This window comes from Marinobacter nauticus (assembly GCF_003634635.1).
Classification (GTDB): domain Bacteria; phylum Pseudomonadota; class Gammaproteobacteria; order Pseudomonadales; family Oleiphilaceae; genus Marinobacter; species Marinobacter nauticus.
The window spans coordinates 455,020-685,705 of the sequence record NZ_RBJB01000003.1; the positions used below are offsets into that span (position 1 = coordinate 455,020).

The 230,686-nt window shown below is 58.1% G+C and carries 215 protein-coding genes, 1 tRNA gene, 2 pseudogenes and 1 riboswitch (2 of these 219 running past the window's edge); of the genes and pseudogenes, 107 read left to right on the plus strand and 111 right to left on the minus strand.

Going from position 1 to position 230,686, the window contains the following annotated elements; genetic code table 11:
* Positions 1–1,227 carry the 5' portion of a methyl-accepting chemotaxis protein gene (locus tag C7436_RS08065; protein WP_121207384.1) on the minus strand. It extends 714 nt beyond the left edge of the window, so only the first 1,227 of its 1,941 coding nucleotides appear in the window; the start codon lies at positions 1,225–1,227; its stop codon lies off the left edge, out of view.
* Positions 1,228–1,410: 183 nt separating this feature from the next.
* Here C7436_RS08065 and C7436_RS08070 point away from each other — a divergent pair, with 183 nt between their 5' ends.
* Entirely contained in the window at positions 1,411–1,587 is a 177-nt protein-coding gene (locus C7436_RS08070; protein WP_011786463.1) for a DUF6435 family protein, read from the plus strand.
* Between the two features lie 33 nt (positions 1,588–1,620).
* On the opposite strand, the gene C7436_RS08075 is transcribed toward C7436_RS08070, so the two are convergent.
* Both C7436_RS08075 and C7436_RS08080 read right to left on the minus strand, forming a co-directional pair.
* Positions 1,621–1,965: a chaperone modulator CbpM gene (locus tag C7436_RS08075; protein WP_121207385.1), complete on the minus strand. Its 345-nt coding sequence runs from the start codon at positions 1,963–1,965 to the stop codon at positions 1,621–1,623.
* An 11-nt stretch (positions 1,966–1,976) separates the two neighbouring features.
* Entirely contained in the window at positions 1,977–2,936 is a 960-nt protein-coding gene (locus C7436_RS08080; RefSeq protein ID WP_121207387.1) for a DnaJ C-terminal domain-containing protein, read from the minus strand.
* A 255-nt stretch (positions 2,937–3,191) separates the two neighbouring features.
* On the opposite strand from C7436_RS08080, the gene C7436_RS08085 reads away from it, so the two are divergent.
* The 8 genes from C7436_RS08085 to C7436_RS08120 all read left to right on the plus strand — a co-directional run bounded on the left by C7436_RS08085 (position 3,192) and on the right by C7436_RS08120 (position 10,984).
* Positions 3,192–3,965, plus strand: a complete 774-nt coding sequence (locus C7436_RS08085) for an SGNH/GDSL hydrolase family protein (RefSeq protein WP_011786466.1) — start codon at positions 3,192–3,194, stop codon at positions 3,963–3,965.
* Between the two features lie 67 nt (positions 3,966–4,032).
* Positions 4,033–5,055, plus strand: coding sequence for a hypothetical protein (locus C7436_RS08090; protein WP_121207389.1), 1,023 nt, complete (start codon positions 4,033–4,035; stop codon positions 5,053–5,055).
* Between the two features lie 165 nt (positions 5,056–5,220).
* Entirely contained in the window at positions 5,221–6,348 is a 1,128-nt protein-coding gene (locus tag C7436_RS08095) for an MFS transporter (protein WP_228198110.1), read from the plus strand.
* 105 nt (positions 6,349–6,453) lie between these two features.
* The gene (locus tag C7436_RS08100) at positions 6,454–7,140 is read left to right on the plus strand and encodes a DUF3348 family protein (RefSeq protein WP_031210000.1); all 687 of its coding nucleotides are present in this window, start codon (positions 6,454–6,456) and stop codon (positions 7,138–7,140) included.
* Complete coding sequence (locus C7436_RS08105; protein ID WP_121207392.1) at positions 7,137–9,209, plus strand: DUF802 domain-containing protein; 2,073 nt, start codon at positions 7,137–7,139, stop codon at positions 9,207–9,209. The genes C7436_RS08100 and C7436_RS08105 overlap by 4 nt, the downstream gene beginning before the upstream one ends.
* The gene (locus C7436_RS08110; RefSeq protein ID WP_121207394.1) at positions 9,209–9,865 is read left to right on the plus strand and encodes an OmpA family protein; all 657 of its coding nucleotides are present in this window, start codon (positions 9,209–9,211) and stop codon (positions 9,863–9,865) included. The genes C7436_RS08105 and C7436_RS08110 overlap by 1 nt, the downstream gene beginning before the upstream one ends.
* Entirely contained in the window at positions 9,865–10,491 is a 627-nt protein-coding gene (locus C7436_RS08115; protein ID WP_121207395.1) for a DUF2894 domain-containing protein, read from the plus strand. The genes C7436_RS08110 and C7436_RS08115 overlap by 1 nt, the downstream gene beginning before the upstream one ends.
* 58 nt (positions 10,492–10,549) lie before the next feature.
* Complete coding sequence (locus C7436_RS08120; RefSeq protein ID WP_121207397.1) at positions 10,550–10,984, plus strand: hemerythrin domain-containing protein; 435 nt, start codon at positions 10,550–10,552, stop codon at positions 10,982–10,984.
* Positions 10,985–11,045: 61 nt separating this feature from the next.
* Here C7436_RS08120 and fba read toward each other — a convergent pair whose 3' ends face one another.
* The 4 genes from fba to tkt form a co-directional block, all read right to left on the minus strand.
* Entirely contained in the window at positions 11,046–12,110 is a 1,065-nt protein-coding gene (gene fba, locus C7436_RS08125) for a class II fructose-bisphosphate aldolase (protein ID WP_011786479.1), read from the minus strand.
* Between the two features lie 205 nt (positions 12,111–12,315).
* Complete coding sequence (locus tag C7436_RS08130) at positions 12,316–13,476, minus strand: phosphoglycerate kinase (protein ID WP_121207399.1); 1,161 nt, start codon at positions 13,474–13,476, stop codon at positions 12,316–12,318.
* Positions 13,477–13,568: 92 nt separating this feature from the next.
* Complete coding sequence (locus C7436_RS08135; protein ID WP_121207400.1) at positions 13,569–14,597, minus strand: type I glyceraldehyde-3-phosphate dehydrogenase; 1,029 nt, start codon at positions 14,595–14,597, stop codon at positions 13,569–13,571.
* Positions 14,597–16,597 carry a transketolase gene (tkt, locus tag C7436_RS08140; RefSeq protein WP_121207402.1) on the minus strand — a complete coding sequence of 667 codons (2,001 nt, stop codon included), beginning with the start codon at positions 16,595–16,597 and terminating at the stop codon, positions 14,597–14,599. Before tkt ends, C7436_RS08135 begins: the two co-directional genes overlap by 1 nt.
* Positions 16,598–16,833: 236 nt before the next feature.
* Here tkt and C7436_RS08145 point away from each other — a divergent pair, with 236 nt between their 5' ends.
* The 7 genes from C7436_RS08145 (at position 16,834) to C7436_RS08175 (ending at position 23,985) form a co-directional block, all read left to right on the plus strand.
* Entirely contained in the window at positions 16,834–17,835 is a 1,002-nt protein-coding gene (locus tag C7436_RS08145) for a metalloregulator ArsR/SmtB family transcription factor (protein WP_022992441.1), read from the plus strand.
* Positions 17,836–17,978: 143 nt separating this feature from the next.
* Entirely contained in the window at positions 17,979–19,169 is a 1,191-nt protein-coding gene (gene metK, locus C7436_RS08150) for a methionine adenosyltransferase (RefSeq protein WP_023008553.1), read from the plus strand.
* A gap of 73 nt (positions 19,170–19,242) precedes the next feature.
* Positions 19,243–20,637, plus strand: coding sequence for an adenosylhomocysteinase (gene ahcY, locus C7436_RS08155; RefSeq protein ID WP_121207403.1), 1,395 nt, complete (start codon positions 19,243–19,245; stop codon positions 20,635–20,637).
* Between the two features lie 12 nt (positions 20,638–20,649).
* Positions 20,650–21,519, plus strand: coding sequence for a methylenetetrahydrofolate reductase [NAD(P)H] (gene metF, locus C7436_RS08160; protein ID WP_011786486.1), 870 nt, complete (start codon positions 20,650–20,652; stop codon positions 21,517–21,519).
* Between the two features lie 204 nt (positions 21,520–21,723).
* Entirely contained in the window at positions 21,724–22,482 is a 759-nt protein-coding gene (locus tag C7436_RS08165) for a transporter substrate-binding domain-containing protein (RefSeq protein WP_023008554.1), read from the plus strand.
* Positions 22,483–22,553: 71 nt separating this feature from the next.
* Positions 22,554–23,225 carry an amino acid ABC transporter permease gene (locus tag C7436_RS08170; protein WP_031210002.1) on the plus strand — a complete coding sequence of 224 codons (672 nt, stop codon included), beginning with the start codon at positions 22,554–22,556 and terminating at the stop codon, positions 23,223–23,225.
* 13 nt (positions 23,226–23,238) lie between these two features.
* Complete coding sequence (locus C7436_RS08175) at positions 23,239–23,985, plus strand: amino acid ABC transporter ATP-binding protein (protein ID WP_011786489.1); 747 nt, start codon at positions 23,239–23,241, stop codon at positions 23,983–23,985.
* A gap of 9 nt (positions 23,986–23,994) precedes the next feature.
* On the opposite strand, the gene C7436_RS08180 is transcribed toward C7436_RS08175, so the two are convergent.
* A complete protein-coding gene (locus tag C7436_RS08180; protein WP_011786490.1) occupies positions 23,995–24,483 on the minus strand; it encodes a DUF2505 domain-containing protein in 489 nt (162 codons plus the stop codon).
* A gap of 199 nt (positions 24,484–24,682) precedes the next feature.
* On the opposite strand from C7436_RS08180, the gene C7436_RS08185 reads away from it, so the two are divergent.
* The 4 genes from C7436_RS08185 to C7436_RS08200 all read left to right on the plus strand — a co-directional run bounded on the left by C7436_RS08185 (position 24,683) and on the right by C7436_RS08200 (position 29,300).
* Positions 24,683–26,032 (plus strand): adenosylmethionine--8-amino-7-oxononanoate transaminase, encoded by a 1,350-nt coding sequence (locus tag C7436_RS08185; protein ID WP_121207406.1) that lies wholly within the window; start codon positions 24,683–24,685, stop codon positions 26,030–26,032.
* 11 nt (positions 26,033–26,043) lie between these two features.
* Positions 26,044–26,778, plus strand: a complete 735-nt coding sequence (locus tag C7436_RS08190) for a 16S rRNA (uracil(1498)-N(3))-methyltransferase (protein ID WP_121207408.1) — start codon at positions 26,044–26,046, stop codon at positions 26,776–26,778.
* 152 nt (positions 26,779–26,930) lie between these two features.
* Positions 26,931–28,160 carry a DUF445 domain-containing protein gene (locus tag C7436_RS08195; RefSeq protein ID WP_023008557.1) on the plus strand — a complete coding sequence of 410 codons (1,230 nt, stop codon included), beginning with the start codon at positions 26,931–26,933 and terminating at the stop codon, positions 28,158–28,160.
* A gap of 90 nt (positions 28,161–28,250) precedes the next feature.
* Entirely contained in the window at positions 28,251–29,300 is a 1,050-nt protein-coding gene (locus C7436_RS08200; protein WP_121207410.1) for an HDOD domain-containing protein, read from the plus strand.
* Here C7436_RS08200 and C7436_RS08205 read toward each other — a convergent pair.
* Both C7436_RS08205 and C7436_RS08210 read right to left on the minus strand, forming a co-directional pair.
* Positions 29,283–30,638: a YihY/virulence factor BrkB family protein gene (locus tag C7436_RS08205; RefSeq protein WP_014422423.1), complete on the minus strand. Its 1,356-nt coding sequence runs from the start codon at positions 30,636–30,638 to the stop codon at positions 29,283–29,285. The genes C7436_RS08200 and C7436_RS08205 overlap by 18 nt on opposite strands.
* A 125-nt stretch (positions 30,639–30,763) precedes the next feature.
* Positions 30,764–31,699, minus strand: a complete 936-nt coding sequence (locus tag C7436_RS08210) for a D-2-hydroxyacid dehydrogenase (RefSeq protein ID WP_121207411.1) — start codon at positions 31,697–31,699, stop codon at positions 30,764–30,766.
* Between the two features lie 74 nt (positions 31,700–31,773).
* Between C7436_RS08210 and tmpT the strand changes: the two genes are divergently transcribed.
* The 4 genes from tmpT to C7436_RS08230 all read left to right on the plus strand — a co-directional run bounded on the left by tmpT (position 31,774) and on the right by C7436_RS08230 (position 37,498).
* Positions 31,774–32,433, plus strand: a complete 660-nt coding sequence (gene tmpT, locus C7436_RS08215) for a thiopurine S-methyltransferase (protein ID WP_011786497.1) — start codon at positions 31,774–31,776, stop codon at positions 32,431–32,433.
* A gap of 270 nt (positions 32,434–32,703) precedes the next feature.
* On the plus strand, positions 32,704–34,626 hold the full coding sequence (locus C7436_RS08220; RefSeq protein ID WP_011786498.1) for a PrkA family serine protein kinase: 1,923 nt from the start codon (positions 32,704–32,706) through the stop codon (positions 34,624–34,626).
* 20 nt (positions 34,627–34,646) lie between these two features.
* Positions 34,647–35,942 carry a YeaH/YhbH family protein gene (locus tag C7436_RS08225; protein ID WP_023008560.1) on the plus strand — a complete coding sequence of 432 codons (1,296 nt, stop codon included), beginning with the start codon at positions 34,647–34,649 and terminating at the stop codon, positions 35,940–35,942.
* Positions 35,939–37,498: a SpoVR family protein gene (locus C7436_RS08230; RefSeq protein ID WP_011786500.1), complete on the plus strand. Its 1,560-nt coding sequence runs from the start codon at positions 35,939–35,941 to the stop codon at positions 37,496–37,498. The genes C7436_RS08225 and C7436_RS08230 overlap by 4 nt, the downstream gene beginning before the upstream one ends.
* Here the strand turns inward: C7436_RS08230 and C7436_RS08235 are convergent.
* From C7436_RS08235 to C7436_RS08245, 3 genes are read right to left on the minus strand one after another with little or no spacing between them, the layout of a single operon-like run.
* Entirely contained in the window at positions 37,465–38,826 is a 1,362-nt protein-coding gene (locus C7436_RS08235; RefSeq protein WP_121207413.1) for a sensor histidine kinase, read from the minus strand. The genes C7436_RS08230 and C7436_RS08235 overlap by 34 nt on opposite strands.
* Complete coding sequence (locus C7436_RS08240; protein WP_023008562.1) at positions 38,826–39,497, minus strand: winged helix-turn-helix domain-containing protein; 672 nt, start codon at positions 39,495–39,497, stop codon at positions 38,826–38,828. Before C7436_RS08240 ends, C7436_RS08235 begins: the two co-directional genes overlap by 1 nt.
* Positions 39,497–39,883, minus strand: coding sequence for a PepSY domain-containing protein (locus tag C7436_RS08245; protein WP_036148083.1), 387 nt, complete (start codon positions 39,881–39,883; stop codon positions 39,497–39,499). Before C7436_RS08245 ends, C7436_RS08240 begins: the two co-directional genes overlap by 1 nt.
* Before the next feature lie 149 nt (positions 39,884–40,032).
* Here C7436_RS08245 and C7436_RS08250 point away from each other — a divergent pair, with 149 nt between their 5' ends.
* Complete coding sequence (locus tag C7436_RS08250) at positions 40,033–40,497, plus strand: hypothetical protein (RefSeq protein ID WP_121207415.1); 465 nt, start codon at positions 40,033–40,035, stop codon at positions 40,495–40,497.
* A gap of 52 nt (positions 40,498–40,549) precedes the next feature.
* Here the strand turns inward: C7436_RS08250 and C7436_RS08255 are convergent, their stop codons facing one another.
* From C7436_RS08255 to C7436_RS08270, 4 genes are all read right to left on the minus strand, one after another.
* Positions 40,550–41,908, minus strand: coding sequence for a TrpB-like pyridoxal phosphate-dependent enzyme (locus C7436_RS08255; protein ID WP_031210004.1), 1,359 nt, complete (start codon positions 41,906–41,908; stop codon positions 40,550–40,552).
* Positions 41,909–42,009: 101 nt separating this feature from the next.
* Positions 42,010–42,747 carry an LrgB family protein gene (locus C7436_RS08260; protein ID WP_022990872.1) on the minus strand — a complete coding sequence of 246 codons (738 nt, stop codon included), beginning with the start codon at positions 42,745–42,747 and terminating at the stop codon, positions 42,010–42,012.
* The gene (locus tag C7436_RS08265) at positions 42,740–43,120 is read right to left on the minus strand and encodes a CidA/LrgA family protein (RefSeq protein WP_011786507.1); all 381 of its coding nucleotides are present in this window, start codon (positions 43,118–43,120) and stop codon (positions 42,740–42,742) included. Before C7436_RS08265 ends, C7436_RS08260 begins: the two co-directional genes overlap by 8 nt.
* Positions 43,121–43,123: 3 nt before the next feature.
* Positions 43,124–44,017, minus strand: a complete 894-nt coding sequence (locus C7436_RS08270; RefSeq protein ID WP_113880307.1) for a bile acid:sodium symporter family protein — start codon at positions 44,015–44,017, stop codon at positions 43,124–43,126.
* Between the two features lie 215 nt (positions 44,018–44,232).
* Here C7436_RS08270 and C7436_RS08275 point away from each other — a divergent pair, with 215 nt between their 5' ends.
* The gene (locus tag C7436_RS08275) at positions 44,233–45,657 is read left to right on the plus strand and encodes a WS/DGAT/MGAT family O-acyltransferase (protein ID WP_114434538.1); all 1,425 of its coding nucleotides are present in this window, start codon (positions 44,233–44,235) and stop codon (positions 45,655–45,657) included.
* Between the two features lie 12 nt (positions 45,658–45,669).
* Here C7436_RS08275 and C7436_RS08280 read toward each other — a convergent pair whose 3' ends face one another.
* Positions 45,670–46,293 (minus strand): TetR family transcriptional regulator, encoded by a 624-nt coding sequence (locus C7436_RS08280; protein WP_014422436.1) that lies wholly within the window; start codon positions 46,291–46,293, stop codon positions 45,670–45,672.
* Between the two features lie 195 nt (positions 46,294–46,488).
* Here C7436_RS08280 and C7436_RS08285 point away from each other — a divergent pair, with 195 nt between their 5' ends.
* A complete protein-coding gene (locus tag C7436_RS08285; RefSeq protein WP_121207417.1) occupies positions 46,489–47,595 on the plus strand; it encodes a ferredoxin reductase in 1,107 nt (368 codons plus the stop codon).
* A gap of 45 nt (positions 47,596–47,640) precedes the next feature.
* Positions 47,641–48,714 carry a fatty acid desaturase family protein gene (locus tag C7436_RS08290; RefSeq protein ID WP_121207418.1) on the plus strand — a complete coding sequence of 358 codons (1,074 nt, stop codon included), beginning with the start codon at positions 47,641–47,643 and terminating at the stop codon, positions 48,712–48,714.
* Here C7436_RS08290 and C7436_RS08295 read toward each other — a convergent pair.
* The 4 genes from C7436_RS08295 to C7436_RS08310 form a co-directional block, all read right to left on the minus strand.
* Positions 48,669–50,534, minus strand: a complete 1,866-nt coding sequence (locus C7436_RS08295) for a sensor domain-containing diguanylate cyclase (protein ID WP_121207420.1) — start codon at positions 50,532–50,534, stop codon at positions 48,669–48,671. The two genes, C7436_RS08290 and C7436_RS08295, sit on opposite strands and share 46 nt — an antisense overlap.
* Positions 50,535–50,645: 111 nt before the next feature.
* Positions 50,646–51,083 carry an RrF2 family transcriptional regulator gene (locus C7436_RS08300; protein ID WP_121207422.1) on the minus strand — a complete coding sequence of 146 codons (438 nt, stop codon included), beginning with the start codon at positions 51,081–51,083 and terminating at the stop codon, positions 50,646–50,648.
* 26 nt (positions 51,084–51,109) lie between these two features.
* A complete protein-coding gene (locus C7436_RS08305; RefSeq protein ID WP_224849464.1) occupies positions 51,110–51,502 on the minus strand; it encodes a YbaN family protein in 393 nt (130 codons plus the stop codon).
* A 23-nt stretch (positions 51,503–51,525) separates the two neighbouring features.
* Positions 51,526–51,750: a hypothetical protein gene (locus tag C7436_RS08310; RefSeq protein WP_121207423.1), complete on the minus strand. Its 225-nt coding sequence runs from the start codon at positions 51,748–51,750 to the stop codon at positions 51,526–51,528.
* A 217-nt stretch (positions 51,751–51,967) separates the two neighbouring features.
* On the opposite strand from C7436_RS08310, the gene ytfE reads away from it, so the two are divergent.
* The 3 genes from ytfE (at position 51,968) to moaA (ending at position 56,073) form a co-directional block, all read left to right on the plus strand.
* Positions 51,968–52,651 carry an iron-sulfur cluster repair protein YtfE gene (ytfE, locus tag C7436_RS08315; RefSeq protein ID WP_121207425.1) on the plus strand — a complete coding sequence of 228 codons (684 nt, stop codon included), beginning with the start codon at positions 51,968–51,970 and terminating at the stop codon, positions 52,649–52,651.
* Entirely contained in the window at positions 52,644–54,929 is a 2,286-nt protein-coding gene (locus C7436_RS08320) for a nitric-oxide reductase large subunit (protein ID WP_121207427.1), read from the plus strand. Before ytfE ends, C7436_RS08320 begins: the two co-directional genes overlap by 8 nt.
* A 151-nt stretch (positions 54,930–55,080) precedes the next feature.
* Positions 55,081–56,073: a GTP 3',8-cyclase MoaA gene (moaA, locus tag C7436_RS08325; protein WP_121207428.1), complete on the plus strand. Its 993-nt coding sequence runs from the start codon at positions 55,081–55,083 to the stop codon at positions 56,071–56,073.
* Positions 56,074–56,292: 219 nt separating this feature from the next.
* On the opposite strand, the gene C7436_RS08330 is transcribed toward moaA, so the two are convergent.
* The 14 genes from C7436_RS08330 to C7436_RS08395 all read right to left on the minus strand — a co-directional run bounded on the left by C7436_RS08330 (position 56,293) and on the right by C7436_RS08395 (position 74,636).
* Positions 56,293–56,898 (minus strand): nitrous oxide reductase accessory protein NosL, encoded by a 606-nt coding sequence (locus C7436_RS08330; RefSeq protein WP_121207430.1) that lies wholly within the window; start codon positions 56,896–56,898, stop codon positions 56,293–56,295.
* A gap of 22 nt (positions 56,899–56,920) precedes the next feature.
* Complete coding sequence (locus C7436_RS08335) at positions 56,921–57,751, minus strand: ABC transporter permease (RefSeq protein ID WP_022990862.1); 831 nt, start codon at positions 57,749–57,751, stop codon at positions 56,921–56,923.
* Positions 57,748–58,680 carry an ABC transporter ATP-binding protein gene (locus C7436_RS08340; RefSeq protein ID WP_121207431.1) on the minus strand — a complete coding sequence of 311 codons (933 nt, stop codon included), beginning with the start codon at positions 58,678–58,680 and terminating at the stop codon, positions 57,748–57,750. The genes C7436_RS08335 and C7436_RS08340 overlap by 4 nt, the downstream gene beginning before the upstream one ends.
* The gene (locus tag C7436_RS08345; protein WP_121207433.1) at positions 58,677–59,945 is read right to left on the minus strand and encodes a nitrous oxide reductase family maturation protein NosD; all 1,269 of its coding nucleotides are present in this window, start codon (positions 59,943–59,945) and stop codon (positions 58,677–58,679) included. Before C7436_RS08345 ends, C7436_RS08340 begins: the two co-directional genes overlap by 4 nt.
* A 71-nt stretch (positions 59,946–60,016) precedes the next feature.
* A complete protein-coding gene (gene nosZ, locus C7436_RS08350) occupies positions 60,017–61,912 on the minus strand; it encodes a TAT-dependent nitrous-oxide reductase (protein ID WP_121207435.1) in 1,896 nt (631 codons plus the stop codon).
* 82 nt (positions 61,913–61,994) lie between these two features.
* Complete coding sequence (nosR, locus tag C7436_RS08355) at positions 61,995–64,103, minus strand: transcriptional regulator NosR (RefSeq protein WP_121207436.1); 2,109 nt, start codon at positions 64,101–64,103, stop codon at positions 61,995–61,997.
* Positions 64,104–64,244: 141 nt separating this feature from the next.
* Entirely contained in the window at positions 64,245–64,646 is a 402-nt protein-coding gene (locus tag C7436_RS08360) for a hypothetical protein (RefSeq protein ID WP_011786522.1), read from the minus strand.
* Between the two features lie 57 nt (positions 64,647–64,703).
* A complete protein-coding gene (locus tag C7436_RS08365; RefSeq protein ID WP_121207438.1) occupies positions 64,704–65,453 on the minus strand; it encodes a Crp/Fnr family transcriptional regulator in 750 nt (249 codons plus the stop codon).
* Positions 65,454–65,605: 152 nt separating this feature from the next.
* Positions 65,606–66,412 carry a peptidylprolyl isomerase gene (locus C7436_RS08370; protein WP_121207440.1) on the minus strand — a complete coding sequence of 269 codons (807 nt, stop codon included), beginning with the start codon at positions 66,410–66,412 and terminating at the stop codon, positions 65,606–65,608.
* A 65-nt stretch (positions 66,413–66,477) separates the two neighbouring features.
* Complete coding sequence (gene narI / locus C7436_RS08375; protein ID WP_014422452.1) at positions 66,478–67,158, minus strand: respiratory nitrate reductase subunit gamma; 681 nt, start codon at positions 67,156–67,158, stop codon at positions 66,478–66,480.
* A 19-nt stretch (positions 67,159–67,177) separates the two neighbouring features.
* Complete coding sequence (gene narJ / locus C7436_RS08380; RefSeq protein ID WP_023008578.1) at positions 67,178–67,918, minus strand: nitrate reductase molybdenum cofactor assembly chaperone; 741 nt, start codon at positions 67,916–67,918, stop codon at positions 67,178–67,180.
* Between the two features lie 10 nt (positions 67,919–67,928).
* Positions 67,929–69,506, minus strand: coding sequence for a nitrate reductase subunit beta (gene narH, locus C7436_RS08385; RefSeq protein WP_121207441.1), 1,578 nt, complete (start codon positions 69,504–69,506; stop codon positions 67,929–67,931).
* Positions 69,503–73,246, minus strand: a complete 3,744-nt coding sequence (locus C7436_RS08390) for a nitrate reductase subunit alpha (RefSeq protein ID WP_121207903.1) — start codon at positions 73,244–73,246, stop codon at positions 69,503–69,505. The genes narH and C7436_RS08390 overlap by 4 nt, the downstream gene beginning before the upstream one ends.
* Before the next feature lie 130 nt (positions 73,247–73,376).
* A complete protein-coding gene (locus tag C7436_RS08395) occupies positions 73,377–74,636 on the minus strand; it encodes an MFS transporter (protein ID WP_121207442.1) in 1,260 nt (419 codons plus the stop codon).
* Positions 74,637–74,818: 182 nt separating this feature from the next.
* Here C7436_RS08395 and C7436_RS08400 point away from each other — a divergent pair, with 182 nt between their 5' ends.
* The 3 genes from C7436_RS08400 to ubiT all read left to right on the plus strand — a co-directional run bounded on the left by C7436_RS08400 (position 74,819) and on the right by ubiT (position 77,999).
* Positions 74,819–76,675 (plus strand): histidine kinase, encoded by a 1,857-nt coding sequence (locus C7436_RS08400; RefSeq protein ID WP_121207443.1) that lies wholly within the window; start codon positions 74,819–74,821, stop codon positions 76,673–76,675.
* Between the two features lie 28 nt (positions 76,676–76,703).
* Positions 76,704–77,363: a two-component system response regulator NarL gene (narL, locus tag C7436_RS08405; protein ID WP_121207445.1), complete on the plus strand. Its 660-nt coding sequence runs from the start codon at positions 76,704–76,706 to the stop codon at positions 77,361–77,363.
* A gap of 90 nt (positions 77,364–77,453) precedes the next feature.
* Positions 77,454–77,999, plus strand: coding sequence for a ubiquinone anaerobic biosynthesis accessory factor UbiT (gene ubiT, locus C7436_RS08410; RefSeq protein WP_170155422.1), 546 nt, complete (start codon positions 77,454–77,456; stop codon positions 77,997–77,999).
* On the opposite strand, the gene C7436_RS08415 is transcribed toward ubiT, so the two are convergent.
* The 5 genes from C7436_RS08415 to C7436_RS08435 all read right to left on the minus strand — a co-directional run bounded on the left by C7436_RS08415 (position 77,974) and on the right by C7436_RS08435 (position 83,758).
* On the minus strand, positions 77,974–79,962 hold the full coding sequence (locus C7436_RS08415) for a putative bifunctional diguanylate cyclase/phosphodiesterase (RefSeq protein ID WP_121207447.1): 1,989 nt from the start codon (positions 79,960–79,962) through the stop codon (positions 77,974–77,976). The genes ubiT and C7436_RS08415 overlap by 26 nt on opposite strands.
* Positions 79,963–80,058: 96 nt before the next feature.
* Entirely contained in the window at positions 80,059–81,246 is a 1,188-nt protein-coding gene (locus tag C7436_RS08420) for an NnrS family protein (RefSeq protein WP_158595261.1), read from the minus strand.
* A complete protein-coding gene (locus C7436_RS08425; RefSeq protein ID WP_121207450.1) occupies positions 81,239–82,225 on the minus strand; it encodes an ABC transporter substrate-binding protein in 987 nt (328 codons plus the stop codon). Before C7436_RS08425 ends, C7436_RS08420 begins: the two co-directional genes overlap by 8 nt.
* Complete coding sequence (locus tag C7436_RS08430) at positions 82,222–82,962, minus strand: ABC transporter ATP-binding protein (protein WP_121207451.1); 741 nt, start codon at positions 82,960–82,962, stop codon at positions 82,222–82,224. Before C7436_RS08430 ends, C7436_RS08425 begins: the two co-directional genes overlap by 4 nt.
* Positions 82,963–82,972: 10 nt before the next feature.
* Positions 82,973–83,758, minus strand: a complete 786-nt coding sequence (locus C7436_RS08435) for an ABC transporter permease (protein ID WP_121207453.1) — start codon at positions 83,756–83,758, stop codon at positions 82,973–82,975.
* A gap of 139 nt (positions 83,759–83,897) precedes the next feature.
* Between C7436_RS08435 and C7436_RS08440 the strand changes: the two genes are divergently transcribed.
* Positions 83,898–85,967, plus strand: coding sequence for a TonB-dependent receptor plug domain-containing protein (locus C7436_RS08440; protein ID WP_121207454.1), 2,070 nt, complete (start codon positions 83,898–83,900; stop codon positions 85,965–85,967).
* 87 nt (positions 85,968–86,054) lie between these two features.
* Here C7436_RS08440 and C7436_RS08445 read toward each other — a convergent pair whose 3' ends face one another.
* Positions 86,055–86,363 carry a hexameric tyrosine-coordinated heme protein gene (locus tag C7436_RS08445; protein WP_211329862.1) on the minus strand — a complete coding sequence of 103 codons (309 nt, stop codon included), beginning with the start codon at positions 86,361–86,363 and terminating at the stop codon, positions 86,055–86,057.
* A 367-nt stretch (positions 86,364–86,730) separates the two neighbouring features.
* Here C7436_RS08445 and C7436_RS08450 point away from each other — a divergent pair, with 367 nt between their 5' ends.
* Positions 86,731–87,177: a hypothetical protein gene (locus tag C7436_RS08450; RefSeq protein ID WP_114434521.1), complete on the plus strand. Its 447-nt coding sequence runs from the start codon at positions 86,731–86,733 to the stop codon at positions 87,175–87,177.
* A 16-nt stretch (positions 87,178–87,193) separates the two neighbouring features.
* Here C7436_RS08450 and C7436_RS08455 read toward each other — a convergent pair whose 3' ends face one another.
* The 8 genes and pseudogenes from C7436_RS08455 to ubiU all read right to left on the minus strand — a co-directional run bounded on the left by C7436_RS08455 (position 87,194) and on the right by ubiU (position 95,098).
* Positions 87,194–88,441, minus strand: a complete 1,248-nt coding sequence (locus C7436_RS08455) for a TsoY family (seleno)protein (protein WP_147423440.1) — start codon at positions 88,439–88,441, stop codon at positions 87,194–87,196.
* Positions 88,442–88,598: 157 nt separating this feature from the next.
* A complete protein-coding gene (locus C7436_RS08460; RefSeq protein WP_114434519.1) occupies positions 88,599–88,961 on the minus strand; it encodes a DUF488 domain-containing protein in 363 nt (120 codons plus the stop codon).
* Positions 88,962–88,997: 36 nt separating this feature from the next.
* Positions 88,998–89,702, minus strand: coding sequence for an anaerobic ribonucleoside-triphosphate reductase activating protein (locus C7436_RS08465; RefSeq protein WP_114434518.1), 705 nt, complete (start codon positions 89,700–89,702; stop codon positions 88,998–89,000).
* Between the two features lies 1 nt (position 89,703).
* Positions 89,704–89,850 carry an anaerobic ribonucleoside-triphosphate reductase gene (gene nrdD, locus C7436_RS08470; protein WP_106762396.1) on the minus strand — a complete coding sequence of 49 codons (147 nt, stop codon included), beginning with the start codon at positions 89,848–89,850 and terminating at the stop codon, positions 89,704–89,706.
* A 97-nt stretch (positions 89,851–89,947) separates the two neighbouring features.
* Positions 89,948–91,657: pseudogene (locus C7436_RS08475) on the minus strand (ribonucleoside triphosphate reductase); the annotation flags it as partial.
* Positions 91,658–91,802: 145 nt separating this feature from the next.
* Positions 91,803–92,006, minus strand: a riboswitch (cobalamin riboswitch).
* A gap of 67 nt (positions 92,007–92,073) precedes the next feature.
* The gene (locus tag C7436_RS08480; RefSeq protein WP_121207459.1) at positions 92,074–93,075 is read right to left on the minus strand and encodes a YeiH family protein; all 1,002 of its coding nucleotides are present in this window, start codon (positions 93,073–93,075) and stop codon (positions 92,074–92,076) included.
* Positions 93,076–93,192: 117 nt separating this feature from the next.
* On the minus strand, positions 93,193–94,089 hold the full coding sequence (locus tag C7436_RS08485; RefSeq protein ID WP_121207461.1) for a U32 family peptidase: 897 nt from the start codon (positions 94,087–94,089) through the stop codon (positions 93,193–93,195).
* A gap of 13 nt (positions 94,090–94,102) precedes the next feature.
* Positions 94,103–95,098 (minus strand): ubiquinone anaerobic biosynthesis protein UbiU, encoded by a 996-nt coding sequence (gene ubiU, locus C7436_RS08490; protein ID WP_121207462.1) that lies wholly within the window; start codon positions 95,096–95,098, stop codon positions 94,103–94,105.
* Between the two features lie 283 nt (positions 95,099–95,381).
* Here ubiU and C7436_RS08495 point away from each other — a divergent pair, with 283 nt between their 5' ends.
* Positions 95,382–97,400, plus strand: a complete 2,019-nt coding sequence (locus C7436_RS08495; protein WP_121207464.1) for a methyl-accepting chemotaxis protein — start codon at positions 95,382–95,384, stop codon at positions 97,398–97,400.
* Between the two features lie 77 nt (positions 97,401–97,477).
* Here the strand turns inward: C7436_RS08495 and hemN are convergent, their stop codons facing one another.
* Positions 97,478–98,887: an oxygen-independent coproporphyrinogen III oxidase gene (hemN, locus tag C7436_RS08500; protein WP_121207466.1), complete on the minus strand. Its 1,410-nt coding sequence runs from the start codon at positions 98,885–98,887 to the stop codon at positions 97,478–97,480.
* A 177-nt stretch (positions 98,888–99,064) separates the two neighbouring features.
* Between hemN and C7436_RS08505 the strand changes: the two genes are divergently transcribed.
* Both C7436_RS08505 and C7436_RS08510 read left to right on the plus strand, forming a co-directional pair.
* Positions 99,065–100,597, plus strand: coding sequence for a cryptochrome/photolyase family protein (locus C7436_RS08505; RefSeq protein WP_121207468.1), 1,533 nt, complete (start codon positions 99,065–99,067; stop codon positions 100,595–100,597).
* An 89-nt stretch (positions 100,598–100,686) separates the two neighbouring features.
* Positions 100,687–101,943, plus strand: coding sequence for a type 2 periplasmic-binding domain-containing protein (locus C7436_RS08510; protein WP_121207469.1), 1,257 nt, complete (start codon positions 100,687–100,689; stop codon positions 101,941–101,943).
* 16 nt (positions 101,944–101,959) lie between these two features.
* Here C7436_RS08510 and C7436_RS08515 read toward each other — a convergent pair whose 3' ends face one another.
* Positions 101,960–103,648 (minus strand): HAD family hydrolase, encoded by a 1,689-nt coding sequence (locus C7436_RS08515; protein ID WP_121207471.1) that lies wholly within the window; start codon positions 103,646–103,648, stop codon positions 101,960–101,962.
* Positions 103,649–103,716: 68 nt separating this feature from the next.
* On the opposite strand from C7436_RS08515, the gene C7436_RS08520 reads away from it, so the two are divergent.
* Together C7436_RS08520 and C7436_RS08525 are read left to right on the plus strand one after the other, a co-directional pair.
* Positions 103,717–103,857 carry a DUF2256 domain-containing protein gene (locus C7436_RS08520; RefSeq protein WP_113880295.1) on the plus strand — a complete coding sequence of 47 codons (141 nt, stop codon included), beginning with the start codon at positions 103,717–103,719 and terminating at the stop codon, positions 103,855–103,857.
* Positions 103,857–105,374: an FAD-binding domain-containing protein gene (locus tag C7436_RS08525; protein ID WP_121207473.1), complete on the plus strand. Its 1,518-nt coding sequence runs from the start codon at positions 103,857–103,859 to the stop codon at positions 105,372–105,374. Before C7436_RS08520 ends, C7436_RS08525 begins: the two co-directional genes overlap by 1 nt.
* 18 nt (positions 105,375–105,392) lie before the next feature.
* On the opposite strand, the gene C7436_RS08530 is transcribed toward C7436_RS08525, so the two are convergent.
* Both C7436_RS08530 and C7436_RS08535 read right to left on the minus strand, forming a co-directional pair.
* Positions 105,393–105,854, minus strand: a complete 462-nt coding sequence (locus tag C7436_RS08530) for a universal stress protein (RefSeq protein ID WP_023008590.1) — start codon at positions 105,852–105,854, stop codon at positions 105,393–105,395.
* On the minus strand, positions 105,826–107,445 hold the full coding sequence (locus tag C7436_RS08535) for a BCCT family transporter (RefSeq protein WP_121207474.1): 1,620 nt from the start codon (positions 107,443–107,445) through the stop codon (positions 105,826–105,828). The genes C7436_RS08530 and C7436_RS08535 overlap by 29 nt, the downstream gene beginning before the upstream one ends.
* 104 nt (positions 107,446–107,549) lie before the next feature.
* On the opposite strand from C7436_RS08535, the gene cadR reads away from it, so the two are divergent.
* Both cadR and C7436_RS08545 read left to right on the plus strand, forming a co-directional pair.
* Positions 107,550–108,014: a Cd(II)/Pb(II)-responsive transcriptional regulator gene (gene cadR, locus C7436_RS08540; protein WP_121207476.1), complete on the plus strand. Its 465-nt coding sequence runs from the start codon at positions 107,550–107,552 to the stop codon at positions 108,012–108,014.
* Between the two features lie 64 nt (positions 108,015–108,078).
* Positions 108,079–108,720: a cation diffusion facilitator family transporter gene (locus C7436_RS08545; protein ID WP_041655027.1), complete on the plus strand. Its 642-nt coding sequence runs from the start codon at positions 108,079–108,081 to the stop codon at positions 108,718–108,720.
* 5 nt (positions 108,721–108,725) lie between these two features.
* Here the strand turns inward: C7436_RS08545 and C7436_RS08550 are convergent, their stop codons facing one another.
* The gene (locus C7436_RS08550) at positions 108,726–109,184 is read right to left on the minus strand and encodes a DUF6174 domain-containing protein (protein WP_121207905.1); all 459 of its coding nucleotides are present in this window, start codon (positions 109,182–109,184) and stop codon (positions 108,726–108,728) included.
* Entirely contained in the window at positions 109,169–111,316 is a 2,148-nt protein-coding gene (locus C7436_RS08555; RefSeq protein ID WP_121207478.1) for a M12 family metallo-peptidase, read from the minus strand. Before C7436_RS08555 ends, C7436_RS08550 begins: the two co-directional genes overlap by 16 nt.
* Before the next feature lie 154 nt (positions 111,317–111,470).
* Here C7436_RS08555 and rrtA point away from each other — a divergent pair, with 154 nt between their 5' ends.
* Positions 111,471–112,010 carry a rhombosortase gene (gene rrtA, locus C7436_RS08560; RefSeq protein ID WP_211329863.1) on the plus strand — a complete coding sequence of 180 codons (540 nt, stop codon included), beginning with the start codon at positions 111,471–111,473 and terminating at the stop codon, positions 112,008–112,010.
* Here rrtA and C7436_RS08565 read toward each other — a convergent pair.
* Positions 111,970–112,896: an AEC family transporter gene (locus C7436_RS08565; protein WP_011786555.1), complete on the minus strand. Its 927-nt coding sequence runs from the start codon at positions 112,894–112,896 to the stop codon at positions 111,970–111,972. The two genes, rrtA and C7436_RS08565, sit on opposite strands and share 41 nt — an antisense overlap.
* A 190-nt stretch (positions 112,897–113,086) precedes the next feature.
* Between C7436_RS08565 and C7436_RS08570 the strand changes: the two genes are divergently transcribed.
* The 6 genes from C7436_RS08570 to C7436_RS08595 all read left to right on the plus strand — a co-directional run bounded on the left by C7436_RS08570 (position 113,087) and on the right by C7436_RS08595 (position 118,651).
* Positions 113,087–113,536, plus strand: coding sequence for a c-type cytochrome (locus C7436_RS08570; protein ID WP_022990832.1), 450 nt, complete (start codon positions 113,087–113,089; stop codon positions 113,534–113,536).
* Positions 113,537–113,546: 10 nt separating this feature from the next.
* Positions 113,547–114,962: a cbb3-type cytochrome c oxidase subunit I gene (locus tag C7436_RS08575; protein WP_121207481.1), complete on the plus strand. Its 1,416-nt coding sequence runs from the start codon at positions 113,547–113,549 to the stop codon at positions 114,960–114,962.
* A 61-nt stretch (positions 114,963–115,023) separates the two neighbouring features.
* On the plus strand, positions 115,024–115,974 hold the full coding sequence (locus C7436_RS08580; protein ID WP_121207483.1) for a 4Fe-4S binding protein: 951 nt from the start codon (positions 115,024–115,026) through the stop codon (positions 115,972–115,974).
* Between the two features lie 16 nt (positions 115,975–115,990).
* Positions 115,991–117,814, plus strand: coding sequence for a nitric oxide reductase activation protein NorD (locus C7436_RS08585; RefSeq protein WP_121207484.1), 1,824 nt, complete (start codon positions 115,991–115,993; stop codon positions 117,812–117,814).
* Positions 117,815–117,825: 11 nt separating this feature from the next.
* Positions 117,826–118,401, plus strand: a complete 576-nt coding sequence (locus tag C7436_RS08590; RefSeq protein ID WP_121207486.1) for a cytochrome c oxidase subunit 3 — start codon at positions 117,826–117,828, stop codon at positions 118,399–118,401.
* Positions 118,402–118,411: 10 nt separating this feature from the next.
* The gene (locus C7436_RS08595) at positions 118,412–118,651 is read left to right on the plus strand and encodes a cytochrome C oxidase subunit IV family protein (protein ID WP_022990828.1); all 240 of its coding nucleotides are present in this window, start codon (positions 118,412–118,414) and stop codon (positions 118,649–118,651) included.
* A 174-nt stretch (positions 118,652–118,825) separates the two neighbouring features.
* On the opposite strand, the gene C7436_RS08600 is transcribed toward C7436_RS08595, so the two are convergent.
* The 5 genes from C7436_RS08600 to C7436_RS08620 are packed head-to-tail and all read right to left on the minus strand — an operon-like array spanning position 118,826 to position 122,283.
* The gene (locus C7436_RS08600) at positions 118,826–119,200 is read right to left on the minus strand and encodes a hypothetical protein (protein WP_121207488.1); all 375 of its coding nucleotides are present in this window, start codon (positions 119,198–119,200) and stop codon (positions 118,826–118,828) included.
* The gene (locus C7436_RS08605) at positions 119,172–119,954 is read right to left on the minus strand and encodes a CbbQ/NirQ/NorQ/GpvN family protein (protein ID WP_121207490.1); all 783 of its coding nucleotides are present in this window, start codon (positions 119,952–119,954) and stop codon (positions 119,172–119,174) included. Before C7436_RS08605 ends, C7436_RS08600 begins: the two co-directional genes overlap by 29 nt.
* Positions 119,955–119,967: 13 nt before the next feature.
* Positions 119,968–120,699: a substrate-binding domain-containing protein gene (locus C7436_RS08610; RefSeq protein WP_121207492.1), complete on the minus strand. Its 732-nt coding sequence runs from the start codon at positions 120,697–120,699 to the stop codon at positions 119,968–119,970.
* A gap of 1 nt (position 120,700) precedes the next feature.
* Positions 120,701–121,903, minus strand: coding sequence for a cytochrome D1 domain-containing protein (locus C7436_RS08615; protein ID WP_022990824.1), 1,203 nt, complete (start codon positions 121,901–121,903; stop codon positions 120,701–120,703).
* Between the two features lie 14 nt (positions 121,904–121,917).
* A complete protein-coding gene (locus tag C7436_RS08620; protein ID WP_022990823.1) occupies positions 121,918–122,283 on the minus strand; it encodes a c-type cytochrome in 366 nt (121 codons plus the stop codon).
* Between the two features lie 223 nt (positions 122,284–122,506).
* Here C7436_RS08620 and C7436_RS08625 point away from each other — a divergent pair, with 223 nt between their 5' ends.
* The 9 genes from C7436_RS08625 to C7436_RS08665 all read left to right on the plus strand — a co-directional run bounded on the left by C7436_RS08625 (position 122,507) and on the right by C7436_RS08665 (position 130,816).
* Entirely contained in the window at positions 122,507–124,231 is a 1,725-nt protein-coding gene (locus C7436_RS08625) for a nitrite reductase (protein WP_121207493.1), read from the plus strand.
* 23 nt (positions 124,232–124,254) lie between these two features.
* On the plus strand, positions 124,255–124,719 hold the full coding sequence (locus tag C7436_RS08630; RefSeq protein WP_014422488.1) for an AsnC family transcriptional regulator: 465 nt from the start codon (positions 124,255–124,257) through the stop codon (positions 124,717–124,719).
* The gene (gene ahbB / locus C7436_RS08635; RefSeq protein ID WP_121207495.1) at positions 124,716–125,252 is read left to right on the plus strand and encodes a siroheme decarboxylase subunit beta; all 537 of its coding nucleotides are present in this window, start codon (positions 124,716–124,718) and stop codon (positions 125,250–125,252) included. The genes C7436_RS08630 and ahbB (C7436_RS08635) overlap by 4 nt, the downstream gene beginning before the upstream one ends.
* Before the next feature lie 22 nt (positions 125,253–125,274).
* A complete protein-coding gene (locus tag C7436_RS08640; protein ID WP_036148106.1) occupies positions 125,275–125,736 on the plus strand; it encodes an Lrp/AsnC family transcriptional regulator in 462 nt (153 codons plus the stop codon).
* Positions 125,711–126,232, plus strand: a complete 522-nt coding sequence (gene ahbB / locus C7436_RS08645; protein ID WP_023008605.1) for a siroheme decarboxylase subunit beta — start codon at positions 125,711–125,713, stop codon at positions 126,230–126,232. The genes C7436_RS08640 and ahbB (C7436_RS08645) overlap by 26 nt, the downstream gene beginning before the upstream one ends.
* 133 nt (positions 126,233–126,365) lie before the next feature.
* A complete protein-coding gene (gene nirJ / locus C7436_RS08650; protein ID WP_121207497.1) occupies positions 126,366–127,565 on the plus strand; it encodes a heme d1 biosynthesis radical SAM protein NirJ in 1,200 nt (399 codons plus the stop codon).
* A gap of 10 nt (positions 127,566–127,575) precedes the next feature.
* Positions 127,576–128,436, plus strand: a complete 861-nt coding sequence (cobA, locus tag C7436_RS08655; protein WP_121207498.1) for a uroporphyrinogen-III C-methyltransferase — start codon at positions 127,576–127,578, stop codon at positions 128,434–128,436.
* 38 nt (positions 128,437–128,474) lie between these two features.
* Positions 128,475–129,989, plus strand: coding sequence for a cytochrome D1 domain-containing protein (locus C7436_RS08660; RefSeq protein ID WP_121207500.1), 1,515 nt, complete (start codon positions 128,475–128,477; stop codon positions 129,987–129,989).
* Positions 129,990–130,102: 113 nt separating this feature from the next.
* Complete coding sequence (locus C7436_RS08665) at positions 130,103–130,816, plus strand: Crp/Fnr family transcriptional regulator (RefSeq protein WP_121207502.1); 714 nt, start codon at positions 130,103–130,105, stop codon at positions 130,814–130,816.
* A 54-nt stretch (positions 130,817–130,870) separates the two neighbouring features.
* Here the strand turns inward: C7436_RS08665 and wrbA are convergent, their stop codons facing one another.
* Positions 130,871–131,470 carry an NAD(P)H:quinone oxidoreductase gene (gene wrbA / locus C7436_RS08670; protein ID WP_121207504.1) on the minus strand — a complete coding sequence of 200 codons (600 nt, stop codon included), beginning with the start codon at positions 131,468–131,470 and terminating at the stop codon, positions 130,871–130,873.
* Positions 131,471–131,678: 208 nt separating this feature from the next.
* On the opposite strand from wrbA, the gene trhA reads away from it, so the two are divergent.
* Positions 131,679–132,338, plus strand: coding sequence for a PAQR family membrane homeostasis protein TrhA (gene trhA / locus C7436_RS08675; protein ID WP_023008609.1), 660 nt, complete (start codon positions 131,679–131,681; stop codon positions 132,336–132,338).
* Here trhA and C7436_RS08680 read toward each other — a convergent pair.
* Positions 132,335–132,898 carry a YIP1 family protein gene (locus C7436_RS08680; RefSeq protein WP_121207906.1) on the minus strand — a complete coding sequence of 188 codons (564 nt, stop codon included), beginning with the start codon at positions 132,896–132,898 and terminating at the stop codon, positions 132,335–132,337. The genes trhA and C7436_RS08680 overlap by 4 nt on opposite strands.
* A gap of 114 nt (positions 132,899–133,012) precedes the next feature.
* Here C7436_RS08680 and C7436_RS08685 point away from each other — a divergent pair, with 114 nt between their 5' ends.
* Both C7436_RS08685 and C7436_RS08690 read left to right on the plus strand, forming a co-directional pair.
* The gene (locus C7436_RS08685) at positions 133,013–134,164 is read left to right on the plus strand and encodes an NnrS family protein (protein ID WP_121207506.1); all 1,152 of its coding nucleotides are present in this window, start codon (positions 133,013–133,015) and stop codon (positions 134,162–134,164) included.
* Positions 134,165–134,420: 256 nt separating this feature from the next.
* On the plus strand, positions 134,421–136,013 hold the full coding sequence (locus C7436_RS08690; protein WP_121207507.1) for an MFS transporter: 1,593 nt from the start codon (positions 134,421–134,423) through the stop codon (positions 136,011–136,013).
* Positions 136,014–136,095: 82 nt separating this feature from the next.
* On the opposite strand, the gene C7436_RS08695 is transcribed toward C7436_RS08690, so the two are convergent.
* The 3 genes from C7436_RS08695 to C7436_RS08705 all read right to left on the minus strand — a co-directional run bounded on the left by C7436_RS08695 (position 136,096) and on the right by C7436_RS08705 (position 138,838).
* On the minus strand, positions 136,096–136,722 hold the full coding sequence (locus tag C7436_RS08695; protein WP_121207509.1) for an ankyrin repeat domain-containing protein: 627 nt from the start codon (positions 136,720–136,722) through the stop codon (positions 136,096–136,098).
* A gap of 102 nt (positions 136,723–136,824) precedes the next feature.
* Positions 136,825–138,330 carry an MFS transporter gene (locus C7436_RS08700; protein WP_121207510.1) on the minus strand — a complete coding sequence of 502 codons (1,506 nt, stop codon included), beginning with the start codon at positions 138,328–138,330 and terminating at the stop codon, positions 136,825–136,827.
* Positions 138,331–138,376: 46 nt separating this feature from the next.
* Complete coding sequence (locus tag C7436_RS08705) at positions 138,377–138,838, minus strand: universal stress protein (RefSeq protein WP_121207512.1); 462 nt, start codon at positions 138,836–138,838, stop codon at positions 138,377–138,379.
* Between the two features lie 272 nt (positions 138,839–139,110).
* On the opposite strand from C7436_RS08705, the gene C7436_RS08710 reads away from it, so the two are divergent.
* The 3 genes from C7436_RS08710 to C7436_RS08720 all read left to right on the plus strand — a co-directional run bounded on the left by C7436_RS08710 (position 139,111) and on the right by C7436_RS08720 (position 141,915).
* Positions 139,111–140,469, plus strand: a complete 1,359-nt coding sequence (locus C7436_RS08710) for an MFS transporter (RefSeq protein ID WP_121207513.1) — start codon at positions 139,111–139,113, stop codon at positions 140,467–140,469.
* A gap of 88 nt (positions 140,470–140,557) precedes the next feature.
* Positions 140,558–141,016: an EVE domain-containing protein gene (locus C7436_RS08715; protein ID WP_121207515.1), complete on the plus strand. Its 459-nt coding sequence runs from the start codon at positions 140,558–140,560 to the stop codon at positions 141,014–141,016.
* Positions 141,017–141,093: 77 nt separating this feature from the next.
* The gene (locus C7436_RS08720; protein WP_121207517.1) at positions 141,094–141,915 is read left to right on the plus strand and encodes an ion transporter; all 822 of its coding nucleotides are present in this window, start codon (positions 141,094–141,096) and stop codon (positions 141,913–141,915) included.
* Position 141,916: 1 nt separating this feature from the next.
* Here the strand turns inward: C7436_RS08720 and C7436_RS08725 are convergent, their stop codons facing one another.
* Complete coding sequence (locus C7436_RS08725) at positions 141,917–142,288, minus strand: SirB2 family protein (protein WP_014422505.1); 372 nt, start codon at positions 142,286–142,288, stop codon at positions 141,917–141,919.
* A gap of 123 nt (positions 142,289–142,411) precedes the next feature.
* On the opposite strand from C7436_RS08725, the gene C7436_RS08730 reads away from it, so the two are divergent.
* Complete coding sequence (locus C7436_RS08730) at positions 142,412–143,596, plus strand: NnrS family protein (RefSeq protein WP_014422506.1); 1,185 nt, start codon at positions 142,412–142,414, stop codon at positions 143,594–143,596.
* 71 nt (positions 143,597–143,667) lie between these two features.
* On the opposite strand, the gene C7436_RS08735 is transcribed toward C7436_RS08730, so the two are convergent.
* Complete coding sequence (locus C7436_RS08735) at positions 143,668–144,183, minus strand: SRPBCC family protein (protein WP_121207518.1); 516 nt, start codon at positions 144,181–144,183, stop codon at positions 143,668–143,670.
* 201 nt (positions 144,184–144,384) lie between these two features.
* Between C7436_RS08735 and fabA the strand changes: the two genes are divergently transcribed.
* Together fabA and fabB are read left to right on the plus strand one after the other, a co-directional pair.
* Complete coding sequence (fabA, locus tag C7436_RS08740; protein ID WP_011786589.1) at positions 144,385–144,894, plus strand: bifunctional 3-hydroxydecanoyl-ACP dehydratase/trans-2-decenoyl-ACP isomerase; 510 nt, start codon at positions 144,385–144,387, stop codon at positions 144,892–144,894.
* Positions 144,895–144,905: 11 nt separating this feature from the next.
* On the plus strand, positions 144,906–146,117 hold the full coding sequence (gene fabB, locus C7436_RS08745) for a beta-ketoacyl-ACP synthase I (RefSeq protein WP_014422508.1): 1,212 nt from the start codon (positions 144,906–144,908) through the stop codon (positions 146,115–146,117).
* On the opposite strand, the gene C7436_RS08750 is transcribed toward fabB, so the two are convergent.
* Positions 146,118–146,474 carry a helix-turn-helix transcriptional regulator gene (locus C7436_RS08750; protein ID WP_121207520.1) on the minus strand — a complete coding sequence of 119 codons (357 nt, stop codon included), beginning with the start codon at positions 146,472–146,474 and terminating at the stop codon, positions 146,118–146,120. It abuts the gene before it with no gap.
* A 188-nt stretch (positions 146,475–146,662) separates the two neighbouring features.
* Between C7436_RS08750 and trhP the strand changes: the two genes are divergently transcribed.
* The 8 genes from trhP to C7436_RS08790 all read left to right on the plus strand — a co-directional run bounded on the left by trhP (position 146,663) and on the right by C7436_RS08790 (position 154,663).
* The gene (gene trhP, locus C7436_RS08755; protein WP_121207522.1) at positions 146,663–147,985 is read left to right on the plus strand and encodes a prephenate-dependent tRNA uridine(34) hydroxylase TrhP; all 1,323 of its coding nucleotides are present in this window, start codon (positions 146,663–146,665) and stop codon (positions 147,983–147,985) included.
* A gap of 300 nt (positions 147,986–148,285) precedes the next feature.
* On the plus strand, positions 148,286–149,734 hold the full coding sequence (sufB, locus tag C7436_RS08760; protein WP_014422511.1) for a Fe-S cluster assembly protein SufB: 1,449 nt from the start codon (positions 148,286–148,288) through the stop codon (positions 149,732–149,734).
* A 214-nt stretch (positions 149,735–149,948) separates the two neighbouring features.
* Entirely contained in the window at positions 149,949–150,710 is a 762-nt protein-coding gene (gene sufC / locus C7436_RS08765; RefSeq protein ID WP_011786594.1) for a Fe-S cluster assembly ATPase SufC, read from the plus strand.
* A gap of 15 nt (positions 150,711–150,725) precedes the next feature.
* Positions 150,726–152,012 (plus strand): Fe-S cluster assembly protein SufD, encoded by a 1,287-nt coding sequence (sufD, locus tag C7436_RS08770; protein WP_121207523.1) that lies wholly within the window; start codon positions 150,726–150,728, stop codon positions 152,010–152,012.
* Positions 152,013–152,017: 5 nt separating this feature from the next.
* On the plus strand, positions 152,018–153,271 hold the full coding sequence (locus C7436_RS08775; protein ID WP_121207525.1) for an aminotransferase class V-fold PLP-dependent enzyme: 1,254 nt from the start codon (positions 152,018–152,020) through the stop codon (positions 153,269–153,271).
* 12 nt (positions 153,272–153,283) lie between these two features.
* Positions 153,284–153,640, plus strand: coding sequence for a HesB/IscA family protein (locus C7436_RS08780; protein WP_011786597.1), 357 nt, complete (start codon positions 153,284–153,286; stop codon positions 153,638–153,640).
* 25 nt (positions 153,641–153,665) lie between these two features.
* Complete coding sequence (sufT, locus tag C7436_RS08785; protein WP_022990808.1) at positions 153,666–154,208, plus strand: putative Fe-S cluster assembly protein SufT; 543 nt, start codon at positions 153,666–153,668, stop codon at positions 154,206–154,208.
* Positions 154,205–154,663, plus strand: a complete 459-nt coding sequence (locus tag C7436_RS08790) for a SufE family protein (protein ID WP_121207527.1) — start codon at positions 154,205–154,207, stop codon at positions 154,661–154,663. Before sufT ends, C7436_RS08790 begins: the two co-directional genes overlap by 4 nt.
* A gap of 3 nt (positions 154,664–154,666) precedes the next feature.
* Here the strand turns inward: C7436_RS08790 and C7436_RS08795 are convergent, their stop codons facing one another.
* Positions 154,667–155,878, minus strand: a complete 1,212-nt coding sequence (locus tag C7436_RS08795) for a flagellar assembly protein T N-terminal domain-containing protein (RefSeq protein WP_121207529.1) — start codon at positions 155,876–155,878, stop codon at positions 154,667–154,669.
* A gap of 55 nt (positions 155,879–155,933) precedes the next feature.
* Complete coding sequence (locus C7436_RS08800; RefSeq protein ID WP_031210035.1) at positions 155,934–156,470, minus strand: LPP20 family lipoprotein; 537 nt, start codon at positions 156,468–156,470, stop codon at positions 155,934–155,936.
* Positions 156,471–156,721: 251 nt separating this feature from the next.
* Here C7436_RS08800 and traF point away from each other — a divergent pair, with 251 nt between their 5' ends.
* The 5 genes from traF to trmL all read left to right on the plus strand — a co-directional run bounded on the left by traF (position 156,722) and on the right by trmL (position 161,760).
* Positions 156,722–157,975: a conjugal transfer protein TraF gene (traF, locus tag C7436_RS08805; protein WP_228198084.1), complete on the plus strand. Its 1,254-nt coding sequence runs from the start codon at positions 156,722–156,724 to the stop codon at positions 157,973–157,975.
* Positions 157,976–158,116: 141 nt separating this feature from the next.
* Positions 158,117–159,238, plus strand: coding sequence for a multifunctional CCA tRNA nucleotidyl transferase/2'3'-cyclic phosphodiesterase/2'nucleotidase/phosphatase (locus tag C7436_RS08810; protein WP_121207532.1), 1,122 nt, complete (start codon positions 158,117–158,119; stop codon positions 159,236–159,238).
* A gap of 13 nt (positions 159,239–159,251) precedes the next feature.
* Positions 159,252–159,992, plus strand: a complete 741-nt coding sequence (locus C7436_RS08815) for a pteridine reductase (protein WP_121207534.1) — start codon at positions 159,252–159,254, stop codon at positions 159,990–159,992.
* A gap of 125 nt (positions 159,993–160,117) precedes the next feature.
* On the plus strand, positions 160,118–161,296 hold the full coding sequence (locus tag C7436_RS08820; protein WP_014422522.1) for an acetyl-CoA C-acetyltransferase: 1,179 nt from the start codon (positions 160,118–160,120) through the stop codon (positions 161,294–161,296).
* Positions 161,296–161,760: a tRNA (uridine(34)/cytosine(34)/5-carboxymethylaminomethyluridine(34)-2'-O)-methyltransferase TrmL gene (gene trmL / locus C7436_RS08825; protein WP_022990802.1), complete on the plus strand. Its 465-nt coding sequence runs from the start codon at positions 161,296–161,298 to the stop codon at positions 161,758–161,760. The genes C7436_RS08820 and trmL overlap by 1 nt, the downstream gene beginning before the upstream one ends.
* A 65-nt stretch (positions 161,761–161,825) precedes the next feature.
* On the opposite strand, the gene secB is transcribed toward trmL, so the two are convergent.
* Together secB and C7436_RS08835 are read right to left on the minus strand one after the other, a co-directional pair.
* Positions 161,826–162,323 carry a protein-export chaperone SecB gene (gene secB / locus C7436_RS08830; protein WP_014422523.1) on the minus strand — a complete coding sequence of 166 codons (498 nt, stop codon included), beginning with the start codon at positions 162,321–162,323 and terminating at the stop codon, positions 161,826–161,828.
* Between the two features lie 132 nt (positions 162,324–162,455).
* Entirely contained in the window at positions 162,456–162,872 is a 417-nt protein-coding gene (locus tag C7436_RS08835) for a rhodanese-like domain-containing protein (protein WP_014422524.1), read from the minus strand.
* 200 nt (positions 162,873–163,072) lie between these two features.
* On the opposite strand from C7436_RS08835, the gene gpmM reads away from it, so the two are divergent.
* The 4 genes from gpmM (at position 163,073) to C7436_RS08855 (ending at position 168,083) form a co-directional block, all read left to right on the plus strand.
* Positions 163,073–164,620 carry a 2,3-bisphosphoglycerate-independent phosphoglycerate mutase gene (gene gpmM / locus C7436_RS08840; protein ID WP_121207536.1) on the plus strand — a complete coding sequence of 516 codons (1,548 nt, stop codon included), beginning with the start codon at positions 163,073–163,075 and terminating at the stop codon, positions 164,618–164,620.
* A 56-nt stretch (positions 164,621–164,676) separates the two neighbouring features.
* The gene (locus C7436_RS08845) at positions 164,677–165,777 is read left to right on the plus strand and encodes a murein hydrolase activator EnvC family protein (protein WP_121207907.1); all 1,101 of its coding nucleotides are present in this window, start codon (positions 164,677–164,679) and stop codon (positions 165,775–165,777) included.
* 84 nt (positions 165,778–165,861) lie between these two features.
* On the plus strand, positions 165,862–167,268 hold the full coding sequence (locus tag C7436_RS08850) for a S41 family peptidase (protein WP_014422527.1): 1,407 nt from the start codon (positions 165,862–165,864) through the stop codon (positions 167,266–167,268).
* Positions 167,265–168,083 carry a divergent polysaccharide deacetylase family protein gene (locus C7436_RS08855; RefSeq protein ID WP_014422528.1) on the plus strand — a complete coding sequence of 273 codons (819 nt, stop codon included), beginning with the start codon at positions 167,265–167,267 and terminating at the stop codon, positions 168,081–168,083. The genes C7436_RS08850 and C7436_RS08855 overlap by 4 nt, the downstream gene beginning before the upstream one ends.
* Here C7436_RS08855 and hisF read toward each other — a convergent pair.
* The 5 genes from hisF to C7436_RS08880 all read right to left on the minus strand — a co-directional run bounded on the left by hisF (position 168,080) and on the right by C7436_RS08880 (position 171,420).
* Positions 168,080–168,853: an imidazole glycerol phosphate synthase subunit HisF gene (hisF, locus tag C7436_RS08860; RefSeq protein WP_011786612.1), complete on the minus strand. Its 774-nt coding sequence runs from the start codon at positions 168,851–168,853 to the stop codon at positions 168,080–168,082. The two genes, C7436_RS08855 and hisF, sit on opposite strands and share 4 nt — an antisense overlap.
* A gap of 9 nt (positions 168,854–168,862) precedes the next feature.
* Positions 168,863–169,600 (minus strand): 1-(5-phosphoribosyl)-5-[(5-phosphoribosylamino)methylideneamino]imidazole-4-carboxamide isomerase, encoded by a 738-nt coding sequence (gene hisA / locus C7436_RS08865; RefSeq protein WP_011786613.1) that lies wholly within the window; start codon positions 169,598–169,600, stop codon positions 168,863–168,865.
* Positions 169,594–170,235 carry an imidazole glycerol phosphate synthase subunit HisH gene (gene hisH, locus C7436_RS08870; protein WP_121207538.1) on the minus strand — a complete coding sequence of 214 codons (642 nt, stop codon included), beginning with the start codon at positions 170,233–170,235 and terminating at the stop codon, positions 169,594–169,596. The genes hisA and hisH overlap by 7 nt, the downstream gene beginning before the upstream one ends.
* A 27-nt stretch (positions 170,236–170,262) precedes the next feature.
* Positions 170,263–170,856, minus strand: a complete 594-nt coding sequence (gene hisB, locus C7436_RS08875; RefSeq protein WP_011786615.1) for an imidazoleglycerol-phosphate dehydratase HisB — start codon at positions 170,854–170,856, stop codon at positions 170,263–170,265.
* Between the two features lie 102 nt (positions 170,857–170,958).
* Entirely contained in the window at positions 170,959–171,420 is a 462-nt protein-coding gene (locus C7436_RS08880; protein WP_121207540.1) for an SRPBCC family protein, read from the minus strand.
* 196 nt (positions 171,421–171,616) lie between these two features.
* Between C7436_RS08880 and C7436_RS08885 the strand changes: the two genes are divergently transcribed.
* From C7436_RS08885 to C7436_RS08905, 5 genes are all read left to right on the plus strand, one after another.
* Positions 171,617–173,842: an AsmA family protein gene (locus C7436_RS08885; protein ID WP_121207541.1), complete on the plus strand. Its 2,226-nt coding sequence runs from the start codon at positions 171,617–171,619 to the stop codon at positions 173,840–173,842.
* Entirely contained in the window at positions 173,842–174,906 is a 1,065-nt protein-coding gene (gene mutY / locus C7436_RS08890; RefSeq protein ID WP_121207543.1) for an A/G-specific adenine glycosylase, read from the plus strand. Before C7436_RS08885 ends, mutY begins: the two co-directional genes overlap by 1 nt.
* Positions 174,907–174,970: 64 nt before the next feature.
* Positions 174,971–175,243: an oxidative damage protection protein gene (locus tag C7436_RS08895; RefSeq protein ID WP_014422534.1), complete on the plus strand. Its 273-nt coding sequence runs from the start codon at positions 174,971–174,973 to the stop codon at positions 175,241–175,243.
* Between the two features lie 119 nt (positions 175,244–175,362).
* A tRNA-Phe gene (locus tag C7436_RS08900) sits at positions 175,363–175,438 on the plus strand.
* Between the two features lie 170 nt (positions 175,439–175,608).
* Positions 175,609–176,214, plus strand: coding sequence for a hypothetical protein (locus C7436_RS08905; RefSeq protein WP_121207545.1), 606 nt, complete (start codon positions 175,609–175,611; stop codon positions 176,212–176,214).
* A gap of 60 nt (positions 176,215–176,274) precedes the next feature.
* On the opposite strand, the pseudogene C7436_RS08910 reads toward C7436_RS08905, so the two are convergent.
* Positions 176,275–176,616 (minus strand): annotated as a pseudogene (locus tag C7436_RS08910) (6-aminohexanoate hydrolase); the annotation flags it as partial.
* Positions 176,617–176,693: 77 nt separating this feature from the next.
* The gene (locus C7436_RS08915) at positions 176,694–178,211 is read right to left on the minus strand and encodes a phospholipase D family protein (protein ID WP_121207908.1); all 1,518 of its coding nucleotides are present in this window, start codon (positions 178,209–178,211) and stop codon (positions 176,694–176,696) included.
* A gap of 358 nt (positions 178,212–178,569) precedes the next feature.
* On the opposite strand from C7436_RS08915, the gene C7436_RS08920 reads away from it, so the two are divergent.
* On the plus strand, positions 178,570–180,138 hold the full coding sequence (locus C7436_RS08920; RefSeq protein WP_121207547.1) for a methyl-accepting chemotaxis protein: 1,569 nt from the start codon (positions 178,570–178,572) through the stop codon (positions 180,136–180,138).
* A 95-nt stretch (positions 180,139–180,233) separates the two neighbouring features.
* On the opposite strand, the gene C7436_RS18745 is transcribed toward C7436_RS08920, so the two are convergent.
* From C7436_RS18745 to C7436_RS08930, 3 genes are all read right to left on the minus strand, one after another.
* On the minus strand, positions 180,234–180,410 hold the full coding sequence (locus tag C7436_RS18745; RefSeq protein WP_153740605.1) for a hypothetical protein: 177 nt from the start codon (positions 180,408–180,410) through the stop codon (positions 180,234–180,236).
* A gap of 120 nt (positions 180,411–180,530) precedes the next feature.
* The gene (locus tag C7436_RS08925; RefSeq protein ID WP_121207549.1) at positions 180,531–181,094 is read right to left on the minus strand and encodes an NADPH-dependent FMN reductase; all 564 of its coding nucleotides are present in this window, start codon (positions 181,092–181,094) and stop codon (positions 180,531–180,533) included.
* 142 nt (positions 181,095–181,236) lie between these two features.
* On the minus strand, positions 181,237–181,485 hold the full coding sequence (locus C7436_RS08930; RefSeq protein WP_121207551.1) for a hypothetical protein: 249 nt from the start codon (positions 181,483–181,485) through the stop codon (positions 181,237–181,239).
* A 197-nt stretch (positions 181,486–181,682) separates the two neighbouring features.
* Here C7436_RS08930 and C7436_RS08935 point away from each other — a divergent pair, with 197 nt between their 5' ends.
* Positions 181,683–182,327 (plus strand): hypothetical protein, encoded by a 645-nt coding sequence (locus C7436_RS08935; protein WP_121207553.1) that lies wholly within the window; start codon positions 181,683–181,685, stop codon positions 182,325–182,327.
* Positions 182,328–182,354: 27 nt separating this feature from the next.
* On the opposite strand, the gene C7436_RS08940 is transcribed toward C7436_RS08935, so the two are convergent.
* The 3 genes from C7436_RS08940 to C7436_RS18825 all read right to left on the minus strand — a co-directional run bounded on the left by C7436_RS08940 (position 182,355) and on the right by C7436_RS18825 (position 184,133).
* Entirely contained in the window at positions 182,355–183,023 is a 669-nt protein-coding gene (locus C7436_RS08940) for an alpha/beta hydrolase (RefSeq protein ID WP_121207555.1), read from the minus strand.
* Between the two features lie 50 nt (positions 183,024–183,073).
* Complete coding sequence (locus C7436_RS08945; RefSeq protein WP_023008655.1) at positions 183,074–183,823, minus strand: ParA family protein; 750 nt, start codon at positions 183,821–183,823, stop codon at positions 183,074–183,076.
* Between the two features lie 154 nt (positions 183,824–183,977).
* Positions 183,978–184,133 carry a hypothetical protein gene (locus tag C7436_RS18825; protein WP_022990772.1) on the minus strand — a complete coding sequence of 52 codons (156 nt, stop codon included), beginning with the start codon at positions 184,131–184,133 and terminating at the stop codon, positions 183,978–183,980.
* A 75-nt stretch (positions 184,134–184,208) separates the two neighbouring features.
* On the opposite strand from C7436_RS18825, the gene rhtB reads away from it, so the two are divergent.
* Positions 184,209–184,829 (plus strand): homoserine/homoserine lactone efflux protein, encoded by a 621-nt coding sequence (rhtB, locus tag C7436_RS08950; RefSeq protein WP_121207557.1) that lies wholly within the window; start codon positions 184,209–184,211, stop codon positions 184,827–184,829.
* A 90-nt stretch (positions 184,830–184,919) separates the two neighbouring features.
* Positions 184,920–185,885, plus strand: a complete 966-nt coding sequence (locus C7436_RS08955; protein WP_121207558.1) for a calcium/sodium antiporter — start codon at positions 184,920–184,922, stop codon at positions 185,883–185,885.
* Here C7436_RS08955 and C7436_RS08960 read toward each other — a convergent pair.
* The 4 genes from C7436_RS08960 to C7436_RS08975 form a co-directional block, all read right to left on the minus strand.
* A complete protein-coding gene (locus C7436_RS08960; protein WP_121207560.1) occupies positions 185,882–186,736 on the minus strand; it encodes an Nmad3 family putative nucleotide modification protein in 855 nt (284 codons plus the stop codon). The two genes, C7436_RS08955 and C7436_RS08960, sit on opposite strands and share 4 nt — an antisense overlap.
* A gap of 86 nt (positions 186,737–186,822) precedes the next feature.
* On the minus strand, positions 186,823–187,689 hold the full coding sequence (locus C7436_RS08965) for a substrate-binding domain-containing protein (protein ID WP_121207562.1): 867 nt from the start codon (positions 187,687–187,689) through the stop codon (positions 186,823–186,825).
* 11 nt (positions 187,690–187,700) lie between these two features.
* A complete protein-coding gene (locus C7436_RS08970; protein WP_121207563.1) occupies positions 187,701–189,731 on the minus strand; it encodes a TonB-dependent receptor domain-containing protein in 2,031 nt (676 codons plus the stop codon).
* A 95-nt stretch (positions 189,732–189,826) separates the two neighbouring features.
* The gene (locus C7436_RS08975; RefSeq protein WP_011786707.1) at positions 189,827–190,780 is read right to left on the minus strand and encodes a LysR family transcriptional regulator; all 954 of its coding nucleotides are present in this window, start codon (positions 190,778–190,780) and stop codon (positions 189,827–189,829) included.
* 129 nt (positions 190,781–190,909) lie between these two features.
* Here C7436_RS08975 and C7436_RS08980 point away from each other — a divergent pair, with 129 nt between their 5' ends.
* The 4 genes from C7436_RS08980 to C7436_RS08995 are packed head-to-tail and all read left to right on the plus strand — an operon-like array spanning position 190,910 to position 194,701.
* Positions 190,910–191,869 carry an ABC transporter substrate-binding protein gene (locus tag C7436_RS08980; protein ID WP_228198085.1) on the plus strand — a complete coding sequence of 320 codons (960 nt, stop codon included), beginning with the start codon at positions 190,910–190,912 and terminating at the stop codon, positions 191,867–191,869.
* Positions 191,870–191,877: 8 nt separating this feature from the next.
* Positions 191,878–192,903: a FecCD family ABC transporter permease gene (locus tag C7436_RS08985; RefSeq protein ID WP_121207567.1), complete on the plus strand. Its 1,026-nt coding sequence runs from the start codon at positions 191,878–191,880 to the stop codon at positions 192,901–192,903.
* A gap of 14 nt (positions 192,904–192,917) precedes the next feature.
* On the plus strand, positions 192,918–193,907 hold the full coding sequence (locus C7436_RS08990) for a FecCD family ABC transporter permease (RefSeq protein WP_121207909.1): 990 nt from the start codon (positions 192,918–192,920) through the stop codon (positions 193,905–193,907).
* Positions 193,904–194,701 (plus strand): ABC transporter ATP-binding protein, encoded by a 798-nt coding sequence (locus C7436_RS08995; RefSeq protein WP_121207568.1) that lies wholly within the window; start codon positions 193,904–193,906, stop codon positions 194,699–194,701. Before C7436_RS08990 ends, C7436_RS08995 begins: the two co-directional genes overlap by 4 nt.
* Before the next feature lie 6 nt (positions 194,702–194,707).
* On the opposite strand, the gene C7436_RS09000 is transcribed toward C7436_RS08995, so the two are convergent.
* The 9 genes from C7436_RS09000 to dctP all read right to left on the minus strand — a co-directional run bounded on the left by C7436_RS09000 (position 194,708) and on the right by dctP (position 204,154).
* Positions 194,708–195,910 (minus strand): multidrug effflux MFS transporter, encoded by a 1,203-nt coding sequence (locus C7436_RS09000; protein ID WP_121207570.1) that lies wholly within the window; start codon positions 195,908–195,910, stop codon positions 194,708–194,710.
* Between the two features lie 97 nt (positions 195,911–196,007).
* A complete protein-coding gene (locus C7436_RS09005) occupies positions 196,008–196,439 on the minus strand; it encodes a DUF4124 domain-containing protein (RefSeq protein WP_121207572.1) in 432 nt (143 codons plus the stop codon).
* 107 nt (positions 196,440–196,546) lie between these two features.
* Positions 196,547–197,755 (minus strand): glycolate oxidase subunit GlcF, encoded by a 1,209-nt coding sequence (gene glcF / locus C7436_RS09010; protein ID WP_121207573.1) that lies wholly within the window; start codon positions 197,753–197,755, stop codon positions 196,547–196,549.
* A 2-nt stretch (positions 197,756–197,757) separates the two neighbouring features.
* Positions 197,758–198,825, minus strand: coding sequence for a glycolate oxidase subunit GlcE (gene glcE / locus C7436_RS09015; protein WP_121207575.1), 1,068 nt, complete (start codon positions 198,823–198,825; stop codon positions 197,758–197,760).
* Positions 198,818–200,290, minus strand: coding sequence for an FAD-linked oxidase C-terminal domain-containing protein (locus C7436_RS09020; RefSeq protein ID WP_121207576.1), 1,473 nt, complete (start codon positions 200,288–200,290; stop codon positions 198,818–198,820). Before C7436_RS09020 ends, glcE begins: the two co-directional genes overlap by 8 nt.
* 12 nt (positions 200,291–200,302) lie before the next feature.
* Complete coding sequence (locus C7436_RS09025; protein WP_014422553.1) at positions 200,303–200,728, minus strand: GlcG/HbpS family heme-binding protein; 426 nt, start codon at positions 200,726–200,728, stop codon at positions 200,303–200,305.
* Positions 200,729–200,747: 19 nt separating this feature from the next.
* Positions 200,748–202,286 carry a TRAP transporter large permease gene (locus C7436_RS09030; RefSeq protein ID WP_014422554.1) on the minus strand — a complete coding sequence of 513 codons (1,539 nt, stop codon included), beginning with the start codon at positions 202,284–202,286 and terminating at the stop codon, positions 200,748–200,750.
* Entirely contained in the window at positions 202,283–202,993 is a 711-nt protein-coding gene (locus C7436_RS09035; protein ID WP_014422555.1) for a TRAP transporter small permease subunit, read from the minus strand. The genes C7436_RS09030 and C7436_RS09035 overlap by 4 nt, the downstream gene beginning before the upstream one ends.
* Positions 202,994–203,095: 102 nt before the next feature.
* Positions 203,096–204,154, minus strand: coding sequence for a TRAP transporter substrate-binding protein DctP (gene dctP / locus C7436_RS09040; RefSeq protein ID WP_200861779.1), 1,059 nt, complete (start codon positions 204,152–204,154; stop codon positions 203,096–203,098).
* Between the two features lie 338 nt (positions 204,155–204,492).
* Here dctP and C7436_RS09045 point away from each other — a divergent pair, with 338 nt between their 5' ends.
* The 6 genes from C7436_RS09045 to C7436_RS09070 all read left to right on the plus strand — a co-directional run bounded on the left by C7436_RS09045 (position 204,493) and on the right by C7436_RS09070 (position 209,648).
* A complete protein-coding gene (locus C7436_RS09045) occupies positions 204,493–205,251 on the plus strand; it encodes an FCD domain-containing protein (RefSeq protein ID WP_014422557.1) in 759 nt (252 codons plus the stop codon).
* A 59-nt stretch (positions 205,252–205,310) separates the two neighbouring features.
* On the plus strand, positions 205,311–206,081 hold the full coding sequence (locus C7436_RS09050) for an ABC transporter ATP-binding protein (protein WP_022990754.1): 771 nt from the start codon (positions 205,311–205,313) through the stop codon (positions 206,079–206,081).
* A gap of 106 nt (positions 206,082–206,187) precedes the next feature.
* A complete protein-coding gene (locus C7436_RS09055; protein WP_014422559.1) occupies positions 206,188–206,940 on the plus strand; it encodes a transporter substrate-binding domain-containing protein in 753 nt (250 codons plus the stop codon).
* 47 nt (positions 206,941–206,987) lie between these two features.
* Positions 206,988–207,692 carry an ABC transporter permease gene (locus C7436_RS09060; protein WP_014422560.1) on the plus strand — a complete coding sequence of 235 codons (705 nt, stop codon included), beginning with the start codon at positions 206,988–206,990 and terminating at the stop codon, positions 207,690–207,692.
* Positions 207,693–207,695: 3 nt separating this feature from the next.
* Complete coding sequence (locus C7436_RS09065) at positions 207,696–208,418, plus strand: ABC transporter permease (RefSeq protein ID WP_014422561.1); 723 nt, start codon at positions 207,696–207,698, stop codon at positions 208,416–208,418.
* 171 nt (positions 208,419–208,589) lie between these two features.
* Complete coding sequence (locus C7436_RS09070) at positions 208,590–209,648, plus strand: succinylglutamate desuccinylase (protein WP_121207578.1); 1,059 nt, start codon at positions 208,590–208,592, stop codon at positions 209,646–209,648.
* A 24-nt stretch (positions 209,649–209,672) separates the two neighbouring features.
* On the opposite strand, the gene C7436_RS09075 is transcribed toward C7436_RS09070, so the two are convergent.
* Together C7436_RS09075 and C7436_RS09080 are read right to left on the minus strand one after the other, a co-directional pair.
* Entirely contained in the window at positions 209,673–212,699 is a 3,027-nt protein-coding gene (locus C7436_RS09075) for an efflux RND transporter permease subunit (RefSeq protein ID WP_121207581.1), read from the minus strand.
* Complete coding sequence (locus C7436_RS09080) at positions 212,699–213,790, minus strand: efflux RND transporter periplasmic adaptor subunit (protein WP_121207583.1); 1,092 nt, start codon at positions 213,788–213,790, stop codon at positions 212,699–212,701. Before C7436_RS09080 ends, C7436_RS09075 begins: the two co-directional genes overlap by 1 nt.
* 163 nt (positions 213,791–213,953) lie before the next feature.
* Here C7436_RS09080 and C7436_RS09085 point away from each other — a divergent pair, with 163 nt between their 5' ends.
* On the plus strand, positions 213,954–214,598 hold the full coding sequence (locus C7436_RS09085; RefSeq protein ID WP_014422565.1) for a TetR/AcrR family transcriptional regulator: 645 nt from the start codon (positions 213,954–213,956) through the stop codon (positions 214,596–214,598).
* Positions 214,599–214,609: 11 nt separating this feature from the next.
* On the opposite strand, the gene astB is transcribed toward C7436_RS09085, so the two are convergent.
* The 6 genes from astB to C7436_RS09115 form a co-directional block, all read right to left on the minus strand.
* Positions 214,610–215,950, minus strand: coding sequence for an N-succinylarginine dihydrolase (astB, locus tag C7436_RS09090; protein ID WP_121207585.1), 1,341 nt, complete (start codon positions 215,948–215,950; stop codon positions 214,610–214,612).
* A gap of 14 nt (positions 215,951–215,964) precedes the next feature.
* Positions 215,965–217,440 (minus strand): succinylglutamate-semialdehyde dehydrogenase, encoded by a 1,476-nt coding sequence (astD, locus tag C7436_RS09095; RefSeq protein ID WP_121207586.1) that lies wholly within the window; start codon positions 217,438–217,440, stop codon positions 215,965–215,967.
* Entirely contained in the window at positions 217,428–218,525 is a 1,098-nt protein-coding gene (gene astA / locus C7436_RS09100) for an arginine N-succinyltransferase (protein ID WP_014422568.1), read from the minus strand. Before astA ends, astD begins: the two co-directional genes overlap by 13 nt.
* Positions 218,526–218,552: 27 nt before the next feature.
* Positions 218,553–219,569: an arginine N-succinyltransferase gene (locus C7436_RS09105; RefSeq protein WP_121207588.1), complete on the minus strand. Its 1,017-nt coding sequence runs from the start codon at positions 219,567–219,569 to the stop codon at positions 218,553–218,555.
* Between the two features lie 168 nt (positions 219,570–219,737).
* The gene (locus tag C7436_RS09110; protein WP_014422570.1) at positions 219,738–220,955 is read right to left on the minus strand and encodes an aspartate aminotransferase family protein; all 1,218 of its coding nucleotides are present in this window, start codon (positions 220,953–220,955) and stop codon (positions 219,738–219,740) included.
* Between the two features lie 44 nt (positions 220,956–220,999).
* Positions 221,000–222,463, minus strand: coding sequence for an exonuclease domain-containing protein (locus C7436_RS09115; protein ID WP_121207910.1), 1,464 nt, complete (start codon positions 222,461–222,463; stop codon positions 221,000–221,002).
* 162 nt (positions 222,464–222,625) lie between these two features.
* On the opposite strand from C7436_RS09115, the gene C7436_RS09120 reads away from it, so the two are divergent.
* A complete protein-coding gene (locus C7436_RS09120; protein ID WP_041655074.1) occupies positions 222,626–223,747 on the plus strand; it encodes a DcaP family trimeric outer membrane transporter in 1,122 nt (373 codons plus the stop codon).
* Between the two features lie 399 nt (positions 223,748–224,146).
* Here the strand turns inward: C7436_RS09120 and C7436_RS09125 are convergent, their stop codons facing one another.
* The 3 genes from C7436_RS09125 to aceE all read right to left on the minus strand — a co-directional run bounded on the left by C7436_RS09125 (position 224,147) and on the right by aceE (position 229,876).
* Entirely contained in the window at positions 224,147–225,400 is a 1,254-nt protein-coding gene (locus tag C7436_RS09125; RefSeq protein WP_121207589.1) for an NADH:flavin oxidoreductase/NADH oxidase family protein, read from the minus strand.
* Between the two features lie 143 nt (positions 225,401–225,543).
* Positions 225,544–227,202: a dihydrolipoyllysine-residue acetyltransferase gene (aceF, locus tag C7436_RS09130; protein ID WP_121207590.1), complete on the minus strand. Its 1,659-nt coding sequence runs from the start codon at positions 227,200–227,202 to the stop codon at positions 225,544–225,546.
* 10 nt (positions 227,203–227,212) lie between these two features.
* A complete protein-coding gene (gene aceE / locus C7436_RS09135) occupies positions 227,213–229,876 on the minus strand; it encodes a pyruvate dehydrogenase (acetyl-transferring), homodimeric type (protein ID WP_011786740.1) in 2,664 nt (887 codons plus the stop codon).
* A gap of 664 nt (positions 229,877–230,540) precedes the next feature.
* Here aceE and C7436_RS09140 point away from each other — a divergent pair.
* Positions 230,541–230,686 carry the beginning of a KamA family radical SAM protein gene (locus tag C7436_RS09140; RefSeq protein WP_011786741.1) on the plus strand. Its footprint extends 1,219 nt past the window's final position, so only the first 146 of its 1,365 coding nucleotides appear in the window; it begins with the start codon at positions 230,541–230,543; its stop codon lies off the right edge, out of view.

Sequence of the window (230,686 nt, forward strand, 5' to 3'; positions counted from 1 at the left end):
GGTGCCGGAAACCTGTGCGACACCCTGCTCCTGACGATTCACCGCGGCCACGGCGCAGCGACTGATATCCCGCTGGGCCTGCGCCTGGCCGGCGGCGGACTCTGCCGACGCCTTGACGTCTGAGACCAGTTCCTGGATCCGAGCAATAAACCGGTTTACTCCGTGCCCCATTTCGGTCAGTTCGTCATTGCCTTTAAGGGAGACTCTCCGGGTGAGATCGGCTTCGCCATCGGCAATCCCCCAGATCGCCTGGCTAAGGCGGTAAACCCTGGGCAGCACGCCGCCGCCCAGCACCAGAGCCACAAGCACAATCAGGGTTACGACCGACACCACCGCCAGAAGCGACAGCTTGGTGGACAGGCTCTCGGCTTCGTCATTCAATGCCTGCACGGTGTTATTCATGCTCGTGCGGGTTTCTGTGTCCATGGCTGCGAGCTGCTGTTGTAACCGCTGGTTCACCTGCTCCGTTTCGGTGCCAAGTGTCTCCCTGAGTGCATCAATACTGCCCGCAATGGTTGCTCCGAATTCCGCCTCTAGCTGAGTCAGGTCACGATTGATGCCCTCAAGCGACAACCCAAGTTTCAGCTCTCCAATGGCCGAACCCTGTGGCGCAATATCCGCGCTGATGATCACCACATCGGGATCCCGGCTGGCAGCATCCAGGACCCGATTTGCAGCACCACGACCTTCCCCCTGCTCCATAAGAGTGCGAACACGATCGTCCGTGCGATCCACATAGCGGGTCAGACGTTCACCGTATTGATCGTAGTAAATCGCAAACAGAACAGACTCTCTGGCATCAGCCAGTTCCACCAGATCGGTCAGGCGGGGGATGTCACGATCCCAGATCAGAGGGGCAGCGACGGCAGCCAGCACCTCAGCGAGCCCCTGGGCTTCCGCCATAACGGCTGTACGAACATTACCGGCCACACGCTCCTGCTGCTCGGTCTGCTGGCGAGTGAGTTCCGCGGAGAGTTCGTCGGTGGTTTTCTGGCGCATGCGCTCAAGCCGGCCCCGGACATCTTCCCGGGTTTCACCAAACGAGGCGCTGACATTATTGCTGCTGGCCTCCAGCGCTGTGCCTGCGGTTTCGACCAGCCGCTCAACCTGGTTCGATATCAACCATTGGCTGACGACGACCTGAATCAGGCCAGCGACCAGAAGCACAATGAACACCGGCCGCAACAGACGACTGGTCACGAGGTGTTTGAAAAAGCGTATGGACATAGGGACTCCGCTAGTGTTCGCGCGCAAAGCATCCTGCACACCGACAGCCGGCTCCCTGCCGAGTTTCTGTCTTTATGTATAGCAAAAGGCGGGCCTATGTGGGCAGCAATCCAGGCTCTGGAGTGAACTTCGCCGACCCGACAGCGTATATGCTGGAACACTGAACAAGAGGAGAAGCCAGCCATGCTGGGATTTCTGAAGGGCGACCCGAAGAAAAAACTGCAGAAAGCCTATGAGGAAAAGCTCGCCAAGGCGCTGCATGCACAGCGCAATGGCGATTTGCGTAGTCACGGCACGCTGATGGAGGAGGCGGAGAAAATCTACGCCGAAATACAGGCACTGGAAAAGTCCGGGCGCTGATACAGGCGTTCAGCCCCCGGGACAGTAATACGGCTACTCGCCCATCAGTTGACGAATGCGCTGGTTCAGACGGTCCACCTCCCGCCGCATGTCCTGGACTTCGTCCAGCAGCTCCAGCGACATCGCCAGCCCGGGCAGGTTCAGTTTGAGATCCCGCTGCAGGCGCAGCGCTTTCTGCAGGCGACTCAGCGCGGCCACGTCGAATTGCCACTGGCGCATTTCCGGCACCTCGTCCAGTGGCGCGATGACTCCATAATCCACCAGTTTGATCACAAACTCTGCATGGCAGTTCCCGCGTTCGCAGATTTCCCGAAGCGAGAAGGTGCTGCCATCGGTGTCGGTGACTTCCACCGTCAGAATCCGGTCTTTGCTCGTCATGTTCGCCTCCCTCACACGTGCAGCTTGCTGCGCGGATTAAAGCCTTTCTCCAGCTCAGCCAGCTTCTCGTAGAGTGCTTCAGCTTCCGCCGTGTGCTGTTCCGGCATGGCCACTTGTAGTACCACAATCTGGTCGCCCGGATGTTTACCCGGGAAGCCTTTGCCCTTGAGCCGGAGTTTGCGCCCGCTGGTGGCCCCTTTCGGTACCTTCACATTCACCTTTCCGCTCACCGTTGGCACTGTGACCGTTGCCCCCAAGGCGGCTTCCCACGGCGAAATGGGCACGGTAACCAGCACATCCCGGCCCTCAATACTGAAGTGCGGGTGGGGCGCCAGTTCCACTTCGATAAACAGATCGCCAGGCTCACCTCCACCAATTCCGGGTGCGCCCTGGCCCTTCAGCCGGATATGCTGCCCTTCCCGCATGCCCGCAGGGATTTTTACTTTCAGGGTTTTCTGACGTGGTATCAGGCGGCCCTGGTCATCAGGTTCATGAACCGTAAACGACACCTGTTTCTCGCAACCGTTAAAGGCCTCTTCAAGAAACAGGGCCAGCCGGGCATGCACATCCTCACCCCGCATTCTCATGCTCTGGCGAAAACCGCCACCACCGAAGCCCCCACGCCGGCCGCCGCCGAAGATTTCCTCAAAAAAATCACTGAACTGACGAGCGTCGGCCTCTGTGTATCCTCCGCCGCCAAAGCCGGAGGCACTCTGCCAGCCCGGTGGCGGCTGGAATGAACCATCGTCTCGGGTACCGTACTTGCGCAACTGGTCGTACTCGGCCCGTTTCTCGGGGTCCTTCAGTACTTCATACGCTTCGCCCACATCTTTAAAACGGTCGCTCGCATCGGCCTCTTTGCTGACATCCGGGTGGTACTTCCGCGCCAGCTTACGGTAGGCCTTCTTGATTTCCTCGGGCGTGGCAGACTCACTCACACCGAGGACGGCGTAATAGTCTTTGAAATCCATGGCGCTCCTCGCATCTGAGCAAATAGGTTTCTCTGACTACCTATATTTGACGCTGATGGAAAAAATACAAGCCAGTGCTCACCGCCACTTGAGACAGGTCAAGCACTGAGAGGCGGTTCACAATGACCGACTGATGGCCGGATCTGACAACTGCGGAGCCTCTTCTCCCATTCTGCAAACCGGCGCCTATGGACGATATTGAAAGGGCAGTACCCATAGACGGACCGTCTATCCCTTACACAAGGAGTTCAAACAATGACAATTAATGAACACCGTTCGTTCCTGCCCGATCTCCTGGGCAAAACCCTCAAACCAGCCATGGCACTTGGCGCGGCACTGCTGTTTACCGGCTGCAGTGAACTCGGCTATCTGCTCAGTAACGACAAGGTGACCGACGCCGATAACGACCAGGTCGTTTTCGTTGGCGATTCCATCTTTGCCCTCTCCGGTGAAATCCAGAATCAGCTGGAAGCCAAAGCCGGCGAGACTTTCCGGCGCTACACGGTCTCCGGTGCAGAGCTGTCCGGTGAGCTGATTGCCCCGTCTATTCCCAATCAGTTCCGGGAAGCCGTCACCGACAACCCGGATATCAAAACCATTGTCGGTGATGCCGGCGGGAACGACATTCTGATTCCTGCAATTGCCTTCAACTCCAACAACTGCAAGACACCCTGGTGGCGCTTCGGGCGCCTTAGCCAGCAATGCCGGGATTTCATCGATGATATCTATGTGGAAGGCGTGGATTTCCTGAACGAGATGGCGGAGGCCGGCGTTCAGAAGGGCATTCTTACCGGCTACTACTACACCAAGAACGGCCTGTTCCGGCTGGACGACATGAAAGAGGCGGTGGACTACGGTAATGCCACACTGGCCAAGGCCTGCGAGAACTCGGTACTGGACTGCACATTTGTGGATCCGCGCTGGGTAATCAACGACCGCGACATCATTTTTGATGGTATCCACCCGGCGGATAGCGGTTCGAAAAAGATCGCTGATCTGATCTGGCCGAAACTGCAACCGCTCCTCTGAGCCCAGGTGTCCCGGCCGAACGGCGGCCGGGACCGCATTCGGCAAAATCAATAGCAGGGCCGCAGCAATGAAACCACTCAATTCCGTATTGGCGCTCGGTGCCCTGGCCTTAGTGATTGCGGGCGGTTTTCATTACTGGCCCGAGTCATCAGAGCCGGCGGCTATGCAAGCACCCAATAGTTCCACCCCCTCGCGTGCAGCAGCGACGCCCACCACCGAGCCAACCCAAAGCGGCGACCAACGCGTTGTTGAACTGGCCGTTAAGTACCTGGAACTGTACGGCGACACCATCACCGAGCCGGCCACCCAGGCACGTCTGTATAACGAACGCCGAAACCTGTTGGCGCGTTATCCGGATTCCGGTGACGAGCTTTTCCAGTCTGCCATCACCACGGCCTTTCCAGAACTGGCCGACAGCATTTTCGCGTTATTGGCCAAGCTGGACCTGTACAACCGATGGCTCGACAATCACGAGCTTCGTTTACAGGGGTTGCCGGACATGGAACGCTACGCCGAGCTCTGGCAGCAACGCGAAGCGATTTTCGGCCCCCTGGCAAGCCAGATCTGGGCCGAGGAGCAGAACCCGGTGGAAGCCAAATCGGACCAGTTCCAGCAGACTCTGGCGCGGCTGGACCAGGCCAACCAGATGCCACTGACCGAACTGGCTCACCAGCTACAGACCACCGCAGACGAACTCTATGGTGCCGATCTGGCCCGGCAACTGGCGGGTTCCGGTGCGACCGGCCACGCCCTGTTCTCCATGGACAGCGTTCAACAGCAACTCGCCAGCCTGCCTGCAGACAAACGCCAGCAAGCCATCAACGCTCTGCGCCGCCAGATAGGCTACTCCGAAGAGGCCGTTCGCCAGTTGGCCGAGGAAGACCAGCGCCGGGAGGAAAAATGGCAGAAAGGCAAAGCTTATATGGCCGAAAGACGCGCCCTGGAGAACCGCCTGAACGGCGATCAACTGGAGGCCGCGTTAACGGATCTTCGCCAGGAGCATTTCGGGTTTTCTGCCCCGACCATCGAGCGGGAGGAAGAAGAGGGATTTTTCCGGTTTGAACGTGAACGTCGCTACGGCTTGAATTAGCAAGCTAATATCCATCCTCATAATCGCTTATAGCCGTTAGAGCACCCAACCCTGACAATGGCGGGCTTTCTCTTCCCTGATTGGATCAAGGAGATCAGATTGAGCGCCGCCAACCACAATTCCGAGTCCGGCCTTCCGACCTGGCTGATCGTCTTTGCGCTGGCGATGGGCGGCTTTGGTATTGGCACCGGTGAATTCGCCATTATGGGATTGATGCCCAATGTTGCTCAGGATCTCGGCGTTTCTGAACCACAGGTAGGTCATCTTATCTCCACCTATGCGCTGGGCGTGGTGGTCGGTGCACCCATTCTGGCCATTCTCGGTGCGCGACTTTTCCGGCGGCAGTTGCTCATACTACTGATGTCCTTCTACGCGCTGGGCAACCTGGCCAGTGCCCTGGCCAGCAATTACGAATCCCTGCTGGTTTTCCGGTTTATCGCCGGACTGCCCCATGGCGCCTACTTCGGTGTTGCGGCCCTCGTGGCAGCCTCACTGGTGCCGGTACACAAGCGGGCCAAGGCGGTGAGCCAGATCATGATGGGGCTGACTCTTGCACTGCTGATCGGCAATCCCCTGGCCACGGTGATGGGGCAATCCATGGACTGGCGCTATGCCTTTGGTTTTGTTGGCCTGGTGTCTTTACTCACCGCGGTGCTGGTAACCCTGTTCCTGCCCAAAAATCATCAGGAACAAAGGCACAGCCCGTTAAGCGAAATCCGCGCCTTTAACAAACCACAAATCTGGTTTGCACTGGCCATTGGCGCTATCGGTTTCGCAGGCATGTTCGCTGTGTTCAGTTACCTTGCCCCGACACTGCTGGAAGTCACTCGAGTGGATGCTGCCTGGATTCCCGTGGCCCTGGTGGTATTCGGGTTGGGCGGTTTTGTGGGCAACCTGCTTGGTGGCTGGTTGTTTGACCGGCTGCAATTCCGGGCCGTTGGCGTGATCCTGGTATTCAGCGCCATGATTCTGAGCGTCTTTCCTTCTGCCACAGGCTCATTGCCCGTCTTGCTCGTGGTCTGTTTCCTGACCGCTTTAATGGTGGCCCTGGGCCCGGCGCTGCAAACCCACCTGATGGATGTGGCAACCGGCGCCCAGACTCTGGCGGCTGCCTCCCATCACGCCGCATTCAATCTTGCCAATGCCCTGGGCCCATGGCTGGGCGGGCTGGCCATTACCGCTGGTTTCGGCTGGCAGTCCACTGGCTACGTAGGAGCTGCAACCGCCGTAGCCGGGCTGATGATTTTCCTGATTGCCTGGCGCCGGCCTGAGCCTGTGCCAGAGGCCAGCTAGGCGCTCATTTCTCACGCTACAGTCATTATCATTCACTCCGCTAAGCCAGTAGAATAGCGTGCTTTGAACGCTACCTGTGCGGAAACCGGAGTGAAACCCCAGCCAATGCCCTCGCAACCTCTCGCAAATACTGGTCCCAGAGCCAGGCTATTGCGCCAACTGGATGATTCAGCGACAACGCTGGATGGCAGCCAGTTGCCCTGCTTTGCAGAGCGACTGAGCCGGCTGTTCGGCCTGGGCGACACCATGACCCTGGATGCGGCCATTGGTTATCGGGCGAAACAGCCAGGCACGCCTCAGGGCGCCGTGGTAGACCGGTTAACCGAGGAGCTGGCGACGATACGCAGGGCACTGGTTCAGCGTATTCGCGGGTTTGGCTCAGATCTGGAGTTTGATGGTGAACCCGAGCTTGAAGCCGCTCTCAATGCCTGGCTCGCACTCCAACGCAAAGTGGCGGCCAACAGCCGTCAGTTGCGGGACAAGGTTCGAAAATCGATGAAAGATCAGGGCCCGAAGCTGGCCCACCTGGCCGAATTGGACGCCGTGTTTGATCAAACGATGGCCGGGTATACCGCACAGTGTTTTTCCCATATTCCCAAGGTACTTGAACAACGATTCGAGCACCGATCGACCACCCCGGAGCAAAGCCCCACCCCGGCCACAACGGCCGACTGGTTCCACCGTTACTGCGAGGAAGCGCAGTCTTTGTTACTCGCTGAACTGGATGTTCGGCTTGAACCGGTTCTGGGTTTGCTGGAGGCTTGCCACAAAGAGGTTAACAACACCCCATGAGTAAACTGTTCTTTACCCTGGCGTTTGCCATCGGCCTGGCCGTGGTAGCCTGGATTGGTGCCGGATTTGTCGGTTCCGACCTGCTGGCGCTGGCGTTTACTGGCCTGATTGGCGCCGTCTACTGCCTCGGCTTTGGCGAACTGGTGAATTTCCGCCGACAAACCCGCGAACTGAACGCGCAAGTTCATCAGATACCTGAAAGCCAGGAGCAGGTTAACCACTGGCTTGGCACACTGCCCGCCCCGATGCAGTTCCCGGTGCAACGGCGAATCGAGGGCCATGCCGCCGCATTACCCGGCCCGCAACTGACACCCTACCTGACCGGCCTGCTGGTGATGCTGGGCCTGCTGGGCACCTTTGCGGGCATGATTGTGACCCTTGGCGGCGCCGCCTCGGCCCTGGATAACAGCACCGAACTGAGCGCTATTCGCAGCGCACTGGCCGCTCCGATTGCCGGTTTGAGTCTCGCCTTCGGCACCTCCATTGCCGGCGTGGCCGCCTCCGCCATGCTGGGGCTGGCCTCCACCCTGAGCCGCCGGGACCGGTTGCAGGCGTCCCGCGCCCTGGATAGTGCGCTGCGAGACAAGCTGCATCATCTATCTACAGATCATCAACGCCACCAGGCGTTTCAGGCACTGGAAAGCCAGGCCAAAGCCCTGCCCGAAATGGCCTCGGCCATGGAACGCATGACGGCGCGCATGGAGCAACTTGGCCAGCAACTGGAACAGTCCCTGACTCACAACCAGCAGGAATTCCACAGCACGGTCGGCCGCCACTATCAGACCCTGGCCGACTCCGTAGCCAACTCCCTGACAACGGCATTGGACAACACTGCAAAGCAGGCGTCAGAGCGGATTGAGCCCATAGTTGTCCAGGCCCTGGAGCAACTTCAGAAGGATGCTCACGGCCTGCAACAAAGCTGGGCAGATAATGCACGTGAACAACTCACGGAATTGATCTCCGGGTTTCAGGCAGTTACCACGGAGGCGGGCGAACGCTGGCAGCAGAATCTGATTGCACAACAGGCCCAGAACCAGGAGACGGTGGCGACCCTCTCAGAGCAGAACGAACAAAGTCAAAGCCAGTTGCAGGAACAACTCCACACCTGGCTTGGCGCCATCAACGACCAGCACCAAACCTGGCTCAAGGAACAACAGCAACAACTGGTACAGAGCTGTGAACGCCTGAACAATGCCGGAGCTGAGGTGTCGCAACACTGGCAGGCCGGTCTGGCCCGACAGCAGGCTCAAAGTGACGACATGCTGGCAGCATTCAATGAGGTGCTGACTCAATACCAAAGCCATTTCCAGACCAGCAGCACCGGGTTGATTGAGCAGCAACAGGCCGGGCTGGCGGAACTGATCAGCACCGTTGGTGCTCAGCTCGATCAACTCCGGGAACAGGAAAGCGAACGAGCCCGGACTGCAAACGAGCGAATGGAACAACTGGAAGCCACAGCAGCACGCCACCTGAGTGAGCTGGGCACTGCACTGGAAGCACCCATGGCCCGCCTGATTGAGACGGCCTCGGAAACACCGAAGGCCGCCGCCGAGGTGATCCGAAAGCTGCAGTCGGAAATCGCCCGCAACAGCGAGCGGGAAAACGAGCTGCTGGAGGAACGCCAGCGACTGGTCCAGGAACTGGACACTCTGCTGGAGAACCAGCGCAGCACCGCTGACAGTCAGCGGGAGGCGGTGGATACCCTGATCCGCGGCGCCGGCGAAACCCTGACCGGCATCAGCGAGCGCTTCAACACCCTGATCCAGGAACAGACCCAGCAACTGGGCAAACTGGGCGACGACATTACCGGCAGCAGTCAGGAAGTGGGCGCCCTGAGCGATGCCTTCGCGCAGGCCATTGAGCTGTTCAGCCAGTCCAACCAGCAGGTCATCGGCAGCCTGGCGGATATCCAGAAAGCGCTGGATAAGGCCGGCAATCGGCACGATGAGCAACTGGCCTACTACGTCGCCCAGGCCCGCGAGGTGATTGATCTCAGCGTCAGTGCCCAGAAAGATGTGATTGATGCCGCTGCGGCGCTTCTCCGGGCAGAATCCAGCGAGGCCGGGTGATGGAACAGCTGGAAGGCGGCGAACAGCAATCGGCACCGGTCTGGGCCATATTCTCGGACCTGATGGCGGCGCTGGTGGGTATTCTGGCGCTGATTCTTGTGTGGGTGATCGGCATTCAGCTGGAGCTCAGCCAGTCCCTGGCCGAGGAGATCGAGAAGCGGGAAGCCGAAGAGCAGCGCCGGATGGCTCTGGAGCAAGCTCTCGAAGATCCGCTCACCAAAGGTCTGGTGACGTTCCGCGATGGCCGTATCGGCATCAGCGGTAACGTATTGTTCGAGCTGAATTCAGACCAATTGCAGGCCGAAGGTGAAGAAGTACTGGAATCACTGATTCGCCCGTTACAGGCCTACCTGGAACAGCACGATGAACTGCTGATGGTGAGCGGATTTACCGACGACTTGCCGATGCATCCGGGCAACCGTTATCAGGATAACTGGGGCCTGTCGGCCCAGCGGGCCCTGACGGTTACCCGAACCCTCACAGAGCTGGGCTTGCCCAATGACCGGGTATTCGCTGCCGCCTTTGGTCCTCACCACCCGACCGTACCCAATGTCGATGCCGAATCCCGGGCCCAGAACCGGCGGGTGGAAATCAGTACCGTGCCACGGGCGCCGAGCGCCACCTCTGCAGACACTCAACCGGAAACCGACAGCTGATGACTGATCTGGCTGACACCTCTTTACTGGCTGCGCTGCAGGCGGCCGACGCTGACCAAGTGGACCCCGTGCGCCTCCACTATCTGGCGTCACTGGAAAGACGCCTGCGCTCAAAAGGCCTTCAGGGCTCAGCCCATTGGCACAAACTGAAGCAGGCCGTCGCCGGGTTACAGGCCATAGACCGTGAAAACGCCGAGCAACATGCGGCGGCCGAGCCCGGTCGTCGTTCTCCCCTGCTCGAGTTGGTCGACACACTCAATCAAGCTCCGGACAGCGTTCCGGTACAAGCGCCCCGCTCCCCGATCGAGCAACTGATTTTCGGGGCAACGGAAGAGGAAGAGCTTGAGCGCTCACAAGCCACTTCAAACGGCCCCCAACCGTTGAAAGCCATGGCGCGCGCAACGGCTGACCACGGTTTTCAAGCGCTTCAAAACCGCATTCAAGACGCCATTGAAAACATCCCCGAAGATGCTGGCCCGATGAATGCCCATCGGCTGGTTAGCCGGGCCATTGCCGAAATGCAACGCCTGTCACCGGCGTATCTCAACCGCATGGTTAATTATACCGACACCCTGATGGCGCTCGAAAAGCTGGGACGGAAAATCGAGATTACCAAGCCGAAATAAACCCCGTTCAAATGTGTTCTAGACTATCCCGGTGTACAAGCCGATAAGGAGAGCTATAGTGAACGTGTTCGAAGCCTTGAGACAGGATCACGACGTACAACGGGAACTGCTGGAGCAACTGGCCGATACCTCTGGCGATGAGCAAGTTCGCCGACAGGCATTTTCGCAGCTGAAAAACGAATTGACCGAACACGCCGCAGCGGAAGAAAAGCATTTCTACGCCCATCTGATGCAACACGAGCAAACCCAGGATAAAGCCCGCCATAGCGTTGCTGAACATCACGACATTGATGAGTGCATTGAGCAAATTGAACAGACCGATTACTCCAGCCCCCAATGGTTGCAGTTGTTCAAGGAGCTACAACACCTCGTGAACCATCATCTGGAAGAAGAAGAGCAGGAAGTGTTCCAGATGGGAGGCAAAGTACTGACCGATCGGCAGAAAGAGGAACTGGGCAGCCAGTATCGCAACCAGATGGAGAAGAACCGGTAAGTCTCTGATTAATCGGAATTGAGTGCCCCGGGTGGTTCCGGGGCACTTTTCTATTTCAGGCTTACTTTACTTTCGGGTCCAGCTCGCCAGCCGCGTAACGTTCGAACATCTGCTCGAGGTTCAGCGGCTTGATCTTGCTGGCCTGGCCGGCGCAGCCGAACGCTTCGTAGCGCGCTACGCAGATATCGGTCATGGCAACCATGGTGGCCTTGAGGAATTTGCGCGGGTCAAATTCGGCCGGGTTCTGGGCCATGAAGCGACGAACGGCGCCGGTAGAGGCCAGACGCAGGTCGGTGTCGATGTTGACCTTGCGCACGCCGTGTTTGATGCCTTCGACGATTTCTTCCACCGGTACACCGTAGGTTTCCGGGATCTCGCCACCGAATTCGTTGATCACTTTCAGCCACTCCTGAGGTACGGAGCTGGAGCCGTGCATGACCAGGTGGGTGTCCGGGATGCGGGCGTGGATGGCTTTGATCTGGTCGATGGCCAGGATGTCACCTGTAGGCGGACGGGTGAACTTGTAGGCGCCGTGGCTGGTGCCGATGGCGATAGCCAGAGCGTCGACTTGGGTTTTCTGCACGAAGTCAGCGGCTTCTTCCGGATCGGTCAGCATCTGGCTGTGGTCCAGGGTGCCTTCGGCGCCAATGCCGTCTTCTTCACCGGCCTGGCCGGTTTCGAGGGAGCCCAGGCAGCCCAGCTCACCTTCTACGGAGACACCACAGGCGTGGGCCATTTCAACGGTACGACGGGTCACGTCGACGTTGTATTCGTAGCTGGTCGGCGTTTTGCCGTCTTCACCCAGGGAGCCGTCCATCATCACAGAGCTGAAGCCAAGCTGGATGGAGCGCTGGCATACGGCCGGGCTGGTGCCGTGGTCCTGGTGCATAACCACGGGGATGTGCGGCCATTCTTCGATGGCGGCCAGGATCAGGTGGCGCAGGAAAGGCGCACCGGCGTATTTGCGGGCACCGGCGGAGGCCTGGACAATGACCGGGGAGTCGGTTTTGTCGGCCGCTTCCATGATGGCGCGCATTTGTTCGAGGTTGTTTACGTTAAAGGCTGGCACACCGTAACCATGCTCGGCGGCGTGGTCCAGAAGTTGCCGCAGCGAAATCAGGGCCATGGGTTGTCTCCTTCGTTGACTTTTTAATGGTTAAATTCTGTTTTGCTTCAGACTTGGGAGTCTGCTTCGGCTGGCGGAGGGGTTGGCCTCCCGAGACACGCCGTGAATACATCCCTGTAGGCTTGAGCGCAGCATCCATGCTGCGCACAGTCTCGGGAGGCCAACCCCGCCACCAGCCTTGCGAATCTAGCTCTTGCGTGAGCCCTTAAGCGCCACGCTCTTCCAAAACCGCTACTGCCGGCAGGGTTTTGCCTTCCACGAATTCGAGGAACGCGCCACCGCCGGTGGAGATGTAGGAGATCTTGTCAGCTACGCCGTATTTGTCAACGGCTGCGACGGTGTCGCCGCCGCCGGCCAGGGAGAAGGCGTCGCTTTCGGCGATGGCCTGGGCGAGTGCTTTGGTGCCGTTGCCGAACTGGTCGAATTCGAATACGCCAACCGGGCCGTTCCACAGGATGGTTTTGGCGTTTTTCAGCAGTTCAGCGAACTGGCCGGCGGTTTCCGGGCCTACGTCGAGGATCATGTCTTCGTCGCTGACGTCGGAGATGTTTTTGGTCGTCGCCGTGGCGGTTTCAGCGAATTCGCTGGCGACCACCACGTCAACCGGCAGCGGGATTTCCACGCGGCTGGCGATGTCTTTGGCAGTGTCGATCAGGTCGTGTTCGCACAGGGACTTGCCTACCGGGTGGCCGGCTGCGGCCAGGAAGGTGTTGGCGATGCCGCCACCAACGATGATCTGGTCACACACTTTTTCCAGAGCGTTGAGCACGTCCAGCTTGGTGGAGACTTTCGAGCCACCAACGATGGCAACGACCGGCTTGGCCGGGTTATCCAGGGCTTTGCCGAGTGCTTCCAGCTCCGCTGCCAGCAACGGGCCGGCGCAGGCTTCAGGGGCAAATCGGGCCACACCGTGGGTGGAGGCCTGGGCGCGGTGAGCGGTGCCGAAGGCGTCCATCACATAGATGTCGCACAGGGCGGCGTATTGCTTGGCCAGGTCCTCGTTGTCTTTCTTTTCGCCTTTGTTGAAGCGAACGTTTTCGAACAGCACTACTTCGCCGTCGGCCACTTCAACGCCGTCCAGATAATCCTTGATCAGGCGGACTTCCTGGCCCAGCAGGGTGCCCAGGTGTTCGGCAACCGGTTTCATGGAGGAGGCTTCGTCGTACACGCCTTCTTCCGGGCGGCCCAGGTGGGACATCAGCATGACTTTGGCACCGGCGTCTTTGGCGGCCTTGATGGTGGGCAGCGAGGCGCGGATGCGGGCGTCACTGGATACTTTGCCGTCTTTGACCGGGACGTTCAGGTCTTCACGAATCAGAACCCGCTTGCCGGCGAGGTTCAGGTCAGTCATTTTCTTGATGGCCATAATCAGGTTCCGTAGTTATGGGTTCAAAGGTGCAAATTCTAAGCCTAAGGCTGGAGCCTGACTCCCTTCGGGATCAGCCCCCACAATATTCTTCAGGTTTTGCTCAACCAGGTTCTGCTGACATCCAGCATGCGATTGGCAAAGCCCCACTCGTTGTCAAACCAGCACAACACTTTCACCATGGTGCCGCCGATGACTCGGGTCTGCCCGCCATCGACCACGCCGGAATGGGAATCATGGTTGAAGTCAGAACTGGCCAGCAGTTCATCGGTATAGCCGAGGATACCCTTCAATGAGCCAGCGGATGCACCGCACAGCAGCTGATTCACTGCGGCTATGTCGGTCGGCTCACGCACGTTAACCACCATGTCTATAGCAGAGACATTCAGCGTTGGCACGCGCATGGCAACCGAGCTGAAACGGCCTTCCATATGAGGCAACAAGCGCTCGATACCGCGGGCCAAGCCAGTGTCCACGGGCACAATATTGTGCAGGGCACTTCGGGTACGGCGCAGGTCCTGATGGTGGTAGGCATCGATGACCGGCTGGTCGTTCATGGCGGCGTGAATCGTGGTGGTACTGCCCTGCTCTACGCCAAAGGCATCGTCCAGGACCTTGATGACCGGTACCAGGCAGTTGGTGGTGCAGGAGCCGGCAGCTACGATCACGTCCTGACCGTTCAGGTCCCCGTCGTTAATGCCGAAGACCACCGTGCGGTCGACATCCGGATCGCCCGGCTGGGAAAACAGCAGGCGCTGGGCACCGGCTTCAATATGCTTTTCCGCCGTGGCCCGGTCAGAATAGGCGCCGGAGCATTCCAGCACCAGATCCACACCCAGCAGTCGCCAGGGCAGTTCCTCGGGTTCAGGGTGACGCAATACGCGGATGCGGTCGCCGTTCACAACCAGGTTATCGCCATCCACGGCCACCTCACCGTGAAACCGCCCGTGGGTGGAGTCGTATTTGGTGAGGTGGGCAATGGTGTCGATATCCGACAACTCGTTGATCGCGACCACCTGCAGATGGTCGCGATAGCCGTTTTCATAAAGGGCCCGCAACACGCACTGGCCGATGCGGCCGTACCCGTTGATGGCAATGCGAAACGGCGTTGCGTTGGTCATCAGGCGTCCAGCAGTTCGTCAGCCACTTCCAGGATATTGTCGACAGTAAAGCCGAACTCCTTGAACAGCTCGCCGGCCGGCGCAGATTCACCAAAGGTGGTCATGCCAACGATGCGACCGTCCAGGCCCACGTACTTGTACCAGTAGTCCGCAATGCTCGCTTCAATGGCAATACGGTTGGTCACTTCCAGCGGCAACACCTGCTGTTTGTACTCGGCACTCTGGGCATCGAATACGTCAGTGGACGGCATGGATACAACACGCACCGCTTTGCCCTGCTCACGCAGCTTGGCTGCAGCGTCCTGGGCCAGCCCCACTTCGCCGCCGGTGGCGATGAGAATCAGCTCCGGCGTGCCTTCGCTGTCCGACAGGACATAACCACCCTTGGCCACGTTCGCCAGCTGTTCGGCATCACGCTGCTGGTGCGGCAAGCCCTGACGGGAGAAGACCATGGCGGTCGGGCCATCCTTGCGCTCCAGGGCCGCTTTCCAGGCCACCGCAGACTCCACGGTGTCGGCCGGGCGCCAGGTGCTCATGTTCGGGGTGGTGCGCAGGCTGGCCAGCTGTTCGATAGGCTGGTGGGTCGGGCCATCTTCACCCAGACCGATGGAATCGTGGGTAAAGACAAAGATCGAGCGCTGCTTCATCAGTGCGGCCATGCGCACGGCATTACGGCAGTATTCCATGAAGATCAGGAAGGTAGCGCCGTAGGGCACGAAGCCACCGTGCAGAGCGATACCGTTCATAATGGCCGCCATGCCGAATTCGCGCACACCGTAATAGATGTAGTTACCGGAGGCGTCTTCCTTGGTCACGCCTTTACAGCCCGACCAGATAGTCAGGTTGGAACCGGCCAGGTCGGCAGAGCCACCCATCAGTTCCGGCAGCAGCGGACCGTAGGCGTTCAGGGAATTCTGGGACGCCTTACGGGAGGCAACGGTCTCGCCCTTGTCCTGGCATTCCTGGATATAGGCCTGGGCTTTTTCGGCGAAGTCTGCCGGCAGATCACCCGCCATGCGCCGTTTGAACTCGGCGGCCAGTTCCGGCTCGGCCTTCTCATAGGCCGCAAATTTCTCTTCCCAGACACTCTGTGCAGCCTGGCCTTTTTCTTTGGCATCCCACGCGGCGTAGATCTCGGACGGCACCTCGAACGGGCCGTGCTGCCAGCCCAGGGCTTCGCGGGTCAGAGCGATTTCATCGTCGCCCAGCGGGGCGCCGTGACACTCTTCCTTGCCCTGCTTGTTGGGGGAACCGAAGCCGATAATGGTCTTGCAGCAAATAATGGTGGGCTGCGCGGTGTTAGCACGGGCAGCTTCAATGGCCGCACGGATGGCATCGGAATCGTGACCATCAACATTGGGGATCACCTGCCAGCCGTAGGACTCGAAACGCTTGGGCGTATCGTCGGTGAACCAGCCTTCTACTTCACCATCAATGGAGATGCCGTTGTCGTCATAGAAGAACACCAGCTTACCCAGGCCCAGGGTGCCGGCCAGAGAGGCAACCTCATGGGAAATACCTTCCATTAGGCAGCCGTCGCCCAGGAACGCATAGGTGTAGTGGTCAACAATGTCGTGGCCCGGACGGTTGAACTGAGCAGCCAGTGCCTTCTCTGCGAGCGCGAAGCCAACAGCATTGGCGATGCCCTGCCCCAGCGGGCCGGTGGTGGTCTCGATGCCCGGGGTATAACCGTATTCCGGATGGCCCGGTGTTTTGGAGTGCAGCTGACGGAAGTTCTTCAGGTCATCAATGCTGACGTCGTACCCGCTCAGGTGCAGCAGGGAATACTGCAGCATGGAGCCATGGCCGTTAGACAGCACGAAGCGGTCGCGGTTGGCCCAGTGCGGGTTGGCCGGGTTGTGGCTAAGGTAATCGTTCCAAAGCACCTCGGCGATATCCGCCATACCCATGGGCGCACCCGGGTGGCCGGATTTGGCTTTCTGAACCGCATCCATGCTCAGCGCGCGAATGGCGTTGGCGAGATCTTTACGGGACGGCATTGACAATTCTCCAGTGTTTTTCAGGAAAAGACTTCAAGCTGCAAATACTGCTCAAAAAGAAGGCGCGTATTTTCGCCGATTAGGGTATGCCGGGGCAAATCCATATGTAGTGGTTTTCCGATGAAGCCGGCACAAAATCACCAAACCGACTGATTTCACAGAACTCATAAATCTATATCAAAAAATTTTGATATGGCTATTGATCGACCAACCGAACGCCCCTACACTTGCCAACCATGACCTCACTCAATGCACATGCGAACGAATTGTCCTCTGTGGACGTACTGGCCCCGATCTTCAAGGCGAGCGGCGACCCCCTGCGCCTGGAAATCCTGCGGGTGCTGCGGCGGGACACCTTCGGTGTGCTGGAGCTGAGCCAGATGTTCGACATGCGCCAGTCCGGCATGAGCCATCACCTGAAAGTGATGCACAAGGCCGGCTTGCTGGAGCCCCAGCGGGAAGGCAATGCCATTTTCTATCGTCGCCCGCTGAATCTGGACAGTGACAAACTGGCCGACCAGGCGATCCGCCAGATTTTCGAAACCGTCGACAGGGTTGCCCTGCCCCGGCACCTGAATGAAAAGATTGAAGCCATACGAGAGCAGCGGGCGGGACAGTCCCAGGCCTTTTTCTCCCGACACTCCGAACAATTCCGGGAACAGCAGGAACTGATTGCAGCCTTTGACCTGTACGCCGAGCCTACCGCGGAACTGATTCGCAAGCGTGCGGCGAGGCAGTCATGGCAGAGCGTTCTGGAAATCGGACCGGGTGAAGGCGGGTTCCTGCCGGTACTGTCGGAGCTGTTCCAGCATGTGGTTGGCCTGGACAACAGCAAAGACATGCTGGCCAAGGCGACGCGCACCTGCATAGAGGAACACCTGAACAACGTCGACCTGATCGAAGGCGTGACCGACACCCTGCTGGCGCGGGGCGACGCCTTTGACCTGATTGTAGCCAACATGGTGCTGCACCATGTGCCCAGCCCCGCGGACATTTTTCTGGACGCCGCAGCCCTGATGAACAGTGGCGGTTGTCTGGTCGTCAGTGATCTGTGCAGTCACGACCAGGACTGGGCCAAGGAAAACTGCGGCGACCTGTGGCTGGGCTTCGAGCCGGAAGAACTGACTTCCTGGGCGGCCGACGCCGGGCTGACCGCCGGCGAACAGCTGTTTATAGGCCTGCGCAACGGGTTCCAGGTACAGGTAAGAGAATTCTGGAAGAGTACGGAAGCGGCGTAACCAGTCGCCGTCACAGGAATATCAAAAACTTTTGATATGGGTGTAGGTAGTTTTACGTATGCCCTGACAACAACCAAGGCAGCCGGTAGGTCGAACAGGACGGAGCCGGTACGAATTTGCAATCGCTCAAGAGGAGCACACCTATGTCTGACTACAACATCTTCACCTCCGAATCGGTCTCCGAAGGCCATCCGGACAAACTGGCCGACCAGATTTCCGATGCGGTACTGGACGCCATCCTGACCGACGATCCGCACGCGCGCGTGGCCTGCGAAACCATGGTCAAGACCGGCGTGGCCATCGTCGGCGGTGAAATCACCACCAGCGCCTGGGTCGATCTGGAAGACCTTGTACGCGGTGTGATCAAAGACATCGGCTACACCTCCTCTGAAGTAGGCTACGACGGCGACACCTGTGGTGTGATCAACATCATCGGCAAACAGTCCGTCGACATCGCCCAGGGCGTTGACCGCCAGAAGCCGGAAGACCAGGGCGCAGGCGACCAGGGCCTGATGTTCGGCTACGCCAGCAACGAAACCGACGTGCTGATGCCGGCGCCGATCACCTTCTCCCACCGCCTGGTTCAGCGCCAGGCCGAAGCCCGCAAGAGCGGCCTGCTGCCGTGGCTGCGTCCGGACGCCAAGAGCCAGGTCACCTGCCGCTACGAGAACGGCAAGGTTGTGGGTATCGATGCTGTGGTTCTGTCTACCCAGCACGACCCCGACGTCACCCAGGCCGACCTGAAAGAAGCGGTGATGGAACTGATCGTCAAGCACACCCTGCCGGCTGAACTGCTGCACAAAGACACCCAGTTCCACATCAACCCGACCGGCAAGTTCGTTATCGGTGGCCCGGTGGGCGACTGTGGCCTGACTGGCCGCAAAATCATCGTAGACACCTACGGCGGCATGGCCCGTCACGGTGGTGGCGCCTTCTCCGGCAAAGACCCTTCGAAGGTTGACCGTTCTGCTGCCTACGCCGGCCGTTACGTCGCCAAGAACATCGTCGCCGCCGGCCTGGCCGAGAAGTGCGAGATTCAGGTGTCCTATGCCATCGGTGTAGCCCAGCCGACTTCCATTTCTTTGAACACCTTTGGCACCGGCAAGATCAGCGACGACAAGATCATCGATCTGGTACGTGCACACTTCGACCTGCGTCCGTACGCGATCACCAACATGCTCGACCTGCTGCACCCGATGTACCGGGCCACCGCAGCTTACGGCCACTTCGGCCGTGATCCGTACGAGATGACCGTCGGTGGCAAGACCTTCACCGCGTTCCCGTGGGAGAAAACTGACCGTGCGGCAGCCCTGAAAGACGCTGCGGGTATTTGAACAGACCATTCCGGATAACTGGGCGTATTCCATTTCACCGAATACGCCCAAACCAAACTGACAGGAGAACACCATGAGCACTCCGGCCGAAAAACTGAATGACTTCCAGGACTACAAAGTCCGCGACATCACCCTCGCCGACTGGGGCCGCAAGGAAATCAAGATCGCCGAAGGCGAAATGCCCGCCCTGATGAAACTGCGCGAGAAGTACAAAGCGGAGCAGCCGCTGAAAGGCGCCAACATCATGGGCTGCATCCACATGACCATCCAGACCGCCGTGCTGATCGAAACCCTGGTCGAACTGGGCGCCAACGTACGCTGGTCCTCGTGCAACATCTTCTCCACTCAGGATCAGGCCGCAGCCGCCATCGCTGCGCAAGGGATCCCCGTGTTTGCCTGGAAAGGCGAGACCGACGAGGAATACGAGTGGTGCCTGCACAAGACCGTCGGTGCGGACGTAGACGGCTGGGAGCCGAACATGATCCTGGACGACGGCGGCGACCTGACCGAGCTGCTGCACAAGGAATACCCGCAGGTGATCGCCAACTGCCACGGCGTAACCGAGGAAACCACTACCGGCGTGCACCGCCTGCAGGAAATGCTGCGTGACGGCACCCTCAAGATCCCGGCGATTAACGTCAACGACTCGGTGACCAAATCCAAGAACGACAACAAGTACGGTTGTCGTCACAGCCTGAATGATGCGATCAAGCGCGCCACCGACCATCTGCTGTCTGGCAAAAAGGCCCTGGTCATCGGCTACGGCGACGTAGGCAAGGGTTCCGCCCTGTCCCTGCGTCAGGAAGGCATGATCGTCAAAGTCACCGAAGCAGATCCGATCTGCGCCATGCAGGCCTGCATGGACGGTTTTGAAGTTGTGTCCCCATACATTGACGGCGTAAACACCGGTACCGAGCAGGGCATCAACAAGGATCTGTTGGCCAACACCGACCTGTTGGTAACCACCACCGGTAACGTCAACGTGTGCGATGCCAACATGCTGAAAGCGCTGAAGAGCGGCGCCGTGGTATGCAACATCGGGCACTTCGATAACGAAATCGATACCGCCTACATGCGCAAGAACTGGGAGTGGGACGAGGTCAAGCCACAGGTGCACGTGATCTACCGCGACAAGGCCAGCAACGACCACCTGATCCTGCTGTCGGAAGGCCGCCTGGTAAACCTGGGCAACGCCACCGGTCACCCGTCCCGTATCATGGACGGCTCCTTTGCCAACCAGGTGCTGGCGCAGATGTATCTGTTCGAGCGCAAGTTTGCCGATCTGCCGGAAGATTCCAAGGCCAAGGGCGTTTACGTTCAGGTTCTGCCCAAGCAGCTGGACGAGGAAGTGGCCCGCGCCATGGTGGAAGGCTTTGGTGGCGTGATCACCAAGATGACTCCGGACCAGGCGAAATACATCGGTGTACCGGTCGAAGGCCCGTACAAGCCGGAAAGCTACAGGTACTAATCGGACACAAACATGGAATCCCAGAAGCAATTCAAACGCCGCTTCAGTTTCGAGTTTTTCCCGCCCAAGACCGATCAGGGCAAGGAGAAGCTGCAGGCGGTGCGTAACCAGCTGGCCGAGGTGAACCCGGATTTCTTCTCGGTCACCTTCGGGGCGGGCGGTTCCACCCGGGACCGCACCATCGAGACTGTGCTGAACCTGCACCAGCAGGGCATCTCCACGGCACCGCACCTCTCGTGCGTGGGGGGTACCCGGGAAGAAATCGGCGAGCTGCTGGATGTGTATAAAGAGAACGGCATCAACCGGATCGTTGCCCTGCGCGGCGATATGCCATCGGGTATGGGCGCTTCCGGTGAACTGCGTTACGCCAACGAACTGGTGGAATTTATCCGGCAGCACAGCGGCGATCACTTCAATCTGGAAGTGGCCGCTTACCCGGAGTTTCACCCTCAGGCCCGCAACGCCGAAGAAGACCTGAAGAACTTCGCACGGAAAGTACAGGCCGGTGCCAACAGCGCCATCACCCAGTACTTCTTTAATGCCGACAGCTACTTCTACTTCATCGACCGTCTGGAGCAGATGGGCGTCACCATTCCGGTGGTACCGGGCATCATGCCCATCGTCAACTTCTCCAGCCTGGTGCGGTTCTCGGACATGTGCGGCGCGGAGATCCCGCGCTGGATCCGCAAGCAGCTGGAAGCCTACGGTGACGACACGGACAGCATCCGCAAGTTCGGTGAGGAAGTGGTCACTGAAATGTGCCAAAAACTGCTCAAGGCCGGGGCTCCAGGGTTGCACTTCTATACTCTGAACCAGGCTGAACCCAGCCTTTCCATCTGGAAGAATCTGGGCATCAGCGACCGGGAGAAAATCGCGTTCTGACACGCCTTCCCGGCCGCTGCAGAGAGGGGCTCCGGCCCCTCTTTCCTTTCATAACCGCCTGATTTCCTGCAAATCCTGTCTCCATAGTCTAAACTGTATCTGATGCATCCCCATCAACGCTCCCTGTGATGCACGGCCACAAAGAGTGCTTTCACAGACTGCCTTACCGGGCAGACGGGGCATAAAAAACAGAAAGGAGAAAGCATGAGCACGAAATGGCTGAAAACACTGGGTGCTGGTCTGGCACTATCTGTAGCCGCAACCTCAGTCAGCGCAGAGACCCTGCGCGTGGTCACCGACCCAAGCTTCGTCCCGTTTGAAATGATGGACCAGGAAACCGGAGAAATGATCGGTTTCGATATGGAGATCATTGCCGAAGTCGCCGAACGTGCAGGCTTTGATTACGACCTCAACACCATGGACTTCAACGGCATTATCCCGGCCCTGCAAACCGGCAACGTGGATATTGCCATCGCCGGCATCACCATTACCGATGAACGCGAGGAAATCGTCGATTTCTCCGATCCTTACTACGATTCCGGTCTGCGTATCCTGGTGAGCCAGAACAACGGCGATGTTGATGAAATGTCGGACCTGGAAGGCATGAAAGTCGGCACCAAGATTGGCAGCACCAGCTATGACTTCCTGATGAAAAGCCTGGACGACAACGACGGTGTAACGCCGTACCCCGGCAGCTCGGACATGTACATGGCGCTGATGTCCGGTGCCGTTGATGCGGTTTTCTACGATGCCCCAAACGTTGGCTACTTCGCCAGCACCCGTGGCAAAGGCAAGGTCAAGACCGTCGGCCCCCTGTATGAAGGCCAGCAGTACGGTATTGCCCTGAAAAACGGCAGTAAATGGGTCGGCCCGGTTAACGAAGCCCTGGCAGAAATCAAGGAAGACGGCACCTACAAGACCATTTATGAAAAATGGTTCGGCCCCATGCCTGAAGACAAATAACCCGCCACTCGAACCGGCCGGGGCACACAATGCCCTGGCCGATTCCTCCCAACCCAACGGAGAAACACACTGTGGAATTCCAGTTTCAGTTTGACTGGCAGGCGGCCATCAATTCCATTCCCTACCTGGCCAAGGGTATTCCCTACACCCTGATGATTTCCTTCGGTGGCCTGGCCATCGGTTTTGTTCTGGGCATCGTGTTCGGCCTGCTCAGCATCAACAAGAATTGGTTCTTGCGCTGGCCCGCCACTGCCTACATCGAGATTTTCCGCGGCACCCCCATCCTGGTACAGGTGCTGTTTATCTTCTACGGCCTGCCCGACCTGGTTGGCGGCCCGATCGACCCGCTGACAGCCGGTATTGCCGCGATCGCCCTTAACTCCGGTGCCTATATCTCCGAAGTCGTCCGTGGTGGCGTGCAGTCCATTGACAAAGGCCAGACCGAAGCCGGTCTGTCTCTGGGCCTGTCACGCTCCCAGACTTTCTGGAACATTGTCTGGCCCCAGGCCTTCCGGCGCATGATTCCGCCTTTGGGCAACCAGGCCATCGTCAGCATCAAGGACACCTCACTGTTCTCGGTCATCGGCGTGGGCGAACTGGTACGCCAGGGCCAGGTGTACATTGCCAATACCTTCACCGCGTTCGAGGTGTATTTTGTGGTGGCCATCATGTACCTGGCCATTACGCTGTCCCTGTCACTGATCCTGCGGCTGCTTGAGCGCCGTGGTGTAGCGTCTGCCTGAAGGAGCCCGAGCAATGACACAGATTGTAAAAATGAAGGGCATGAACAAATACTTCGGCAAACTGCATGTCCTCAAGGATATCGACCTGACCGTGGAACAGGGCGAAGTGGTGGTGATCATCGGCGCCAGTGGCTCCGGCAAATCCACCCTGATTCGCTGCGTGAATGGCCTGGAAGAATACGAATCCGGGTCGCTTGAGGTGGATAACCACCCTCTGGCCCCGAAAGGCGGAAATCAGAACAGCCTGGCGGAAATCCGCAAGGAAGTGGGCATGGTGTTCCAGCAGTTCAACCTGTTCCCGCATCTGACGGTGAAAAAGAACATCATGCTGGCGCCCATGAAGGTGAAAAGAACGGCCGAAGTGGTTGCCAACGCCACCGCCGAACGCCTGCTGGAGCGTGTAGGCATCGGCAACCAGGCCGACAAATACCCCAGCCAGCTATCCGGCGGCCAGCAACAGCGGGTGGCCATCGCCCGGGCTCTGGCCATGGAACCCAGGCTGATGCTGTTCGACGAACCCACGTCAGCGCTGGACCCGGAAATGATCGGGGAAGTGCTGGATGTCATGCGGGAGCTGGCCAGAGAAGGTATGACCATGATGGTCGTCACCCATGAAATGGGCTTTGCCCGCGAGGTGGCCGACCGGGTGATCTACATTCACGAAGGCCAGATTGTCGAGGAAGGCAAACCCGACGAGGTGTTCGATAACCCTCAGAATGAGCGCACCCAGGCATTCCTGTCCCGGGTACTGGCTCACTGACCCTCGCGTTTAAAGCAACTGGCGGATGACGTCATACTCACGTTCAATCTTGGCGTGGGAGTCATCCGCCAGAAACTTCGCAATCTTCCGGCCCAGAAACGGCACCTCGCACAGCACCGACAGGCTCACGTAGTTGATACAACGGTCGCCGTTGCCCAACAGCCGCATCGCGCCCTTGATCTTCGCCGGCACGCCGTCAATACGCACCCGAAACTCGCAGTGCCACTCGTCATCGTCTTTGCGGAACCAGTGCTCTTCCTGCCGCACCCGGTTCCATTCCCGGTGGAAACCGGAAAGCACACCCGGCACCGGTGCCGAGGCGGTCATTTCCCGCTCGATCACCAGTTTGGCCGACATTTCGTCCTTTTTCAGCTCGGTCACCCTGAGATTGCGGGCGCCCAACTGCTCGTTTTTGTTGCGAATATGCGCCTCATCGAAGAAACGCTCGATCACCTGATCAAGCCCCCGCTCGTAGGGGTGCTCCAGATTGAGTTCCATGATTACCTCCGAACCTGTCTTACCCCTATTGTTGCGGCCGCCCAGCGTGGCAACATTGGCCGGGCGGGCAAGCAAACCGGGCAAGCAAGCCAGACCGATTGGTTCACATTCTGGCGCTGTTAAGCGATGGCCCGGGCAAGTATCATGTGAGGATTTTAACAAACCGAACAAACGGCCCGGGAGCTGACAGGAGACTACAATGCGCAATGCCGATCTGGTCGCACGGGATCTCAAATCCGTGTGGCACCCGTGCACCCAGATGAAAGACCACGAAACCCTGCCCCTGATCCCCATCAAACGGGGCGAAGGTGTCTGGCTGGAGGACTTTGAGGGCAACCGCTACATCGACGCCGTCAGCTCCTGGTGGGTTAACCTGTTCGGCCACGCCAATCCGCGCATCAACTCCGCCATTCAGGAACAGATCGGCCAGCTCGAACATGTGATTCTGGCCGGTTTCAGCCATGAGCCAGTGGTTAATCTGTCAGAGCGGCTGATCGAGGTAACACCGGAAGGCCTGAACAAGTGTTTCTATGCCGACAATGGTTCCTCGGCCATCGAAGCCGCTCTGAAGATGAGTTACCACTACTGGAAAAACCACGGCAAACCGGGCAAGAAGAACTTCGTAAACCTCAGCAACAGCTACCATGGCGAAACTCTGGGCGCGTTGGCCCTGGGCGACGTGGCCCTTTACAAGGACACCTACCAGCCGCTGCTGATGGAAGTGCTGACCGCCCCCTCACCGGACGCCTACAACAAAGAGCCCGGCGAAACCGATGAAGAGTACGCCCTGCGCCAGTTCGAGGCCATGGACAAACTGCTGGCCGAGAAACACGACGAAATCTGCGCTGTGGTGGTGGAGCCGTTGATCCAGTGCGCTGGTGGCATGCGCATGCACCACCCGGTTTACCACACCAAACTGCGGGAAGCCTGCGACCGTTACGGGGTGCACCTGATCGCGGATGAAATTGCCGTCGGCTTTGGCCGTACCGGTACCCTGTTCGCCTGTGAACAATCCGGCATCACCCCCGATTTCATGTGCCTGTCCAAAGGACTGACCGCCGGCTATCTGCCGCTGTCCGTGGTGCTCACCACCGACAACGTCTACAACGCCTTCTACGACGACTACGAAACCATGCGCGCCTTTCTGCACAGCCACAGCTACACCGGCAACCCCATTGGCTGCGCCGTCGCCCTCGCCACGCTCGACATCTTCCGGGATGAGAACGTCATCGAAAACAACCGCCAGCTGGCCCGCTGTATGGCCGAGTCCGTTGCCCATCTGGCCGACCACCCGAACGTGGGCGACATCCGCCAGCACGGCATGACCATGGCCATTGAAATGGTCAAAGACAAAGCCAGCAAAACCCCGTTCCCCTGGCAGGAACGCCGCGGCATCAGAGTGTATAAGCATTCACTCACCCGCCAGGCTTTGCTGCGCCCCCTGGGTAACGTGCTGTACTTCATGCCGCCCTACGTGATCACCGAAGAACAGATTCGCCATCTGGCTCAGGTGGCCACCGAAGGCATCGAAATCGCGGTCAAGGACTGAGAACCGCCGCCATGAGAATCCCGCGCATCTTCACCGACAGTCCCCTGGCTGTCGGCAGCCAGTGCCAGCTGGACGACAACGCCGCCAACCATGTAGGCCGGGTCCTGCGCATGCAGGCAGGCCAGGCACTTCTGCTCTTCAACGGTGACGGTCAGGACTATCACTCCACCATTACCGAAGCCGGAAAGAAACACGTGCAGGTGGCAGTCACGGAAGCCGCTGAAAACGAAACAGAATCGCCCCTCAGAGTAGTACTGGCACAGACCCTGTCCAAGGGCGACCGCATGGACTACGCCGTACAAAAAGCGGTGGAAATGGGCGTGAGCGAAATCGTGCCACTGACCACCGAACGCTGTGACGTCAAACTCAAAGGCGACCGGGAAGACAAGCGTCTTCGTCACTGGCAACAGGTTGCCATCAGCGCCGCCGAACAGTGCGGCCGTGCCCGGGTTCCCGACATACAGCCGGTTATGACCGTGCAACAGTGGCTGGAACACGCGCGTGCCTGCGACTTGCGCCTGGTGCTACACCATCGCACCGAACGGTCCCTGAACACCCTCGAAAAGCCCTCCAGCATCGCCCTGATGATCGGCCCCGAGGGCGGCCTGACCGCCGAAGAAATCGCCCTGGCCGAAAGTCACGGCTTTCTGCCTGTTGCCCTGGGCCCCCGGGTACTGCGCACCGAAACCGCACCGGTTGCCGCCATCGCCCTGTGCCAGTGGCTCTGGGGGGATATCGGCTCCTGAGACAGGCGGGTGACTATTCATGGCGTCACGTCCTGGCACCCCAGTCATTGACAGAGCTGTCGGTGCACAACATTATCTTGTCTGACAAAAAGTGGGCGGGAATGCCACCTTGTATGGGCGCCTGCACCCAAGAAAACAATTAAGAGCCCAGGATGATAAACCTACTTACCAATCCGGAATTTTGGCAATACCTCAGCATCCCCGTGATCGCCGCCCTCATCGGCTGGAGCACCAACTGGCTCGCCATCAAAATGACCTTCTATCCACTGGAGTTCATCGGCAAGCCGCCGCTTCTGGGCTGGCAGGGCATCATCCCCTCCAAAGCCCGCAAAATGGCCGCCAAAAGCGTGGATGCCACCATTGCCAAAATCGGTACCGTTCAGGAAATCTTCGAACAGATCGACCCCAAAGTCCTGGCCGCCCACATCATCTACACCGTCGACCCACGCATTGAGGAATATGTCGACGAACTCATGCTGCGGGAATACCCCACCTTCTGGGAAAACCTGCCGGCCTCGGCCCGCAAAATGGTCTACGACCGGGTACGCAAATCCACCCCGCAACTGGTCGACAACCTGGTCGAAGACATCTCCGACAATATTGAAGACCTGCTCGACATCAAAGGCATGGTCATCGAGCGCCTGGCCCGGGATAAAAAGCTGCTCAACCGGATATTTCTGGAGTGCGGTGACGTGGAGTTCCGCTTCATCATCAATTCCGGCCTCTACTTCGGCTTTCTGTTCGGCATTATCCAGATGGGCGTGTGGTACCTGTACCCGGCCATCTGGGTGTTGCCTCTGTTCGGGCTCCTTGTGGGCTGGGCCACCAACTGGATTGCGCTGAATGTAATCTTCCGGCCCCTGCATGAACACAAGGTCGGCCCTCTGCGAATCCAGGGCCTGTTCCTCAAGCGCCAGCCAGAAGTGGCAGAATCCTTCTGTCATATCGTGACCCACGAGATACTGACCGTGGGCAACATCATCAATGCCATCCTCGAAGGACCCAAAGGTGACCGCGCCCGCAACATGGTGAAAAAGCACATCAAACCGCTGGTGGATGAAACCGCAGGCATGGGCAAGGCCCTGACCCAGATGGCATTCGGCCCCACGGGTTTTGCCACCCTGAAAAATCAGGTGGGTGAAAAAGCCATCGCGATATCCCAGAGTTCCTTCAACAACCCCGTGTTCGAGCGAGACCGTGCCCGGGCGGTGGAGTCCATCATGGTGGAGCGGATGAATGCCCTGTCTTCGGAAGAATTCCAGGATCTGCTGCGCCCGTGCTTCCAGGAAGACGAGATCAAACTGATCCTGGTGGGCGCCTTCCTGGGTCTGGTGGCCGGTGTGTGCCAACTGGTCTTTGTCTTTGGCGAGTCCTTTTTCTGATCGTTGTCAGGGCTGTGCAGGGTTGCATTACGCTACTATACTGGCCAGATAACCAGTCCATTCTTTATACACGCTATGCGGAGGCAAGGGATGCCGGGCTTATTTTCCTGGATATCAGGCCTGTTCAACAGCACTCAATCCGTCCCACAGGCTGCCTCCGAAACCCGGCTTTTTAATCCTTCCAGCACCAGCCAGCCCGGCAATAGCAACGATGAAGGCGACATTGTTGGCCAACTGGAAGACCACCTGTTCACCTGGCTGCTTGATGTGGAACCCGCGCGCCTTCGTGCCGGCACAGATAGTGGCGAAAAGGAACTGGCCGAGCTCGAGCGGCGCCTGCAAATGAACGAAATGGAAGAACTGCCCAGGAAGCCTGGCAGTTTACCCATGCTGATGCGAGCACTGTCCAATGAAGCCACCGAACGCAAAGAGCTAACCCGCATCATTCTGAGTGACCCGTCACTGACCGACCAGTTGCTCCAGGTGGCCAACAGCCCCTACTTCCGCCCGAGTGAACACGTCATAGAATCCGTTGACCAGGCGGTGTTCGTGCTGGGTGTGGACGGCATCCGGAACGTGATTGCGGCGGCGGTTATGCGGCCTATGATGGCGGCCCGAAACAGCCGCGAGGCACTTTTCGCCCAACGATCCTGGCGCTGGGGCCTGACCTGCGCCCGAGCGGCGGAAATGATTGCCAAGATTCACCGGGACGACACCAGCGCCCACTTCATGGTTGGCCTGCTGCCAGCATTGGCGTACATCACCATTCGCAGGGAACTGGGGCGTATCTACCGCACCAGGGGCTCCGGCAGTGAACCGGAGCCGGCGTTGCTGAGATTGGCCTTGGCCCGCTATCAGTGGGCCACTTGTCAGTTACTGGCAAATGTCTGGACTCTGCCGCCCAAATATCATGCTTGGCTGTTATCGGCAGAACGGCCGGCGCCGCGGCAGGCGCACTCGGCACTGACCGACGGCCTGCTTCTGGGCACCCGGGAGGTGCTGCGCCATGCCCGCCAGAGAAACCTGTCAGAAGAGAATCTGATTCGCATTGTGCACCTGTCCCCGGAGCAACTGGGCAGGGTACGTACGGTATTGCTCAGAATGCTCCAGGAAGGCAAAAGTTCACAGGTTCGGACCTGACTCCGGTGCTTTGACAATATCCGCACCGGGCGGTGTACCGGCATTCAGCAGGCTGGCAAAGCTGACATCGTCACTGGTGGGCGCAAGATCGATCAGTTCCCTCGGCATGGCCCCGGCAGGCAGGCGATCCACCACCCGGTCTTCGTCCTTGCGCACGGCCCGCAGCACGCTACCGACCGTAATCAGATCCAGTGTTCGCCCTGGAACCAGCTGATCGCCATCGCGCCCCGCCAGATTCAGCAACCCGGCGCGTATCAGCTTGTCGCTGATCTTGCGGGTGACTTCGCCGGGAATCCGCAACTGCTGCTCCAGAGACTCCTGCTGAGGCGCCGGTTCACCGCGGCTGAACGGCTTGGCCACCATCCACATCAGGGCAAGCCCTACCCGCTCCTGCAATTCCGGCGCCAGCTGGACATTCCGGCGCTTGGCTACGGCCCCCGGGTTTTGCAGATAGAAAGCCAGACTGGCGCCAAGCAGCAGGATCATCCAGTTCAGATACGTCCAGATCAGCAGAATGATACCGACCGCAAAACCGGAGTAGATGGCCGCATACTTGGCCGAGCCGGCCACGAACGAGGCAAACAGCATGCCGCCAGCCTGCCAGGACACGCCGGCCACCAGCCCGGCGATAAACGCGTAGCGCAGCTTCACCCGGGTATTAGGGATAAAGATGTAAACAAAGGTGAACGCGCCCACCACCAGGAAAAACGGTGTAAACCGACTGGCAAGGACAATCAACGAACCAAACGGTTCGATGGCCATAAGATTCTGCGCGATTTCTGAAGAGAAGATGGTGGCGGTTACCCCGATAGCCGAAACCATCAACAAGGGGCCTACCATGATGACGCTCAGATAGTTACTGAAACGCTGCGCCATGGAGCGCATTTCCGGCACCCGCCAGATCATGTTGAACGAGCGCTCGATTTTCTGAACCAGGGAAATGACGGTGTACACCAACAGGGCCAGACCCACCGAGCCCAGCACACCGACTTTCATATTATCGACAAAACCCAGGATTCGCTCAGCCACCTCCACACCCTGTGGGCCCATCGGCTGGAAGAACTGGTACAGGAATGGCTCCATGCGCTGGTGCACACCCAGCGCTTTCAGCACGGAAAAGCTCAGGGCGAGCAGCGGCACAATGCTGAGCAACGTGGTGTAAACCAGGCTCATGGCGTGCAGTGTCAACTGACCACTGATCACATCGCGGATCAGGGCATAAGCCGAGCGCCCGGATTTATACAGCCAGGTCCAGGGCCAGGTCTGCGGTGGGTTGGAATTGGACAGTATCCAGTCTTCAGCAGCCTGCAGCCGCTCTTTCATCTGGGTGGAAGCCACGTAACATCCTGCTTGTCAGTGTTTCTTCAAGCTTATCAGGCAGCTGTCAGTAAACAACCCGGAAACCGGGTATTTGTTGTACACCCGGACAAATCCTCCTGATGGTGGGCTTCCTTCACCCGACTTCAGGCAACCGACGCCAGATTACGCGCCGTAATCTCCACAATTCGCTGCCGCGCCTCCTGGCTCGCCCAGGCCGAGTGTGGGGTCAGAATCAATTTGGGAACATTGTCTGCCAGCAGCGGGTTACCATTGCGGGGAGGTTCTTCGGTCAACACATCAAAGCCCGCACCGGCAATATCGCCATTCCGCAAGGCGTCAGCCAAAGCCGATTCATCAACCAAGCCGCCCCTACTGGTGTTGATCAGCAGTGCCGAAGACTTCATTAAACCCAGTTCCCGGGCACCAATCATGTTGCGGGTTTCTTCTGTCAGCAGGCAGTGGAGTGATAGCACATCAGCCTGCACCAACAGGTCATCCAGCGGAATTCGCGGGTAGCCATCCACCTCGCCAGGCTCTTGGCCGGGCCGGCAGCCGAGGACGATGTTCATGCCAAACGCTTTTGCCCGTTCCGCCACACCCTGTCCAAGATCGCCGTAGCCGACAATGCCCAGAGTTTTGCCTTCCAGCTCCATAATCGGGTAGTCCATCAGGCAGAACATATCGCTTTTGGCCCACTGGCCATTGCGGGCACCCCGGTTGTAATCCAGCAGCCGGGTGGCCAGTGCCAGGATGAGAGCCATGGTGTGCTGGGCCACGGTGGAACGGCCATAATTGGTAACGTTCATTACCTTGATGTCGTGGGCCTTGGCCGCCTCCAGATCGATGTTATTGAGACCGGTTGCCACCACCGCGATGGTTTTCAGTTCCGGGCAGGCTTCAAAATGTTCGCCGTTCAGCACCACCTTGTTCACCAGCACCGTATCAAAGCCCTGGATTCTTTGAATCACCTGCTCCGGGTTGGTGCGCGGGTGGCAGGTCAGTCCACCGGCAATGTTTTCAATGGGACTCAGATCAACATCCTCGCCCAGTGTTGCAGCATCCAGAAAAACGGCTTTCATACTTTTCTCCTGACTCATCGACCCCACAGATTAAGGTAGACTGAGGAAAACGATCAATCTCCGGGAGGCTACCCATGGAACACGAATTCTGGCACGAACGCTGGGCAAAAGACCAAATCGGCTTCCACGAAGGCACGGTTAATCAGTACCTGCATGACCACTGGCCCGAACTGGCAGGCAACGGCACCGACGCCGTGTTCGTTCCCCTGTGCGGCAAGGCCCATGACATGTGGTGGCTGCACGATCGCGGACATCCGATTATCGGCGTGGAGTTAAGTGAGGTTGCCTGCAAGGATTTTTTCGAGGAAGCGCAGGAGAAAGCCAGCGTTCACCCGGGTGAACCCTTTACCACCTTCCGCCATGACGACCTGCAGATCTGGTGTGGGGATTATTTCCAGCTGGTGCCGGACGACCTCAAACACATTCGCCTGGTGTACGACCGGGCTGCCCTGATCGCCCTGCCCCCGGAAATGCGCAAGAGCTATGTCAATCATCTCACCGCTATTATTCCGGACGACACCAGAATCCTGCTGATCACGCTGGATTACGACAGCTCGGAAATGCAGGGCCCGCCGTTCAACGTTACCGACGACGAAGTGTTCAGGCTCTATGGTGAGGATTATGAGATCAACCAGGTGCTGAAACGGGACATGGCCCGTGACAACCCGTTTGCCAAACGCCGGGGCCTGAGAAACGGCGCCACAGAGAGTGTTTTTACCCTCGTCAAGAAATAACCTTAGATCATGGGCGGTAAGTCCCTGGTGTCCAGTCTGGCTTACCGCCCATAACATAATTTAATGAACCTAATTTGACTGCTCACTGTCCAACCCCCGAACTCTGAACTAAGCTCAGATTAAGCAGGCCGGAAACCTCCGGATAACGTATACCTGCTTAACACCATCCCATTCATTCCTTAACCAGACACACCGCCGGGACAGGCGGCGAAACAGCAACGGGGACATTGCGTGAATTTATAACAGGCAAGAGTAAGCGAGGGGCCATCTATGAGCATTCTGCAGCACTTCAAAGACCGGTATGAACAGACTCAGGAGGAGGAATACTCCCTTGAGGAATACCTGGAGATCTGCAAAAAGGACCCAACGGCATACGCCACCGCCGCGGAGCGGATGTTGATTGCCATCGGCGAACCAGAACTGATCGATACCTCCCGTGACCCCCGCCTGTCACGCATCTTCTCGAACAAAGTCATCAAGCGTTACCCGGAATTCGACGAGTTTTACGGCATGGAAGATGCCGTCGAAAACATCGTTTCGTTCTTCCGCCACGCGGCCCAGGGTCTGGAGGAGAAGAAGCAGATTCTCTACCTGCTCGGCCCCGTTGGCGGCGGTAAATCTTCCCTGGCCGAGAAACTCAAGGCCCTGATGCAGAAGGTCCCCTTCTACGCCATCAAGGGCTCTCCGGTAAACGAAAGCCCGCTAGGCCTGTTCGACCCGGCCGAGGACGGCCCGATTCTGGAAGAGGAATACGGCATTCCCGGCCGCTACCTGAAAAACATCATGTCACCCTGGGCAGTCAAGCGCCTGCATGAGTTTGGCGGCGACATCAGCCAGTTCCGGGTGGTTAAACGTTACCCCTCGGTGCTGGACCAGATCGGTGTATCCAAGACCGAGCCGGGCGACGACAACAACCAGGACATCTCGGCCCTGGTGGGCAAGGTCAACATCCGCATGCTGGAAGACTATTCCCAGGATGATCCGGATGCCTACAGCTTCAGCGGCGGCCTGTGCAAAGCCAACCAGGGGCTGATGGAGTTTGTGGAAATGTTCAAGGCACCAATCAAGGTGCTGCATCCGCTACTGACGGCCACACAGGAAGGCAACTACAACACCACCGAGGGCATGGGCTCGGTGCCCTTCGACGGCGTGATCCTGGCCCACTCCAATGAATCCGAGTGGCAGACGTTCCGCAACAACAAGCACAACGAAGCCTTCCTGGACCGGGTGTACATCGTCAAGGTGCCCTACTGTGTGCGGGTCACTGAAGAGATTGAAATCTATCGCAAGCTACTGAAGCACAGCTCACTCTCCGGAGCGCCCTGCGCACCTGACACTCTTGATATGCTGGCCCAGTTCTCGGTGTTGTCGCGGATCAAGGAGCCGGAAAACTCCAGCATCTTCTCCAAAATGAAGGTATACGACGGCCAGAGCATCAAGGACACCGACCCCAAGGCCAAGTCCATCCAGGAGTACCGGGATGCTGCCGGGGTGATGGAAGGCATGGACGGTCTGTCTACCCGCTTTGCCTTCAAGATCCTGTCAAAAGTATTCAATTTCGACACCACCGAGATTGCCGCCAACCCTGTTCACCTGCTCTATGTGCTGGAAAAGCAGATCGAACAGGAACAGTTCCAGCCGGAGTTGCAGGAAAAATACCTGCGCTTCATCAAGGAATACCTGGCGCCCCACTACGTCCAGTTCATCGGCAAGGAAATCCAGACGGCGTATCTGGAAAGCTACAGCGAGTACGGCCAGAACCTGTTCGACCGCTATGTCACCTATGCCGACTTCTGGATTCAGGATCAGGAGTTCCGGGACCCGGAAACCGGCGAGATTCTGGACCGTTCCTCCATCAACGACGAGCTGGAGAAAATCGAGAAACCAGCGGGCATTTCCAACCCCAAGGACTTCCGCAACGAAGTGGTCAACTTTGTGCTGCGGGCCCGGGCCAACAACGGTGGCAAGAACCCGTCCTGGCTCAGCTATGAGAAGCTGCGCAGCGTGATCGAGAAGAAGATGTTCTCGAACACCGAAGACCTGTTGCCGGTGATTTCCTTCAATCCGAAGGCCAGCCAGGAAGACCAGAAGAAGCACAAACAGTTTGTGGAACGCATGGTTGACCGTGGATACACGGAGAAACAGGTTCGCTTGCTTGCCGAGTGGTACCTGCGCGTCCGGAAATCCCATTAACGGCCAGCGGGAGCAGTACCATGGGTATGACCCACATTGTTGACCGGCGCCTGAACGGCAAGAACAAGAGCGCAGTGAACCGGGAACGGTTCCTGCGCCGTTACCGCCACCACATCAAGAAGGCGGTGTCGGATGCCGTGCAAAAGCGCTCCATCACCGATATCGAACGGGGCGAGAAAGTAAGCATTCCCGCCCGGGATATTGACGAACCTATCTTCCACCATGGCCACGGTGGCCGGCGAGAGGTGGTGCACCCCGGCAATCAGGAATGGGTGGCCGGGGACACCATCCCCAAACCCGAGAGCGGCGGTGGCCAGGGCCAGGGGCAAGGCCAGGCCAGCCCGGACGGAGAAGGCATGGATGAGTTCGCCTTTCAGATTACCCAGGAAGAGTTTCTCGACTTCCTGTTCGACGATCTGGAGCTGCCCAATCTGGCCCGGAAAAAACTCAAGGACACCGAAGCCTTCAGTTATGTACGCTCGGGCTTCACCACCCAGGGAGTGCCCGCCAAGCTGGATGTGGTGCGTTCCCTTCGGGGCGCCCACGCCCGGCGTCTGGGCCTGGGCGGTGCGCGCAAGAAAAAGATCCGGGACCTGGAAAAACAGCTCGAGGCGTTGAAAAGCGCACCGAACGATCTCGATCCGGCCTTCAGCCATGAAGACCAGATCAAGGTGCTGGAAGAGGAAATCGCGCGGCTGAAAGCCAACGTCAAACGCATTCCCTTCATTGACGAGATCGACCTGCGCTACAGGCAACACCTGAAGCAGCCCAAACCCGCCACCAGTGCGGTGATGTTCTGCCTGATGGATGTATCCGGTTCCATGACCCAGATGCACAAGGACATCGCCAAACGCTTCTTTATCCTGCTGTATCTGTTCCTGAAGAAAAACTACAAGAAAATCGAAGTGGTGTTTATCCGCCACCACACCAGCGCCAAGGAAGTGGACGAAGAAGAGTTCTTCTACAGCCGGGAAACCGGGGGCACCATTGTCTCCAGCGCCCTTAAACTGATGCACCGGATTGTCGAAGCCCGATACTCGCCAGCGGAATGGAACATTTATGCCGCCCAGGCGTCCGACGGCGACAACTGGAACGACGACTCACCCATCTGCGGCAAATTGCTGTCTGAGCGAATCCTGCCGCTGGTTCAGTACTACTCCTACATCGAAATCACGCCCCAGGATCACCAGATGCTCTGGTACGAATACGAGAAAATCATGGAGCAGTTTCCCCAGAGCTTCGCCATGCAGCAGATTGCCGATCCTGGCGACATTTACCCGGTCTTCCGACAGTTGTTCGAGAGGAAAGCGGCATGAGCAGCCTGATTGATCGCCCGAACGCACCGGAGAGCGAACAACCCAAGGCAGGTAAGCCCATTTCCACCAGTTCGGAATGGACCTTCGAACTGATCCAGAAATACGACGAGGAAATTGCCAAATGCGCCGCCGAGTTCGGACTGGACACTTACCCGAACCAGGTTGAAGTGATTACCGCCGAGCAGATGATGGATGCCTACAGCTCCGTCGGCATGCCGGTGGGCTATCATCACTGGTCCTTCGGCAAGCAGTTTCTGCAAACCTCCAAGGGCTATCAGCGGGGCCAGATGGGGCTGGCCTATGAGATTGTGATCAATTCCAATCCCTGTATCGCCTACCTGATGGAAGAGAACACCCTGCCCATGCAGGCCCTGGTGATTGCCCACGCCAGCTATGGCCACAACTCGTTCTTCAAGGGCAATTATCTGTTCCGTACCTGGACAGACGCCAGTGCCATCATCGATTACCTGGTGTTTGCCCGGCATTATGTGTCGGAGTGCGAGGAGCGACACGGCGTGGATGCCGTGGAAGAGATTCTCGACTCCTGCCACGCACTGATGAACTACGGTGTAGACCGCTACAAGCGCCCTGCCCCGATTTCGGCCGCCGAGGAGGCCCGCCGGCAAAAGGAGCGGGAGGAATACGAGCAACGCCGCATCAACGATCTGTGGCGAACCATCCCCAAAGCAGAGGACGACGGGGACCCGGTTCGCCGCAGGCCCCGATACCCGGAGGAGCCTCAGGAAAACCTGTTGTACTTCATCGAGAAAAACGCGCCGTTGCTGGAAACCTGGCAGCGGGAACTAGTACGCATCGTGCGCAAGCTGGCCCAGTATTTCTATCCACAGCGCCAGACCCAGGTGATGAACGAGGGCTGGGCCACGTTCTGGCACTACACGCTGTTGCACCGGTTGTACGACAAGGGGCTGGTGAACGATGGCTTCATGCTGGAGTTCCTGCAAAGCCACTCCGCCGTGGTATACCAGCCCCCGTTCAACAGCCCATGGTATTCCGGCCTGAACCCCTATACCCTGGGTTTCTCCATCTTCACCGACCTTAGACGTATCTGTGAAAACCCTACCGATGAGGACCGGGAATGGTTCCCGGACATCGCCGGTACAGACTGGCTGGAAACCCTGCATTTCGCCATGCACAACTTCAAGGACGAGAGCTTTATCCAGCAGTTTCTCTCACCGAAGGTGATGCGTGACCTGAAGCTGTTCGCCATCGAAAGCGACGATCGGGAAGACCACTACACCGTCACCGCCATTCACGATGAGCCCGGTTATCGTGCGCTGCGGGAAAAGCTGGCGCGCCAATACAACCTCAGTTACCGGGAGCCGAACATTCAGGTATGGAGTGTGGATATTCGCGGTGATCGTTCGTTAACCCTGCGACACATCCCGGTAGACCGGGTGCCGCTGGGCAACGAAACTGATGAAGTGCTGAGGCACGTACATCGGCTCTGGGGCTTTGATGTACACCTGGAAAGCGTGGATGAAGGCACGCTGGTGGAGGAGCATCACTGCCCGCCGCGGGCCTTGGACGATGAGTGAGATGGAAAGCGTACACTGGCCTGTAACCCTCCGAGGGGAGATCGGGCCAGGGTCAGCGTGCCGCCATACAGTTCAGCCAGCTCTTTGACGATCGCCAGGCCCAGACCGGAACCGGACCGGGTTTCATCCAGCCGGGTGCCCCGTGTCAGAGCCTGCTCGATATCGGCGTCAGACAGGCCAGGGCCGTCATCCTCCACCATCAGCGCCAGACCATCCGGCAAGCCTTCAACCCGAAACGTTACCTGACTTTCCGCCCAGTTGATGGCATTTTCCAGCAGATTGCCCGCAATTTCCTGTAAATCCTGTTGTTCAAGCCGAACCGCGCCCGTATCGCCCAGGTCGCTTTCGAGGGTAACGCCACGGCGTTGCGCGAGAGTATTGAGTGCCGACAGCACCGGCTCCAGGGTTTCACCAAGATCCACACGCCCCAGGGCGGCCGGTCCGGCCGCTGAAGCCCTGGCCAGATGATGGCGCACGGCGTCATCGATGCGGCTCAGTTCGGTACGGAAAGCGGTTCTCTGCACCGACGGCAAACGATCACTCAGGGTGGTAAGCACAGATACCGGCGTTTTCAAGGCATGGGCCAGATTGCCCGCAGCCGAGCGCCCCCGCTCAATCAGTATCTGATCCCGCTCAAGCACCTGATTCATGGCCTCGGAGAGCCGCGCGAGTTCTTCGGGCAGATCACTGGTCAGTGAACGGGTCTGGCCGGACTCCATAGCCCGGAGATCCCGCTCCAGACGCCGAAGCGGTGCCAGGCCCCAGCGGATCTGCAACCCGATCATCACCAGCAACAGCGTACCGAGCGTGGTCAGCGAAACCACCAGCAATCGGTTGAAGCGCGCAACCTGGGCATCCAGCTCCCCCTGGTCAGCCGCCACAGACACCGACAACCAGCCCTCGAACGCCGGCAACTGAACATCCCGTTCCACTATCCGAAGAAGCTGGCCACGTGGCCCCGGGGCCTGGGCCCAGTCCGGCCCCCGGCCACTGATCTGCGGCAGTCGCTGATCCCACAATGACCGGGAGGTGATCACCCGCCCGCTGTTGTCGTTCACCTGCCAGTACCAGCCGGAATACACCCGCTCGAAGCGCGGATCGCCCAGTTGCGGGCCGGGGGTCAATTCACCGGTCTGAGGGTCAGACTCAATGCCGGCAATGACCACATTCAGGAACGATAACAGGCGCTCATCAAAGGACTGGCTCAGCGTCTGGCGAAAGTTCCAGGCCAATACGGTACCAGCCAGCGGCAACACCACCAGGACCAATACCAGAGCAGACACCAGCATCCGCAGCGCCACCGGCCAGCGGCGCAGACGTGTCAGCATCAGGATGGTTCTCCGTGGCCGTTCATGCGATAGCCCTGGCCACGGATGGTCTCGATAGCCTGGGCGCCGAGTTTGCGCCGCAAACGGCTGACCTGGACATCGATAACATTGGAATCTGGCTCCTGGTCGCCGTCATAGACATGTTCGGACAACTCGGTGCGGGACACGATTCTGGGCGCGGCGTGAACCAGATGCGATAACAGCCTGAACTCCTGGGCCGTGAGTGAAACCGGCATACCAGAGCGGGTGACCTGCCCCGCGTGGGTATCCAGAGCAATGTCTCCCACGGTAATCACCGGGTGGGCATGGCCATGGGACCGGCGCACCAGGGCCCGCAGGCGGAACAGGATTTCTGCGGTTTCAAAGGGCTTGGTGACATAGTCATCGGCACCGGCCGAAAACCCCGCGGCTTTATCGGACCAGCGCTCCCGGGCGGTCAGAATCAGCACCGGCAGATCAATACCCCGCTCCCGCCAACCGGCCAGCCACTGGGTGCCATTGCCATCCGGCAAGCCCAGGTCCAGCACCACCGCATCGTAACGTTCGGTGCTCACCAGAAAGTCGGCCGTGCGGCCTTCCCCGGCGACTTCCACCAGCAGCCCGGCATCCCGCAAGCTACCGGCCAGCCCTTGTGCCAGCGCGGCATCGTCTTCCACCAGAAGAATTTTCATCAGCGTTTCATGCCCTGGATATTCCTGCCCTCTATCTCCAGAACCTCTCCGGTCCGGGCATTGATCTCAAACTCCACCACCTGGCCTTCCGGGCCCAACAACTCGATCTCGTAGAGGATCTCACCATCGTCTTTCTCGATATCTACATCGATCACGTCTCCGCGCCAGTCGCGGCCAAGGCTGTCCAGGATTTCGCTCAGGGGTTTGATACGGCCGGCCTCAACCTCGTGGTGCAGGCGCCGCCAGTCGTCGTCATCATCGGCACAGGCCACCTGGGCAAACGGCAGCGCGCTCACCGCAAACAGAGTCAGCATCAATACCCGGAACACCCGGCGTGAAAACCGGTCTGCGGGTAACAGCGATGAATGTAAACGAGGTCTGGTCATGGTGTTTATGGTGACAAAAGCCAGATGAACGAATCATGAATGAGCCTATCACGATGCTGAAAGCCCTGCCCCGTTAATCTGGGCTCAAGCTGGTAGCCAACCGGGCAGAACCGGCAGTTTTTCAAACACAGACAAGCAAGGAGAACACCATGAAAAAGACTCTGACCATCGCGCTGATCAGCGGCCTTGTCGCAGCCCCCGCAGCCTTCGCCAAAGGCAGCTTTGACGATGCGGACCGCATGCTTCAGGTTGGCAACAACTACGGTATCAGCCACTTCCAGAGCATCGAATTTGACGACGACCATGATAATGAAATCGAGCTCGAAGGCTGGATGGGCCAGGACTGGTTCGTGGAACTGGACCTGAACGGCAACGGCGACATCGACCGGGAGCAGCGCCGCAAAGCCAAAGGCGAGATCTACGGTGTGAGCGCGGACGATGTGCGCTCTTATCTGAAAGCCGCTCAGCAGCAGGGAATGGCCACTATTGAGGAACTAAAGGTCAACCGCAATGGCGATATTGAAGTGGAAGGCGATGATGAAAACTGTGCGGAACTGGAATTGAAGTTCCGGATCGGAAGCTTGGAGCCATTGAAGATCGAAAGGGACAAGTGAGCAGGAAGCCGCAACCCGGTCAGGCACAGTGCCTGACCGGGGGCAAGTTCAATCAGACGCTGACCGAGGGCAGCCCCGACAACGCCATAGCCAGCTCCTGCTCGCCGTACTCATGGTCGCTCAGTTCACCGGCAAAATACGAGGTATAGGCCGCCATATCGAAATGCCCGTGACCACAAAGGTTGAACAGGATCACCTCCTCCTTGCCCTCGCGCTTGCACCGCAACGCCTCGTCAATCGCACCCTTCACGGCATGATTGGCTTCAGGGGCCGGTACGATCCCTTCGTTGCGCGCAAACAGGACACCCGCCTCAAAGCACTCGCGCTGAGTGTAGGAAACAGCATCGAACAGTCCCAGCTCCTTGGCGTGCGACACCATCGGAGCCATGCCGTGATAGCGCAGGCCGCCAGCATGGAACCCTGGCGGTGTAAAACCCGAACCCAGGGTATGCATCTTGGTGAGTGGTGTCATTTGTGCCGTATCGCCGTAGTCATAGGCGTATTTACCTCGGGTCAACGTCGGACACGCTGAGGGTTCAACCGCGACAATCCGGGACTTCTCCCCGCCTCTCAACGCATGGCCCATGAACGGGAAAGCAATACCCGCGAAATTAGAGCCGCCACCGGTGCACCCAACGATCACGTCTGGCCAGCAATCGGCCATCTCCATCTGTTTCATGGACTCCAGGCCGATTACGGTCTGATGCAACAGGACATGGTTCAGCACGGAACCCAGAGCATACTTGGTGTGCGGATCCTGAACGGCCAGCTCCACCGCCTCGGAAATAGCAATACCAAGACTGCCGGTGTGGTCGGGGTTTTCCCCCAGCACTCGACGACCAAACTCTGTCATTTCTGATGGTGAAGCCACGCAGTTAGCCCCGTAGGTCTCCATCACCGCACGGCGATAGGGCTTCTGGTTGTAGGACACGCGAACCTGGAACACGGTCACATCAATGTCGAACAGGGAGCCTGCAAACGACAGCGAGGTCCCCCACTGACCAGCACCAGTTTCTGTCGTCAGACGCCGAATACCGGCCTCCCGGTTGAAAAAGGCCTGCGGAATCGCGGAATTGGGCTTGTGACTGCCCGCAGGACTGCCACCCTCGTACTTGTAGAAGATCTTGGCCGGGGTGCCCAGGGCTTTTTCCAGCCGATGCGCCCGAAACATGGGCGCCGGCCGCCACATTCGATAAACATCGCGAACGGGCTCCGGAATCTCCACTTCCCGTTCCGTGGTCATTTCCTGTTCAATCAGCGACGCAGGAAACAATGGCTCCAGATCCGTTGGACCGACCGGCTGCTTTGTTCCCGGGTGGAGAACGGCAGGCAGGGGTTCGGGGAAATCCGCCTGCAGGTTGTACCAATACCTGGGCATCTGTTCTTCGTCGAGCAAGAACTTGGTTTGCATGGTGTTAAGACCCTGATGTTGTGCCAATGATTGGCTGAGCATAGCCATTCCAGACTGACATAAAAAGAGTGTACAGCGGCGCCCCGGAAAGAACTGCGCGTTTACATGGGCAACCAGTTTTCCAGCATGTCCACCAGCCAGGGCACGAGCAGCGCCGTGGCGAATGCCGAAAGCGCCATGGCCAGGCCTGAAAACGCGCCCATCTGGGAACTGACCTGGAATGCCCGGGCGGTACCAATACCATGGGCCGCCACGCCCATGGCAATCCCTTTTGCGGTGTCATCTTTCACGCGCAACCACTCAAACAGTTTGGTGCCCAGCACCGCACCGGTAATTCCGGTCAACACCACCAGCACCGCCGTGAGCGACGGCAAACCACCAATCTTCTCGGAAATACCCATGGCCACCGGTGCCGTTGCCGATTTAGGCGCCAGCGACATCTGGATTTCCAGGGAGCCCCCCAACAACCTTGCCAGGCCCACCGAACTGCCAGCAGCAATAACCACCCCACTGATCAACGATATCGCGACCGGCAACCAGAGTTGACGGAGCCGGCGAAACTGCTGATACAGAGGAACCGCCAGTGCCACCGTTGCCGGACCCAGCAGAAAATGCACGAACTGACCGCCCTCAAAGTAATCGCTGTATGAGGTGCCCGTTGCCAACAACAGGAGAATCAGCATCGCCACCGAAGTAACGACTGGATTGGCCAGCGGGTTAGAATGCGTTTTCAGATAGAGCCGGTAGGCCAGCCCGTAGGCCACCAGAGTAATGGTCAGCCCTAGCAGTGGCGACGCCGACAGGTAAACCCAGATGTCGCGCAAACCCGGCTCATTCATGCTGCCCACCTTGTTCTGAAACGGAACGGACAAACCAGCGCGTCGTCAGTTGCATAATCAACGCCGTGGCAACCATGGTGATCACCGTGCTCAGAAACAGAGCCAGGGTGATCGGCAACCACTCATCCGCTATACGCCCGAAATGCGTCATCATCCCCACGCCCGCAGGCACGAAGAGCAGTGACAGATGGCTCAGTAACGCGCTGGAGGCCTCGCTCAGGGAATCCGGGGCACTACCTCGGATCATCAAGGTAACGAACAGCATGACCATGCCAAGCACCGGCCCGGGAATCGGCAGCCCGAGAAGTCGTACCAGAATCTCGCCTGTCAGTTGATAAACCAGCAGTAACGTCACACCGTTCAGAAACTTCATGAATCAGGATTCCCCGCCTGCATGTGCCACGTTGCTTTTGGGAATCACCTTCCGGCCATACATTGCCAGCAGGAATCCAATGGGGAACATAAGCACACCGTAAACGGCAGCGGGAATCGACATGGTGCTGGACTCCAGCAACGTGAGGGTGACCATCAAACCAATGGTGCCGTTCTTCACACCGAGTTCCACCGCCACCGCCAGGGATTCCCGCTGGGTCAATCCGGCCACCCTGCCCGCCAGCAGGCCCAGGGCGATACCGGCGACATTGAGAGCGATAGTGGAGGGGCCTGCCTGCTTCAGCAGATCCCACATCTGGTCCCGAACGCCATAGAGCAGCGCCACAATCAGCACTGCCAGCACGATGCCACCAAAGATGCTGACCAGGCTCTCAGCCTTGCGCGCAAGCTCCGGCTTGCGGGTTCGCACCAGCATGCCAATGGCCACCGGCAGCAGAACAATAGCCACCAGCATGGCAATGGTCTTGCCCACCGGCAGCGAGATGTTCTCTTCCGTGCCCATGAAATGCTGCAGCGCCATGTTGGTAAACAGTGGCAGGGTAAGAATGGTGATCAGGCTGGCGGAGACCGTCAGCACGATGGAAAGCGCAATATTACCCCGGGCCAGAAGCACAAACAGGTTGGACGTGGTACCTCCGGGGCAGGCCGCGATGATCACCAGACCAACGGCAATGGCCGGCGCCACACCGAACAGATAAGCCAGCCCGAACGCCACCATCGGCATCAGGAGAATCTGGGCGAAGGTGCCCACAACCATGCCCTTCGGATACACCGCCACCTGGCGAAAATCCCTCAGGGTAAGCGTCATACCGATACCGATCATGATAATGAACAATGCGATCGGCAAACCTGCCGAGATCAGCGGGCTGGATTCCACAAAGCCTCCGAATATTCTTGTTGTTAGTTCCTATGGCCTTAGAAATTAGCACACGAACCTTCTGACCGGGAGCCCGGCTTCGCGACATTATGTAACCGTGAAACCCTGCAAAAAGATGGGAGCCCAATCCCGGTTTTGATCGTGTGAACCTACCGATATCAGTATACTTGCAGGAAACAACCAAAACACAAATGACTGGCGGAGAATGACAAGGAATGAAACGTCTCGGAACCCTGGACGCCTCCTGGCTGGCGGTTGAATCTGAAGACACCCCGATGCATGTGGGTACGCTTCAGATTTTCTCACTGCCGGAAGGCGCACCAGAAACCTTCCTGCGTGACATGGTCACTCGAATGAAAGAAGCCGGCGATGTGGCACCACCCTGGGGATACAAACTGGCATGGTCTGGTTTCCTCGGGCGCGTGATCGCCCCGGCCTGGAAAGTCGATAAGGATATCGATCTGGATTATCACGTCCGGCACTCAGCCCTGCCCCGCCCCGGCGGGGAACGCGAACTGGGCATTCTGGTATCCCGACTGCACTCTAACCCCCTGGATTTTTCCCGCCCTCTTTGGGAATGCCACGTTATAGAAGGCCTGGAGAACAACCGTTTCGCCCTTTACACCAAAATGCACCACTCGATGATTGACGGCATCAGTGGCGTGCGGCTGATGCAAAGGGTGCTCACCACCGATCCCGAACGCTGCAATATGCCACCGCCCTGGACGGTACGCCCACACCAACGCCGTGGTGCAAAAACCGACAAAGAGGCCAGCGTGCCCGCAGCGGTTTCCCAGGCCATGGACGCCCTGAAGCTCCAGGCAGACATGGCCCCCAGGCTGTGGCAGGCCGGCAATCGCCTGGTGCATTCGGTTCGACACCCGGAAGACGGACTGACCGCGCCCTTCACTGGACCGGTTTCGGTGCTCAATCACCGGGTTACCGCGCAGCGACGTTTTGCCACCCAGCATTATCAACTGGACCGACTGAAAAACCTCGCCCATGCTTCCGGCGGCTCCTTGAACGACATCGTGCTTTACCTGTGTGGCACAGCATTGCGGCGCTTTCTGGCTGAGCAGAACAATCTGCCAGACACCCCGCTGACCGCTGGTATACCGGTGAATATCCGGCCGGCAGACGACGAGGGTACGGGCACCCAGATCAGTTTCATGATTGCCTCGCTGGCCACCGACGAAGCTGACCCGTTGAACCGCCTGCAACAGATCAAAACCTCGACCCGACGGGCCAAGGAGCACCTGCAGAAACTTCCCAAAAGTGCCCTGACCCAGTACACCATGCTGCTGATGTCACCCTACATTCTGCAGTTGATGTCGGGTCTCGGGGGGCGGATGCGACCAGTCTTCAACGTGACTATCTCCAACGTGCCCGGCCCGGAAGACACGCTGTATTATGAAGGTGCCCGGCTTGAGGCCATGTATCCGGTATCGCTGATTGCTCACGGCGGCGCACTGAACATCACCTGCCTGAGCTATGCCGGATCGCTGAATTTCGGTTTTACCGGCTGCCGGGATACGCTGCCGAGCATGCAGAAACTGGCGGTTTATACCGGTGAGGCTCTGGATGAGCTGGAATCGCTGATACTGCCGCCGAAGAAGAAGCGCGCCCGAACCCGCAAGTAACCCAGGACGGGGTCAGTCGCTTTGCCAGTGACCAGCCCCGACAAAAATCATCTGCAGGAATCGGGTGGTGCGTTTTCGCACCTGGCCGATCTGATAATCGTCGTCTTCGGAAATGCTGAGCAGATCGGTCAGACTGAAGGCGACGGTGCGCACCACCAGATCACAGGTCATATCCAGATCGGCATCGCTCAGGTGCTCCATGAGCCGGAGCCGGCGTAAGTCATTGGCCAGTTCGCTGGCAAAAAACCGCATCTCGCTACGAATCCCTTCCTGAACGGCCCGGCTCTCGCCTGCCAGCCCCTGCGCCATAAACAGAAAAAAACTGCGGTTGGCCTGGGCATGGGCCACAAAGATACCCACCGATTCCTCAATCAGCTTGTCGGCCTGCAACACGTTGGCCCGGGCCTCCCTCATCATCCGCCTGAGGACCAGCCCAAGCTCGTCCACCAGCTGCAAACCCAGGTCGTCCATGCTGCGAAAGTGGCGATAGAACGACGTTGGCACCACGCCGGCCTGCCGGGTCACTTCCCGAATACCCAGGCTGGCAAAGTGTCGCCCCTTGCCCACCAGAGTCAGCGCTGCGTTCATCAGCTTCTCTCGGGTTTCGCCGGGCCTGCGTTTCGGTCTGTCTGCCATGGTCTTCCTATCACGATAGTTGCGGTAACAAGTGTACACATCTGACGGCAGAAAAGTCCGCAAAACTTGTCATTTCGAGCCAACGAAGCGCCCCCCTGATTGTTACGGCAACCCTCACTGTGTACAGTCGTACACATAAGTGAACAAGTGTACACATCGTTACCAACGATCAGGTACAAACCTTGGAGAAAACCTATGTTGGCAAAAATGAACCAGACCCGCGCCATGCACTGGCTTGGCCGACAGCTACTGAATCGAAGCAACCCTGCCAGTTATTTTGATCCACTGGCGGAGGCCATCAATCCCATGTGGATACAAGCGTACACACCTGCACGGGTAGAGCGCATTCTGGTCGAGACTCACGACACCAAGACTTTTGTGCTCCGGCCTGCCAGCCGATGGAGTGGCTTTCGTGCCGGTCAGCACGTGAACATCTGTGTAGATATTGATGGTGTGCGACGCCAGCGCACCTTCAGTCTGTCCAGCTCCCCCCTGCTCTGGCAGAACGACGGCGTGGTCACACTGACCATCAAACGCCTGCCAGGAGGGCTGGTGACCAACTGGCTGCATGATCAGTTGGAAGAAGGCGCGGTACTGGGCCTGACCGAAGCCTTTGGCGACTTTCTGATACCAGCCATGCCCAAACCGGTGCTGTTTATTGCCGGGGGCAGCGGCATTACGCCGATTCTAAGCCTGCTGGAGACCATGGCGGCAGAGCCCTTCCGGGCACCGGTCACACTGCTCTACTTTGTTCGCACTCAGGAGGACGTGATCGCCAGTGAAAAACTGGAAGCACTGGCGGCAAGATACTCGGCACTCTCGGTCCGTATTATATGCACCCACGAAACCGACGAGCCGCGCTACCTCAACGACGCCGACCTGGATTCCGTACCCGGTCTGAAGGCCCGCGAGGTCTATCTGTGCGGACCGGGCGGGCTGATGGATCTCGCCAATGACCTGCTTTACCAGCGCGGTCTCGGCGAAGAACAGATTCACTGTACGTTTTTCGCCCCTCCGGTTTCCTCCCCTCTCGGTGATGAAACACTCGGCGGCGAGGTGAGTTTTGCCCGCGCGGACCTCAATGTGGACTCTTCCGGCGATGCCACACTGCTGGAGATCGCAGAAGCCGCGGGCCTCAAACCTCAATACGGCTGCCGCATGGGCATCTGCCATCAATGCAGTTGCCGAAAAACCAGCGGCACCGTGATTAACCGGCTAACGGGTAAAGCTTCCGGTCCCGGAGAGGAAAGCGTTCAACTCTGCATTTCCGTACCCCGTGGCCCGGTGACTCTGGAAGCCTGACACACAGAATTCGAGCGCGGCCTCATACAGCCGCAAGGAGACCTTATGATCAAACTTGATGAACAACAGCTCAACGAACTTCAGAAAGATCTGGATGCCGTACGCGATGAGGTATTGGCCGATCTTGGCGAGCGGGATGCCCGCTACATTCGCAAGATCGTACGCCTGCACCGCGCCCTTGAAGTCGGCGGCCGGGTGATGATGCCCTTCGGCTTTATTCCGCCGGTGTTTGTGGCGGCAACGGCCACCCTCGGCGTGGCCAAGATTCTGGAGAATATGGAAATCGGCCATAACGTGATGCATGGCCAGTACGACTGGATGAACGATCCCACCCTCAACTCGCAGACCTACGAGTGGGATACGGTGTGCACCAGTGAGTCCTGGCGCCGGACTCACAATTACGAGCACCACACCTACACCAACATCATCGGCAAAGACCGGGACTACGGTTATGCGGTGCTTCGCCTGAGTGACGACGAGCCCTGGAAGCCCTGGCACACGCTGCAGTTCATCAACTACATCCTTCTGAGTGTGTTCTTTCAGTGGGGCGTGGGTTTGCATGAACTGGAAACCGAGAAACTTCGCCGCCGGGAGATTTCCTGGCGCGAGAAGCTGCCGTTCCTGAAAGACTTTGTCCGTAAAGGCGGCCGCCAAGCGTTCAAGGATTATGTCTTCTTTCCATTACTGACTCTGCCGGTAGCCCCTATCGTGCTTGCCGGCAACGTTGGGGCCAACCTGATCCGGAACCTCTGGGCCTCAACGGTGATTTTCTGCGGCCACTTCACTCAGGATGCGGAGACCTTTACCGAACGGGAGTGCGAAGGTGAGAGCAAAGGCCACTGGTATCTGCGCCAGCTTACCGGCTCATCCAACTTCACCGGCGGCCGCTGGCTGCATATTCTGAGCGGTCACCTGAGCTACCAGGTTGAGCATCACGTATTTCCGGATCTGCCAGCGCACCGGTACCCGGAGATTTCCGAGCGGGTGCAGGAAATCTGTCGCAAGCATGGTATTCACTACAACACCGGTTCATTCCTGAGCCAGTACCAGACGGTACTGAAACGGGTATTGCACTATTCGTTACCGGAACGCCCGGCCAGAAGCTCGGTCAATGCCTGACCAGAGGCTTTCGGGCCGCTGGAGGCCAGCTGGCGCTCCGTTACCCGGTTGCGCCCGGCCTGCTTCGAGCTATAGAGAGCCTCGTCTGCGGCGGCAATCGCCTCATCCGGTTCAACCCGGCTACCGCTCGGTATCGTAGCCAGGCCGATACTGACAGTGACCGGGATGGCTTTTCCGTCCCAGGTAAATTTCATCTCACCCTCCACTTTTGACCGGAGGGTTTCTGCAAGATGGCGCGCGCCGTCAGCATCGGTATAGGGCAGAATAATCGCGAATTCCTCTCCCCCGTACCGTGTGACAATATCGGTTTCCCGCCGAACGATGGCGGTCAGCATGTCGGCCAACTGGCGCAGGCAGGCATCGCCGGCCAGGTGCCCGAAATCATCATTGAACGCCTTGAAGTGATCCACGTCGATCATGATCAGCGCCATCGGCCCCTGCCTGCGGGTTCGGGCCGTTTCTTCCGCCAGCCGGGTATCGAAGTAACGGCGATTGAAAACACCGGTCAGGCCGTCGGTGGAACTCAGCGCCTCCAGCTGACGATTCACCTGCTCCAGCTCGGAGGTTCGTTCCGCCACCCGGGATTCCAGCCGCTCGTTCATTTCCTGCTGCATACGCTGGGTCTTGAGGTTCATGTGGCGTAGACGGTCCGCCAGAGCAATGGACAGCAGGATGACCTCAAACGCCGAGCCGATCTGAATCCCGAATTCGGTCACGAAATTTGCCGGCACGACTCCGAAGGTTTTCAGGGTATAAAGCAGCATGCCAGACAACAGCGCTGTCCAGGCCACCATGAAATATCGGGCGGGACGAAACCGCCGGTACAAACACACGCCACCGGCTGCAATCACCAATGCTACCGCCACCGCAGCCACAAAGGTGTTCAGGCGGATAACCGGGCCATATTCGGGCGAGAGCAGGGCCGCCGCTCCGGCAACCACAAAAAACGCCATAAAGGCTTTGAACACCCGGTTCAGCAACGGCGCATTTTCCCAGAGCGCCAGGAATGACCGGGAAAAACCGAGCACACAGAACATCCCTGCGGCAATCAAAAAGGCCACTGCCCGATTGTTCCACCAGGGTAGTTCCGGCCACAGATGCTCGAAAGCCAGCCCGTTAAGCGTAAACTGCAGCGTGCCATAGGTCAGGATATAGGACACGTACCACAGGTAGTTGGTATCCCGGAACGAAATAAAGATGAGCAAATTGAAGATCACCATGGACACCAGCAGCCCATTGTAAAGCCCCAGCAGGAATCGCTCCTGATGGTCTGCCTGGGCAAACACATCGGAATGCCACAGCAGCATGCGCATCTGTACCGCACCGCTGGTTTTCACCCGGAAATACAGGTCCGCACTGTCGCCCGGCGGCAGCATCAACTCGAAGTTGATGTTGTGGTGGTCCCGGGGCCGCATGGTGAACGGCACCGAATCGCCGGAGATCTGTCGGGTAAAGCGCCCCTGCTCGGTAACGACAAACAGCTCCATTTCATCGATGATCGGATACAGGCCTTCAAGCACCCAGCGGTTGTTGGGGCTGGAGCGATTTTCAACGCGGGTGTGGAACCAGTATGCCGAATCGGTGAAACCGAAGTTATAGGCTTCGTCAGGGAGCTGTCCGGAGCCAATCTCAGGCCAGCGCTGAATCACATCGGAGATATTGAGGGAGGAGGAAACATCCTCGTAGTAGGTCAGATGCCGGGATATATCAAGCCGCCCGGCGCCCTCAGTGAGGACCACCGTTGCAGAATCCGATGCGCCATCGGCCTGTGTCGACACGGAGCACAGGGCCAGCGCCGCCAACAGCAGAAACTTGAACAAACCAAGCCCCTTTCAGGAGTTGTTATTATTGATGACCTCGGCCGATTGTAGCGCCGAAACAGGCACTGTGAGCGCTATATATGGATTATATTCGTAAGTTTTTGTACAGCGTCACGCGATCTGAAGCAGACGCAGCAGCTGTGGCCGATGATGGTCCTGAATCACGTCTGCCAGTGTGTATTTATCCAGCACATCCAGGAACGCCTTGAGCGCCTCGCCGAACATGGACTTCAGTCCGCACACTGGTGTGATCTTGCAGGCATTTTTGGAGGAGAAGCATTCCACGATACTGAGATCCTGCTCGGTCTCGCGCACCAGGATTCCGATATTGATATCCTGAGGTGCCATATGCAGCCTCATTCCGCCCTTCTTGCCACGGATGGTCTCGATGTAGCCTTTCTTGTTCAGTTGGTGAACCACCTTCATCAGGTGATTCTTGGAGATGTCGTAGCTGTCGGCAATTTCCTGAATGGTCGCCAGACGATCACCCTCTGCAGCCAGATAGATCAGCACTCTGAGTGAATAATCGGTGTAACGGGTGATGTGCATTCATAACTCCAAAATGACAAAAATCATCAATAGGATGGCCGGCTCAACATGTACCCGGCTACCCCCAACAAAAACAGCCCCGAGATAGCCAATACCACAACCGGCGACCCGAGCCAGACCAGCATGCTCCAACTCAACCCCATCATGGCAAACGCCATCAACTTGGCCTTGCGCGGAATGGCTCGCCGGGCGCGCCATTCTTCAATCGCCGGACCGAAAGTCGGGTGGTCTTCCAGCCACCGGGCAAATGCCGGGGAGCTCTTGCTGGCGAAAAAGGCCGCGAGGATAACAAAGGGGGTGGTTGGCAAAAGCGGCAAAACCACGCCTGCTGCTGCCAGTCCCACACTCATATACGCAAGAATCCGGAAACCGGTTTTGCCAGGTTGTGCGCCCATGGCGTGGGCCTCTTGACCGTTCATAACTGCATCTATTCTACCGTGATTCAGTGTACAGGTCTCCCCAGTTTACTGAGGAATGTCAGCCTGGCGACGTAAGCAATCTTTACCCCTACCGCAAAGAACAAGGTTCCCATATGGGCCGCAATCTGCGCAGGTAACGCCAGGGCTTCCGCCAATGGGTAGGCCAGTACCACCGTGATTAACAACCCCATAAACGACACCAACACCCCGGCGTTGGATATGACCAGCCATTTCTCAAAATGTTCCATAGCAACCCCATTAACATAGATACTTTATACATTTTTGATACTAGAGGCCGAGCGATCGAAAATCAACCAGCAACCACTGACTTTCTAAAAGCTTTGCCATCAAAGATTCCGGGAGACTACGCACTCCAGATTTTTTAATTGACATACCAGATGAATCAATAAAGAATCACTCATTAAGATTCATCTTAAATAAATCTTTTAGGAAGGAGATGAGACCATGAATCTGACAGAACAGCCAATCGGCCAGCTGGCGCGGGATATTCCGGGCGCCTCTGCGGTACTGCATTGCCATAAGCTGGACTTCTGCTGCGGAGGTAACACCTCTCTGGCAGACGCCGCTATCGCAAAGGGGCTGGACCCCGACGCTCTTGCCAGCCAACTGGATTCACTGAGAATCAGAATGGAAAAGAACATACCCGCTGAGAAAATCGGCAACGAGGATCTGATTGAACATATCCTCACCCGCTATCACGATGTTCACCGCGATCAACTGCCTGAGTTGATTCGTCTGGCGCAGAGAGTTGAGCGGGTTCACAGCCAGCATCCACGTTGCCCCAGCGGCCTGAGTGCCCACCTGGAGAACATGCAGGCCGAACTTGAAGCACACATGCAAAAGGAAGAACAGATCCTGTTTCCGATGATAGCGCGCGGAATCACCGGCATGGCCGCAGGGCCGGTATCGGTCATGCGCAGCGAGCATGACGATCACGGCAACGCGCTCGCCAGAATTCACGACCTCACCTTCAAACTGACCCTGCCCGAGGGCGCCTGCAATACATGGCGAGCCCTGTACTCCGGCCTGACCGAGCTGGAGAACGACCTGAAGCAACACATTCACCTGGAGAACAACGTGTTGTTCCATCGCGTGGACGGCCAACTGGGAGGTGCCCGCCATGGCTGAGTACCGGAAACTCTGGTGGGTTCTGATTGGCATCCTGGCAGTCACGTTTACCCTGCTCGGCTACTTTGGCCGGGAGGTCTACCGTGAAGCCCCGCCCATCCCAGATCAGGTGGTCTCCGCCAGCGGAAAACCCCTGATGACCGAGGACAGCATCCTCGACGGTCAGACGGCCTGGCAATCCATGGGCGGCATGCAGGTTGGCTCTATCTGGGGACACGGCGCCTATCAGGCTCCGGACTGGACTGCTGACTGGCTTCACCGGGAATTGGAGGCCTGGCTGCAAATCGCAGCGCAGGAGGAATTCGGCGCCGACTGGCACAGCCTCAATGGCCAACAACAGAATGCACTTCAGTATGATCTGAAAACCGAATACCGCACTAACAGCTATGACGATGCGACCGGCACCCTTCGGATTTCGGAACGCAGAGCCCGTGCCATTGCCGAGACCGCGGACTATTACAGCCGGCTGTTCAGCGATGCACCCGAGCTGCAGGCTACCCGTTCAAATTACGCCATGAAAGAGAACACCCTGCCCAGTGCGGAGCGACGGCAGCGGATGACCGAGTTCTTCTTCTGGACCGCCTGGGCTGCAGCCACCGAACGCCCGGGAAGCGATGTCACCTATACCAACAACTGGCCGCACGAACCCCTGATTGATAACAAGCCCAGTGGCGAAAACATCGTCTGGTCGGTGATCAGTGTCATTCTGCTCATTGCCGGTGTCGGTGGATTGATCTGGGCGTGGGCTTTCCTGCGCAAGCATGAAGAGGAGGAGCCGGCGGCACCATTGAAGGACCCAATCAGCGCTGTCGCACTCACCCCCTCACAAAAGGCTTTGGGAAAATACCTGTTACTGGTGGTCGGTTTGTTCACTTTCCAGGTCATGCTTGGCGGCTTCACTGCGCACTATACGGTGGAAGGCCAGGGTTTCTACGGTATCAATACATCAGAATGGCTGCCGTATTCTCTGGTCAGAACCTGGCATATCCAGGCCGCTCTGTTCTGGATTGCCACCGGCTTCCTGGCTGCCGGGTTGTTCCTGGCCCCTATCATCAACGGTGGCAAAGATCCAAAGTTCCAGAAACTGGGGGTCGATGTGCTGTTCTGGGCCCTTGTGGTGGTAGTTGCCGGTTCGTTCATCGGTAATTTCCTGGCGATTGCCCAGATTATGCCGCCAAACCTGAGTTTCTGGCTGGGCCACCAGGGCTATGAATTTGTTGACCTGGGCCGCCTGTGGCAGATCGGCAAATTCCTGGGCATTGTGTTCTGGCTGGTGTTAATGCTGAGAGGCATTGTTCCGGCGCTTCGCCAACCGGGAGACAAGAACCTGCTGGCCCTGCTGACCGCGTCGGTGGTGGCCATTGGCCTGTTCTACGGCGCAGGCTTCTTCTATGGAGAGCGAACCCACATTTCCGTCATGGAATACTGGCGCTGGTGGATTGTGCACCTGTGGGTGGAGGGCTTCTTTGAGGTCTTTGCCACTGCCGCGCTGGCCTTCATCTTCTGCAGCATGGGGCTGGTGTCTCGCACCGTGGCCACCTCCGCCAGTCTGGCCTCGGCGAGCCTGTTCATGCTCGGCGGTGTTCCCGGCACCTTCCATCACCTTTACTTCTCCGGCACCACCACGCCGGTTATGGCGGTGGGCGCCACCTTCAGTGCCCTGGAAGTGGTGCCGCTGGTTGTACTCGGTTACGAGGCCTGGGAAAACTGGCGGCTAAAAACCCGCGCTCCGTGGATGGAGAACATCCGCTGGCCGCTCATGTTCTTTGTCGCCGTGGCCTTCTGGAACATGCTGGGCGCCGGGGTGCTTGGCTTCATGATCAACCCGCCAATTGCGCTGTACTATATCCAGGGATTGAATACCACACCCACTCACGCCCATGCCGCACTGTTTGGTGTTTATGGCTTCCTGGCCCTGGGATTCTCGCTGCTGATACTGCGCTACATCCGTCCGCGCATCGTGTTTGACCAGCGGTTGATGAAGATCGGTTTCTGGTGGCTGAACATCGGCCTGGTCCTCATGCTGTTCACCAGCCTGCTGCCGGTCGGAATTATCCAGTTCCTTGCCAGCGCCAGTGAAGGACTCTGGTACGCCCGAAGTGAAGCCTTCCTGCAAAGCGACATACTGCAGACCCTGCGATGGATTCGCACCATTGGCGATGTGGTGTTTATTGTGGGAGCACTTGCGGTCACCTGGCAGGTGGTAAAAGGGATATTCTTCCCGGACCTGGTACCGCTGGAGAGCGCTTCAGAAACCGCCGTTACTGAACGCGCGTAGTCGGTTTCCAGCTGTGACAACGGGGCCCTGTGTGGCCCCGTTTTTCTTTCGGCAGGGGGATTACCCCCCGAGAGGTATCGGATTGAGTTGGGTTATCTGTGATACTTTGGCTATCCTTTAACCATATGATTCAAGACAGGGTAACCTGCCTATGCCGCATGCCAAGCTGACCGATCGATTTGGCCGCACCGTCAATTACGTACGCCTGTCGGTAACTGACCGCTGCGATTTCCGTTGCGTGTATTGCATGGCGGAAGACATGACCTTTCTGCCACGCCAACAGGTATTAACTCTTGAAGAGATCGCCCGGCTGGCACGGAACTTTGTTGCTCTGGGGACGGAGAAGATCCGGCTGACCGGCGGAGAGCCTCTGGTGCGCCGCGATATCCTCGAGCTGGTACGCGAAGTCGGCACTTATGGCCTCCGTGACTTCGCCATGACCACCAACGGCAGTCAGTTGCCCACCATGGCGGAATCATTGCGCAAGGCCGGTTTGCAGCGTCTCAATATCAGTCTGGATTCTCTGGACGCTGACAAATTCCGCGCCATTACCCGCACCGGTAATCTCAGCCAGGTTCTGGATGGCATTGATGCTGCCCGGGACGCCGGTTTCCGTGGTATCAAGTTGAATACGGTGGTGATGAAAGGCCGCAACGACGAGGAGATTCCGGAGCTGATTGAGTTTGCCCGTCAAAAGCAGGTGGACATCAGCTTTATCGAGGAGATGCCGCTCGGGGAGATTTCAGAGCATGACCGTGGTTTGGCGCTGTGCACCAGTGAGGAGGTGCGCAACACTATCCGCAGGCACCATGAGCTGATTCCGGCAACTGAGGATTCCGGTGGCCCCGCGCGTTATTTCCGGATGCCGGACAGCGAGGTTCGTGTCGGGTTCATTTCGCCGCATTCCCACAATTTCTGTTCGACCTGCAATCGGGTTCGGGTGACGGTGGAGGGGCGTCTGCTGCTGTGCCTGGGCAATGAGCATTCAGTGGATCTTCGCCGGGTGTTGCGGGGGCATCCGGTGACGGATGACAAGCTGCAGGAGGCGATCATCAGGGCCATGGACCTGAAGCCGGAGCGGCATCATTTTTCCAGCAATGGGGATGTGCAGATTCTTCGGTTTATGAATATGACTGGCGGCTGACCTGGCCTGCCAGCTTTGGAGTTGGAGCGGGTGAGGGTAGGTTTTCCAAAAAACGCTCCTTACGGCACTTCCCTGTGTCGCTTCTGCTCCGCCATCCCTGGCTCCGCAAATTTTTGGAAAACCTACCCTCACCCACTCTCTCAATCTTTGGAGATATAGTCTCTGAAGACCTGTAATTCGAGCATAAGACCTTGCGACCTTGTTTTTAGGGTAGCCACTTCAATGGCCCGCGCCATGGCTACTGTGATCATCAGCCATACCAGCTTCATCTGCATCGTGCATACCAGCCATATCATCCATCCCGCTCATATCGTGCATCGTCATACCATTATTCAGATGCTCCAGCGTGACGTCGGCAAACGCCAGTACGTTGCCGCCGTGCTCGGCCGCGAAGTCTGTGGCGTCGGTTTTGTTGGCGAACGAGGCCAGGGTTGGGCCCATGGCACCGTTGAGGTTTGAGCCAACAACGTAGAAGGCGTCGCGGGCGTCGATCAGGTGGGTGTCATCCGGGCTGTCCCAGTGGGTTTCGGCCATGTTGTGGACGTAGAGGGTGTGGTCCCGGTTTTCGTTTTCCGGCTGCAGGAACCAGGCGAACATGTCTTTGGTGGAGCAGAATTTCCGGATGTTCTGCTCTCGCTCGGTGAAGGCCTGGCCTTTTGGGCCCGGGAAGTTGGTGATGACCATGCCGCAGACGTGGCACTCGTCGCCGGATTCAAAGTGCACCGGGTCGGGTTTTTCAACGATTTCGGGTTCACTGCCGGAGCAGCCCGCCAGAAGGGTGGCGGCGAAGGCGGCGATGAGCCATTTGGTTGCTGGGTTTGCCATGTTTGTGTGTCTCCGGTCGGGATCAGATTCGTCGGTTTTTGAACAGTAACAGTGCGCCGGCCAGGGGTATGGCACACCACAGGATCAGGCCTAGCCAAAGGCCCGCAGCGCCGATAGGCAGGTCTGCACCCAGGCTGAGTACGCCACTGAGTTGACCGCTGTCGCCGAAGGCGACGATGTTGAGCAGGCGGTAGATGTCAGTGGGGTTTAGCATCAGCAGCCAGGGCAGCAGTTCGGGATTCAGTTTGCCTTCGCTGGCCACCAGGGTGCCCAGCAGCATGAGGTCGAAGATCAGTACAAAGAAGAACCAGATGGCCAGGGCCAGTCCGGCAGCGACCGGTTTCTCACTCACCCGTACGCTCACCAGGTAGGCCAGCGCGATAAAGCCCCAGCCCAGCAAAACGGTGGAGCCCACAAAACGCCCCATGGCCACCGCCAGGGCGGCGATGGCGACATCTTCCACCAACACGGCAATGGCAATACCAGCCACACCGAAGCCGATGATGGTAGCCAGCGCCAGGGTCAGGCCGTGGCCGAGGAATTTGCCCAACAGTAACTGGCTTTTACTGAGGGGGTAGGTCATCAGCAGTAACAGAGTGCCGCCCTCCTCTTCCCCCACGATGGCGTCGTAGGCCAACAACAGTGCAATCAGCGGGATCAGGAAGATCCCCAGGCTGGCCAGGCTGGCAATGGTCGCAGGTGTGGAGGCGTAGCCCACCTGCCCGGAGGCGGCGGCACCGAACCAGGCGATGCCCAGTGCCAGGGTGGCGAACACCAGGGAGATGGCAACCAGCCAGCGATTGCGGAAGCTGTCGCTCAGTTCCTTACGGGCGATGGTCCAGATGGCGTTCATTGGCTTCCTCCCCGGTGAGCCAGGCCACCCGAGCCGATAAAGTGCACGTAGATGTCTTCGAGGCTGGGCTGATGGATGCCCAGGTCTGCCACTTCGCCGGAGGCCATCAGGGTCTTGATCAGTTCCATTTTTTCCTGGGGTCTCACGTCTACCTGCAATCGTCCGTTTTCACTTTTCATCATCAATCCGGCACGCTGCTCGGCCTGGTCAATGGCTTTTTCCAACGCCGACAGACTAGTGGCAGGCTGCAGGGTCAGGGTGACCGGCATGTTCGCCTGTCGCCGCAGCGATGGCAGGTCTCCAGATGCTTTCAGGGCGCCTTCGGTCAGAATCGCGGCCCGATCAATGTACGGCTCAACACCTGGCAGTACATGGGAACAGAGCACAATGCCCGCTCCCTCATCCCTAAGCTGGCGCAACAGGCGGTATAGGTCCGCCGTGGCAACCGGGTCCAAGCCGACGGTGGGTTCATCCAGCATCAACAGCCTGGGCTTGCCGAGCAGGGCCTGAGCCAGGCCCAGACGCTGGCGCATGCCTTTGGAATAGGTTTTGGTGCGGGCGTCCATGGCGTCTCCCAGGCCAACTTGCTCCAACAGTTCGGGCACCTGCTTAAGCGGCGCGCCTTTGAGGCGGGCAAAGTGGCTGAGGATTTCACGGCCGGTCAACTGCGGGTAGAACATCACGTTCTCCGGCAGGTAGCCGATGTGCTGGGTTACCTGGGGATCGCCAGCCGCGCCTTCCAGCACGGAAACCTTGCCCTCGGTGGGCTGCATCAGGCCCAGGATAAGCTTGATCGAGGTGGTTTTACCCGCGCCGTTGTGGCCGAACAGGCCCAGAATTTCCCCCGGCTCCAGCCGAAGATCTACCCCGTGCAGCACCGTGGCCTTGTCGTAACGGTGACTGACGTTCTCCAGTCGAAAACAGTTCATCGGATCTCCGATTGCAGGTGGTCGGGAATTCGCATCAAGGGGTGGGGGTCACTCACTCCGGCAGACTTCACTACCGGGAAAGCATCCTGCACCCAACGCAGGGTATCCACCGCCGGGCTGAACATCAGTACCTTGGCCTCCGGATACTTCCACAGCAGCCGATCCACGTTGTCGTTCGGCTCATAAGGCACATCGCCGAGGCCGTCCTGATTTCGATCCCAGCCCAGGTAGTCACTCCAGTAGTTGCCTTTGCCATCCTCGGCCCAGAACTGGGTGCGAGTGGCCACGTACTTCACCTGGCGCTGGTTTTCCACAAAGGCATTGTTGAACACCTGGTTTTCCTCGGAACCCGCAGTGAGATGAATACCGATGTTGCTGTGGCCGAAATAATTGCCCTCGAAGGTGTTGTACAGCGAGTTGTAGATAAACACCGCTTTACCCTCGGCACCGGAAATCACCACCCCGGCGTTCTGGCCCTGGGACACCCCAGTGACCACGTTATTGCGCAACTCGGAGTTGGTGATGAAATTCATCAGAATGCCGTAGTTCTCGTCATTCTCGGAACGGTTATTGAATACCTTCAGGTACTTGCTCTGCATTAACGCATACCCGGTACGTGTGCCCCGAGTAACGTTGTTTTCCAGCAGGTTATGCATCGAATACATGTAATGAATGCCGTAACGGAGATCACTCATGACATTGCCGCGAATGGTATTTCGGTTCGCGGTCTCTATGTAAATGGCATCCCGGGTCTGGCTGATATCGTTATCTTCAATCAGCGCGCCCGTGGTATTGAACAGATGAATACCGTTGCCCCGATCCTGGGACCGCAGGCTGGTATCGCCGCGAATGTGATTTTCCCTTACGGTTACATCCGGTGTTGCATCCAGCCACACGCCGAACGCCGGCCCCTGCAGACGGTTGTTTTCCACTACCGCCCCCTGCGCCTCGCGAGCCACAAAGATTCCGGTATCCAGTTCGTTCAGGTCTTTGCCCCAATTGCGAACCTGGCAACCGGAAAACGTTATCCGCTCGGCCAGAATCTCAACCGCATTGCCCTGCCCGGCACCGTCAATCACTGTTTCCGGAGCGCAGGACACAGATACCCCGGGCACCCTGATAGCCAGTGAAGACAAGGTTTCCGGAGGAAGCTCGAACGACGAACCCGGGGCCAGGTTATCCAGCTCTTGCTGCAGGTCCGCGTTGGCGGAGAGCGCAAACAGAGCGACTGACAGGGCCACTCCATAACGCAATAGTTGATACATCAATAGATCTCGAGATAGTGATAAGCAACCAGGGGCCCCGAAAACGGGACCCCAAGTCAGGCAACTCTCTATCAGGCCTTTTCGACGAGCATCCGCCCGCCCATCTCCATGTGGAGGGCATGACAGAACCAGTTGCAGTAGTACCAGTAAACCCCTGGCTTACCCGCTGTAAACGTCACTGAAGACGTCTGTTGCGGACTGATCTCCATGCTCACGCCATGGTTCACCATACAGAAGCCGTGGGTCACATCCTCAACCATATCCAGGTTGGTGACATAAACCGTGACTTCATCGCCTTCCTTCACCTTGAACTCGGTCATGCCGTACTGCGGCGCGACGGAGGTCATGTAAACACGCACCTTCTTGCCGTCACGGATGATTTTGTTGTCGGATTCCAGGGTGACACCGTCTTCGGCCGCCTGGGCCCGGGCACTGGCAAAGTAAGGGTCGTCACGATCATAGATCTTTTTGGTCTTGATCTGATCACGGCGCACCAGGATACAGTCGTGCGGCTCAGCGAAGGTCGGGCCGTCGTGAACAAGCTTCATTTCCTCACCGGAAATATCGATCAGCTGGTCATTCTCCGGGTGCAGAGGGCCAACCGGCAGGAAGCGGTCTTTCGAGAACTTGGAAAGAACCACCAGCCATTTGCCGTCGGCATCGCGGGACTCAGTCAGAGACGCATGGTTGTGGCCCGGCTGGTAATGCACATCCAACTTCTGGCGGATGTAGTTCACCTTCTCGCCATTATAGTGTTTGATGGCATCGGCAATGTTCCATTTACAGACCTGGCTGTCGATAAACAGCGTGGTGTAAGCGTTGCCACGGCCATCGAAGGTAGTATGCAGGGGCCCAAGACCCAGCTCCGGCTCGGCCACGATGGTATCGCGCAGTTCGATCTTGTCGTCGAACAGATCGTCCAGCTTGTCGATGGCAATCACGGATGCGGTTGGCGACAGCTTGCCGTTGGCAATGAAGTATTTGCCATCCGGAGACGTGTTCAGGCCGTGCGGGTTCTTCGGCACCGGAATATAGCGGGTGAACTCGGATTTGCCACGGCCATCTACGACCGGCACCTTGGAGTCACCAATAGTCTTGAAATTGCCAGCCTTCACCGCCGCTGCGATACGCTCTACGTTAAATACCACCACCCAATCGCGGTCGTTACGCATGGTGCCAGCAAGGTCTACTGCGCGCTCTGAGTTGTAGCAGGTAGAAGCAGCATACTTGCCGGTGTAGTCGGCATCGGTGTTATCCAGGTTGCCATCAACAATCACCTGCCAGGCTACTTCCATGGTTTCCGCGTCTATGGCGTTAAACATGGTATAGCTCTGATCCAGGCTGAACTCACTGCCATCGTTGGGCTGAGGAATTACGAACTCGGCGTTACAGAACACGTAATTGGTCTTTGGCACTTTCTGCAAACGCAGACCGTGGATAGCCTGAACGTTAGGAATGTGGGTGATCTTGTCCGTCTTCATGATGTCCAGACGGATACGGGCAACCCGGGTGTTGGCCTTGTCGTTGATGAACAGGTACTTGCCATCGTAACGACCGTCGGTCATGGAAATGTGCGGGTGGTGGCAGTCACCGTTCAGGTACTCGTTATCATGGCCCAGCACATCTTTACTTTCGTTGGTGATGCCCCAGCCAGTGGCGGAGTCAATGTTGAATACAGGAATACGCATCAGCTCACGCATGGACGGTACGCCCAGAACACGAACCTCGCCCTGGTGACCACCGCTCCAGAAGCCGTAGTACTCGTCCAGCTCACCGGGGCCCACGTGTACCTTGTTACGGGCTTCTTCGGCGGCGGCTGCCCAGGCTTCCCGCGACATGACCGAGGTGCCCAGACCGGTCGCACCAGCGACACCGGCCAGCGCAGCCGCACCCATAAAGCGACGACGGCTCAGACCACCTTCGGAAACCTCCGGCGTGTCCTTGGTCAGATCATCTCTTTTTTTCATAGCATCCAACTCCGTTATTGGTTATGGCGGTTATTGCTTCTCATGGCTTTCCGGGGCCTTATGGCTGGCTCCTCGGGACTACTCAGTTCACCTGCACCACCGGAATTTCCTCAGGGTGGCCGGGTGCGTTGTGACCACGGCGCTTGCCACGGCGCTTCACGATCAGCGGCGGGCACTTGTGGTCATCGAAATAGGTCATCTGACAATCCAGGCAGTAGTGACATTCCATGTAGTTGATGTGTCCATCCGGATGGATCGCCTGGACTTCACATTCCTTGTCGCAGAGACGGCAGGGGTTACCGCATTCCTTGCGACGCTTGAGCCAGTCAAACACTCGCAGTTTGGTGGGCAATGCCAGGGCGGCACCCAGCGGGCACAGGTAGCGGCAGTACACCTTGCGGGTGAAGATATTGACCACCAGCAACAGCACAGCGTAGGTCACGAATGGCCAGGTGCGGTCAAAGTGCAGGGTAATGGCGGTCTTGAACGGCTCCACTTCCGCCATGCGCTCGGCGGTGGCCATGGATTCCAGGGAGATACCAAACAGCACCAGTAGAATGATGTACTTGATAGCCCAAAGGCGCTCGTGCCAGGCAAAAGGCACGGTGTACTGGGGCACCTTGAGTTTGCGGGCGATTTCATTGATCAGTTCCTGCAGAGCGCCGAACGGGCACAGCCAGCCGCAATACACTGCCCGCCCCCAGAGCAGGACGATGCCGGCCACCACGGCCCAGAGCACGAACATGATCGGATCGATCAGGAAGGTTTCCCATTTGAAACCGCTGATCAGGCTGTTCACAAACGTCAGCACGTTAACGATGGAAAGCTGACCCAGGGCATACCAGCCAATGAAGAACAGCGTGTAAACCAGGAAGCCGTGGCGAATCCAGCGCATCATTTTCGGCTTCTGTACCAGCCAGTCCTGGAAGAACAGGATGAACAGCAGCACGGCGATACCAAGACCCAACACGGTGATCTGGAACTGTTTCTGGTACCACACCTGAATCCACAGCGGCTGGTTTTCAAGCCACTCTTCGTCGCTCAGAACCGGTTCCGGGCGGGTGTAGTACTGGTCTGGCAACTGGTACTCCAGGGGGAACACCTGGAATTCACTGTCCAGCGGGCCGGTCTGGCGCTTGACAGTCAGCTCCAGCGTCCAGGGCGTGCCAGGATCGAAGTTGTACTGCTGGCGCACGATAAAGATCGCCATTTCCGAAAACTCAGGCATACCCTCACCGTAAACATCGCTGAGCCGATGGAAATCGAGATCCCGGAAGTTGAAGGTGTCGCCAAACTGGCGGATCTGCACCCGGTCAAAAATGCCGCCCCGTACGTAGCCGGAACCTTTAAAGGAGTATTCACCGTTGGCCATCACCGCGATGGCATGTTCCCCGTCCTGGAGTTCAGACATCAGCCACTGGTATTGATTTTCACCCAGAAGGTTGCGACCGATGGTCGGCGCATCCAGATAGGCAGCGTAGAGCTCGATCAGGATGTCATCGCGTTCGCCCGCGTCTGCAGTTTCGATGCCCTCGGCAGGGGTTCCTACAAAAGAGTCGTCGACCTGCCCTTTGGTCAACACCAGGCGGCGAATGGAACCGTCACCGGTCAACTCCTGCCAGGACTTTTCCTGAAACTGTTCCGCGTTCACATTGGCCATGGGCGGCCGGTTGCTTTTGCCACCTTCAATCAACCCAATCTCGACACCCACCCGGTGGGCAGTGCGCATAATGACTTCGTTAATAACCATCACGGTGACCGTAGCGCCGGACAAGCCATCCACCGCCACCTTGCGTTCGGTAGACGTGCCCCCAACGGTCACCCGCTGGTCGGCTTTCAGACCCGTGTACTGGTCAGTGAACTCATGCATCTTGCTTTCGGGGATACCCACCAGCAGGATGGGTTCATCGTGATGTATGACTTTAGCGGCACGAATTTCTCCGGCGGTATCGAGTACCACCATGGCATTCAGGGGTTTGCCGGAATAGGCGGGGGTCTGGACAAAGTCCAGGGACTGGTAGGCGTAGCCTATAAGCTCCTCACCGGAATACACCTGCTGGATGGCACGGTTGCCCTCCATCGGCTGGAGTTCTGTCGCTTTCGGAAAGGCTTTTTCGATAAGCTGGCGTCCGGCCGGAGGGCTGTATTCCGATAACGGCTGGGCCCAGCTCAGCGGAGCCGCAAGTATCATCAAGATGGATAGGACACAACGGAGGACGTTTCTCACTACAACTCCCAATACCCCATGAATTACATCAAGGGTCGTTCAATTTTGAGGAAAATCAAATACCTCTTTGAGGATAGTCCTCGGCCCACCAGAGGCGCCTTGAGTTCAGTCAAGGCTAATGGCGTGGCCGGCTTTATTGAGGGGAAGGTAGTTACCCAGATGCCCCATGCGGATGCTTTCCACCATCATCGTCAGGGGTTGCTGAGCTTCATCACTGGAAGGAGCATGGCCGCCACGGCCCGACATGGCCGCGACAAAGACCATGTCCCAGTCCTGGCCTGTCGCGCGGGATTCCTCCGCCAACACATCGAAATAAGGAACCTCATCGGGGGTTTTGTCGACACAGATAACCGGCGTCAGTGCGCCACCCTCGCCGCGCTCAAAAGCAGCCCGTTCTGCCGCACTGGCGTCGTCTGGCAATTCGGCTTTGCAAAAAACGAACAGAAAGCGCTGGGGCTCCGGTTCTTTCCGGCTGGCCTGAACAAGATCCTGGTAACTGCTGATCATCACTATCCCCTGGTGTTCAAGGCGGTCAAAAAAGCCGGGCCCGGAGGCCCGGAGAGGCTATTGGCTGATAGCGATCAGCCGCTGAGGGTCGGAAATAAAGAGCTTGCTGCGATTCACTCTGATCAAACCATTTGACTTGAGATCTGCCAGTATTCTGGAGAAAGTCTCGGGCTGCATGGCCAGGCGTGAAGCCACCAGGCATTTGGGCAACGGCAACTCGACTTCGCCACCTTCTTCCGCGCCGTTCGGCAGCAAGTCAATGAGGTAACGAATCAAACGGTCCCGGGCATTCTGGACGGTCATGATCTCAAGATCGTGGAATCTGGACACCGCACGCATGGCGTAGTGGCTCAGGGCCGCCTGGGCATACTCGGGATTCCGATCCAGCAATTCCCGATAAGCTTTAACCGGGATCATGAGCACTTCGCTGGACTTCAGGGCCTCCGCGTAGCAGGCATACTTGGGCGGATTGGCGTAAATCATGACTTCAGCAAAACAGTCTCCGGGTGCAATACTGTCCAGGGTTCGGTCTACGCCGGAGGAATCGAGGCGATACAGACGCAGGCGACCAGAAATCACAAAGAAGAAGTGATGAGCCGGCATATCCTGACGGTACAGCAGCTGGTGGTGACCGAGTCTGAGCCGGCGTGATTGCTGGATCAGACTATCGAGGTCTTTCGGACGCAGATTGCAGAACAGGGCATGGCTGCGAAGCGCTTCCAGGCTGTCTTCTTCATCAAGTGGTTTGTTGATGGCGACAAGCACCGGCTTGGTATATCGCTGTTCCGCAGTTTGTGTCATGGCCATGGTTGTACCCTCTCTGCATATTCATGCATTCAAAATCTTATTTTAAATACTAGAAGGATACTGATGAAAAATCGCTCCCCCGATGGGGGTATCCTTGCGGTTATTCCTGGGTAATTGACTTAGCTCAATTATTCGCTTTACTAACCAAGCAGTCACTGCATCAAGGGTGAATCCGGCAGCTCCAGATCGACGCCCTCCACACCGGTTTCCGCAGCCAACACCTGGAGATATTGCCGGAATGCCCGGCGGGTCACGCTTTCGCTCAGGTACTGGCGAATCTGGGGTTTTACATGTTCATAAGGCAGCAGTTCGCCGTTGATTCGCTGGTCTACTCGAACGATGTGCCAGCCATAGCGGCTTTCGATCAGCTCGGGATGGAGGCCTTCGTTCAGGCTCAGGACCGGGCGTTCGAATTCTTCGACGGTCTGGCCTTTGCTGATCTGGCCGAGGCTGCCGCCCTGGTGCCGGGATTCGCAGGCGGAATACTGTTTAGCCAATTCGTTGAACTGCGAGCGGCCGTCCAGGAGGGCAGACAGCAGCTGTCGGCCAGCTTCTTCCTGACGCATGCGCTCTTCAATATCATCCGGAGCGGCAGCCAGCAATATGTGGCTAACGGCCATGATGGTAGGGCTGCAGAAGCGGCCGGGATTGGCGGCGTAGAAGCGTTCGCAGTCCTGTTCGCTCGGGTCTGGCACTTTGAGCTCGAGTTCCAGCACCCGGGCTATCCGGTCTTCTTCGTCTTCGATGCTGTCCAGGTTCAGGCGGCTGGCCTGTTGCAGTAACAGTTCACGGATGGCAAGACTTCTGGCAGCTTCGTGCCAGGCTTCTGCCAGCTCTTCCGAGGGGTGGTGCTGCATTTCCCGGGCAATGTCGTCTTCGTGGATGAGAGTCTCACCCACATAGACCGGCGGGAACTGGTTTCTGGGTTTGCCGGCTTCGCCGGTTGGGATCAGTTGCATGGTGCGACTCTCCGTCAATCAGTTTGCCAGCCACCCTCCCGGAAAGAGAGGGTGGCTGTATCCGTTCAGGCGCGCTTGCGAACCACCTGGTACTTCCGCCCGAAATACTCCACTGGCACGCTAAGCATGTGCACCAGTCGGGTGAACGGGAAGAGTACGAAGATGGTCAGGCCCAGGAAGATGTGGGTCTTGTAGATCCAGTGCACGTCGGCAATGTAGGCGGCGATGCCAGATCCTTCCAGGGTGAACACGCCCTGGGCCCAGGCGGAGAACTTGAGCATGGTGCTGCCGTCGAGGTGGCCCATGGTGGGCAGGATGGTGAGCATACCGAGGACCAACTGAACCACCAGAATGATGATGATCATGTTGTCAGCGAAGGTGCTGCTGGCCTGAACCCGCGGGTCGGTCATACGACGCCAGGCGAGCATGCCGCCACCGATGATGGCCATGACGCCGGCGATACCGCCCACCAGGATCGCCATCACCTGTTTCTGGCCCGGAGTGATGATCCACTCGTAGGCCCAGTGCGGAGTAAGCAGGCCCACCAGGTGGCCGAAGAAGATCACCAGTACGCCGACGTGGAACAGCACGCTGGCCATCACCATGTTTTTCTTGCGCAGCATCTGGCTGGAATGGGCTTTCCAGGTGAACTGGCCATGGTCATAACGCGCCCAGGTACCGACAAACAGTACCAGCAGGGCGATGTAGGGATAGATTCCGAACAAGAGTGTGTTGATATAGGACATTGTCTTTTCCTCCTGCGCCTCAGGCGCGCCCTGCCGGACGGGGCGTTGCGTCCGTCATCAGCTGATCACTCAGGTGAATGGTCTGGGTCTGTTCCAGTTCGCGGCGGCGCTGTCCAACCACGCCACCGGTGCCACAGGAGCTGCCCTGGTCATCCACAAATTTCACCATTTCCTCTTCCCAGACCTTGTCCAGTGCTTCGGGGGTGTCGTCGCGCTCTTCCGAGGCAACGAGCTGCGCCAGTTCCTGGCGGTCGGCCTTGCGTCCAGACAGCACCAGCAGGGAATCCATCGCAACGTGGTAGAGGCTTTCACGCTGGTACAGGCGCTCTCCAAGCAACCCCAGAATGTGGTGAATATCTTCCAGCCAGTTGCGGATTTCCTCCCACGGCCGGGTGGAAAGGTATTCCAGAAACAGCGGCAGGTAATCCGGCAGTTCCCTGGCATCAATTTCCAGGCCGTTGGCCCGGTATTGCTCCATCAGGTCCACCATGGCCTGGCCGCGGTCGCGGGATTCGCCGTGCACGTGTTCGAACAGCAGCAGGGAGGTGGCCCGGCCCCGGTCGAAGGTGCCCACGTAGGCTTCCTGAAGATCCATCAGGTCACCATCGCAAAGGCGATCAATACAGGTCAGCAGTTGTTCCTTGTTTTGCCGCGGCAGCCGGCTGTCCTCCAGGACAGCGGCGACCAGGGCGTCTTTGGATTGCTGCAGTTCTTCGGTGGGGTACTCCAGTACCCGCGCCAGTACTTTCAAAAGTTGCATCGCGGCCTCCTCAGTCCTGCAGCTGCTTCGGGTCAACCTGCTTCACGGTCGCCAGCTTGCTGACCATGCTGGTGGTCTGCTTCTTGCCGCCGAACAGGCTGAAATCGCTGTCACCACCGTTGCAGCCATCGCCGAAGCTGAAGCCACAACCGCCGCGCTCGCCGTAAGCGGTCGCATCCGGGAAGGCTTCCTTGGCCAGCTCGCGATGGCTGGTGGGAATCACGAAACGATCTTCGTAGTTGGCGATGGCCAGGTAGCGGTACATCTCATCGGCCTGGGCCTTGGTCAGACCACACTCTTCCAGGGCACGCAGGTCTTCCTTGCCTTCCACGGTTTCGGCGCGCTTGTATAAACGCATGGCCATGATCCGCTTCAGGGCCAGTACGATGGGCTTCTCATCACCGGCGGTCAGCAGGTTCGCCAGGTACTTGACCGGGATCCGCAGGCTCTCGATCTTCGGCAGTACGCCGTCGAACTCAACCTTGCCGGCTTCCGCCGCAGACTGGATCGGGCTCAGGGGCGGCACGTACCAGACCATCGGCAGAGTGCGGTATTCCGGGTGCAGCGGCAGGGCCAGCTTCCAGTCCACCGCCATCTTGTAGACCGGGCTCTGCTGGGCAGCTTCGATGACGTTCATCGGGATGCCGTCTTTCTTCGCCTGTTCGATCACTTTCGGGTCAAACGGGTCCAGGAAAATTTCCAGCTGCTTCTCGTACAGCTCATGCTCGCCCGGGGTGCTGGCTACTTCTTCGATGCGGTCTGCGTCATACAGCAGCACGCCCAGGTAGCGGATCCGGCCCACGCAGGTCTCGGAGCACACGGTGGGCATGCCGGCTTCAATCCGCGGGTAGCAGAAGATGCACTTCTCGGATTTGCCGGTTTTCCAGTTGAAGTAGATCTTCTTGTACGGGCAGCCAGAGACACACATCCGCCAGCCGCGGCACTTGTCCTGGTCGATCAGCACAATGCCGTCTTCTTCCCGCTTGTAGATGGCACCGCTCGGGCAGCTGGCAACACAGGCCGGGTTCAGGCAGTGCTCGCACAGACGCGGCAGGTACATCATGAAGGTGTTTTCGAACTGGCCGTAGATGTCGGCCTGCACCTGGTCAAAGTTCTTGTCCTTGCGGCGCTTGGCAAACTCCGTCCCGAGGATTTCCTCCCAGTTCGGGCCCCATTCGATTTTCTTCATGCGCTCGCCGGAGATCAGCGAGCGTGGCCGTGCGACCGGCTGGTGTTTGGTGTCACCGGCGGTGTGCAGGTGCTGATAATCGAAGTCGAACGGCTCGTAGTAGTCGTCGATTTCCGGCAGGTCCGGGTTGGCAAAAATGTTCGCCAGCACTCGGAACTTGCCACCAATGCGGGGGCGGATCTTGCCGGAGCTGTCGCGCATCCAGCCGCCCTTCCACTTGTCCTGGTTCTCCCACTCTTTCGGGTAGCCGATACCAGGCTTGGTTTCGACGTTGTTGAACCAGGCGTATTCCATGCCTTCACGGCTTGTCCATACGTTTTTGCAGGTGACGGAACAGGTGTGGCAACCAATGCACTTGTCCAGGTTCAGCACCATGCCGACTTGGGAACGGATTTTCATTTTACAGCCTCCTGAGCATAGTCATTGCCTTCACCGTCGAGCCAGTCCACGTTCTTCATCTTGCGGACCACCACGAACTCGTCCCGGTTGGAACCTACGGTGCCGTAGTAGTTGAAGCCGTAGGAATACTGGGCGTAGCCACCAATCATGTGGGTCGGCTTCGGACACACCCGAGTAACCGAGTTGTGGATACCGCCACGGGTACCGGTGATCTCGGAACCTGGAATGTTCACGATCCGCTCCTGGGCGTGGTACATCATCACCATGCCGGGCATCACCCGCTGGCTGACCACCGCACGGGCGGCAATGGCGCCGTTGGCGTTGAACAGTTCGATCCAGTCGTTGTCTTCCACACCGATCTCTTTGGCGTCGTCTTCGCTCAGCCACACAATCGGGCCACCGCGGGACAGAGTCAGCATCAACAGGTTGTCGCTGTAGGTGCTGTGGATGCCCCACTTCTGGTGCGGCGTGATCCAGTTCAGCGCTTTCTCCGGGTTCCCGTTGCTACGCTGGTTGATCATGCTGCCCACGGCCTTGGTGTTGATGGGCGGACGGTACACCAGCAGGCTCTCGCCGAAGGCACGCATCCACTCATGATCCTGATAGAACTGTTGACGCCCGGTCAGGGTGCGCCAGGGGATCAGTTCGTGCACGTTGGTGTAGCCGGCGTTGTAGGACACGTGCTCGTCTTCCAGGCCAGACCAGGTCGGGCTGGAGATGATCTTGCGTGGCTGAGCCACAATGTCCCGGAAGCGGATTTTTTCCTCTTCCTTGTTGGTGGCCAAATGGGTGTGATCCAGACCGGTGAACTCGGACAGCGCCGCCCAGGCTTTTACCGCCACCTGACCGTTGGTTTCCGGCGCCAGGGTCAGGATGACCTCGGCGGCATCAATGGCACTCTCAATCTTCGGACGACCAGCATTGGCGCCATCCACATGCTTGTAGTTCAGATCACCCAGGAACTTCACTTCCTTCTCGGTGTTCCAGTTGATGCCCTTGCCACCATTACCCAGCTTGTCCATCAGCGGGCCAAGGGAGGTAAAGCGGGCATAGGTGTTCGGATAGTCCCGCTCCACTGTGATGAAGTTGGGCGCGGTCTTGCCCGGAATCAGGTCGCATTCGCCTTTTTTCCAGTCCTTCACATCAAACGGTTGGCCAAGCTCCGCCGGCGCATCGTGCAGAAGCGGCAGTGTGACCACGTCTTTCTCGACACCCAGGTGACCTTCGGCTGCCTTGGAGAAGGACTTGGCAATGCCCTTGTAGATTTCCCAGTCACTGCGCGCTTCCCAGGCCGGATCAGTGGCCGCGGTCAGCGGGTGGATGAACGGGTGCATATCCGATGTATTCAGGTCATTCTTCTCGTACCAGGTGGCCGTCGGCAGAACGATGTCGGAATACAGACAGGTGGTGGACATGCGGAAGTCCAGAGTCACCAACAGGTCGAGCTTGCCTTCCGGCGCCTGGTCGCGCCATTTCACTTCTTCCGGTTTGGCGCCACCCTCGACACCCAGATCCTTGCCCTGCAATCCGTTCTTGGTGCCCAGCAGGTACTTGAGCATGTACTCGTGACCTTTACCTGAGGAGCCCAACAGGTTGGAGCGCCAGATGAACAGGTTACGCGGGCAGTTTTCCGGCGCTTCCGGATCTTCACTGGCGAAGGCCAGAGATCCATCCTTCATGGATTTGGCAACGTAGTCCGCCACCTCCATACCGGCCTTCTCGGCTTCCGCGGCAATGGTCAGCGGGTTTCGGTTCAGCTGCGGCGCAGACGGCAGCCAGCCCATGCGCTCGGCCCGCACGTTGTAGTCGATCAGACTGCCACCGAATTTGGACTTGTCTGCCAGCGGCGACAGGATTTCATCCACGCCCAGTTTCTCGTAGCGCCACTGGCCGGAGTGAGCATAGAAGAAGGAGGTGGAGTTCATGTGGCGTGGCGGGCGCTGCCAGTCGAGACCAAAGGCCAGCGGCTGCCAGCCGGTCTGCGGGCGCAACTTCTCCTGACCCACATAGTGGGCCCAGCCACCGCCGCTCTGGCCGATACAGCCACACATGATCAGCATGTTGATCAGGCCGCGGTAGTTCATGTCCATGTGGTACCAGTGGTTCATACCTGCACCGACGATGACCATGGAGCGGCCCTTGGTCTTGTCAGCGTTGTCCGCGAACTCACGGGCGATGCGGATCACTTTCTCGGCCGGTACGCCGGTGATCTGCTCCTGCCAGGCAGGCGTGTACGGCTTCACTTCGTCATAGGAAGTGGCGCCATCGTCGTCACCCAGGCCGCGGCTGATGCCGTAGTTGGCAACCATCAGATCGTACACAGTCACCACGCGACCTTCGGAACCATCGGCCAGTTGAACCTTGCGGGTACCCAGCTTGTGCTTGAGGATGTCCTTGAATTCCACGTGGTTGTAATGGTCGTGTTCGATACCACCGAAATACGGGAAGGCGACATCGACGACTTCGTCGTGCTTTTCAACCATCGACAGCTGAAGGTTTACATCGGCGCCTTTGGCGGTCTGCTTCAGGTTCCACTTGCCTTTCTCGCCCCAGCGGTAGCCGATGGAGCCGTTCGGCGCAGTCAGTTCGCCAGTGCTTTCGTCAATGGCGATGGTTTTCCATTCCGGGTTGTTCTCTTCACCGAGGCCATCCACCAGGTCACTGGCACGCAGGAAGCGGCCCGGTACGTAGCTGCCGTCGTCTTTCTGTTCCAGCATGACCAGGTAGGGCATGTCGGTGTAGCGACGAACGTAGTCAGTGAAGTACTCGCTGGGCTTGTCAACATGGAACTCTTTGAGGATCACATGGCCCATGGCCATGCCCAGAGCGGCGTCTGTACCCTGCTTCGGGTTCAGCCACTCGTCAGACAGCTTGGAAACTTCCGCATAGTCCGGGGTAATGGCAACGGTCTTGGTGCCCTTGTAGCGTACTTCGGTGAAGAAGTGGGCATCCGGGGTACGGGTCTGGGGTACGTTGGAGCCCCAGGCGATGATGTAGCCGGAGTTGTACCAGTCGGCGGATTCCGGCACGTCGGTCTGCTCACCCCAGGTTTGCGGAGAGGCAGGCGGCAGGTCGCAATACCAGTCGTAGAAGCTCATGCAGACGCCACCGATCATGGACAGGTAACGGCTGCCCGCGGCGTAGGAGACCATGGACATTGCAGGAATCGGAGAGAAACCGATGATACGGTCCGGGCCGAACTTCTTGGCAGTGTAGACGTTAGAGGCGGCAATCAGCTCGTTGACTTCGTCCCAGCTGGAACGGACAAAACCGCCCATACCACGGCGAGGCTTGTACTCGGCGGTCTTGGCGGGATCTTCAACGATAGAGGCCCAGGCTTCCACCGGGTCATTGAACTGGATACGGGCAGCACGCCAGAGCTTCATCAGGCTCTTGCGCATCAGCGGGTATTTCAGGCGATTGGCACTGTACATGTACCAGGAGTAGCTGGCGCCACGAGGGCAACCACGGGGCTCGTGGTTGGGCAGATCCGGGCGGGTGCGGGGATAATCGGTTTGCTGGGTTTCCCAGGTAACCAGCCCGTTCTTCACGTAGATTTTCCAGCTGCAGGAGCCGGTGCAGTTCACGCCATGGGTGGAGCGCACGATCTTGTCATGCTGCCAGCGCTGGCGGTAGCTGTTCTCCCAGTCGCGGTTCACTTCGTGGGTTTCACCGTGACCGTTGGAGAACGATTCGCGGTTCTTCCTGAAGTAGTTCAACTTGTCGATCAAATGACTCATGGTCTCTCTCTCCATCAACCCGTTTGCCGGATCGTTGTTCCGAATGGAGACCATTGTGTGGGATCAAACCCCTGAAATCTGCGTGGTTACTACCACATAACCCGGGTGTACCACCCTGTGGGTAGGCGACCTATAACCCGGGTTGGAGAAGCATCTTTCGCTCCTCTCTGCGGGCATGTCGGGAGAAAAGCAGCAGGCTGACACTCAGTAACACGAAGAGAATCATGAACACCGCCGTACGCACGCCCAGCCACAGGTTCAAGCCACCAAACGCAACTGGCAGGACAAACGCAACGGCACAGGCGCTGACCAGCAATACACCGGCAAACAGGGACGCTTCCTGTCGGTTGGCCAGAATCACCATACGCTGAAGGGATCCCATGGCGGTACCCATGGCCACCCCCAGAATCACGACCAGCGCGCTTTCAAGAACAACCGGCAGAGCAAACTCCACAACCAGTTCCTCTTCCACGCCGGTAATGAACAAAGTCATGGGGGGATAGGACAGCACCACGAGTGCCATCAGACAACCCGCCAGTGCCCGCGTCGCAACCCGGGCGGAACCGAAATGATCGGACAAGCCTCCACCGGCCACCTGGGCCACCGCACCGGGAATGACAAACCATTGCGCCAGGCGGGCCCCGGAATCCAGCGTAAGACCATACTGGCCTGAGAGGAAATCCGGAAGCCACAACGCCAGCGCAAAGAAACTGCCGGCAACCACACCGAAATACAAACACAGGGGTAGATTCCGACCCTGCCGGATCACCCCGAGAATTTCTCTGGCTGATCGTTCACGGCTTTCGTCTTCTTCAACCGTGGCGTCGGTCAGCATAATCAACAGCGCGATCACCAGAAGCAGGGTAATGAGGTAGGCCAGAGGTACGCCCTGCCAGGAGAACGCCTCATGGAACAGCGGCACCAGATAATAGTTGAAACCCGCTCCGGTTACCCCGGAGCCAAAAACCCCGAGCACGAGACCCAGCCGCCTGGGCTGGCAATGACTGACCACAAACTGCAGACCGGCGCCGTAGAAACCGCCCGCCAGCCCCAGCCCGGCGGCGGCAATAAGGTAGCCAATGTAGGTGTTTGTCAGCAGCAGTATCCCCATGCACACAGCAAGACCGCACAGACACAACAGCATGACTTCACGGGCACCATATCGCTGCGCCGCAAGCCCGGCCGGAATCGCAAGTATGGCGCTGACCGCCATGGGCATGGCCAGAAGAATCCCAAACTGCAAACTGCTCAGACCCAGGTCGGCTCGGAGATGCACGCCGGCAACCGCAAACAGTGTCCAGCAACCGGCAGCCACCACAAAGCCGGTCAGCGCCAACGGCAACACTACTGCCAGAGATGCTAACCTCTCTTCATCCCGTTCCGATTGCATTACACGCTCCCTGAATCCCATTCTTTAGTCTCGACTTTTGCCTGAACACGGGTCAAAGGCTATGATGGGTTATAAACCATTGGGGTAATTGACTATCCTCAAGGAGGTATCACGACGGCGCGTTTTCCACGATAATTTTGCTGCCTGTCACTATCCACATCCCTTGAGCCTTGAAGCTATCCATGACCTCCAGAAGCCCGCTAGTAAATCGACTGGCTGTTGTTATCGGCGCCATCGTGCTGACGGCCATTGTCAGCATGGCCACCACTCTGGCTGTGTCCAACAGCATTGAGGGCAATGCCACTGCTATCAACCTTGCCGGTTCACTGCGTATGGGAGCATTCCAACTGGCGGCAAGATCGGCCTCTGAAAGTCCCGTGGAAAACACTGAAACCCTTGATCAACGCATTGAGGAGTACGAGGACAGGCTCAGGGATCCCGCCATCATCCGTTCCATTCCCCGCACCGATGATCACCCCCTCGTCGAACAATATAAAACCGTGGAATACGGCTGGGCCAATCAGCTCAAACCGTCACTGGAGAGCCACCAGACTGGCGCCCCTCTATCCGCCGAAATGATCACGACAGTGGAGAGCTACACGGTAGAAGTGGATCGCTTGGTCTCCATGCTGGAACAACGCACCGAGGCCAGAATCGACCTGCTGCACCTTATCCAGATCATCAGCATGGTGTTCTCGGTATTGATTGTTCTCGCCCTGTTTCTGGACCTCAAAAACCGCATTCTCCGGCCGCTGCGGAAACTGGTGGGCATTGCCACCGCCGTGGGCGAACAGGATTTCAGCCACAAAGCCGATCTCAAAGGCTCCGATGAGCTGGCACAACTGGGCCAGGCCTTTGACCAGATGACCAGTGAACTGGCGCTGACCTACTACGAGCTTGAAAGCCGGGCCAGGCAGAAAACCGAGGAACTTGAAATCAGCCATGCGGCTCTGCAGGTAATGCACTCCGCCAGCCGAGGGCTGTTCGCCAATCATGATCTGTGCAGTGGCGCCATCCCGATGCTGCAGGATCTGGAGCAGTTGCTGGGCATCGGTCCTATCCGCCTGTTCCTGCATGACAAGGAATCGGCAGAACCGGTGGAGGCCATTACCACTGCCACACCCAAACGCCCCTTCTATTGCCGGGATCACCATTGCAATGCCTGTCTGGTAACCCCCGAGGTCTATGATGAGATGCCGCTGGAAAATAATGATGGCCGGCGGCTGTTGCTGCCAATCCGAACTCCCGGGCAGTTGCTGGGCACACTGGAGGTCTGGTATCCGGCTGAAAAAGGATTACCGGAGACCTCGCGCCGCCTGCTGGAGACCCTGACCGACCAGTTGGCAACTGCCATTTTCCTGGAAAAACAGATCACCGAAGAACAACAGCTGACGCTGGCAGAAGAACGCACGGTGATTGCCCGGGAGCTACACGATTCCCTGGCACAATCGCTCTCGTACCTGAAAATGCAGGTGACCCGTCTGCGCCGGCTGAACATTGATGGCGAGCAGAAGCCCATCCACGATGACATCCTGGATGAACTGAGCACTGGCCTGAACAGCGCCTACCGCCAGCTGCGAGAACTGCTGGCCACCTTCCGGCTGAAACTGGATACGCCTGATCTGGCGACTGCCCTGCGTAAAACCATCGACGAATTCTCAGAGCGCCTCGGTAAACCGGTAGCGTTTGAATACAACCTGCCGCCCCAGACGCTGTCGCCCAATGAGGAAATCCACACCCTGCAGATCATTCGTGAAGGGCTGGCCAATGCCGTCAAACACGCCGATGCCACTGACATAGCTGTAAAAGTAGTGTTCGATTCACCACAAGTGCGGGCCAGCATACAGGACAATGGCAGGGGATTACCGGGTGGCGACCAGCCCGTGAACCACTATGGCCTGATTATCATGCAGGACCGTGCCCGCACACTCGGCGGCAAGGTTAATGTGCGAAACAGGGATGAAGGCGGCGTGGAAGTCGCGCTAACATTCGTACCCAAGAGCCGCAATCTGATTCCAACGGAAACTACGCCGGCCTGAGCCGAGCGCAGGACAAAAGAGAGAAACAATGTCTGAGACACCCGCAAGCATTCTGTTGATCGACGACCACCCGCTGCTGCGCCAGGGCATCAAACAGCTGATCGGCATGGAAGACGACATGGAAGTGATCGGCGAAGCCAGCAATGCCGCCGATGGCATCCGTCTGGCCACCGAGCTGGAGCCGGACCTGATCCTGATGGACCTGAACATGCCGGAAATGGACGGCATCGAAGCCCTGAGAAAGCTCAGGGAAAAGAATGTCAGCTCGCGCATCGTTATGTTTACTGTCTCAGACCAGGAAGACGATGTGGTCGCGGCATTGCGGGCGGGCGCCGACGGTTACCTGCTCAAGGACATGGAGCCCGAGGACATGATCGCCCAGTTGCACCAGGCGGCGGTGGGCAAGATGGTGATCAGTGACCGCCTCACGACCCTGCTGGCTGAAGCCCTGCGTTCCAACAAACCGCAGCAGACCAGCCGTCCCGACTTCGACAGCCTGACGCCGCGGGAGAAAGATATTCTCCGGCTGATTGCCGAAGGCCTGTCCAACAAGATGATCGGGCGTAAACTCGACATCAGTGACGGCACTGTCAAGGTCCACGTCAAGCACCTGCTGAAAAAGCTGAACCTGCGCTCGCGGGTGGAAGTCGCCGTCTGGGCGGTCGAGGAAGGCTTGCACAAGGGCTGACTGTTCATTCCCCTGAGTTATATCAAATCCGTTTATTGCGGTTTGAGGTAGGCTCTCCCTGTCTGTTTCATGATTTCAGGAGAGCCTGCCATGCTGCCTACCCTGCCCAGTTTCGGCAAATTGCCCACACCACCCGGGTTCGCGCAGCTGCAACGCCTGAGCAATCAACTCCAGCACAATCCCCTTGCGAGCCAGACCCTAGCCGTGATCCGGGAGTATGCCCCGTCACCGGTGCCACTCCTGAACGGCATTGATCAGCGAATGCCCGTCGCCCTGAAACAACTGGCAGCGGAAGCGCCCCTCAACCGGCTTTTCTCGGACGCCATTGCAGAAGGTGAATTCGACGATTTCGAGGGACGTCGAATCCGCCTCGAAATCAATGGCGGCCAGCCAGGCATTACCCTCGGTTACTGGGCCGGGCGCCTGCGGGTGCTGAACGGACCCGGTGAAGCCACCATCCGGGGGTCCGTTGGTGCATTCCGTACATTGGCGGAGCGAAAGCAAGACCCCGATCAGTTGTTCTTCCAGCGCCGGCTGGTTATCGAGGGGGATACTGAACTGGGGCTGGCCCTGAAAAACCTGCTCGACAGCCTGGACTGGCATCTGCGGCTCAGGGATTTTCTGAAACCCTGGTAAGCGCCCATTCCGGGAACGTTCTCCAACGGTTAATCCAGGCAGGGATCAGGGTCGCTTCAATGGGCGGAGACATGGCAAATCCCTGAGCGCATTCGCACCCGAGGCTCAACAGAATCTCACCTTGCCTGACAGTTTCCACGCCCTCCGCAACCACCTGCTTCCCGAAAACCCGCGACAGACCGATCACCCCCTGAAGAATCGACAGGTTTTCACCGTTATCCTCAATGCCGGATACAAACTCCCGATCGATTTTCAGAGTATCGACAGGAAGGCGCTTGAGATAAGACAACGATGAGTAGCCAGTACCAAAGTCATCCAGGGAGAAGGTCACCCCAAGCTCACGGCAATCCGCAATGGTCTGTACGGCTTTGTCCAAATCCCCAAGTGCAGCGGTTTCCAGGATTTCCAGATCTAGCCTGACAGGGTCAACCCCCGGAAAGGCCGACAGGATTTTGGTCAGATGCCCGGCAAAGTGATCAGACTGAAGATGGTTGGCAGCAATGTTAACGCTGACATTGACCCTGACGCCCTCTTGCTCCCAGCGCTGTATCTGCAGCAGAGAGTTTCTCAACACCCATTCACCAACCTGAATATTCAGCGTGTGATGCTCAATGGCGGGCAGGAAGTAACTCGGAGGGAGCAGCCCTTCCTGCGGATGTTGCCAGCGGATCAGCGCTTCAACGCCCAAAACCTCTCCAGTCCGGAGATTAACCTTGGGTTGAAAATAAAGCCGGAACTCATCCTGGTTGAGCCCCCTGCGGATGTCCTCCAGTAACAACTGACGGGCTCGATACTGGCTCCGCTCGCCGGCATCAAGATAAAGCCAGCCACTGCGCATCTCGTGTTTTGCCCGATACAGGGTATTATCCGCCTGCCTCAGCAAGCTGTCTGCGTCCTCAACGGCGCCATCCGGAAACAGGACAACACCAGCCGTAAATCCCGCGGAAACCTCAACACCGTCAAGTTCAAAAGGCTGACTGGCCGTCAAACGCAGAGCTTCCAGCCGCGACTCGGCTTGGCTGGCATCCGGCAGCAACAATGCAAACTCATCACCACCTGTTCGCGCCAGGCAGGCATCCGCCGGGATCGCATCCAGCCACCGCCGGGAGAGCAAGCCAAGCAGTCGGTCTGCGGCATCTTCTCCCAGACAGTCGTTGAGATCCTTGAAGTTATCAAGATCAATAGACACAAGCGCTGCCGAGTTCCCAGCTCTCACGTCATCAGCAAGGTATTCACGAATTCGGCGGACGATGCCGTTTCGGTTCCAGAGGCCGGTCAAGGCATCGGTGTAAGCGAGCGTTTCCAGATGGTGCTGATATTCTCGGGCTTGTTCTTCCAGGGCCTGATTCAGCCTTTCATGCTGTATTCGGGACAGCTCATCTTCGGCCCTCAAGCGGGCCATTTTCTCCCGCATTAACTGAATCGTGCTTGATGACAGTTTTCCGTAAATTTCCAACAGCGCGTTGACCAGCACAGAGGCGGAACCGCTCAGCTCTGCATCGACCCGGTTTTTTGCCTCACTGACTTCCAGGCCTTGCTGAACCAACTCAACCGTCAGAGCCATTCGGCGATCTGATTCGAGGATATGGAAGGCTAACCAGCGTGTGAGGAAGTCAAACAGCCTGGTTAACACCTCTTCCTGAGGTTCGCGGCTGTTGCGCAGCTCCTCAACCTGCGCAAAAAACATCTGGTGTGCATCGTGGTGATTTCTCGCCATCACCGCTTCACCGAGGGTTAGGTTCCAGATCGCTTCCTCGTATTCAAAATGAAACGCCGCGTAGGTGAGCAACTCATCGAGAATCTGATCGGGTGTTAACTCGGAGGTGTCCGATGCAAAGTGCCAGGCCAGCCGATTAAGGATATTGACCAGCACCCTGTGCTGTTGATCAATATCATCAATGCCGGTTTCGAAATTCCGGTTCCAGGGAAAGATTTCGAAGGCATTCGGCACATCATTGGTCACAGAAGGACTCCCAAAACGGCAACCACCGTCTTGAGCATAGTTCAACTTCCGTTACATGCACTTGTTTAAAATCAGGGGCCACCAAGGCCAGAGATCTCAGCCAGGCATTCCATCGGCCCTAGCCGTAACCAGAAACCGACCGTAGGAAACTCCGTAAAGCAGATAAGTAAGCAGCCAGAGTACAAATGGCAGCATCACTCCGCCTAAAAGGTAATGCTCGGGCCACCACACAGGAACAAAGGTTCGCGACAATGCTGTCGCAACCAATGTTATCAATGCCGGCCAGATCAGCCACGGCAGCGCCAGCGGTCTTCCGGTGTGCCGCAGCCCGGCAATACAGAACACAGCAAGAATTGCCGTACCCGCAGCACCTGCCGACAAGGCATGGCGGCCGGTGTAACCTGGCAGGGTGTCGATGAGTGCGGTGATACCCACCAGAACCAGCCCGACCACCATCCACAGATACGCCAGCGTCAGCAGCAACAGATACAACCGGGTCATCGCCCTGCCCCACGGCCATTCACTCAGACGGTCGGCCTGGGCTGCCGCAGCGGCAAGGGCAATCCAGCCGGTAACCACGTGGCCCGGAGCCCAGAAATCCGCAATCACAAACAGAATCAACGCGGCCACCGCCAGATGCTCCCGGGCAGGTGTTAATCGACCAGGGCCCGAAAGGCCGATTTCCTTCCGTGCCTCCATGGCCACCACCCGGATAATACGAGTAGCCGTGAGAGCGATCAGTACCAGTAGCAGATTGACGGTGGTGTTAAGGATCATCACCGGCGTGATCGTGCCGGCGACATCCGGCCACAACCAGGCCACATAGAAAAGCCCCTGAACCAGCACATAGCCGATCAGAGCCATGCCGATACTCAGGTGTCGGCGGCCAGCCTCGGACAGCAAGGCCGGGGCTGCCCAGAGTAACAAAACAAGAGGAAAGGCAAGGTTCACAATAGCCACCAGCCAGCCTGGTATCAGAGCGGACAACCAGAACAGTACCCGCCCCGCCAGCCAGAGCATAATCAGGGCAGCCAAGGGCTTTCCTGCGATGGGTGCCACACTGGCCCAGGAAGGAATCGAGGTCAGCAGAAACCCTACCAGGGCTGCACTGACAAACCCGAACAGCATTTCATGGCCATGCCAGGCCAACGGAGGCAACGCCATGGGCAGGATGAATTGCTGCATCAGCGCACCAATCCAGGGCAGCAGCGCAATTGGCGCGTACAGGGCGCCCAACAGGAAAAAGGGCCGGAAGCCGTAAGCCAGCCAGGGATGGTTAAACATGGTAGAAATCCGCATCCGGCAACTTCCCGCCGATGAACCCAGACGACAATTCAGACAGTGCCGAGAAGAAGTCCTCCAGAGCTGGCCGGGCTTCCTGCGCATTGACCATTTTCAGTGCGGTGCGGGCAATCGCTCCTTCATACACCTGACGGCTCAAGGGTGACCGATCCGCACCCAACCTCGCCGCGTCCTCTGGCTGCCTAACTACCCAGTCAACCGCCCGGCCAATGGCCGCTTGCAGCGCTGCAACCTGCTCAGGCGCCTGCTCCAGCAACTCCCGCCGGCAAAGTACCCCTGCCTGCGGCAGCAGTGGCTCACCACCGGCCAGCCGCGCCCACTCCTGCTGCAGATCCAGCTCTTGGGGTGACTGCCCGAACTGCATGCTCTGTAGCCGGGTTGCCGTGCGCATGGGTTCCGGCAACACCGCCGCGTCCAGGCGTTGCGCCACATACATCTGTACCGTCTCGAACGGGCTGGACTGATAGCTCACCTTGACGTCACGTCCCACTTCCAGGCCCGCCTTACCGAGCAAGTAGCGGAACACCAGATCCGGCATATCCCCGCGCCAGGGCACGCCCACATACCTGCCGGCCAGATCTTCCATCTTCGCCAACGGGCCTTTCTGCTCGAGGCCCAGCATGCCCAGGGTGCCCCACACATTCACGTTCATCAGCACCACGGGAACGCCACGGTTATACAGATTGGCGGCCACATTGGTCGGGGTTGCCGTCACCATCACTTCCGCCCGCGCCAGCCAGGCCCGCAACTGATCCGGGTCTTTCCAGTCCCGAAGTTCCCGTTCAGGGATCAGGTTTTTCAGCTCCGGATCTTCCAGCGCCCGGGCCAGGATCACCTGGGGCAAGCCAAGAGGTGTCGCTGCAATCAGTTTGCCGGGTTTGGCTGCAAACGCCCTTTGTAGGGGTACGGCTGACATCAAAGCCGAACAGGCCGCCAGTTTGAGCAATTCACGACGATTCATGCCACCTCCGAATCCGGATGAAACAGAAAACTCTCGCTGACCACCGGTTGCCTCAGCAGGTGGCCAGCTTCTTCATACAGCCAGGCATGGCTGCGTTCGCGGTAAGGGGTTGTGACCGGATGTTCAAACACCACGGTGCCGGGCGAGCCGGAAACAACAATAATTCGATGGGCCAGACGCAGGGCTTCAGTGAGATCGTGAGTCACCATCAAGGTCGCTATACCCTGATCGACCACAAGCCGTTCCACCAGATCCTGGGCTTCGCTGCGCAGCCCCACATCCAGGGCACTGAAAGGCTCATCCAACAGCAGGAAATCGGCGCCCACTGCCAGCGCCCTCGCCAGAGCCACCCGCTGTTGCATGCCACCAGACAGCTCGTGGGGAAAATGCTCATCATAATCTGAAAGCCCTACCTGGTCGGCCAACTCTTTCGCCTGCGTCAGTCGATCTCGCCGGGGCACGCCCCGGGCTTTCAGGCCCAGGGCAATGTTATCGAGCAGCCGCCGCCAGGGCAGCAACCGGGGCTCCTGGAATACCGCTGCGGTGGTTGTAAACTGATTGCTCACCTGTCCCGAAGTGGCGTCCAGCACTCCCGATGCCATACGCAACAGGCTGGTTTTTCCGCAGCCGGACGGCCCCACCAGGCACACGGACTCACCCGGCGCCACCTGAAGATCCACGTCCGACACAATGGTGTTCGGGCCAAGATCCAGTGAAACCTTTTGCAGCGTCAGCATCGCAAACTCCTCAGCCCGGCATGGCAGGGCCTTTGACCTGCCGCCAGGGTTCCATTTTTTTCTGCAAGGGGCGCAGAAAACCGTGTTCGGCCACTAGCAGCAACACCACGACCACCACAATCCAGGCCATGGCACCGGCAGTGTCCAGGCTCACCCGGGCCATGGCCATGCCCTCCCCTACCCCATCTTCTGTGGCAAACAATTCCGCCATTACGGTGACTTTCCAGGCCACCCCCAGAGCGGTAATCAATGCCGGGAATACGTAGGAAACAATGTGGGGCAGATAGAAATCCCAAAGGCGCATGGCAAAGGGCACGCGGAACACATCGCCCATCTCCTGCAGGCGCTGGTCCAGGGTTCGTGCACCAATCTGGGCACCGGCAAAAGCAACCGGAATGGTGGTGGCCACCACCGTGTAGATCGCCGCCAGGGAGCCGCTGCCGAACCACAACATTGCCAGCACAATCCAGGCGATGGGCGGTATGCCCAGAAGTACGGTTGAAACCGGCTCCAGCGCTCGGCCAACCGTGTGGGACAACCCTGCAATAAGGCCCAGAGCAACACCAGCCAGCGCAGCAATGGCAAAGCCGGTCATGGCCCGCCAGGTGGTGGCCCAGACGGCCGTCCAGAGCTCACCGTTGTCGGCAAAGCCAACGAGGGACGATAGCGCATCCCGCGGGCCGGGGAGCAAAAAGCTACCGTATGACAAACTCCCCCACTCCCAGAGCGCCACGAATAATAAAACTCCGGTAAGGCTGCCACCCCAACCCAGACCACTGCGAATCAAACTGCCCATACACTCACACCCTGCAAGAACTGACATGAGTGTACCCGCACGGACGCAAACTCCTGTTGACGAAAATCAAATACGAATCAGTTTCATTTGCAGTATATTGCGATCCATTCTCAATCGTCAGCAGTTATCGGAGAACTCCATGAATCGACGCCCCCATCCACTGGCTTTAGCCATCTTTGCCTTTTCCGTTTTACCCGCCGCACACGCTGCGACCGGCCATTCTTCGGAACTTAAGGAACTGGTCGTAACCGCCAAAGGCTACGAATCCGACACGCTGGAAACCGCGAGCGCAACAGAGCGTTTAACCACGGACAACACTGCCGCTTCGAAAACCGCCGGCGATCTCTTCCGTGGCAAACCCGGTCTGGCGGTTCAGGGCGATGGCGGCGCCTGGGGAGGTAACCCGGTTATTCGCGGCCTGAAAAAGGAAAGTGTGGTGCTTCTGGTGGACGGCGTTCGCCTGAATTCCGCCCAGCCCCAGGGGGCCATTGCTTCCCTGGCAGACATGAGCCTGCTGGATACCATCGAAGTGGTCAAAGGCCCGGCCTCGGTACTGCACGGCACCGGTGCCATGGGCGGTGCTATCAACCTGCGTACTCCGGAGGCGACTTTCTCGGAACAACCTGAAGCCAATGGTCGATTCTCCGGCAGCACTGGCACGGTGGACAGCAGCCTGGCCGGCGGCGCACTTTTGGAGCTTTCCAGCCGGAACCACGGCCTTGTTATCGGTGCCGCCGCCAAAGATGTGGACGACTACGGAACACCCGACGGTGATGTTGAAAACAGCGGCTTCCGCTCGGAATCCTTTCTGGCGAAATATGCTTTCAGGGTAACCGAGAACCAGAAACTGACGCTGAACCTGCAGAACCACGAAGACCGGGAAGTCTGGTATCCGGGCTCTGCCAAGCCCGGCCCGGGCGGCAACGGCACGCTGACGATCCATTCGCCCAAGCAGAAGCGCACGCTAGCCGAACTCGGCTACGAGGCCGGCATCGGTACCGGCACCCTGGAGACCAGCATTTATCGGCAGGAAGTGGACCGGCAAATCCGCGCCTGGTGGGATTTCAAGGAGCGCAATCAGGTGTGGAACGATGTCAGTTTCCGCACCGACGGTGTTAAAGCTCAGTACCGGTTGCCCGTGGGCGACAACCACCTTGTCACGGTTGGGGCCGAGGGCTGGGAAATGACCGGTGACCCGGAGCGTTTTACCTACAACCCGCCCATGTCAGATAACGCCGTTGCCAACTCACCCTTCCGGGATGGCGAAATCGAGAGCCGGGGCCTGTTCGTCCAGGATGACATCATGGCCGGCAACTGGAACATCCAGCTCGGCGCACGCTATGACAAGGTGACTGGCGATGCACGGGTGGTGGGCAACGGCCCGGCAGCCAGAACCGAGGGGTTAAAGAACACTTCCGAAACGCTGTCCTGGTCGGCCGGTGCCATCTACAACCTGAGCGACATGGTCAATCCTTACCTTAATATCGGTACCGCCTACCGTGCACCCGACATGCGCGAACGCTTTGAGGATGCCACCCGGGGTGACGGGTTCTTCCACCGCGGTAACCCGCAACTGGATCCAGAAAAATCCACCAGCGCGGAAGTTGGCCTGAAAGGTCGCGGCCGTCTGGGCCAATACCAGGTTGCAGCCTTCTACACCCGGATTGATGACTATATTGCAGGGCGTATCACCGGCCAGAACCACCCCCAGAATAACCTGCCCATCAAACAGACCGAGAACCTGGATGAAGTGGTCATCTACGGTGCCGAAGCCGGTTTCGTGATGCCACTGGAAGCCTTAAACGCCAGCGCCCCGGCCATCGACCTGGACGGCAGCCTTACCTGGCTGCGGGGTGAAAACAAACAGGACGATGAGCCGCTCTACCAGATGCCGGCTCCCGAACTGACTCTGGGGCTGGGCCAACAAAACCGCTCCGGCTTCAACTGGCATGGGCAAGTGCGAGCAGTAGCCGAACAGGACCGGACCGCCGATGCCTTTTCCAACGGTACGGAAAACAGCACCCCCGGCTATGCAACCGTGGACGTGGAGCTGGGCTGGAACTTTGGTGCTACCGGCAGCCTCAGCGCACTGGAAGTCTCGGTTGAAGGCAACAACCTGCTGGACAAGCGTTACCGGGAACACCTGACGGACGGAGGTATACTATCGCCGGGCCGCGGGCTGGTGGCCAAAGTCTCCGGACGCTTCTGATCTCAATGAGCCGCTCCCATGGAAGGTAGCGGCTCATATTCGCGCTAGTGTAGCGCCAAACACTGCACACCTGAGCCGCCGCGTTGATTAGTTCCAGTAATCGTTGGCCGCTGCAACCGTCTGAAAGTGAACCGCGATTACTTCTGAGGCATGCATCAGCGCCTCACCATTTTGCGAATATTTTGCCCGCTCACGAAACAGAACCTCCTTGCTCGACTGGGTGCTTTTTACTCCCATTCGGGACAGTTTGATGGCTAGCTCAAAACCCTCCTGTGGGGAATCCGTAATCAGGCTGGGCAACCAGACCTCAGCTCTCTCCTCTGCCTGAATCGCCATCGGCATGAGCATGGCCAGTGCGACCAATAAAGTGGCTAGCTGTTTTTTTGTTTTCATCATCAGAATCTCCTTGAATCTCATCAGTCAAAACCCTCTAAAGGGAAGCACCTCCATTAATGGACCATAATACAATTATTTTCAATGAATCTTTAAGATCATGGAGATGCTACTAAGGAAGCAAATTCGGACAGCCTGCCTAGCATGCGCCCTACCAGCCTACATCATCAGTGAACGGGCAGCGCCTGATCATAACCGTATATTGGGGGTGACCGCTGAACGAGAGTACCCGGCCTCTCTGGTCAATTACTGAGGATAGAAATCAGATATCGTGAACAGATTATCGCCGGCGCGCCTGCTGCTTAGTGACCCTATCACCAAGCAGTATACGTTCTCTCCGAAAGCACATAACTTTTAAGGAAAATTGACCATGACACTGGCTGAAAAACTCTGTCTGAGCGCCGCTTTCCTTTTCTTTATGACCGGACTGTTGACCGGGATCTGGAAATACTGGTGCATGGCCAGAAGCCCGAAAGCTGTCGCCCCCCGGTACGTTGACATCGCCCACCGCAGCTCACTGATGTACAGTTTTGCCTCCATGCTGCTGGGCTGGTTTGCCGGTCACAGCATTTACCCCGGCTGGCTGAACATCCTGGCAGCAGCGGCCGCCCTTGGCTTCTTCGCCCTGGCCATCGGCACCTACATCATTCACGGCCTGCTTCGGGACACCAGCAACCAACTGCGCAAACCCCACAGACTCGGTAATGCAACACTACCACCCTCTTTGATTCATGGTTTTATGGTGCTGCTGATTGTTGCCGAGATAGGAGGCACACTGGTTCTGGGGTCGGGCGCACTCATTGCCGTGTGGCAATGAACCGGCCGGCTTAAGCTCAAATCAACTGCCGAATCTCATTAGCCTGCCAGGTTTGAATATTGCCTCTGATAGCCATTCGATAAGTCAGGGCGGCAACAACAAACAGGTTAATCATAAGCAGCAGGCCCTCGATACCCACAATGCCATAAAGGGCGAGGCTGTCAGAGCTCAGCAACCCGGTAGCGAGTGCTGTTGTGGTGAACAGTGCTGTAATCACATAGCTGGACACCATCATGCACACCAGTCCCAGCGAGAAGATAAGCGGCCTCTGTTCCTGAAACAGGTGCCTGAAAAAGCCATTGCGCCAAAGCGCAAACAACACCAGCAATGCCAGAACCACCGTTCCCGAGGCTCCCCAGGCAATCATATTCTTCGTCGCGAGATCAAACTCTCCGAAATGCTTTCCATAGTTCAGATAATTACGAACCATGGCGATCATCCACACATTGAGGGTTGTGACAGCAGTGCCGAAGTTCATTACTCTGGCCCAGCTTTTCTCCTGCGCCTCCCGGTCAGACACGGCTTCTCTCAGGGAGAATAAAGCGCCCATATCCTGACGGAACACCCGGAAGTAACTGAAGAACACCCAGGCAGAAAGCACCAAAAAGGCCATGGAAGCCGCCAAGGATGTGGCTGTAACGGCAACGTGCTCGCCAAGTGCACCGGGCCCGGCAATATTTAACGCCATGAAGCCAAGGGAGAAGGGAACCACCATTGAGGCCTGTTCCTCACGCTCAGGATAAGCCCGCTTTAGCTGAGCCCGAGCCTTGGCGTACCAAGACAGAAGTATCAGGGCAAGCGCAGCTACCACGAGGTCATAAGCTAACCAGAAAGGCAAGAGGAGGTTATCGGCCTTGGTATCCAGGCCGAAAATAATGATGGTGGCAAATAATGAAACATTCCCGTACATTCCGAGAGAAAGCGGGAGCCCGAACCATCCTGCAGCTTCCATGGGATCAGAGTCTGATAACTGATGGCCACCCGCCCTCAGATATTGAACCGAGCGCAGGATAAAATAGGGAATTAACAGGCTGCCCACGATAAACAGTAGCCAGAAGCCATACCAACTCAACCATATTCCCAGAAAAGCCAGCCCATCCAGAGACGCAAGCTGAGCATTGAATTGCTCCACCGAGGGGGCAAAGTGCCTTTTATGCGGTATAAAAACTTTCAGGATGAAGATCAGCATAATACTGGTCCCCATCAGCCCCAGCGGCATTAGCCAGTGCCTGGGATGCCATTTCTGTTTCGCAAGATCGCTCATGCCATTTCCTCACCGTATCTCATCAAAAGATGCATACCTATCGCTAACGGTTTTATGATATTGCGGGTGATTGGGCGGGGTCAGTGATAAAGTCACACTTCAAATGCGGGTCTGGCTGCAAATCGGTTAGATGGCCTAGTTGATTTAACCGGTAGCTTCAGATCTTTTCATTCAGGATATAGTCACGCAGCGCCAACGCATTGTTGTGCTCGGTGTCCTTTGCGGCAAATACCAGTGTTATGCGTTTGTGCTCATCAAGGATCTTCCGGAGCGTTTCCCGGTCATCTGCCGCCTCATCGGACTTGAGCTCTCTCAGGTAGCGGTCACAGAACTCCGACCATTTGTCCGGATCATGACCAAACCATTTACGTAAATCGGTAGACGGCGCCAGTCCTTTCAACCAGTGAGTGATGTCGGCCTCTTCCTTGGCAACACCCCGGGGCCAGATTCGGTCTACCAGAATTCGTGGGCCGTCTGAGCGGGCAGCTGTGTCGTAGGCTCGTTTGAGGCGAATTTCCATAGGAACGCTCCCCGATATGTGAGTGTACTTGCCAGCCTACTCACGAATATCGAACGTTTCAAAAAGCGGAGCGAGGTTATTGCTGACGTTTTGCGTCTCGTCCAGGCTCAGATACCCGGCCCCAATAGAGGCATTCAGCATCTGAGCACTGCGGGCAATCTGCACCGCAAACCTACGCACGCCCTGATCCGCCAGCCGCTGCCCCACAGCAATCACATGTTCTGGTGACTGCAGGGCGGCATGCCAGGTCATCCGGCACTCGAAGTCCAGGCCGGAATCTTGCAGCGCTGAGATGGCCGCCCAGCTCTCCTGTCCAGAATGCCGGTTGGTTGTGATGATTTCATAGTCTGCTGGCAGCGCCTTGATATCCAGGCCCACCCAATCCAGCCAAGGCAACAGCCTTTCCAGCAGTTTCAGATGCGGGGCACCGGTGTGCAGGCCGTTGCGAAATTTCATGGCCCGGGTTTGTTGCAAAGCCGGTAGCAGGGCTTTCTGGATGGTGGGTTCACCGCCACTGAACACCACCGCATCTAGCAATCCCTGGCGACGTTCAAGGTGCCGGCGGGCCTGCTGCCAGGTGACTTTTTCATCACCGGGTTCCAGTGGAATTAGATGAGGGTTATGGCAGTAATGGCAACGCCAGGGGCAACCCTGCAGAAACAAGGTTGCCGCCAGGTGTTGCGGATAATCGACGCTGGAGAAGGCGGCCATGCCGCCGATCACCAGGTTATCCGCCGTCATTTCAACGTTCCCGGAAGTGGGTGCGTTCGCGGTGCTCGGACTGTTTGCCTTTATTGAAGGCAGAAACCGGGCGGTGGTAGCCCATCACGCGAGTCCAGACTTCACAACGTTGGCGCTGGCTGTTTTCAAGTGGCTTCTGGTTTTCCATGCCGTTCTCCTTTTGCTTTACAAAAAAGCCGGTGTCGACGATGGCTTACGGCAACACCGGCGACTCAGGAACCAGGCAAACTGCCTGGCTCCACTATTCACGCGGATGTTGTGGCCTTAACAGGCAATGCCTGGCCAGCCAGCAATAGCTCGTCGCACCTGGGGCAGAACTCGTGTTCGCCATTCAGGTAACCGTGTACCGGGCAGATGGAAAATGTCGGGGTGACAGTAATGTACGGCAGCCGGTAGTTCTCTAGAACGGTTTTCACAAACCGGGCACAGGTGGCGGCATCGCTGATGCGCTCGCGCATATATAAATGCAGTACCGTGCCACCGGTATAGCGGGTTTGCAGTTCATCCTGCAAATCCAGCGCCTCAAACGGGTCGTCGGTATAGCCCACGGGCAGTTGGCTGGAGTTGGTGTAGTAAGGCGCCTCGTCGGTGCCCGCCTGCAGTATGTCGGGAAAACGCTTACGATCTTCCCTGGCGAACCGGTAGGTGGTGCCCTCGGCAGGTGTAGCCTCCAGGTTGTAAAGATGCCCGGTTTCTTCCTGGTACTGCTTCATTCTGTCCCGCACATGATCCAGCAATTCCAGAGCGAACTCCCTGCCCCAGTCACTGCTGATATCTTCCCGGTCATCGGTGAAGTTCCGGATCATCTCATTCAGGCCATTTACCCCAATGGTTGAAAAGTGGTTTCTCAGGGTACCCAGATACCGCTTGGTATAGGGAAACAGACCTTCCAGCATCAGTTGCCCGATGACCTGTCGCTTGGTTTCCAGGCTGTCACGGGCCAGATCCATCAATTGATCCAGCCGGGCCATCAAAGCAGGTTTGTTACCTCTATACAGATAACCCAGGCGGGCGCAGTTCACGGTCACCACACCCAGCGAACCGGTCTGCTCGGCCGAGCCGAACAGGCCGTTGCCGCGCTTGAGCAATTCGCGCAGATCCAACTGCAGGCGACAACACATGGAGCGCACCATGTTTGGCTCAAGATCCGAATTCAGAAAGTTCTGAAAATACGGCAGGCCATAGCGGGCGGTCATCTCGAACAGTCGCAAGGCGTTTTCTGAGTGCCAGTCGAAATCCCGGGTAATGTTGTAGGTGGGAATGGGAAAGGTGAACACCCGCCCCATGCTGTCACCGGCGGTCATCACCTCGATATATGCCCGGTTGATCATGTCCATTTCAGCTTGCAGGTCACCGTAGCTGAAAGGCATTTCCTCGCTCGCAATCACCGGAACCTGATCCCGCAAATCCTCCGGGCATACCCAGTCAAAGGTGATGTTGGTAAAGGGTGTCTGGGTGCCCCAGCGGGAGGGTACATTCAGGTTGTAGACAAACTCCTGAATGCACTGGCGCACGGTGGCGTAGTCGAGATTGTCCTTACGGATAAATGGTGCGAGATAGGTATCGAAAGAGCTGAAGGCCTGGGCTCCGGCCCATTCATTCTGCAACGTGCCGAGAAAGTTCACCATCTGGCCGATGGCGCTGGAGAGATGTTTCGGCGGTGCTGACTCCACTTTGCCGGGCACTCCGTTCAGACCTTCGTGGAGCAGTGTACGCAACGACCAGCCAGCACAATATCCGCTGAGCATATCCAGATCGTGTATATGAATATCGGCGTTTCGGTGAGCTTCCCCAATGGCGGGCGTGTAAACGTCGTTCAGCCAGTAGTTGGCGATGACTTTGCCCGCTGTATTCAGGATCAGCCCGCCGAGCGAGTAGCCCTGATTGGCATTGGCGTTTACCCGCCAGTCACTGCGGTGCAGGTATTCCCGGACCGTGCCGGAGATATCCAGTTTCGAGGCGTCTGAAGACGGTGCATGGGATGGGGTGGCGGGCATGGTTCCTCCTGAAAGCGCGTCGGGGGCAGCCTCTCGCGCTGTCAGGAGATCAGGCACAGCAACGCCACGCCAGATCATCTGATCACCCTGAGTCGCGAAGGTGCCATGTATCATGTGCCTGGCAGGTCTTCGGACTCAGGGGCGGTGAACCTTTCGGTTCGGCCTTGCGGGGCGACTTCCCGGCATTTGCCAGTGTCTCGCTACCCCACTCGTTCCCCAATACCGCTGCGCGTCAGTTCCGGAGTCTCACCGGATTCCGCACCACAATCACAACATATTGTGGATTACCAGAACGAAAGCACTATATACGGCATTTTCAGCCGACTCAAGATATTATTTATTTTATTTAAATGTTTAAACTAAGGGTAACCGGCTTACCCCAGAATCAGCGGGGTTACCACTGCGCCTCCAACCAGCAGAGTTATGAACAGACACAAGGCCAGCACAAAGGGCTTCACACCCAGGCTTCGAAGGGCTTCAATTCGGGTCTGGAAACCCAGTGCTGCCAAGGCCATGGTCATAGCTACCTGCCCTGCGAGCATCAACCCGCCCTGAATCTGACCAGGTAACTGAAGCACACTGTTGAGCCCGACAATCGCCATGAAACCAAAGGCAAACCAGGGGATCACCAGTTTCTGCTCACCCTGTTCTGCACCGTCGGCATGAGCGGCCCGGTAGCGATTCCAGATTTGCCCTATTACCAGCAGGAAGGGCACCAGGAGCATTACCCGAACCACCTTCACAATCACCGCATTGGTGAGGGCGTCCTGCCCCACCGCACCACCGGCAGCGACCACTTGCGCCACCTCATGCACAGTAGAACCGATATACACTCCGTACAGACCTTCATCCCAGCCCATCAATGGATAAAGAACGGGATACACGAACATGGCCAGCGTTCCGAACAGCACCACAGTGGCCACCGCCATAGACGTTGCCGCCGGCCGTGACCGGATGGTGCCTTCGGTGGCCAGTACCGCAGCCGCCCCGCAAATCGCACTGCCGGCGCTGGTCAGAATGGCAGTATCCCGATCCAGTTTCAGCCAGCGGGTACCCAGCCAGAAACCTACTGTGGTAATGGTCACTACCACCAGGCTATCCAGGAGCACCACTTTTGGCCCAAGGGCCATCAGTTGCTGCACCGTGAGGGAGAAACCGAACAGGACAATACCGCCTCGCAGCAACCAGCGGGCAGAAAAGCCCAGACCCGGCGCCACGCCCTTTAACCGCTTACCCGCGGCCAGATTACCGAACAGCAGCCCCAGCAACAGGGTAAACACCAGAGGCCCCAGGCCGGTTTGCTGCACTGGCGGCAAGGCGGCAATGCCATAGCCAGCCAGTGTCAGAAACGCACACAATGCCAATCCCCTGAACATCTCTATCTCCGAACTTTTGAATATATGGATATTCTATAGTTTTCAGAGATATCTAAAAAAAGGGTATTTTGAGTTTATTTAATCGATTAAATAGATATAAGCAGAGCCACAGACTGGCTAGCCATAATTCACCAGGTCCATCCCCGGCTTGCCATACCAGTACCCGTTGCAGGGTGGCGCTTCTACCAGCTTCAGCGGGTCGGCGACCGGCACTTCCCCCCGGCGCACCTGATCAAAGCGTTTGACCACTTGTTCCATCCCTTGATGCTCCGGGCTCAGTCGCACGGTACTGACACCCATACGCTCCATCTCCGGTAGTTCCCTCATCAGGTCGTAGCGCGAGCCGGAGAGCGTGGAAATGCCATTGATCCGGAACAGTTCCTGGCTTTCCCTGGAACGCAGTTCCATGCCATCTGGATGCTCCAGGCAACGGAATTCGCAGTTGTCTTTAGGCAGGTTGTAATGACGGGCAGTGAAACAGCGAGACGACCAGGCCAATGGCAGGAAACCCCAGGAGAATACCTCGGCGGGCAGATCCAGGCCGTCGGCCTTCAGCTCCCGGATCAGCTGCTCCAGGGTTTCCTTGCCCAGTTCCACCGGCAGGTTCCAGCCCTGCAAGCCCTGCCTGGCCAGGATCTTCAGGGTGGCCACGTTGTAGATGTTCATGGACGGGCCGGTAATAAACGGAATCTTGTTGCGGATCGCCACCTGCAGGGCACTCTGGTCGTTGGCCTCCACCAGAAACTCATCCTGTTCGCAAAACCGACGAAGTCGCCGCAAATCCGCTTCGGATTCGATCAGCGTCAATGTGGAAAGCACCACGTTCTTGCCACAAGCCTTCAGATCCCGGGCCAGGTCCAGCCAGTCATCGGGCTTCAGTTCGCGTCGGCGGGAGCACACCACTTCGCCAAGATAGATGGTATCTACTGGCCACTCCGCAGCGTTAGCGTAGAAATCGAATACGGACTGCTTGGTCCAGAACCACAGAATCGGGCCAAGAGAGAGTTTCATCATAGCGAGCAAAACCTTATTTCCACTTGCGATGGTAGGCCCCGATGGTGGTCAGGCCACCCTCGGAAAGGCCGGCGAGAGTGCTATTCCAGGCACTGTCTACAGCAAAGCTGTCCGGAGTGGTCTGAACCCGGTCCAGGGCCTGGCGCCAGGTTCGGGCAACATCTGCAATGTAAGCCGGGCTGCGCTGGCGGCCCTCGATTTTCACTGCGCTGATACCCAGCGCCTTCAACTCCGGCAGAAGATCCATGGTATTCAGGCTTACCGGCTCTTCGATGGCATGGTACACGCTGCCCTCCACTTCAAACCGGCCCTTGCACAGGGTTGGGTAACCGGCAGATTCACCGGGGCCATAGCGATCAATGAGCACTTCATTCAGGCGGGATTCCAGCCCCTGAGAGGTTTCCTGCCAACGCACCGCCTTGGCCGGTGAACAGGCACCCCGGGTATTGGGGGATTCATCCGTGAGGTAAGAAGACAGGTAGCAGCGCCCCTCCGCCATAATGCACAGGCTGCCGAAGGCAAAAACTTCCAGCTCCACTGGGCTATGCTTGGCCACACCCCGAACCTGATCCAGAGACAGCACACGCGGCAGCACTGCCCGGCGGATATCGAAGTTGTCCTTGTAGAACGACAGGGCCTCATGGCTGGTGGCAGAACCCTGAACCGACAAATGCCGGGGGATATCCGGGTGCCTGTTTGCAGCGTAATCCAGCAGTCCCATATCGGCCAGGATAATGGCATCCACTCCAAGGCCGGCGGCACGATCCACCGCGGCTGTCCAGTGTTCCCAGCCATCCGGTTGCGGATAGGTATTGATGGCACAGAACACACGACTGCCTTTTGAATGAGCGTACTCAATGCCCTCGGCTGCACGTTTGTCGTTAAAATTCAGGCCAGCAAACTGGCGGGCGTTGGTACTGTCCCGGAAGCCGAAATAGACCGCATCGGCTCCATTGTCCACGGCGGTTTTAAGGGCGGGAAGGCTACCAGCCGGGCATACAAGTTCCATGGTTTTCTCCGCTGAGCACGTTGCCGTGCACCTTACCGGTCAGCGACTTAGCCCACCTTGACCTTTGTCAGCGGATTGACCGAAACCGGTCAAATACCCCTTTGGCAATACTCTACGCATTAACCCCTACCTGAACCAAAACTGCCTAAAACTCATTGCTTTAACTTTTTATTACAAGCACTTACATGTGGAAATCTACCCCCTCAGGTACCCCAAGGCGTCAATGGTCTGAACTGCTACACTTATCCACAATGGACGCCATTCTCAATGATGAGGCCCTCCCATGACTTTTATCAACAACCTCTCCATGCGAGGCAAGCTGATTACTTTGGTGCTGCCTGCGCTGCTGGTCATTGTATTTTTCGCGGTCCAGAGCATCTCCCGTAATATGGATGACCTGGACAACATGCAACAGCTCAATACCTTGGTTCAGTTGGCTGAGCTTGGGGATCCGCTGGTTGAGGAATTGCAGAAAGAACGGGGCCGTTCGGCCGTGTTTATTTCCAGCGCCCCGGATTCTGACGGCGAACGCGAGGCAACCCGCAACCTTCAATCCCAGAGACAAAATACTGACAGGAACCTGAGCGCCTACCAGAACGGAATCAAGGCACTGGCTGAGGAAGCCCGTTTTGACAGCAGCATTCAGGCAAGCGTCGACAAATTCCAGCGGGACATTGGCAATCTAATCAGTCTGCGCAGGGATATTGATAACCGGGTGTTGGCTGGTGCCGAATCCGGCGCCCGCTACACCAGCCTGATCATGGAAATCCTTAACCGTATTCCGTTGCTGGTGCGCCGGGCATCTGAGCCCGAGCTGGCCCTGCAGATCAATGCCTACCTTGCCCTTGCCGAAGCTGCCGAAATGGCAGGCCGTGAGCGGGCTGCAGGGGCGTCACTGGTGCGCAGCGGCAACTTCGACCTGCCTGCAGTTGGGCAAATAGCAGCCCTGTCAGGGCGTCAGCAAGCGTATTTCCAGACCGCAATCACCATGCTGAGTGCAAATTCGGATATCCGTGGTCGGATTGAGTCATTTCCCGAAACCGCCGAGCACCGAAAAATGCTGGATCAGCGAGATATGCTTCTGAGCAGCCCTTCCGGTATGTACGGCCTGGAAGCCAGTGACTGGTTTTCAGCCTCTACCAACCGCATACAGGCCATTAACGGCATCCGCACTGATATGCTGTCACAGGTTGAAGCACTGGGCACCGCTGGCGTGAATGCCGCCAGAAGCAATCTGATCTGGGCATCGGCCATTGCTGCGACGTCAATCGTTCTGGTGGTTCTGTTAATGACCGTGATTATTCGCGCCATTCATCAGCAGGTGAATCAGCTGTTGGAAGGTGTTCGAAACGCCATGGACAACAAGGACCTGTCGCAGGCGATTCCGGTCTCCAGCAAAGACGAGACTGGCACCATAGCCGAGGCAATCAATGAACTGTTTGGCCGTTTTAGCGAGGCCTTGCTGCAAATCGACAAAGCGAGCGTACAGCTGGCCACAGCCACCGAGGAAACCAGCTCAACCGCGGGCCAGAATTCCTCACAGATCAAGAACCAGCAACAACAGATTGAGCAGGTGGCCGCTGCCACCGAAGAAATGTCGGCAACCTCAGAGGAGATTTCTCACAACACCCAGCAGGTGGCGGACGCCTCCAGTCGGGCTATGGAGAAAAGCCAGACCGGCGAGAAGGTGCTGCACACCAGTGTCTCCCAGATCCGGGAACTGGCGAAGTCAGTACAAGACGTCAACCAGGTTATCGAAGAACTGGAACAACGCAGCACGACCATCAGCGATGTGGTTGATGTTATCCGGAAAGTGGCCGACCAGACCAATCTGCTGGCGTTGAATGCAGCGATCGAAGCCGCCCGGGCGGGCGAGCACGGACGAGGCTTTGCGGTAGTGGCGGATGAGGTTCGCACACTGGCGCAGCAAACCCATGAATCCACCACTCAGATCGAAGATATCATCAACGGCTTCAAGACCATCACCGATAACGCCAGCCGTTCAATTGTCACCAGCCACAAACTGGCCGACCAGACCAGCGCGCAAGCCTCGGAGATGGAACAGACCTTTGCTGACATTCTGATGGACGTGAACAGCATTTCCGATATGGCGACCCAGATTGCCACTGCGTCGGAACAGCAGGTTGCCGTCACGCGCGAACTGGCGGGTAATATGGAATCTGTAAGCGAAGCTGCCCTCCTGACCCTGACCGGCTCCCAGGAAATCACCGAGGTCACCCAGGAACAGGCGCGGCTGGCCCGCCAGTTACAGGACCTGGCCAATGAGTTCAAAGTGGCCTGATCAGAAAACCCTCACACGACAACGCAAGAGGGCTGCCATGTGGCAGCCCTCTTGCGTTTGTGCTCATTGTTCTCCAGTCAGATAATTCTGGAGAACCGCTGGCTTGCCCCTTCCTTGCGATACAGATCGAAGATCTGGCAAATGGCCCGGATCAGTAGGCGACCGGCAGGCTGAACCTGCAGCAAAGAATCGCAATCCGCAATCAGCTCGTCCTGGATCATCGGCTTCAGGCGGTTCATTTCATCCGCGAAATAGCGGTCAAAATCTTCATTCCACTGTTCGGCAAACTGCTTGCGGTCCAGTCGGAACTGGCAGATCAGCTGCCCGATCACCCAGCGGCGGATACGGTCGTCGCGGGTCAGGCCCACGCCACGAATAATCGCCAGTTGGCCAGCATCGATGGACGCCTCCCAGGACGGCAGGTCGTGGTTGTTCTGGAAGTAGGCATCGTCGGTCTGGCCGATGGCGGAGACACCCAGGGACACCAGGTCACAATCCGAGTGAGTAGTGTACCCCTGGAAGTTCCGATGCAGGCGGCCTTCGCGCTGGGCCACCGCCAGGCTGTCGTCCGGCTTGGCGAAGTGGTCCATGCCGATGTATTCGTAGCCAGCTTCCAGCAAACGATTGATGGTGTTGTGCAGGATGGTCAGTTTCTGCTGCGGACTGGGCAGAGTATCGGCCTGAATCCGTGTTTGCGGATAGAAACGGTCCGGCAGATGCGCGTAACTGAACACCGAAAGCCGGTCCGGCGACATCTCGATCACCGATTCCAGGGTTTCGGCAAAGCTTTCCGGAGTCTGGTACGGCAGGCCGTAGATCAGATCCAGGTTGATGGAGCGGAAGCCGATGTGGCGCGCTTCGTTCAATACCGACTCAGTCATGTCCCGGGGCTGGATACGGTTCACCGCTTTCTGCACTTCCGGATTCACATCCTGCACGCCCAGGCTGATACGGTTGAAGCCCAGCTCCCAGAGGGTGGACAGGGTATCTTCGTCCACTTCCCGGGGATCGATTTCGACACTGTAGTCCCGGTCGTCGCCGGACTGCAGGTTAAACAGCTCACCGTAACCGGCCATCAGGTGCTGCATCACATCCCTGGGCAGGAAGGTAGGTGTACCACCACCCCAGTGCAGCTGCTTGACCGGGCGGTCGGCACCGAACAGTTTCGACTGGATGGCCGCTTCTTTCAGTACCCGCTCCACATAGGGCATGGCCTTGTCGCGCTTCTTGGTGATCACCTTGTTGCAGGCACAGTAGTAGCAAAGGTGCGCACAGAACGGCAGGTGGGTATACAGCGAGATGGGCCCGCCAGCGGCCTTGCTGCGGCCAGCCGCCTTGACCATGTCTTCAATGGAATAATTCGGGGTGAACTCCACCGCTGTTGGATAGGATGTGTAGCGAGGTCCGCTCAGATCATAGCGGCGGATGAGCGCCTCATCCCAGATGAAAGCGGGCAGATTGTTTGCTGCAGCGGTATCAGAAGCCATAGTAAAACTCTAACGTCGAATAGGATCGGCATGCCGGAAAGCGCGCATTATGCCTGACCGGCGGCTGGCACGATTTGATGCGAATCAGCTGAGTGTACCAGCATACCCAATGAACCACCCTTGCGCCCATGGCGTATTCTGCCTACCTCTAAAGGATAAACTCAGCCGGAGCCCGTCATGGCCAATCTCATCCTGATCCTGGGTGATCAGCTCAGCCACCGTCTCTCTGCCCTTGAGGGCGCAGACAAGGACAACGACCTGGTCGTGATGGCCGAGGTCCACAGTGAAGCCAGCTACACCAACCATCACAGGAAGAAGCTGGTGTTCATTTTCAGTGCCATGCGGCACTTTGCCGATGCACTGGAGGAGGATGGCTGGCGGGTTCACTATCAGCGCTATCACCCGGACAATCCGGCACAGTCTATTGAACAGGTAATAGCGGAGCTGGCACGGGAATACCAACCGGAGCGAGTCATTACGACAGAATGTGGTGAGTGGCGTTTACACGAACAGATCAGCCGCTGGCACAAAACACTGGGCGTCCCCGTGGAAATCCGGCCAGATACCCGCTTCGTCTGCAATACTGACGAGTTCGCCCGCTGGGCCGAGGGCCGAAAGCAGCTGCGCATGGAATTCTTCTATCGGGAAATGCGCAAAAAAACCGGTTTGCTGATGACCTCCGAAGGTCAGCCCGAAGGTGGCCAATGGAACTTCGACACCGACAACCGAAAGAAATGGGCCGGCAAGCCTCCCGCCCCGGCCCCGTTCCGCGAGGAACCGGATGCCATTACCACCGAAGTGATCGAGCTGGTAAACGAATACTTCTCAGAACATTTCGGTACCACGGAAGGTTTCCACTACGCCGTTACCGCCGAACAGGCGCTGGAAGCGCTTGCCCACTTTATCGACTTCGCCCTGCCCTGCTTCGGCGACTACCAGGATACCATGTCAGACAACGAAGACTGGCTGTTTCATTCCATCCTGTCCCCCTATCTCAACACCGGCCTGCTGGATCCCATGGAGGTGTGTGAAGAAGCGGTACGGGCCTGGCACGCCGGCCGGGCGCCGCTGAATGCCGTGGAAGGCTTTGTCCGCCAGATCATCGGCTGGCGGGAATTCGTGCGCGGCATCTACTGGCTGCTGATGCCCGGTTACGCCCGGGAAAACCGTTTGGGCAACAGCCGTGAGCTGCCCTGGTTCTACTGGACCGGCGATACAAAGATGCGCTGCATGCACAAGGCCATCGACGCCACGGCCCGCAACGCCTATGCCCACCACATCCAGCGACTGATGATCACCGGTAACTTTGCCCTCCTGGCCGGGGTGAAACCGGAAGCCATCTGTGACTGGTACCTGGCGGTGTATATCGACGCCTTCGACTGGGTGGAGCTGCCCAACACCCTGGGCATGGTAATGCACGCCGATGGTGGCTACCTGGGCTCCAAGCCTTACGCCGCCAGCGGCAAATACATCCAGCGCATGTCTGACCACTGCCAGAACTGCCACTACCGGGTGCAGGACGCTACCGGAGACCGCGCCTGCCCGTTCAACAGCCTGTACTGGCACTTCATTGACCGGCACCGCGAGGATTTTGCCAACAATCCACGAATGACCATGATGTACCGGAACTGGGACAAGCAGAAGCCAGAGCGGCGGGAAGCCTTGCGGGCAAGGGCAGACTGGGTTCTGGCCAATATCGAAACACTGTGATCCGACTACGCCAAATGAGGTACGGAAAAGCGGGATTATGACTGCTATGCTCATACCATTGTCAGCAATCTGGACGCTTGAGTGCGCACATGGATGCCCGCAGCCTGATTATCGGATTGAGCCTTGTTATGGCCTCATTGAGCGTGAGGGCAGACCACCATGGCTTCAGCCTGCATACCTTTCTGGCACCGCCTTACCAGTATGAGGAACCCCAGATTCCGGTGGTTACCGGTGAAACCACGGAAACCATCCGCTGCGCCCTGAACAAGTCCGGATTTCAGGCCAGGATCAGTCTGATGCCGCAAAGCCGGGCCCGTTACTCACTGGAACGCAACCTGGTGGACGGCTACTATGCCGTCGGGGCATCCGAGGAACTGGACCAATCCGCCGTTCGCTCGCACCCGGTCGCCCTGGAGAAATGGCACTGGTTCTTTACCGCCGAAGCCAAACCGGACCCCGGCACTGCAAGAATTGGCGTGGTCGGTGGCAGCAATGAAGCCATCTGGCTGGAAGACAATGATCTGAAACCGTTTATCACGGTTACAGGGGCTGAGCAGCTTCCAGCGCTTCTGGTACGAAAGCGGATTGATCTCGCTCTGATGGATCAGCGTGCCATGAACTACCTGCAGGACCAGAAATCCGGGGTAGATTGGTCACTGAATTCTGATTTTGTTCGGTATGCGCCTTTGCACCTGTATGTGAGCTCTCGCTTTTCTGCGAACCACCCTCGCTTCCTGTCCGGATTTAACGCACACCTTGCCGGCTGTGCAATGCCCAGTATGCAATTGTCCGAACAGGAAGCGTCCGAGGTTCAGAGGCTGGCGCAAGCACTGATGGCTGATCTCTCCGGCAACATCAATCTGACCAATGCCATCTACCAGGGGCCAACCTACGACAACCTGACCGATATCCTGACCAAGGACACGCTCTGGCAAGCGCTGGCACCCCACCATCCGACACCGCTGGCTGGCGAAATACTTGAGCTGCCGGCTTCCCGGGCAATGACAGCCTGGCAGGCCAGCCACTCGCCACTCGTTACCGAGGTACTGCTGACCGACAAAGCCGGGGCGCTGGTCGCCATGAGCCGCCTGTCCTCAGACTACTGGCAGGGCGACGAGCCCAAGGTTCAGGAAATCGCCCTTGAAACCGACCGAGGCGTTGAGAGAAAGCGCGACATGTGGATTTCGCCGATTCGCTACGATGCCTCCACCGCCCGTTTCCAGGTGATGGTCAGCTTTCCGGTGCCGCTGAATAAACTCAACAACGGACTCGAGGGCGTGCTGGTACTCGGGCTCGACATCGAACACGCTCTTCACAATCCCCCCGCCCCCGGCTCGGTAGAATAACCAACATCTTCCAGAGTCAGGGAGGCCCGACTTCGCAGGCCAGCACCAGAGCCCAGAACTCGGAGAAATCGTTAACCACTACATCCGGTTTGTCCGGGTGTTTGTGAGTACCGGGAAAAATCCGGTTCAGCCACGGCAAATCCCACTGGGCGCCGTTGAAGAACACCGCGGTCATACCGGCCCGTTTGGCCGCAATGATGTCAGTGGTAGAGTCGCCCACGTACCACACACTGGGGTCCGGTGGGTAATCCAGCTTCTGCACTGCCAGCAGCAATTGATCCGGGTGGGGTTTGCGCAGCGGGGTATCATCACCACACACGTTAACGTCAAACAGGTGTGTCCAGCCGGTATCTTCCACCGCCGCCAGTTCGTGCTCGAAAAACTCCCGGTCGCGGTTGGTGATCACGCCCACCAGGATACCCAGCTTGCGCAGCCCTTCCAGCATTTCCCGCACCCTGGGCTCGAAGGCTTTCACGGTGCCGTAGTGATTCCGGTAGTGATGATTAAAGGCTTTGTGGGCAATCTGCTTGGCGTCCTGATCCTCACCGAACAGCACTTCAAAAATATCGGTGCGGGAGATTTTTCGATCAGCCTTTACCTTGGGATGCAGTTTGGCGAACTCTCGCACGTATGCCACCAGGCGGGCATCTTCCGGGGTTTTGCTGTCTTCCGGCGCTACCATCCGGTCCATCAACCCCAGCTTGTGGAAATCCGGCAGCATGTCATCCACCGCGTGGTACATGGCATCGAGCGTGTCCACCAGAGTGGCGTGCCAGTCGAACAGGATCACCGCCGGGCGAATCAGTTTCACCACCGCCGGGTGCCAGTCCGGCTCAATGCGGGGTTCCGGCCGCTCTGGTGCCGGGAAGGGTTTCGGGCGCACCTCTGCCGGGCTGGCGACAAACGCTTCGGAATGCTCACGTTCCAGCAGGGCGAGTAAATCCATCAGATCTTCAAAGCTGTCGAGAACAGCGGTCGGGGCGTCTCGCTTGGTGAACCAGCTGCTGACCCGGTCGGGCTCCCAACAGGCACCGTTGTAGAACACTCCAGCCACACCGGCATTGTGTGCGGTAAGCATGTCCACATAACTGTCCCCGATATACCAGGCGTGTTCATCCGTTTGGATCGACATCTTTTCCAGCGCTTTGAGAATCACCTCCGGATCCGGCTTGTATTCAGTGACGTCATCAGCACACACGATGGCATCGAACAAATGCAGCCAGCGGCCCTCGTCGACAATCTGCAGTTCCCGGTCCAGGAACTCCCGGTTGCGGTTGGTGCACACCGCCAGCTTGATACCCAGGGCTTTCAGTGCTGACAGATACTCATAAGCGCCCGGCTGAAACGGTTTCACCTGGCCGAAGTACTTCCGGTAAGCCTGATTGTAGGCTTTATGCGCGATCAGCTTGGGAGCCTTGTTCTCACCAAAGATGGCGTTGAAAATATCCGTTCGGGAGACCCGGCGCTCAGCCAGAATCCGCGGGTGCAATCGGCGGTAGATGCGAATGTAACGCACCAACCGGGCATCGTCTTCGGTGCGGCACTGGTCTTCAGGCAGCAACTGCTCCACGAGGCCCAGCTCTTCCAGTTGCGGTAACATCTCCTCCATGGCGCTGAACATGGCATCATGGGTGTCCACCAGGGTACCGTGCCAGTCGAAGATCAGGACCGAGGGTGGCAGGATGTTGTCGTCGAATCGGGACATGGCAAAACCTCTGGAAGCTCAGTCACGTATATCCACACACCTCTTTCAGTTAAACCCATAAACCGCCCATGCACAAAAAACCGCACTTACCTGAGAAAATCTGCCCGGCCTGCAACCGCCCTTTCACCTGGCGCAAGAAGTGGGCAAAGGACTGGGACCAGGTGAAATACTGCAGTGAGCGTTGCCGGCGCAACCGGGGGCCGCACTGATGGCAGTCGTGGTCTGGTTCAAACGGGATTTACGGGTGGAGGATCACGGCCCGCTGTGCGCCGCTGTGCAATCCGGGCAGCCGGTGATTCCCTTGTACGTGGTGGAGCCGGAATACTGGCAGCAACCGGACACCTCCCGCCGGCAGTGGCAGTTCGTTGCGGAATCTCTCGAATCCTTGCGCAAACAGTTAAAACGCCTGGGCAGTGATCTGCTGATTGCTCACGGGGAGGTCATCAGAACCCTGGATGACCTGAAACAGCAGTACGGCATCACACAGGTGTTCTGCCATCAGGAAACCGGCGGGGACTGGACCTTTCAACGGGATAAAGCGGTGATTGCCTGGTGCCAGAGCCAGCAGATTGAGTTCCGCGAATGGCAGGGCTTTGGTGTCGTTCGGCGACTGGTCAACCGGGACGACTGGGACCAGCACTGGAACCAGATCATCAAAAGCACACGCCTGCCTGCACCCGAAGGGATTCGTTCGCCGGATACCTCCGGCTGGCCGCAGAGCTTACCCGCACCCGCCCAGCTTAACGGTGGCCCGTGCCCGGATCGTCAGGCCGGCGGCAGCGAACGGGCCATTGCCCTGCTGGATTCGTTTCTGGAACGGCGGTGCGTGGGTTATCAATACAACATGTCGTCGCCGCTTACCGCACCTCGCGCCTGCTCACGGCTCAGCCCTCACCTGGCCTGGGGCACCATCAGCCTGCGGGATGTCTATCAGCAGTCAAAAGAGACCGGAGACCACCGCAACACTCTGCCCCGCAAGAAGAAAAGCCTCACCAGCTTTCGCTCAAGGCTGCACTGGCATTGCCACTTTATCCAGAAGCTGGAGGATGAACCGGAACTGGAATTCCGTGCCATGCATCGGGAACTGGAGCACCTGAAAACCGGACCAAACAACAGCGAGCGACTGCATCGCTGGCAGGAGGGCCAGACCGGCTGGCCGCTGGTGGATGCCTGCATGCGCAGCCTGGAGCACACCGGTTGGATCAACTTCCGCATGCGGGCCATGCTGATGGCGGTGGCCAGTTATCAGCTTTGGCTTCACTGGCGGGACCCGGCACTGCACCTGGCTCGACTGTTTACCGATTTCGAGCCCGGCATTCACTATCCCCAGGCCCAGATGCAATCGGGGCTCACCGGCATCAACGCCCTGCGCATATACAACCCGGTGTTGCAAAGCCAGAAACTGGATCCGGAAGGTGAGTTCATCCGTCGCTGGATACCGGAGCTGGCCGGCGTCCCGGCGGAAATGATCCACACTCCTTGGCTGATGACGCCGGCCCAGAAGCAGCGCTTTGGCGGCAATACCTATATTTCACCAGTCTGTGATCATGAGCAGGCAGCACGGGTGGCTCGCAAGGCGGTCGGAGAGTTCAGGAAGCAGCAAGTGAGCCAGACAGAGACGGACCGGGTTCTCAACCGTCATGGCAGTCGAAAGGGGCCGACACAGAACCGGCCCAGGATTGGCAACCAGGACTCTGAACCGGCATCACAGCTCCCTCTTTTTTGATCCCAATGAACAAGGACCTTACTCGCTCTCTACAGGTCCGTCGCTCTCGTTTTTCTCCATACTGGGAAGCACCAGCACCGCACAAGGGGCATTGACCGACACATACTCCACCGTTGCCTTGCGCAACGGCCAGTGGCTGCCACCGCCACGGGAGACCAGAATCATCAGATCTGCACACAGCTGACCGGCCAGTGCCACCAGTTTCTCACCGGCCGAACCGGCCACCACGTGCAGGATCGCCTCCCGGTTCAGGGGCAGGTATTTCCGGGCCAGCAGATCCAGGTGGTGCCGCACCTGTTCTTCTTTGTCTTCCGGTGCTTCTTCGGTGACGTGAGGAAAGAAACCGCTGCCACCCGGGTTGAAGACACTGGCCAGGTGCAACTCGCCCCCCTCCTCCAGAAGATTCAGGGCCGCTTCCAGTGCACGCTTGCCCTCCCCGTCGTCTTTCGGATCAATCGCGATCAGCAGCTTCCGGTACATAACCTTTCTCCTGTTTGGGTTCAGAATCGGCTTCCACTTCCGGGAAGGCGCGGCCTCGCACCAGCTCATCCACACTGTAGCCGCGATAATCGGCGTGCAGAGCGCGATAGAGGGACACCGCCATAAAAATCAGCAGAATACAGAACGGTAAACCAAGTGAAGTGATCACGTTCTGCAGAGCATCTAGCCCGCCGGCAAGCAACAGAGTGGCCGCAATTACCCCCTGGGCCGCCGCCCAGAAAATCCGTTGGCGAATCAGCGAAGGCTGGTCGTCCCGGCGTGTCAGCATATCAATCACCAGGGAGGCGGAGTCCGATGACGTGGTAAAGAAAATGACAATAATGACCACACTCAGAGCAGAAGCCGCCTCCGCCAGCGGAAAAACATCAAGAAACGCAAAGATGGCCACCGACGGATCCCTCTGCACCTGATCCGCCAGTGCCACCAGGCCATTCATCTCAACGTTGATGGCAGAGAGACCAAAGATGCCGAACCACACCAGCGTAAACGCGGTTGGCGCAAACAGTACGCCGGCTACGAACTCCCGAATGGTTCGCCCACGGGAAATCCGGGCAATGAAAATACCCACATAGGGCGCCCAGGAAATCGTCCAGGCCCAGTAGAACAACGTCCAGTTGCGTTGCCAGTCCGACTCGCGAAAGGTTTCTGTCCAGAACGCCAGCCAGGGCAAGGCATCAAAATAATCACCCACGCTCTGAACCATACCTTCGGCAATAAACACGGTAGGGCCCACCGCAAATACAAACAGCAGCAAGACAATCGCCAGCAGAATATTCACCTGGGACAGCCGCCGAACTCCTTTGTCCAGGCCTAGCGCTACCGAGGTCGCTGCAATGCTGGCAATAACCGTGATCAGCAGAACCTGAACCCAGCCCGCGGAAGGAACACCGAACAGGTAATTCAGTCCACTGTTCAGCTGCAACGTGCCCAGCCCGAGCGACGTCGCCACCCCGAACAGCGTGCCCAACACCGCGATAACGTCCACCGCCCAGCCCCATGGACCAAAGGTGCGCTCACCAAGAATCGGGTAGAACAGGCTGCTGATACGCATGGGAAGGCTGTGGCGATAGGAGAAATAACCAATGGCCAACCCCGGCATGGCAAAGATGGTCCAGGTGTGAAGGCCGAAATGATAGAGGGCAATGGTCATGGCGTCGGTAGCGGCCTGCTCGGTGCCGCCCTGCACACCCTCGAATGGCGGATTGGCAAAGTGGGACACCGGCTCAGCCACCCCCCAGAACATGAGGATAGTGCCAATACCGGCAGCAAACAGCATGGTGAACCAGGTGAGATTCGAGTAGTCCGGCCGACTGTCATCCGCCCCAAGGCGAATGCTGCCGTAGCGACTGAGCGCCAGACCAAGAAGAAAAATCAGAAGCGAAGACACCGCCAGGATATAGAACCAGCCCAGGTTACGGGCCACCCATCCGGTCAACTGCCCGAAACTGCTCGCCACTGCCTGGTCAAAAGGAATCGCCAAAGCCACAAACAGCGCGGCTATCGCAGCTGAGCTAAAGAACACTCCGGGTATTGTCTGCAAGCCCAGCCGGTGTTGCAGCCGCTCCAGCACAGTCGTCTCCTCATTCCATGAAACCACCGCGCCACTGTACCATAGTGACTGTATCGTCTTCGGGCTGAGATTTGATCGATGTCAGGCATTCAAGGGAATACATCATGAAAATTGGAGAGTTGTCCCGGCACGCCGGTGTTCCGGTAGAAACTATCCGTTATTTTGAAAAAATCGGGCTGATGGCCAAGCCAGAGCGCGGCGAAAACGGATATCGCTATTATCGTCAGGAACACCTCGATCGCCTCCTGTTCATCCGGCGCTGCCGCAATCTGGACATGGCTCAGGATGAGATTCGTGAACTCATCCGGCTGGCTGAAAAACCCACCGCCGATTGCTCAGACGTCAATGCCCTGCTGGCTCGACACCTGTCACATGTGCGGGCCAGGCTCAACGAACTGAAAAGCCTGGAACAGATGCTGGTCAACCTCCAGAACGCCTGCTCAGACCCGCGCACCATCCGGGAGTGTGGAATTCTGGGCGGGCTCAGCGACGAATTGGCCACCATCCCGGAACCCACCGCATCGGATAACCATGTACCAGGCACCCATGGATCAGGCCATCATGATTAGCAGGTGTTGACCCTGTAGCAACTACAGGGTTTTTAATGGAGACACTTAAACATTGGAGGTCTCTATGGCGTGTTCCTGTTCTGCACCTGAACCCAAAACTCCCGCTCCGGGGTTCCGAAAAGCGCTTTGGCTGGCGCTGTGGGTGAATCTGGTGATGTTTCTGGTGGAAGGCTTCGCCAGCCTGCAATCCGGGTCCGTTTCCCTGATGGCCGATGCCATCGATTTCTTTGGCGACAGCGCCAACTATCTGCTTTCTCTGAGCGTTCTGGGAATGGGGATGCTCTGGCGCGGGCGGGCGGCTATGGTAAAAGGTCTGACCATGGCCGTGTTCGGACTGGTTGTCTGGGGCCGGGCCGTCTGGGTACTGCAAAGCGGCATCACGCCCGAGCCACTGACCATGGGCATGGTGGGGCTGCTGGCGCTTGCCGCCAACGTGTTTGTTGCCGTGATGCTGTTCCGGTTCCGGGACGGTGACTCAGACATGCGCTCGGTCTGGCTTTGCAGCCGCAACGACGCTATCGGCAATATGGCCGTTATGGCCGCCGCACTGGGCGTGTTCGGCACCGGCAGTGCCTGGCCAGATCTGATCGTCGCAGCCATCATGGGTACGCTGGCCGTCACCGCCGGAGTTAGCGTGGTTCGCCATGCCCGCGCCGATATCACCGACGCGAAGCGTGACGCACAATTGCAGGCCAGCGAGACCTGACTCCCTCAGAAAGGCTGGAAATCCGATAGACGGTAGGAGAATTCATCGTCTGCGATGAATGGGCTACCGTCCACTTCCAGCCGTACCGGGAACCCATAACGTTGATCGTACTCAGCGACCAGGGTTTCTGCACTGTGCCGGGCTTTATCAATAACACCCAACAAACCATCAATGGTCAGGCGCCTGGGGTCCAGAATATCCGGATGGTTGATCGGCTGTTCCAAACCTTCAACATCGATCACCGTTCCCTCGCGCACAGTAACTCGCATGGGCTGGAGCAGGTCGGGCGGGCAGAAACAGGTTTGCCACACCGTAACCTCGTAACTGTCGATACCATGGGCTTGCCAAACGGCCTGAGCCTGTTGAAAATCCAGCACCGGGGTATTGTCTTTGCCGGCGCCGGCACAACCCGCCGCCAGCAATGACACCAGCACCAGGCCTATACAGGTTATGTGACGTTCCACCACCGCCTCCTTCTGACGATCACGGCCGTCAGAGCAACCAGCAACCACCCCGCGCCCAGGCTGCCACCGCCACCGGATGAACCGCCACCCTGGTCTTCGTCGGTCGAGGTTTCCTCGAGCTCCGGCATGATTGCCGGAACCGTCTCACTGCTGGCAAACTGGCCACCGTTGATAGCAACCAGTCGGTATTCGTAGGTATATCCCGCCACCGGTGTCTCATCGACATAGCTCTCGGTACCGAAAGGAGCCGTTGCCAGCAACTGCCACGGGGTATATTCAGTTCCTGTGCGGCGGCGTTCAATCCGATATCCGGTCTGAGGACCAACATTCTCGGTCCAGGACAGCAGCACACGGCCCGCCTCGGCCACAGTGGTCAGCTCCTCGGGAGCAATAGGGGCGTTGTTCCAGCTTATGCTCGCTGAATTGCCGGGCAATGAACGCACGCCCTCCAGCACGGCCACCACGCGATACGCATACTCACCAGTCGCGATCAAAGACGCATCGCGGTACTGATTCGTGCCCGCAGACAAGGTCACAGACAGGTCGGAATAGGCGGTCTCGCCAGGGGCCATTCGTTGCACAACATAGCCAGCATCTGTGGTCTCGCTTGGTTGCCATTGCAGAAACGCGCTCCGGGCCTCCGGTGTCACCACCAGGTCACCAGGTGCCGCAACCGCGGTGGGCGCCACCTCAAAACGGCTTTCCAGCGTATTGTTGGCCGGCTGCAAATCCAGTACTTCACCACTCAAGCTGATCAGGGAGACCCGTTGATTCAGGGTCAGATTGGCTTCGGTGCCTGAATATGCCTGAATCGCGAGCTGTTGTCCCTGAGCATCGGGGATAAGATCGGAACAGCTATAGGACCGGGACGAGATCTCGCAAGGCACACCATCAACGGTGACCATCTCCAGCCGGGTATCTGTGCCCGTCAGTTCGCCCGTCACTTCCAACCGGTCTGCATTTTCGGAAGCGCTCTTATAGCCAATATCGAAAAAGGCCTGGAACTGGCTTTGTCCCGGTATCCTCTCAGGATTTGTGGTTACCGCCGTGAGCATGGTATCGGCCGGAAAATTGAAACACTGTTCCAGCGCCGGTTGCTGGTTAATGGTATTGATCAGGTTGGTTTCGGAACACGACGAAAACCGGGTCGCATCCGGGTTTGCCCAGGGGCTCATGATGAATCCGGTCGAACAGCTGTTCTGTTGCTCATCATGATTGGCACCGAAATTATGACCGAGCTCATGGGCAACGACGACGGCGGTCAGCACGTTGGAGTCAAACGCATTGGTGACGCCGGTACCGTAACCGTTGCCATCACACAGAGTGCCCACCCAGGCCAGCCCGGCCGTGCTTCCATCAAAATCCCTTCCGCTCACCAGATGCAACAAGGCGCGCCGATTCTGCTGAAACGGAAGATTGCCGCCGGCCACCTGGGTCTGCACATCATCCAAAAGATCGTTCGCTGAAGTGGATGTAGTGAAGGTATTCGTCTTCAGGAAAGTAAGACTCAGGGTGTCCAGGCCAATACCAAACTGCTCGAAATAGAACCCTTCCACCAGATTCAGAATACTGACGGCCCGGTCCTGGAAATCATCGGGGAAACGTTGCTGGAATTCGAGATCGAAAACCACCTCCAGCTCCAGCAACAGGCAGGCTCCTTCTACCCGGCTGTCACAGAGGCTGTCGTAGCTCGCGGACACCGCCTGGGCCATCATTGGCGTAAGAACACGATCAGGAGCAATAACGGCACTGCTGTGTACATGGTCAACACCGCAGCTGGGAGCGACGTCAAACCCAAAGCTCTTTGTGACCAACTGCTGACTGTCCTGCTGGCCACCAATCACATGCATACGCCCAAACAGGTAGGCCATGCCTTCCCAGCCATTCTGCAGGCGAGACACCCTTACCCAGCTGTCCGGGTCGACCGCCACCTTACCCTGAAAGTGGCGGCCCGAGGCGAGTGCCTGGTGCGCCCCCAGGGCTGAGACCAGCCGATTATTGGCTTGCAGCTCAACTTCGTAATCCTGGCCATCTATCCACAAATCCAGCGACTCCGAAGCGCTGGCATGAATTGAGAACAACAACAGCCAGACATGAACCAGTATCGGGAAAAGGTACAGCAAACGTCTCACGGGCGAATCCTTTTCTGTTAAGGCAATTGGAATTCGCGCAAACTAATAGGCTTGGCAGGGCGAGACCAGCCCGAACCAGTAACAATCTGCATTTATGAGAGACATGTCCCGCATGAGGGTTCGAGTGGTTAACAGGTCGGCACTCTTGTTATGCATGGTGCTTGTATTTTCATTTTTTCTTCCACCTCAATTGTTGCAGTGGCAACCGGACACAATCACATCCGGCCAGTGGTGGCGCTTGTTTACGGGTCACCTGGTTCACCTGAACGTGAACCATCTCCTGTTGAATCTGGCAGGCGTGCTTATTCTCGCTCTTCTGTTCCCACGCTTCCTGCCTGTCGGCAGGTTACTCTGGATCACACTGCTGATGGCCGCAGCGATCTCCCTGGGACTATTGTCGCTCCGGCCAGACCTGGCCAGCTATCGAGGATTCTCCGGCTGTATCCACGGCCTGGCCGCAGTTCTGGCAATGAGAGAGCTGAAAACGGATCGCTGGCTTTCCATCACTCTGCTTGCAGCACTGTCCGTGAAACTTGTTTTGGAAGGTTTTGGACTGGCCGGTTCCCAGACCACGGCCCTGATTGGAGGACCGGTAATCTGGGAGGCCCATGCACTGGGTTTCGCTTCCGGACTGCTGATTGCCGGAGCCGGCTTTATCCGGCGCCGAACGCCAAAGCAATCATCACTGGAATAAAACCGAGGGCAAACAAGGTACTGAGCAACGTAGTACCCGCTGCCTGCCTGGGTGAGGCCTCCAGCAAAGTCGCAATCACCACGGTATTGGCGGCAATCGGTGTGATGGAAATCAGGAAAATGGCCTGGTGCACCGCCGGCTCGTAGATTCCCAGAAGCGCTGAATCCACCCACCAGAACACAATAGCCACCAACGGCCAGATCACAAACTTGCCGAAAAAGGCCAGCGCCGTGAACCGAGGGTTGCCGGCCAACCCCCGGAAGCTTGTAATGCCCATGCCGATTATCATCATACCGAGAATGCTGTAGGCGCCTCGCAGGTTGTCAAACAGCGGAACGAAAATATCCGGAATGCCTATCCCGGCCAGATTCAGGACCACCGCTGCCAGAAAGGCATACACCGAAGGCAGCTTAAGCACCCGCCACAGTGCATCCTTGATGCTATACCGCCCCCTTGCGGCAAGATAGAAGCCGACGGAATTCTCAAAAAGCGTCGTGCCCAACATACAGACAATATAAAGCCCCAGCCCCTCTTCCCCGAACAAGAGCAATGCGACTGGCACCCCGAAGTAACCGGTGTTACCCGAGCCTACGCACAGGGGAATTATGTTCGCACTGCCATCGGACAGCGCCTTTTTGGCCAGCTTCAACTGAACCAGCCCCAGTACCGATGACGTTCCGAAAACAAGGAAGGGGAGCAGGATCACCTCAGGGCTCAGCGGCGCCGCCATTACGCCGGAAAACACCACTGACGGTGTGACGATGTAGAGCATGATGCCGGCTATATGTCGGCCACTGGCTTCCAGGAACCGACCCGCAATCCAACCCAGTGCAACGGTGACATAAAGCGGAAGAAGTTTAAGCAGCAGGGCCAGGGCGGCAGACATGATCTCTCCGGGCGTAAAACCTTGAAAATACAACCAGCGGGGCAGTCTACCACCTACCCATCAAGAGGTAACTCCCCAGCGCAATAGAGAAACCCGGGATCATCTTTGATAATCATCAATAGCATTAGGGATGCATCTTTATATCCTAGTGGGGCAGTCAGGTATTCGTAACAACCAAGGAGAGAGACCAATGGCCGAGCGCTTTACCAAAAGCATGGCCAGGAACATATATCTGGGGGGAAGTGCTTTCTTCGTCCTGCTGTTCCTGGCCCTGACTTTTGACACTCAGCTGCGTGCTATGCCCGAGCGGGATAACCGCGACGAGCTCACCGAACAGGTGGTGCGCGGCAAACATCTGTGGGAAGAGAACAACTGTGTCGGTTGTCATTCCATCATGGGCGAAGGCGCTTACTTCGCTCCCGAACTGGCCAACGTATTTGACCGCCGTGGCGGCGGTGATACCGAGGTCTTCAAGGCTTACATGAAAGCCTGGATGAACGCCATGCCCACGAATATTCCGGGCCGGCGCCAGATGCCGGATTTCAATCTGAGTGATTCCGAGATCGAAGACCTGGCCGCTTTCCTGGAGTGGACATCCAAGATCGACGACAACGGTTGGCCACCCAACATCGAGGGGTAAGGGAGCAGATATGAAATACGAATCTCAAAGGGTCGCCATGCCCTACTTCATCTTTGCCCTGATTCTGTTTGCCGGCCAGATTGTGTTCGGCCTGATTCTGGGTCTCCAGTACGTTGTCGGTGATTTCCTGTTTCCGGAAATTCCTTTCAACGTTGCGCGGATGGTGCATACCAACCTGCTGATTGTCTGGCTGCTCTTCGGCTTCATGGGCGCCACCTACTACATGGTTCCGGAAGAAGCCCAGACCGAACTGCACAGCCCCATGCTGGCGTGGATTCTGTTCTGGGTGTTCGCGGCAGCTGGCACGCTGACCATCCTGGGCTACCTGTTTGTGGACTACGCCACCTTGGCAGAAGTCACCATGAACAAGTTGCTACCCACCATGGGCCGGGAGTTCCTGGAGCAACCCACGATAACCAAGATCGGTATCGCCGTGGTCGTGGTGGCGTTCCTCTATAACATCGCCATGACCGCGCTGAAAGGCCGCAAGACCGTGGTCAACATCGTACTGATCACCGGCCTGGTAGGCCTGGCTGTATTGTGGCTGTTCTCCTTCTACAACCCCGGCAACCTGGCCACCGATAAGTACTTCTGGTGGTTTGTGGTCCACCTGTGGGTAGAAGGCGTGTGGGAACTGATCATGGGTGCCATCCTGGCCTATGTGTTGATCAAGCTCACCGGTGTAGACCGCGAAGTTATCGAGAAGTGGCTGTACGTGATCATCGCCATGGCGCTGATTACCGGCATCATCGGTACCGGGCACCACTTCTTCTGGATCGGGCCGCCCGAGTACTGGCTCTGGCTGGGTTCTGTGTTCTCTGCACTGGAACCGCTTCCGTTTTTCATGATGGTGGTCTTCGCCTTCAACATGATCAACCGTCGTCGCCGCAACCACCCGAACAAGGCCGCGATGCTGTGGGCCATGGGCACAACCGTCATGGCATTCCTGGGCGCTGGCGTGTGGGGCTTCCTGCACACCCTGGCTCCGGTGAACTGGTACACCCATGGTAGCCAGATTACCGCAGCCCACGGCCACATGGCCTTCTATGGCGCCTACGTAATGATTGTACTGACCATCATTTCCTACGCCATGCCGATCATGCGCGGTCGCCCCTACGGCAACAGCAATACCGCCCAGATTGTGGAAATGTGGGGCTTCTGGCTGATGACCATCTCCATGGTGTTCATCACCCTATTCCTGACCGCTGCTGGTGTACTGCAGGTTTGGCTGCAGCGTATTCCGGAAAGCGGTGAAGCGCTGTCCTTCATGGCAGGCCAGGATCAGATCGCCCTGTTCTACTGGATGCGATTTGTCGCCGGTGCCTTCTTCATGGCCGGTCTGGTGGTGTACTTCGGTAGCTTCTTCATCAAGGGCGAAGCCAGCCCGGCTGAGGAAGTCCGTGGTCCTGCCACGGCAGACGCCTGATAAAGCCTGATCGCCGGGGCCTTCGGGCCCCGGCACATTCCCGAAACCCTGGATAACCTCTGTGCATGCGCAAACCGTCAACCCGAAAGACACCCTCCAGCAGAAGCGCCTGATTACCCGCAGCGCCTTCTTCCTGCTGTTTTTGCTTGCGCCTGTACTCAATATTTTCCGTTACGACCTGACCGAAACCCGCTTCATACTGCTGGGCTTTCCCCTGTCGTTTAACCTGAATCTGGACTGGGTCGCCAAGAGCACTCCGGCCGAGGTGGCTGGCCAGATCCTGTTCTGGTTTGTATTGCCCATTCTCGTGCTGGTGCCACTGGTGCTCTGGATTGCCTTCAAGTGGGGCCGCCTGTATTGCGGCTGGCTGTGCCCGCATTTCTCCGTGGTGGAAGCCATCAACGACCTGATGACCCGCATAACCGGCCGCCCAACCCTCTGGGAAGCCCTGAAAAAAGGCAGCACGGGCAAGGCCATTCACTGGGCCGGCCTGACCCTGGTATGCGCGCTCATTGGTTTTTCCTGGGCCCTGGCATTACTTTCATACCTGCTGCCACCCATGCCCCTGTATACCGATCTGGTTACCGGCCAGCTTGGCCTGTACCCGGGCATTTTCCTGGCCGTGGCAACCGCCGTTTTTACCTTCGATTTCCTGTTTGCCCGGCACCTCTTCTGCAAATACGGCTGCGCAGTGGGGCTGGTACAAAGCATTGCCTGGATGACCAACGGCAAGGGCCGGGTAGTTACTTTCGACACCAAGCGCGCTGCCGCCTGCCGGGATTGCACCAAGGCCTGCGACGAGGCCTGCCCCATGCGACTGCCTACCCGCAGCCACAAACGCGCGAAATTCAGCTGCACCCAGTGCCTGCAGTGCGTGAGCGCCTGCCGGGACGTGCAGAAAGACAATCCCGAGGGCTCCCTGCTGACCTGGGAGCCCGGCGAACCTGGCAAACAGACGGTGCTGATTCCCGTGCGCCAGGTGGAATCCACCCCGCGACATTCACGGGCCTGAACGACGAGGACACGAGATGGAAGAGTGGGTCGGACTAAAATGGCACGACTACGTAACCCGCCAGGCCATGGGCGAATTCCCCGAGTACGCCGTGCATCTGAAAGACGAAGCCCGCACACTCGGCGTTATGTTCCGGGCCATGGGTGGAGACCCCGCGCTGAGTCTGGTTACTGCTGAACCCCGGCATTTCCAGATTCGCCGACGATTCCTGCAGAAGCTGGCCGGCACCCACCGCAAATTTGAACTGGCCTGGCGCGATGAAGAAAGCCTGCGCCTGCCAGACAGACTGGCCCTGTTCCCGTCCTGCAAGGTGAATCGGGAGCTGTACCTGTGGCTGGCAGCCCTCGCGTCGCTCGGAGAAATTCACCACCACAGCTGGCTGCAAGGCAATCAGGCCATGGTGCAGGAATTGCTGAGCCGCTGGCCGGGCCTGGAGCCCATGTACCAGCGGTTGGTAAAACACACGCTGCAGTGGCGCCCAGAACCAGACAGCCTGCGTGGCAACGAAGCCAAGCGCGAGGCGGCCATTCGTCAGGCCCTGATTCACCCGGGCAGCGTAGACGACCTGCCAGAAGCCCTGACCGACCCCTGGCCGGTAGTACTCTGGCTCTACCCGGTGCTGGGCCGGGGCAAACTCAAAGGCCAGATCATTGGCGACGACAACACCATGTCCAAATCCGGTGGCCTGGCTAAAAAACGGAAACGCAGACGTGCCGAACGCGTGGACGCCTTCGACAAGGATCAGGGCCTGATGCTGTTTCGACTGGAAAGCCTGTTTTCCTGGTCTGAATTCATTCCCATCGACCGCGCCGGCGATGACAGCGAAGAAGAAGACGCCGACGCCGTGGCCGACGACATGGACATGATTTCGGTATCCCAGGACCGTCGCGAAGCCTCTTCCGCCATCAAGTTCGACCTGGATCTGCCCTCGGAAGAAAACGATGACCTGCACCTGGGCCCGGGCATTCATCTGCCCGAATGGGACTGGCGCCGCCAGGATTACCGGGAAAAATTCTGCTGCCTGCAGCCACTGCTCAGCAAAGACGCCACGCCATCGCCGCTGCCAGAGCACCTGAATCGCTCCGCCCGAACCCTGCGCCGCCAGTTCAGCGCGCTGAAACCTCTGCGCCAGTGGGAACGCCGGCAGCTGGAAGGGGAAGAGCTGGACCTGGACGCATGCCTGGAACGCATGGTGCAGCACAAACGCGGCATTGGGGAAGTGGATCAGAAGCTGTTCCGCCAGTGCAAGCAGAACCAGCGGGACCTCGCCTGCCTGGTGCTTACGGATATTTCCCTGTCGACCGATACCTACATCAATAACCACCAGCGGGTGATCGACATTGCCCGGGATGGCCTGCAACTGCTGAGCGAGGCGCTCACCGCCAGCCGTGACCCGTTTGCCCTGTTTGCCTTCTCCTCAAGGCGGCGGGACCACATTCGCTTCCACCACATCAAGAGTTTCGACGAGCCTTACAACGACACCACAAGAGGCCGTATCCAGGCCCTGGAACCGGGCTACTACACCCGTATGGGCGCCGCCATCCGTCAGTCCATAAAACTGCTACAGACCCGGCCAGAGCACCAGAAAATCCTGCTTCTGCTGACCGACGGCAAACCCAACGACCTGGACCTGTACGAAGGTCGCTACGGCGTGGAAGACACCCGCATGGCCGTACAGGAGGCCCACAAGGCAGGGCTGACACCGTTCTGCGTGACCATCGACGAAGAAGCAAACGAATACCTGCCCTACGTATTCGGCAGCAGCAACTTCGTGGTCATCAAAGACCCGACCCAGCTGCCCGGTCAACTACCCAAGCTATACATGAACCTGACCCGTTAACGGAGAACGCAATGGCTGATGCTCACGCCGCCCACAGGCGGCATCTGCCCGGTGACATCGCGGTATGGTTTTTCATCTTCGCGGAACTGGCCGTGTTCGGCATCCTGTTCATCGGCTACGGCGTGGCCCGAAGCCTGGACCCGGCCACCTTCTCCGCCGGCAAGGAGGCCCTACATCCCTGGACCGGACTGATCAACACCGTTGGCCTGATCACCGCCAGCTACCTGGTCGCCCTGTCCGTTCATCGCTTGCGGGACCGAAAAGCCGGCACAACTGCCCTGCTCTGGGCCGCCATCGCGGCCTCGTCTGTTTACACCTTCGGCAAGCTCTACGAATACGCGGACCTCTACGCCAACGGCTACAACCTGGGCACCGACACCTTTTTCATGTTCTATTTCTTCCTGACGTTCTTCCACTTCATGCACGTGGTGCTGGGCCAGATCATCCTCGTGGTGCTGGCGGTAAAGGTGAAAAAAGGCGACTACAACGGCGACGACATGAACGGCATGGAGTCCGGCGCCTCCTACTGGCACATGGTCGACCTGGTGTGGCTGGTGCTGTTCCCGATGCTCTACGTTCTGGCCTGAGGAGGCTGATATGTTAGCGGTTTATGTGGCCTTGATGATCTGCACCATGGCTCCTGTTGTGGCTATGCAGGCTGGCGCGGATATGTCGGTTCTCATTTGGCTGGTTTTTGGACTGGTGATTGTGAAAGCAGTCCTGCTGGTAGATCACTTCATGGAAATGAAGCATGCCCCCTGGGGCTGGAGAATGGCGGCGCAAGGATGGGCTGTTGTCGTTGTCTCGGTACTGGCAGGAATTCACCTGGTCGGCTGACACCTGAGCCGGACGCAACGGTAGCCTTCCAGGCTGGAGCTTGCACCATGGCGGGGGTAGGCCTTCCAAAAACCGCTCCTTACGGCACATCCATGTGGCGCTTCTGCTCCGCCATCAATGGCTCCGCACATTTTTGGAAGGCCTACCCCCGCCACGGCGCCCTGACTCTGGTGGTTACAGCAACTTCTTCGGAAATGTCGGCGGCTTGTTGCCGATTGCCTGAGCCAGGGAAATCATTCCCCAGAGTACGAACGACGTGTGCAGCACCACTGCCCAGACGATTGCGTAAGTCCAGAACAAACCGGTGTTGCCGTAAATAAACCAGCAAACAGCAACCCCCGAACTGATCAGCATAGCTCCCAGTATCGACATATAAACCGCCGCCTTGCTATGGGCCCGCCGCAACGCATGCGCATCACCGGATTTCATGGCAATCGTCAGTAACACAACGAAGCCGATAATCGGCAACGCCAGCAGGTTCAGCAAATACCAGATAACCGGAGCAATCGCCCCGGGCGGTTCAGTCTTCGGACTGCCCGAATACGGCATACACCACCTCCATCAGTGCATTCACAGTCACCGCATCATCCGACAGCGGCTCAATCATCCCGGCCCGGCAGGCCTCGATGTGGGGCATACCGGATGCGATCAGGTATACGGTGTGAATCAGCAGGCGAGTCGACGCTGCTTCTTCCAGGTCGTGGTCTTTCAGCTTGCGCAACGAAGTTGCCAGCCCCACCAGCTGCTTCGCCAGATCGGCATCGCAACCGGACTCCTCCTGCACGATGGTCTGCTCCACATCCGGCGTCGGGTAATCGAAGCTCATGGAGACGAACCGCTGCCGGGTACTGGGCTTCATGCCCTTCAGCAGGCTCTGGTAACCCGGATTGTAGGACACCACCAGCATGAAGCCAGGGGCGGCTTTCAGCAGCTCGCCGGTGCGCTCGATGGGCAACTCCCGGCGGTCGTCCGCCAGCGGGTGCAGTACCACCGTGGTATCCTTTCGTGCTTCCACCACCTCATCAAGGTAGCAGATTCCGCCTTCCCGCACCGCCCGGGTCAGCGGGCCATCCTGCCAATAAGTGCCGTCCGGACCGATCAGGTGCCGGCCAACCAGATCAGAGGCGGTAAGGTCATCGTGGCAGGCAACGGTATAGACCGGGCGACCAAGCTTCTCCGCCATGTAACGGACGAAGCGGGTTTTACCACAACCGGTGGGGCCTTTGATCAGTACCGGCAGACCGTTTTCGGCGGCGGCGGTGAACAGTTCGACTTCGTTGCCGGCGGGTTGGTAGAAGGTCATAAACAGCTTCCTTTTAAGGCTGGGAATCGGGTGTGGCAAAGCCGTGCACCCATTCCGGAAAAAGATTGAATATCTGGCGATCGTCGCTGCGCTTCAGCTGCAGCAATGCCTTCAGACACGGCTGCAATTCAGGATTCGCGCTGTCTGTTTTGGCGTTGGCATACCAGCCAGCACCACGGACCGGCTCGCCCTGCCAGGTGATGGCCAGGCCCTGGGATTCCAGAAACGGCGTAACCAGCCCAAGTTCAGAGACCGACGCATGGGTGTTGTTGTGCAGCAACAAACCCAGGGCCGAGCTGAAATCCCCCGCTTCGTATCGCTGGCCCGGTTTCGGGGTTACACCCACAGTGGCCAGGGCCTGCAAAGCCAGACTGCCGGACACCGGATCGCCTCCTGCGATCAGGGATACATCCCGCCCTTCCAGCTCCCGCAGTGTTCTCACACCGGCGGTTTTACGGGTTACCCAGACCGGAGTCGGGTGCTTGCCAACGGCGTTGACGGCATCAACCAATCGGCGGTTATCTGAGCCATCCGCCCGGTACACCAGATCACTGTCGCCGGCCCGATTGAACAGCAGCTCGGCCTCACAGTCGCGGGCCTCGAGATAGCGCTGCAACCGATAACTGGCGACCGTGGTTGAGCGCGCCTCCGTCATCACCTCAACCCGCACGGAACCGTACTCCTGAGCCGCGCCTGCGTTACTGGCCAGCATCAGAAACAGCCAGGTGCCGATCGCTGGTTTCATCTCAAAGACCCAGTTGATGCGCCCGGTTAGTAAAGAAGATTCCGGATGGCTTCCGCGCCGGCAGGGTAGCCACCTCTTCAAGAGTACGGGTGTTATAGACGGTCACCCGATCACTGTCCCGGGAAGAGACCCATACTTCCTCACCACGCGGGGTGAATTCCATGTGCAGCACGGACTTGCCCGGCTCCAGGGTGCGAATGATTTCCCGGGTGCGGGAATCAATCACCTGCACCACATCGTTCTTCGGGTGGGCAAAGCTGACCCAGATCTGGCGGTTGTCCGGACTGGCCATCACAAACACCGGCTGGCCCTGCACCGGAATGCGTTGCACCATGCGCCAGTCTTCCATCTCCGCCACCAGTACTTCGTGGCGACCGACGGCCGGTACAAAGGCATAACCGTCGGCGATGGCCCAGCCTTCCAGATGCGGCATCTTGTACACAGGCAGGCGCTGCTCACCCTTGCCGTAATCCGGCAGAATGGTCTGTGCGCCCTGTGCCGGCTCCCACAGATCCACCATCGACAAGCCGTCTTCCCCGAACAGGCCGGCAATGTAGAAGCGGCCATCGGGAGTGATAAGGGCGTCGTAGGGTTCTTTGCCGGCCTCATGGCGGGATACGCCGGGCGGATTACTGTGCATATCCACGGTCCAGATTTCACCGGCCTCGAACAGGCTGAACACAAACTGGTTGCCCGGGGCATCCACCAGGCCCACCGTCTTGGACTGATCCTGCTCGCCCTGGGCGTTGGTGTAAAACGCCGGAATTTCCGCCACGGTATCCAGGGTCTCACTGTCGAAAATGTTCACGCCGCCGGGCTCGTAATTGGATACCGCCACGTAACGGCCGTCCTGCGAAATAGCCCCGCCGATGCTGTTACCGGACTGGATCACCCGGTCAGTCACCGTGCGGGTGAGCAGGTCGACTTTGGTGAGCCCGCCATCACGACCAAAGACATAACCGTATCGGGCATCCCGCGAGTACACCACTGAGGCGTGAGACAAATCGCCCAGCCCTTCTACCCGGCCCAGGATTTCGTGTTCGGAGTGGTCAACCACCAATACCGAGCCTGTGGCCCGTTCGATGATCAAACCGAGGTCACCTGTGCCGCGAAGCTCAACAGTCGGAGGTGCCGACAGGGATTGGCAGCCGGTGGTTACGGTGGCGGCGATGATCAGTGCAATCGGTGCAAACAGACGTTTCATCGTGGGTCCTTCGGTTATCGGCTTCGGGAAGAATCGGCTTCGGGGGCAATCAAGGCGCCGGATTTCAGCTGCCGGCTGATCCAGGCAATTTCCCGGTCGGTCAGCAGGGCTTTCCAGGGCGGCATGGCCGTACCGGGAACGCCCTCCCGGATGATGGCCGCAACGGCTGTCTCTGGCAGGGCTTCGATATCCTCAGGCCGTAAGGGCGGGCCAAGGCCGCCTTTCAGTTTCAGACCATGACAGGAGCCACAATCCTGAATGACAAAATTGGCCAACTCATCCTCGGTTTCCGGTGCCCCGGCAACAGCGCCTGCCGACAGCATCAGGGCGGTAGCCAATACACCCACTTGCCAGCAAACGCCCAGTGCGGACCGTTTCATCAGCGCTCTCCTGAAGGATCACAGCCATGCTGCAATCCCAACAATTTCATGGCCTTGATATTGATTAAATTTTTGGCAGGTATCCAGTGATCTTTAGGCATACGCCATCTACCACCTGCGAGGTACTCTCTTGAAAACCAGCATCTTTCTGACATTAATCAAGGTTCATAAGCCATAACAAGAGAAACCTAGGAGTACTCTTGAACCCCAAGGAGAGAACCTGATGAGAGTAACCAAACTGATGATCAAGCCGCTGGCAATGGCCGTGGCCATTACGTCGTTGGGCGTAATGAACGCACAGGCAGCCCCGAAAGACCCTGACAAGTCCACCATGGCCTATGAAGGCACCCCCAGTGCAGTAGATGCGGAATCTGCCAAAATTGTTCGCTCCCCCGGTGCGCCGGATCTGACCGATGCAGAATTCGAGAAAGCGAAGCAGATCTACTTCCAGCGCTGCGCCGGCTGTCACGGCGTACTGCGTAAAGGCGCCACTGGTAAACCGCTGACTCCGGACATCACCCAGGAGCGCGGTATCGACTACCTCAAGGCGTTTATCAGTTACGGCTCCCCGGCCGGTATGCCGAACTGGCTGACCTCCGGTGACTTCGATGAAGAAACCGTGGAACTGATGGCCAAGTACATCATGCACGAGCCTCCCATGCCTCCCGAATTCAGCCTGGCTGATATGAAGGACACCTGGGAAGTGATCATTCCGCCGGAAGACCGGCCGACCAAGCAAATGAACGACCTGGACCTGGAAAACCTGTTCAGTGTCACCCTGCGTGATGCCGGCCAGATCGCCCTGATCGACGGTGATTCCAAGGAGGTCGTGAAGATCATCGATACCGGCTACGCGGTACACATCTCCCGGATGTCTGCCTCCGGCCGCTACGTGATGGTTATCGGTCGTGACGCCCTGATCAACATGATCGACCTGTGGATGGAAGAGCCTAAAACCGTCGCCAAGATCAAGGTCGGTATGGAAGCACGCTCTGTCGAAACCTCCAAGTACAAGGGCTGGGAAGACAAGCTCGCCATTGCCGGCACCTACTGGCCACCGCAGTTCGTGATCATGGACGGCGACACCCTGGAGCCCAAGAAGATTGTGAGCACCCGGGGCATGACCGTAGGCGACCAGGAATACCATCCTGAGCCACGGGTAGCTGCCATTGTCGCGTCCCACGCCCATCCGGAATTCATCGTCAACGTGAAGGAAACCGGCAAAATCATGCTGGTGAACTACGAAGACATGGAGAACATGAACATCACCTCCATTGATGCAGCAAAATTCCTGCACGATGGCGGCTGGGATGCCAGCATGCGTTACTTCCTGACAGCGGCCAACAACTCCAACAAGATTGCGGTTGTGGATGCTCAGGATCGTAACCTGGAGGCGATTGTTGATGTTGGCAAAATTCCGCACCCCGGTCGTGGCGCCAACTTCGTTGACCCCGAGCATGGTCCTGTCTGGGCGACCTCTCACCTGGGTGATCAGACCATCCAGATGATCGGTACCGACCCGGAAGGCCACCCGGACAAAGCCTGGAAGGTGGTTCGCACCGTGGACGGCCAGGGTGGTGGCTCACTGTTCGTGAAGACCCATCCGGAGTCTACCAACCTTTACGTTGACACGGCCCTGAACCCAGCGGAAGCCGTCAGCCAGAGCGTCGCCGTCTTCGACATCAACAATTTTGATGCCGGCTATGAGGTGCTGCCGATTGCCGACTGGGCTGATCTGGGCGAGGGTCCCAAGCGTGTGGTTCAGCCGGAATACAACAAGGCGGGCGATGAAGTGTGGTTCTCTGTCTGGAATGCCCAGGACAAGAAATCTGCCATCGTTGTGGTTGACGACAAGACACGCAAGCTGAAGAAGGTGATCAAGGGTGACTATCTGGTTACCCCGACCGGTAAGTTCAACACTTACAACACCCAGCACGACGTGTACTGATCCCGGCCCGGAGGAGCAATCTGATGAGACTGGATGCGGCAGACAGACAAATGATCGACAGTTACCAGCGTAACCTGCCGGTCTGCGAACGCCCCTACGAGGAAATGGCCCGGGCACTGGGCCTGACCGAGGAGGAGGTTATCCAGAGACTGTCTGCCCTGCAGGAACAGCAGGTGCTCAGCCGGGTCGGACCGGTTTTCGAACACAGCCAGGCAGGCGCCAGCCTGCTGGCTGCCGTGGCCGCGCCAGAAGAACAGATGGATCTGGTGGCGGCCCGGATCAACCGTGCCCCGGGCGTAAATCATAACTACGCCCGGGAGCACACCTACAACCTCTGGTTCGTGATGACCGCTCCGGATGAAGACACCCTGGAGGAACGGCTGGACGAACTGGAACACCAGTTGAAGCTGCCAATGCTGAGACTGCCAATGGTCGAGGGTTATCATATCGACCTGGGCTTTGACATCGACTGGGAGGCATTACCATGAACCTGCCAGCCACCGGCCCGAACTACAGCTACCTGTTAGATACCGAATCAATGAGTGCCTGGGGCCTGCTGAGGTTACGCGAGCAGCTGGAAAACGGCCTCCCCCTGACACCTCGCCCCTATCAGACCCTGGCCGAGCGCACCGGGCTGTCCGAACAACAGGTTATGAACGCTGTCAGCCAGTGGCAGCAGCAGGGCCTGATCAAACGCCTGGGACTGGTGGTCAAGCATCGCACCCTGGGCTATCGGGCTAACGCCATGGTGGTCTGGAACGTACCGGACGATCGGGTTTCGACGCTCGGCAATGCCATGGCAGCCGCCGCTTGTGTCACCCTCTGTTACCAGCGCCCAAGACGCCTGCCAGACTGGCCTTACAACCTGTTCTGCATGATTCATGGCATCAGTCGCGAACGGGTTCTGAATCAGCTCGCCGATCTGATTGAGCAACACGAGTTGAGCAATGTGGATCACGCCATCCTGTTCAGCAACAAAGCCTACCTGCAGCGCGGAGGCCGTTATGTCAGCAATTGCTGAGCGTTCAAAGCCATCAGACCACATGCCTGTACTACCCGAATTCACGCCCCTGGAGCGTGCCATTATCAACCGCCTGCAATACGGCCTGCCACTTACGCGAACCCCCTACAAAGACGTGGCCGATGAATTGGGCGTATCAGAAGTAACTCTGCTGAAGCACCTCCAGGCATTGCTGGACAACGGGACCCTGACTCGTTTTGGCCCCATGTTTCATGCTGGCGAAATGGGCGGCGGCCTGACGCTCGCGGCCATGCGCATTCCGGAACAAGATTTCGCCAATGTGACCGAGCAGGTGAACAGCTTCCCCGAGGTAGCCCACAACTACCGCCGCGAGCATGAGTTGAACATGTGGTTTGTTCTGGCCACGGAAACACCGGAAGGCATTGACGAAACCATCCAGCGGATTGAGTCACTTACGGGCTACCCGGTCTACAACATGCCCAAGGAGCAGGAGTTTCATGTCCACCTTCACTTTGAAGTCTGACCCGGTGCTGAGTAACCGGGATCGTGAACTCATCGTTGCCACCCAATCCGGATTACCGCTGGTTTCCGATCCTTGGGCCGAACTGGGAAAACAGCTCGACATGCCCGCAGACGAGGTGCTGTCGCGTTTTCAACGAATGCAGGAAGCCGGGGTCATCCGGAGAGTCGCGGCGGTACCGGATCACTACAAACTCGGGTACCGGTTCAATGGCATGACCGTGTGGGATGTCCGGGATGATGCAATCGCCCAACTCGGCGAGAAAGTCGGCTGCCTGCCCTTTGTCAGCCACTGCTACCGCCGACCAAGACACCTGCCCTACTGGAGCTTCAACCTCTTTGCCATGGTGCATGGTATCAGCCGCGAGGAAGTCGAGCACAAGGCAGCCCAAATCCGCGAGGTGCTCGGCGACGCCTGCACCGGACACACCATCCTGTACAGTTCCGCCATCCTGAAAAAAACAGGATTACGACTGAAAAAACAAACAGATAAGCAGTAGCACGTACCTCCTGAAGTACTCCATCAAAGGTATGGATACCCAGCGCCCGCAGGGGGATAGTTAGAAGGGCAGAGAGCCGGTAAAGGCCCGCCCGGAGAGGCAAGAAAGCCACTCCCGATGAGAGAGAAAAACTATGTTTCGCATGACCCGCTACATCAAGAGCCTGATGAACCCGGCACCGGTGCGCCCGGTCCCCAAACCCAGCGGCCCGGTGGTGATCTGGAACCTGATTCGCCGTTGCAACCTTACTTGCAAACACTGCTATTCGATTTCAGCGGATATCGACTTCAAAGGCGAACTCAGCACCCAGGAAGTCTACAAGGTAATGGACGACCTCAAAGCCTTCGGCGTGCCGGTACTCATCCTCTCCGGCGGCGAGCCCCTGATGCGACCCGACATCTTTGATATTTCCCACCGGGCCAAAGCCATGGGCTTCTACGTGGGCCTGTCCACCAATGGCACCCTGATTACCGAAGACAACATCAGCAAAATCGCCGAGGTGGGCTACGACTACGTGGGCATCAGTATCGACGGCCTGGAAACCACCCACGACGAATTCCGCCAGAAAAAAGGCGCCTTCAAAGAGTCCATGCACGCCGTAGCCCTGTGCAAGCAAGCCGGCATCAAGGTGGGCCTGCGCTTCACCCTGACCCAGGATAACTATCCCGAGTTGCCGGCCATGCTGGAGATGCTGGCCGAGCACCAGATCGACAAGTTCTACCTGTCGCACCTGAACTACTCCGGCCGGGGCGGCCGCAACAAGAAGCGGGATGCCTGGTACGACATGACCCGCGATGCCATGAACCTTCTGTTCAACCACTGCCACGACGAACTCAAGCGCGGTATCGAGCGGGAGTACGTCACCGGCAACAACGATGCTGATGGTCCCTTCCTGATTGAGTGGGCCAAAGAGCATTACCCGGACCAGGTCGACGCCCTCACCCAGCGGCTGACCAACTGGGGCGGCAACTCCTCTGGCGTCAATATCTCAAATATCGACAATCTCGGCGTGGTGCACCCGGATACCTTCTGGTGGGATCACAACCTGGGCAACGTGCGGGAAACCCCGTTCTCAAAGATCTGGTCGGAAACCACCGACCCGCTGATGCAGGGCTTCCGCCAGCATCCGCGCCCGGTAAAAGGGCGCTGCGCGGACTGCAAATACCTGAATATCTGCAACGGCAACACCCGGGTACGGGCTTACAACGTGTCTGGCGACTTCTGGGAGGAAGATCCGGGCTGCTATCTCACCAACGAGGAAATCGGGGTAGTTGATAACACCCCCCGACGGGTCGCCGCTCCGGTGATCGAAATCCCGGTTCACAATCTTTAAGGAACGCGCCATGACCACAAACCCGCGAAAAAAATGCCTGGTGGAGTTCCAGCTTGCGGAACAACCTATGCGGCCGGGAGAAGTTGCTATTGTCGGTGCCGGGCCGGGTGACCCCGGGTTACTCACGCTGCGCGCGCTGATGCTGATTCAGCAGGCCGATGCCGTTGTTTATGATCGCCTGGTTTCCCCGCAAATCATGGAACTGGTGAACCCCCGTGCTGAACGCATTCATGTGGGCAAGGCCAGCGGGTGCCACTACGTACCCCAGGAAGAAACCAACGAACTGCTGGTGCAACTGGCCATGAAACAGCGGCGGGTAGTGCGCCTGAAAGGCGGCGATCCATATATTTTTGGCCGCGGCGGAGAAGAAGCCGAGTTCCTGGTGGACAATGACATCGATTTCCAGGTGGTGCCCGGCATTACCTCTGCGGCGGGCTGCGCCTCTTACTGCGGCATTCCGCTGACCCACCGGGATTATTCCCAGAGCGTGACCTTCGTCACCGGTCATCGTAAGGCTGACCAGACTCTGGAACTCAACTGGCCGGTACTGGCCGCACCAGGGCAGACCCGGGTGTTCTACATGGGCCTGCACAATGCACCGACCATTGTTCGCGAACTGACGGCCCACGGCCTTTCAGAAAACTGCCCGGTGGCTCTGGTGGAACGCGGCACCACACCACTGCAACACATGACGGTCACCACCCTGAAAGACCTGGTAGACACCATTGATCGGGAAGACTTCCAGCCACCCACCTTGATTATTGTGGGCGAGGTGGTGCAACTGGCGGACAAGCTGGCCCGCCCGGCCCAGGCAGGATGGAACAGCGCCCTGACCGAGCCTGCCGTCACCGCCGGCCAACGGCCCGCCTGAACGCAAAACGTTATCTGACCAACCGGGAGCTGTAGCTGGTGAACCTGAACCAAGCCCGAGCAAGCCTGAACACCATCCTGCTGATCGCTGGCGCCCTGATCACAGGCCCGGCCCTGGCCGAACAGGCCAAAAGCCAGAACACAGAGACCCTCTACCTGCAGCAATGCGCGGCCTGCCACGGCCCTGACAGACTCGGTGGTATGGGCCCTGCGCTGCTGCCGGAGAACCTGGGCCGGCTGAAAAAAGCCGAGGCCGAAGGGGTCATCCGGGAGGGGCGGCCAGCCACGCAGATGGCGGGCTATAAAACCATCCTTAACGATCAGCAGATTGCGGAACTGACCGATTTCATCTATCAGCCCCCGAGCCATGAGCTGAAATGGGGTGAGGCGGAAATCCGCAACAGCCGGGAAGTCAGCCACCCCCAGGGCTCACTGCCGGATGAGCCAGTGTTTGAGGCGGACCTGATGAACCTGTTCCTGGTCGTGGAAATCGGCGACCACCATGTCACACTGCTCGATGGCGACAAAATGGAGCCCATCCACCGCTTCCCCAGCCGCTTCGCCCTGCACGGCGGCCCCAAATACAGCCCTGACGGCCGTTATGTGTACTTTGGCTCCCGGGATGGCTGGATTACCAAATACGATATCTACAACCTGAAAGTGGTGGCCGAAGTTCGCGCCGGCATCAACATGCGCAACATCGCAGTTTCCGCTGACGGCAACTATGTGCTGGCAGCAAACTACCTGCCCCACTCCATGGTGCTGTTCGACGCCGCCAATCTGGAGATGCTGAATTTTATCCCCGTTGAAAACGATGCCGGCGACAGTTCTCGGGTAAGCGCCGTCTACGCCGCGCCGCCCAGAAGCAGCTTTATCGCTGCACTGAAAGACATTCCCGAGGCCTGGGAAATCACCGTCGAAAACCGCGAGGCAAAGGTGCGCCGAATGGCCACCGACACCCTGCTGGACGACTTCTTCTTCGACCCGGGCTACCAGCACCTGATCGGCGCCGCCCGGGACGGTAAGCATGGCGTGGTAATCGACCTGGATACCGGCAAAACCACGGCTGAACTGCCGCTGCCCGGCATGCCCCACCTCGGTTCCGGCATTACCTGGGAGCATGAGGGCCGCCGGGTCATGGCCACCCCCCACTTCCGAGCCGGCGCCATCTCCATTATCGACATGGACACCTGGGAAGTGATCAAGACTCTGAAAACCGAAGGTCCCGGGTTTTTCATGCGCAGTCACGAAAATTCCCGTTACGCCTGGGCAGATGTGTTCTTCGGCCCCAACGCTGACAAGGTGCACATTATCGACAAGCAGACCCTGGAGATCGTCAAAACTCTTCAGCCGGAGCCGGGAAAAGTGGCCGCGCACGTGGAATTCGACCGCCATGGCGAGAAACTGTTGCTGAGCATCTGGGACAATGATGGCGCCATCATTGTCTATGACGCAGACACCCTGGAAGAGGAAAAACGCATTCCGATGAACAAGCCGTCCGGCAAGTACAACGTCTGGAACAAGATCAACTACGAGGAAGGCACCAGTCACTAGTATCCAGTCTGACCTTATCGACTGAGTAACACAGGCTTAATTGTTTAAGTCATTTCGGATATAGCTTTTATGGTAGGATAATTGACCTAAGCTAATGCAGCCGGGGTCAAGATATGAACAGCAGTTTCAGGCCGCCCGTGGCCTCCGCACCATGTCTGCTGGGTAGCGACAGTGATGATCTGATTCACTACAGTGTCGCACCCGCCGAAGTGGCACTCCTGAATGGCCTGAGCCACGCCTTCGGAATCTGCCTGAACGAAAATCAGGACAACCCGGAGGCCCGGTTTCTCAGTCATCTCGCCAGCCTGTTTCAGCAACAACGGGTTGATCCGGAAACCCCGCTGGAGAAACACGACCGCCCCTGGGGCAATGTCTATCTGGTTCAGTACGGCATTCTGCGATTGTTCCGGGAATCTCCGGCCGGCAAGGTCGCCGTCCATCATTTCTTTTCAGAGGGTGACCTGATCTGGCCAGTCTTTGGTCGCAGCCGTACCGTTCGAAACACCTTATGCCTGACCAGCGTTCTGCCTGCCACCTTGTGGGTGGCCAATTTTGCGGCTTTTCGCTCGGCCGTCCAAAGCTACGGCGATGGCCAATGGCACAAGTTTGCCCTGGTACTGACAGAGGAAATCGCAGAGCTGACCAGCATGCGGGAGTACCGCAAACACACCATGTCGGCCCGGGAACGCTATCAGTTGCTGCTGGATGAGTATCCGGAGCTGATCAAGCGGGTGCCAGACAACCAGCTTGCTTCCTGGCTGGGTGTAGTGCCAGCCACTTTCTCCCGCCTGAAAACCGCCTTTGCCAATCAGAATAAAACCCCATAAAAAAGCGGCGGAACTTCGTCCGCCGCCAAAACCTGAGTTAGCTCCCTGGTGCAATTATCCGTGCAGCTTGATCGCCAGCTCAGCCACGTGCTTGCCCTGGAAACGGGCAATGGCCAGCTCTTTTTCGCTTGGCTGCCGGCTGCCGTCACCGCCCGCAATGGTCGAGGCGCCATAGGGCGTACCGCCATTCACTTCTGAAATATCGAAAAACTCCGGTATGCCGTAACCCAGCGGCACCAACACCATGCCGTGATGAGCAAGAGTGGTCCAGAACGAGGTAATCGTCTGTTCCTGACCACCGCCGGTGCCGGTAGAAGTGAAGACACTGCCGACCTTGCCATGCAGCTTGCCCTCAGCCCAGAGGCCGCCGGTCTGATCCAGGAATGTACGCATCTGGCCCGCCATGTTGCCGAAGCGTGTCGGGGTACCGAAGATAATGGCGTCGTAGTCTGCCAGTTCTTTCGGGTCCGCCACCGGGGAGCCCTGATCGGCCTTGCCACCGGCATTCAGAAAGGCTTCATCGGCCATGGTCTCCGGAACACGCTTGACAACAACATCGGCCCCATTCACACCGCGAGCGCCTTCGGCCACGGTATTGGCCATGGTCTCGATGTGCCCGTACATGGAGTAATAAAGAACAAGAATTTTCGCCATCGCAACAATCTCCTGTGTGTGCGTTCAATGATTCAAAGCCTAACTGCTCTGTCGGCAAGACAAAAACGGAAGTTTTCCGGCAGGTCTTTCAGTTTTTCTGAACGAAGTCACAGAATGTTCATGGGCCACGATTTGCGTACACTTGTACGCTGAAATACCCTATACTTTCGTTGAATCGCAATTTCCCCATAAGGCAATTATCCAAACCATGACGCACAGCCAGCCAGATTCCGTTCATCACAGGATAGAAGAGTGGATTAACAGCGCCACCCACGGTATTGGAGCCCTGCTGAGTGTGGTCGGGACGGTCGCCCTGATCGCAGGCGCCAGCCAACTGGGGGATGTCTGGAAGATTGTCAGTTTCAGCGTATTCGGTGCCTCACTGATTCTGTTGTACATGGCGTCCGCGCTCTACCACGGCGCCCGCCATCCGCGCCTGAAAACGGCCTTCAAGACCCTGGATCACTGCGCCATTTTCCTGCTGATTGCCGGTACCTACACACCTTTTCTGCTGGTCAACATGCGTGGCACCACCGGCTGGACCCTGTTTGCCGTCATCTGGTCCCTGGCGCTGACCGGCGTGGTACTGAAGGTGATCTTCAAAAACCGCTTCAAGCTCGCACGGGTAGGTATCTACATTGCCATGGGCTGGCTGATCACCTTCGCGTCATCCGACCTGGTGGCCAACCTCAGTGAAACGGCCCTGCAACTGACCATCGCCGGCGGCATTGTCTATACCGCCGGCGTTGCGTTTTACCTGGCCGACCGCATTCCTTACATGCACGCGATCTGGCACCTGTTCGTGATTGGCGGCAGCGCCTGTCACTTCAGCGCCATTTATTTTGGCGTATTGCCACACAGCGTCTAGAACGCCCAGACCATCGCCATCAGGACACCCCAGGCCGTCAGCGAGGCGGCCATCACTGTGTAAGTGGCCGACATGGCCACCACATCGTTATCTGTGCGCTGGCACAAGGAACGAACTCCCTGATAGATAAGCGCACAGGACAGAAACATACCGGCAAACACAGCGATTACACTCACCGCCAGCACCGGAACCAGCAGCGCCAGGGATGACAGCCACAGTGGCAGTGGTGCAATGGCGGCCAGCAGGTAAGCATCCGGGTACTCAATCTGTAGCTGATGACCATCAAGTACCGCCTTGATCAGCCACCCCATTACGAAGAACGTCAACAGCTCTGCCAGAAACAGAATGGTGGTTATAAAACGCCATTCCTTATCCGCAAACCCGTTAATGAAACTGTCACCGTAGTGAGTTCCCGCGTAATACAACAACACCGGTGGCAGAAAAGACATGGGCACTACAATCACCCAGGCCAGAAACGGGATGGAGAGGTTCATTCCCTTGAGTTCGCGCCAGACACCATTCGCAGAGAACGGCAGGGTCAGGAGTTGTGTCATTGTCATGGTATCCACCTGTATCATGCTTTCTTAATCTCACTTTTAGTGGAGCACCACAACGGCTTCAAGGTCGCCAGATGACCTTGAGCAAGTCTCCCCCCACCTGCCGGAGAGCGGACGATGACCACCAGGCCCCTGAAGCCCATCCATACGTTCTGGTTGTTCTTTCCGGCGGCATCGCTCTGGGCCGCCGCGGTGGTTCCGCTGTCGATATATGCGGTGCTATCCGGCTCCGGCTGGCCACCCGGGCTGATTGGCGCCGGCCATGGCCATGAGCTGATTTTTGGTTTCGCCCTGGCACTGATCGCCGGTTACACACTTGGGCCTCAACCCTGGCGCGTACTGGTTCCGCTCTTTGTGCTCTGGGTAGCGGCCCGGTTCGTCTGGCTGCTCGCACCAGACACTCTGGTCGCCCAGCTGCTCAGCCCGGCTTTTGCATTGCTGCTGGCATGGCACGTGGTGCCACGGTTTCAGGCCGCCAAGAAATGGCGCAACAAAATTGCCGGACCGCTGATTCTCGTGCTCTGCCTGATGGCTTTGATCTACTTTCTGACACAAGCCGGCCTGCCGTTGCCAGACACCCGCCGCCTGCTCCAAACCACCATCGTGGGCCTGCTATTACTGATGACTTTTATGGGCGGAAGGATTATTGCGCCGGCCGTGGCCGGCACGCTGGAAAAGCGGGGCATCCCCCTGGAAGCCAGGGTACAACCGCACATAGAAGGAGCACTGCTGGTCGTCCTGCCGATCGCCATGACGTTGATGTTGTTCAGTGCCACCGAACAACTGGCCGGACTTCTTCTTGTCTCAGCCAGCGCGCTGGTGGTTATCCGGATCGCCCGATGGAAGCTCTGGCACTGCAGCAACCGGCCCGACCTGCTGGTGCTGGCCCTTGGCTATCTGTGGCTGGCCATCGGTGCGGCGTTCGCAGGCGCACGCCTGCTGACCGGGCATCCGGTTCTGCCCGCATTACACCTGATTGTTGTTGGAGCGCTGGGGACACTGTCGGGTAGCGTGATGCTTCGACTGGCCTGGCAGCGGGCACGCCGGACATTTCCGCCGGCATGGCAAGTTATCGCCATCGCGATCCTGGTCGCAGCCGCCACCATCAGCCGCTACCTGACGGGGGCCACGCCTTACTCACAACCCTTGCTGCTGTGGTTCTCCGCCGGCTGCTGGACCCTGACCTTCGGAGGCATCGCCGGTCAGGTACTGGCCCTCTATCCAGGTGCTCAAAAGCCCCATACGGCCCGAAATAACCCCCGGAAATGATTGGCTACCTCCACTGCGCCAACTCGAAAGGCAACTACTACCTACGGCATACCACCACCATAACAAATTGTTTTTAAAGGCTTTAAAAGCCAGACAAACCTGCCGCCGAAGCAACCGAATCGCGAGATCATATTGCAGATAACCTTCCTTGATATTTGTCAGGATTGAAACACCTGCCTCGTTTGCAAAATGAGCCCAATACCGTGACAGCCACTGATTCAGGTGGCTCCGGGTCGAGGAAACGAGGAGCTTAACCATGGCAAAAACCAACGCTGACATTGAACACTGGGATGTCGAAAGTGAGGAGTTCTGGGAGCGGGAGGGCAAAAAAGTCGCCTCCCGCAACCTGTGGATTTCCATCCCCAGCCTGCTGATGGGATTCGCCATCTGGCTGATGTGGGGAATGATCACCACCCAGATGAAAAACCTGGGCTTTTCTTTCACCGTTGAACAGCTGTTCACGCTGACTGCCATTGCCGGCCTGTCCGGTGCAACCCTGCGAATTCCGGCCTCGTTCATGATCAAGATTGCCGGCGGTCGTAATACCGTTTTTCTGACCACGGCATTGCTGATGATCCCGGCCTTAGGCACCGGTGTCGCCCTGATGAACCCGGATACACCGTTCATCGTGTTCCAGGCGCTGGCACTGCTGTCCGGTATTGGCGGCGGTAACTTTGCCTGCTCCATGAGCAACATCAGCGCGTTTTATCCGAAGAGCAAACAGGGGTACGGTCTCGGCATGAACGCCGGCCTGGGTAACTTCGGCGTGACCACCATGCAAATTCTGATTCCACTGGTAATGACCGTTGGCGTGTTCGGTGCTCTTGCCGGTGATCCCATGCAACTGCAAAGCCCCAGCGGCACCCTGATCGGCCGTATTGAGGCCGGCACCGACACCTGGATCCAGAACGCCGGCTTCATCTGGCTGGTCTTTCTGATTCCGTTGGCCTTCGCGGGCTGGTTCGGCATGAACAACCTCAAGGTGGTGACTCCCAATCCCGGCAACCCAATGTCGGCCTTCGGCAAGATTCTTGGTCTCTATGGCGTTGGCCTGCTGACCTCTATTGCCGGCGTCTGGGCCCTGTCAGTCATGAATATGTGGCTGGCCCTGCCCATCACCATTGTGCTGACCGTGGTGCTGCTCAGACTGATCCCCGGTGACATCAAGCCCAACATCAAGAACCAGTTTGCCATTTTCAGCAACAAGCACACCTGGTCCATGACCGTGCTTTACATTCTGACTTTCGGTTCTTTCATCGGCTTTTCTGCCGCCCTACCCCTGTCCATCAGCGTCATCTTCGGCAACATGATGGAAGTAGGCGCCGACGGTACCATGACTCGTGTAGTCAATCCGGAGGCGCCCAGCGCTCTGACCTGGGCCTGGATGGGGCCGTTCGTTGGCGCCCTGATTCGTCCGGTCGGCGGCTGGATTTCCGACAAGATGGGCGGCTCCATCGTTACCCAGATCATCTCCGTGGTGATGGTCGTCGCCTCGGTCGCCACCGGCTACGTGATGATGCTGGCCTACAACTCAACCGATCCGAACAGCTACTTTGCGCTGTTCCTGATCCTGTTCATTGTGATGTTCGCCGCCAGCGGTATTGGCAATGGCTCCACCTTCCGCAGCATTGGTTTTATCTTCAACCAGCAGCAGAAGGGCCCGGTACTGGGCTGGACCTCAGCAATCGCCGCTTACGGCGCCTTCATCGCCCCTCGCGTGATGGGCCAGGAGATCCAGGCCGGCACGCCAGAAGTGGCCATGTACGGGTTCGCAGTGTTCTATGCGGTGTGTCTGGTGGTTAACTGGTGGTTCTACCTGCGCAAGAACGCCTACATCAAGAATCCGTAACAGCAAGAATCCAAGCGTTAGACCTCTGCTCGCCGGCCCCGCAAGGGCCGGCTTTTTTATGGCGGCAGGGAACTACCGATGATCAGCGTTTTTCCACGGCTTCGGGCTCACAACCCAGGGCATTGAGCACCTGCTGCATGGGCTCCCCCTCCCCGGCACTTGCCACCAGGGCCAGATCCCTGGCGCTCTTGCCCGCTTTATTAACCAGCTCCGGATCTGCCCCGGCAGAGAGCAGCAAACGAACCAGTTCCGGATTGCGGTTGCGCACCGCCATCATCAGCGCGGTCTGCCCGTTCTCGTATTCCTGAATGTCGGGATCGGCGCCTCTGGCCAGTAGCAGGCGCACAGCCTCCGGGCGGTTGGCGATCACCGCTCCCATCAGAGCGGTATAGCCGGTTTTCTCGGTATGGTTAATCTCAGCGCCATGATCCAGCAGGAAGGCAAGAATATCGGTATGACCACGGGAGGCAGCCCTCATCATGGCCGTCCAGTTGCAGTCATCCCCTGCGTCAACCCGGGCCCCACGCTCAACCAGCTCGGCAACCCGATCAGTCTCGCCCTCTTCCGCCGCAACAATCAGGGGTGTTCTGCCCCGGCTGTCACGGGCTTCCAGATCCTCGCCTTCGCCCAGGAGCTGCCAGAATCCAAGTAACAGGGCCAGCGCCAACATCGCCCCCAGCAGCCCGGACCAGCGTTCCCAGAACCCCATGACCTCTCTCCTGTTGCGACCACTTTCCTCCGAGCATACAAAAAACCCGCCGGGATTGCTCCGCGGCGGGTTGTCACAGCTCCCGTTGTAAAGGGAACGTTTTTACCGTGCTGTCTGGCCCGCCAACCGTTGGCGCTCCTCTTCTTCGATCTGCAGATCGACAGAAGACACGTGGTATTCCTCAGAGAAGCCGCTCTCGGGTTCCTTCAGCCACATAATGCACAGTATCCAGCTGACAAAGGCTCCAGCGGCGATGATGAAGAAGAACTGGGTCGGGGTAACGAAGGTGAAGATGGTCAGGTAGACCACCGCACCGACGTTGCCATAAGCCCCTGCCATACCGGATATCTGACCGGTTAACCGGCGCTTGATAGACGGGATGATGCCAAAGGTGGCGCCTTCTGCCCCCTGTACGAAGAAGGATGTGAACACAGTGATTGCCACAGCCACGATCAGCGGCCAGTTGGAATCCAGCAGGCCCATCAGTCCGAAGCCTACGGCAATACCGAACATGTAGCTGAGCATCACGAAGCGGCGGTTCCCCATGCGGTCAGATACCAGGCCGCCCATCGGACGGGCCATCAGGTTCACGAAGGCGAAAGATGCCGCAATCAGCCCGGCTGCCGTTGCACTCAGACTCCAGGTCTCTTCGAAGAACATTGGCAGCATGGAGACCACAGCGAGTTCCGCGCCGAAGTTGGCGAAGTAGGTGCTATTCAGGGCTGCCACACTGTTGAACGGGTATTTGTCGTCCTCAGGCACGCCTTTCTTAAGGATGGGGACGTTCACCCGCAGGATCTGAATAATCTGATAGCAGACAATGGCGAAGATTACCGCGTAACAGATAGCAGCCCCGGTGGCAGACAGGTACCCCATGTTCTGGATACGCCACACCAGAATAGCCAATACCCCGACCAAAGGAATGGTCCACAGGATCAGCTTGACCATATCACCCCAGGTGCTGACTTCCAGTGCCACGGCCTTGCGGGGTTTACGATGCACGGTACCAGCAGGGCCGTCGGTAATCGCGAACCAGTAGTAGACGCCGTATGCCGCCATCACGATGGCGCTCTGGGCGATGGCCCAGCGCCATCCGTCTTCACCGCCGTACATGGTAATGGCAATGGTCGGCAGTGACATGGCCGCCGCCGCAGAACCAAAGTTGCCCCAGCCTGCATAAAAGCCCTCTGCAAAGCCTATGTCCTTCGGTTTGAACCACATGGCCGTCATATGGATACCAACCACAAAGCTGGCACCGATAGAGCTCAGCACCAGGCGACTGACCAGCAACTGAGACATGGTGTTACCGAAAGCAAACACCAGTGCCGGTATGGCCATCACCACCATCAGCACCGAAAATACCCGCCGCGGTCCGAAGCGGTCCAGCGCCATACCCACGATAATGCGGGCGGGAATCGTCAGCGCAACGTTACAGATGGCAAACAGGCGCAGGTCGTCCTTGGTCAACCAGTCCACGCTTTTGAGCATGCTGGACGCCAGTGGCGCCATGTTGAACCAGACATAGAATGTAATAAAGAAGGCAATCCAGGTCAGGTGTAGTGCCCTGATTTCAGGATTGCGGACGCGGAATACGTCAGCGACTTTCATTTCAGCCTCCCGGGGCTAAGACAATGGAAACAGGTAATCCCGGCCATCAACGGCTGGGCAGAATCAGAAGTGGGCACTGGATCCGGCGAGCCAGGAAGGAGCTGACGCTGCCAAACGTCATGTAATCCAGTTCGTCCACGAAATAGGTCAATGATCGGGCAATGAAGCCGCCGTCAGGCTCATGACTGTGACGAGCGATGATCAGCATGTCTGGCCGTACCTTCTTCTCTGCGGCAAACAGCAGGCTCTTTCGGGCGTCACCCTCCAGCATCAGGGTCTCAGCGCTTACCTGCTCGCTTTCACACAGTTCCAGCGCTTCCTGCAGGTGCTGTTTCAGCTCGCCCACTTCTTCCTGAAACAGGTCTTCATTGCCGGAGGTGATGTCGCGTGGGTTTTCTGCCACCGCAACCAGCGTGATTTTTGGCTCCAGCCGCCGAAACATGGTGATGGTCTGGGCCAGCGCCAGTTTCGCGTTTCGGGAACCGTCGTAGGCAATCATGATGTTCATAGGGTTCTCCCGGTATCACACCCCCCAAAACGGAGGCATTCGAGTTGATATCAGTCAGCATTACCCCATAGCACCCAGCTGCCATAATTGATCTTGATCAAGCCTGAACTCGCGTACCCCACCAGAGAAAGCCCCGGAATATCACCTTTCCCGGGATAGTGACCATTGACCTACCCCCTTTGCACCCAGCAGGAGGTACCTCTAATGCGTCGGCCCAGAAATCCGGCTTTTTGGTATGGTTTCAGAGGAGAGTTATCTGGCCAGGAGAGACCATGACGAGCACGCCCGCAAAAGCTCAGCAATATCGGGCATTGGGCCTTTCTACCTTTGCCTTCACCCTTTGTTTCGCCGTCTGGACCATCTTTTCCATCATCGGCATTCGCATCAGTGAAGAGCTGGCGCTGTCCGACACCCAGCTGGGATTGCTGATGGCCACGCCGATTCTTACCGGCTCCATCAGTCGATTATTCCTGGGCATCTGGACCGACCGTTACGGCGGGCGCTGGGTGTTCGGCATCCTGATGCTGACCACCGCGGCCTGTGTTTACCTGCTGACCTTTGCTACGACCTACGCCATGATGCTGGTCGGGGCCCTCGGAGTGGGCCTGGCGGGCGGCGCTTTCATAGTCGGGGTGGCCTATACCGCAGCCTGGTTTGAACCGGCTAAACAGGGCACCGCACTGGGGATTTTCGGCGCCGGCAATGTCGGTTCTGCCGTGACCAACTTCGGCGCCCCGTTTCTGTTGGTGGCCTTCGGCTGGGAGAAAACCGCGCAGATATACGCCACGGTGCTGGCCATCATGGGCATTGCCTTCCTGTTACTGGCAAAAACCGACCCGCTGGCCGAACAACGCCGCAGCGCCGAACAGAAATCGTTTGCCGAACAGATGGCACCGCTCCGGGAACTTCGGGTGTGGCGCTTTGCCCTGTACTATTTTTTTGTGTTCGGCGCCTTTGTTGCCCTGGCGCTCTGGCTACCCCATTACCTGATCGGCGTTTATGGCCTGGACATCAAAACCGCCGGCATGATAGCCGCGCTCTATACCATCCCGGCATCCCTGTTCCGCGTCCTCGGGGGCTGGCTGTCGGACCGCTTCGGCGCCCGACGTGTGATGTACTGGACATTCATTGCCTCAGTAGTCTGTACCTTCCTGCTCAGTTATCCGCCCACCCGCTATGTGGTGCATGGCATCGAGGGAGATATCAATTTCACGCTGGCCATGAGCCTGCCCATGTTCGTGGTGCTCACCTTTATCCTCGGTTTTTTCATGTCACTGGGTAAAGCGGCGGTCTACAAACACATTCCGGTGTATTACCCGATGCATGTCGGTGCCGTGGGTGGTGTGGTGGGCATGATCGGCGGTATCGGCGGTTTCATCCTGCCACTCACCTTTGGTGTGCTGAACGACATAACCGGCATCTGGCAAAGCTGCTTCATGCTGATGTTCGCCATTGTGGCAGCAGCCCTGGCCTGGATGCACTACGCCATCCGCAAAGCGGAACGGGTGGAATGGGCGGCCCAGACCGAGCAGACCGATCTGCCGGAACTGGCCTCCCCGCAGCTGTTCTATCCCATGAACCGTCATCCGGCAGCGGGTGCCCCCAGGCAGGGGTCGAACCAACACGGATAACCGCCCCGGACACCGTTTCGTGCTTTATGCCCCGCCTTCGGGGCTTTTTTGTATACTGGCCCGACAATGATCGAGTGGAGCTCCTCTGGTGGCAAAATGGCTCGTTAAAACCGAACCCTCTGAGTGTGGCATTGATGATTTTGCCCGTAAGCCTGAGGGCGTCATTCCCTGGGACGGTGTTCGCAATTACCAGGCCCGCAACTTCCTGGCGCAGATGCAGGAGGGAGATCTGGTCTTTATCTATCACTCCAGCTGCAAGCGCATCGGCATTGCCGGTATGGTTCGCGTTGTGAAAGCGGCCTACCCGGACCCAAGCCAGTTCAACCCGGAGTCTCCCTACTACGACCCGAAAAGCACGCCGGAAAAACCGCGCTGGCAAGCGGTCGACCTGCAGTTTGAACGGAAACTGCCGGCGCTGATCTCCCTGGACACACTCAAAGCCATACCGGAGCTCAGTGAACTGGCTCTGGTACGCAGAGGCAGCCGACTCTCGGTCATGCCGGTCAGCGATGCCGAGTGGCAGCAAATCCTCCACCTGGTCGATTAAACTCAGATCACAGGCCTACCACCGCCGGCTCCGGAGCTTTAGAATTGCCGCGTTTCAATTCTCCCGGAGCCGACGAGATGTCCATGGACATGAATCCCGCCAGCAGTTTTGCCCAGCTCAAGCGCATTGAATCGAGCAAGGTGTTTCAGACTGTTGTTATCGCCATCATCATTCTGTCTGCCCTGACCATCGGCGCCAAAACCTATGATCTGCCACCTCTGGTGGAACAGAGCCTGTCGGTGATGGACAACGCCATTACCCTGTTCTTTCTGGTGGAGATCCTGTTCCGGTTCGCCGCCTGCCCACTCAAACGCCGCTTTCTCATGGATGGCTGGAACCTGTTCGACACCATCGTGGTTATCGGCAGCCTGATCCCTCTGGACAATTCCGAGGCGGTGCTTCTGGGCCGGTTACTGCGGGTATTCCGGGTGCTTCGACTGGTATCAGTGGTGCCCGAGCTGCGCTTTCTGATCAACTCGTTACTCAAAGCCATTCCGCGCATGGGCTACATTGCCCTGCTGATGTTTATTATCTTCTACATCTACGCTGCCATGGGCTCCATGTTCTTCGCCAGTGTGGATGAAGTGCTCTGGGGCGATGTCGCCATCGCCATGCTCACCCTGTTTCGGGTTGCCACCTTCGAGGACTGGACCGACGTGATGTACGCCACCATGGAAGACTATCCCATGAGCTGGTTGTACTACCTGACCTTTATCTTCCTGACGGCCTTTGTGTTCCTGAACATGATGATCGGGGCGATATTGGAGGTAATGAGCGAGGAGCAGAACGCCAAACAGGCCCAGAAGGCCCACGACGAGCGGGATGAGATTGCCCGTCAGCTCCGGGCTGTACAGGAACAGCTGCAGGAACTGACGAAGCAGGTCAGCGAGAAACGCTGATTCAGAATGGCTTGGCCATGGCCAGATGGAAAATAGCCGTCACCTGCACCAGGGCAAGTACCGCCGCCACAATGCGTGCGGGCTTGCCCACAGTGGTTTTCAGCGCAAACACCCCGGCAATGATGTAACCGAACAACAACACGATCTTGGTGATCAGCCAACCGGGCATGGCAGAGGCATAACCGGCCACAAACACCAGCGCAATGGCCGCGACCAGAAGGATGGTGTCATTGATGTGGGGAATGAACCGTAGTGGCGTCTGGCGCCAGCCTGGTCGCCCGACCGCATCAAGCAGTAGCCGCAGGGCAAACAGCGTGATGGTCAGGTAGGCGGTGGTCATGTGCAGGTGCTTCAGGATCATGTACGACGTCATGGAAGTTCCTTTGTTAACAAACGGGTTGCGGCCATTGTACGCAAACTACCCCCAAGCAGGTATGGTTAATACAGGCGCGAAGGTTTAACATATACTCAGAATACATGTATATGGGAGACATCTATGCAGGCCATACCGACTTCCCCTGAACGGGCGTCTGCCAGCCTCAGCCAACTCTTTTCCTATCCTTTCCGGATTTTTTTCCTGTCCATGACGGTACTGGCCATTGTTGCCATCCCGGTATGGGTCCTGGAAGTCACCGGCGTGGTTCAACTGCCACTGGCCCTGCCCGCCCTGTTCTGGCACCAGCATGAAATGCTGTTCGGATTTTTGTCGGCCGCCATCGCAGGCTTTCTGCTCACCGCCGTGTGCGTCTGGACCCAGACCAACCGAACCCACGGTGCACTGCTTGCAGGTCTCTGGAGCGTCTGGCTGGCCGGTCGCCTGTTGCTGGCCTTTGGCGGCAACCTGCCGGACTGGCTGGTACAGGGCGTAAATCTGGCGTTCCTGCCCCTGGTGATGATCGATGCCGGCTGGCGAGTGTGGAAGGCCCGCCAGAAGCGGCAGCTGATGATTCTGCTGGTCCTCGGACTGCTCTGGCTGATGCAGATTGGCTTTGTTACCCGCCTGGATATGGCGTTCAGCTACGGAGCACTGATCATGGCCATGGCGCTGATCAGCATCATCGGAGGCCGGATTACCCCTGCGTTCTCAGCCGGATGGCTTCGCCAACGAGGCGGCAATGCCGAGGCAGTCAAGATGATTCCGGCACTGGATATGGCGGCACTGTTCTCCATGATCCTGCTGATGGCATCCCTGGTGACGGGCTGGCAAACCGTCACCGCCGTCATTGCTGTGGTTGCTGCATCGTTGATGCTGGTGCGCCTGTATAACTGGAAAGGCTGGCTGGTGCGCAAAGATCCCTTGCTCTGGATTCTGCACCTGTCCATTCTCTGGGTGCCGGTTGCACTGATCCTGCTGGCAGGCTCTTTGGTGGCCGGATGGCCAACCAATGCCTGGAGCCATGCCGCCGGTACCGGCGCCATCGGCTGCCTGATTCTGGGCGTGATTGCTCGCGTGTCACTGGGCCACACCGGCCGCCCTCTGGTGCTGCCAAAGGGCATGGTTCTCGCGTTTGTAGCCATACAACTGGCTGCGGTTGTTCGAGTGTTGACTGCCTTGAACCTGATTCCCTGGCACCCCGGTATTGGCACCAGCACGCTGCTGTGGATACTGGCCTATGGCCTGTTTCTCGTACGTTACACTGGCATTCTGGCCAGCCCGCGGCCCGACGGGCGCGAAGGCTGATCCGGTTCCAGATACAAAAGGCCGGCTCGGGGCGTAACCGAGCCGGCCTTTCTGTTTTCGGCGGCAGGACTTCAGGCCGCCATTTTCTCTTTCAGCAGCTTTTCAAAATGGGATCGGGCCGCACGGAACCGGGCTGCCGGAAAGTGAATGCTGATGCCCTCCAGTGCCGCCATCAGCATTTCCAGATGGGCATCCCAACCGGCGCAGGCAATAGGCACCACCTCATCGTCCGGCAACGACAGCGTCAGGCAAAGCCGGGTACAGACTCCTTCCCGCAGTAATTCCCAGGTCAGCGGCCGCTCAGGGGCATCGCCGGAACTCCAGGAGTAGGACAACAGCCGGTGAGGCCGGCAGGCGGTAATGGTACAGTCGATGGGCATGCCACTGTTGCCAAAATCCAGCTGAACCCGGCCACCTTCACGAGCCTCCAGAGACCCGGCAGCCAACCAGTTGGCCAAATGCACCGAATCGGTCAGCATATTCCAGACAGCCTCTGGAGGATGATCCAGCAACCGTTCCAGGTGTACCAATACCCGGCCCGTCTCGAACCGGATTTGTCCATCGATGAATTCCTCATCTGCAGACATAGGCCCTCCCAAATATGGCGAACTTCACAGATTCGACGAAAGTATCAAACCGGACAAAAATTAGCCTTGATGACCATCAACCGGCTCTGGCTGCGGGTCCGGGGAACTTCTGGGCGGCAATCATCCACTAAAGGTCAATAGCCGTTCCCAGAACAGGCGCTAAAGTAGAAGAAATCATTTTGCAACAGAGACACAGGCAACATGTATCCTGATCACTTTGACAAAGAAGACCTGATCCGCTGCGGCCACGGCCAGCTGTTCCCGGGCGCCATGCGCCTGCCCATCGACGAAATGCTGATGGTCGACCGTATTACCCACATCGGAGCCGATGACGGCGAATATGGCAAAGGCAGCCTGGTGGCCGAACTGGATATCAACCCGGATCTCTGGTTTTTCAAAGTGCATTTTGAGGGCGACCCGGTAATGCCCGGCTGCCTCGGCCTGGATGCCATGTGGCAGCTGGTTGGCTTCTTCCTGGCCTGGAGTGGCGGTGAAGGCAAGGGGCGTGCCCTGGGGGCCGGAGAGGTGAAGTTTTTCGGACAGGTTTTGCCGGAAAACAAAAAGGTCACCTACTATCTGGATATCAAGCGGTTGATTCGCCGCAAACTGACCATGGCCATCGCAGATGCCCGTATGGAAGTGGACGGGCGGGAAATCTACACCGCCAAAGACCTTCGGGTCGGCCTGTTCACATCGACTGATGACTTTTAGGAGTTAGCACAATGCGTCGCGTTGTAGTTACCGGCATGGGGATCGTCTCCAGCCTTGGAACCAACCAGAAAGAAGTGGCCCAGTCACTTCGCGAATCCCGCTCTGGCATTGCCTTCAGCGAAGAAGCCCGGGACAACGGCCTGCGCAGCCACGTCGCCGGCAAGATCGACCTGAATTTGTCAGAACTGATCGACCGCAAGATCTGGCGCTTTATGAGCCCGGCCGCCGGCTACTGCTACCTGGCCGCCAAAGAGGCCATTGAGCAGGCTGGCCTGACCGACGAACAGCTGCGTGCAAACACCACCGGCGCCGTATTTGGTACTGGTGGCGCTTCCACCGTCGAACTGCTGGATGCCATCGACACTCACCGCGACAAAGGCCTTCGCCGGGTGGGCCCGTACCGGGTACCCCGCACCATGGGTAGCGCCATCAACGCATCCATCACCACCGCCTTTGGCATTACCGGCATCAACTACGGCATCACTTCTGCCTGCGCCACCAGCGCCCACTGCATCGGCCACGCTGCCGATCAGATCGCCCTCGGCCGCCAGGACGTCATGCTGGCCGGCGGCGGGGAAGACATCCACTGGACCCTGAGCCTGATGTTCGACGCTATGGGCGCATTGTCCACCAAGTACAACGACACGCCGGAACAGGCCTCGCGCACCTATGACGCCGACCGTGACGGTTTCGTGATTTCCGGTGGCGGCGGTACGCTGATACTGGAATCCCTGGAACACGCGGAAGCCCGCGGTGCCACCATCCTCGCGGAACTGGTCGGATTTGGCGCTACCTCCGACGGCGCTGACATGGTTGCACCCAGCGGTGAAGGCGCCATTCGATGCATGAAGCAGGCTATGGCCAACATCGACGGCGAGATCAACTACATCAACACCCACGGCACCAGCACGCCGGCAGGTGATGTAACCGAACTGAAAGCGCTCAAGGAAACCTTTGGCGACAAGATCCCGCCACTGAGCTCCACCAAACCTCTGTGTGGCCACGCACTGGGTGCCGCAGGCGTACATGAGGCCATTTACAGCCTGATCATGCAGCGGGAGAGCTTTATTGCCCCGTCCGCCAACATCCAGACCCTGGACGAAGGCGCCGAAGGCTACCCGATCGTGCGTGAACGCATGGACAACCAGAATCTGAACCTGGTAATGAGCAACAGCTTCGGCTTTGGCGGCACCAACGCCACCCTGATCTTCAAGAAAGTCTGATCAGGACAAGCGAAGCGAGCGGTATTCAGCCGGCGGCGTTCCCATCCAGCGCTTGAACGCCCGGCTGAAGGCGCTCAATTCCGAAAATCCGAGCTGCTCGGCAATTTCCACCAGCGGCTTGGATTTATCTTTCATATAGGTGATCGCCTGCTCCCGGCGAACCTGCTCCAGCAGAGCCGCAAACGTCAGCCCCTCCTGGCGCAATTTCTTGTGCAACGTATACCGGCTCATATTCAACTGCCCGGCCACCGTCTCAACACCTACTTTCCCTCGCTCCAACTGAATCCGGATCAGCTTGCTGACCCTCATACTCAGCGAACGCTTTGAATTTTCAGGCCTTAATGGCTCTAATGCCATGCTGGTTCCTCCTGCCTATCGTCCTGGCCCAAACTGCCAACTCCATCAGCGTACACATGTTAGCCGAAATCAATCAATACGACCTTTGAGCAAGATCAATGGCGCAGTGGATTATTTGCGGCACAATGCCCGCTTTTAGAATGCCCTACCTGCATCCATCCGCTTTTCAGTTAATACCCGGAGATACCATGACCACCCCGGAACTGCTTGCTCCCGCCGGCACCCCCGAACATCTAGAAACCGCCTTCGCCTATGGCGCAGATGCCGTCTATGCCGGCCAGCCGAGATACTCGCTGAGAGTAAGGAACAACAGTTTCAAAGACGTTGCAGCCCTGGGCGCAGGCATTGAACGAGCGCACGAACTGGGCAAACAGTTCTACCTGGTCTCCAACATTGCACCCCATAACAACAAGGTGCGCAGCTACCTGAGAGACCTGGAGCCGGTCATTGAACAGAAACCCGACGCCCTGATCATGTCTGACCCCGGCCTCATCATGCTGGTACGGGAGAAATGGCCGGATCAGCCGATCCACCTGTCGGTGCAGGCCAACGCCGTTAACTGGGCCACCGTGGAATTCTGGCGCCGCCAGGGCATCAGCCGCGTGATCCTGTCCCGGGAACTGGGCTTGGAAGAAATCCGCGAAATCCGCGAAAAAGTCCCCGCGATGGAACTGGAAGTGTTTGTACACGGCGCCCTGTGCATGGCCTACTCCGGCCGCTGCCTGCTGTCTGGCTACATGAATCATCGCGACGCCAACCAGGGCGCCTGCACCAACGCCTGCCGCTGGAACTACAAAGAAGTCCAGCACAGCCACGACCAGACTGGCGATCTGATCGCCACCTCTACAGATGCGGTGGAAACCTGCGAGCCCAAAGAAATCCTGCTGGAAGAGCCCAATCGCCCCGGCGGCTTCATCCCGGCCTACGAAGACGAACACGGCACCTACATCATGAACTCCAAAGACCTGCGCGCCGTCCAGCACGTGGCGGAACTGGTCAAGATGGGCGTTCACTCCCTGAAAATCGAAGGTCGCACCAAAAGCACCTACTATGTAGCCCGCACCACCCAGGTATACCGGAAAGCCATCGACGACGCTCTCGCCGGCAAACCCTTCGACATGCACATGATGGACGAACTCGAAGCCCTATCGAACCGCGGCTACACCGAAGGCTTCCTGCGCCGGCACGTGCCCCAGGAATACCAGACCTACGAACAGGGCTCCTCGTATCTCGGCACCCAGCAGGTGGTAGGCACCATTGCCGACGCGGATGAGCGGTGGCTCACCATCGACGTAAAAAATAAATTCGCCCCCGGTGACCAGCTGGAGCTCATCACCCCGGCCGGCAACCTGCGATTCTCTGCCAACACCATGGAAAACCGCCACGGCGAGGCCATGGAGTGCGCACCAGGCAGCGGCCACATCGTCAAAATCCCTAAACCCGCGAACGTGCCGGAAAAACTGGACTTCACCTATCTGACCAAGATTTTTCCCGAAAACGCCGGCCGTTAAACTCGAGGGGGCGATCTGTACGCCCCCCTTAGTGCCCCAAAGGCCGATTAAGGTATAATCCCTACACAACCGATTTAATACCTGACTATTTTACTCTGGTATTGTATAATCGCTCGCCAGAAGCAACGGGAAACCGGCCAGGAGCCCTTCCCGTCATCCAAAAACCGATTGCAGGGCGTACTCACGGAGAGAGCGACCACTGCGACACCAGCAAACCGAATACACCCATCCGCCAGCCCAAGGGCTGCCGATGACACAAAGGGCGCAAGCCCTGGATGAGAGAATTACGGAGCGACGATCATGGCGACCACCGACAACGAGGTGAAAGAGCTGATCAAACGGGAATACGAACACGGTTTTGTGACAGAAATCGAAGCCGACACGTTCGAACCCGGCCTGAACGAAGACGTCATTGCCCGCCTTTCCGCGATCAAGAAGGAGCCGGAATGGATGCTGGAGTGGCGCCTCAAAGCCTATCGTCGCTGGCTGGAAATGGAAGAGCCAGACTGGGCTCATGTCGGCTACCCGAAAGTCGACTACAACTCGATTTCCTACTATTCCGCGCCCAAGCGCAAAGAGGATATGCCACAAAGCCTGGATGAAGTGGATCCGGAGCTGCTGAAAACCTACGAAAAACTGGGCATCCCCCTGCACGAGCGCGAAAAACTGGCCGGCGTTGCCGTGGATGCAGTCTTTGATTCCGTCTCCGTGGCGACCACCTTCAAAGAGCCTCTGGCCAAAGCCGGCGTGATCTTCTGTTCGATTTCCGAAGCCGTTCGTGATTACCCCGAACTGGTCCAGAAATACCTGGGCACCGTGGTTCCCCACGGCGACAACTTCTTTGCGGGCCTGAATTCGGCGGTGTTTTCTGACGGCACCTTTGTGTACGTACCCAAGGGTGTGCGCTGCCCTATGGAGCTGTCCACCTACTTCCGCATCAACGCCGCCAACACCGGCCAGTTCGAACGCACCCTGATTATCGCCGACGAAGGCAGTTACGTAAGCTACCTGGAAGGCTGTACCGCACCCATGCGCGACGAGAACCAGCTGCACGCGGCCGTGGTTGAACTGGTGGCTCTGGACGACGCCCAGATCAAATACTCCACCGTACAGAACTGGTACCCGGGTGATGAAAACGGCAAGGGTGGTATCTATAACTTCGTGACCAAGCGCGGCGCCTGCATCGGCAAGAACTCCAAGATTTCCTGGACCCAGGTGGAAACCGGCTCCGCCGTCACCTGGAAGTACCCGAGTTGTGTACTGCGCGGTGAGAACAGCGTTGGCGAGTTCTACTCTGTCGCGCTGACGCATAATTACCAGCAGGCCGATACCGGCACCAAGATGATCCACCTGGGCAAGAATACCCGCAGCACCATCATCTCCAAGGGTATTTCCGCCGGCAAGAGTTCCAACGCCTACCGCGGCCTGGTGAAATTCGGCCCGGGCGCAGAGGGCGCGCGTAACTTTACCCAGTGTGATTCGCTGCTGATCGGCGACCGCTGCGGCGCGCACACTTTCCCGTACATCGAGAGCAAGAACAAGTCGGCCATCGTGGAACACGAGGCGACCACTTCCAAGGTCAGCGACGAGCAGATGTTCCTGTGCCGTCAACGCGGCATCGACCCTGAGCAGGCGGTGTCCATGATTGTCAACGGCTTCTGTAAAGAGGTGTTCAAGGAGCTGCCGATGGAGTTTGCGGTTGAGGCTGGCAAGCTTCTGGAAGTGAGCCTTGAAGGGTCCGTTGGTTAAACGCTATGCCCCGCTGGCTTCGCTTCGGAGGAGGCCAGCGAGCGGTGGAGCTTTCCGGGATACGCTGTGAATACATCCCTGTACGCTCGACAAAATCATCCCTGATTTTGACGATCCCGGAAAGCTCCACCGCTCACTGTCCCGAACGTTTTCAGGGGCATCAAAGGGTACGAATTTATAGATCGAAATTCAGGATATAGAGAGACATCTACAAATGCTGAGTATCAAAAACCTGCACGCCTCCGTTGAGGGCAAAGAAATCCTCAAGGGCATTAACCTGGAGATCAAGGCCGGGGAAGTTCACGCCATCATGGGCCCGAACGGTTCCGGTAAGAGTACCCTGTCACAGGTTCTGGCAGGCAACGACGCATTTGAAGTCACCGAGGGCGAAGTCACCCTGAACGGAGACAACCTCCTGGATCTGGAAACCGAAGAACGCGCCCGCGAAGGCATCTTCCTGGCCTTCCAGTACCCGGTGGAAATCCCGGGCGTGAGCAACCTGCAGTTCCTGCGCACCGCCGTCAACGCCATGCGCAAGCACAAGGGCCAGGATGAGATGAACGCTGCTGAGTTCATGAAGCTGGCCAAGGAAGTCTCCAAACAGGTAGACCTGGACCCGGCCTTCCTGAAACGCGGCGTGAACGAAGGCTTCTCCGGTGGCGAGAAGAAACGTAACGAGATCATGCAGGCCCTGCTGCTGCAGCCGAAACTGGCCATTCTGGATGAAACCGATTCCGGCCTGGACATCGACGCCCTGAAGGTGGTTTCCGATGGCGTGAATGCTCTGCGCTCGGAAGACCGCGCCATTCTGATGGTCACTCACTACCAGCGCCTGCTGAACCACATTGTTCCGGATTATGTGCACGTACTGGCTGGTGGCAAGATCATCAAGTCGGGCGGTCGTGAACTGGCCCTGGAACTGGAAGAAAAAGGTTACGGCTGGCTGGGCATTAAAGACGACGACACCAGCAACTGATCAGGAGGCCGTGGAATGAAATCTGTACCCATGCTTTCCAGTGCCTTCCTGCACCCGGCCGGGGAATCCCTGCCGGAGCCGTTGCTGGCGCTGCGCAAGGAGCGGGCCAGCGCGCTGGTGGATATGCCGCTGCCTACTCGCAAGACCGAGAACTGGAAGTACTCCAGCAAGTACCTGAAACTGGCCGACGATATGGCCATTTCCCTGCCGGCCGAAGGCAAGACCGGCAACAGTCTCGCTGTGCCCGGTTATAAAGTGGTTTTCATCAACGGCGTGATGATTCCGGAAGCCAGTGAGTATCCGGATCTCGATGGTATCGAGATCCTGAGCTTCAACGATCTGGCTAACGACGAAGCTGAAGCCCTGCCTGCAAAGCTGGGCAGCACCCTGAATCACGATCAGGTCCAATTCGCCCGCCTGAACGGGGCGCGCTTCGAGGATGGCCTGCTCATTCGCCTGAAACCCGACGCGGTGCTGGATCAGCCGCTGTTCATCATCCATGAAACCAGCGCTGACGCCAGCGGCTCCGCCTATCCACGTATCTACGTGGAAGCCGGCGCCAACAGCCAGCTGACTCTGGTAGAGGAATACACCTCCAGTGGTGAAGCATCCGCCTTGGTCAGCACAGTAACCGAATTCAATCTGGCCGATGGCGCCAACGTCACCAGCATCCGCCTGAACATGGAAGGCGAGAATGTTCAGCACATTGGTGCTACCGGTGTACTGCAACAACGCAGCTCGCGCTTCGAGAGCCATTGCGTTGGCTTTGGCGGCCCACTGCGCCGGCACGATCTGCAGGTGCGGCTTGAAGGCGAAGGTGCGGAAACCAAGCTCAATGGCGTGGTGGTTACCCAGGGCAAACAGCACTACGACAACCACACGTCTATCGACCATGTCGCGGCCCACTGCAACAGCGAAGAGACCTATCGCAATATTGCAGCCGACCAGTCCCATGCCGTGTTCAACGGCCGGATTCATATCCACCAGGACGCCCAGAAGTCCAATGCGGATATGAACAACAAGAACCTGCTGCTGTCCAACGGGGCAGAGATTGACACCAAACCGGAACTGGAAATCTACGCCGACGATGTGAAGTGTGCGCACGGCGCCACCATCGGTCAGTTGGACGAGACTTCCGTGTTCTACCTGGTATCGCGCGGGATCGGCCGCCGGCAGGCCAATGTTCTGCTCACCATGGCGTTTATTAACGAGCTGGTGCAACAGATTCCGGTCGAAGCCGTGCGTGAAACCGCCCAAGCGCGGTTGAGTGATTTCTTTGAGCAAACCTTTCAGGAGGCCTGAGGGGCATGACTGATCTGTCCGTGGCAAACAACACCCAGTCGATGGCGTTTGATGTACAAGCCATTCGCCGCGACTTCCCGATTCTCCATCAAGAGATCAACGGGAAGCCGCTGGTGTATCTGGACAATGGCGCATCGGCGCAGAAGCCACAGGCCGTGCTGGATGCCATGGACCGCTATTACCGCGAGATGCACTCCAACGTACACCGTGGCGCCCATACCCTGGGTGATCGTGCGACGGCTGCGTTTGAAGGCTCCCGGGAAACCGTGCGCGAATTCCTTAATGCGCCCAGCACCCGCGAAATCATCTGGACCCGCGGCACCACGGAAGCCATCAACCTGGTGGCCAACGGCCTGGCCCCACGCCTGAAAGCCGGCGATGAGATTCTGGTCAGCCACATGGAACACCACGCCAACATTGTGCCCTGGCAGATGGTGGCCGAGCGCACCGGTGCCAGGGTTGTGCCCATTCAGGTGACACCGCAAGGCGAGCTGGACCTGGATTCGTTCAACAGCCTGCTGAATGAGCGCACCCGGGTGCTGGCGATCACCCACGTGTCCAACGTGCTGGGCACCGTCAACCCGATTGCGCCCCTGATCGAACAGGCGAAAAAACAGGGTGTACTGACCCTGGTTGACGGCGCCCAGGCGGTGCCCCACTTCCAGCCGGACGTTCAGGCTCTGGGCTGTGATTTCTATGTATTCTCTTCCCACAAACTGTTCGGGCCCACGGGCATTGGCGTGCTTTATGGCCGCGCCGAACTGCTGGAAGAAATGCCACCTTACCAGGGCGGTGGCGAAATGATTGAGCGGGTATCGTTCGAACGAACCACCTGGAATGTGCTGCCCTACAAATTCGAGGCTGGCACCCCGGCTATTGCCGAAGCAGTGGGCCTGGGTGCCGCTATCGACTATCTGAACTCTCTGGACAGAAAGGCCATGGAAGCGGCAGAGAATGCCTTGCTGCGCCAGGCCAATGAACTGGTCGAAACCGTACCAGGCATGGAGATTATCGGCACCGCGAAGCAGAAAGTACCGGTGATGTCGTTCAAGATTGCCGGCCTGCACCCAAGCGACATCGGCACTCTGCTGGATCAGCAAGGCATCGCCATCCGCACCGGCCACCATTGCGCCATGCCATTGATGGATTTCTACGGAGTACCCGGTACAGCCCGGGCTTCGTTTGCGTTCTACAATACGCTGGAAGAGGTCGAGAAACTGTTTACCGGCCTGCAAAAGATCCAGCGCCTGTTTGCCTGAGGAGGTGGAAACATGACAGCCGAAGTCTTCACCCCAAGCGATGTGAACGTGACTATGACCCCAACGGCGGTCAAACACGTTCGCAAACAACTGGACAAGAAACCGGAAGCCAAAGGCATTCGCCTGGCCATCAAAAAGAGTGGCTGTTCCGGCTTCAAGTATGAAACCCAGTGGGTAGAAACACCGGAATCCGATGATCGTATTTTTACCATCGACGGCGTGGATGTGTTCGTAAAACAGGAACACCTGCCACTGGTGAACGGCATCGAAATCGACTTTGTCACCGAGGGTGTGAACTCCCTGTTCCGCTTCCGCAATCCCAACGCCACCGCTGAATGCGGCTGTGGTGAAAGCTTCACGGTGGCGTAAAGCACAGAGATAGGACTGATCAAACATGCAAGAACGCGAAGTCGTCCTGACCAAACGCGAAGTGGAAGCCCGCCTGGTACCTGCCGGCACGGAAATCATGATTCCGTCAGACACCTTTGTGACCATTACCCAGTCCCTCGGCGGCAGCTTCACCGTGGCGGTCAACGGCAATCTTGCCCGCATTGAAGGCCACGACGCCGATGCCCTGGGCAAGCAGCCGCTGGAAAGCAGCTTCGAGACCCCGGAAGACGGCACCATCAACGAAAACCAGGTATGGGAAGCGCTGCGTAACTGCTATGACCCGGAAATCCCGGTGGACGTGGTCAACCTGGGCCTGATTTACGAATGCCGGATTGAGAACGGCACCGAAGACGGCAATCACGTTTACATCAAAATGACCCTGACCGCGGCTGGCTGCGGCATGGGGCCGGTAATCACCGACGATGTGAAGCGCAAGGTGGAGCATGTCCCCAATGTGGACAAGGTTACCGTTGAGCTGACCTTTGATCCGCCCTGGAACAACGATATGCTCACCGACGAAGCCAAACTCGAACTGGGAATGCTATGACCGCCAGCAAGGAACAATTTCTGAACAACCCCCTGGGCAAAGACACCACCCTTGAAGACGTTCTGGATGCATTTGAGTTTCTGGACGACTGGGAAGAACGCTACGCCTACATTATCGATCTGGGCAAACAGCTGCCCGGTTTTCCGGATGATGAGCGGGTTGAAGAAAACTACGTACACGGCTGTCAGAGCCAGGTATGGCTGATTCATCGTTACGATGAGGACAGCGGTAAACTGTTCCTGCTGATCGATTCCGATGCCATGATTGTGCGCGGCCTGGCCGCCATCATTCTGGTGGCCCTGAACGCCAAGACGCCTCGAGAGCTGCTGGCCACCGATATCGATGAGCTGTTCGAGCAGCTGGATCTGTTCCGCCATATTTCCCCGACCCGGGGCAACGGCCTGCGGGCCATGGTCGGCAAGATCCGGGATATTGCGGCGGCCGAGGCCGCCTGAGACTTACCAGATAATGGCCAGGTCATCGCGCTGAACGTTGATCAGGCCACCTTCCGTGGGGATTCGCCCGTTACTGAAATCCGGATGCACGTTGTCCAGTGTCAGCGTCACCCCGGTATCTGACAGTTCGGGCGTACCGTCCAATGAATCAAAGTACCGCTGGCTGCGGTACAGATCGAGTTCATCCCCCGGTCGCAGCCCCGCCGTTGCACCGGAGGCAAGGGTTACCCGGTTGCCATCCACACGGGTTATCCGGGCCATGAACGGCTGACAGGCCAGAGCATTGTTAACGGCGGCGGTCATCTCGGCAATCACACCTTCAACCGCCTGCCCCCACTCGGAACCTTCAAAGCCCGCCGAGGCAAAACCTCCGGTACCACTGCCATCCGGCTGCCACCGTGCCGAGGTTTCAAACCGCTGCCGGAAGACCGGGGAACCGCTGAAGCCATCAAACACCATCACTTCGGCCTCAAACCGGCGCGAGGTGTCGGCCATTCCGATACCTCGCTGCATGCGATCCAGAATTGAGCTGCCCCAGGCGCCGGGGTCGGCCAGGCCAATATCCCGAATCACACCCGCCACCACAAACTGAGCCCCCAGTTCCCGGGCCAGCTGAACCACATTCGTCAGCTGATTGCTGGCCGGGTTTTTCTGAGACGTGGGCGCATCCGGCAGGTTGCTGAACAGCTGTAACGATGTCGCCCCCAGCACCTGCAATTGCCCCTGTTGTTGCAAGCGAGCCACCAGTTCCCGCGGCAACTGTTCGCCGGCGTCATCCAGGGCCGCACCGCCACCCTGCTCCGGACGGGTGATCGGGAACGCGGTTACCGCCACCCGTTTACGCAAACCGGATGCCTGCCCGGCCTTGCAGCTGCCAGCCTTGCCTTTGGCATCCGACATCTCTGCCCGGACAATCACCCGCAGCAGATTGCCACTTCGGTACTCATCCACAATCGTGGCATTACGAACCTGGGCCATGGCCGACAGCTCGGTACGAGAGCCCACAAGCTGTCCGTTCTCCATGGTATCCCGGGTGCTGACCCTGGCCTGATATTGCAGCGCCAGGTCGCGCATCGCCGCCTGACGCGCCTCAGTGCGGGCCTGATCCAGATTATTCTCCCGGATATTGGCATGCCCCACGCCTTCAAGGACCACGCCTTGGGCAAGGCCGGTACACAAGCTCAGCACCCAGAACAGAAGCATTGTTCTCATCATGGCAATTCAACCCACCGGAACGATACCGGTTCAATCACGGCGTTCATCAACAGACCTAATCCAGGTAGTACAGGGAATCTGTACGTCGGGCCTCAACATCCCCTACACGATCATTCCGTCTGGGCATGGGAATGGCACAGACATCCTGCACCTGATCGTCCGCCACCTTCGCCACACATTCCCGAAATCTTGGCTCCAGGCGCAGCTCCATCACCGTTTCCACCACGCCATCGCTATGCTCATTCACCGCCACCATCCGGGCGCCGCGAATGTAGCTGTCCACATAGGTGCGGAAACTGTCGTTCTGCAGAACGAAGTCATTCACAGTGGAACTGCCGTAGATCACGGTACCGTAGACCCGCTCTGCCAGATTCCGGTAGGCATCCAGCTGTGAAGCCCTTCGAGCAAGTAACCGCTTGCGGGTATTGACCCGGTCGGCCTGAACATTCTCATAAGTACCAAAACCACTGACCCGAACCGTAATGGGCTCAAAGGTTTCGGTCCTGGCCTGATCGTTCCGGTAGCTGCCTACCGGCGCACAGGCGGCCACGGCAAATGCCAGAACAGGAACAAGGATCCAGCGCAACGTCATTATCTTGTCTCCGGAAAACACTTTCACCAGAACCATGAAAGAATCACGCCACATTCGACAAGCCAATGATCTTTGGACGGTTTCGATTATTCAGCGCAACTCTTTGCCCATGCAGGCGGCAAAAAGCTGCCTTTGTTTACACATACAGAACAAACCGTTACCGGTTGTGCGCTGTGTCACGAAATAAACTGGTCTAACCTTTCAGACACTTAATGATTTGTTCATGCAATAAAACCAATTCAGGACCGCCCATGAAAGCAAACCGCCTCAGCAAACTGTCCCTGGCCATCGGCCTGTCTGTTGCCACCACGTCTGCACTGGCAAGCCCGCAAGCCTTTTTGTCTGCCCGCTCCTTCGCCATGGGCGGAACCGGCGTCGCCGTTGCCCACCCCTCTGCTGCACCGAGTGCCAACCCGGCCATGATGGCTGCTGAACAGCACGACTGGGCAGACGATTTCGGTCTGATGCTGCCGTCTGTGAATGCGCGTGCGGCCGATGAGGAAGAGGTGATTGATCAGGTTGATGATATCCAGGACCAGATCGAGCAGTTTGAGGACCTGAAGTTTTCCAATCAAGCCGATGCCCAGGCCAAAGCACGGCAACTCGTAGACAACCTGGAAGCCTTTGACCGCGACACCATGCGTGCCAATGCAGGCTTGGGACTTGGCCTTGCTATCCCCTCAAACTCCTTGTCCTTTGGCTTCTTCGCCAACGCCAATCTGACAGCGACTGTGCGCGGTGAACTGGACGAAAACGACCTTGACCTTCTAAATGACATCGCTAATGGCGTTCGCCCGCCCGCCACTACAGATCTTGATACAGAGCTGAACTCACGCGGCAGAATCCTGGCCTCTGCAGTAGCAGAAGCCGGCATCAGCATCGCTCACTCGTTTATGCTTTCTAATGGCAACGCATTGCAGCTTGGTGTCTCCCCCAAATACGTGCAACTACAAACCTTCCAGTACACCGAAGAAATCTCAGACTTCGAGGATGATGATTTCGACAGTGACGAATACGAAACTGACAAAAGCGGCTTCAACCTGGACATCGGTGCTGCTTATGCCTTCGGTGCTGAAAACCAGTGGAACGCCGGCGTCGTCGTCAAAAACCTGATCCCGATGGAACTGGATTCGGCCCAGAATCATCCGAGCGAAGAAAAATACACCCTCGAACTCAACCCGATGGTCACCGCAGGTATCGCCCACAAGAGCGACTACCACGTAATCACGGCAGAAGTGGACGTGACCAAGAAAGAAGCCTTCGGGTATGAAGACGATACCCAGTGGCTGGCCCTGGGCGCGGAATTCGACGCCTGGCGTTACGCCCAGCTGCGCGCAGGTGTTCGCCACAACCTGGCCAGTAACGACGACAACGACGGCATCGAGGAAGACACTCAGTTCACCGCAGGTCTCGGCCTGAACATCATTGGTGTTCGCGTGGATATCGGCGCCCTGTACAGCAGCGCCGATGTCGGCGCAGCCCTGGAACTCGGCACCTCCTTCTAAGCCGACGCCCCCGGCCGCAAAAGCCCGGTCTGCCCTGCGCAGCCCGGGCTTTCTTATTTCACGCTGCCTGTTTGCCTCTGGACGGTCGTGGCCGGATAATCGCGGTTACCGATGAATTGGCAATCAGGAACAAACTGCATTATGCAAACCTATCTGGTGGGCGGCGCTGTCCGCGACAAGCTGCTCGGCCTGGGCGTTAAAGACCGGGATTGGGTAGTGGTTGGTGCCACCCCGGAAGACATGATCCAGCGAGGCTTCAAACAGGTAGGGGCGGATTTTCCGGTTTTCCTGCATCCGGACACCGGCGAGGAATACGCCCTGGCCCGGACCGAACGCAAGCAGGGGCGCGGGTACCACGGTTTCAGCGTTTACAGTGCACCGGATGTCTCCCTGGAAGACGATCTTCGCCGCCGTGACCTGACCATCAACGCCATGGCAGAAACCGAGAACGGCGACTTGGTGGACCCGTTCAACGGCCATGCGGACCTGGAACAGAAAAAGCTTCGCCATGTGTCTGAAGCCTTCGCCGAAGATCCCCTGCGCATCCTTCGCACCGCCCGCTTCGCCGCCCGCCTGCAGCCACTCGGGTTCAGCATCTGCCGGGAGACCATGGCGCTGATGCGGCAGATGGTCACCAGTGGCGAACTCGGAGACCTGGTACCGGAGCGGGTGTGGCAGGAAGTTCAGAGGGCATTGCATGAACAGGCTCCAAGCGTGTTCTTCGATGTGCTCCGGGAGCTCGGCGCCCTGCAGGTGCTGATCCCTGAATTGACCGATGAACAGCCTTTCCGCCAGGGTCTCAGCGCCCTGCAGTGCATCCACCGCAAACAGGGGTCTACCGCCCAGCATTACGCGGCCCTGCTCAGTGGCGTGCCCGAGCCAGACGCCGTTGCCAGGGCTAAAGCCATGAAAAGCCCCAACGACTGCCGGGAACTGACCCACCTGGCCTGCCTGTTCATGGCTCAGTTGAACGGCGCATCGCCTGAAACCGGGCTGACACCGGAACTCGCAATGGAGCTTCTGGACACAGCGGATTTCTGGCGCCGGCCCGATCGTTTCGGCGTTTTGCTGGGCACCCTCGCCTGCACCCTTCAGAGCGAACCCGCCCATTTAGTTCAGCAACTGGAACTGGCCGCACATCGGGCCCAGAGCGTAACCCCTCACCCGTTCCTGCAAAAAGGCATTCAGGGTAAAGCTCTGGGCGAAGCAATCCGGAAAGAGCGCGTAGCCCGTATTACTGAGGCACTGCACTTACCGGAATAAGGAAAAATATCCCATGCCCCACCCCGTCGCCCTGATCACCGGTGCAGCCCATCGCCTGGGCGCCCACACAGCAGAAACCCTGCATGCTCGCGGCTGGAATGTTGTGATTCATTACCGTGGCCGTCAACAACAGGCCCGCGCACTGGCCGACAAGCTGAACCAGCAGCGCCCGGAATCCGCCGTGTGTTACCACGCCGATCTCACCGACATGAACCAGCTCCGGCAACTGGCGGAACAGGCCTGCGCGCAGTGGGGGCAGTTGAATGCGCTGGTCAATAACGCTTCCGTGTTTTACCCCAACCCCACCGAAGATGCCTCCGAACAGGACTGGGACACGATACTGGGCGCCAACCTGAAAGCCCCCTTCTTCCTGCTTCAGCAGTGTTTGCCTGCGCTAAAAGCGGCCTCCGGCAGTGTGGTCAACATGATCGACATCTACAGTGAGAAACCACTGAAGGACCACCCCCTTTACTGCGCCAGTAAGGCGGGGCTGGCAGCACTAACCCGCTCCTGGGCCAAAGATCTGGCACCGGATGTTCGGGTAAATGGCGTGTCGCCAGGCGCCATCCTCTGGCCGGAAGGCGAATCAGCCGTGGACGCAGCCCACCAGCAGGCCATTCTCGATAAAACGCCCCTGACCCGCACAGGCAACCCCGCCGACATTGCCGGTGCCATTGCCTACCTGGTATGCGACGCGCCGTTTATCACCGGCCAGATACTGTCGGTGGATGGCGGCCGCAGCCTGAATATGTGATCACCCGCACCAGAACAACCCCGACCTTCGTTGTTTTGGCCGGCAAGCGCTTTACCGCTACAATGCCTGCCATTCTTATAAACGGGCGCCACCCAACCAGGTGCCCAGATTAACGGAGAGTTCTCATGCGTGATGTTGTTATTGTTGCCGCCAAACGCACCGCCATCGGCAGCTTCGGTGGTGGTCTGTCCAGCCTGCGTGCAGACCAGCTGGGTACGGCCGTGATCAAGGCCGTGATGGAAGAAACCGGTGTCGCCGGCGACCAGATCAATGAGGTTATCCTCGGCCAGGTACTCACCGCCGGCTGCGGCCAGAACCCGGCCCGACAGTCTGCCATCAATGCTGGCCTGCCAGCTTCCGTGCCAGCCATCACCATCAACAAGGTCTGTGGCTCCGGCCTGAAAGCCGTGCACATGGCGGTTCAGGCCATCCAGTGCGGCGATGCAGAGATGATCCTGGCCGGCGGTCAGGAAAGCATGAGCCAGGCTCCCCACGTACTGCCCAACAGCCGCAACGGTCAACGCATGGGCAACTGGAGCATGATCGACACCATGATCACCGACGGCCTGTGGGATGCCTTCAACGATTATCACATGGGTATCACCGCTGAGAACATCGTCGAGAAATACGGCATCACCCGGGACGAGCAGGATGCCTTTGCCGCCGCATCCCAGCAGAAAGCCGTCGCTGCGCAAAAGGCCGGCTACTTTGACGGCCAGATTGTTCCTGTCACCATTCCCCAGCGCAAAGGCGACCCACTGGTGGTGGACAAGGATGAGTGCCCCCGCGACGGCGTCACCGGCGACAGCCTGGGCAAACTGCGCCCGGCCTTCAAGAAAGACGGCTCGGTAACTGCCGGCAACGCTTCCTCCCTGAACGACGGCGCTGCCGTGGTGATGGTGTGCAGCGCAGACAAGGCGAAAGAGCTGGGCCTGACCCCGCTGGCAACCATCAAAGCCCACGCCAATGCCGGCGTGGACCCTACCATCATGGGCACCGGCCCGATTCCGGCCAGCCAGCGCTGCCTGGAGCGGGCGGGCTGGACTGTTGATGACCTGGACCTGATCGAAGCCAACGAGGCCTTCGCCGCCCAGGCAATTTCCGTTAATCGGGACCTGGGCTGGGACACCGCCAAGGTAAACGTGAACGGCGGTGCCATTGCCCTGGGGCACCCGATTGGCGCTTCCGGTTGCCGTATTCTGGTCAGCCTGCTGCACGAAATGACCCGCCGCGATGCCAAGAAAGGTCTGGCCACGCTGTGTATTGGCGGTGGTATGGGTGTGGCCCTGGCCGTTGAGCGCTGATGCTGCACGTGGTCCTGTACGAGCCGGAGATACCGCCGAACACCGGCAATATCATCCGGCTCTGCGCCAACACCGGCTGCCAGCTGCACCTGATTGAACCCCTGGGATTCTCCCTTGAGGACAAGCAGATGCGGCGTGCCGGGCTGGATTACAGCGAATACGCTACGGTAAAGATCCATCCGGATTACGACAGCTTTCTGGCCACCGAGCAGCCTTCGCGGCTGTTCGGTCTCACCACCAAGGGAAGTCGCCATTACCACGAGGTAGTGTTCCGGGACGGTGACTACCTGATGTTTGGGCCGGAAACCCGGGGCCTGCCGGAAGACGTGCGCAACGGGCTACCCGCCGAACACCGTCTTCGGGTACCCATGCGTCCGGAAAGCCGCAGCCTCAACCTCTCCAATACCGCAGCTCTGGTAGTTTACGAGGCCTGGCGGCAACTTGGGTTTGAGGGCTCGATCTGACCTATCCCGGGTAATCACCCACAAAAAAACCGGCCGAAGCCGGTTTTTTCGCTGAGTAGCAGCGCTTAGTGAGTCTGCTCTTCCTTGGCTTCACCCGCCGCTTCTTCCTGCTTGCGCTTGAGCGCCTGGGCATAGATCGCGTCGAAGTTAACCGGAGCCAGCATCAGGGCCGGGAAGCTGCCCTTGTTCACAATGCCGTCAATCGCTTCGCGGGCATAGGGGAACAGAATCGTCGGGCAGTAGGCGCCGAGCATCTGGCCAAGCTGCGGGCCTTCAATGCCGGAGATCATGAATACGCCGCCCTGCTGGATTTCGACGATGTACGCCACCTTCTCACCGACCTTGGCCGTTACGGTCAGGGACAGAACCACTTCATACTGGTTGTCGCTGATCTTGTTATGGGAGGTGTTCAGATCCAGGTTTACCTGGGGCTTCCACTGCTCCTGAAAAACCAGCGGAGAGTTGGGCGATTCAAAAGACAGGTCCTTCACATAGATGCGCTGAAGGGCAAACTGTGGTTGGTTCTGGTTGTCGTTGCCTGCGGCTTGCTGATTCTCAGCCATGATCAGTCCTTTCGTTCTCGTATTATGGGGCCAGGCCCGTTGTTATGTCGTCGTCTGCCGGAACAGTCTACTGCCAGGTTCCGAATGGTAATGTGAAACAGTGCGTCAGATCGCCACTCAGATCAAGCCCTGTTACTTTTTCACAAGTGGCAGGTTGCTGGCCTTCCAGTCGGTAATGCCACCATTCAGACGCACCACATTGCTGAACCCCTCGGCATTGAGCTGCTTGACCGCCATGGCGGCATGCTGCCCCATCTTGTCGACAACAATAATCTGCTTGTCTTTGTGCTTGCTCAGCTCATTAACGCGGCTTTTTAGACTATTAAGCGGAATGTTCACCGAGCCGGTAATGCGGCCTTCGTTGAAGTCTTTGCGATCGCGGATGTCCAACACCACCGCTTCATCCTTGTTGATCAGCGTAACCGCGCCCTGGGCCGAGATCTTGGCACCACCCCGGCGCGATTCCAGCACGATGATGGCCAGCAGGAACGCCACAAACAGCGACACCAGAATGTAGTGATTAACAACAAATTCAAACAAGCGGTCCATGAAACTACCCTGACAATTGGTTTGGCCGGATTATACACACCCACACCGGCTCACAGAAGGCAGTCGCCCCGCCATGATAGCGTCAGCACATCGTGATCATGAGCAATGCTTCAGCGAACGCGCGTGGTCTGAGTAAATGAAAACGGTTACAATCTGCCCCACTCAAATTCTGTTCTTTTTGCAACCAAGCGGACGACACGATGACCGAGACGCGCAAGCCCACTGCACTGATAATTCTCGACGGCTGGGGCCACCGTGACCCGGCGGAAGACAATGCCATCTCCAACGCCAACACCCCGTTCTGGGACAGGATCTGGCAGAACCAGCCGAAAACCCTGATCAACACCTCAGGGATGTTTGTTGGCCTGCCCCAGGGCCAGATGGGCAACTCCGAAGTGGGCCATATGAATCTCGGCGCCGGCCGCGTGGTGTATCAGAGCCTGACGCGCATCGACAAAGATCTCGAAGATGGCGATTTCCAGAAGAATGAGGCCCTTTGCAACGCCATCGACAAGGCTGTTGCCAATGGCAAGGCCGTACACCTGATGGGCCTGCTGTCTCCGGGCGGCGTCCACAGCCATGAAGATCATATTCTGGCGGCAGCTGAGCTGGCTGCAGCCCGTGGTGCCAAAGAAGTTTACATCCATGCCTTCCTGGATGGCCGTGACATGCCACCACGCAGTGCCCGCCCTTCTCTGCAAAAAGCCGCCGCGAAAATGAAAAGCCTGGGCGTTGGCCGGGTAGCCACCATCGTTGGCCGGTATTTTGCCATGGACCGGGACAACCGCTGGGATCGCGTGGAAGCGGCCTATAACGCCATGAGCCTGGGCGAAGCCGAGTTCATCAGCGACGACCCGGTGGCGGCTCTGGAGCAGGCCTATGAGCGTGGCGAGAACGACGAGTTCGTGAAGCCCACCCACATCCGGGCCGATGGCGAGCCCGAGGGCATCATCAATGACGGCGACGCCGTGTTGTTCATGAACTTCCGTGCCGACCGCGCCCGGGAAATGACCCGCACCTTCGTAGAGCAAGACTTCGACGGTTTCGACCGCCGCAAGCACCCGGAGCTGGCAGATTTCGTGATGCTCACCGAATATGCCGCTGACATCAAAACCTCCTGCGCCTACCCGCCCGAGCAACTGGCCAACGGCCTGGGCGAGTACATGGCGAAGCAAGGTAAAACCCAGCTGCGCATTGCCGAGACCGAGAAATACGCCCACGTGACCTTCTTCTTCAATGGCGGCCTGGAAACTCCCTTTGAAGGTGAAGATCGCATTCTGGTGCCATCTCCCAAGGTGGCCACCTACGACCTGCAGCCGGAAATGAGCGCACCGGAGGTTACCGACAAACTGGTTGAAGCCATCAAGAGCGGCAAGTACGACCTGATCGTCTGCAACTACGCCAACGGCGATATGGTTGGCCACACAGGCAAGCTGGACGCCGCCATCAAGGCCGCCGAGTGCCTGGACCAGTGTGTACAGCGTGTGGTTGAGGCCCTGGATGAAGTGGGTGGCGAAGCCTTGATTACCGCCGACCACGGCAACTGCGAGCAGATGACCGACCCCAACTCCGGCCAGGTACACACCTCCCACACCATTGGCCCTGTACCTCTGGTTTACACCGGCCACCGCAAGGTGAACCTCCGGGATGACGGCAGCCTGTGCGATATCGCACCGACGCTGCTGGCCCTGATGGGTACCGAAAAGCCTTCGGAAATGACCGGGCACAGCCTGGTCGAGTTCGACTGATCGCTCCGCCGGTAAAGGTGTTGCGTAAACTGACCGTCGTGGTGCTGGCCCTCACATTGGGGGCTGCACCTTTAGGCGCCCAGCAGGATGTGACCCCCGAACAGGTCGAGGCGCTGAAGGAGCGTATCGCCGACATCGACCGCTGGCTGGCCGATGCCGAAGAAGACAGGTCAACCCTTGAACAGCAACTGGCGGCCACCGAGCGCAAAATCAGCACCCTGACCCGGGAACGCCGTACCCTTCGGCAGCAGGTCCGGGAACAGCAGGAGCGCCTGGCCGAGCTTCGCGCCCAGGAAAGCGAGCTGGCCAATACCCTCGAACAGCAACGGGAAAACCTGAAACTACAGATCCGGGCAGCCTGGATGGAAGGCGACGCGCCGGCTCTGAAAGTGCTGTTGAACGAGATTGAGCCCGGCGAAGTTGCCCGCACCCTGACCTACTACGAATACCTGAGCAAGAATACCGTCTCCCGCCTGGAAGCGTTCCAGCGCAGCCTTCAGGAACTGAAAGCCGCCCGCGCCGCCGTTCAGGCCACCCGCACCGAACTGGCCAAGACCGAAGCCGATCTGGAACAGCGCCAGCAGCAACTGACCCAGAGCCGGCAGGACCGGGCCAGAACACTGGCCGCCCTGAATGACGACATCCAGAACCGCCGTAGCGAGCGCCAGTCCCTGGAAGCCGATCGCCAGCGCCTGGAGCAATTGCTGAAAGAGGTGCAGCAGGCCATTGCCAGCATTCCGGCCCCGAACGAATCCAGCCCGTTCAAATCCCGCCGTGACAAACTGCCCTGGCCCGCGAAAGGGCGGGTAGTCAGCAATTACGGCGCCGTGTACGCCGATGGCAAACTGCGCCGTAACGGCATCCTGATGAACACCGCCGAAGAAGCCGAAATCAAGGCCGTGCACTATGGCCGGGTGGTATTTGCCAACTGGCTGCGCGGGTTCGGGCTGATCACCATCATTGATCACGGCGATGGCTACATGACCCTTTACGGCCACAGCAGCAGCCTGTTCACAACCCCCGGTGACTGGGTGCGCCCGGGCGAGACCATTGCCCTGGCCGGACGCACCGGCGGCACCGAGGACCCGGCCGTGTATTTCGAGGTACGGAGCAACGGCAAACCCGTGAATCCCAGGAGCTGGCTGGGCAAGCCATAACAGGGCTGACAAACGGCGTTGCGGGCGCCATACTGTCCGGGTCAGGAACCAGTCCAACTATTGGAAACAAAACAGGATATGTGAATGAAACGGGCCAGAAGTACACTCAAGACCTCGCCATTGCGCACCATGATTCTTGCCACCTGTTGTTTCACAGCCCCCGGACTGGCCCTGGCACAGGATCAGGACGCTCAGACCCAGCAGATTCTGGACTCCATTCAGAGTGGCGAGCGGGTTGAACTGAAACTTCCAGACCCGGAAGAACAACTGCCGCTGGAAGACCTGCGCAAGTTCACCGAAGTGTTCAGCCGCATCAAAGACGCCTACGTGGAAGATGTCTCCGACACCCAGCTGCTCGAGAGCGCCATCAAGGGCATGCTGTCCGACCTGGACCCGCACTCTACCTACCTGGCCCCCAAGGATTACGAGGAACTGGAAGAAAGTACCTCCGGGGAATTTGGCGGCCTTGGCATTGAAGTGGGCATGGAGAACGGCTTTGTCAAAGTCATCTCTCCGATCGACGACACCCCGGCCCAGAAAGCGGGCGTTCAAGCCGGCGACCTGATCATCAAGCTGGACGAAAAGCCGGTGAAGGGAATGTCGCTGGAAGAAGCCGTCAACCTGATGCGCGGCAAGCCCGGCACGGTGCTTACTCTGACCATCATGCGCGAGGGCGAAAGTGCGCCTATCGAGATTGATGTCACCCGGGATGTGATCAAAGTCACCAGCGTTAAATCCCGGATGATCGATAACGGCTACGGCTATGTCCGTGTCACGCAATTCCAGGCCGAGACTGGCCGGCAGTTCCTGAAAGCCCTCAGCGATCTGGAAGACGAACACGGCAACGATCTGGACGGCCTGATCATTGACCTTCGCAACAACCCCGGCGGTGTGTTGCAAGCTGCCGTAGAGACCGCGGATGCCCTGCTGGACGAAGGCCTGATTGTTTACACCGAAGGCCGTATCCAGAGTTCACGCCTGCGCTTCAGTGCCAAACCCGGCGACGTCATGGCTGGCACACCTATTGTCGTGCTAATCAACGGTGGCTCTGCTTCCGCGTCGGAAATCCTTGCCGGCGCGCTCCAGGACCATGAACGTGCGGTGGTGATGGGTACCCAGTCCTTCGGCAAGGGCAGTGTTCAGACGGTTATACCGCTGGACGAGACCCACGCCATCAAAATGACCACAGCCCGTTATTTCACGCCGGATGGTCGCTCCATCCAGGCCACCGGCATCAAGCCGGACATCGAGGTGCGCCCGGCGGAATTGAAAGAACTCGACAGCAGACCATTCTTCACCGAAGCCGACCTGAGCGGTCATCTTGAAGGGGAGAATGAGGAGGAGGCCCGCAAGGCCAGAGAACAGGCTGCGGAAGCACAGGCTTCTGCGGCCGACCGGGACTATCAGCTGCGGTCGGCCCTGAACCTGCTGAAGGGCTTGCACATCCTTAACCGGAAGAACGACAGCAAGCCGCAGGAAAACGCCCAGTGACTTTACGCTCGACCCTCGCGCTGCTGGCGCTTCTGGCCATCAGCCCTGTCGCTGCGTTTGCGTCAGGGCCGGGTGAACCCCAGCAGCCCACCATTGCCATCATTATTGATGACATGGGCCACAATCGGTACGAGGGCGAGCGACTGGCAAAGCTTGACCAGCCCCTGACACTGGCCTTCCTGCCTTACCGGCGCCACACAGTTCCCTTGGCGAAGCTGGCCCACGCCCAATCCAAGGAAATCATGTTGCACGCCCCGATGGCCAACACCCGCAACTTCGGTCTCGGCCCGGGCGGACTGACACCGGATATGGACGAGACGACCATCACCACCACCCTGCGCCGGGCACTGCAGTCCATTCCCTTTGTCAGCGGTGTGAACAATCACATGGGCAGCCTGCTTACCCAGCAACTGGAACCCATGGACTGGGTCATGAAAGAGCTGGACCGCTACCCGGTGTATTTCGTCGACAGCCGCACCATTGCCAATTCCATCGCCGGCAGTGTGGCCGATGCCTACAACATCCCGAGCCTGACGCGCGATGTGTTTCTCGATCACGAACAGACGGAAGAGTTTGTCGACAAACAGTTCAAACTGCTGATTCAGACCGCCAGGGAAAAAGGCACGGCCATTGGTATCGGACACCCCCACAAGGTCACCGTGGATTATCTGGAGAAGCACCTGCCGATGCTGGATGAACAGGGCATTGCCATCGCCACGGTCAGTGGTCTCTGGGCCATGCGCAACGGTAATCGGGAGATGTTTGCGGAAGGTGAGAAGCAGGCCATTCGGCCTGCCTATGCACGCAGCAATTAATCGCGGACTTCGATGCCCTGAGCCTTCATAAAGGCTTTGGCTTCAGGGATGGTGTGCTGACCGAAGTGGAAGATGGATGCCGCCAGCACCGCGTCTGCGCCACCCTGGGTAACGCCATCCGCCAGATGCTGTAGCTCACCGACACCACCTGAAGCAATCACCGGTACGACTACCGCATCGCTGATGGCACGGGTCAGGCCAAGATCAAAGCCGATCTTGGTGCCATCACGATCCATGCTGGTCAGCAGCAACTCCCCTGCCCCCAGCTCAACCATTTTCTTCGCCCACTCTACGGCATCCAGCCCGGTTGGCTTGCGACCACCGTGGGTAAAGATCTCCCAGCGCGGCTCCTCGCCTGCTGCGCTCACGCGCTTGGCATCGATGGCGACGACAATGCATTGCCGGCCAAAACGCTCCGCTGCCTCCCGCACAAACTCAGGATTGAAGACTGCGGCCGTATTGATGGAGACCTTGTCGGCTCCGGCATTGAGCAGTTTGCGGATATCATCGACGGTGCGCACGCCACCGCCCACGGTCAGCGGGATGAACACTTCCGCCGCCATGCGCTCTACCGTTTCGTAGGTGGTGTCGCGGCTTTCGCTGCTGGCCGTGATGTCCAGGAAAGTGATCTCGTCCGCGCCCTGCTCATTGTAGCGACGGGCCACTTCCACCGGGTCGCCGGCGTCGCGGATATCGACAAAATTCACGCCTTTAACCACACGGCCTTTGTCGACGTCCAGACAGGGGATGATGCGTTTTGCCAATGCCATTGTCAGTCCTCAGTTTTTCAGGCTGTCGCAATAGGCTTGCGCTTCCGCCACATCCAGAGTGCCTTCGTAGATGGCGCGGCCGGTGATAGCACCGATGACACCTGTGTCGGCAACGGTGGCCAGGCGCTTGAGGTCGTCCATGTTGGTAACGCCGCCAGACGCAATCACCGGGATGCCACCTTCCTCTGCCAGCTTGGCGGTGGCTTCGACGTTCACGCCCTGCATCATGCCGTCACGGGCGATGTCGGTGTAAACGATTGAGGATACGCCGTCGTTGGCGAAGCGCTTGGCAAGATCTACCGCCATGACTTCAGAGACTTCGGCCCAGCCGTCGGTGGCGACGCGGCCGTCTTTGGCGTCCAGACCCACAATAATGTGGCCGGGGAATTCCTTGCACATTTCGGTGACGAACTCAGGCTCTTTAACCGCCTTGGTGCCGATGATGACCCACTGCACACCAGCCTTCAGATAGGCCTCAATGGTTTCCGCCGAGCGGATGCCGCCGCCGATCTGGATGGGCAGATTCGGGTACTTCACGGCAATTGCCTTTACGATCTCACCGTTTACCGGCTCGCCGGCGAAAGCGCCGTTAAGGTCAACCAGGTGCAGGCGGCGAGCGCCAGCATCTACCCACTTGGTGGCCATGTCGACGGGGTCGTCACCGAATACAGTAGAGTCTTCCATGCGGCCCTGGCGCAGTCTTACGCATTTGCCGTCTTTCAGATCGATAGCGGGGATAATCAGCATTTTCCGGTCCAGTTCGTAAAGTTTTCCAGCAACTGCAGCCCCGCCCGGGCACTTTTCTCAGGGTGGAACTGCACTGCAAAGATGTTGTCTCTCGCCACCGCTGCCGCCAGGTCGACACCATAATGAGTGCGGCCGGCCATGTCGGCGTTGCCTTTAGCTTCGGCATAGTAGCTGTGCACAAAGTAGAAGCGGTCGCCGTCCGGTATGTTGTGCCATAGCGGGTGGTCCTGAGTGTGGTACACCTGGTTCCAGCCCATGTGAGGCACTTTCAGGCGTTCGCCGTTTTCAGTGAGGTTGTCGCCGAAGTAGCGGACTTCAGACGGGAACAGGCCGATACCTTCCACTCCGCCGTTTTCTTCGCTGCGGGCCATCAGGGCCTGCATGCCAACACAGATGCCGAGGAACGGGCGGTCCTGGGAGACTTCTTTGACGAGTTCAACCACGCCCAAACCGTGCATTTCGGCCATGCAGTCACGGATGGCGCCCACACCGGGCAGAATCACCCGGTCAGCTTCACGGATTTTGGCGGCATCGTCTGTAACCAGTACGGTGCAGTCCGGGGCCACGTGCTCCACGGCTTTGCGGGCGGAATGCAGGTTGCCCATGCCGTAGTCGATGATGGCGACGGTCTTCATGGTGGTTCTGTTCCTTTCGGTGACCGGTTACAGGGCGCCTTTGGTGGACGGGGTGATACCCGCCATGCGCTCGTCCATTTCAATCGCCATGCGCAGTGCGCGGCCGAAGGCTTTGAACACAGTTTCGATCTGGTGGTGGGTGTTCTTGCCCTTCAGGTTGTCGATGTGCAGGGTCACCATGGAGTGGTTCACGAAGCCCTGGAAGAACTCGGCAAACAGGTCGACATCAAACCCGCCCACACTGGCGCGGGTGTAGGGTACGTCCATGAGCAAACCGGGGCGACCGGACAGGTCGATGACCACGCGTGACAGGGCTTCATCCAGGGGCACATAGGCGTGGCCATAGCGGCGAATGCCTTTTTTGTCGCCCACGGCCTGTTTGAAGGCCTGGCCCAAAGTGATGCCGATGTCTTCCACGGTGTGGTGATCGTCGATGTGCAGGTCACCCTTGCAGGTAATGTCCAGATCCACCAGGCCATGGCGGGCAATCTGGTCCATCATGTGTTCAAGGAACGGCACACCGGTGTCGAAATTGGCTTTGCCGGTGCCGTCGAGGTTGATCTCGACGGTAATCTGGGTTTCGAGGGTATTGCGTTCTACCCGAGCCTTGCGTTCGGCCATGGAGACTCCGTTGAAAACTGGCTTGTTACCGTAAACTTTGTTTGCGGATTATACCCGTTAACTCAACCGGAGTCCCGCAACCGGATCAATGACCCTGATAGCTCAGAACGCTTTTTTAAGGTTGGCCATGTAGGTGTCCACAAGGCTGTTGAATTCGTGTTTGATCACCGGGCTGATGGCCAGCTTGAGCAGGCTCGGCAGGGGAACGGTCAGCTCTGCGCTGGTCTGGAATTTCACTGCGGTGGCGTTGTCGGCTTTGGCAGTCAGGGTCCAGGAACCGCTGACAACCCCGTTGCCCTCGCCCTTGATGGGAGACCAGGTAATTTTGCCGGCGTCTTTGTCGGCGTGGTAGGTGCAGGCGTAAACCGACTGGATAGCGTGTTTGTCGACGCCCACTTTTTCCATTTCCCAGCGGTAGGCGTTATCGCCCAGGTCCACCAGTTTATCGACTTTCGGAAAGTGGCTGGCAGATTTGGGAACGTCTGCCAACAGATCGAAGACTTCATCATAGCTTGCCGGAATTTCCAGATCCCGGTTCAGCTCAATCGATACGGTAATGGCCACAGCCGACTCCTTCTTATGTTTATTTGTGCCTCGGGGCTGGCTGCCCCGGCGGATAAATTGGGGGTGTATTTTGAACCAAGACTACCGCATTGTCATATTCCTGCACTGTTAATTTGCTAACCCTGCGTTATCCTTTGCTTTATTCACGCAATAAAACGCCGGCCACCAGCCTGCCGACAGGAAAAGGAACCCAGCCATGAAAGTTATCCGCTATGCGATCTACGCCGTTATTGCGCTGCTGTTACTGGCAGTGGCCGCCGTCGCCATTGCGGTTGCGGTGATCAACCCCAACGATTACAAACCCCAGATTGAAGCGGCTGTTGAGAAGCAGACCAATCTGGACCTGATGCTGGAGGGCGACATTGGCTGGTCTTTCATCCCCCTGGGCCTGGAGCTGAATCAGGTTGAGGCCAACCTGGACGGCCAACGGTTTGTCGCGCTGGAGCAACTGATTGCCCAGATTGATTTCTGGTCTCTGATTGCCATGTCTCCGCAGGTAAACACCTTTCTGCTGAATGGCCTGGATGCACACCTGGAAGTTAACGAACAAGGCGAAGGCAACTGGACCCGGATAATGCGGGAGAAGAGCGCCACCGCAGAGGCTGGCACCGATGCCGCCGAACAACAACCCGCCCAGGAAACGGCCGAGCCTGAGTCACAATCCGCCAGCGGCGAGGCTCTCAACTTTAATGTCGAGAACGTTGAAATCAGTAACGCCAGCGTTCACTACAACGATCTGAGCACCGGCCAGTCCGTTACGCTGGAAGACTTCACCGTGACCGCCAGTGATATCACCCTGGGCTCCGAGTTCCCCCTGGATATCCGCTTCCGTGTTGAAACCAGCCAGCCGCAGTTTGCGGTAGACGGCAGCATAAACGCCCGCATCCAGGCAAACCAGGCGCTCAACGAATTTGCGGTATCTGGACTGAACGCTGTTTTTGATATGTCGGGCGAGCCGTTTGGTGGCGAATCAGTGACCGCAGAACTGGCCGGCTCCCTGGCCGCCAACCTGGAAAACGAAACCGCTTCCCTGAGCGACTTCTCCGCCAGCCTGGCCAATCTCAGCCTCAATACCAACCTGAATGTAAAAGGCTTTGGCGACAAACCGGCTCTGGACGGTCGCATTGAGATTTCCGAGTTTTCCCTAAAGGAGCTTCTCAACAATCTGGGACAACCCGCCATTGAAACCACGGATCCTGAAGTACTAAAAGCGATCGCGCTGTCGACCAACCTCGGTGGCGAGCCCGGCGTTGTCGCGCTGTCTGATCTTGCGATCGACCTGGACGATACCCGCTTCAACGGTGGCGGCAGCTACAACCTCGCCTCAGGTGGGCTGGTGTTCGACCTTGAGGGTGACAAGCTGAATGCTGATCGTTACCTGCCACCCTCGGCCGAAGGCGATTCGCAAGGAGCAGGCAACGGGGACACACAGACCGACAGCAACACTCAAACAGCTGGGGCATCCCAGCCTGAAACCGACCTGCTGCCACTGGACACTCTGCGCACCCTGCTGCTGGACATTGATTTCGGCCTGGGCGAGCTGATTGTCAGCAACCTCACCATCAACGACATCGCCGCCAGCACCACCGCCAAAGATGGACTGCTGCAAGTGGACGAGTTCAGCGGCAAGCTCTATTACGGCAGCTTTGGCGCCAACGCCACCATCGACGCCCGTACCGACAACCCGAAATGGCGCATCCGCTCGGACGTTACCAACGTACAGACGTTGCCGTTGTTAACCGATCTGGCCGAGGTAGACATGCTCTCTGGTGGCGCTAACCTGAAAGTGGCTGTCGATACCACTGGCAACCGGATTTCTGCCCTGCGTGAAAACGCCAACGGCGAGATCAGCTTTAACCTGGCCGAAGGCGAGTTCCGCCAGATGAACCTGACCCGTATGGCCTGCCAGGGTATCGCCCTCGCCAACCAGGAATCCCTGACGACCACTGACTGGGGCACGACTACCCCGTTCAACGACATGCGCGGTACTCTTAAAATCGACGGTAACACCCTTAACAACACCGACCTGGTCGCGGCGCTTGCGGGCATGCGCCTGGAGGGCAACGGCACCGTTGATCTTGAGCAAACTGACCTGGACTACGAACTCGGCCTGCGCATTGTTGGTGAAATTCACCGGGACGAAGCCTGTCGCGTGACCGAGTATGTGGAAAACGTGGTCATTCCCGTGGAATGCCGGGGCAACTTCGCCGAAGACCCAGCCGGCTTGTGTTCATTTGATGGCTCCCGCTTCCGGGACACCCTGAAAGACATTGCGGCCAACGCTGCCAAGGCAAAAGCCCGTGAAGAAGTTGACCGCGCCAAAGAAAAAGCAGAAGAGAAGGTGCAGGAAAAACTGAAAGAAAAGCTGGGCGAGGATGCCGGCGGGAAGGTGAAGGACGCCCTGAAGGGACTGTTCAACTGATGCCGGACCGTTTCGCCGACAAACTGCTTCGCTGGTACGACCAACACGGCAGGCACGACCTGCCGTGGCATCACAACCGCAACGCTTACCGGGTCTGGGTGTCGGAGATCATGCTCCAACAGACCCAGGTAACTACCGTGATTCCTTACTTTGAAGCCTTCATGGCCCGTTTTCCCGATGTGCACGCCCTCGCCTCGGCGCCGGTCGATGATGTGCTCGGCCATTGGTCCGGCCTAGGCTATTACGCTCGGGCACGCAACCTGCACAAGGCCGCAAAACAGGTAGTGGATGAGTTCGGCGGCGAATTCCCGGCCGACCAGGAGCAACTCGAAAGCCTCACAGGAATTGGCCGCTCTACCGCCGCTGCCATTGTCGCTCAGGCCTTTGAAAAACGCGCAACCATTCTGGATGGCAACGTGAAACGCGTGCTGGCGCGCTACCATGCCGTTCCCGGATGGCCGGGACAGACTGCCGTGCTGAACCAGCTCTGGGTGCACGCGGAGAGCCACACGCCAGAAGCCCGAATCAAAGACTACACTCAGGCGATCATGGACCTGGGCGCCATGGTGTGTACCCGCAGCAAGCCCGGATGTGAGGCCTGCCCCGTGAAGGATGGCTGCCTGGCCTACGCCCGTGACGAGATTCGCCTGTACCCGGGTTCAAAGCCCAAGAAGGAAAAACCGGAAAAAACCACCTGGATGCTGATCCTGGAAGACGCAGAGGGCCGAATTTTACTGGAACGCCGGCCACCCAGTGGCATCTGGGGCGGCCTGTGGAGCCTGCCCGAACTTGACCCGGCCTATGGCGCAGATGAACTGCAGGACGCCTGTGCCAGGGAGCTCGGGCTGAACTGCCACAGCCCGGAACCCATCAGCGGTTTTCGCCACACCTTCAGTCATTATCATCTGCACATACAACCGGTACGCCTGCCCTTGGCCGGCAACACCCAGGTTGGCGATTCCGACCGCTTGCGCTGGCTGCACCGGGATGAAGCCCTCAATCTGGGACTGCCCGCCCCGATCCGCACCCTGCTGACGGAACCCGAGCAAGCCACCCTGCTGTAATCAAGCCAAGGTGCCGGATGGTCTGTTATCATGCCGGCATACTGACCTCAGCACAGGAGCCGACATGAGCCGCACTGTATTCTGCCGCAAGTACCAGAAAGAACTGGAAGGCCTGGCCATGCCCCCGATGCCCGGCCCCAAAGGCCAGGATATCTACGAGAACGTATCCAAACTGGCCTGGGAAGAATGGCAGAACCAGCAGACCATGCTGATCAACGAAAAACACCTGAACCTGATGGACGTGAACAACCGGAAATACCTGCAGGCGCAGATGGACCGGTTCTTCAACAACGAACCGTTCGACCAGGCCGAAGGCTATGTACCGCCTGAAAAATAGGACGATTGATCAAGGCCTGAACAACCGGCAAAAACTTCCGAAAATTTTTGCCGGCCGGCCTTGACTCCAAAACCCTAAACCGGTTTAATAGCGCCCCGTTGCAGCACACAGCTCAACACGCCCGGATAGCTCAGTTGGTAGAGCAGGGGATTGAAAATCCCCGTGTCGGTGGTTCGATTCCGCCTCCGGGCACCATGAATTCAATGACTTAGCCCGCCTTGTGCGGGCTTTGTTGTTTCTGGACCTCTCGCCACTCTCATACAGCATTGACCGTGTCTTGCACCGCACGTAGGAACTCGGCGCTGCACGTGTACAGTCCTTTAGCTAAAGGGCGCCTCGCAACAACACTGGAAACGGAATTCTTCATGCCATACTGGAAAATACTCGGCTTACTTTCCCTTCTGACCGCTCTCACCGCCTGTGATAACAATGCCCGAAGCGAACTTCTGTGCACGGCAGAGTATCAATACAACACGTCGGGCGCCGATGCTGCGATCGCCGTCGTGCGTCAGATCGGTGACGAGCACGACTACGTAGTAGGCAACAATGTGGCGCGGTTTCTAATTCTACGGGGTGCTGATACCGGCAACGTTGACGACTTTGACGAAGCCAATGCCGTGTTGAGTGCGATGAAACCAGCGTCAGCCGACGATCCAGAACTTATTATCGCCCGATATATTAGCGTCCTGCGATTTCTAGCAATTGCTAATGGTAGCGACCGCAACGGCGCCCGCCAGGAGTTGACTCAATACTGTCGCGAGTCGACCCAGCCAGAAGCTGAGTGCCTCAGAAATACCATGACCGAAATATTCGAGCACATCGCCCTTTCTGACGGAACGAAGAATAATTCGTACAAAGATCTCTCGAACCTTTTCAACGAAACCTACCGGTCTGAGTTCAATGACCCTAGTTTGGATGTGCTACGCGACTACTCTCGCTCTGTGGTCACCAGTTGCGGAACGAGTGAATAGCCTGCTCTTAGAAAATGTCTGAACCAATTCGCAAAATGTTAGGGACCGCTCCTGAAATAACTACAGGTCATCCAGCAGACGTTTGGTACCAGAGCCAACAAACTGTTGAGCCATCAGATAATCCGCCACAGCCCGGTAAGCCGGCAGTGAAGTCGGATCATTCGCCGCATTGCCCGCAACCGGGTTGGAGGCAAAGCGGTCGATGACCATATCGGCAGCAGGATCTATCCAGATCGTTTGGCCATGCACACCGCGCGCCGCGAACGCCCCGTGGTCGTCGTGGCTAACCCACCACATGCCACGATAGCTCCAGCCATCGAGAAGTTTATATCCGGCTTTGGCAAACACCGCCCGGTCGCCACCATTGCGAATACTGGCAATCGCCTGGGCCGGGATAATCTGGGCCACAGCAGTCCCGCCAAGCAACAGAGACAGCGCAAAGCCGAGATGTACAGCTGAGTTCATTGTCTTTGCCTTATTCAAAGCAGCCACTCAATTGGCAGTATCGACAACAGGAAAATCCCCGTGCGTTGCAAAAACCCTGTATTGGGTTCCTGCTCATGGCGGATGACATCGCCATCAACGTGCTCTATCCAATAAAGCTCACCGTTCTCGGTTAGTCGAACTTCGTAAGCCCGCATCGGAATGCTTTCTTCAAAGGCCTCGTGGATCTTTTCTGAAAGCGCCGGGCTCTCAATCACAAAGCCCAGCTCGGTGTTCAGGTTGATCGAGCGGGGATCGAAATTGAAGGAGCCAACAAACAGTCTCTCGCCGTCAACGGCAAAGGTCTTGGCATGCAGGCTGGAGCCCGAACTACCGAAGGGCCCGGCACTCTGGTTCCGTTCAACATCAGGCGAGAGCCGCCGCATCTCATACAGATGGATACCGGCCTCAAGCAGAGCCTTGCGACGTTTGGCATAACCCGCATGAACAGCGGCTACGTCGGTGGCATCAAGAGAATTGGTCAGTATGCTTACCTCAATACCTTTGTTCGCCAAAGCCGCAAACGCATCAACACCCGCCCGGGTTGGCACGAAGTACGGGGAAATCAATGCGACCCGGGATTCGGGTTCTCCAAGAATCTCGCCAAGCTTATACGCCAGCAGATCTTCCCTTTCAGATTTCCCAAGCCCTTTGGCGGGGCTATCACTGACCATTCGGGTTCTGGCCCAGTCGAACTCCAGTACCCCAGACAACAACTGACGCACAAAATCGGATTCGGAAACCGCCTTCACATAGTCTGTCGCCGCCTGGTCGTTCTCAAGCTTCAGCGCACGACGCTCCAGCTCACGCAAATCCGCATCGGAAGCGTCGGGCAACAGCTGTTCGACGGGATACGCCGAGGCACTGGCCCAATAGCGATCAAAAACGCTCGATACCTCGGGTACAACCGGGCCAATGGCAAGCACATCCAGATCCGCAAAAAGAACGCCGGCAGTGGCACCAAAATACTCATCGCCAACGTTCCGCCCACCCACAATGGTTGCCTGGTTATCAGCGGTGAATGACTTGTTGTGCATCCGGCGGTTAGCCCGCGAGAAGTCCGTCAGGTACCCCAACCATTTGGGATTACGGATCACAAACGGGTTAAAGAGTCGTACTTCAATGGAAGGATGACTTGCCAAGGCAGCGAGTTCGGCGTCTAACCCGGAGGTGCCGTTATCATCCAGCAGCAACCGGACCCGCACTCCCCGCTCAGCCGCCGTATGCAGCTCTTCCAACAGCAGTGTTCCGGTTATATCGCCATGCCAGATGTAATACTGAACGTCCAGAGTTCGATCGGCGGCGCGCGCCAGCAGAACGCGGGCAGCAAAGGCATCCCGAGGGTTTGCCAAGGTATGGATGCCACTATTACCAGGATAGCTCTCCAACTGCGGCGCAATGGCCTGTCCGAGCCGGGTATCGGCGGCCTCATCCAGGTCCAGGGCGCTGGACTCCGATCGGTCAGCGATTGGCAATGCGCAGGCCGACAACAAGACCGATAAAAAGAAGACCATCAGCAACGTTAACGTCCGTTGCTTTGGATTCGCGAAACCAAAATCCGGAATAAATTGTCTCAACGTGCCTGCCCCAATAGCGCCCCAACTCGCATGAAAACAGATTTGCCCGGGTAATGACCATAGGCGTTGATATCCAATGGTCAGACTACCATGTCGCTGGCGTCCGCCCTCTGCCCTATTAACAATCGGGCGATTATTCAGCCGGTCCTGGCGCAAACACCATCCTTAGCCATTCTCACAATTAAATTTACAAATCTTTTTCAAACTCAACTAAAAATTCAGGAGAAAATGCCGTATACCGTCCCAACAGGCCATTAAATGACTCGCAGGGAGGCGGTTACCAAAGGAAAAATCGATGCGTGCTTTTTGGGGAAACCTTGCGGTGGGAAAGAAGCTGGCTTCCAGCTTTGCGATTCTGGTGCTGCTCATCCTGATCGTCGCGGTCGTCAGCATCACCTCACTCAACGACTACAACCATCGCGTATCGATATTAAAACAGGCCAACCAAGCTGAAATCTCGTTGCTGGAGGCTGAGCGGGAGGAGAAGAACTATCGGATACACGAAACCCCCGAATCCATTGATCGAGCCGCCGACTACCTGGTGCAAACCAAAGCCGCTCTGGCCACATTGATGACACTGATCCAAAACGCAAGCGACCGGCAACTGGTTGAACAGATACGCGCCGATATCGAAGACTACCAGTCTCTCCTGAACACCTATACGGCAAGCCTATCCGCCGGCGCTGCTGATACGTCGTCCCTCGAAGAACAACTATACAAAGCCGCTCACAATGCCATTGGCAAGACCGAGGAACTGAAAGAGCGCGAGCGGATTCTGATGGAAGAGCGTTATGACCTGACGGTTATCGAAATCATCGCTATAACCGCACTGGCCATGTTTGTGGCGGCGATCGTGGCATGGACCCTCACTCGATCAATAACACGTCCGATCAGCGAAACCCTGAGTATTGCCAACAAGGTTGCATCGGGCGACCTCACCGTGGACAGCCGAAGTAGTCGTGGCGATGAGTTTGGCCAGCTGTTGGCCGCATTTGGCATCATGGTCACTAACCTCCGGGGACTGATTCAGGAAATCAATCAGGGTGCGGCCAGCATCGCTTCGGCGTCAGAGGAACTCTCCGCGGTCACCCACCAGACAAACATGGGGGTCGCCGAGCAGAAGTCGCAAACAGATCAGGTCGCCGCAGCGCTGAATCAGATGGTCGCGACGGTCACTGAAGTTGCTCGAAGTGCCGAAGCCGCCTTTCAGTCCGCAAATCACTGCAGCGACAAGACAGAAAGTGGTACTGCGACTACCAACGAGACCCTCAGCTTCGTATCCGAGCTGAACTCGCAAAGCACCTCGGTCATGCAGCAACTCAATACCCTGAAAGCCGAAACCGACAATATCGGCACGGTGCTGGACGTTATCAAAGCAGTTGCTGAGCAGACCAACCTTCTGGCGCTGAATGCTGCGATCGAGGCTGCCCGGGCCGGAGACCAGGGGCGCGGCTTTGCCGTAGTGGCGGATGAAGTAAGGTCACTTGCCAAGCGAACCCAAACGTCTGCAGTGGAAATCGAGTCCCTGATCGGCAACCTTCTCGCCAGCGCCGAAGCGGCGGTATCAGACATGGGGCGCGGGCATCAATTGGCCAAGCAAACACTGGAACGGGCAGAACTGGGAGGCACGGCCATTCAGGCCATTGCGGAAGCTGTTGAAGAGATTCGCCGTTACAACAGCCAGATCGCTACCGCCGCTGATCAACAGATCTCGGTTGCCGAAGACATGAACAAGAATATGACTCAGATCCGGGATATTGGAGACCAGTCTGCGGCCTCCACGGAGCAGGTATCGGCGGCCAGCGAGGAACTGGCAAGACTTGCCGAAGGGCTTCACACGCAAATCGCGCAATTCCGGTACTGACCAAGCCAGCGGGCCTTCCGATCACGAACGACAACAACTTGAGGTGGGCAACGAGGTTCGAGGTATCGATTAGGGTTCGCTGACGCCAGAGACTGTTACCCCACCCGGGCCTGCAGAGGGGACATCTTCCGCTCCACCTCTCCACGTTCCTCCTGGGCTCTTTTCAAGCGGGAATAGTTGGTTGGGGTCGGTTCCCGGTCATAGCGTGTCTGCGCCTGATGCGCCAGATCGCACTTCTCCAGCCACTGTTCAATAAGCTCTACTGTGCTCATGGTCCACCTCCGTTGTCATTAGGTATGCGTTCACCATAAACGACCAACGGAGGTAGAATCCCGAAAGCTTTATGCTTGAATTGTGGCAAATAATGATCGGAAATCAGAGCGCCCGGTGAGTTAGCGCATGGCCTTCATTCCCTCAGCCCACTTGGCCAGCTCCGTCAGCATGGTCGAGGCCGATCCGGTATGATGCTCAGTCACCTGGAACTTGCGATTCTCGTCCAGAAGTTCCCAGGGCATCTGCACCATTACGCCTTCCACCATGGGCATCATTTTAACGGTGGTCACCAGTTGTTTTGCCATCTGGGCAGACCTAAGCCCGCCAGAGACGCCGCCATAGCTGACAAAGGCACACGGTTTATAATTCCACTCGTTGTACACGTAGTTGATCGCGTTCATGAAGGAAGGCGGCGGGCAGAAGTTGTACTCCGGAAGCACGAACACGTAGGCGTCTGCGCCGGACACACTCTCCGACCAGTTTTTCGTGTGCTCGTGCTGATACTGCTGCTGACGCGGGTGATTGGGCTCGTCATAAACCGGCAAGTTAAAATCCGCCAGATCCACCAGCTCACTGTTAAAAGCACCCTGTTCGTTGGCAAAACCGTTGAACCACTCAGCGATGGCTGGGCCGACACGGCCGGGGCGAGTACTGCAGATGATTGTCTGTAACTTGAGGGACATGGCACGCTTCCTTTTGCTGAATAGACCGATCTACCGCGCAAACCGTACGGCAAAACCGGTTCGCGCCGTTATGTAGTCTTGATCAGTCTAGCCTCAGCGCCAGGCGATAGATAACACAAGCTTCTGCAGGAATTGTTCAGATTTACTGACGATCCCGGAGCACCTTCCAGTCCAGAACATTTCCCTCGGAATCGAACTGAACATAGCCGGAATAGCCGTCGGATTCATGCCAGGTCTTAACGTAACCGACCACCTGGCCATCTTCGGCAATCATTTCAAAGGAGGTGTTCTTCTCGTGGATAATGCGGTGATCATCACTGTCAGGAGCGACTTCTTGAAGTTTCAGGTTCGGGTTTCCGGGAAGTGCGATATCGAGCAGATGTGAGTTCATGGCAAAACCTCTTCGGGCATTCAGGCAGGGGACCGGTTTCGATCCGTCACGGCCAGTGTAGGCATGATTTGTGTCGCTGCGTTGACACACCTCAAGACCGTTTCCGTGTTCAGCAGACTGTCACAATCCACGTCTTTGAACCCTGGACCGGCTGGCTGCTATGTTAGTTCCGAAAACAGGAACCGGAGGCTACCCCAATGGACTACGTCAGCCCGATCAGCAGCGCCATAATGGCGGTTGTCTGGATCGTCTACTTTCAGCTCTTTTTCCTGCAATACAAACGAAATAACCGCCCCTATCTGGTCATCCACCATGCCCAGAACGAGAACCCGGATGCACTGTGTTTGCTGGTGAACATGGGGCAGGAAACGGTGCATATTCAGTGTGTACAGGTTGTGGTGCATACCCGGGCTGGGCAAGAAAAAACCCTGACGGTTACGCAATACGAGAGCGTCGCACCGGATGACTCCAACGTACAGCATGCTCTGCGGCAAGGCCCGGTGCCTTCCGGTGGCTACCTGGTTCTGGGCTCGTTCCGGAATGTGATTCTCGGCAAGAACAGCGAGGACGAAGACAGCGACTATCTTTTCGAGGACATTACAGGATTTGAACTTCGGGCAGCCGTGATTCACGGCCCCAGCACCTACCCCGTAGGTGTGCGCCGGAGCTTCACTTTGCGCCACGATGGCAGACCAAAAATATTCCCGCACAACATTCACAGCGAGCAGCTAAACCGGCGCAAAGACCGCAACGAGGTGCGCCGCTGGCTTGAGGAAGAGCTTCAGCCCAAATGCAGAGGTCGTTCGGAATCGGACAGCTCCGACCAGTCCGCCAGCGAATAGGACGGGGAAGATGAATCCCCGGCCGAGTTAGCGGTCTCCCGAGGTGAGCCGAGACAGGAAAGCATCCAGGTCTCTTACCTCTTCAAGGCACAGGCTATGTTCCATTCCATAGCTTTGATACTCCGGCTCGTACCCGAGGTCCTGAAGTGTCCGAAGTGCCGCCTGGCCAAGTGTTTCGGCCACGATAGGGTCGAAGCGACCATGGCCGATAAATACCGGCAACTTGCGGTTGGCTTCGCTCAGTTTGATGGTATCAACCGTAGCGAAGTAAGTAGACAGCGCAAACAGGCCGCCAAGACGCTCCGGATAGCTGAGGGCCAGCTCATAAGCCACCGCACCGCCCTGGGAGAAACCACCCAGAATGATGTTTTCACTGGCAACACCGCGCTCCCGCTCGGCCTGGATCAGCTCTGCAACCATGGCTGCGGACGCGCGAAGCTGTTCGGCATCAACCTTACGATCGACGTCCATGGCAAGAATGTCGTACCAGGCCGGCATCACCATTCCGCCATTGATGGTAACCGGCAGCTCCGGTGCATGGGGAAAGATGAAACGGACGGGCTGCTCCCGCGAGAACCGGAACTCCGGAACCACCGGCTCGAAGTCATGACCGCTGGCGCCAAGACCGTGCAGCCAGATGATGCTGGTTTGCGGGTTGTCGCCGGTGTCGATTTGCAGTGTTTCAAGGGGTGTCATCAAGGCTCCACTCGTGTCGAATAAGTGCCGAGACTCTACCACTTTTCAGGCTATCGAGACCAAAGATCCGTTTTGATACCCGACCACAGTTTGCGGAATTCTCCTGCCGCCAGTGAGCCTGGGGCCAGCACTTCAAGTGGTTGCCCTTCTTCCCCCATACGCTCAACCGCACTCGCATAGGGGACGGCAGCAAGCGCAGGCAAGCCAAGCTTCTCTGCGTCCCGCGCCAACACATCTCGATGCAGATTCTTGCGCCTATCCACCATTGAAAAAAACGGACGCAACTTCTTAACACCGAGTTTTTTATCCTTCACAAACTCTTTCAACTGATCCCAGCTGTTCAGGGACAACCAGGTGGGTACCACCGGTACATACACCTTGTCAGCCACATCCAGCACCTGCTCGGTAAGCCGGGATAACGTGGGCGGGCAATCCAGAATTACCAGACTGGTGTCTTCCGACAAAGGTGCCAACAGGTCTTTCAACGCGTTGCCATCGTGCTCCTGTTCGAGCTTGATGTCGAAATTTCGAAAGCTGGAATGGGCGGGGATAAAATCCAGATTGGGATAAACGTCTTCGTGAATAAAGCGGGCAATAGGCGATTTCCCCTCCAGCAGTTTGGAGAGTTTCCGGCCCTTCACGGGCTCTGCTCCGGCAAGGTAGAAACTGGAGGCCCCCTGTGGATCCAGATCCCAGAGCAAGGTCCTCAGATTGTCCCGGCTGGCCAGGTAAGCGGTGTTGACCGCAGCGGCGGTCTTTCCAACCCCGCCCTTGGGGCTGTAGAAGGCGATGATTCTCATCCTGTGCGGCTCCTGCCGTGTTCCATGTCAGTAAACACTACAGGATAACAGCGACCCAGCGGCCATTCATGAAGCTTTTATGACAACCGGCAAGCGACGATTGGCAAGAACTGTCCGGGATAGGAGGGCACGAAAGGCTTTCGTAAAACCACTTTCACGCGGCTTTGCGAAAGCCCTCCGACCGAACCGTCTTGTCCCGGCTGCGCTTGTATTTGGTTTTGTCCTCAACCACACGCATCTGGTATTTTGGTGTTCTCAATTCCCGTTGCACAGCACTATGCTGCGTGGCTTTCGCCCGTTTTCTGGCCATCTCACAGTCTCCTCTTCTGGCCGGTGTTTTGTGGCGGCTAGTATAACATCTTCGGATTCAGCAAGAGCGTAAGCAATGACACTCACTGTCTGGCTGACCTTTCTGGTCGCAGCTGTTTTTATCAGTATTTCGCCTGGCGCCGGCGCGGTGAATTCCATGAGCAGCGGGCTTCGCTACGGGGTGCGTAAATCTCTGCCCACCATTGCCGGTCAGCAATTCGGTTACGGCGCACAGATCGTGCTGGTAGGCGCCGGGCTGGGCGCAATCGTCGCCTCCTCCAATACTGCTTTGGCAGTGATCAAATGGATTGGCGTGGTTTACCTTATCTGGCTCGGCATCCAGAAATGGAGGGAGCCACCTATTGAAGCATCCCGGGCGGACCTCTCCGCGTTCAGTCCAAGACAACAGTTCTGGAACGGAGCTCTGGTAAACCTCACCAACCCGAAGGCCACCATCTTCCTGATTGCCCTGTTCCCCCAGTTTCTGGTGGCGGGCACGCCCCATGGTCCTCAGTTGGCAACCATGGGGGCTACGCTGATCTTTGTCGATATCCTGGTGATGGTAGGCTATGCCATTCTCGCCAGCCAGCTGTTCCGGTTCATGACCACCCCTGCGCGCCAGCGGCAAATGAGCCGGGTTTTTGGTGGCCTGTTCGTGACCGCAGCGGTGGCCCTGGCCAGTTTCAAGAGAGCCTGAATTGCCACTGGCTGATAGGTAGTTCTGTGTAATTGTGCGGCCATTGCGATTGCCGTCAAATACTCCGACATCAACCTGGGAGCCAACAACGTGCTGATTGCATCTCTCGCCATTCTTGCCGGCCTTGCCCTTCTGGTCTGGAGTGCCGACCGCTTTGTTGAAGGATCGGCCGCTACGGCTGGCCATTTTGGAATGCCACCTTTACTGATTGGCATGGTGGTGGTTGGCTTTGGTACCTCGGCACCGGAGATGGTGGTTTCCGCGCTGGCGGCCTCTCAGGGCAACCCCGGCCTGGCGCTGGGTAATGCCTATGGTTCCAACATCACCAACATCGGCCTGATTCTCGGTATCACCGCCGTGATTGCCCCCATTGCCGTACACTCTCAGGTGATGCGCAAGGAATTGCCGATTCTGGCCCTGGTTACCCTGGCGGCGGCCTGGCTGCTGTTTGACGGCGAACTCAGCCGGCTGGATTCGACCGGCCTGCTGGTGCTGTTTGCGCTGGTGCTGGGCTGGAGTATCTGGTCTGGCATGAGAAAAACCGATGATGTCTTCGCCACCGAAATGGATGCCGAGCTTGCCACTCATCCCATGCCCATTCGCAACGCGATGCTCTGGCTGGTCGTGGGGCTGGTTCTGCTGATTATCAGCTCCCGTATTCTGGTCTGGGGCGCAGTCGATCTTGCCACCCGCTTTGGCGTCAGTGACCTCGTGATCGGCCTGACCATTGTGGCTATTGGCACATCTCTGCCGGAACTGGCCTCTTCTATCATTGCGGCCCGCAAGGGCGAGCATGATCTGGCTTTGGGTAATATTCTGGGCTCCAACCTGTTCAACACCCTGGCCGTGGTCGGTATTGCCGGCTCCATTGCCCCCATGGCGGTGGCCAATGAAGTCTTGATCAGGGATATTCCAGTGATGGTGGGCCTGACCCTCGCCCTGTTTGTGCTAGGCTATGGATTTCGCGGGCCCGGGCGTATCAATCGTGTGGAAGGTGTTGGGCTGCTGGCCATCTTCGTGGGCTATACGGCCTACCTGCTAAGCACCACCTTTTAAGAGAGCAGTCCCGGGGTCAGCAACCATTCACTGACTCCCGGATACTGCTCCAGATCCAGGACAAACTCCTGACCACGTGCCGCGCACTTTAAGCGGCAGTATTCTCCGGAATCCTCCAGGCGCCAGCGTTCCGGATTGTGATGATAACTGAGGGGTGACTTACCAGGTTGAGGCATGAAGCCAGCCGGTAAGCGCCAGTCCGTGACCATTGAGGCTCCGGGTGCGGTCAGCCGGTGCTGATCTGACAAAGCCTGCACGGCTCCGGCGGCTGGCAAATCCTCACGCAAGCTTGGAATCTGAAGCCTGTCGCCGCTGACATAGAGACTGTTCTGTGCTGATCGCTCGCCATGCAGGTGCGGATGATAGCGCGCCCAATCCGGTACCGGCGACGCGTCGCCCAGAGGCCAGACGTCGGCCACCTGCAACCAGCCCCAGACAGCATGAAACGGTCGGCTACCGGGCACAAAGCGCCATCGTCTCCGATAACGTTCCACCGGCCGGAACAGCGCAAAAAAGAGAAAAAGATCACCAGGCCCAATGTCATGATTGGCCAGGTGCGCCTGGGCCGAACTGTGCTGGCCAAGCACCGGGCGCCAGCCTGGCAGCCGGGGATAGGCACTTTCGATAACATCGGGATCCAGATGCGCACCACGTCTGGAAAACGCCTGCTGCCCGGTAAGCTGCGACACCAGCGAACCAATGCTTTCTCCGTGGCGCCGGACCTGGCTATAGCGAATGGGCGACTGGTCGTCCGGAATGGGCAGTGCCAGGCAACTGCCGTCCGGGAAGACCGGATTGGGACAGCCACCAGCGGAACTGTCGAAGCCTTTTCTGCTGAGGATCAGTTTCATAGCCGAGCATTATTGACCAAAGCGGCGCAAACAAAAAAGGCCCGTCGGCGTTTGCCGGCAGGCCTTAAGATTCTGCTGCGAGGAAGTTACCGCACCGCGTTCACCACTTCATCCACTTGCAGCCGTACGCTCTGCAAGCCGCCACCGGACAGGTACCAGAGGCCTGGGTTAAGCACCACGACTTCGGTAGACACACCAGCCTCGGCCAGCGAAGCTTTCAACGTCTCCGGCGCCAGCGGTTCATCTCCGATCGCGGCACTGCGATCAACCACCAGCAGGTTATCCGGCGCCATTTGCGCCAGAACATCGGCTGTTACCGGATAGAAGGTACGCTCGCCACGCACCACGGGCTGCACACTGTCTGGCACAGCCGCAGGTGTCAACGCCAGTAGCTCGTAGACCAATGCTTCCTGCCGGAGTGAAAAGTTCCCGTTATTATGGGTCACCACGGTAACGGTACCTGCGTCGGCCAAGGTCGCCTTTTGCGCCTCAACGTGCTGCCAGAGCGCGTCCAGCTCTATGCCAGCCGCTTCTTCAAGGCCGTAGTAGCCAGCCAGGCTGAGCACCCGGTCATTCACCGCGGCCTGAAGATTATTCCCCTCCAGCGTGACATCACGTACTGGAGCCGCCTTCGCAAAGGACGTAAGGGCTTCCGCGCCCTGGCGCCCGGTCATCAGTACCAATCCTGGTTTCAGGTCAGTGGCCAATGCCAGGTCGGGGGTCTTCAGACCGCCTGCGTCCGGCAGCCTTGCCCCCAGGTCCGCCAGATAATCCGGCAGGCTCTGGTGTGGAATGGCCACAACCTTTTCTTCCAGACCCAGCTCCAGCAAGGTGTCCAGTGCACCGTGATCGTAGCTGATCACCGTGGGGCCGGTTACTTCCGTCGTGGTCGCGCACCCGGTCAGGGTTATGCCGGCCAGAGCAAAAGCCATAATCCGTTTCATTGAAGTCATGGTTACTCTCCTCAGAAGTCGACCGCCAGGCCAAGGTTCAGGCGACGGCCATCCAGCACCACGCCATAGTCATCATTGGTGATTTCTTTATCAGCCAGGTTGTACAGCCCCGCGGTCACCCGGGCAGAATCGGTCAGTTGGTAAAGCAAGCCGGCATCCATCAGCGTGTAACCCGGCGTACCATCTGACATGCTACGGCGGCCAAGGTAATCACTGGTTTCACCACGGTAGTTGGCCTGGAACCAAAGATTCAGCCGGTTATTCGCTTGCCAGTCCAGGTTGGCGTTAGCCATGTGCTCAGGAATTTTGTTCAGCGGTTCGCCTTTGTACTCGCCGGTCTTCTGTTCAGAGTCGGTGTAGGTGTAGCTGGAATTCAGAGTGACCGAGTCGGTCAGCCGGTAATCCAGCGTCAGTTCGACGCCTCGCATTTCGGCTTCGTCGATGTTGGCCCGGGTACTCAGGAACAGGTAGTCGTTGCCCTGAAAGCTGCAGGTCCAGGTTGCCGGGTCATCGCGATCCCCATTGGGAGACTCACAAAGCCGGTCTTCGGCAATCTTGTCTTTGAAATCGGTCTGGAACAGCATCACGCTGGCGTTCAGCCCCATGGCCCGGCTATCAAACACCATTCCCGCCTCGTAGCTGATACTGGATTCCGGATCCAGTTCCGGGTTGCCGATGATCAATGCCCGTGGATGCGGCGCTGGTGAGCCACCGCCGCCAGTGCCGCGGCCGAAGCCTTCGGTCACATCGGCCAGACCCGGCTGACGATATCCCGTAGACACCCCACCCTTGAGGGTCAGCTCTGGCGTCAGATCGTAAAGTGCGTAAACCCTTGGTGAAAACTCACCGCCAAACAGCTCGTCATCGTTGTAACGCAGCCCTGTGGTCACCGACAACTGCTCGGTCAGCCCCCACTCCACTTCCGAGTACACTGCAGCGATCCAGCGATCAACACTGCGGACGGCGCCTGGAATATTGGATGTCAGCAAACCGTTGGTTTCGTCGGTCAGCTTTTCCTTCTTGTACTGGCCACCCACCGTCAGCACATGGTCGCCCCAGAACCGTGTAGCCTGGGTATCCAGCATCGATACTTTCTCTTTCTTGGTCTGATCCTGTACCCGCTCGGACAGGTCATGCTGGATAAAGCTCCGGGTCAACCAATCGCCATAGTTGCCGGCGTGAGACAGCACGTATACATCTTTGTCATAGATGTAGTTTGAGCCGGTTTCATCCTCTGCCACACTCTTGCCGGGTGTGCTGGTCTCTTCCAGACGGGAACTGTCGTAACTCAGGGCAAATTCGTTGCGACTATCCGGAGTCAGAATCAGCTTGGCACCACCCTGCTTGCGCTTGCTTTCCGGGGTACTGCGTGCGGAGTCATCGGCACCGGCAAAATCGCTCTCATCATCCCCTCCCCAGGCAGCATTCACTTCCGCACTGAGCAGGTCCTCCACCAATGCGCCGCCGGCAAACAGGCTGGTCTGCCGGCTGTCGTTGCTGACATCGTTCAGAGATTTGGTGTACTCGGATGAGATAGTGCCCGCCCACTCACCACGGTTTTTGCGGGTGATGATGTTGATGACGCCGCCCATGGCTTCAGAACCGTACAGCGACGACATCGGGCCACGGATGACTTCAACCCGCTCGATCATGGAGATGGGCGGCAGAGCAATCTGCTTGCCACCGTCCTGGCCGTTGGTGTTTACCGAACGCCCCGCTGAGACCGGCCGGCCGTCGACCAGATAAAGCGTGTAACTGTCGTCCATCCCCCGAATGCTGATGTCCTGCGCACCACCGCCACCGGTTACGTACACTCCCGGGATGTTATTCACCGCATCGACAATACTCTTGTAGGACTTCTTCGCCAGCTCGTCGCCAGAGATCACCGAAATACTGGCCGGCGCATCCGAGATATTCTGCTCGAAGCCAGCGGCAGTCACCACAATTTCACCCAGCTCAACGGGCTCGGCCTGGGCCAGACTTGCGGCGCTGGCACTGGCCAGGGCAACCGCTGACGCCAGCAAAGGAAAACGACGGCGCATGAATAACTCCTTGTGTTGTGCAACGTTCACGATGTATCAGTTTTCGCATTTGCGAATCATTATCAGTGGCGTGAACATTAACACAGCGCAAGGGTTCAGGTGTTGGAATGATGCGTTCCGCTTTTCGGAACAGCCTGTGTGGCAGTACCACCGCCCCCAGTCCATTCCTCCGGGATACAGCTTCGTAGATGAGCAATAAAGGCCCGCACCCGACGGGGAAGAACACCATGAGGATAAAGCAAGGTCACTGGCAGGTCGGGTCCATACCACTCCGGTAGACAGGACTGAAAACTGCCGGGATGAGCCGTCAGCCGACGTTCCACCAGCCAGACCGGCATCAAGCCCAGGCCGCGGCCCGCGGCAATGGCGTCACCCTGCACATTGAACTGGTCCACGGTAAACCGACGGTCCGGTAGCGACAGCGGAAAATTGCCCTGGCGGGAGTGGTGCAATATCACCCCGGTGTCTGCCATACCCAGCAGATCCACCCAGGGATGATGGGCAAGCTCTCCCGGTGCAGCCGGCTTGCCGTGCTGCCGGAAATAGGCCGGGCTACCGAAAATACCCTGCTTGAGTACACCGAGCACCTCCTGGCGCAGCGCTGTCTCACCGGTCTCGCCCAGCCAGATACACACACCGTCCTCGACCGCTTCCGGCAGGTTCCTCTGGGTGTGAATCGCAACACGAAGGTCGTCATGGTCAGCCATAAAGGACTCAACCACCCCGGAAAACCAGCCACGCACAAAAGATTCGTGACAACGCAATTCCAGCTTGCCGGTTACCTCGGCTTTGAGTTCGTCCAGTGCCTCCCGCCCCTGCACCACCAACTCGAGAATGTCGTTGCAATAGCGGTAGAACACACGCCCGGCATCGTTCGGCACGATCTTCCGGGATTGTCTCAGCAACAGTGGCTGCCCCACATTCTCCTCCAGTTGTCGAATCCGGCGGCTGAGAGTGGACTTGGGTAGTCCCAGATCCCGGGTACTGGCGGTCAGGCTGCCGGTGCGCACTACCGACACGAAAGCTTCCAGCTCCTGCAAGTCATACATAATTTGGTTCCATTATTTGCAACTGACCGTTCCAATTTATCACTTTAAAACCTTAACGAGAACCATTATCATTATTTTCCATTAAAATTTGCAAGCTATCTAACACCCCGCTGCCGGAGCGCACTGACCATGACATGCCGCACTCACGCCCTAAAACAGACGCTTCTCCGTTCCATTGCCGCACTGACGCTCTCCACCATGGGCGTGGGTGCCAGTCTCGCGGATAGTCGGTCTGTGGAAACGGCCTATGGCCCGGTAACGGTCAACGGCCAGCCAGAGCGAGTAGTCACACTGTATGAGGGTGCCCTGGACACGACACTGGCCGTCGATGCCAACCCAGTGGGCGCAGTGATTACCCGTGGCGGCAGCGACGTTGCCGATTACATCAAGTCCCGGGCGGGTGATATCGCTATTGTGGGCGCACCGGCCGAAACCAATATTGAAGCGGTTATCTCCGTCCGGCCCGATCTGATTCTGGCTGCACCGCGCACCAATGAGCAGCAATACCAGTTGCTGTCGCGTATTGCGCCGGTGATCGTGTCAGATGTTCCCATGTTCCAGCCGGACAGCTGGGAACGGGAAACCCGCCTGTTCGCCAAAGCCCTGGGGAAGGAAGAGGCCGCTGAGCGGGTGATTGCCAAAGTCGAATCCCGCATTGGCGAAGTGGCCGCCCTTGTGGCGGCTCGCATCCCGGAAGCCCAGCGAGATGCCACCCTGGTTCGCTGGATGCCCCAGGGGCCCCTGGTGATGGCGGAAGGCCTGTTCTCGGCCTCGATTCTTCAGGCAGTAGGCTTCCGGATAGATGACAATGATCTGGTTAAAGAAGGTCGCCCCCATAGCGAACCACTGAGCCTGGAGAACCTGTCCAGCATGGATCAAAGCTGGGTATTCCTGGCGACACTGAATGAAGATGGCGACAAAGCACTGGAGGCGGCCCGCCAATCCCCGGCCTTTGCCCGCCTGGATGCGGTTGAACACGACCGGGTGATCACCGTCAGCGGGCAACTCTGGACCAGCGCTACCGGACCTCTGGCGGTACTGGCCATTCTTGATGACATCGAAGCCGCGGTCACTGCCATTCAGCCCTGAAGCGCCCAATGTTGAACGCTCTATCCCCGACTAGCGTGGTTGCGTCTCGCGCTTTTTTCCCGCCGCTTCTGGCTGCGGGATTTTTATTATTACTGGTGGTACTGGCCAGCCTGCTCTATGGCGCCGGCCCGGTGTCTGCCAGCGATGCCATGGCGGCGCTGATGGCCAATGGCACGGAGGAAGCCTGGTTTGTGGTCACCGAGCTTCGGCTGCCCCGCACCATCATTGCCCTGATCACCGGCCTTGCACTGGGCCTGGCCGGTGCGCTGCTCCAGTCCATGACCCGCAACCCACTGGCCGAACCGGGCTTGCTGGGCGTCAGTGCTGGCAGTGGCTTTGCAGTGGCCCTGGCCATCCTCTTGGGCGCCACCACAGCCACTCTCACCACCCTGTCCGCCCAGCTTGGAGCGCTCGCCGGCTGTGCCCTGGTGATTGCCGCTACCAGGGTGCAGGGCCTGGGCAATGATCCTGTGCGTCTGGTATTGGCCGGGGCTACGATGACAGGTCTGCTGCTGGCACTGACCTCCATGTTGATGCTGATGGACCAGCGAGCCGCCGATGAGATTCGCTTCTGGATTACCGGCAGCGTGGCCGGCAAACCCTTGTCCATGCTTTGGGCAACGCTTCCCTCCATCACTCTCGCCCTGGTTCTGATTGCTATCGTGGCACGACCACTGGCAGCCATGGCCCTGGGCGAAAAAGCGGCCGTTGGACTGGGACATCACCCGGGGCGAATCCGCTTCCTGATCACTTTCACGGTTGCTCTGCTGGTGGGCTCGGCAACGGCCCTCGCCGGGCCCCTGATCTTTGTCGGACTGGTGGTGCCGTTTATTGCCCGGGCCTTTTCCGGCCCCGATATCCGCAAGACCCTCTGGCTGTGTGTGCCTGTTGGCCCTGCCGTGGTACTGGGTGCCGACGTGCTTTCCCGGTTGATTGCCGCGCCCGCCGAAATGCCTCTGGGGGTGGTTACCGCGCTGATTGGCGCTCCGGTGCTGCTGGCCATTGTCCGGGCCGGCCGGATGCCTTCGCTATGACCGCAGGATTCGCCATGCCGGATAAACGCAACACGCTGGTTAATACCGCCCTGCTCGGGCTGTTAGTCCTGGCAACCATCATCTCGCTGGCCACCGGTACCGTGCAGGTTTCCCTGTTCGATACCCTCAGGGCATTAGCCGGCCACGCAGACCCGATGACCGATTTCGTGATCAACGAGCTTCGTCTGAGCCGGGTAAACGCGGGACTACTAAGTGGGGCTGCGCTGGCCATGGCCGGGTGCCTGATGCAGACCCTGGCCCGTAACCGTCTGGCGACACCGGGCATTATCGGCATCGATAACGCGGCTACCGCCTTTGCGGTCGCGTCGGTGGTGGGCGTGGGGCTATCGCTGGCGCCATCGGCCATGGCACTGGCCGGAGCGGCAGCCGCCACGGCGATTGCCTTTGGCCTGGCGGGGGCCAATGGCACCCGGGGTTATCGCTTTATCGTCGCCGGCATCGGCATTGGCGCCATCGCGGGCGCAGTCACCCAGGTAATGCTCAGTCGGGTGGCGATTGATGCCGCCAATGCAGCCTATCCCTGGACCGTGGGCAGTCTGAATGCCCGTTCCGGCCAGAGTGTTCTGGTGCTCGGAATTGGCCTTGCGGCCGGCTACCTGGTTCTGATGAGTCTCAGCCGGGCCCTCAATACCTTGCAGTTCACGGATGCGGTAGCCATTGCCCTGGGCACACGACTGAAAGCCACCCGCATAATCGGCCTGGGTTTGTCGGTGATGCTCACGGGCCTGGCAGTATCCGTCTGCGGGCCGGTTGGCCTGATTGCCCTGCTGGCGCCGGAGCTTGCCCGGGCCCTGTGCCGCCCGGGCAAGGTTCCGCTCACGGCTGCGGCCCTGGCGGGCGCCAGCTTCATGCTGGTTGCCGACCTGTTAGGCCGCACGCTGTTTGCGCCTCTGGAAATTCCGGTGGGCATCATTACCGCCATCGTCGGCAGCCCCTACCTGCTCTGGATACTGCTGAGACCTTCGCCACGGAGCCTGACATGAGCCAATCCCAAACCGCGACCCTTGCCGCCGACGACATCACTCTGGCGCACCGTCAGTTTATTGTGGCGGCGAATCTGAGCCTTCATCTGCCAACGGCCCAAGTCACCGCCATCGTGGGCCCCAACGGCTGCGGAAAATCCACCTTGCTGAACGGCCTGGCCCGGATTCATGCGCCCAAGCGGGGCTCGGTGCTTCTTGACGGCAAGGATATCCATCGCCTGCCGTCCAAAGAAGTCGCCCGGAAACTGGCCCTGCTACCCCAGGACAACACCGCCCCGGAAGGTCTCACCGTTGCCGACCTGGTGCGCTTTGGCCGCCAGCCTCATCAGGGCTGGATGGCACAGTGGTCGAAAGAAGACCAACGGGCCTTCGATCAGGCGATACAGGCCGCCGATGTTGCCGGACTGGCTGACCGTGCACTGGACACCCTCTCTGGCGGGCAACGACAGCGGGCCTGGATTGCCATGTCGGTGGCCCAGCAAACGCCGCTGTTACTGCTGGACGAACCTACATCGGCCCTGGATCTGGGCCACCAGATTGAAGTGTTTGAGTTAATCCGGGCACTGAGCGGACAAGGCAAGACCATCGCCATGGTGGTGCACGACCTGGCCAGTGCCTGTCGCTATGCGGACCATATGGTGGCCATGAAAAATGGAACCATTATTGAGGAGGGCGCTCCGGCGGAGATTGTCTCACCGGAGCTGGTGCAGGAACTCTACGGCGTCAGCTGCGATCTGATTCACGACCCGGCCACCGGTAGCCCGTTACTGGTCAATGTGCGCCGCAATCCCTGAGCGGTATCAGGCCGCGGTTTCGGCCCTGGCCTTTTCCCGGGCAATCGCGGCTGGCGCTCCGGCCGCCAGCACCACAGCGCCAGCCGAGCAGGCCAGCATGCTCAGCACGATAGGCAGAAGCGCATCACCCCCAAAGGCCGATGACAGCGCACTGATCCCTCCGGCCAGGGTGAACTGGGAGGCGCCAAGCATGGCAGCGGCGGTTCCGCCCAGATGCGGAAAGAACTCCAGCGCATTGGCCATGTTGTTAGGCACGATCCCGCCCTGACAGCCAATGGCGCCAATGATGAACAACGCCACCGCCCAGAACGGCCCGCCCAGAAACACCACGGTGACCAGCCCGACCAGCATCAGGAACTGCAGCATGACCTGTACCCGCAACAGGATTACCGATGGGAAACGCCGCAACAGTGGCCGGTTGACCAGATTCAGCACCGCCATCAATCCGATATTGGCCGCGAACAGCATGGAGAAACTGGCATTGGACAGGCCGAACCACTCCTGGTAGATAAACGACGAGTGGGTAATGAACAACAGCATGGTGCTGAAGCACATCACCTGAATACCGACAAAGCGCATGGTTGTGCTATGGCGAAGCACCAGCAGGTAGTTGGTCACCAGAGTTTTCACCGGCGTCGTGGCCTGGGGCCTGGGTTTCAGTTTCGGAAACAGAGCGATTTGCAGCACCACCGCCAGCAACAAGGCGTAGCCGGCCAGGAGCACGAAGATCCAGTGCCAATCGCCGAGCGCAAGCATCAACGCACCGAGTGAAGGTGCCGCAGCCGGGGCAATAAACATGATCAGGCCAATCAGGCCGAACAGGCGCGCCGCTTCCTGCCCGCCCACCTGGTCCCGGACAATCGCCGGCACCGAGACCGCACAGAAGGCACCGCCGATGCCCTGCACAATTCGCCAGCCCACCAACTCCGCCAGGGTATCGGCTCCGGCAATCATCATCGCGGCAATGGCGAAAATGGTCAGCCCGACAAACAGAATCAGCTTGCGACCATAGCGATCCGACAAAGGCCCGCCCACCAGTTGGGCGAGACCAAGGGTGGCGACATAGGCACTGAGAGTCAGGCCCACATCCGCGTGGGGAATACCAAATCCGTCGGCAATATCGGGGAACGCTGGCAAATACGCATCCAGAGCCAGAGGCCCCAGGGCGACGGTCATACCAAGTAATAACGCGAGCTGAAAATGAGACAAGGGCTACCTCCGCTGACTAGATAGATAGCTAACAATAATCAAGGAGAAACCACAATGCGCGGTTTCCGAAGCCCGGGCAGAACTCAGCTACTCAGGCCTAATCGAGCACGCACTCCCGGCTATAAAGCTGACTGAGCTTGCGTCGTTTCTGGCGCAGGCCATTGCCTCGATCATTGCTGTAACCGGCTCGCAACTGGCCCTGAATCCGGTCCAGCTGCTTCCGATATTTCTCGCACTGTGCCGCCTGCTTTTTCGCCTCTCTGGCCTGGGCGTAGCGATCCGTGCTGCCGGGGGCCAAAAGGCGACTCACCTCGGCCCGGCTTTGCCGCACTCGGTCAGCCTGGCGGATGTTTTCGCCCATGGGGACGGTCACCGGTGGTTTCACCGAAACACTGGAATGTCGCAGCTGCCTGGGAGGCGTATCGGAAAAGTGAATGGACCCGTTGGCATCGGTCCAGCGGTAGATTTCAGCAGTGGCGGGCGCTGCCGCGGCAACGAAAAGCAGGCTCAGGGCCAGTCTCCTTGGCATGGGATCACATCCTGTGAAAGAGTTATCGCAACATTCCCGCTGCCATCACGGCAGCGGGACAGGCGCTGGGGACTATACCGAAAACCTGCGCCACTTTCAGGAACGGGTCAGCGGTCCAGCAACTCGATCCAGTGGTTCACCGGCACGTCTGCTTTGCTCTCCAGGTGCAACTGGCAGCCAATGTTGGCCGTGACAATCCGCACCGGGTTCTCCACCGTCAACGCCTTGAGCTTGTTATCCAGCAGCTTCTGGCTCATCTCCGGCTGGGTAATGGAATAGGTACCCGCCGAGCCACAGCACAGGTGCTTGTCTTTGGTGGCCGCCAGGTCGATTCCCGCTTTGGTGAGCACCTGCTCCACTACTCCATTCTGTTTCATGGCGTGCTGCAGGGTACACGGACAGTGGAACGCCACCTTGCCAGCCTGGGCACTGGCCTTTAGAGGCTCCAGGTCTTCCTTCAACAGGAACGCCCCGAGATCAGTGCACAGCTCGCTCACCTTCCTTGCCTTGTTGGCGTAGACCGGATCATCTTTCAGCAGATGGCCGTAATCCTGGACTATGGCACCACAACCTGACGCGGTCATGATGATGGCCTCGGCTCCAGCTTCAATGGCGGGCCACCAGGCATCGATGTTGCGGCGCATCTGTTCCAGACCGCGCTCATGTTCGGACAGATGGTAGTTCACCGCGCCACAGCATCCGGCCTCGGGGGCTTCCACCATGGTCACGCCGAGCTTGTCCAGCACCCGGGCGGCGGCAGCGTTGGTATTGGGCGCAGCCGACGGCTGAACACAGCCGGCCAGGGCCAGAACCACACGGCTGTGGCTCGACGAGGGCCAGGGGCTGGCGTGCCGGCGGGGCGGCACCTTGGTGCGCAGCTTCTCCGGCAGGACCGGCCGGAAGGCCTGGCCCAGACGCAGCATCAACCCGAACAGCCGGCGATCCGGCAGGAAGCGGGTCAGCGCCCAGCGCAGCCATTTTTCCTGCGGCTTACGCGGCAGCTCTTTCTCCATCAAACCACGGCTGATATCCACCAGGCGGCCATATTTCACGCCGGAGGGACAGGTGGTTTCACAGCTTCGACACGTCAGGCAGCGGTCGAGATGTTCACGGGTTTTCTCGGTCACTTCGCCGCCTTCCAGGAACATCTTCATCAGATAGATGCGGCCACGGGGCCCGTCCCGCTCGTCGTTCAGTTCCTGGTAGGTTGGGCAGGTCGCGGTGCAAAAACCGCAATGCACACAGGCCCTGAGGATTTCCTCCGCTTCCTGACCTTCAGGATCATTGGCAAATTGTTGAACCAGATTCGTTTGCATAATTACAACCAGCTATAGAGACGGCCAGGATTGAAAATGCCGTCGGGATCGAACGAGTGTTTCACGCGGCGCTGGATGGTTTTCAACGCCTCGGGTTGGCTGTGCATTACTTCGGCAGTGCGATCACCACCCCGGAACAGACTGACCTGACCACCGGCCGCACGAGCCAGCGGCTCCAGATCGCTGAGTGATGCCTGGCCGCGATACCATCGCTGGGAGCCAACCCAGTCGATCATCCAGGGGCCTTCAAGCTCCGGCGTTCTGGCGGTGGAATCCAGGGAGAACCGCCAGAGAGGTGCTTCCGGATCGTCAAAGAAGCCGTGCTGCATGTCCTGAACCTCTCTCCAGAACTGGTCACCCTCAGCCATAACCTCGCCACCCCACTTCTCGGCGGTCGCCTCAACCGCTGATTTTGCACCGGCAAGGCGCAGGTACACCTTGCCATCTACCCAGCAGGCACCGGTGATGGGTTTGGGCTCACCGGCACGGCGGTTCATGTATTCCACCACCTCGTCCATGGCCATCTCCCGCACCAGGGTAACGGTGGCCGCCGGCTTCGGCATGACTTTCAGGCTGATCTCGGTGATCACCCCGAGTGTTCCCATGGCGCCGGCCTGCAGACGGGAAACGTCGTATCCCGCCACGTTTTTCATCACCTGGCCACCAAAACGCAAGTGTTCGCCCTTGCCGTTCATCAGGCGAATACCCAGCACCTGATCCCTCACCGATCCCGCCCAGGGTCTGGCCGGGCCGGACAGGTTGCAGGCCATTGTGCCGCCGATGGTGGATGCGTCGCCAAAATGCGGCGGCTCAAAGTGAAGACACTGGCCCTGCTCCGCCAGCACCGCTTCAATTTCTTTCAGGGTGGTACCGGCACGTACCGTCAGCACCAGCTCTACCGGATGGTATTCCACCACACCAGTGTGCTCAGCCAGGCTCAGAGTGCTGGCATCAGCATCGCTCTGGCGCCCCATAAAGGACTTGCTGCCGCCGCCGACAATGTTGAGTTTCTGCCCGTTACTGCGGGCCCGGAGCACCTGCTCCTGTATCGTTTGGATCTGATCAGCCATGGGCAGTGTCCGCCTCTTCGTGCTTGTGTTGCTTGTGCTCGATGGAGCGGTATTCCTGACAGAATTTCAGGGTGGGCACCCCTTTGCCCGGGTTCAGAATTCCGGTGGGGTCGAAGGCCGCTTTCACATCCTGGAACTGCTGCAGCTCGTCATCATTGAACTGCACCGCCATCTGGCGAATTTTCTCCACGCCCACGCCATGCTCACCGGTGATGCAGCCACCCACCTCAACACAGAGCTCCAGGATCTTGCTGCCGAACGCCTCGGTGCGCTCAAACTCGCCTGGCACGTTGGCATCAAACAGGATCAGCGGGTGCAGGTTGCCATCGCCCGCATGAAACACGTTCGCCACCCGCAGGCCGAACTCTTCTGACATCTTTTCCATTTCCAGCAATACCTTGGCCAGATAGCGACGCGGAATGGTGCCATCCATGCAGTAATAATCCGGCGAGATCCGCCCCACCGCCGGGAAGGCCGACTTGCGCCCTTTCCACAGCAGAGCCCGCTCTTCCTCGCTCTGTGAGGTGCGAATGGAGGTCGCGCCCAGCTTACGGAACAGCGCTTCGGCCTCTGCGATGTGTTCGTGCACTTCCTCTTCGGTGCCGTCCACTTCACACAGCAGCAGGGCCTTGGCATCCCGGGGATACCCGGCACCGCAGAAGTCATCGGCCGCGACAATGGCATGACCATCCATCATTTCCAGGCCACCGGGGATGATGCCGTGGGAAATCACGCCACCCACCGCGTCGCCCGCTTTCTCGATGCTGTCGAAGCCCGCCATGATCACCTGTGCCACTTCCGGCTTGGGCAGCAGTTTCACCTTCACCTCGGTGACCACGCCCAGCAGTCCTTCAGAGCCGGTGAGCAGCGCCAGCAGATCCATACCGCAGCTGTCCAGACCATCACTGCCGACCGTTACCCGGTCACCCTCGGCGGTGATCATTTCCACACTGAGGATGTTGTGCACGGTCAGGCCGTACTTCAGGCAGTGCACGCCACCGGAGTTTTCGGCCACGTTGCCGCCAATGGTGCAGGCGATCTGAGAGGAAGGATCCGGCCCGTAATAAAGGCCGTACTGTGCAGCCTCTTCGCTGATCGCCAGGTTACGGACACCCGGCTGCAGGCGTGCGGTGCGACCAATCGGATCAATGTTCAGAATTTGGTTAAACTTGGCCAGCGAGAGCACTACCCCTTCCTTATGCGGCATGGCACCGGCACACAAACCGGTACCGGCACCACGGGCCACCACCGGCACACCGTTTTCGTGGCAAATGCGCATGACCCGCTGCACCTGTTCCACGGTTTCCGGGAGCACCACCAGCATGGGCATTTCCCGGTACATGGCCAGGCCATCGCACTCATAGGGTTTCAGGGTTTCGTCATCGGTGATGACGAAGTCCGGGTCAATAAAGGCCCGGAACTGCTCCGCCAGCCGGGATTTGCTGATACGGGATTGAGTATTCATAAGAGACACCGGTTACTGGCGTTTGCTTTCAAAATGGTCGATGCCAGCCTGGGCACAGTCCATGTCCTGTTGTGGCGTGCCCGAGCTGAGACCGATACCGCCGACCACTTCACCGTCTACCATCACCGGCAGGCCACCGCCTACCGTACTCAGGCGACCGCCCACTTCAGTATGTATACCGAAGGCGAGGTTGCCCGGCACGTTGGCGGCATTGTAGTCGTGGGTCGCTTTGCGCGCGGCCGCAGCGGTAAATGCCTTGTCCTGTGCGATGGTAACACTGGTCACTTTGCCCCCGTCCATACGCTCAAAGGCGATCAGCGTGCCGGACTCGTCCACCACTGCGATGCACATGGGCACGCCGATTTCACGGGCCTTGGCCGCCGCACCCTCAATCAGGATGCGTGCATCAGACAGGTCGAGACGATGAATGGTCAACATAACGATTTACTCCTCTTGGTTAGCCATAAGCGAGATTGGGCAGCCAGGTAGTGATGGCCGGGAACACAATGCACAGGAATACGCCCAGGGCCTGGATGGCCAGGAACACCAGGGATGACTTGAAGATGGTGCCCATGGAAATTTCCGGCGGGCACACGCCGCGGATATAGAACAGCGCATAGCCGAAGGGCGGGCTCAGGAACGACATCTGCATATTCACCAGATACAACACCCCGAACCACAGCACCACGTCGTCACCAGACACGCCCGGCAGGCCAAACAGACCCGGGAACTCCAGGGCTTCCACAATGGGGATAAAGATAGGCACCGCCAGCAGCAGGATGCCGACCCAGTCCAGGAACATGCCCAGGACCACCAATAACACCATCAGCAGGAACAGGATGCCGTAGGCCGGTAGGCCTGTGCCCAGAATGGATTCGGTAATAAAGTCCTGACCACCCTGGAGAATGTAGAAACCTACAAACACCGAGGCACCAAACATGATCCATAGCACCATGGCGGAAGCCTTCGCGGTGGTCACCGAGGCATCCCGCAGAGTCGCGATGGTGAACACCTTGTGTTTCATGGCCACGAGAATGGCGCCAAATGAGCCGATGCCGGCCGCCTCAACCGGTGTGGCAATGCCGCCAAAGAGCAGGCCAAGCACCAGGAACACCAGAATGAGAGGCGCAATCAGGTCTTTCAGAAGCAGCAGCTTGTCTTTCAGGCCGATGCGTTCCTCCTTGGGAATGGGAGGCCCGAGTTCGGGGTTCAGCTTCGCCCGGATCCAGACATAGAACACATACAGGCTGGACAGCAGAACGCCAGGAATCACCGACCCCAGATACAGTTCACCCACCGATTGCTGGGCAACCACGGCATAGAGGATCGCCAGAATCGAGGGCGGAATGAGAATACCCAGGGTGCCGCCCGCCATGATGGAGCCAAGGGCGATTTTGTGGTCGTAACCCCGTTTGAGCATGGCCGGCAGGGCAATGATACCCATGGTCACGACCGCCGCACCGATAACCCCGACCATCGCTGCAAGAATAGTAGAGGCCACAATAGTGGCAATGGCCAGGCCGCCGCCAACACCACCCATCCACTTGTAGACGACGTTGAACATCTCCTCGATCAGCCCGGCCCGTTCGAGCATCGCCGCCATGAAGATGAACAGCGGAATAGCGGCCAGATCCGAGTTGGTCATCATCGGGAAGATGCGGCTGGGGATGATGTTCAGCATCAGCGAATCGCCCACCAGATAAATGAAGGCAACCCCAAGACCACCGGTAACAAACGCCAGTGGCAGCCCCATCATCAAAGCCACCAACAGGGAGCCAAACATCAGGTAGGTGAGCGGCCCGATGTTCACATCGGCCAGGCTTCCGGCCAGCTTGAACAGGAATTTCTCGTCGCTGAACGGGTCGTAGAACAGAATGTTGACGAACTCGACAAACATTACAAAGGCCAGCGCAGCGGTGGCCAGAATCATCAGCCAGGTGCCAAGCTTGCCTTTGAGGTTGCCCTGGCCCGGATTGTTCACTGTAGTGGTAGTCATGCGTGTTGCTCCCGGCCAAGCTTGACGAACAGGGCAATGTCCTTGATCAGTTTGGACAGGCCCGCCAAGGTAAGTAGAACAGCCCCCAGCAGCATCATGGCCTTGACCGGCCAGTACTGGATGCCCCAGGTCTCGACGGTACGTTCATCCATCGAGTAGGAGTTCTGGAAGAAGGTCCAGGAGGTAATCACCAGTGCCAACGCAAACATGAAGAAGAACATGGAGGTGAAGATATCCATGCCAATCCGGCCCCGCACAGGCAACAGGTTATAGATCACATCGACCCTTACGTGGGCGCCATGCAGCAGGGCAAACGCGCCCGCCAGCAGGTACTGCATGCCGAACAGCAGAAAGCTGGCCTCATGTACCCAGATGGTCGGCATATTGAAGATGTAGCGCATAACCACTTCAAAAAAGTAGAAAACAACGGCGTTTACGGTCCAGAAGGAAATAAACACGCCAGATTTTTCGCTGATCCAGTCGATGATCCGGGTAAACCAGTTCGCGTAATCCGACTCGATGGTTTTCGACATTTCGGCTTCGATCTGCTGAAGCTTCTCGTTTGCCAGGGCATTCTTGTCAATCGCCTGCACGCCACGGCTACTGGACCAACGGTCCCACGCCATCATCAGCAGCGGCATCACCGCCAGCCAACCCCAGTAGAACCAGTGCGGCAGCACAAAGCCAAAGTTGCTCAGATCAGACATACTGTCCTCACGTCAGTGACAACGCGGGGAAGGGAGAGAGCGCCCTGAACCAAGGCTTCCCTGCCCTTCCCCGCTTTTTTGATTGTTGTTGGTAGTGCCGCTTTACTTGCCAGCCGCCTTGAGGTCTTCCTCGGTGACGTAGCCCACGGTGTCGTTCATCATGTACTCGAGCTGCATATCGAAGATGGCCTTGGCATCCTCGTTCTTGTTCGCCCAGTTGTACCAGATGGGAATTGCCGCGCGACGGAACTCCTGCAGATCCTGCTGGCTCAGACGCGTGACGGTGTCACCATCCGCCTTGAACTTCTCCATGGCTTCGATGTTGCGCTTCTGGATGGTCAGGTAGTGCTTCTGGGAGTAATTGCGCACCTCTTCCTCAACCAGCTGCTGTAGCTTGGGATCCAGGGCGTTCCAGGCACGCAGGTTCACCGTCAGGTCCATCAGATCCACCGGCTGGTAAATAGACATCACCCCTGGAGGCCCGAACAGGATGTAATCGGTCACCTGGGAGAAGCCCAGCTCATAGTTCACTGCCGGGCCCACGTAGTCCGCCGCATCGATGGTGCCCTTTTCCAGAGCCGGGAAGATGTCGGAACCCGGCAGGCTGACGGTGGATACCCCGAACTGCTGGAATACTTCAGCCACCATGCCGCCTGGCACCCGGATCTTCATACCCTTGAGATCCGCCAGGCTGTTCACCGGCTTCTTGGAATGAATGATGTTGGCGTCGTGCTGAATCGGGCCCACGTAGAACAGCCCGTACTTTTTGTAGATCTCCCGGGTTTTCTCCAGCATGCCCAGGGAATAGAACATGGTGTCCCACTGGTGAGGCTGATCCGGGCCGGCCGGGTAAGAGGACAGGAACACCGAGGCCGGTATCTTGCCTGACCAGTACAGGGTAAACGGGTTCATCCCCTGCAGTACGCCGTTGCGTACCGCATCAAACAGCGCGTTGTTGTCGGCCGCCACCGCCTTCGCCGGATACGGCCTGAAAATCAGTTCTCCGCCGGATTTTTCCTCGATGCTGTTGCACCATTCCTCGAACAGGTCATAGCCAACCGTGCCCGCATCCCACACCGACTGAATTTTCCAGGTAGTCGCGGCCTGGGCCTGACCGGCGCCCAGTGTCAGCGCGCCTGCCAGGGCTGCACCAACCGCCATTTTTCTGAGAAAACTCCGGCGTGGTGGGTTTGCGTCTGAATCACAATGCTTGTCGTTGTTATCATTGATGTTCATCGAAACATCTCCGTTCACTTTGTTGTTATGCAGAGGTAATCCAACACCAGCAAATGCCAGCATTAAAAAGATATTCGTAGGCAGGTGCGGTTTAGTCCAGAGAATTGCCAACTGGTCAGACCAGTTTTTAGTTGCGGCAAAATGGACGAATTCGGTGCTATAGGCCATAGTTAGCGGTCTGGAGGACAACACTCGAGAAGGACTTCCTGATCACTTGAACAACAGCAACTGGTCTGACCAGCAAGACCCGTCAGGTAGAACACATGGGGATATCGCAGGAAATTTCCTTCAGGCTAGAGCGGCTGATTCTCGACGGCGGCCTGGCACCGGGGCAGAAGATACCCTCGGAGCGCCAGCTTTCGACCAGACTGGGGGTTTCCCGGGCCATCATTCGTGAAGCATTGCATGAACTCCAGGGGCGGGGCGTCATCGAAACCCAGCATGGCCGGGGATCTTTTGTTGCCAGCATTGTCCCGAACACAGACGATCTGGAAGACAACAGCCCGTTGATGCACCTGTTTGCTGGCCACCCGCGCACCCTTTATGACCTGCTGGAAGTGCGCGAACAACTGGAAGGCCAGGCGGCCGAACTTGCAGCCCAGCGCGCCACCCGAGGTGATCTACACCGGATTACCAAAGCCTACCGGGCCCTGGAAGACACCGACCCGCTCAGCAACGCCAAACCCGACCACGGTTTTCACCAGGCTATAATTGAAGCATCTCATAACCCGGTACTGGTACATGTGCTCAATGGTCTGAAAAACATGATGCTGCTGACCGTGCATGCCTCCGTTGCCAACCTGAATCCAAGGGCGGAAATGCGCCAGTTAATCATGAAGCAGCACAAGCAGATCTATCAGGCCATTATGGCGGGCAAGGCCAGAACCGCCCGCAAGGTGGCCATGGCCCACGTCCGTTTTGTTCAGGATTCATTGAGAAGCCTGGAAAACCAGGGGGCAGAGGTCATCCGGGTCTCACTTGAGTCCAACAACTTTCACGAAAACCCAACAAAGCGGTATTGATTTCCACGGCAACAGTCCGTAAAACATGCGCCTTTGTATGACAGTCTCAGGAGCCAGCCATGGCGGAACCAGCGCCTCTTATTTGCAGGGACATCCACAAGACCTTTGACAAGCTGGAAGTTCTCAAGGGCATCTCTCTGGAAACCCGTAAGGGTGATGTGGTTTCCCTGATTGGCAGTTCCGGTTCCGGCAAGAGTACCTTTCTGCGCTGCATCAATCTGCTGGAAACCCCCACCTCCGGCGACATTATTGTGCACGGCGACCCAATCCGGTTCACCGAAAACCGAAAAGGTGAACGGGTACCCGCCGATAACCGCCAGGTGGAACTGATCCGGGCTCGCCTCTCCATGGTGTTCCAGGGCTTCAATCTCTGGTCCCATATGACGGTGCTGGAGAACATTATCGAAGCGCCGGTTCACGTTCTGAAGATTCCGAAAAAAGAAGCGATTGAGCGCGCAGAGGCCTACCTGAACAAGGTCGGCATCTACGAACGCAAGGACTACTACCCGGCACAGATGTCCGGCGGACAGCAGCAGCGGGCGGCCATTGCCCGGGCGCTGGCCATGGAACCCGAAGTGATGCTGTTTGATGAGCCAACCTCGGCCCTGGACCCGGAGCTGGTGGGCGAGGTCCTGAAAGTTATGCAGAGTCTGGCCGAGGAAGGCCGAACCATGATCGTGGTCACCCACGAGATGGCGTTTGCAAGGGATGTGTCGAGCCAGGTCCTGTTTTTGCATCAGGGCGTGATTGAGGAGCAGGGAACCCCGGACAAGGTTTTTGACAACCCGGATTCCGAGCGTATGAAGCAATTTCTTGCTCCCAAGTTCTGAACACCAGTGCTATCTTGAATCGGTGTTGGACGAGGAGTTGAAGAATAGCTCCCGAAACTTCCATAAAAAATAAAGCCTTTGTGGCGAATTACTGGAGAAGTGACACATGAAAAAACTGATTGTTGCAGCAAGTTGCGCCCTGGCCCTGGTTGCCGGTACGGCCCAGGCTCAGGAAAGAAACCTGCGCATTGCTTTTGATGTGCCCTACGAGCCATTCGAGTACAAAGACGAAAACGGTGAGCTGACCGGTTTTGAAGTGGAACTGGCGGACGCCATGTGTGAAGAGATGAACGCCAACTGCGAATTCGTCATTCAGGCATGGGACGGTATGATTCCGGGCCTGCTGGCTCGTAAATTTGATCTGATCATGTCTTCCATGTCGATCACACCGGAGCGTGCCGAGCGCGTGCTCTTCTCCGAACCGTACTACAACACCCCGGGCGGCTGGTTCGGCCCCAACGATTTCAGCACCGACGTCACCGATATGGATGCCATGAAAGGCAAGACTGTCGGCGTGCAGCGCGGTACGACCATGGACACCTACGTGACAGAGAACATGGGTGGCATTGTTGAAATCAAGCGCTACACCACCGCTGACGACATGGTACTGGACCTCGAAGGCCAGCGTCTGGATGTGGTCTTTGTTGACTATCCGGTAGGTGAGCAGACCGTTCTGACCAAAGACGGCTTCAAGGAAGTGGGCGAGCCCGTGAAACTGGGTGAAGGCGTGGGCGTTGCCATGCGCAAGCGTGATGCCGACCTGGCCGACGAAGTAAACGCCGCCCTGCGCACGTTGAAGGAAGATGGCACCTACGACACCATCATGAAGAAGTACTTCAACTACGATATCAAGATGTAATGACCACGGGGGCGGCGCCACGTCGCCCCCGCTGACCGGATACTCCCATGTTTGATCTGAAAGGCTATGGCCCGGCCCTCGCAGAAGGAGCGGTCATCACCATTGAGCTGGCCTTCCTGTCTCTGGCCCTGGCCCTGGCGCTTGGCCTGGTTGGTGCCAGCGCAAAACTCTCCGGCAGTCGTGTTGCCGCCGGCATCGCAACCGCCTATACCACGCTGATTCGCGGGGTTCCGGACCTGGTAATGATGCTGCTGTTCTATTACGGCGGCCAGGTAGCGGTGAACATGCTTTCGGATTATCTGTGGGAAACCCGCGGTATCGACTTTTTCTTCCAGTTTGATCCTTTCATTTCCGGCGTGGTGACCATCGGTCTGATTTTCGGTGCCTATATGACCGAAACCTTTCGCGGCGCCTTTCTGGCAGTGGATGTCGGTCAGATTGAGGCGGCCAAGGCCTATGGTTTTTCCCGCTGGCATACCTTCCGGCGGGTGATGATCCCGCAGATGTTGCGCCATGCCCTGCCGGGCATCGGCAATAACTGGCAGGTGTTGCTCAAGACCACAGCGCTGGTGTCCATCATTGGCCTGACCGATATGGTTCGGGTGGCGGAGGAAGCCGCCAAGGCGGAGCGCATGCCTTTCCACTTCTTCGTACCGGTGGCTGCCGTGTATCTGGCGCTGACGGCGGGGTCGGAGCTGTTTATCAAGTGGCTTGATCGTCGAGCCAATGTCGGCGTGGTTCAGGGGAATTAAACGATGCCTGATTTCATTGCCGAGTGGTTGAACAAGAACGAAATTTTCACGGCCATGACGCTGATGGAGTACTGGGACGGTCTGGTGACGACCGTACACCTGGTGTTTCTGTCGCTGGTCATCGGCCTGGTGGTGGCGGTGCCGCTGGCGATTCTGCGTACGGTCAGGAATCCGCTGGTGTCCGGGCCAATCTGGATCTACACCTATCTGTTCCGGGGCACGCCGCTGCTGATCCAGCTGTATATTATCTATTATGGAGTAGCGCAGATTCCGGGGATTCAGGAGACTTTCTGGTGGGAGATCTTCCGGGAACCTCTGTATCCTGCCCTGTTGGCCTTCACGCTGAATACTGCAGCCTACACCACGGAGATTATCCGGGGGGCGATTATGTCTACGCCCCATGGTGAAATCGAGGCGGCGAAAGCCTATGGCATGAACTGGTTTCTGCGGATGCGCCGGATCATTCTGCCAAGCGCGGCGCGTCGGGCGGTTCAGGCTTATTCCAATGAGGTGATTTTCATGCTGCACGCCAGTGCGATTGCCAGTGTGGTCACCATTGTTGATCTGACAGGGGCGGCACGGAACATTTATTCGCGGTTTTATGCGCCGTTTGATGCGTTTATTTTCGTGGCGCTTTGTTATATGGCGCTGACGTTTATTCTGGTGTTTGCTTTCCGCAAGCTGGAAAACCATCTTTTGCGGCATCAACGGCCAGTTAATTCCTGAGCAGCGCCCTACAACCCATCATCCAATCCTGGTGCACGGCCAGCCGGCGGGAACGTCTTCCGGGAACCGCTACGAGCACATCCATGTGCGCTTCTCGAAGGCCATCCTTGGCCTTCGACATTCCCGGAAGACGTTCCCGCCGGCTGACCCCGAACCTTTTGCGGGGTATCGATGAACGCTTCGAATCGTCTTTTTGATTTCCATCCGGACTGGCTTAGCCATACCCTCGCCAACGCTTCCGCTGATCTGCCCGAAACCAAAACCGCCCTGCCCGATGGCACCCAGGTCTCCCGCAAGGCCAACGGGGTTCTCTGGCTTACGCCACCGGCTGCGGCGGCCAACCCGAATCAGGAAGCCCTGATCATTTCTGCCGGTGTGCATGGCAATGAAACGGCGCCGATTGAGGTGTTGAACATGCTGGTGTCGGAGTTGTTTTCCGGGGAGTGGTCACTGGCGTGCCCGCTGCTGTTGATACTGGGTAACCCTCCGGCGATGGTGGCGGGTGAGCGGTTTATGGATGTAAACATGAACCGGTTGTTCAATGGCGCCCATGGCAAACCGGAATATTCCGGGCTTGCGGAGGGCCGGCGGGCTCGGTTTCTGGAGGAGATGTGTCGGCAGTTTGCGATGGCGCATCAGGGCCTGGCGTTAAGCCATTATGATCTGCATACCGCTATTCGCCCGTCGAAACGGGAGCGCTTTGCGCTGTACCCGTTCGTGGACGGGCGGTCGGTTCCGGCCGGCCAGTGTGCGTTCCTGCTGGAGGCCGAGTTGGAGACCCTGTTGCTCCAGCATAAGGAATCGACAGTGTTTTCATCGTTCACTGCCAGCACACTGAAGGCGGAGAGTTTTACCATTGAACTGGGCAAGGTGGAGCCGTTTGGCCGGAATGATCTGCGACGGCTCCAAGGCATTGAGCGGGCCTTGCGCCGGCGTTTCCGGGGTGAGGCAGCACCGGCAGTGCTGCCACCGTTTGATCATCTGACGGTGTTTGAGGTGGTGCATGAGGTGCTCAATACCGGGCCGGCTTTCCGGTTTCATGTGCCGGACGATGTGGCGAACTTTACCGAGTATCAGCCCGGCACGGTGATCTGGGAGGATGATCAGGATTGCTATCGAGTCGGCACTGCACCGGAGGCGGTGGTGTTTCCGAACCCGGCAGTGCCTGTGGGCCAGCGCGTCGGGTTGATGATTCGAGCCAAGGAGGTGTTCAGGGCCAGCTCTTTGTGAGCGACCCTGAACATGGCACCGGGATCAGGCCGGCGCGTTTTCCGGTTCGGCCACCGGCAGTTTGATCAGCTTGGTGCAGACCGCCGGGATCACCAACAGGGTCAGGACCGTCGAAGCCAGCAGACCGCTGATGATGGCCCAGGCCATGGGTGGCCACAGGGTGGAACTCGAGAACGCCAGCGGCAGCAGGCCGGCCACGGTGGTTGCGGTGGTCAGCAGGATGGGCCGGGTACGGCGTTCCACAGCGGTGCGTACCGCATCGGCAATGGCTCGGCCCCGTTCCAGCTCCCGATCCATTACGTCCAGCAGGACGATGGCGTTGTTCACCACGATACCAACCAGAGCAATCACCCCCAGCAGCGACTGAAAACCGAAGGGCGAACCGGACAGAACCAGCCCCGGGAAAATGCCAACAGTTGCCAGCGGTACGGTCAGCAGGATAATGCCCACCCGCCGGAAGGAGTTGAACTGCAACAGCAGGAAGAACAGCAACAGCAGCATGCCGATCGGTGCCGCGGTAAGCAGTGCGGAGTTGGCACGGTCAGAACCTTCGGCATCTCCTCCCATGTCCAGTCGCGTGCCCGCCGGCAACGGGTTCTGTTCCAGGCCCGCATACAGGCCGTCCAGCGCCTGGCTGAAGCTGTAGTCTTCCTCCAGATTGGCACTGACCGTATTCACCCGTACCCCGTTGCGCAGGTAAACCGCCGCCGGTTCCCAGGTGGTTTCCACCGTGGCCACGGCCGATAGCGGAATGGCATCGCCCTGGTCGTTGTAGGTATTCACAGACAGCAGGCGCGACAGTGACAGCGACGTGCCTTCGCGGGAGCGCAACACGATGGGTATCGGGTCGTCCTCCTGTCGGTAGCGCTCAGCCACGGCGCCGTAGCTCTGGCCATACAGGCTCTGGGCAACATCGGCTCGGGTGAGGCCATAGCGGGCGGCGGTGGCGTCGTCCACATTGATGGCGATGCTGGGCACACCAATGTCGAGATCGTGGCGAACATCCACCGTGCCCTCAACACCCCTGAGAATGGAATAGACCTGCTCGGTGGCTCGGGCGCGGGCGTTGTCGTCCGGATGGAAGACACGGACTTCTACCGGGGCAGGCCGCGGTGGTCCCTGCCCCAGAATCCCGGCGGTAATATCCAGCTCCGGTAGCGACCGGGCAGCCTCGTGGCGGATCCATTTCACCAGGTCGGTGGTATCGGCCAGCGTCGGCGTGCGAACCACCAGCCTTGCCCGGTTAGGCGCCTGTGGCGAGCGCTGCAGATTGTAATAGAACGACGGCCCGGTAAAGCCGACAAAGCGGTGCACTTCCAGTGCCTCGGGCCGGGTCCGAATGGCCTGTTCAAGAACGGCAGCCACTTCAGAGGTTCGGGCCTGATCGGTGCCTTCGGGCATGTACATCTCGACGATGACACGAGGGCGGTCTGCGTTGGGAAAAAATTGCTGGGCCATGAACGGGGTCATGCCAAGGCTGATCACCACCAGCAGGGCGCCGGCGGTAATCAACCGGCCCGGGTGCCGATACACCAGGCCACCGAGGTAGCTGGCCAGGCCGATAAGCCGGTCTTTGTGAATATTTTTCCGGGGCTTCAGAAAACGCGCCGCCAGCAGGGGCACGGCAGAAATTGCCAGCAGATAGCTCACAGAAAGGGTGAGCATGATCATCACCGGCACGCCTCGGGTGAAATCCGCGGCACCGCCCTTGGCCATCAACAACGGCGCAAACGCGGCAAGTGTGGTGCCGGTAGACGCACCCAACGGCCCGGCCAGCTCACCGACCGCCTTGCGCAGGGCATCCAGCCGGCGCATGCCCTCATCCAGATGGCCCTGTATGTTTTCCACAATCACAATGGCGTTGTCGATCAGGATACCCAGGGAAATGACCATCCCGATAACGGCAATCTGATGTAACACCCCACCCCCGAGGTCATAGAGCCCCACGCTGATCAGGGCCACCATGGGCAGGATGGACGCCACCAGCAGGCCCATGCGGATGCCCATGCCGGTAAATACCACCGCCACGATGATCAGTACCGACAGCACCAGGCTCCAGGCCAGGTCATCCAGCCGGTCAGAGACCTTGTCGGGCTGAAAAAACATCTCACGAAGCTGGTACGGCTCGAAGTCCGGGCGCACCTGGTCCAGCCGTTCCCGGATCCGCTCGCCAAAGCGGATGGCGTCGGTGGAACCTTCTTCCATGATGATCGACAGCAACACCACCCGCTCGCCGTCGAACCAGGTCTCTGGCTGCCGGGGCTCGGCCGGCCCACGCCAGACTTCTGCGGCCGCTGCCAGGGGTACCTGGGAGCCATCTGGCAGTTCAATGGGCGTCGCGCGAATCGCGTCTATGTCCGTGAACTCAGTGTTCGGCAATACTGATAGACGTTTGCCTTCCACCACCACGAAGCCACCAGGAATGGTCTGGTTGCGCCGGGCCAGGGTGTCGAGTATCCGCTTGGGCGGAACTCCCAGGCGATACAGCGCGGCGTCGTCAAGTGCCAGGGTAATCTGTTCGTCGGCATCCCCTTCAAGTTCAATGCGGGAGATGCCAGGGATATCCAGAAGGTTCTGTTTCAGGCGTTCGGCCACCTCCGAAAGCTCAGTCACTGAGGGTGAACCGCCCACGGCCAGCACCACGGCCGGGATGTCGATCAGACGGTCATCCAGCTCCATCAGGCCCACATCATCGGGGAAATCCTGGCGCGCCCGCTCCATGGCCTGACGAACCCGATCCCACGCCGAATCGGTGTCGTAGATGCGGTCCCGGAGTTTCAGCCGGGCCAGTGCCACGCCGGTTCTGGCGGTGCCCTGGCTCCAGTCCAGCTCTTCGACCTGGCGCAACTCATCGGTCAGCGGCTGAAGCACCAGGCGCTCAACCGCCTCGGCACTGGCACCGGGATAACTCACCGTGATCATACCGGCCCGGTATGGGAAACTCGGATCTTCCTGACGGGGCATGGTGCTGTAGGCGGCAATACCGAGCAGGCAGAGCATGGTCACCACCATGCCCAGCAAGCGTTGACAGTTAAGCAGTCGGCGGGTCATCAGCGCACCTCCACGGTGTCACCATCCACCAGCCGGGTCATACCGGCATACACCACCTGATCTCCCGGGCTCAATGCACCCGGGTGCACCATGACGCGCTCACCGATGACCCGGTCGACCTGCACCGGAACCCGCTGGGCTGCCTGGTCTTGCACCCGGAACACACTGGTGCCGGTACTGTCGCGAACGACCGCCAGCAGGGGCACGGTAATGGCAGATTCCCGCACCGGGGCAATGCCCACTTCCACCGGCTCACCGGAGGACAGGGAATTTGGTGGCAGGCTGACCAGTACCGGATGCAGTTCCCCGCGGATGGAACTGCCCTGGGCAATCTCCACCACAGTGCCGGTGGCAGGCTCACGGTTGCGGTCCTGCACCAGCCAAACCGGTAGCTCCTGACCAATCCGGACATGACCGAGCAAGTGCGCGGGCACCCGCACCTCTACTTCCCGCCCCAGCGGCGAGGACAACCGCATGACCGGCTGCCCGGCTCCCACGAACTCATCCCGCTCCACCAGCAATGCTTCCACCTGCCCGGCAAAGGGCGCCTTCAAAACGCTTTCCTCAAGCAGCCTTGTGGCTTCGGCCAGTGAGGCTTCGGCCGTCGCCATGCTTGCCCTGAGAGAATCCCGACGGGCGGCAATCTGTTCCAGCGTCTGCTCCGAGACCACGCCTCGCTGATGCAACCGGCTGGAGCGTTCCCACTCCCGCTGAGCCTGTTCAAACTGGGTTCTCAGTTCCTCCAGGCGGGCAGCCGCGGAATCCCGCGCCGGTTCCAGCGCCGGATTGTACAGACGCGCCAGCACATCACCGGGCTTTACCGTCTGCCCCAGCTCAACCGGGCGTTCCTTCAGCGTCCCGCTGACCTGAAATGTCAGGGTTGCCCGCTGGGCCGCACGGACAATGCCAGAAAACCGCAGAGGGATTTCTTCCATCTGGCCCCCGGTGACAGCGGATACCCGCACGGCGACCGGCGTATTTTCAGCGTTTTCGCCGGATTCGGTGCCGCCACCGCGGCAGCCGGAGACAGACAGCACGGCCAGCAGCGCACTGGCCAGAACAAACGGAGAGTGACGTAGTGTGAGAGACATAGTGTTCCAGCCCCTTTCCCTGAACAGGTTGATTGTGACCTCCGGTCCATCGGAGGTTGCCCATTGTTTCCGACATCATGTCACTCTTTGACAAATTGTCAATAATCGGCTTTCATCGGTTATCAGTTATCATGCAGCCAAAGCCGGAAAGCTCGGGATCACAATGAATGAACCGCTGAAGTCACGACGGGAACGGGAAAAACAGGCCAGGTACGACGCCATTCTGGACGCCGCCGAACTGGTATTCTCAGAAAAGGGCTACGACCGCACCTCCATGGACGACATTGCGCGCACAGCCAGCCTGAGCCGGGCTCTGCTCTATGTCTATTTCAAGGATAAGGCCGCCATCCAGCGAGGCATCATGCTGCGGGCCGGGCAGGATCTGGTGACCCGGTTTGAGCGGGCGATGCAGGCAACCGATACCGGGCTCGGGAAGATTCGCGCCATGGGAGAGGCTTATTACCGTTTCTTTGTGGAAGCTCCGGACTACTTCACCGCTCTGACCAAGGCTTCCACCGCCATCGCCGATGCGGAAGAAGACCAGGCCAGGGAGATGCTGTGTTCAAAGAACGAACTGATGGTGCTGATGGAAGCGGCGATTCATCTTGGCCTGGAAGACGGCACCATCAGCCGCGACCGTATCCAGTCGCCAGCGCAAACCGCGCTTTACCTGCGCGGCGCCCTGCATGGCGTGATCATGCTGTGCCAGGCGGAATCCACCGAGGCCGGGGAGTTTCCTTCCGAAGCACTCATTCGTCACACCATGGATATGCTCACCCGGTCTATCTCCAGCGAGCCGGTACGCTGAGCTGACCAGCCTTACAACTGAAAATCGTAGATGCTGCCGAGGCCAAGAATACCGGTCAGTTCATCCAGCGCCTTGCGCACTTCCTCCAGTAACATCGGGTCGGCCAGGTCCTGCTGGCTGAGCTGGTCGCGGTAGTGGGCTTCAACCCAGGAGGTCAGTCGCTCATAGAGCGCATCGGTCAGGATCACACCCCGGTTGATAGCGTGCAGCTCGCCGTCGTTCAGCACCACCCGCAAGCGCAGACACGCAGGCCCGCCACCATTGCGCATGGACTGTTTGACATCAAACACTTCCACCGCGGTGATCGGCGTGTCGGCTTTCACCAGTTCATCCAGATACCGGCTGACCGAGGCCACTTCGCGGCACTCACCCGGTACAGCCAGCAGCATACCATCGGCAGTGTTCAACAACTGGCTGTTGAACAGATAGGAGGCCACCGCATCTTCGATGGGCACCTGCGCTGATGAAACACGCACGGCTTCCAGCTCGGCACCGGTCAGGCGTTCCTGGATGTCTGCCAGCACCCGGGCTTCCTCAAGAAAAGCCTGCTCGTGATAGAACAGGCAATTGCCATTACCGACCGCAATCACATCGTTGTGGAACACGCCGGCATCGATAGCCGCCGGATTCTGCTGGGCAAACACGGCATGGCGATCGGTCAGGCCATGCAGGCGGGCAATGGCGCGTGACGCTTCCAGGGTCTGGCGCGCCGGGTACTTGCTTGGCGCCGGAGCGGATTCATTGAACGCGACCTGACCATACACAAACAGCTCAACGCCCGGCTCCCCGTAGCGACTGCACAGGCGGGTGTGGTTGGCCGCCCCCTCATCGCCAAAATGACTGACTGACGGCAGCGCCGGATGATGGGCAAAGTAGCTTTCGTCACCAAAAATCGCTTTCAGCGAACGACCCGTGACCTGGTGTTCAATGGAGCGGTGGAACTTGGCACTGAGATTGGCCGGGGTGAAGTGCACCCGGTGATCGGCTGTGTCGGCACTGGGAGAGACGGTAGCCGCGTTCGCTGTCCACATGCAGGACGCCGACGACACCGCCGCCAGAATGGCGGGATCTGCCTTGGCTACGGCTTCCAGAATCTGGCGCTCATTGCCTTCAAAGCCCAGCGCACGGAGAGTGGGAATGTGCGGGCGCTCGTGGGGTGGCAGAATGCCCTGCACATAGCCCCGGTCCGCCAGCCGCTTCATCTTCGCTAATCCCTGGAGTGCCGCCTCCCTGGGGTTGGCCACCGCATTGACGTTGGATTTTGAGGCCACATTGCCCCAGGACAACCCGGCGTAGTTATGGGTCGGACCCACCAGGCCATCGAAGTTTGCTTCTACCGCATGTTTAACCATGGCAGCTGTTCCTGTCAGTCAAAATTCAGGCCCGGGGCCAAGCTATCCGGCAGCTCACTCTTGCCGGCTTCCAGAGAGGCCATCGGCCAGGCGCAGTAATCGGCCGCGTAATAGGCACTGGCACGATGGTTACCGCTGGCGCCGACACCACCGAACGGTGCAGCACTGCTGGCCCCGGTAAGTGGCCGATTCCAGTTCACAATACCGGCGCGCACTTCCTCCACCAGACGGTTATAGAGTTTGCGGTCATCGCTCAGGATGCCGGCAGACAGGCCGTAGCGAGTGTTGTTGGCAAGCTCCAGGGCCTCATCAAAGCCTTTGTAGCGGTACACCGTCAGCAGCGGACCGAAAAACTCCTGGTCTTCCAGCTCTATCCCGGTCGCATCCACAATTCCCGGCGACAACAGGCCGGTATCGGGCTTGAGCTGTTTCATTTCCAGCAGCGAGCTCGCACCCTTTTCCAGCATGCCAGCCTGAGCCTTGAGTAGCTGGTCTGCCGCATCGGCAGAAATCACCGAGCCCATAAACGGCTGCGGGTCAGCATCGAATTCCGCCACGGTGATGCGGGCCGCCACTTCCACCAGCCGTGCCAGAAATTCATCGCCTTTCTTGCCTTTGGGCACCAGTAACCGGCGAGCACAGGTACAGCGCTGGCCGGCCGACAGGAACGCGGACTGCAGTGCGTGGTGCACGGCGCCATCCAGATCTGACACATTTTGAACGATCAGAGGGTTATTACCGCCCATCTCCAGCGCCAGGATTTTTTCCGGCTGGCCGCCGAACTGTTCGTGCAGCAGGTGCCCGACGGTGGAACTGCCGGTAAAGAACAAACCGTCAATCAGCGGGTGGCGGGCCAGGCACTTGCCGGTATCGGAACCGCCCTGAACCAGATTGATCACCCCATCCGGCAGACCGGCTTTTTCCCAGAGCCTGACGGTGAGTTCCGCCACCCCCGGGGTCAGTTCACTGGGTTTGAACACCACGGTATTGCCGGCCAGCAAGGCCGGCACAATGTGCCCGTTGGGCAGATGGCCCGGGAAATTATAGGGGCCAAACACGGCGACCACGCCATGGGGGCGGTGGCGCAACACCGCATGTCCGCCAGCCACGTCAGATTCAGTGTGACCCGTACGCTCGTTGTAGGCTTTCACGGAGATCGGAATTTTACCCATCATGGCCGCCACTTCGGTGCGGGACTCCCAGAGAGGCTTTCCTGTTTCCAGGCCGATCTGATGGGCCATTTCTTCCTTGTTGGCCTCAAGCAGTTCGCCGAAGGCCTCAATCACCGCCTGGCGTTCTGCGAGACTTTTCCGGCGCCAGGCCAGAAACGCCTTTCGAGCTTCCCGAACCGCTGCGTCAACATCTTCGAGACTGGCGGCATTGCCATCCCAGACCGTTTCACCTGTTACCGGCTGCACCGATTCAAAGGGCGCTCCGTGGCCTTGCAGCCAGAGCCCGTCGATGTACACATTGCCTGTCAGGTTTGCCATTGTTTACCACCTCCCGGTTCGGAATTGTTTGGACGGATGGGCGACAAAGCACCCTCCTTCAAGGGGGCAATACGCACCGGATCACCCGACTCCACTAAAAGAGCCTCCGCCAGCACTCTAGGAATTTTGACAGTGTCGGGCCCGATGCAGTTCATGGGTATGGTGGTTACCCGAAAGTCCCGGAACGACCGGTTCGAGATCATCACCCGTTGCTCTGCCGGCACATCCAGATCCATGCTGTGATTGACCACCATGGCATGCCGGTTGACCGCTTCCCGCACCGTACGAATGTTATGGACAAAGGCTTCAACCACAGGCCCGCCATCGAAAATATCCACCATGCCGTTGAAGTTGAAACCTTCGGCCTGCAGCATCTTCAGCGCCGGCCGGGTATTGTCGTGCACCATGCCAACGACCGCCCGCGCAGCGTCTGGCAACATCGGCAGGTAGATGGGGTATTTCGGCATCAGTTCAGCAATGAACGATTTATTGCCGAGCCCGGAGAGCATGTCGGCCTGGCTGAACTCCATGTCAAAGAACTTGCTGCCCAGGGCGTCCCACAGGGGGCTTTTGCCATCTTTGTCCGAGACCCCACGCATTTCCGCGAAAACCTTGTCGGAAAAACGTTTGCGAAAATCGTCCAGGAACATAAAACGACAGCGGGATAACAACAGGCCGTTGCCACCCCCCTGATACTCGTCGGAAAGCAGCAGTGAGCAGATTTCGGTGGTGTCGGTCATGTCGTTGGACAGGTTCAGCGTGGGCGTGCGCACATGCACACCCAGCTCTTTCGATGCATTGACCGTGACACTCAGCCGGTAATTGTAGAACACTTCTTCGAGGCCAACCCGGGCCTCAATACCACTGATGCCAACGGTCTTCCTGGCCTGAATATCTTCCAGCGCAAACAGGTACAGGGCCGCTTCCGGCGCACAGCGTTGATTGAAGGATTCACGGGCGCGATCAATCTTGCGCTGAAGCAGTTCCCGGTCGGCGGGCAGTGTGGTCAGGCCTTTGCCGGCCTTCTGGGCCATGGCATAGAGGTCTTCCAGATCGTCAGACTGAAGCGGGCGGATCACCAGCATGTTACGCCCTCCCCTGTATTTGCATGCTCATAACGGTGAAATCCTTACCGGGTCGCCGGCGCTGCTTTCCAGGCCATGCCAGGTGCTCACCGGCACTTTCACATCATCCGCCAACGTTTCTGCCACCGGGGTCAACAGGCAACGGAAGTACTCACCTTCGCCGGCGCTGATCAGGCAGGTTTCACCATCGTTCTGGTGGCTGCCGTGCAGTGTTTTGGGCTGACTGGTCACCAGGGTTCTCAGGCTGTCGGTGCGCACTTCCATCACCGGTCCGCCGTCAAAGATATCGACGTAGCATCCGGGCTGAAAACCTTCGCGCTGGAGTAGCTGATAGTTGGGTTCGGTCAGCGGGTGTGGTTGGCCGAGGGCTTCCTGAGCCTCGGTACTGAGCAGGGTGACGTACACCGGGTTCGGCGGCATGAGTTCGGCAATAAAGGTTTTGCTGAGCTGCCCGGAGTATTGATCGGCGGTTTCAAAGTCCATATTGAAGAAATGTCGCCCCAGGCTGTCCCAGAAGGGCACGCTGCCGTTTTCGTGCTGTATGCCCTGGATTTCAACCACCGTTCGGTTGGTGAACCATTCCCGGTGGCTGGCAATGAACATCATTCGGGCCCGGGATAGCAGCTCGAATACCGGGGTGTTGCGGTGTTGTTCTTTCAGGGTGAAGGAGCACAGCAGTGTCAGGTCGGTCAGGGCGTGGCTCGGGTACAGGACTTCGACGCGGCGCGAGACGTTGAGTTCGTGGGAGGCGTGGATGAGGTAGTCACGCCGGTAATTGTAAAACGGGTGGCCGTTGCCGGCGCGGCTGTCGATACCTGCGGTGCCTGCGATTTCGCCGGTGTCGGTGTTTTCGAGTACGAACAGAAAGCGGCGCGGAGTGCCTTCGGGGGCGTTGTCGGCCAGGGAGGCTCGGGCGTGTTGGATTTTCCGGGCCAGGGTTTCTTCGGTTTTGGGCAGGGTGGACGAGAGCCTGGCGGTTTGGGCGCCGGCTATGTCCAGGATTTGTTGCAGGTCATCCAGTTTGGCTGGTCTGACTCGCCACATGGTGCGCTCCTCTATCGAACCATCAGGATTTTTGGAGCAGGCTCGCCCGCCCCTGGAACTGGGTTCCCCTTCCGGAAACCGCTACAAGCACATCCCTGTGCGCTTCTCTCCGGCCATCCATGGCCTCCGAAATTTCCGGAAGGGGAACCCAGCCCCAGGGGCTACATTTTACTTAGCCGTGATCTTCTTCACTGCAGCTTCAAACCTTTCCAGCGCTTCTTCAATATCCGTTTCCGGAATGATCAGCGAAGGCGCCAGCCGCACCACATTTGCTCCGGCTACCAGGACCATCACGCCCTCATCCAGGCCGGCGTTCAGGAAGTCTTTGGCCTTGCCCTGCCACTGTTCGGTCAGCACACAACCCAAGAGTAGACCAGCACCGCGAACTTCGGAGAACACGCCGTAGCGTTCACCGATGTCCATCATGCCTTTGCGCAATTTCTCGGAGCGGGCTTTGACGCCCTTGAGGATTTCCGGCTGGCTGACGGTGTCGATGACTTTCTGGGCCACAGCGCAGGCCAGCGCGTTGCCGCCGTAGGTGCTGCCGTGGGTACCTACGCCCAGACTGGCCGCGACTTTGGCGGTAGTGAGCATGGCGGCAACGGGGAAGCCGCCACCCAGGCCTTTGGCACTGGAGAGGATATCTGGTGTTACGTCGTACATTTCGTAGGCGTACAGGTAGCCGGTGCGGCCCACGCCACTTTGGACTTCGTCGAAGACCAGCAGGGCGTTGTGTTCGTCGCAGAGCTCTCGCAGCCCTTGCAGGAATTCGGGATCTGCCGGCATGACGCCGCCTTCGCCCTGGACCGGCTCGACCACGACAGCGCAGGTTTTCTCTTTGGAGATCAGCGCTTTTACTGAGTCCAGGTTATTGAACTCGGCGTGATGGATGCCGCCGGGGGCCGGTTCAAAGCCTTCCAGGTATTTGGGCTGGCCACCCACGCTGACGGTGAACAGGGTGCGGCCGTGGAAGGAGTTCTTGAACGAAATGATCTCGTGTTTTTCCGGACCGTAGTGTTCCCAGGCGTAGCGACGGGCCAGTTTGAAGGCAGCTTCGTTGGCTTCAGCGCCGGAGTTTGCAAAGAACACCCGCTCGGCGAAGGTGAGGTCACACAGGGTTTTGGCCAGCCGCAGGGCAGGCTCGTTGGTCATGACGTTCGACAGGTGCCAGATTTTTTCTGACTGTTCCTGTAACGCACCCAATAGCCCCGGATGGGCGTGGCCCAGGCTGGTGACGGCAATACCACCCTGCAAATCCACGAATTCTCGGCCTTCCTGATCCCACACGCGGGAGCCTTCGCCTCGCACCGGGATAATGGTTCCGGGGGCGTAGTTGGGCACCATGACTTCATCAAAAAGTTCGCGGGAGACAGGTTCTCTGTTCATGGATCTCTCTCTGAGTGGATGGATTCCTCCCCATAATACGCCACTCAGGGCATAAGAACAGCCGGTTGTGTTATAGCATGTAACTCGATGATGCGATGGTGGTTTCGATCTTTCCCCAGGAGCGCTTTAATGAGCAGCTTGTAGGAATCCAGATCAAAGGTGACCGGGTCTTCCCCGGGCTGATAGTCGTACAGATCGGCCTCGGTGTGCTGGTCGCTGCGCAGCGTTTCTACATGAATCCAGTTCCAGATGATGAGCCAGTCCGTGCGTCCGTTTTCCGGGTTTTCTTCGGCCAGGGCGACGGGGCCGGGCCAGGGCCAGGTTTTCAGACGCAGATTATGGAAAGCGATCTGCATGCGCAGGTTGAACCGGGTGACGTCTTCCGCGCCTTCACAGGCACCTTTGCACCGCCCCAGGGATCGTTGAAAGCATGGTCCCGGGGTTGCCGGCTCCAGTCCCAGGAGTTTTCCGCACAAGTCGTTTTTGCTGGCGATGCCCCGTAACGCACTTAACGCGTCCCGCTTGCTGCGAAACAGGCCGAAGTAATCTCCCAGCCGGTCCGGCGTGATGGTTCTGGCCAACTCGGCATTCAGGTAGCCGGAGTTGTCCGGGTGCAGGGCGATGCTGACCAGGTTTTTCGCCGCCCGTGAGCGACGGTTGTACAGCGGGCTCAGGGTCTTTATCTGTTTGAGTTCCAGCAACAGGGCACCCAGCTCTCCGGCAGTTTCGGTGTACTCCACCCGGCGCAGGCTTTCGGACAGCCGGATTCCACGGCTGCTCTGATGATCACCGGAAAAATGCGAGGCCACCCGCTGGCGAATATTGGTGCTTTTGCCCACGTACAGCAGCACATCGTTATCTCCATAAAACCGGTACACACCGGGCCCCGCCGGCAAATCAGCGAGCATTTCCGCGGGTACGTTGGAGGGTGTGCTGGGGCGCTGGAGCAGGCGGTTGATGGTGGCACCAACGGTGTCTTCGCCATGCTCAAGCAAGGTGTGTTCAAAGAACGCCAGCATGGCAGTGACATCGCCCATGGCCCGGTGGCGCTCAACAGCGGGTAATCCGTGCCGGGCGATCAGCGCATCCATGTTGTGGCGTTCGGCCTCCGGATAGAGCGCCCGGGAAAGTCGAACGGTGCAAAGCACCCGGGCACTGAACAGACGCCCCAATCTGCGGAATTCACTCTTGATAAAACCGTAATCAAAGCGTGCGTTGTGGGCGACAAAAATGCACCCGTCCAGGTGCCGCTCCAGCTCGTCGGCAATGGTCTCAAAACGAGGGGCACTCGCCACCATGGCATTGGAGATACCCGTCAGTCGTTCGATGAACCCGGAGATCCGGGCTTCCGGGTTCAGGAGCGTTTGCCATTCCCCCACAACGGCCCCGTTGCGCCAGAAGCGGATACCAATTTCGGTGATCCGATCCCGCTGGGCATTGCCGCCGGTGGTTTCAATATCGACGAAGGCAAACGTAGGTTCAGATAGCATCTCGTGTTTGAAAGTCATCTTGCCCATTACGACCAAAGTACTCCTCCGGATGCCACCATGACTGAATCGAAGGCCTATAGACATTCGTCTAAATAATCACCGATTCTGTTTGAATTGTCATAGATTCGTAACTACTTTGTCTGTGGGTCCAACAACAATAAACGTGTGGAGACAACAACAATGCAAAGCAACAAATTAAGAATGGCAATTCGTGCGACGGCGGCCGCAACGGTTCTTGGCATGGCGAGCCAAGCTGGCGCTGTCAGCTTCAGTGCGGGAGATTACGATGTCAATGTTTACGGCTACGCTCGTCTGAACGCCTCCTACGACGTGGACAGCGACCAGTCGCTGAGCACACGTTCTGGTTCGTACGACGGCTTGGCTGGCAATGATGACGCCGCTGATGGCCACTTCGGAGCTGATGCCGTCCAGAGTCGTCTCGGCTTTAAAACCACTTCTCCCGAAGGTCTCAACGTTACCGTAGAAGGCGACTTCCGTCCGGGCAACCTTCGCCTTCGTCACGCTTTCGGCGAGTACAAGGGCGTCCTTATGGGGCAGACCTGGTCGAACTTCACCAGCTTCGTAGGCAACACCGCTACCCTTGACTTCGACTCACTGCCTGGCCTTGCAGGCCTGCAGGGACGAGTCGCTCAAGCTCGCTACACTACCGGAGCTCTGTCGTTCTCTTTGGAAGAGCCGAATAACAGCATTATCAACAACGCAGATGGCAAAGACAGTATGCCGGCCATCACCGCCAGACTTGAGGATTCTGCCGGCGGAATGAGCTACTCAGCCGCAGTTCTAGCTCATCAGGTTGGCTATGACGATGGCAATGACGATGAGAGCGCTTTCGGTTTTGCGACATTTGTGGCAGCAAAAATGGCTCTCACTGACATGATCACCGTTCAAGGCACACTTTCCTACACAGATGGTGCCAACAGCTACCTCTACCGTTCCGGCGATAACTTTGGTGCCGACAGCGCATACGTTGATAGCAGTGGCGACCTAGAGACCATCTCTGGCTACGGCGGCTCTATCGGTGCCGGCGTAAATCTTGGCAACGGCCGGAGCATAAATATCGGTTACGGCTTGGTCGAAGTCGACTGGGATGATGCCGAAGATGATGGCGTTGCTGTTGCCGACGAAAGCGAGAGCAATCAAGCGATCATGGCCAACTACAAGTGGACTCCACTCAAGAACGTCATGATGGGCGTCGAGTATCAGTTCCTGAAGCGTGAAAACGTCGACGGCACCGATGGTGATGCAAGTCGCCTGCTCTTCGCAGCACAGTACAACTTCTGATCCTTCCTATCAGAAGTTAACTCAGAATTACCCCGGCTTCGGCCGGGGTTTTTCGTTCCAGGATGGTGCGCCGGCACCATTCCTGCTCAGCTCTCACCTTCCAGCTTCAAAGCCAATTATTCCTTACTTAACATTTTCATAGACTTACCTTCAGACAACAGATTTGGCATGGCCAATGCAAAAGCCTGGATACGCTGGCGACAGCGAACTCGCATTCCTATCGCAACGACGTGAGGTAACGCCATGAAATTCGCCCAAGACCAAAACCTGCTGTTCGAACTGACCCAACCTGCAGAAGCCTGGGCCATGCAGGATCTGCACGATTATTTCGACTGGATGTTCTTTGCCAACTGATCAGAAAGGCGGCCGGCTGCCCCCTGGGGACAGCCGGCTCTCCGATTAGCTGCCCGCCCGTAACCGTGTTCGAACGCCTCGGGTGGCCATAACCGCCAGCACCTCCATCAGGGATAACAGGCCCCGGTCGTGCTGTTTTGGAGCCCTGCCACGGGCAATCCTTCCGATCTGACGGGTGTACCAACTAACCTCCATCAGAGCCATATCGTCGATCATTCGAAGGCCGGTCTTAATAGGCTTGACCGCCCTGGTAACCGGATCGCCCGCCATAATACGAGCCGGCAGATCAGGCTCCACAACCAAGGGCCTTGCCAGACCCACCAGGTCTGTGGCACCAGAATCGATGGCCTGCGCCATCCCCCGCTCTGTGCGGAACCCGCCCGTGACCATCAAGGGTACGTCTGCCAATTCACGGACTTTTTCAGCAAATTCCAGAAAGTAGGCTTCCCGCGCCAGGGTACTGGCTTTCATCTCTCCGGTTCCGGCACCTTTCGCCATGGCGGGGTTTTCATAATTTCCTCCTGAGATTTCCACCAGATCAACGCCCTCGGCCACCAGCGCCTTGATCACAGCCAGAGACTCATCCTCACTGAAGCCCCCGAGCTGAAAATCAGCCGAATTCAGTTTGATACCAACATTAAACTCCCTGCCACAAGCCTTGCGGATTTCTCGATACACAGACAGTACAAAGCGCCGCCGGTTCGCCGCAGAACCACCCCAATCGTCAGTGCGTTGATTGTGATGGGGAGACAAAAACTGGCTAACCAGATACCCGTGGGCTCCGTGAATCTGTACACCATCAAATCCCGCCTTTTTGGCGACGGCTGCGGCCTGCGCAAAGCGACGAATAATGTCATCAATCTCCGGCCCCGTGAGCGCACGCGGGGTTGCGAACATCCCCCGCAGGTCCTTCTTGAAGGGAATCGCGCTTGGAGACACCGGGTCTCTATTAAGCATCTTCGGGCTTTGCTTGCCTGGATGATTGAGCTGCATCCAGATCTGTTTCCCGCCACCCTGCCCAGCCCTGGCCCAGGACTTGAGAAGATCCAGATCGGCCTCATCCTCAACCACGACGTTTTGCGGCTCCCCGATGTGCCTCCGGTCAATCATTACGTTGCCAGTGATCGACAGCCCGGCACCCCCGTCTGCCCAGGCTCTGTACAGGGTGATCAATTCTTTAGTCGGATGATTATCAATGCTTCCCAGCGTTTCGCTCATTGCGGACTTGGCAAAGCGATTGGGGATAACCGATCCATTCGGCAGCGTGAATGGCCTGGAAAGCAGTTCTGAGGGAGTCATGGGAGCCTCGTATCACAGTCGTTTGTTGTGACACTGATGGTGGGTGGCTCATAACGTGCAGACATTGGCCGAGCTGACCAGGCCCGAGCGGAAGACTGGTCGCACTGCAACGACACCGTCGCAGTGCGACCAACAAGGCTACATCACAGCAGCAGGGTCCGAATATCCCCGAGCAGCTGCGTCAGCAGGTTGGTAAACCGGGCAGCATCCGCTCCGTTCACCGCGCGGTGGTCGTAAGACAGCGACAGCGGCAGCATCAGCCGCGGCTGGAACTCCTTGCCGTCCCACACCGGTTTCATGGAGGCTTTGGACACACCCAGGATCGCCACTTCCGGCGTATTCACGATCGGCGTGAACGCTGTGCCGCCAATGCCGCCCAGGCTGGTGATGGTAAAGCAGGCGCCCTGCATTTCTGCCGGCTTCAGCTGCTTGTCCCTCGCCTTCTGGGCCAACTCGGCGCTTTCGGCCGCCAGTTCCCACAGGCCCTTCTGGTCTACATCCCGGATCACCGGCACCATAAGGCCGTGTGGTGTATCCACCGCAATGCCGATGTGGATGTACTTCTTGCGCACCACCTCTTTGCGTTCCATGTCCAGAGACACATTGAACTGAGGCAGTTCCGCCAGCGCGGCAGCGCAGGCCTTGAGCAGGAACGGCAGCGGGGTCATCTTCACACCACGCTTTTCACCGGCAGCTTTCTGGGCCTTGCGGAAGTCTTCCATTTCGGTGATATCGGCATCGTCGAACTGGGTCACGTGAGGCACGTTCAGCCAGCTGCGCTGCATGTTGGTGGCGGTGGCCGCCATCATGCGGGACATACCTTCACGCTCGATCTCACCAAACTGGCTGAAGTCCGGCAGCTTCACGCCCGGAATACCAGAGCCAGTGGCTACGCCACTGCCCTGTTGGGCCTGCTGCAACTGGCTCTTCACGTAGGCGTGCACATCGTCTTTCACGATCCGGCCTTTTGGGCCTGAACCTTTCACGCGCGTGAGGTCTGCCCCCAGTTCCCGGGCCAGTTTACGCACGGCCGGACCGGCGTGCACCTTGGTGCCAGGTGATGGTGGCTCGTAGGTAGAGCCCTGCGGCTGAGGCTCGGATTCCTGTTTGCCCTGGGGTTTCTCCGGTTTGCTTTCCTGGCTGTCTGCCTGTGCGCTGTCACCGGAATCTGCCGATTCGTCCTCGTCGTCACCATCGTCTTCGATGGTCATTTCCAGGAGGTCTGAACCTTCGGAGAGCTTGTCGCCTTCCTTCACCAGAATCTTGCCGATCTTGCCCGCGTAGGGCGATGGAATTTCCATGGTGGCCTTGTCGGACTCCACTGTTACCAGCGGGTCTTCCTCACCAACCGTATCGCCTTCAGCCACGTTGATTTCAATCACCGGCACATCTTCAAAGCCATCCAGCGACGGCACTTTCACCACTTCGGTGCGAGAGCCACCAGACTTCTTCTTTTTCGGAGCCGACTTGGTGTCTTCCGATTTGGCCTCAGATGGCGCCTCGGTTTTTTCCTCGGCCTGTTCCGACTTGTCATCCCCGGCATCGTCCGAGCCCCCAGCATCACCGCTGGCGGCCAGCATGCCGATCACGTCGCCCTCTTTCACCTTGTCACCCACCTTGACGGTGATTTTGGTGATCTTGCCGGCGGCGGGGGCCGGCAGTTCTACCGAGGCTTTGTCGGATTCCACGGTCAGAATCGGATCTTCTTCCTCTACCGAATCCCCTTCACTGACGATGATTTCGATGATCTCGACTTCATCAGCACCGCCGAGATCGGGAACCTTGATTTCCTGTTCACTCATGGCGGTCTCCTTAGCTCAGCACCGGGTTCGGTTTGTTGCGATCGATTCCGTACTTGCGCATGGCTTCGAGAACCTGCTCCTGTTTGATCTCACCATCTTTAGCCAGGGCGGCCAGTGCAGTCACCGCCACATAGTAACGATCCACCTCGAAGAAGTTACGGAGCTTCTCGCGGGTATCGCTGCGGCCGAAACCGTCGGTGCCCAGGGTCATGTAGGTTTTCGGGATGAATGCCCGCAACTGCTCAGAGTGCAGTTTGATGTAATCGGTAGACGACACCACAGGGCCCTGAGCCTTTTCCAGGCACTGCGTAACATAGGCCTTGCGCGGCTTGTCATCCGGGTGCAGGTGGTTCCAGCGCTCCACATGCTGGCCATCACGGGCCAGTTCGTTGAAGCTGGTGACACTCCAGACATCCGAGGCCACACCCCAGTCGTCCTTCAGCATCTGCGCCGCGGCACGGACCTCGTTCATGATCGCGCCCGAGCCCAGCAGCTGAACCCGCGGGCTCTTCTTGCGGCCCTTGGTTTCCACCGACTCGAACTTGTACATGCCCTTAATGATGCCGTCTTCAGAGTCTTTCGGCATCGCCGGCTGTTCGTAGTTCTCGTTTTCGATAGTCAGGTAGTAGAAGACGTTCTGGTTATCTTCAAACATCTCCTTCATACCATGACGGATCACCACGGCCATCTCGTAGCCGTAAGCCGGGTCGTAGGCCTTACAGTTGGGAATGGTGTTGGCCAGAATGTGGCTGTGACCGTCCTGGTGCTGCAAGCCCTCACCGTTCAGAGTAGTCCGGCCGGCAGTGCCGCCAATCAGGAAGCCGCGGGCCTGCATGTCGCCTGAGGCCCAGGCCAGGTCTCCTACCCGCTGGAAGCCGAACATGGAGTAGAACACGTAGAACGGAATCAGCGGGAAACTGTTGGTGCTGTATGACGTAGCCGCCGCCATCCAGGTGGACATGGCACCGTCTTCATTGATGCCTTCCTGCAGGATCTGCCCCTTCTTGTCTTCCCGGTAGTACATGATCTGGTCACGATCCTGAGGCACGTACTTCTGGCCTTCCGCCGTGTAGATACCCAACTGACGGAACATGCCTTCCATACCGAAAGTACGGGCTTCGTCCGGCACGATAGGCACGACGCGCTTGCCGATGCGCTTGTCTTTGACCAGGGCACTCAGAATGCGGACAAAGGCCATGGTAGTAGAGATCTCACGGCCGTCAGACCCTTCCAGCACCTGCTTGAAGATATCCAGTTCGGGAATCTGCAGCGGCTGGCAATCCTTGTTGCGCTTGGGATAGAAACCACCCAGCTCCTGCCGGCGCTTCTTCATATAGACCAGCTCCGGGCTGTCCGGCGCCGGACGGTAATAAGGTACGTCTTCCAGTTCTTCGTCTTTCAGCGGCACACCGAAACGATCCCGGAACGCTTTCAGGGTATCGATGTCCAGCTTCTTCAAAGAGTGCGCGGTGTTCTGGGCTTCGCCCGCCGCACCAAAACCATAGCCCTTGATGGTGTGGGCAAGAATCACAGTCGGCTTGCCGTTGGCCTGGTTCACGGCCTTGTGATAAGCCGCGTAGACCTTGTAAGGGTCGTGGCCGCCGCGGTTCAGCTTGCTGATATCCTCGTCCGACAGGTTTTCCGCCAGCTTGGCCAGCTCCGGATGCTTGCCGAAGAATTCCTTGCGGGTATAGGCGGGGCCCTTGAACGTCAGGTTCTGAAGTTCGCCATCGCAAAGCTCGTCCATGGCCCGTTGCATCACGCCGTCTTCGTCTTTGTCGAACAGCGGATCCCACATTCGGCCCCAGACCACCTTGATAACGTTCCAGCCAGCGCCACGGAACACACCTTCCAGCTCCTGTACGATCTTGCCGTTACCCCGAACCGGGCCATCCAGGCGCTGCAGGTTGCAGTTGACCACCCAGATCAGGTTATCCAGTTTCTCGCGGCCCGCCTTGGAGATGGAGCCCAGAGTTTCCGGTTCGTCGCACTCGCCGTCACCGACAAACGCCCACACTTTGCGGCCGTCCATGTCGATCAGCTCGCGACTGTGCAGGTACTTCATGACGTGGGCCTGGTAGATGGACTGAATTGGCCCAAGTCCCATGGAAACCGTCGGGAACTGCCAGTAATCCGGCATCAGCCAGGGGTGTGGATAAGAAGACAGGCCTTCGCCATCGACTTCTTCGCGATACTTGTCCAGTTGCTCTTCGCTGAAGCGACCTTCCAGGAAAGAACGGGCATAGATGCCCGGCGACGCGTGGCCCTGGAAATACACCAGGTCTGAAGCACGGTCCTCACCACCGCCATGAAAGAAATAGTTGAAGCCCACATCGTACAGAGTGGCTGCTGAGGAGAAAGTGGAAATGTGGCCACCAAGGTCACCCGGGCGCTTGTTGGCGCGCACCACCATGGCCATGGCGTTCCATCGAATCAGCGAGCGAATGCGACGTTCCATGAACAGATCGCCCGGCATGCGAGATTCCTGGGTCACAGGGATGCTGTTACGGAATGGCGTGGTTATGGAATAAGGCAGTTCAGTGCCATCGCGGCTGGCTCGCTCGGAAAGCCGTTCAAGAATGTATTTGGCACGGTCTACGCCTTCGTTCTCGATCAGAGATTCCAGCGCATCCAGCCATTCACTGGTTTCAATGGGATCATCATCCTGGTACATCAAACCCTCCCCTTGGCATCAAAAGGTGCAACGCCGGCCACGATCAGCGACCAAAGACGGTGCGAAGTCGATAAGCTGCGATGGTATGCAGTATTTTTTTGTGGAAACGTCAGCTTGTAAGAAAGGCTGAGCTGCGTGATTGACCTCTCTCAAGCATAGAACAGCTTTCTCATTTTTCCTGCCGCGCGAACGGTTATCGGTATGGCTTTTGGCACGGACCGATTGCGCGGAAAATGGTTCTGCCAGCCCTGACTATCCAGCAGAAGCAAAACTTTCGTTCTTTTACTACAAAATGACACTAAGAAACAAACATACACCTGTTTGAATGGCAGATAGCCGCCATTTATTTAGATTACTTACGCAATAATGGCGATATTCCGATCACGAAACAACCGATCTCCGACCAAGGTCGAATCCTCTCCCAGCGTTCATTTACATCAACACACTAAGAATAATCTAAAACTGTCGTTCACGACTTTTCGCAGCCTTTAACGACAAATAGGCGCTAATACCGACTGAACGACCGAAAACCCTCGCCCGGACCTCCGTTTTATTAATTAGACCTGAAAATAAATTATGATTTATGTATACTTGCCTGCCCGTTTTTTAACCAGTGAAGGAGGCACACCTCCTTTTGTCTTTGGCTCACAACAGAGGGCGATCCATGAACTCCATCGTCACCTTTCCGAACCGAATTCCGGTTCAGGAATTCGAGGAGCGCCGGTTCAAGGTTTTTACCGACCGCCAGCTCGACAAGATTGAGGCGATCCAGAATCTCCCCGAGGAAACCCTGTTTGAAATGAAAGTGGT

Coding starts and splice junctions, on each gene's coding strand:
- C7436_RS08080 (WP_121207387.1), bottom strand. CDS start 2,936: ATGGATTTCAAAGACTATTACGCCGTCCTCGGTGTGAGTGAGTCTGCC.
- C7436_RS08930 (WP_121207551.1), bottom strand. CDS start 181,485: ATGAACTCACATCTGCTCGATATCGCACTTCCCGGAAACCCGAACCTG.
- C7436_RS08605 (WP_121207490.1), bottom strand. CDS start 119,954: ATGACCTTCTACCAACCCGCCGGCAACGAAGTCGAACTGTTCACCGCC.
- C7436_RS09030 (WP_014422554.1), bottom strand. CDS start 202,286: ATGACTACCACTACAGTGAACAATCCGGGCCAGGGCAACCTCAAAGGC.
- sufC (WP_011786594.1), top strand. CDS start 149,949: ATGCTGAGTATCAAAAACCTGCACGCCTCCGTTGAGGGCAAAGAAATC.
- C7436_RS08610 (WP_121207492.1), bottom strand. CDS start 120,699: ATGAAACCAGCGATCGGCACCTGGCTGTTTCTGATGCTGGCCAGTAAC.
- C7436_RS08725 (WP_014422505.1), bottom strand. CDS start 142,288: ATGACGTCGTACATGATCCTGAAGCACCTGCACATGACCACCGCCTAC.
- C7436_RS08290 (WP_121207418.1), top strand. CDS start 47,641: ATGATCAAACTTGATGAACAACAGCTCAACGAACTTCAGAAAGATCTG.
- C7436_RS08145 (WP_022992441.1), top strand. CDS start 16,834: ATGACCTCACTCAATGCACATGCGAACGAATTGTCCTCTGTGGACGTA.
- C7436_RS08590 (WP_121207486.1), top strand. CDS start 117,826: ATGGCTGATGCTCACGCCGCCCACAGGCGGCATCTGCCCGGTGACATC.
- rhtB (WP_121207557.1), top strand. CDS start 184,209: ATGACACTCACTGTCTGGCTGACCTTTCTGGTCGCAGCTGTTTTTATC.
- C7436_RS09035 (WP_014422555.1), bottom strand. CDS start 202,993: ATGTCTGATCTGAGCAACTTTGGCTTTGTGCTGCCGCACTGGTTCTAC.
- C7436_RS09065 (WP_014422561.1), top strand. CDS start 207,696: ATGCCTGATTTCATTGCCGAGTGGTTGAACAAGAACGAAATTTTCACG.
- C7436_RS09110 (WP_014422570.1), bottom strand. CDS start 220,955: ATGAACAGAGAACCTGTCTCCCGCGAACTTTTTGATGAAGTCATGGTG.
- C7436_RS08850 (WP_014422527.1), top strand. CDS start 165,862: ATGAAACGGGCCAGAAGTACACTCAAGACCTCGCCATTGCGCACCATG.
- C7436_RS08775 (WP_121207525.1), top strand. CDS start 152,018: ATGACTGATCTGTCCGTGGCAAACAACACCCAGTCGATGGCGTTTGAT.
- C7436_RS08185 (WP_121207406.1), top strand. CDS start 24,683: ATGCGCAATGCCGATCTGGTCGCACGGGATCTCAAATCCGTGTGGCAC.
- C7436_RS09120 (WP_041655074.1), top strand. CDS start 222,626: ATGCAAAGCAACAAATTAAGAATGGCAATTCGTGCGACGGCGGCCGCA.
- sufD (WP_121207523.1), top strand. CDS start 150,726: ATGAAATCTGTACCCATGCTTTCCAGTGCCTTCCTGCACCCGGCCGGG.
- C7436_RS08175 (WP_011786489.1), top strand. CDS start 23,239: ATGACACAGATTGTAAAAATGAAGGGCATGAACAAATACTTCGGCAAA.
- C7436_RS08425 (WP_121207450.1), bottom strand. CDS start 82,225: ATGAATCGTCGTGAATTGCTCAAACTGGCGGCCTGTTCGGCTTTGATG.
- C7436_RS08455 (WP_147423440.1), bottom strand. CDS start 88,441: ATGAGCGATCTTGCGAAACAGAAATGGCATCCCAGGCACTGGCTAATG.
- C7436_RS08525 (WP_121207473.1), top strand. CDS start 103,857: ATGGCAGTCGTGGTCTGGTTCAAACGGGATTTACGGGTGGAGGATCAC.
- C7436_RS08190 (WP_121207408.1), top strand. CDS start 26,044: ATGAGAATCCCGCGCATCTTCACCGACAGTCCCCTGGCTGTCGGCAGC.
- ahbB (WP_023008605.1), top strand. CDS start 125,711: ATGTCCACCTTCACTTTGAAGTCTGACCCGGTGCTGAGTAACCGGGAT.
- C7436_RS08250 (WP_121207415.1), top strand. CDS start 40,033: ATGAAAAAGACTCTGACCATCGCGCTGATCAGCGGCCTTGTCGCAGCC.
- C7436_RS08220 (WP_011786498.1), top strand. CDS start 32,704: ATGAGCATTCTGCAGCACTTCAAAGACCGGTATGAACAGACTCAGGAG.
- C7436_RS09025 (WP_014422553.1), bottom strand. CDS start 200,728: ATGTTGACCATTCATCGTCTCGACCTGTCTGATGCACGCATCCTGATT.
- C7436_RS08915 (WP_121207908.1), bottom strand. CDS start 178,211: ATGGTCTTCTTTTTATCGGTCTTGTTGTCGGCCTGCGCATTGCCAATC.
- C7436_RS08710 (WP_121207513.1), top strand. CDS start 139,111: ATGACGAGCACGCCCGCAAAAGCTCAGCAATATCGGGCATTGGGCCTT.
- C7436_RS08335 (WP_022990862.1), bottom strand. CDS start 57,751: ATGAACGCCATCTGGACCATCGCCCGTAAGGAACTGAGCGACAGCTTC.
- C7436_RS08165 (WP_023008554.1), top strand. CDS start 21,724: ATGAGCACGAAATGGCTGAAAACACTGGGTGCTGGTCTGGCACTATCT.
- C7436_RS08420 (WP_158595261.1), bottom strand. CDS start 81,246: ATGTTTAACCATCCCTGGCTGGCTTACGGCTTCCGGCCCTTTTTCCTG.
- C7436_RS08340 (WP_121207431.1), bottom strand. CDS start 58,680: ATGAACTGTTTTCGACTGGAGAACGTCAGTCACCGTTACGACAAGGCC.
- C7436_RS08100 (WP_031210000.1), top strand. CDS start 6,454: ATGCCCTCGCAACCTCTCGCAAATACTGGTCCCAGAGCCAGGCTATTG.
- secB (WP_014422523.1), bottom strand. CDS start 162,323: ATGGCTGAGAATCAGCAAGCCGCAGGCAACGACAACCAGAACCAACCA.
- C7436_RS08630 (WP_014422488.1), top strand. CDS start 124,255: ATGAGACTGGATGCGGCAGACAGACAAATGATCGACAGTTACCAGCGT.
- nosR (WP_121207436.1), bottom strand. CDS start 64,103: ATGATACTTGCGGCTCCGCTGAGCTGGGCCCAGCCGTTATCGGAATAC.
- narJ (WP_023008578.1), bottom strand. CDS start 67,918: ATGCAACTTTTGAAAGTACTGGCGCGGGTACTGGAGTACCCCACCGAA.
- C7436_RS09115 (WP_121207910.1), bottom strand. CDS start 222,463: ATGACTTTCAAACACGAGATGCTATCTGAACCTACGTTTGCCTTCGTC.
- nrdD (WP_106762396.1), bottom strand. CDS start 89,850: ATGGAAAACCAGAAGCCACTTGAAAACAGCCAGCGCCAACGTTGTGAA.
- C7436_RS08885 (WP_121207541.1), top strand. CDS start 171,617: ATGAAAGTTATCCGCTATGCGATCTACGCCGTTATTGCGCTGCTGTTA.
- C7436_RS09005 (WP_121207572.1), bottom strand. CDS start 196,439: ATGCCAAGGAGACTGGCCCTGAGCCTGCTTTTCGTTGCCGCGGCAGCG.
- C7436_RS08735 (WP_121207518.1), bottom strand. CDS start 144,183: ATGTCTGCAGATGAGGAATTCATCGATGGACAAATCCGGTTCGAGACG.
- C7436_RS08620 (WP_022990823.1), bottom strand. CDS start 122,283: ATGAAACGGTCCGCACTGGGCGTTTGCTGGCAAGTGGGTGTATTGGCT.
- C7436_RS08565 (WP_011786555.1), bottom strand. CDS start 112,896: ATGTCTGCCGCCCTGGCCCTGCTGCTTAAACTTCTTCCGCTTTATGTC.
- C7436_RS08600 (WP_121207488.1), bottom strand. CDS start 119,200: ATGCCGTATTCGGGCAGTCCGAAGACTGAACCGCCCGGGGCGATTGCT.
- nirJ (WP_121207497.1), top strand. CDS start 126,366: ATGTTTCGCATGACCCGCTACATCAAGAGCCTGATGAACCCGGCACCG.
- nosZ (WP_121207435.1), bottom strand. CDS start 61,912: ATGAAAAAAAGAGATGATCTGACCAAGGACACGCCGGAGGTTTCCGAA.
- C7436_RS08085 (WP_011786466.1), top strand. CDS start 3,192: ATGACAATTAATGAACACCGTTCGTTCCTGCCCGATCTCCTGGGCAAA.
- C7436_RS08705 (WP_121207512.1), bottom strand. CDS start 138,838: ATGAACATCATGATTGCCTACGACGGTTCCCGAAACGCGAAACTGGCG.
- C7436_RS08440 (WP_121207454.1), top strand. CDS start 83,898: ATGAATCGACGCCCCCATCCACTGGCTTTAGCCATCTTTGCCTTTTCC.
- C7436_RS08310 (WP_121207423.1), bottom strand. CDS start 51,750: ATGGAACATTTTGAGAAATGGCTGGTCATATCCAACGCCGGGGTGTTG.
- C7436_RS08895 (WP_014422534.1), top strand. CDS start 174,971: ATGAGCCGCACTGTATTCTGCCGCAAGTACCAGAAAGAACTGGAAGGC.
- trhA (WP_023008609.1), top strand. CDS start 131,679: ATGACGCACAGCCAGCCAGATTCCGTTCATCACAGGATAGAAGAGTGG.
- hisH (WP_121207538.1), bottom strand. CDS start 170,235: ATGAAGACCGTCGCCATCATCGACTACGGCATGGGCAACCTGCATTCC.
- C7436_RS08940 (WP_121207555.1), bottom strand. CDS start 183,023: ATGACACCCCTTGAAACACTGCAAATCGACACCGGCGACAACCCGCAA.
- tmpT (WP_011786497.1), top strand. CDS start 31,774: ATGGAACACGAATTCTGGCACGAACGCTGGGCAAAAGACCAAATCGGC.
- C7436_RS08260 (WP_022990872.1), bottom strand. CDS start 42,747: ATGAATGAGCCGGGTTTGCGCGACATCTGGGTTTACCTGTCGGCGTCG.
- C7436_RS08510 (WP_121207469.1), top strand. CDS start 100,687: ATGGATGCCCGCAGCCTGATTATCGGATTGAGCCTTGTTATGGCCTCA.
- C7436_RS09085 (WP_014422565.1), top strand. CDS start 213,954: ATGAATGAACCGCTGAAGTCACGACGGGAACGGGAAAAACAGGCCAGG.
- aceF (WP_121207590.1), bottom strand. CDS start 227,202: ATGAGTGAACAGGAAATCAAGGTTCCCGATCTCGGCGGTGCTGATGAA.
- sufT (WP_022990808.1), top strand. CDS start 153,666: ATGCAAGAACGCGAAGTCGTCCTGACCAAACGCGAAGTGGAAGCCCGC.
- C7436_RS08965 (WP_121207562.1), bottom strand. CDS start 187,689: ATGACTTCAATGAAACGGATTATGGCTTTTGCTCTGGCCGGCATAACC.
- traF (WP_228198084.1), top strand. CDS start 156,722: ATGAAAGCAAACCGCCTCAGCAAACTGTCCCTGGCCATCGGCCTGTCT.
- C7436_RS08795 (WP_121207529.1), bottom strand. CDS start 155,878: ATGATGAGAACAATGCTTCTGTTCTGGGTGCTGAGCTTGTGTACCGGC.
- C7436_RS09045 (WP_014422557.1), top strand. CDS start 204,493: ATGGGGATATCGCAGGAAATTTCCTTCAGGCTAGAGCGGCTGATTCTC.
- glcF (WP_121207573.1), bottom strand. CDS start 197,755: ATGCAAACGAATCTGGTTCAACAATTTGCCAATGATCCTGAAGGTCAG.
- C7436_RS08680 (WP_121207906.1), bottom strand. CDS start 132,898: ATGACAATGACACAACTCCTGACCCTGCCGTTCTCTGCGAATGGTGTC.
- C7436_RS08545 (WP_041655027.1), top strand. CDS start 108,079: ATGGCGTGTTCCTGTTCTGCACCTGAACCCAAAACTCCCGCTCCGGGG.
- C7436_RS08970 (WP_121207563.1), bottom strand. CDS start 189,731: ATGCGCCGTCGTTTTCCTTTGCTGGCGTCAGCGGTTGCCCTGGCCAGT.
- C7436_RS08255 (WP_031210004.1), bottom strand. CDS start 41,908: ATGCAAACCAAGTTCTTGCTCGACGAAGAACAGATGCCCAGGTATTGG.
- mutY (WP_121207543.1), top strand. CDS start 173,842: ATGCCGGACCGTTTCGCCGACAAACTGCTTCGCTGGTACGACCAACAC.
- C7436_RS08925 (WP_121207549.1), bottom strand. CDS start 181,094: ATGTCCCTCAAGTTACAGACAATCATCTGCAGTACTCGCCCCGGCCGT.
- C7436_RS08130 (WP_121207399.1), bottom strand. CDS start 13,476: ATGGCCATCAAGAAAATGACTGACCTGAACCTCGCCGGCAAGCGGGTT.
- C7436_RS08835 (WP_014422524.1), bottom strand. CDS start 162,872: ATGGACCGCTTGTTTGAATTTGTTGTTAATCACTACATTCTGGTGTCG.
- C7436_RS08920 (WP_121207547.1), top strand. CDS start 178,570: ATGCGTGCTTTTTGGGGAAACCTTGCGGTGGGAAAGAAGCTGGCTTCC.
- C7436_RS08980 (WP_228198085.1), top strand. CDS start 190,910: ATGACATGCCGCACTCACGCCCTAAAACAGACGCTTCTCCGTTCCATT.
- C7436_RS08995 (WP_121207568.1), top strand. CDS start 193,904: ATGAGCCAATCCCAAACCGCGACCCTTGCCGCCGACGACATCACTCTG.
- gpmM (WP_121207536.1), top strand. CDS start 163,073: ATGACCGAGACGCGCAAGCCCACTGCACTGATAATTCTCGACGGCTGG.
- C7436_RS08975 (WP_011786707.1), bottom strand. CDS start 190,780: ATGTATGACTTGCAGGAGCTGGAAGCTTTCGTGTCGGTAGTGCGCACC.
- C7436_RS08585 (WP_121207484.1), top strand. CDS start 115,991: ATGGAAGAGTGGGTCGGACTAAAATGGCACGACTACGTAACCCGCCAG.
- C7436_RS08690 (WP_121207507.1), top strand. CDS start 134,421: ATGGCAAAAACCAACGCTGACATTGAACACTGGGATGTCGAAAGTGAG.
- C7436_RS08345 (WP_121207433.1), bottom strand. CDS start 59,945: ATGTATCAACTATTGCGTTATGGAGTGGCCCTGTCAGTCGCTCTGTTT.
- C7436_RS08945 (WP_023008655.1), bottom strand. CDS start 183,823: ATGAGAATCATCGCCTTCTACAGCCCCAAGGGCGGGGTTGGAAAGACC.
- C7436_RS08570 (WP_022990832.1), top strand. CDS start 113,087: ATGGCCGAGCGCTTTACCAAAAGCATGGCCAGGAACATATATCTGGGG.
- C7436_RS08815 (WP_121207534.1), top strand. CDS start 159,252: ATGCCCCACCCCGTCGCCCTGATCACCGGTGCAGCCCATCGCCTGGGC.
- C7436_RS08330 (WP_121207430.1), bottom strand. CDS start 56,898: ATGGCAAACCCAGCAACCAAATGGCTCATCGCCGCCTTCGCCGCCACC.
- C7436_RS08790 (WP_121207527.1), top strand. CDS start 154,205: ATGACCGCCAGCAAGGAACAATTTCTGAACAACCCCCTGGGCAAAGAC.
- C7436_RS08195 (WP_023008557.1), top strand. CDS start 26,931: ATGATAAACCTACTTACCAATCCGGAATTTTGGCAATACCTCAGCATC.
- C7436_RS09020 (WP_121207576.1), bottom strand. CDS start 200,290: ATGAATACTCAATCCCGTATCAGCAAATCCCGGCTGGCGGAGCAGTTC.
- C7436_RS08265 (WP_011786507.1), bottom strand. CDS start 43,120: ATGAAGTTTCTGAACGGTGTGACGTTACTGCTGGTTTATCAACTGACA.
- C7436_RS08810 (WP_121207532.1), top strand. CDS start 158,117: ATGCAAACCTATCTGGTGGGCGGCGCTGTCCGCGACAAGCTGCTCGGC.
- C7436_RS08285 (WP_121207417.1), top strand. CDS start 46,489: ATGTTGGCAAAAATGAACCAGACCCGCGCCATGCACTGGCTTGGCCGA.
- ubiU (WP_121207462.1), bottom strand. CDS start 95,098: ATGGAACTTGTATGCCCGGCTGGTAGCCTTCCCGCCCTTAAAACCGCC.
- metF (WP_011786486.1), top strand. CDS start 20,650: ATGGAATCCCAGAAGCAATTCAAACGCCGCTTCAGTTTCGAGTTTTTC.
- C7436_RS08495 (WP_121207464.1), top strand. CDS start 95,382: ATGACTTTTATCAACAACCTCTCCATGCGAGGCAAGCTGATTACTTTG.
- C7436_RS08520 (WP_113880295.1), top strand. CDS start 103,717: ATGCACAAAAAACCGCACTTACCTGAGAAAATCTGCCCGGCCTGCAAC.
- astA (WP_014422568.1), bottom strand. CDS start 218,525: ATGCTGGTGATCCGCCCGCTTCAGTCTGACGATCTGGAAGACCTCTAT.
- C7436_RS08485 (WP_121207461.1), bottom strand. CDS start 94,089: ATGATGAAACTCTCTCTTGGCCCGATTCTGTGGTTCTGGACCAAGCAG.
- C7436_RS09070 (WP_121207578.1), top strand. CDS start 208,590: ATGAACGCTTCGAATCGTCTTTTTGATTTCCATCCGGACTGGCTTAGC.
- ahbB (WP_121207495.1), top strand. CDS start 124,716: ATGAACCTGCCAGCCACCGGCCCGAACTACAGCTACCTGTTAGATACC.
- glcE (WP_121207575.1), bottom strand. CDS start 198,825: ATGGCTGATCAGATCCAAACGATACAGGAGCAGGTGCTCCGGGCCCGC.
- hemN (WP_121207466.1), bottom strand. CDS start 98,887: ATGGCTTCTGATACCGCTGCAGCAAACAATCTGCCCGCTTTCATCTGG.
- C7436_RS08230 (WP_011786500.1), top strand. CDS start 35,939: ATGAGCAGCCTGATTGATCGCCCGAACGCACCGGAGAGCGAACAACCC.
- C7436_RS08300 (WP_121207422.1), bottom strand. CDS start 51,083: ATGCACATCACCCGTTACACCGATTATTCACTCAGAGTGCTGATCTAT.
- C7436_RS09125 (WP_121207589.1), bottom strand. CDS start 225,400: ATGACTCCCTCAGAACTGCTTTCCAGGCCATTCACGCTGCCGAATGGA.
- dctP (WP_200861779.1), bottom strand. CDS start 204,154: ATGGCGGTTGGTGCAGCCCTGGCAGGCGCGCTGACACTGGGCGCCGGT.
- C7436_RS08640 (WP_036148106.1), top strand. CDS start 125,275: ATGCCTGTACTACCCGAATTCACGCCCCTGGAGCGTGCCATTATCAAC.
- C7436_RS08615 (WP_022990824.1), bottom strand. CDS start 121,903: ATGAAACGTCTGTTTGCACCGATTGCACTGATCATCGCCGCCACCGTA.
- narL (WP_121207445.1), top strand. CDS start 76,704: ATGTCTGAGACACCCGCAAGCATTCTGTTGATCGACGACCACCCGCTG.
- ubiT (WP_170155422.1), top strand. CDS start 77,454: ATGCTGCCTACCCTGCCCAGTTTCGGCAAATTGCCCACACCACCCGGG.
- C7436_RS08450 (WP_114434521.1), top strand. CDS start 86,731: ATGACACTGGCTGAAAAACTCTGTCTGAGCGCCGCTTTCCTTTTCTTT.
- C7436_RS09105 (WP_121207588.1), bottom strand. CDS start 219,569: ATGTGGCGAGTCAGACCAGCCAAACTGGATGACCTGCAACAAATCCTG.
- cadR (WP_121207476.1), top strand. CDS start 107,550: ATGAAAATTGGAGAGTTGTCCCGGCACGCCGGTGTTCCGGTAGAAACT.
- hisA (WP_011786613.1), bottom strand. CDS start 169,600: ATGCTGATTATCCCCGCTATCGATCTGAAAGACGGCAAATGCGTAAGA.
- wrbA (WP_121207504.1), bottom strand. CDS start 131,470: ATGGCGAAAATTCTTGTTCTTTATTACTCCATGTACGGGCACATCGAG.
- C7436_RS08700 (WP_121207510.1), bottom strand. CDS start 138,330: ATGAAAGTCGCTGACGTATTCCGCGTCCGCAATCCTGAAATCAGGGCA.
- C7436_RS08095 (WP_228198110.1), top strand. CDS start 5,221: ATGGGCGGCTTTGGTATTGGCACCGGTGAATTCGCCATTATGGGATTG.
- C7436_RS08135 (WP_121207400.1), bottom strand. CDS start 14,597: ATGACCAACGCAACGCCGTTTCGCATTGCCATCAACGGGTACGGCCGC.
- tkt (WP_121207402.1), bottom strand. CDS start 16,597: ATGCCGTCCCGTAAAGATCTCGCCAACGCCATTCGCGCGCTGAGCATG.
- narH (WP_121207441.1), bottom strand. CDS start 69,506: ATGAAAATCCGTTCCCAAGTCGGCATGGTGCTGAACCTGGACAAGTGC.
- C7436_RS08435 (WP_121207453.1), bottom strand. CDS start 83,758: ATGGGCAGTTTGATTCGCAGTGGTCTGGGTTGGGGTGGCAGCCTTACC.
- C7436_RS08430 (WP_121207451.1), bottom strand. CDS start 82,962: ATGCTGACGCTGCAAAAGGTTTCACTGGATCTTGGCCCGAACACCATT.
- trhP (WP_121207522.1), top strand. CDS start 146,663: ATGACCACCCCGGAACTGCTTGCTCCCGCCGGCACCCCCGAACATCTA.
- C7436_RS08090 (WP_121207389.1), top strand. CDS start 4,033: ATGAAACCACTCAATTCCGTATTGGCGCTCGGTGCCCTGGCCTTAGTG.
- C7436_RS08960 (WP_121207560.1), bottom strand. CDS start 186,736: ATGAAACTGATCCTCAGCAGAAAAGGCTTCGACAGTTCCGCTGGTGGC.
- C7436_RS08200 (WP_121207410.1), top strand. CDS start 28,251: ATGCCGGGCTTATTTTCCTGGATATCAGGCCTGTTCAACAGCACTCAA.
- C7436_RS09080 (WP_121207583.1), bottom strand. CDS start 213,790: ATGTCTCTCACACTACGTCACTCTCCGTTTGTTCTGGCCAGTGCGCTG.
- sufB (WP_014422511.1), top strand. CDS start 148,286: ATGGCGACCACCGACAACGAGGTGAAAGAGCTGATCAAACGGGAATAC.
- C7436_RS08070 (WP_011786463.1), top strand. CDS start 1,411: ATGCTGGGATTTCTGAAGGGCGACCCGAAGAAAAAACTGCAGAAAGCC.
- C7436_RS08235 (WP_121207413.1), bottom strand. CDS start 38,826: ATGCTGACACGTCTGCGCCGCTGGCCGGTGGCGCTGCGGATGCTGGTG.
- C7436_RS09055 (WP_014422559.1), top strand. CDS start 206,188: ATGAAAAAACTGATTGTTGCAGCAAGTTGCGCCCTGGCCCTGGTTGCC.
- C7436_RS08105 (WP_121207392.1), top strand. CDS start 7,137: ATGAGTAAACTGTTCTTTACCCTGGCGTTTGCCATCGGCCTGGCCGTG.
- C7436_RS08695 (WP_121207509.1), bottom strand. CDS start 136,722: ATGGGGTTCTGGGAACGCTGGTCCGGGCTGCTGGGGGCGATGTTGGCG.
- C7436_RS08370 (WP_121207440.1), bottom strand. CDS start 66,412: ATGCAACTGATCCCAACCGGCGAAGCCGGCAAACCCAGAAACCAGTTC.
- C7436_RS08720 (WP_121207517.1), top strand. CDS start 141,094: ATGTCCATGGACATGAATCCCGCCAGCAGTTTTGCCCAGCTCAAGCGC.
- C7436_RS08595 (WP_022990828.1), top strand. CDS start 118,412: ATGTTAGCGGTTTATGTGGCCTTGATGATCTGCACCATGGCTCCTGTT.
- C7436_RS09050 (WP_022990754.1), top strand. CDS start 205,311: ATGGCGGAACCAGCGCCTCTTATTTGCAGGGACATCCACAAGACCTTT.
- C7436_RS08110 (WP_121207394.1), top strand. CDS start 9,209: ATGGAACAGCTGGAAGGCGGCGAACAGCAATCGGCACCGGTCTGGGCC.
- fabA (WP_011786589.1), top strand. CDS start 144,385: ATGTATCCTGATCACTTTGACAAAGAAGACCTGATCCGCTGCGGCCAC.
- C7436_RS08460 (WP_114434519.1), bottom strand. CDS start 88,961: ATGGAAATTCGCCTCAAACGAGCCTACGACACAGCTGCCCGCTCAGAC.
- C7436_RS08985 (WP_121207567.1), top strand. CDS start 191,878: ATGTTGAACGCTCTATCCCCGACTAGCGTGGTTGCGTCTCGCGCTTTT.
- C7436_RS08780 (WP_011786597.1), top strand. CDS start 153,284: ATGACAGCCGAAGTCTTCACCCCAAGCGATGTGAACGTGACTATGACC.
- C7436_RS08225 (WP_023008560.1), top strand. CDS start 34,647: ATGGGTATGACCCACATTGTTGACCGGCGCCTGAACGGCAAGAACAAG.
- C7436_RS08685 (WP_121207506.1), top strand. CDS start 133,013: ATGACCACCAGGCCCCTGAAGCCCATCCATACGTTCTGGTTGTTCTTT.
- narI (WP_014422452.1), bottom strand. CDS start 67,158: ATGTCCTATATCAACACACTCTTGTTCGGAATCTATCCCTACATCGCC.
- cobA (WP_121207498.1), top strand. CDS start 127,576: ATGACCACAAACCCGCGAAAAAAATGCCTGGTGGAGTTCCAGCTTGCG.
- C7436_RS08750 (WP_121207520.1), bottom strand. CDS start 146,474: ATGGCATTAGAGCCATTAAGGCCTGAAAATTCAAAGCGTTCGCTGAGT.
- C7436_RS08305 (WP_224849464.1), bottom strand. CDS start 51,502: ATGAACGGTCAAGAGGCCCACGCCATGGGCGCACAACCTGGCAAAACC.
- hisF (WP_011786612.1), bottom strand. CDS start 168,853: ATGGCATTGGCAAAACGCATCATCCCCTGTCTGGACGTCGACAAAGGC.
- rrtA (WP_211329863.1), top strand. CDS start 111,471: ATGGTGCTTGTATTTTCATTTTTTCTTCCACCTCAATTGTTGCAGTGG.
- C7436_RS09075 (WP_121207581.1), bottom strand. CDS start 212,699: ATGACCCGCCGACTGCTTAACTGTCAACGCTTGCTGGGCATGGTGGTG.
- C7436_RS08575 (WP_121207481.1), top strand. CDS start 113,547: ATGAAATACGAATCTCAAAGGGTCGCCATGCCCTACTTCATCTTTGCC.
- C7436_RS08820 (WP_014422522.1), top strand. CDS start 160,118: ATGCGTGATGTTGTTATTGTTGCCGCCAAACGCACCGCCATCGGCAGC.
- C7436_RS08400 (WP_121207443.1), top strand. CDS start 74,819: ATGACCTCCAGAAGCCCGCTAGTAAATCGACTGGCTGTTGTTATCGGC.
- ahcY (WP_121207403.1), top strand. CDS start 19,243: ATGAGCACTCCGGCCGAAAAACTGAATGACTTCCAGGACTACAAAGTC.
- C7436_RS08665 (WP_121207502.1), top strand. CDS start 130,103: ATGAACAGCAGTTTCAGGCCGCCCGTGGCCTCCGCACCATGTCTGCTG.
- C7436_RS08730 (WP_014422506.1), top strand. CDS start 142,412: ATGCAGGCCATACCGACTTCCCCTGAACGGGCGTCTGCCAGCCTCAGC.
- C7436_RS08800 (WP_031210035.1), bottom strand. CDS start 156,470: ATGACGTTGCGCTGGATCCTTGTTCCTGTTCTGGCATTTGCCGTGGCC.
- fabB (WP_014422508.1), top strand. CDS start 144,906: ATGCGTCGCGTTGTAGTTACCGGCATGGGGATCGTCTCCAGCCTTGGA.
- ytfE (WP_121207425.1), top strand. CDS start 51,968: ATGAATCTGACAGAACAGCCAATCGGCCAGCTGGCGCGGGATATTCCG.
- aceE (WP_011786740.1), bottom strand. CDS start 229,876: ATGTACCAGGATGATGATCCCATTGAAACCAGTGAATGGCTGGATGCG.
- C7436_RS08240 (WP_023008562.1), bottom strand. CDS start 39,497: ATGAAAATTCTTCTGGTGGAAGACGATGCCGCGCTGGCACAAGGGCTG.
- C7436_RS08465 (WP_114434518.1), bottom strand. CDS start 89,702: ATGACGGCGGATAACCTGGTGATCGGCGGCATGGCCGCCTTCTCCAGC.
- C7436_RS18745 (WP_153740605.1), bottom strand. CDS start 180,410: ATGAGCACAGTAGAGCTTATTGAACAGTGGCTGGAGAAGTGCGATCTG.
- fba (WP_011786479.1), bottom strand. CDS start 12,110: ATGGCCCTGATTTCGCTGCGGCAACTTCTGGACCACGCCGCCGAGCAT.
- C7436_RS08075 (WP_121207385.1), bottom strand. CDS start 1,965: ATGACGAGCAAAGACCGGATTCTGACGGTGGAAGTCACCGACACCGAT.
- C7436_RS08530 (WP_023008590.1), bottom strand. CDS start 105,854: ATGTACCGGAAGCTGCTGATCGCGATTGATCCGAAAGACGACGGGGAG.
- C7436_RS08210 (WP_121207411.1), bottom strand. CDS start 31,699: ATGAAAGCCGTTTTTCTGGATGCTGCAACACTGGGCGAGGATGTTGAT.
- C7436_RS08480 (WP_121207459.1), bottom strand. CDS start 93,075: ATGTTCAGGGGATTGGCATTGTGTGCGTTTCTGACACTGGCTGGCTAT.
- C7436_RS08280 (WP_014422436.1), bottom strand. CDS start 46,293: ATGGCAGACAGACCGAAACGCAGGCCCGGCGAAACCCGAGAGAAGCTG.
- C7436_RS08275 (WP_114434538.1), top strand. CDS start 44,233: ATGAAACGTCTCGGAACCCTGGACGCCTCCTGGCTGGCGGTTGAATCT.
- C7436_RS08625 (WP_121207493.1), top strand. CDS start 122,507: ATGAGAGTAACCAAACTGATGATCAAGCCGCTGGCAATGGCCGTGGCC.
- moaA (WP_121207428.1), top strand. CDS start 55,081: ATGCCGCATGCCAAGCTGACCGATCGATTTGGCCGCACCGTCAATTAC.
- C7436_RS08180 (WP_011786490.1), bottom strand. CDS start 24,483: ATGGAACTCAATCTGGAGCACCCCTACGAGCGGGGGCTTGATCAGGTG.
- C7436_RS08990 (WP_121207909.1), top strand. CDS start 192,918: ATGCCGGATAAACGCAACACGCTGGTTAATACCGCCCTGCTCGGGCTG.
- C7436_RS08395 (WP_121207442.1), bottom strand. CDS start 74,636: ATGCAATCGGAACGGGATGAAGAGAGGTTAGCATCTCTGGCAGTAGTG.
- C7436_RS08445 (WP_211329862.1), bottom strand. CDS start 86,363: ATGATGAAAACAAAAAAACAGCTAGCCACTTTATTGGTCGCACTGGCC.
- metK (WP_023008553.1), top strand. CDS start 17,979: ATGTCTGACTACAACATCTTCACCTCCGAATCGGTCTCCGAAGGCCAT.
- C7436_RS18825 (WP_022990772.1), bottom strand. CDS start 184,133: ATGGCCAGAAAACGGGCGAAAGCCACGCAGCATAGTGCTGTGCAACGG.
- trmL (WP_022990802.1), top strand. CDS start 161,296: ATGCTGCACGTGGTCCTGTACGAGCCGGAGATACCGCCGAACACCGGC.
- C7436_RS09060 (WP_014422560.1), top strand. CDS start 206,988: ATGTTTGATCTGAAAGGCTATGGCCCGGCCCTCGCAGAAGGAGCGGTC.
- C7436_RS08905 (WP_121207545.1), top strand. CDS start 175,609: ATGCCATACTGGAAAATACTCGGCTTACTTTCCCTTCTGACCGCTCTC.
- C7436_RS08245 (WP_036148083.1), bottom strand. CDS start 39,883: ATGACCAGACCTCGTTTACATTCATCGCTGTTACCCGCAGACCGGTTT.
- C7436_RS08360 (WP_011786522.1), bottom strand. CDS start 64,646: ATGATCAGCAGTTACCAGGATCTTGTTCAGGCCAGCCGGAAAGAACCG.
- C7436_RS08505 (WP_121207468.1), top strand. CDS start 99,065: ATGGCCAATCTCATCCTGATCCTGGGTGATCAGCTCAGCCACCGTCTC.
- C7436_RS08320 (WP_121207427.1), top strand. CDS start 52,644: ATGGCTGAGTACCGGAAACTCTGGTGGGTTCTGATTGGCATCCTGGCA.
- C7436_RS08390 (WP_121207903.1), bottom strand. CDS start 73,246: ATGAGTCATTTGATCGACAAGTTGAACTACTTCAGGAAGAACCGCGAA.
- C7436_RS08935 (WP_121207553.1), top strand. CDS start 181,683: ATGGACTACGTCAGCCCGATCAGCAGCGCCATAATGGCGGTTGTCTGG.
- astB (WP_121207585.1), bottom strand. CDS start 215,950: ATGGTTAAACATGCGGTAGAAGCAAACTTCGATGGCCTGGTGGGTCCG.
- hisB (WP_011786615.1), bottom strand. CDS start 170,856: ATGGCCGAACGCAAGGCTCGGGTAGAACGCAATACCCTCGAAACCCAG.
- astD (WP_121207586.1), bottom strand. CDS start 217,440: ATGGCAAACCTGACAGGCAATGTGTACATCGACGGGCTCTGGCTGCAA.
- C7436_RS08115 (WP_121207395.1), top strand. CDS start 9,865: ATGACTGATCTGGCTGACACCTCTTTACTGGCTGCGCTGCAGGCGGCC.
- C7436_RS08365 (WP_121207438.1), bottom strand. CDS start 65,453: ATGGCCATGACACAAACTGCGGAACAGCGATATACCAAGCCGGTGCTT.
- C7436_RS08515 (WP_121207471.1), bottom strand. CDS start 103,648: ATGTCCCGATTCGACGACAACATCCTGCCACCCTCGGTCCTGATCTTC.